Source organism: Burkholderia sp. IMCC1007, from assembly GCF_027257875.1.
Classification (GTDB): domain Bacteria; phylum Pseudomonadota; class Gammaproteobacteria; order Burkholderiales; family Burkholderiaceae; genus Burkholderia.
The window spans coordinates 84,849-248,661 of the sequence record NZ_JAPVQY010000005.1 but is presented as its reverse complement, the minus strand read 5'-3'; the positions used below and the strand labels follow the sequence as shown (position 1 = coordinate 248,661).

At 67.7% G+C, this 163,813-nt stretch carries 136 protein-coding genes and 3 pseudogenes; 64 read left to right on the top strand and 75 right to left on the bottom strand.

Going from position 1 to position 163,813, the window contains the following annotated elements:
• Positions 1-848, bottom strand: an 848-nt coding sequence (locus O1Q03_RS07905) for a rhodanese-like domain-containing protein (protein ID WP_269502613.1), incomplete at its 3' end; no start/stop codon positions are given.
• A gap of 123 nt (positions 849-971) precedes the next feature.
• Positions 972-1,538, bottom strand: a complete 567-nt coding sequence (locus O1Q03_RS07900) for a cysteine dioxygenase (RefSeq protein ID WP_269502612.1) — start codon at positions 1,536-1,538, stop codon at positions 972-974.
• A gap of 74 nt (positions 1,539-1,612) precedes the next feature.
• Here O1Q03_RS07900 and O1Q03_RS07895 point away from each other — a divergent pair, with 74 nt between their 5' ends.
• A complete protein-coding gene (locus tag O1Q03_RS07895; RefSeq protein ID WP_269502610.1) occupies positions 1,613-2,536 on the top strand; it encodes a LysR family transcriptional regulator in 924 nt (307 codons plus the stop codon).
• Between the two features lie 61 nt (positions 2,537-2,597).
• On the opposite strand, the gene O1Q03_RS07890 is transcribed toward O1Q03_RS07895, so the two are convergent.
• Positions 2,598-3,956, bottom strand: coding sequence for an acyl-CoA dehydrogenase family protein (locus tag O1Q03_RS07890; protein WP_269502609.1), 1,359 nt, complete (start codon positions 3,954-3,956; stop codon positions 2,598-2,600).
• Positions 3,957-4,510: 554 nt separating this feature from the next.
• Between O1Q03_RS07890 and O1Q03_RS07885 the strand changes: the two genes are divergently transcribed.
• The 8 genes from O1Q03_RS07885 to O1Q03_RS07850 all read left to right on the top strand — a co-directional run bounded on the left by O1Q03_RS07885 (position 4,511) and on the right by O1Q03_RS07850 (position 12,677).
• Positions 4,511-5,596, top strand: a complete 1,086-nt coding sequence (locus O1Q03_RS07885) for an LLM class flavin-dependent oxidoreductase (protein ID WP_269502607.1) — start codon at positions 4,511-4,513, stop codon at positions 5,594-5,596.
• Between the two features lie 20 nt (positions 5,597-5,616).
• Positions 5,617-6,462 carry a class II aldolase/adducin family protein gene (locus O1Q03_RS07880; protein ID WP_269502605.1) on the top strand — a complete coding sequence of 282 codons (846 nt, stop codon included), beginning with the start codon at positions 5,617-5,619 and terminating at the stop codon, positions 6,460-6,462.
• A gap of 42 nt (positions 6,463-6,504) precedes the next feature.
• Entirely contained in the window at positions 6,505-7,539 is a 1,035-nt protein-coding gene (locus O1Q03_RS07875) for an ABC transporter substrate-binding protein (protein WP_269502604.1), read from the top strand.
• A 4-nt stretch (positions 7,540-7,543) separates the two neighbouring features.
• The gene (locus tag O1Q03_RS07870) at positions 7,544-8,635 is read left to right on the top strand and encodes an ABC transporter permease (RefSeq protein ID WP_269502603.1); all 1,092 of its coding nucleotides are present in this window, start codon (positions 7,544-7,546) and stop codon (positions 8,633-8,635) included.
• Positions 8,629-9,444, top strand: coding sequence for an ABC transporter ATP-binding protein (locus O1Q03_RS07865; RefSeq protein WP_269502602.1), 816 nt, complete (start codon positions 8,629-8,631; stop codon positions 9,442-9,444). Before O1Q03_RS07870 ends, O1Q03_RS07865 begins: the two co-directional genes overlap by 7 nt.
• A gap of 53 nt (positions 9,445-9,497) precedes the next feature.
• A complete protein-coding gene (locus O1Q03_RS07860) occupies positions 9,498-10,691 on the top strand; it encodes a c-type cytochrome (protein WP_269502601.1) in 1,194 nt (397 codons plus the stop codon).
• A 66-nt stretch (positions 10,692-10,757) separates the two neighbouring features.
• Positions 10,758-11,711, top strand: coding sequence for an ABC transporter substrate-binding protein (locus tag O1Q03_RS07855; protein WP_269502600.1), 954 nt, complete (start codon positions 10,758-10,760; stop codon positions 11,709-11,711).
• Between the two features lie 99 nt (positions 11,712-11,810).
• On the top strand, positions 11,811-12,677 hold the full coding sequence (locus tag O1Q03_RS07850) for an MOSC domain-containing protein (protein ID WP_269502598.1): 867 nt from the start codon (positions 11,811-11,813) through the stop codon (positions 12,675-12,677).
• Positions 12,678-12,991: 314 nt separating this feature from the next.
• Here O1Q03_RS07850 and O1Q03_RS07845 read toward each other — a convergent pair whose 3' ends face one another.
• Positions 12,992-14,383, bottom strand: a complete 1,392-nt coding sequence (locus O1Q03_RS07845; RefSeq protein ID WP_269502628.1) for a sensor histidine kinase — start codon at positions 14,381-14,383, stop codon at positions 12,992-12,994.
• Positions 14,384-14,438: 55 nt separating this feature from the next.
• The gene (locus O1Q03_RS07840) at positions 14,439-15,113 is read right to left on the bottom strand and encodes a response regulator (RefSeq protein WP_269502597.1); all 675 of its coding nucleotides are present in this window, start codon (positions 15,111-15,113) and stop codon (positions 14,439-14,441) included.
• 123 nt (positions 15,114-15,236) lie between these two features.
• Between O1Q03_RS07840 and O1Q03_RS07835 the strand changes: the two genes are divergently transcribed.
• The 4 genes from O1Q03_RS07835 to O1Q03_RS07820 all read left to right on the top strand — a co-directional run bounded on the left by O1Q03_RS07835 (position 15,237) and on the right by O1Q03_RS07820 (position 20,554).
• Positions 15,237-16,337: an ABC transporter substrate-binding protein gene (locus O1Q03_RS07835; RefSeq protein ID WP_269502596.1), complete on the top strand. Its 1,101-nt coding sequence runs from the start codon at positions 15,237-15,239 to the stop codon at positions 16,335-16,337.
• A 131-nt stretch (positions 16,338-16,468) separates the two neighbouring features.
• Complete coding sequence (locus O1Q03_RS07830; protein ID WP_269502594.1) at positions 16,469-18,241, top strand: ABC transporter permease; 1,773 nt, start codon at positions 16,469-16,471, stop codon at positions 18,239-18,241.
• Positions 18,234-19,301, top strand: coding sequence for an ABC transporter ATP-binding protein (locus O1Q03_RS07825; protein WP_269502593.1), 1,068 nt, complete (start codon positions 18,234-18,236; stop codon positions 19,299-19,301). The genes O1Q03_RS07830 and O1Q03_RS07825 overlap by 8 nt, the downstream gene beginning before the upstream one ends.
• Positions 19,302-19,462: 161 nt before the next feature.
• Complete coding sequence (locus O1Q03_RS07820; protein WP_269502592.1) at positions 19,463-20,554, top strand: porin; 1,092 nt, start codon at positions 19,463-19,465, stop codon at positions 20,552-20,554.
• A gap of 216 nt (positions 20,555-20,770) precedes the next feature.
• Here O1Q03_RS07820 and O1Q03_RS07815 read toward each other — a convergent pair whose 3' ends face one another.
• The 8 genes and pseudogenes from O1Q03_RS07815 to O1Q03_RS07785 form a co-directional block, all read right to left on the bottom strand.
• A complete protein-coding gene (locus O1Q03_RS07815) occupies positions 20,771-22,060 on the bottom strand; it encodes a T6SS immunity protein Tli4 family protein (protein ID WP_269502591.1) in 1,290 nt (429 codons plus the stop codon).
• Positions 22,057-24,045 (bottom strand): esterase/lipase family protein, encoded by a 1,989-nt coding sequence (locus O1Q03_RS07810; RefSeq protein WP_269502590.1) that lies wholly within the window; start codon positions 24,043-24,045, stop codon positions 22,057-22,059. Before O1Q03_RS07810 ends, O1Q03_RS07815 begins: the two co-directional genes overlap by 4 nt.
• On the bottom strand, positions 24,038-24,715 hold the full coding sequence (locus O1Q03_RS07805) for a DUF2345 domain-containing protein (RefSeq protein ID WP_269502589.1): 678 nt from the start codon (positions 24,713-24,715) through the stop codon (positions 24,038-24,040). Before O1Q03_RS07805 ends, O1Q03_RS07810 begins: the two co-directional genes overlap by 8 nt.
• A gap of 108 nt (positions 24,716-24,823) precedes the next feature.
• Positions 24,824-25,015: pseudogene (locus O1Q03_RS40130) on the bottom strand (type VI secretion system Vgr family protein); the annotation flags it as partial.
• Between the two features lie 65 nt (positions 25,016-25,080).
• Positions 25,081-26,583: pseudogene (locus tag O1Q03_RS07800) on the bottom strand (type VI secretion system Vgr family protein); the annotation flags it as partial.
• Positions 26,584-26,950: 367 nt separating this feature from the next.
• Complete coding sequence (locus O1Q03_RS07795; RefSeq protein WP_269502587.1) at positions 26,951-27,085, bottom strand: hypothetical protein; 135 nt, start codon at positions 27,083-27,085, stop codon at positions 26,951-26,953.
• 401 nt (positions 27,086-27,486) lie between these two features.
• Complete coding sequence (locus O1Q03_RS07790; RefSeq protein WP_269502586.1) at positions 27,487-27,795, bottom strand: hypothetical protein; 309 nt, start codon at positions 27,793-27,795, stop codon at positions 27,487-27,489.
• The gene (locus O1Q03_RS07785) at positions 27,792-28,205 is read right to left on the bottom strand and encodes an excisionase family DNA-binding protein (protein ID WP_269502584.1); all 414 of its coding nucleotides are present in this window, start codon (positions 28,203-28,205) and stop codon (positions 27,792-27,794) included. Before O1Q03_RS07785 ends, O1Q03_RS07790 begins: the two co-directional genes overlap by 4 nt.
• A gap of 78 nt (positions 28,206-28,283) precedes the next feature.
• Here O1Q03_RS07785 and hpaR point away from each other — a divergent pair, with 78 nt between their 5' ends.
• Complete coding sequence (gene hpaR / locus O1Q03_RS07780; RefSeq protein WP_269502626.1) at positions 28,284-28,724, top strand: homoprotocatechuate degradation operon regulator HpaR; 441 nt, start codon at positions 28,284-28,286, stop codon at positions 28,722-28,724.
• Positions 28,725-28,839: 115 nt separating this feature from the next.
• On the opposite strand, the gene O1Q03_RS07775 is transcribed toward hpaR, so the two are convergent.
• On the bottom strand, positions 28,840-30,039 hold the full coding sequence (locus tag O1Q03_RS07775; RefSeq protein WP_269502583.1) for an SDR family oxidoreductase: 1,200 nt from the start codon (positions 30,037-30,039) through the stop codon (positions 28,840-28,842).
• 651 nt (positions 30,040-30,690) lie between these two features.
• Between O1Q03_RS07775 and O1Q03_RS07770 the strand changes: the two genes are divergently transcribed.
• The 3 genes from O1Q03_RS07770 (at position 30,691) to O1Q03_RS07760 (ending at position 33,660) form a co-directional block, all read left to right on the top strand.
• Positions 30,691-31,038 carry a DUF3564 family protein gene (locus tag O1Q03_RS07770; RefSeq protein ID WP_269502582.1) on the top strand — a complete coding sequence of 116 codons (348 nt, stop codon included), beginning with the start codon at positions 30,691-30,693 and terminating at the stop codon, positions 31,036-31,038.
• A 369-nt stretch (positions 31,039-31,407) separates the two neighbouring features.
• Positions 31,408-33,300: a peptidoglycan D,D-transpeptidase FtsI family protein gene (locus O1Q03_RS07765; protein ID WP_269502580.1), complete on the top strand. Its 1,893-nt coding sequence runs from the start codon at positions 31,408-31,410 to the stop codon at positions 33,298-33,300.
• A 69-nt stretch (positions 33,301-33,369) separates the two neighbouring features.
• The gene (locus O1Q03_RS07760; RefSeq protein ID WP_269502577.1) at positions 33,370-33,660 is read left to right on the top strand and encodes a hypothetical protein; all 291 of its coding nucleotides are present in this window, start codon (positions 33,370-33,372) and stop codon (positions 33,658-33,660) included.
• A 24-nt stretch (positions 33,661-33,684) separates the two neighbouring features.
• Here the strand turns inward: O1Q03_RS07760 and O1Q03_RS07755 are convergent, their stop codons facing one another.
• From O1Q03_RS07755 to O1Q03_RS07735, 5 genes are all read right to left on the bottom strand, one after another.
• Positions 33,685-35,400, bottom strand: a complete 1,716-nt coding sequence (locus O1Q03_RS07755) for a cation:proton antiporter domain-containing protein (protein ID WP_269502576.1) — start codon at positions 35,398-35,400, stop codon at positions 33,685-33,687.
• Positions 35,401-35,620: 220 nt separating this feature from the next.
• Entirely contained in the window at positions 35,621-37,039 is a 1,419-nt protein-coding gene (locus tag O1Q03_RS07750; RefSeq protein WP_269502575.1) for a c-type cytochrome, read from the bottom strand.
• Positions 37,036-38,814, bottom strand: a complete 1,779-nt coding sequence (locus O1Q03_RS07745; RefSeq protein WP_269502574.1) for a GMC family oxidoreductase — start codon at positions 38,812-38,814, stop codon at positions 37,036-37,038. Before O1Q03_RS07745 ends, O1Q03_RS07750 begins: the two co-directional genes overlap by 4 nt.
• Positions 38,814-39,554, bottom strand: coding sequence for a gluconate 2-dehydrogenase subunit 3 family protein (locus O1Q03_RS07740; RefSeq protein ID WP_269502573.1), 741 nt, complete (start codon positions 39,552-39,554; stop codon positions 38,814-38,816). The genes O1Q03_RS07745 and O1Q03_RS07740 overlap by 1 nt, the downstream gene beginning before the upstream one ends.
• A 765-nt stretch (positions 39,555-40,319) precedes the next feature.
• On the bottom strand, positions 40,320-40,736 hold the full coding sequence (locus tag O1Q03_RS07735; RefSeq protein WP_269502624.1) for a DUF3995 domain-containing protein: 417 nt from the start codon (positions 40,734-40,736) through the stop codon (positions 40,320-40,322).
• 357 nt (positions 40,737-41,093) lie between these two features.
• On the opposite strand from O1Q03_RS07735, the gene ald reads away from it, so the two are divergent.
• Positions 41,094-42,209 (top strand): alanine dehydrogenase, encoded by a 1,116-nt coding sequence (gene ald, locus O1Q03_RS07730; RefSeq protein WP_269502572.1) that lies wholly within the window; start codon positions 41,094-41,096, stop codon positions 42,207-42,209.
• Positions 42,210-42,230: 21 nt separating this feature from the next.
• On the opposite strand, the gene polX is transcribed toward ald, so the two are convergent.
• From polX to O1Q03_RS07705, 5 genes are all read right to left on the bottom strand, one after another.
• A complete protein-coding gene (gene polX, locus O1Q03_RS07725; protein WP_269502571.1) occupies positions 42,231-43,997 on the bottom strand; it encodes a DNA polymerase/3'-5' exonuclease PolX in 1,767 nt (588 codons plus the stop codon).
• Positions 43,998-44,161: 164 nt separating this feature from the next.
• Positions 44,162-44,554, bottom strand: a complete 393-nt coding sequence (locus O1Q03_RS07720; protein WP_269502570.1) for a TraR/DksA family transcriptional regulator — start codon at positions 44,552-44,554, stop codon at positions 44,162-44,164.
• Positions 44,555-44,855: 301 nt separating this feature from the next.
• Positions 44,856-46,028 (bottom strand): glycosyltransferase family 4 protein, encoded by a 1,173-nt coding sequence (locus O1Q03_RS07715; protein WP_442865762.1) that lies wholly within the window; start codon positions 46,026-46,028, stop codon positions 44,856-44,858.
• Positions 46,029-46,173: 145 nt separating this feature from the next.
• Positions 46,174-47,565, bottom strand: a complete 1,392-nt coding sequence (locus tag O1Q03_RS07710; RefSeq protein ID WP_269502569.1) for an undecaprenyl-phosphate glucose phosphotransferase — start codon at positions 47,563-47,565, stop codon at positions 46,174-46,176.
• 32 nt (positions 47,566-47,597) lie between these two features.
• Complete coding sequence (locus O1Q03_RS07705) at positions 47,598-48,380, bottom strand: Crp/Fnr family transcriptional regulator (protein ID WP_269502568.1); 783 nt, start codon at positions 48,378-48,380, stop codon at positions 47,598-47,600.
• 911 nt (positions 48,381-49,291) lie between these two features.
• Between O1Q03_RS07705 and O1Q03_RS07700 the strand changes: the two genes are divergently transcribed.
• The 6 genes from O1Q03_RS07700 to O1Q03_RS07675 all read left to right on the top strand — a co-directional run bounded on the left by O1Q03_RS07700 (position 49,292) and on the right by O1Q03_RS07675 (position 56,200).
• On the top strand, positions 49,292-50,074 hold the full coding sequence (locus tag O1Q03_RS07700; protein WP_269502567.1) for a Crp/Fnr family transcriptional regulator: 783 nt from the start codon (positions 49,292-49,294) through the stop codon (positions 50,072-50,074).
• Between the two features lie 166 nt (positions 50,075-50,240).
• The gene (locus O1Q03_RS07695; RefSeq protein WP_269502566.1) at positions 50,241-50,492 is read left to right on the top strand and encodes an acyl carrier protein; all 252 of its coding nucleotides are present in this window, start codon (positions 50,241-50,243) and stop codon (positions 50,490-50,492) included.
• Positions 50,489-51,685, top strand: coding sequence for an acyl-CoA dehydrogenase family protein (locus O1Q03_RS07690; protein ID WP_269502565.1), 1,197 nt, complete (start codon positions 50,489-50,491; stop codon positions 51,683-51,685). The genes O1Q03_RS07695 and O1Q03_RS07690 overlap by 4 nt, the downstream gene beginning before the upstream one ends.
• A complete protein-coding gene (locus O1Q03_RS07685; protein ID WP_269502563.1) occupies positions 51,682-52,674 on the top strand; it encodes an amino acid--[acyl-carrier-protein] ligase in 993 nt (330 codons plus the stop codon). The genes O1Q03_RS07690 and O1Q03_RS07685 overlap by 4 nt, the downstream gene beginning before the upstream one ends.
• Positions 52,671-53,726 (top strand): DUF1839 family protein, encoded by a 1,056-nt coding sequence (locus tag O1Q03_RS07680; RefSeq protein ID WP_269502561.1) that lies wholly within the window; start codon positions 52,671-52,673, stop codon positions 53,724-53,726. Before O1Q03_RS07685 ends, O1Q03_RS07680 begins: the two co-directional genes overlap by 4 nt.
• Positions 53,723-56,200: a glycoside hydrolase family 2 protein gene (locus O1Q03_RS07675; protein ID WP_269502559.1), complete on the top strand. Its 2,478-nt coding sequence runs from the start codon at positions 53,723-53,725 to the stop codon at positions 56,198-56,200. The genes O1Q03_RS07680 and O1Q03_RS07675 overlap by 4 nt, the downstream gene beginning before the upstream one ends.
• Before the next feature lie 83 nt (positions 56,201-56,283).
• Here O1Q03_RS07675 and O1Q03_RS07670 read toward each other — a convergent pair whose 3' ends face one another.
• A complete protein-coding gene (locus O1Q03_RS07670) occupies positions 56,284-57,675 on the bottom strand; it encodes a sigma-54 dependent transcriptional regulator (RefSeq protein ID WP_269502557.1) in 1,392 nt (463 codons plus the stop codon).
• Between the two features lie 686 nt (positions 57,676-58,361).
• On the bottom strand, positions 58,362-59,630 hold the full coding sequence (locus O1Q03_RS07665) for a glycosyltransferase family 4 protein (protein ID WP_332112518.1): 1,269 nt from the start codon (positions 59,628-59,630) through the stop codon (positions 58,362-58,364).
• A 221-nt stretch (positions 59,631-59,851) separates the two neighbouring features.
• On the opposite strand from O1Q03_RS07665, the gene O1Q03_RS07660 reads away from it, so the two are divergent.
• Both O1Q03_RS07660 and O1Q03_RS07655 read left to right on the top strand, forming a co-directional pair.
• On the top strand, positions 59,852-60,517 hold the full coding sequence (locus tag O1Q03_RS07660; RefSeq protein WP_442865761.1) for a drug:proton antiporter: 666 nt from the start codon (positions 59,852-59,854) through the stop codon (positions 60,515-60,517).
• Positions 60,514-62,103, top strand: a complete 1,590-nt coding sequence (locus O1Q03_RS07655; RefSeq protein WP_269502553.1) for a mannose-1-phosphate guanylyltransferase/mannose-6-phosphate isomerase — start codon at positions 60,514-60,516, stop codon at positions 62,101-62,103. Before O1Q03_RS07660 ends, O1Q03_RS07655 begins: the two co-directional genes overlap by 4 nt.
• Positions 62,104-62,161: 58 nt before the next feature.
• Here the strand turns inward: O1Q03_RS07655 and O1Q03_RS07650 are convergent, their stop codons facing one another.
• Positions 62,162-63,412 carry a right-handed parallel beta-helix repeat-containing protein gene (locus O1Q03_RS07650; protein WP_269502551.1) on the bottom strand — a complete coding sequence of 417 codons (1,251 nt, stop codon included), beginning with the start codon at positions 63,410-63,412 and terminating at the stop codon, positions 62,162-62,164.
• A 392-nt stretch (positions 63,413-63,804) separates the two neighbouring features.
• On the opposite strand from O1Q03_RS07650, the gene O1Q03_RS07645 reads away from it, so the two are divergent.
• Positions 63,805-64,863, top strand: coding sequence for a glycosyltransferase family 2 protein (locus O1Q03_RS07645; protein WP_269502549.1), 1,059 nt, complete (start codon positions 63,805-63,807; stop codon positions 64,861-64,863).
• A gap of 52 nt (positions 64,864-64,915) precedes the next feature.
• Here the strand turns inward: O1Q03_RS07645 and O1Q03_RS07640 are convergent, their stop codons facing one another.
• From O1Q03_RS07640 to O1Q03_RS07625, 4 genes are all read right to left on the bottom strand, one after another.
• On the bottom strand, positions 64,916-65,968 hold the full coding sequence (locus tag O1Q03_RS07640; RefSeq protein ID WP_269502548.1) for an acyltransferase family protein: 1,053 nt from the start codon (positions 65,966-65,968) through the stop codon (positions 64,916-64,918).
• 104 nt (positions 65,969-66,072) lie between these two features.
• On the bottom strand, positions 66,073-67,437 hold the full coding sequence (locus O1Q03_RS07635) for an oligosaccharide repeat unit polymerase (protein WP_269502547.1): 1,365 nt from the start codon (positions 67,435-67,437) through the stop codon (positions 66,073-66,075).
• Between the two features lie 64 nt (positions 67,438-67,501).
• Positions 67,502-69,775 (bottom strand): polysaccharide biosynthesis tyrosine autokinase, encoded by a 2,274-nt coding sequence (locus O1Q03_RS07630; RefSeq protein ID WP_269502546.1) that lies wholly within the window; start codon positions 69,773-69,775, stop codon positions 67,502-67,504.
• A gap of 58 nt (positions 69,776-69,833) precedes the next feature.
• Positions 69,834-71,072, bottom strand: a complete 1,239-nt coding sequence (locus O1Q03_RS07625) for a polysaccharide biosynthesis/export family protein (protein ID WP_269502545.1) — start codon at positions 71,070-71,072, stop codon at positions 69,834-69,836.
• Positions 71,073-71,497: 425 nt separating this feature from the next.
• Between O1Q03_RS07625 and O1Q03_RS07620 the strand changes: the two genes are divergently transcribed.
• Complete coding sequence (locus O1Q03_RS07620) at positions 71,498-71,623, top strand: hypothetical protein (RefSeq protein ID WP_269502544.1); 126 nt, start codon at positions 71,498-71,500, stop codon at positions 71,621-71,623.
• Positions 71,624-71,753: 130 nt separating this feature from the next.
• On the opposite strand, the gene O1Q03_RS07615 is transcribed toward O1Q03_RS07620, so the two are convergent.
• On the bottom strand, positions 71,754-73,610 hold the full coding sequence (locus O1Q03_RS07615; protein WP_269502543.1) for a serine aminopeptidase domain-containing protein: 1,857 nt from the start codon (positions 73,608-73,610) through the stop codon (positions 71,754-71,756).
• A 610-nt stretch (positions 73,611-74,220) separates the two neighbouring features.
• On the opposite strand from O1Q03_RS07615, the gene O1Q03_RS07610 reads away from it, so the two are divergent.
• Together O1Q03_RS07610 and O1Q03_RS07605 are read left to right on the top strand one after the other, a co-directional pair.
• Positions 74,221-75,480: an oligosaccharide flippase family protein gene (locus tag O1Q03_RS07610; protein ID WP_269502541.1), complete on the top strand. Its 1,260-nt coding sequence runs from the start codon at positions 74,221-74,223 to the stop codon at positions 75,478-75,480.
• A 270-nt stretch (positions 75,481-75,750) separates the two neighbouring features.
• Positions 75,751-76,338: an IMPACT family protein gene (locus O1Q03_RS07605; RefSeq protein ID WP_269502540.1), complete on the top strand. Its 588-nt coding sequence runs from the start codon at positions 75,751-75,753 to the stop codon at positions 76,336-76,338.
• Between the two features lie 123 nt (positions 76,339-76,461).
• Here the strand turns inward: O1Q03_RS07605 and ppk2 are convergent, their stop codons facing one another.
• Complete coding sequence (gene ppk2, locus O1Q03_RS07600) at positions 76,462-77,412, bottom strand: polyphosphate kinase 2 (protein WP_269502539.1); 951 nt, start codon at positions 77,410-77,412, stop codon at positions 76,462-76,464.
• A 279-nt stretch (positions 77,413-77,691) separates the two neighbouring features.
• Here ppk2 and O1Q03_RS39960 point away from each other — a divergent pair, with 279 nt between their 5' ends.
• A complete protein-coding gene (locus tag O1Q03_RS39960; RefSeq protein WP_332112519.1) occupies positions 77,692-78,045 on the top strand; it encodes an ANTAR domain-containing protein in 354 nt (117 codons plus the stop codon).
• A 21-nt stretch (positions 78,046-78,066) separates the two neighbouring features.
• Here O1Q03_RS39960 and O1Q03_RS07590 read toward each other — a convergent pair whose 3' ends face one another.
• Positions 78,067-78,516 carry a winged helix-turn-helix transcriptional regulator gene (locus O1Q03_RS07590; RefSeq protein ID WP_269502538.1) on the bottom strand — a complete coding sequence of 150 codons (450 nt, stop codon included), beginning with the start codon at positions 78,514-78,516 and terminating at the stop codon, positions 78,067-78,069.
• Between the two features lie 320 nt (positions 78,517-78,836).
• Between O1Q03_RS07590 and O1Q03_RS07585 the strand changes: the two genes are divergently transcribed.
• Entirely contained in the window at positions 78,837-79,760 is a 924-nt protein-coding gene (locus O1Q03_RS07585; protein ID WP_269502537.1) for an alpha/beta fold hydrolase, read from the top strand.
• A 188-nt stretch (positions 79,761-79,948) separates the two neighbouring features.
• Here O1Q03_RS07585 and ggt read toward each other — a convergent pair whose 3' ends face one another.
• Positions 79,949-81,670, bottom strand: coding sequence for a gamma-glutamyltransferase (gene ggt, locus O1Q03_RS07580; RefSeq protein WP_269502535.1), 1,722 nt, complete (start codon positions 81,668-81,670; stop codon positions 79,949-79,951).
• 397 nt (positions 81,671-82,067) lie between these two features.
• Between ggt and O1Q03_RS07575 the strand changes: the two genes are divergently transcribed.
• On the top strand, positions 82,068-82,592 hold the full coding sequence (locus tag O1Q03_RS07575) for a metal-dependent hydrolase (protein WP_269502534.1): 525 nt from the start codon (positions 82,068-82,070) through the stop codon (positions 82,590-82,592).
• 111 nt (positions 82,593-82,703) lie between these two features.
• Here O1Q03_RS07575 and O1Q03_RS07570 read toward each other — a convergent pair whose 3' ends face one another.
• Positions 82,704-82,883, bottom strand: a complete 180-nt coding sequence (locus O1Q03_RS07570; RefSeq protein WP_269502533.1) for a hypothetical protein — start codon at positions 82,881-82,883, stop codon at positions 82,704-82,706.
• Between the two features lie 95 nt (positions 82,884-82,978).
• On the opposite strand from O1Q03_RS07570, the gene O1Q03_RS07565 reads away from it, so the two are divergent.
• Both O1Q03_RS07565 and O1Q03_RS07560 read left to right on the top strand, forming a co-directional pair.
• A complete protein-coding gene (locus tag O1Q03_RS07565) occupies positions 82,979-87,505 on the top strand; it encodes a DEAD/DEAH box helicase (protein ID WP_269502532.1) in 4,527 nt (1,508 codons plus the stop codon).
• Positions 87,506-87,636: 131 nt separating this feature from the next.
• A complete protein-coding gene (locus O1Q03_RS07560; protein WP_269502531.1) occupies positions 87,637-88,911 on the top strand; it encodes an APC family permease in 1,275 nt (424 codons plus the stop codon).
• Between the two features lie 122 nt (positions 88,912-89,033).
• On the opposite strand, the gene O1Q03_RS07555 is transcribed toward O1Q03_RS07560, so the two are convergent.
• The 3 genes from O1Q03_RS07555 to pcaQ form a co-directional block, all read right to left on the bottom strand.
• The gene (locus O1Q03_RS07555; protein ID WP_098552973.1) at positions 89,034-89,330 is read right to left on the bottom strand and encodes an XRE family transcriptional regulator; all 297 of its coding nucleotides are present in this window, start codon (positions 89,328-89,330) and stop codon (positions 89,034-89,036) included.
• Positions 89,331-89,398: 68 nt separating this feature from the next.
• Positions 89,399-89,758, bottom strand: a complete 360-nt coding sequence (locus tag O1Q03_RS07550; RefSeq protein WP_269502530.1) for a type II toxin-antitoxin system RelE/ParE family toxin — start codon at positions 89,756-89,758, stop codon at positions 89,399-89,401.
• Between the two features lie 147 nt (positions 89,759-89,905).
• Positions 89,906-90,892, bottom strand: coding sequence for a pca operon transcription factor PcaQ (gene pcaQ, locus O1Q03_RS07545; protein WP_269502529.1), 987 nt, complete (start codon positions 90,890-90,892; stop codon positions 89,906-89,908).
• Positions 90,893-91,336: 444 nt separating this feature from the next.
• On the opposite strand from pcaQ, the gene pcaH reads away from it, so the two are divergent.
• A complete protein-coding gene (pcaH, locus tag O1Q03_RS07540; RefSeq protein ID WP_269502528.1) occupies positions 91,337-92,044 on the top strand; it encodes a protocatechuate 3,4-dioxygenase subunit beta in 708 nt (235 codons plus the stop codon).
• A 3-nt stretch (positions 92,045-92,047) separates the two neighbouring features.
• Complete coding sequence (pcaG, locus tag O1Q03_RS07535) at positions 92,048-92,641, top strand: protocatechuate 3,4-dioxygenase subunit alpha (protein WP_269502527.1); 594 nt, start codon at positions 92,048-92,050, stop codon at positions 92,639-92,641.
• Between the two features lie 282 nt (positions 92,642-92,923).
• Here the strand turns inward: pcaG and O1Q03_RS07530 are convergent, their stop codons facing one another.
• The 9 genes and pseudogenes from O1Q03_RS07530 to O1Q03_RS07490 form a co-directional block, all read right to left on the bottom strand.
• Positions 92,924-93,703 (bottom strand): AraC family transcriptional regulator, encoded by a 780-nt coding sequence (locus tag O1Q03_RS07530; protein ID WP_269502526.1) that lies wholly within the window; start codon positions 93,701-93,703, stop codon positions 92,924-92,926.
• Positions 93,704-93,851: 148 nt separating this feature from the next.
• Positions 93,852-94,679 carry a M55 family metallopeptidase gene (locus tag O1Q03_RS07525; RefSeq protein ID WP_269502525.1) on the bottom strand — a complete coding sequence of 276 codons (828 nt, stop codon included), beginning with the start codon at positions 94,677-94,679 and terminating at the stop codon, positions 93,852-93,854.
• 89 nt (positions 94,680-94,768) lie between these two features.
• Positions 94,769-95,830: pseudogene (locus tag O1Q03_RS07520) on the bottom strand (DmpA family aminopeptidase); the annotation flags it as partial.
• Entirely contained in the window at positions 95,830-96,723 is an 894-nt protein-coding gene (gene gsiD / locus O1Q03_RS07515; RefSeq protein WP_269502524.1) for a glutathione ABC transporter permease GsiD, read from the bottom strand. The pseudogene O1Q03_RS07520 and the gene gsiD, both read right to left, overlap by 1 nt.
• A gap of 7 nt (positions 96,724-96,730) precedes the next feature.
• Positions 96,731-97,651, bottom strand: coding sequence for a glutathione ABC transporter permease GsiC (gene gsiC, locus O1Q03_RS07510; RefSeq protein WP_269502523.1), 921 nt, complete (start codon positions 97,649-97,651; stop codon positions 96,731-96,733).
• Positions 97,652-97,718: 67 nt separating this feature from the next.
• Positions 97,719-99,281, bottom strand: a complete 1,563-nt coding sequence (gsiB, locus tag O1Q03_RS07505; RefSeq protein WP_269502521.1) for a glutathione ABC transporter substrate-binding protein GsiB — start codon at positions 99,279-99,281, stop codon at positions 97,719-97,721.
• A 137-nt stretch (positions 99,282-99,418) separates the two neighbouring features.
• Positions 99,419-101,326 carry a dipeptide ABC transporter ATP-binding protein gene (locus tag O1Q03_RS07500; protein ID WP_269502519.1) on the bottom strand — a complete coding sequence of 636 codons (1,908 nt, stop codon included), beginning with the start codon at positions 101,324-101,326 and terminating at the stop codon, positions 99,419-99,421.
• 27 nt (positions 101,327-101,353) lie between these two features.
• Positions 101,354-102,343: an isoaspartyl peptidase/L-asparaginase family protein gene (locus tag O1Q03_RS07495; RefSeq protein WP_269502518.1), complete on the bottom strand. Its 990-nt coding sequence runs from the start codon at positions 102,341-102,343 to the stop codon at positions 101,354-101,356.
• Positions 102,340-103,284 (bottom strand): MurR/RpiR family transcriptional regulator, encoded by a 945-nt coding sequence (locus O1Q03_RS07490; protein ID WP_269502517.1) that lies wholly within the window; start codon positions 103,282-103,284, stop codon positions 102,340-102,342. The genes O1Q03_RS07495 and O1Q03_RS07490 overlap by 4 nt, the downstream gene beginning before the upstream one ends.
• Before the next feature lie 749 nt (positions 103,285-104,033).
• On the opposite strand from O1Q03_RS07490, the gene O1Q03_RS07485 reads away from it, so the two are divergent.
• Complete coding sequence (locus tag O1Q03_RS07485) at positions 104,034-104,336, top strand: hypothetical protein (RefSeq protein WP_269502516.1); 303 nt, start codon at positions 104,034-104,036, stop codon at positions 104,334-104,336.
• Positions 104,333-104,644, top strand: a complete 312-nt coding sequence (locus tag O1Q03_RS07480) for a hypothetical protein (RefSeq protein ID WP_269502515.1) — start codon at positions 104,333-104,335, stop codon at positions 104,642-104,644. The genes O1Q03_RS07485 and O1Q03_RS07480 overlap by 4 nt, the downstream gene beginning before the upstream one ends.
• Before the next feature lie 86 nt (positions 104,645-104,730).
• Here the strand turns inward: O1Q03_RS07480 and O1Q03_RS07475 are convergent, their stop codons facing one another.
• Complete coding sequence (locus O1Q03_RS07475; protein ID WP_269502514.1) at positions 104,731-105,579, bottom strand: class I SAM-dependent methyltransferase; 849 nt, start codon at positions 105,577-105,579, stop codon at positions 104,731-104,733.
• A gap of 161 nt (positions 105,580-105,740) precedes the next feature.
• Here O1Q03_RS07475 and O1Q03_RS07470 point away from each other — a divergent pair, with 161 nt between their 5' ends.
• From O1Q03_RS07470 to O1Q03_RS07460, 3 genes are all read left to right on the top strand, one after another.
• Positions 105,741-107,204 carry a metallophosphoesterase family protein gene (locus tag O1Q03_RS07470; protein WP_269502513.1) on the top strand — a complete coding sequence of 488 codons (1,464 nt, stop codon included), beginning with the start codon at positions 105,741-105,743 and terminating at the stop codon, positions 107,202-107,204.
• A gap of 56 nt (positions 107,205-107,260) precedes the next feature.
• The gene (locus O1Q03_RS07465) at positions 107,261-108,715 is read left to right on the top strand and encodes a cytochrome-c peroxidase (protein ID WP_269502619.1); all 1,455 of its coding nucleotides are present in this window, start codon (positions 107,261-107,263) and stop codon (positions 108,713-108,715) included.
• A gap of 97 nt (positions 108,716-108,812) precedes the next feature.
• Positions 108,813-109,088, top strand: coding sequence for a hypothetical protein (locus tag O1Q03_RS07460; RefSeq protein WP_269502512.1), 276 nt, complete (start codon positions 108,813-108,815; stop codon positions 109,086-109,088).
• 144 nt (positions 109,089-109,232) lie between these two features.
• On the opposite strand, the gene O1Q03_RS07455 is transcribed toward O1Q03_RS07460, so the two are convergent.
• On the bottom strand, positions 109,233-110,717 hold the full coding sequence (locus O1Q03_RS07455; RefSeq protein WP_269502511.1) for an aminotransferase-like domain-containing protein: 1,485 nt from the start codon (positions 110,715-110,717) through the stop codon (positions 109,233-109,235).
• Positions 110,718-110,920: 203 nt separating this feature from the next.
• Between O1Q03_RS07455 and O1Q03_RS07450 the strand changes: the two genes are divergently transcribed.
• Both O1Q03_RS07450 and O1Q03_RS07445 read left to right on the top strand, forming a co-directional pair.
• Complete coding sequence (locus O1Q03_RS07450) at positions 110,921-111,271, top strand: hypothetical protein (RefSeq protein ID WP_269502509.1); 351 nt, start codon at positions 110,921-110,923, stop codon at positions 111,269-111,271.
• A complete protein-coding gene (locus tag O1Q03_RS07445) occupies positions 111,252-111,662 on the top strand; it encodes a hypothetical protein (RefSeq protein ID WP_269502508.1) in 411 nt (136 codons plus the stop codon). Before O1Q03_RS07450 ends, O1Q03_RS07445 begins: the two co-directional genes overlap by 20 nt.
• Here O1Q03_RS07445 and O1Q03_RS07440 read toward each other — a convergent pair.
• From O1Q03_RS07440 to gtdA, 8 genes are all read right to left on the bottom strand, one after another.
• Positions 111,624-112,046 (bottom strand): DUF6691 family protein, encoded by a 423-nt coding sequence (locus tag O1Q03_RS07440; RefSeq protein ID WP_269502507.1) that lies wholly within the window; start codon positions 112,044-112,046, stop codon positions 111,624-111,626. The two genes, O1Q03_RS07445 and O1Q03_RS07440, sit on opposite strands and share 39 nt — an antisense overlap.
• Position 112,047: 1 nt before the next feature.
• Positions 112,048-112,482, bottom strand: coding sequence for a YeeE/YedE family protein (locus O1Q03_RS07435; RefSeq protein WP_269502506.1), 435 nt, complete (start codon positions 112,480-112,482; stop codon positions 112,048-112,050).
• Positions 112,472-112,825, bottom strand: a complete 354-nt coding sequence (locus tag O1Q03_RS07430) for an ArsR/SmtB family transcription factor (RefSeq protein WP_269502505.1) — start codon at positions 112,823-112,825, stop codon at positions 112,472-112,474. Before O1Q03_RS07430 ends, O1Q03_RS07435 begins: the two co-directional genes overlap by 11 nt.
• Positions 112,826-112,953: 128 nt before the next feature.
• Entirely contained in the window at positions 112,954-114,324 is a 1,371-nt protein-coding gene (locus O1Q03_RS07425) for an MFS transporter (protein ID WP_269502504.1), read from the bottom strand.
• A gap of 76 nt (positions 114,325-114,400) precedes the next feature.
• On the bottom strand, positions 114,401-115,609 hold the full coding sequence (locus tag O1Q03_RS07420; protein ID WP_269502503.1) for a 3-hydroxybenzoate 6-monooxygenase: 1,209 nt from the start codon (positions 115,607-115,609) through the stop codon (positions 114,401-114,403).
• Between the two features lie 19 nt (positions 115,610-115,628).
• Positions 115,629-116,270 (bottom strand): maleylacetoacetate isomerase, encoded by a 642-nt coding sequence (gene maiA / locus O1Q03_RS07415; protein WP_269502502.1) that lies wholly within the window; start codon positions 116,268-116,270, stop codon positions 115,629-115,631.
• A 35-nt stretch (positions 116,271-116,305) separates the two neighbouring features.
• Positions 116,306-117,004 carry a fumarylacetoacetate hydrolase family protein gene (locus tag O1Q03_RS07410; RefSeq protein WP_096499095.1) on the bottom strand — a complete coding sequence of 233 codons (699 nt, stop codon included), beginning with the start codon at positions 117,002-117,004 and terminating at the stop codon, positions 116,306-116,308.
• A gap of 87 nt (positions 117,005-117,091) precedes the next feature.
• Positions 117,092-118,138 (bottom strand): gentisate 1,2-dioxygenase, encoded by a 1,047-nt coding sequence (gene gtdA / locus O1Q03_RS07405; RefSeq protein ID WP_269502501.1) that lies wholly within the window; start codon positions 118,136-118,138, stop codon positions 117,092-117,094.
• Between the two features lie 164 nt (positions 118,139-118,302).
• On the opposite strand from gtdA, the gene O1Q03_RS07400 reads away from it, so the two are divergent.
• A complete protein-coding gene (locus tag O1Q03_RS07400) occupies positions 118,303-119,247 on the top strand; it encodes a LysR family transcriptional regulator (RefSeq protein ID WP_269502500.1) in 945 nt (314 codons plus the stop codon).
• A 45-nt stretch (positions 119,248-119,292) separates the two neighbouring features.
• On the opposite strand, the gene O1Q03_RS07395 is transcribed toward O1Q03_RS07400, so the two are convergent.
• The 4 genes from O1Q03_RS07395 to O1Q03_RS07380 form a co-directional block, all read right to left on the bottom strand.
• Entirely contained in the window at positions 119,293-120,561 is a 1,269-nt protein-coding gene (locus O1Q03_RS07395) for an NAD(P)/FAD-dependent oxidoreductase (RefSeq protein ID WP_269502499.1), read from the bottom strand.
• Entirely contained in the window at positions 120,558-120,791 is a 234-nt protein-coding gene (locus tag O1Q03_RS07390) for a 2Fe-2S iron-sulfur cluster-binding protein (RefSeq protein ID WP_096499103.1), read from the bottom strand. Before O1Q03_RS07390 ends, O1Q03_RS07395 begins: the two co-directional genes overlap by 4 nt.
• Before the next feature lie 341 nt (positions 120,792-121,132).
• Positions 121,133-122,260 carry an NAD(P)/FAD-dependent oxidoreductase gene (locus O1Q03_RS07385; RefSeq protein ID WP_269502498.1) on the bottom strand — a complete coding sequence of 376 codons (1,128 nt, stop codon included), beginning with the start codon at positions 122,258-122,260 and terminating at the stop codon, positions 121,133-121,135.
• The gene (locus tag O1Q03_RS07380; RefSeq protein ID WP_269502618.1) at positions 122,257-123,189 is read right to left on the bottom strand and encodes a 4-hydroxyproline epimerase; all 933 of its coding nucleotides are present in this window, start codon (positions 123,187-123,189) and stop codon (positions 122,257-122,259) included. Before O1Q03_RS07380 ends, O1Q03_RS07385 begins: the two co-directional genes overlap by 4 nt.
• Positions 123,190-123,809: 620 nt before the next feature.
• Here O1Q03_RS07380 and O1Q03_RS07375 point away from each other — a divergent pair.
• The 4 genes from O1Q03_RS07375 to ilvD all read left to right on the top strand — a co-directional run bounded on the left by O1Q03_RS07375 (position 123,810) and on the right by ilvD (position 130,266).
• The gene (locus O1Q03_RS07375) at positions 123,810-125,435 is read left to right on the top strand and encodes an APC family permease (RefSeq protein ID WP_269502497.1); all 1,626 of its coding nucleotides are present in this window, start codon (positions 123,810-123,812) and stop codon (positions 125,433-125,435) included.
• 70 nt (positions 125,436-125,505) lie between these two features.
• The gene (locus O1Q03_RS07370) at positions 125,506-127,098 is read left to right on the top strand and encodes an aldehyde dehydrogenase (NADP(+)) (protein WP_269502496.1); all 1,593 of its coding nucleotides are present in this window, start codon (positions 125,506-125,508) and stop codon (positions 127,096-127,098) included.
• A complete protein-coding gene (locus O1Q03_RS07365; RefSeq protein WP_269502495.1) occupies positions 127,091-128,113 on the top strand; it encodes an Ldh family oxidoreductase in 1,023 nt (340 codons plus the stop codon). Before O1Q03_RS07370 ends, O1Q03_RS07365 begins: the two co-directional genes overlap by 8 nt.
• A gap of 293 nt (positions 128,114-128,406) precedes the next feature.
• Entirely contained in the window at positions 128,407-130,266 is a 1,860-nt protein-coding gene (gene ilvD, locus O1Q03_RS07360; RefSeq protein ID WP_269502494.1) for a dihydroxy-acid dehydratase, read from the top strand.
• A 110-nt stretch (positions 130,267-130,376) separates the two neighbouring features.
• On the opposite strand, the gene O1Q03_RS07355 is transcribed toward ilvD, so the two are convergent.
• Positions 130,377-131,213 (bottom strand): SH3 domain-containing protein, encoded by an 837-nt coding sequence (locus tag O1Q03_RS07355; protein WP_269502493.1) that lies wholly within the window; start codon positions 131,211-131,213, stop codon positions 130,377-130,379.
• Positions 131,214-131,246: 33 nt separating this feature from the next.
• The gene (locus O1Q03_RS07350; RefSeq protein ID WP_269502492.1) at positions 131,247-131,684 is read right to left on the bottom strand and encodes a hypothetical protein; all 438 of its coding nucleotides are present in this window, start codon (positions 131,682-131,684) and stop codon (positions 131,247-131,249) included.
• A gap of 307 nt (positions 131,685-131,991) precedes the next feature.
• On the opposite strand from O1Q03_RS07350, the gene O1Q03_RS07345 reads away from it, so the two are divergent.
• Together O1Q03_RS07345 and O1Q03_RS07340 are read left to right on the top strand one after the other, a co-directional pair.
• A complete protein-coding gene (locus tag O1Q03_RS07345; RefSeq protein WP_269502491.1) occupies positions 131,992-133,563 on the top strand; it encodes a sigma-70 family RNA polymerase sigma factor in 1,572 nt (523 codons plus the stop codon).
• Between the two features lie 216 nt (positions 133,564-133,779).
• Complete coding sequence (locus O1Q03_RS07340) at positions 133,780-134,658, top strand: helix-hairpin-helix domain-containing protein (protein WP_269502490.1); 879 nt, start codon at positions 133,780-133,782, stop codon at positions 134,656-134,658.
• Between the two features lie 44 nt (positions 134,659-134,702).
• On the opposite strand, the gene O1Q03_RS07335 is transcribed toward O1Q03_RS07340, so the two are convergent.
• On the bottom strand, positions 134,703-135,128 hold the full coding sequence (locus tag O1Q03_RS07335) for a helix-turn-helix domain-containing protein (RefSeq protein ID WP_269502489.1): 426 nt from the start codon (positions 135,126-135,128) through the stop codon (positions 134,703-134,705).
• Positions 135,129-135,268: 140 nt separating this feature from the next.
• On the opposite strand from O1Q03_RS07335, the gene O1Q03_RS07330 reads away from it, so the two are divergent.
• A complete protein-coding gene (locus O1Q03_RS07330; RefSeq protein ID WP_269502488.1) occupies positions 135,269-135,766 on the top strand; it encodes a DUF2938 domain-containing protein in 498 nt (165 codons plus the stop codon).
• A 128-nt stretch (positions 135,767-135,894) separates the two neighbouring features.
• On the opposite strand, the gene O1Q03_RS07325 is transcribed toward O1Q03_RS07330, so the two are convergent.
• Positions 135,895-136,335 carry a MarR family winged helix-turn-helix transcriptional regulator gene (locus tag O1Q03_RS07325; protein WP_269502487.1) on the bottom strand — a complete coding sequence of 147 codons (441 nt, stop codon included), beginning with the start codon at positions 136,333-136,335 and terminating at the stop codon, positions 135,895-135,897.
• 189 nt (positions 136,336-136,524) lie between these two features.
• Between O1Q03_RS07325 and O1Q03_RS07320 the strand changes: the two genes are divergently transcribed.
• Positions 136,525-138,006 carry a DHA2 family efflux MFS transporter permease subunit gene (locus O1Q03_RS07320; RefSeq protein ID WP_269502617.1) on the top strand — a complete coding sequence of 494 codons (1,482 nt, stop codon included), beginning with the start codon at positions 136,525-136,527 and terminating at the stop codon, positions 138,004-138,006.
• Positions 138,007-138,067: 61 nt separating this feature from the next.
• Here O1Q03_RS07320 and O1Q03_RS07315 read toward each other — a convergent pair whose 3' ends face one another.
• A complete protein-coding gene (locus O1Q03_RS07315) occupies positions 138,068-139,582 on the bottom strand; it encodes an acetyl-CoA hydrolase/transferase family protein (protein WP_269502486.1) in 1,515 nt (504 codons plus the stop codon).
• 686 nt (positions 139,583-140,268) lie between these two features.
• Between O1Q03_RS07315 and O1Q03_RS07310 the strand changes: the two genes are divergently transcribed.
• The 7 genes from O1Q03_RS07310 to O1Q03_RS07280 are packed head-to-tail and all read left to right on the top strand — an operon-like array spanning position 140,269 to position 147,486.
• Positions 140,269-140,964, top strand: coding sequence for a CDP-alcohol phosphatidyltransferase family protein (locus O1Q03_RS07310; protein ID WP_269502485.1), 696 nt, complete (start codon positions 140,269-140,271; stop codon positions 140,962-140,964).
• A complete protein-coding gene (locus O1Q03_RS07305) occupies positions 140,961-141,770 on the top strand; it encodes a HalD/BesD family halogenase (RefSeq protein WP_269502483.1) in 810 nt (269 codons plus the stop codon). The genes O1Q03_RS07310 and O1Q03_RS07305 overlap by 4 nt, the downstream gene beginning before the upstream one ends.
• Entirely contained in the window at positions 141,767-142,768 is a 1,002-nt protein-coding gene (locus tag O1Q03_RS07300; protein WP_269502481.1) for an HpnL family protein, read from the top strand. Before O1Q03_RS07305 ends, O1Q03_RS07300 begins: the two co-directional genes overlap by 4 nt.
• A gap of 35 nt (positions 142,769-142,803) precedes the next feature.
• Complete coding sequence (locus O1Q03_RS07295) at positions 142,804-143,571, top strand: phosphocholine cytidylyltransferase family protein (RefSeq protein ID WP_269502480.1); 768 nt, start codon at positions 142,804-142,806, stop codon at positions 143,569-143,571.
• Entirely contained in the window at positions 143,568-145,238 is a 1,671-nt protein-coding gene (gene aepX / locus O1Q03_RS07290) for a phosphoenolpyruvate mutase (RefSeq protein ID WP_269502479.1), read from the top strand. Before O1Q03_RS07295 ends, aepX begins: the two co-directional genes overlap by 4 nt.
• A complete protein-coding gene (gene aepY / locus O1Q03_RS07285) occupies positions 145,235-146,422 on the top strand; it encodes a phosphonopyruvate decarboxylase (protein WP_269502478.1) in 1,188 nt (395 codons plus the stop codon). Before aepX ends, aepY begins: the two co-directional genes overlap by 4 nt.
• Complete coding sequence (locus tag O1Q03_RS07280) at positions 146,422-147,486, top strand: 2-aminoethylphosphonate aminotransferase (RefSeq protein ID WP_269502477.1); 1,065 nt, start codon at positions 146,422-146,424, stop codon at positions 147,484-147,486. The genes aepY and O1Q03_RS07280 overlap by 1 nt, the downstream gene beginning before the upstream one ends.
• A gap of 136 nt (positions 147,487-147,622) precedes the next feature.
• Here O1Q03_RS07280 and O1Q03_RS07275 read toward each other — a convergent pair whose 3' ends face one another.
• Positions 147,623-148,279 carry an HD domain-containing protein gene (locus O1Q03_RS07275; RefSeq protein ID WP_269502476.1) on the bottom strand — a complete coding sequence of 219 codons (657 nt, stop codon included), beginning with the start codon at positions 148,277-148,279 and terminating at the stop codon, positions 147,623-147,625.
• 171 nt (positions 148,280-148,450) lie between these two features.
• Between O1Q03_RS07275 and pdxR the strand changes: the two genes are divergently transcribed.
• The 4 genes from pdxR to pip all read left to right on the top strand — a co-directional run bounded on the left by pdxR (position 148,451) and on the right by pip (position 152,276).
• Positions 148,451-149,863, top strand: coding sequence for a MocR-like pyridoxine biosynthesis transcription factor PdxR (pdxR, locus tag O1Q03_RS07270; RefSeq protein WP_269502475.1), 1,413 nt, complete (start codon positions 148,451-148,453; stop codon positions 149,861-149,863).
• Between the two features lie 117 nt (positions 149,864-149,980).
• Complete coding sequence (locus tag O1Q03_RS07265; protein ID WP_269502474.1) at positions 149,981-150,397, top strand: cupin domain-containing protein; 417 nt, start codon at positions 149,981-149,983, stop codon at positions 150,395-150,397.
• Positions 150,398-150,422: 25 nt separating this feature from the next.
• Complete coding sequence (locus tag O1Q03_RS07260; RefSeq protein ID WP_269502473.1) at positions 150,423-150,878, top strand: carboxymuconolactone decarboxylase family protein; 456 nt, start codon at positions 150,423-150,425, stop codon at positions 150,876-150,878.
• 465 nt (positions 150,879-151,343) lie between these two features.
• A complete protein-coding gene (pip, locus tag O1Q03_RS07255) occupies positions 151,344-152,276 on the top strand; it encodes a prolyl aminopeptidase (RefSeq protein ID WP_269502472.1) in 933 nt (310 codons plus the stop codon).
• 81 nt (positions 152,277-152,357) lie between these two features.
• Here the strand turns inward: pip and O1Q03_RS07250 are convergent, their stop codons facing one another.
• The 7 genes from O1Q03_RS07250 to O1Q03_RS07220 all read right to left on the bottom strand — a co-directional run bounded on the left by O1Q03_RS07250 (position 152,358) and on the right by O1Q03_RS07220 (position 163,723).
• Positions 152,358-152,630, bottom strand: a complete 273-nt coding sequence (locus O1Q03_RS07250) for a hypothetical protein (protein WP_269502471.1) — start codon at positions 152,628-152,630, stop codon at positions 152,358-152,360.
• A 184-nt stretch (positions 152,631-152,814) separates the two neighbouring features.
• Positions 152,815-153,912, bottom strand: coding sequence for a transglutaminase family protein (locus tag O1Q03_RS07245; RefSeq protein WP_269502470.1), 1,098 nt, complete (start codon positions 153,910-153,912; stop codon positions 152,815-152,817).
• The gene (locus tag O1Q03_RS07240; RefSeq protein ID WP_269502616.1) at positions 153,906-156,512 is read right to left on the bottom strand and encodes a circularly permuted type 2 ATP-grasp protein; all 2,607 of its coding nucleotides are present in this window, start codon (positions 156,510-156,512) and stop codon (positions 153,906-153,908) included. Before O1Q03_RS07240 ends, O1Q03_RS07245 begins: the two co-directional genes overlap by 7 nt.
• 230 nt (positions 156,513-156,742) lie before the next feature.
• Positions 156,743-160,186, bottom strand: coding sequence for a transglutaminase family protein (locus O1Q03_RS07235; protein ID WP_269502468.1), 3,444 nt, complete (start codon positions 160,184-160,186; stop codon positions 156,743-156,745).
• Positions 160,187-160,279: 93 nt separating this feature from the next.
• The gene (locus O1Q03_RS07230; RefSeq protein WP_269502467.1) at positions 160,280-161,293 is read right to left on the bottom strand and encodes a transglutaminase-like domain-containing protein; all 1,014 of its coding nucleotides are present in this window, start codon (positions 161,291-161,293) and stop codon (positions 160,280-160,282) included.
• A gap of 8 nt (positions 161,294-161,301) precedes the next feature.
• A complete protein-coding gene (locus O1Q03_RS07225) occupies positions 161,302-162,243 on the bottom strand; it encodes an alpha-E domain-containing protein (protein ID WP_269502466.1) in 942 nt (313 codons plus the stop codon).
• A 64-nt stretch (positions 162,244-162,307) separates the two neighbouring features.
• Entirely contained in the window at positions 162,308-163,723 is a 1,416-nt protein-coding gene (locus O1Q03_RS07220; protein ID WP_269502465.1) for a circularly permuted type 2 ATP-grasp protein, read from the bottom strand.
• Positions 163,724-163,813: the final 90 nt, after the last annotated feature.

The following is a 163,813-nucleotide window of genomic DNA, read 5'->3' as shown; positions in this document are numbered from 1 at the left end:
AGCGCGGCGACGTCCGCGAGCGCGATCCGCGGCACGCCGGCGCGCTCGGCCACCGCGCGCGCGGCGCGGCGGGCTGCGTCGCGCTGCGCGGGCTCGATGTCGTCCGGAAAGCGTCGCGCGGCCCCGCGCTCGAGCGTCTGGCCGGCCAGCGTCCAGCCGATCGTGCCGTTGCGCAGCGCCGCGACGGGGTTCGGCAATCCCGCGTTGATCAGCGACTGCGTGCCGATGATGCTGCGCGTGCGGCCCGCGCAGTTCACCACGACCTGCGTGTGCGGATTCGGCGCGAGCGCACGCACGCGCAGCACCAGTTCCGCGCCCGGCACGCTCGTCGACGTCGGGATGTTCATCGTCTGGTATTCGTCGAAACGGCGCGCATCGACGATCACGACGTCGGCCTTCGCGTCGATCAGCGCCTGCACTTCCTGCGCGGACAGCGACGGCGTGCGGCGCTCGGCCTCGACCCATTCGCCGAACGACTTGCTCGGCACGTTCACGTCGATGAACAGTTCGCCGCCCGCGGCGAGCCAGCCCGCGAGGCCGCCTTCGAGCACCCGCACGTCGGTATAGCCGAGCTGCGCGAGCTTCGCGGCCGCGTGCGGCGCGAGGTCCTCGCCGTCGGCTTCGCCGTAGACGACGATCGGCGTGTCGCGGCGCGGAATGCGCGTCCACGCGTCGAGTTCGAGCTTCGACAGCGGAAAGTTCGCGGCCCACAGCGGATGGCCCTGTGCGTACGGGTCCTCCTCACGCACGTCGATCAGCGCGATCTCGTCGCGGGCCAGCAGGCGCGCGCGTACGTCGTGGTACGACGCGACGGGAAAACGGGAAGTGGAATCAGCGGATTGCGTCACGATGTCTCTGTTGAATTCTGTTGAAGTCGATGAAGAAGGCAAACGGAAAACGGATGAATCTTGCGGCTGCCGGCACGCGCGTGCAACGGACCGCGCACACGCATCCGGCAGCACGCATGCGCGTCACGCATTCGAATAGCCGGACACGAACGGCTTCACGGTGCCGTCGTCGAGGAATACCGCGCGCTCGACCTTGCCGATGTTCGCGCCGTACACGTGGATGCTGATCGACACCTGATCGGCGAACGCGTTGGTCACGCGATGCACGTCGCCGATGCGCGGCGACACGGCCTCGACCTCGCCGGGCTCGAGCCGCACCGCATCGCCCGCCGGCACCGGCTTGCCGGTCGCGTCGAACCGGTACGGCTGCGACAATTCGCCGCCGCGCAGCATCCCGATCAGCCCCCACACCGTGTGGTTGTGGATCGGCGTCGCCTGGCCGGGCCCCCACACGAAGCTGACGACGGAAAACCGCTCGTCCGGGTCGAGATACAGCAGGTACTGGCGGTAGCGCTCGGGATCGGGTTGCGCGAACGCGTCGGGCAGCCAGTCGTCGTGCGCGACGAGCGCGCCGAGCAGCGCCCCGCCCTCGTCAAGGATGCGCGCCTCGTTCGCGCCGGACGCGAGCAACGCGCGCAGCCCGTCGACGAACGGACGCAGCGGCGTCTGATGCAACGAAAGCGTACTCATCGGCTGGCTCCTCGAATATGATGCCGAATATGATGGATCGTCATGATGCACCTGAAAGACCATGCAGAACAAACATGAAAATTAGCGATATCGATGCTTTTGCAGCGGTCGTGCGCTGTCAGACACTGAGCCAGGCCGCGGCCGAGCTCGGGATGACGCAACCCGCGATCACGCGGCGCGTGCAGAATCTCGAGGAAGCGCTCGGCGTGACGCTGCTCGACCGCAACACGAAGCCGCCGCGCCCGACCGACATCGGGCTGCAGGTGTTCGAACAGTGTCGCGCGATCCTGCGCGAAGTCGATGCGCTGCGCGAACTGACGGCCGGCCAGCGGCCGCCCGCCGGCGAATTCCGCGTCGGCCTCACACAGGGGCTCGGCGAGCTGATGCTGCCCGGCCTGATCGCGCAGCTCGCCGAACAATGGCCCGCGCTCGCGACGCAGGTCACGACCGCGTGGGGCGGCATGCTCGTCGAGCGCGTCGCGCGCCGCGAACTCGACGCGGCACTGGTCTTCCTCGCACGCGAGATGGTGCTGCCGCCGCACGTCGAAGGCGTTCGGCTGCTGGCCACGCGGCTCGTCGCGGTCGGGCGCAAGGGCGACTGGCCGCGCCGCAGCTACCGGCTCGCGGATTGCCACGCGCGCGGCTGGGTGCTCAATCCCGACGGCTGCGGCTTTCGTGCGGGCCTGCGCCGCGCGCTCGACGCGCAGGGGCTGCCGATGCCGGTCACGCTCGACACCTATGGCCGCGACCTGCAGCTGCAGAGCGTCGCGAACGGGTTCGGCATCGGGCTGATGCCGCTGCCGCTCGTCGAAGGCAGCCCGCTGCGCGACGCGCTCGACATCGTGCCGCTCGCCGATTTCAAACCGCAGATCGATCTGTGGCTGCTGCACCGGCAGGATGCCGCGCGCTTCGCGGCGCCGCTCGCGGCCGTGGCCGCGCATGCGCGCACGGCGTTCGCGCTGCCCGCCGATACGGCCGAGCGCGACGAAGCCGCCTGAGCCCGACCGGCGACGACTGCACGGCGTCGTCCGGGCCCTGCCCGCTGCGACACCGGCCCGGTCACGCATCGGTTCGACCGGACGCCGGCGCGTGGCGTGACGACCAGCCGGTTTCGCCGGTTTCGCCAGTCTCGCCGCTCTCGCCGCTTTCGCCGTTCGTCGCTGCACGTCGCGCCGCCGCTTCGAGCGCGGCACGGCCGGCCGCGACCGCGATCGCATCATCCTGCGGCGTATGCACGCGGCTGCACAGCACGTCCCGATAATGGCGTTCGAGCGGATTGCGCCGGCTCAGCCCGTGATTGCCCGACAGCTTCAGCGCGTGCTCGACGACACGGATCGCGTGCTCCGTCACGGTACGCTTGACGAGCCCGCTCGTCGTCACCGACGGCGCGTCGCCCGCATCGGTGCGCGCGATGTGATCGTCGAGCAGCACGCGGTTCGCATGCAGCCAGCCTTCGATCTCGCCGACGGCCTCCTGCACGCGCGGCAGCGTCGCGAGCGGCGCACCGAGCCCGCTCGGCGCGCGGGTCGCCGCGAAGTCGAGCAGCCAGTCGCGCGACGCGCGCGCCACCGCGTCGTAAAGACTCCCGAGCAGCGCGACCATCCACGCGTGCTGGTCGGCCTGCGCGTCGGCGTCCGCGTGACTCGCGGCCGACACGGCCCATGCATCCGGCGCACGCACGTCCACCGCATGATCGGCGGGCAGCGGCACGTCGTCGAACACCACCTCGTGGCTGCCCGATGCGCGCAGCCCGAGATGATCCCAGCTCTCGATCACGCGGATCCGCGCATCGTCCGCGCCATGCTCGCGCGGCACCAGGAACACGCCGACGCGCGGCTCGGCTTCGTCGGTGCGCGCCCACACGGCCAGCCAGCGCAGCGCCGGAATGCCGGTGCTGTACAGCTTGTGGCCGGATAACCGCCAGCCGTCGCCGTCGCGGCGCACGATCGTGTCCGGCAGGCCGCCGCGCGATGGCGAGCCGAGCGCCGGCTCGACCCGCAACGCGTTGATCAGCGCGCCTTCGTCGACCGCGCTGGCGAACACCGCCGCCCGCAGACGCGCGGGCCAGCGGTTGTCCGCCCGGCCGAGCGCGCGATGCTGCAGGTACGTCATCGTCAATACCAGTGCGGTGGCGGGATCGGCGCGCGCGACGGCAGCCACGATCCGGCTCGCCTGCGCGAGCGTCGCGCCCGCGCCGCCATGCTCGCGCGGCACGACCTGGGCGATCAGCCCGGCACGGTGCAGCCGCGCGAAGTTCTCGTGCGGGAAGCGCCGTTCGGTGTCGTTGCGGGCAGCGTCCGCGGCGAGTTCGGGTGCGAGACGCTCGAGCAGCGCGGCCACGCGCGCATCGTCGGCAGGCAGGTGGCGCAGCGACGACTGCTGGGCAGGCGGCGAGGAGGCAGCAAGGCTGGCGGACATCGGTACGGATTCCCTCGGTAACGGCGTAATTGACTAGGCTACGCAACGGCGGAGATCGACGGGCTGGTGGCGCGGCGGTGCTTCGCGTTGCTTGGCGTGCTCGGCGTTGCTTGGCGTTGCTTCGCAGTACTCGGCGGTGCTCGGCGGTGCTCGGCGGTGCTCGGCGGTGCTCGGCGGTGCTCGGCAGTGCTCGGCAGTGCTCGGCAGTGCTCGGCAGTGCTCGGCAGTGCTCGGCCGACGATACTTCGGCCCGGCGTCGCTGAAGCCCGAACGGTTCGGAGCGAATCGCGACGGACCGCTCACGTCGAGCGGCATACCGATCCGGCGCATACCCGCGCGGAAGCCTTCCGCGACACGCAGCGGCCACCGTCCCGATTCGATCGCGAGCCCACAGCGTATGCGCAACGCGTAGCCGCCCAAACCATGCAAATCTGATATTCAATTCGGGATTGATTATTTCCGTTTTGCATGATCGTGGCGGTAATCTGCGCTCCATTCCCGCCCCGGACGGCCGCCGCCGCCCGCGCCGGGCCGTCCCAGCACCGGAGACCCAGATGAGCGTCGAATTCATCGGCATGATCCAGAGCCAGAAGCAGTCGGAAATCCATCCGCCGTCCGGCCCCGTCGTCGACCCCGACTATGTCCGCGCGTTCGCCCGCGCCCACGAAGCAGCCGGCTTCGACCGGATCCTCGTCCCGCATCACTCGACCGGCCCGTCGGCAACGCTGACGATCGCATTCGCGGCCGCCGCGGCCGAGCGCATCCATTTCATGCTCGCGCATCGTCCGGGCTTCACCGCGCCGACACTCGCCGCGCGGCAGATCGCGACGCTCGACCAGTTCAGCCGCGGCCGGCTGGCCGTGCACTTCATCTCCGGCGGCTCGGACAGCGAACAGCAGCGCGACGGCGACTTCCTCGACCACGACGCGCGCTATGCGCGCACCGACGAATATCTCGGCATCCTGCGGCGCATCTGGACCGAAACCAAGCCGTTCGATCACGACGGCGCGCATTACCGCTTCACGCAGGGCTTTTCCGAAGTGAAGCCGTTCCAGCAGCCGCACGTGCCGATCTACTTCGGCGGCGCGTCGGAAGCGGCGCTCGAAGTGGCCGGCAAGCACGCGGACGTCTATGCGCTGTGGGGCGAGTCGCTCGACCAGGTGCGCGACCTGACGACGCGCGTGCGTGCCGAAGCCGCGAAGCACGGCCGGCAAGTGCGCTTCTCGGTGTCGTTCCGCCCGATTCTCGCGGCGACCGAAGACGAAGCATGGGCGCGCGCGCACCGGATCCTCGATGAAACGCGCCGGCTGCGCGAAGCGGCCGGGCTCGGCGCGGGCGGCCCGCAGCAAAGCGAAGGCGCACGCCGCCTGCTCGCCGCGGCCGAACGCGGCTCGCGCGTCGACAAGCGCCTGTGGACCGAGATCGCGAAGCTCACCGGCGCGCGCTCGAATTCGACCGCGCTGGTCGGCACGCCCGAACAGGTCGCCGATGCACTGCTCGACTACTACGACCTCGGCGTGACGACCTTCCTGATCCGCGGCTTCGACCCGCTCGACGATGCGATCGACTTCGGCCGCGAGCTGATTCCCCGTGTGCGCAGTGCGGTCGCGGCACGCGACGCCGCGCGTCGCGCAGCCTGACGCAAACGGAGACGCCCGCCATGTCCGCCGTCCTGCACGCTTCCTCGCCCGTACGCACCGCGTCGGGCCTCGCACTCGCCGACACGCCGCGCCAGCATTTCTGGTTCGAGCCGTCCGCGCCGCGCTTCGACGTCGCCGCCGAGCGCCGCCACCGGCAGGAGCGGCTCGCGGCCGCATTCCGGCTGTTCGCGCGCTTCGGCTTCGCCTCGGGGCTCGCCGGCCACATCACCGCGCGCGATCCGGAACTGCCCGACCACTTCTGGGTGAATCCGCTCGGCGTGCATTTCTCGCAGATCAAGGTGTCGGACCTCCTGCTCGTCAATGCCCGCGGCGAAACCGCGATCGGCAACCGGCCGCTGAACAAGGCCGCGTTCGCGATCCATGCGGCGATCCACGACGCGCATCCGCATATCGTCGCGGCCGCGCATACGCATTCGACCTACGGCAAGGCGTGGTCGACGCTCGGCCGCACCCTCGATCCGCTCACGCAGGACGCATGCGTGTTCTACGAGGACCACGCGCTGTTCGACGACTTCACGGGGATGGTCGTCGATACGAGCGAAGGCGCGCGGATCGCCGCTGCGCTCGCGAAACCCGACGGCACGACGCACAAGGGCGTGATCCTGAAAAACCACGGAATCCTGACGGCCGGCCCGACGGTGGAAGCCGCCGCGTGGTGGTACATCGCGCTCGACAACGCCGCGCATACGCAGTTGCTCGCCGAAGCGGCCGGCACGCCGCAACCGATCGACCACGCGACCGCGCGGCACACCCACGGCCAGATCGGCGGCCCCGACGGCGCGCTGCATGCGTTCGACAGCCTGTTCGCGCGCGTCGTGGCCGACGAACCCGACCTGCTCGACTGAACACCCTCGCACGAGACCGGAACCGCAACCGGAGACCACACCATGACCGATACCACCGCATCCGCGCCGCCCGGCGCGCACGACGACACACGCCGCCGGCTGCTGCGCGCGGCCGGCGCCGCCGCACTCGCCGTGCCGGCCATCACGCTCGGCCGCAAGGCCTGGTCGGCGCCGCCGCTGAAAAAGCTCACGTTCGCGTGGAACCAGAACGCGTTCTGCCTGACGCCGATCGTCGTCGCGCAGGAGCAAGGCTTCTTCGAGAAGAACGGGCTGAAGGTCGAGCTGATCAACTACAGCGGCTCGACCGACCAGTTGCTCGAATCGATCGCGACCGGCAAGGCCGACGCGGCGGTCGGGATGATCCACCGCTGGCTCAAGCCGCTCGAAGCCGGCTTCGACGTGAAGATCATCGGCAGCTCGCACGGCGGCTGCGTGCGGCTGCTCGGCTCGAAGACGGCCGGCGTCACGACGCTGCAGGCGCTGAAGGGCAAGACCGTCGGCGTGAGCGATCTCGCCGCGCCCGGCAAGCACTTCTTCTCGATCCTGCTCGCGAAGAACGGCATCGATCCCGAACGCGACATCACGTGGCGGCAGTATCCGGCCGACCTGCTCGGCGTCGCGGTCGACAAGGGCGAGATCCAGGCGATCGCCGACGGCGACCCGAACCTTTACCTGCTCGAAAAGCGCAGCAACGGCGCGTATACCGAACTCGCGACGAACCTGTCCGGCGAATACGCGCGCAAGGTGTGCTGCGTGATCGGCGCGCGCGGCGACCTCGTGCGCAACGACCGGCCGGCTGCGGCCGCGCTCGCGCGCTCGATCGTGCAGGCCACCGAATACACGCACGACAACCCGAACGAAGCCGCGAAGGCATTCGCGAAATATTCGCCGAAGATCAACCCGGACGACCTGCGCAAGCTGTACGCGACGCTGACCTATACGCACCACCCGACCAACGTCGACCTGCAGCAGGAAATCGCGTTCTATGCGGACGACTTCCGCCGCATCAACGTGCTGAAGAAGAGCACCGACCCGCAGCGCTTCGCGCAGCAGGTCTATGCGAACGTGCTGGGGTGACGCGATGTCGACGATCGAACACGCGTCCACTGCACGCCCCGCATCGGCACCGGCCGGTGCCGCCACCGCCGCGCCGTCCCGTGCCGCGTGCACCGCCTGCGACGCGACGCTGGCGGCCGAAGCCCGCCGGTCGCGCATCTGGCCGATCGGCATCGTCGCGGCGCTCGCGTGGGCGGTGCTCGGCGCGCTCACGCGGCTGTGGCCGAACCGCGTCGTCGGCTTCACCGACTGGGCGTACACCGACACGTTCGGCACCGCCGCGTGGGTGATCGCCGCGCTGCTGCTCGTCGCCGCGACACTCGGCCATCGCGTGCCGGCCACCCGCGCACGGCTCGCCCGCGTGCGGCCGGCCGGCCCCTGGCTCGTCGCGCTGCCGCTCGTGCTCGCCGCGTGGGAAATCGTCACCGCGAAAACCGGCTGGCTGCCGACGCCGTTCTTCGCGCCGCCGCAGGCGCTGATCGAGGTGTACGTCGACGACTGGCCGCGCCTCGCCGGCAGCGCCGGCAATACGCTGAAGCTGCTCGCGCTCGGTTTCGCATACGGCGTCGCGGTCGGGTTCGCGGTCGGCGTGTCGATCGGCTGGTCGCGCCGCATCGGCTACTGGGTGCATCCGGTGCTGCGCGTGCTCGGCCCCGTGCCGGCCACCGCGCTGCTGCCGCTCACGTTCTACTTTTTCCCGACCAGCTATTCGGCCGCCGCGTTCCTGATCGCGCTGGCGACCGGCTTCCCGGTCGCGGTGCTGACGTGGTCGGGCGTCGCGAGCGTGAACCGCCAGTACTACGACGTCGCGCGCACGCTCGGCGCGAACGCGCGCTTCCTGGTGCTGCGCGTCGCGATTCCGGCCGCGCTGCCGCACGTGTTCGTCGGCATCTTCATGGGACTGAGCGCGTCGTTCACGGTGCTGGTCGTCGCCGAGATGATGGGCGTCAAGTCAGGGCTCGGCTGGTACCTGAGCTGGGCGCAGGGCTGGGCATCGTACGTGAACATGTATGCGGCGCTGATCGTGATGGCGCTGCTGTTTTCCGGGCTGATCGCGCTGCTGTTCGCGGTGCGCGACCGTGTGCTCGCGTGGCAGAAAGGAACCGTCAAATGGTAAGCGCCGCCGTTCTCGAATCGTCCGTTTCAGCGGCGCCCGATGCCGCAGCGCCGCGCGGTGCGCGTATCGACATCCGGCGCGTCAGCCACGCATTCGACGGCCCCGGCGGCCCGCTGCCGGTGCTCGACGACGTCACGCTGTCGGTCGCGGCCGGCGAATTCGTCGCGCTGCTCGGCCCGAGCGGCTGCGGGAAATCGACGCTGCTGCGCCTCGTCGCGGGCCTCGACGCCGCGCGGCAAGGCACGATCGCGCAGGACGGCACGCCGATCGAGCAGCCCGATCCGTCGCGCATCGTCGTGTTCCAGGATCCGACGCTGTACCCGTGGCGCCGCGTGCGCGCGAACGTCGCGCTCGGTCTCGAAGCGCGCGGCGTGGCGCGCACCGCGCAGCATCGCGTCGACGATGCGCTCGCGCGCGTCGGGCTACAGGAATTCTCGAACGTGTTTCCGCATCAGCTATCGGGCGGGATGGCGCAGCGCGTCGCGCTCGCGCGTGCGCTCGTCAACGATCCGCGGCTGCTGATCCTCGACGAGCCGCTCGGCAAGCTCGACTCGCTGACGCGGCTCACGATGCAGGCCGAACTCACCGCGCTGTGGCAACGCGACGGATTTTCCGCGCTGCTCGTCACGCACGACGTCGAGGAAGCGCTGTTTCTCGCGCAGCGCGTGATCGTGTTCGGGCCGCGTCCCGCACGGATCGTCGCCGAACTGCGGGTCGACCTGCCCTATCCGCGCCATCGCGGCGACCCGCGTCTCGCCGAACTGCGCCACGAAGCGCTGCGGCATCTCGGACTCGATGCGAGCTGGTAGATGCGCGGTGTCGTTCGCCGGCTCGCCGGTCCGCAGCGGCAAAGGCCGCGCCGATGAGCGCGCCGCCGTTTGCCGATTGGGCGCTCGTATTCCTGCAACTGCTGTATCGCGTGCAGACCGCGCTGTCGCAGGCGCTGCATGCGGCCGGCCTGAGCGGCGACGCCGACGGGCAAGCCGCATGGCCATGGGCGCACCGGGTCGCACTGGAAACGTTGCGCATCGACGCAGCGCTCACGCGGCAGCTCGCGTTCGCCATTGCCGCGACCGCACTCGCCGTCGCGCTCGGCGGCATCGCGATCGCGTCGCGCAAGTGGCGTGCGGCATCGGCCATCGCCGCGCTGGCCGTCGCGTGGTTCGCGCCGTGGCCGCCGTCGTCGCTGTGGCTCGCGCCCGCCGTGCCCACGAGCTTCCAGCGCAATCCCGCGCCCTTTTCCGTGGAAAACGTGATGCTCGGCGCGCATCTGTATGCGCAACATTGCGCTGCCTGCCACGGCACGGACGGCCGCGGCGAGGGGCCGCTCGCGGCGACGCTCGCGCACTGGCCGCCGACCTTCGCCGGCACGCTGCTCACGCACCGGCTCGACGGCGAACTGTACTGGCGCGTGCGGCACGGCACGCGCGACGAACACGGCGCGCCGTCGATGCCCGGCTTTGCCGCGACGCTCGATCCCGCCGATACCTGGGCCGTGCTCGACTACCTGAAAGCGCTGTCGGCCGGCAGCGGCGCGCGGGCCGAAGGCGCGTGGCCGGTGCCCGTCCCGCTGCCGGTGCTCGACGTGCGCTGCGGCAACGCCGCGCCGCAACCGCTCGACCGCTGGCGCGAAGGCCAGCGCGTGCGCATCGTCGCGCTCGCGCCGGACGGCACGCCACCGGCGGAAGACCCGCGCTGGCAGACGTTGCTCGTCACCGACGGCGCGACGCGCGCGCCCGCGCCCGCGTCGTCGACCAGCGGTTCGCGTGCGAACTGCGTCGCGTCGACGCCCGGCGCATGGCAAGCGTTCGCGACGATCGCGGGGGTGGCGCCCGATGCGCTCGGCGGCACGCAACTGCTCGCCGACCGACGCGGCTGGCTGCGTGCGCGTGCATTGCCGGGCAGCGCGGGCTGGTCGGCCGACGACCTGCTGTGCCGCTCGGATGCGGCCGCACAACCGTCGAGCGTCGCCACGAACGCCGATCCGCTCACGACATTGCTGCTGCGCGTGGACGCCGAACCGGTGCGCGACGTGCAGGCCGGACTCCCGCATTGAATCCCTGAACCGTTTGCGAACCGCTTCCGATCCGTTTCCGACTCATTTCCCCGACCGAACCTCACGATGAATCCGACCCGACGCCAATTCCTCGCGCAAGCAAGCGCGCTCGCCACCGTCGCGCTGGCTCCGGCCGCACTGCACGCGCAATCGGGCGCCCGGCCGCTGCTGCGCGCCGGCGACCAGAAAGGCGGGCTGCGCGCGTTGCTCGAAGCGGCCGGGGAACTGAACGGGCTCCCATACGACATCGCGTGGACCGAATTCCCGGCCGCCGCGCCGCTGGCCGAAGCGCTGAACGCGGCGGCCGTCGACTGCGGGCCGATCGGCGACGCGCCGGTGATCTTCGCGCTCGCGTCCGGTGCGCGCATCAAGGTGATCGGCGCGAACCGTTCCGACCCGTACGGCACCGCGGTGCTCGTGCGGCCGGACGCGACGCTCAAGGGCGCGGCCGACCTCAAGGGCAAGCGCATCGGCACCACGCGCGGCTCGATCGGCCATTTCGTCACGCTGAAGGCGCTCGACGCGGCCGGTCTGCCGCCCGACGCGGTGTCGTTCCGCTTCCTGTCGCCAGCCGACACGATGCTTGCGCTCGCAACCGGATCGATCGACGCGTGGGCGACGTGGGAGCCGTACACCGCGCTGGCCGAAACGAGCGGCCGCGCGCGCGTGCTGGTCAACGGCCGCGGGCTGTGGTCGGGCCTCAGCTACGTCGCGGCAACCGACGCGGCGATCGCGTCGAAGCGCGACGTGCTGCACGACTTCGTGCAACGCGTCGTGCGCGCGCAGGTCTGGTCGTACCGGCACGTCGACGCCTATTCCGCGGCACTTGCCCGCATCATCGGCATTCCGCCGGCCGCCGCGAAGCTGCAGTTCGAGCGCCGCAACACGCGCTGGCAGGCGATCGACGCGACGGTGATCGCCGAGCAGCAGCGCACGGCCGACTTCTACCTGAAGGCCGGGCTGCTGCGCCAGCCGCTCGACGTGCGCACGACGTTCGACCTCGGTTTTCCACTGGCGTGAACGGCGGCGCGGCCGCGCGGCGGTGCGCAACCGCCCGAACGGCTTTCGTACGATCTGGCACAATCGCGATTCGACCCACCTCGCCCGTCCGCCAGCGTCATGCCAGCCATTTCCGAACTCTTCGTCTACCCGATCAAATCCTGCGCCGGCATCGCGCTGTCGCGCGCGCAGGTGCTCGAAACGGGCCTCGCATACGATCGCCACTGGCTGATCACCACCCCGGACGGGATGATGATCACGCAACGCACGCACCCGCGCCTCGCGCTGATCCGCACCGCGCTCGAAAGCGATGCGCTGGTGCTGAACGCGCCGGGGATGCCGGAGATCCGCACGCCGCTCGACGGCGATGCGACACCCGCGACGCCGAAGATGGCCGCGACCGTCTGGCGCGACACCGTCGACGCGATCGATACCGGTGCCGAAACGGCCGCATGGCTCACCGGATTCCTCGGCACGCCGCTGAAGCTCGCGCGCTTCGGCGCCGACGCACGTCGCGGCTGCAACCGCAAATGGACGGGCGACATCGATACGCACACGCAGTTCGCGGACGGTTATCCGCTACTCGTGATCGGCCAGTCGTCGCTCGACGACCTGAACGCGAAGCTCGCCGCGAAAGGCGCGCCGGCGATTCCGATGAACCGCTTCCGTCCGAACATCGTCGTGTCGGATCTCGATGCGTACGAAGAGGATTTCGTCGAACACCTCGACGCCGAAGGCGCGACGCCGGTGCGGCTGCGCCTCGTCAAGCTGTGCACGCGCTGCCCGATGCCGACGATCGATCAGGCGACCGGCGCGCCGAACCCGGCATGGCCGCACGAGCCGACCGACACGATGCAGACCTATCGCGCGAACCCGAACTACGACGACGCGCTGACGTTCGGCATCAACGCGATCGTCGTCGAAGGCGCTGGCGCATGGCTCGAGGTCGGGCAGACAGTCGCGTCGGAAATCGGCTTCGGCGATTGAGCGGCAGTCGAAGCGGCGCTCAAGGAACCGCGTCGCTCAAGGAACCGCGTCGCTCTAGGAACCGTATAGGCGGCGCAATCGGGAAGCGGCCGGTCGGGCGTATAGCTGCCGGCTGACGGATCGAACCGCAACGTGCGCCGATACTTGCGCGTGCGATCCCCGGCCGACAGTCATGAGGCGCCGAAGCGCGTTTTTCGGCACGACGCGCAGCCCGGGCACGCGGGGCGTAGCCGAACGTGCGCGGTTCAGCCCATCCGCGCCGTCGCGCACGGCACCGCACCCTTGCCCGACCCTCATGCGCGTTACCGCGCACGCTATCCGCCCTGCGCGATCGGCAGCAGGATCGTCACGACCAACCCGCCGCCCACCGCATCCGCGAGCGTCACGCTGCCCTGATGCACGCGCGCGATTTCCCGCACGATCGACAGCCCGAGCCCCGTGCCTTCGACCGTCTGCGTCTTGCTGCCGCGATGGAACCGCTCGAACACCGCGTCGCGCTCGCCGGCCGGAATACCGGGCCCGTTGTCGATCACGTCGAGCCGCGCATGCTCGCCGTCACGCGATACGCGCACCGTGATCACCGCGCGGTCGCCCGAGTAGCGGATCGCGTTGTCGATCAGGTTGCCGACCATTTCGCCGAGCAGGTCGGGCTGCCCGAGCACGTCGACATCGGCCTCGTGCTCGAACCCCAGGTCGATGTCGCGCGAGCGCGCAACCGGCGACCAGTCGAGCGTCACGCTGCGCGCGAGCCGGTGCAGCGCGAGCCGCTGGTGCGCGACGGCCTGCCCGCTGTCCGAATCGAGCCGCGACAGCGACAGCAGTTGCTGGACGATCTTCGCGGCCTGCCGCACCGCGCCGTTCACGCGCCGCAGATGGACGTTCACGCGCGGCTGCTCGTCGGGCCGCAACGCCAGCTCGACGCCGGCCTGCACGGCCGCGAGCGGCGTCTTCAGCTGATGGGCCGCATCGGCGAAGAAGCGCCGGCGCGCGACCTGCATCCGCTGCGTGCGGCCGATGTACTGGTTGATCGACTCGACGAGCGGCGCGAGCTCGCTCGGCATGCCGCCGGTGTCGAGCGGCGTCGGATCGCCGTCGCTGCGCGCGGCGACCGTCGCCGACAGCCGGTTCAGCGGCCGTAACCCGCGCCCGACGCCGAGCCACACGATCCCGAGCGCGAGCACGACGAGCAACCCTTCCTGCAGCAGCGAACCCATCAGGATCTCGCGCGCGAGCGCCTGGCGCGCCTCGATCGTCTCGCCGACCATCACCCAGACGATGCGCGTCTGCGCGGTCGGCACGTCGTGCACCGGCACGCGCAGCGCGGCCATGCGCAACCGCTCGCCGCGATAGACGACGTCGTAGTAGCGCGTCGCGAACAGCACGCCGTCGCCGTGCGGCAGCGGCAGGTCCGGATACCCGGTGATCGTGCGGCCGTTGTCTTCGCGGATCAGATAGTAGATCTTGCCGCCGTCGCCCGACTCGAACATCTCGAGCGCGAGATACGGCAGGTCGACCTCGATCTCGCCGTCGTTGAGCCGCACGCCTTCGCGGATCGACTTCAGCGACGACGACAGCGTGCGGTCGAACGCCACGTGCGCGGCGCTCATCGCGCGCTGGTACGTGAGCCACGAGTCGAGCGCGAGCAGCCCAAGCAGCGGCAGCAGCAGCCACAGCGCGACCTGCGTGCGCAGGTTCGGACGGCGCATCATGCGTGCCGCCGCGCAGCATCGACCATGAAACGAACGCGGGCGCAAAAGCGCTTCATTCCGCCGCCTTCGCTTCGAGCAGATATCCGAGCCCGCGCAGCGTGACGATCGCGATGCCGGTGTTCTCGAGCTTCTTGCGCAGCCGGTACACGTAGATCTCGATCGCATCCGCGTTGACCGACTCGTCGATCCCGAAGATCTTCTCCGACAGCGTTTCCTTGTTGATCGCGCGGCCGTTGCGCAGGATCAGCACTTCCAGCACCGAGCGCTCGCGCGGCGTGAGCGACAAGGGTTCGCCGGCGAGGCGGAAACTGCGATCGACGCTGTCGTACGACAGCGTCCCGCATTCGACCTGCGCATGCTCGTGGCCGAGGCTGCGCCGGATCAGCGCGCGGGCGCGCGCCTCCAGCTCGGTCAATTCGAACGGCTTCGCGAGATAATCGTCGGCCCCGAGGTCGAGCCCCTTCACGCGGTCCTCGACCGAGCCGTGCGCGGTGAGGATCAGCACCGGCACCGGATTGCGGCGCGCGCGCAGCCGCCGCAGCACCTCGAGCCCGTCGAGCTTCGGCAGCCCGAGATCGAGGATCACCAGCGCGTAATCCTGCGTGCGCAGCACGTGATCCGCCGCCTCCCCATCCGCCATGTGATCGACCGCGAAACGCGCGGCGCTCAGCGCGTCGTTCAGCGATTGCGCCAGATTCGGGTTGTCTTCGACGAGCAGCACACGCATGGGGACCTCGGGAAATCCATGACTCAAAGGTCGCTATTGTGAACCGAAATGAAAGCAGGCTGAAAGTGCGTCGCAATTAACATCCGCCTCACACGAACAACACACAGGTAACTGGAGGAAGACATGCCGTTTGCACCGAAGCACCTCGCCGCCGCGCTGGCGATCGTCCTGGGCACCGCCGCCGGCGCCGCCGCCGCACAGGTTCCGGCCGGGTATCCGGGTAACTACCAGGGTGTGGTCGACGCCGCGAAGAAGGAAGGCAAGCTGATCGTCTACTCGACGACCGACACCGGGCTCGTGCGCCCGCTGATCAAGGATTTCGAAAGCCTGTACGGCCTGAAGGTCGAGTACAACGACATGAACAGCACCGAGCTGTACAACCGCTACATCAGCGAGAACGCGGCCAGCAGCACCAGCGCCGACGTGCTGTGGAGCTCGGCGATGGACCTGCAGGTCAAGCTCGTCAACGACGGGCTGATGGCGTCGTACGATTCGCCCGAAAGCGCGAACGTGCCGCAATGGGCGCAATACCAGAAGCAGGCGTACGGCACGACGTTCGAGCCGCTGGCGATCGTCTACAACAAGCGCCTGATCCCCGAGAACGAAGTGCCGAAGACCCGCGCCGACCTGATCAAGCTGCTCGCGTCGCAACCCGACAAATTCAAGGGCAAGCTGACGACGTACGACGTCGAGAAGTCCGGCGTCGGCTTCAACGCGCTGACGCAGGACGCACACCTGAACGAGAAGGTCACGTGGGAGCTCGTGAAGGCGATCGGCGCGACCGGCCCGAAGCTGCAGTCGAGCACCGGCGCGATGATGGAGCGCATCTCGTCGGGCGAGAACCTGATCGGCTACAACATCATCGGCTCGTATGCGTACGCGAAGGCGAAGAAGGACAAGTCGATCGGCTACGTATTCCCGAAGGACTACACGCAGGTCGTGAGCCGCCTGGCCACGATTTCGAAGAAGGCGAAGAACCCGAACGCCGCGAAGCTGTGGGTCGACTACCTGCTGTCGAAGCGCGGCCAGACGCTGATCGCGAACCAGGCGAACTTGTTCGCGATCCGCGCGGACGTGACCGGCGAAACGTCGGCCGCGAGCCTCACGAAGGAACTCGGCGATTCGCTGAAGCCGATCCCGATCGGCACCGGCCTGCTCGTCTACCTGGACCAGTCGAAGCGCCTCGCGTTCCTGAAGCAATGGCAGCAGGCGATCAAGAGTTGATCCGCTGATCCGCTGATTCGCTGATCGGCTTCAGCCGACCAACGGCCGCCCGCCGCACGCCGCGCGGGCGGCCCCCTTCCCCTTACCGACTTCCTAGAGGCGGCCATCCGGATGGCCGCAGGGGTGAACTCATGCTTTCAACCAGCACACGCGGAACGGCGCCGGCCGCTCCGCCCTCCGCCAGCCACGGCGGCCCGATCCCCGCGCTGCCGGCCAACGGTCTGCAGCCGCTCGCCGGCATGCTGCGCTGGATCGTCGTCGCGGTGCTCACCATCGCGGTCGCGCTGCCGCTCGGCTTCATCCTGTTCCAGAGCTTCCTGTCCGCGCCGTTCTTCGATGCGAACAAGACGCTCGGCGTCGACGGCTTCCGCTTCATCTTCACCGACCCCGACTTCTGGTCGGCCGTGAAGAACTCGTTCATCATCGCCGGCGGGATGCTGTTCATTTCGATCCCGCTCGGCGGCATTCTCGCGTTCCTGATGGTGCGCACCGACCTGCCTGGCCGCCGCTGGCTCGAACCGCTGCTGCTCACGCCGGTGTTCGTGTCGCCGATGGTGCTTGCGTTCGGCTACGTGGTCGCGGTCGGCCCGGTCGGCTTCTACTCGGTGTGGTTCAAGGAACTGTTCGGGATGCAGAGCGTACCCTGGAACGTGTATTCGATCTTCGCGATCACGGTGATCGTCGGCCTCACGCATGTGCCGCACGTGTATCTGTACTCGTCGGCCGCGCTGCGCAACCTCGGCTCGGACGTCGAGGAAGCCGCCCGCGTGACCGGCGCCCGTCCGTTCCGCGTCGCGCTCGACGTGAGCCTGCCGATGACGATGCCCGCGCTGCTGTTCGCCGGCGTGCTGGTGTTCTTCCTCGGCTTCGAGGTGTTCGGGCTGCCGCTCGTGCTCGGCGATCCGGAAGGCCACCTCGTGCTCGCGACCTACCTGTACAAGCTGACCAACAAGCTCGGCGTGCCGTCGTATCACCTGATGGCCGCGGTCGCCGTGTGCATCGTCGCGATCACGTTCCCGCTCGTGCTGCTGCAGCGCCGGCTGCTGAAGACCGCGAACCGCTTCGTCACCGTGAAGGGCAAGGCCGGCCGCGCGACGGTGCTGCCGCTCGGCGTGTGGCGCTGGGTCGCGCTCGCGATCGTCGCGCTGTGGCTGATGCTGACCGTGATCGTGCCGATCTCGGGCATCGTGCTGCGCGCGTTCGTGACCAACTGGGGCGAAGGCGTCGCGCTCGCCGAAGCGCTGACGCTGGCGAACTTCACCGAGCTGTTCGAGCAGGACAACCTGGTGCGCGCGATCGTCAACACGCTCGGCATCGGCGTGATCGGCGGTGCGCTCGCGGTCGGCTTCTACTCGCTCGTCGCGTTCGCCGGCCACCGCCGCAACGACTGGGCGACCAAGCTGCTCGACTACCTCGTGCTGCTGCCGCGCGCGGTGCCCGGCCTCCTCGCCGGTCTCGCGTTCCTGTGGATCTTCCTGTTCGTGCCCGGCCTGCGCGAGCTGAAGAACTCGATGTGGAGCATCTGGATCGCGTACACGGTCGTGTGGCTCGCGTACGGGATGCGGCTGATCCAGAGCGCACTGCTGCAGGTCGGCCCCGAGCTCGAGGAAGCCGGCCGCAGCGTCGGCGCGACGCGCAGCCGCGTGTCGCTCGACGTGACGCTGCCGCTCGTGCGCTTCGGCCTGCTCGCTGCGTGGCTGCTGATCTTCATGATCTTCGAGCGCGAATACTCGACCGCCGTCTACCTGCTGTCGCCCGGCACCGAAGTGATCGGCGCGCTGCTCGTGTCGCTGTGGGCGACCGGCGCCGTCGACCAGGTCGCCGCGCTCTCTGTCATCAACATCGCGATGGTCGGCGCCGGTCTCGGCGTGGCCCTGCGCTTCGGAGTGAAACTTCATGGATAAGCTCATCGTCGACGATCTGCACCTCAGCTACGGCGCCAACCCGATCCTCAAGGGCGTGTCGTTCGAACTGAAGGCCGGCGAAGTCGTGTGCCTGCTCGGCGCGTCGGGCAGCGGCAAGACCACGCTGCTGCGCGCGGTGGCCGGTTTGGAACAGCCGTCCGACGGCCGCATCCAGCTGGACGACCGCGTGTTCTTCGACGGCGCGCAGCGCGTCGACCTGCCCGTCGAACAGCGCTCGCTCGGCCTCGTGTTCCAGTCGTACGCGCTGTGGCCGCACCGCACCGTCGCCGACAACGTCGGCTACGGCCTCAAGCTGCGCCGCGTAGCGGCTGCCGAACAGAAGCGCCGCGTGCAGACCGCGCTCGACCAGCTCGGCCTCGGCCATCTCGCGGAACGCTTTCCGCATCAGCTGTCGGGCGGCCAGCAGCAGCGTGTCGCGATTGCGCGCGCGCTCGTCTACAACCCGCCGGTAATCCTGCTCGACGAGCCGCTGTCGAACCTCGACGCGAAGCTGCGCGAGGAAGCGCGTGCGTGGCTGCGCGAGCTGATCGTGTCGCTCGGGCTGTCGGCGCTGTGCGTGACGCACGACCAGACCGAGGCGATGGCGATGTCCGACCGCATCCTGCTGCTGCGCAACGGCCGCATCGAGCAGGAAGGCACGCCGGCCGAGCTGTACGGCGCGCCGCGCTCGCTGTACACCGCCGAATTCATGGGCAGCAACAACCGGATCGACGCGCGCGTCGCGGCCATCGACGGCGAACGCGTGACGCTTGCCGGCGACGGCTGGGAACTGCAGGCACTCGCCCGCGACACCTTCGCGCCGGGCCAGGATGCGCAGGCCGTGATCCGCCTCGAACGCGTGCAGGTCGCCGACGGCCCGGGCGCGAACCGGCTGCAAGCCGACCTCGTCACGTCGATGTATCTCGGCGACCGCTGGGAATACCTGTTCCATTGCGGCGAGATGCGGCTGCGCGCGTTCGGCCACCTGCCGCGCGCGGCCGGCAAGCACTGGATCGAATTCCCGGCCAACGACTGCTGGGCGTTCGCGAAAGCGGGCTGACCCCGGCGCGGCGGCCTGCGCGCGCCGCCGCGCATGCATTCCTGCGCGCATTCCGTGCCGACACATACGATCGGCGGACGCTTCCGGGCGTCCGCCGCGGACGGCTGCGCGCCGCGTATCCGCGTTACCCCAACTCACAACAAACCAAGGAGACACCGTCAATGAAGTCACGCGCAGAACGTTCCCTTCGCACCGCCGTCCTGGCCGGCTCGGCCGTCGCCGCCGGGCTCGCGGCAAGCGCCGCGCATGCGCAGTCGTCGGTCACGATCTACGGGATCATGGATGCCGGCATCGAATACACCAATCATGCGGCGCCCGACGGCGGCAATGCGTTCAAGCTGAAATCCGGCAACAAGAACACATCGCGCTGGGGCTTGCGGGGCGTCGAGGATCTCGGCGGCGGCCTGAAGGCCGTGTTCCGCCTCGAAAGCGGGATCGATCTCGCGAACGGCGCGTCCGACGACGGCCCCGACTCGATCTTCGCGCGCCGTGCGACGGTGGGCCTGAAAAGCAAATGGGGCGAGCTGACGCTTGGCCGCAACTTCACCGTCACGTACGACTACATGATGCCGTTCGACCCGATGGGCTACTCGCAGAACTACTCGTGGGCGAGCTCGTCGATGGCGACCGGCGGACGCAAGGACGGGATTTTCTCGCGCTCGTCGAACGCGGTGCGCTACGACGGCGAATTCAACAGCTTCAAGTTCGGCGCGCTGTACGGCTTCGGCAACGTGCCAGGCAGCGTGAAGACCAGCTCGAAGTACGACTTCGCGCTCGGCTACGAGGCCGGCCCGTTCGCGGCGGTCGTCACGTTCGACCGGCAGAACGGCGCGGCCGACAGCGTCACGCCGGCCGATACGGTCAACTATATCCAGGGCATCCATGCGGGCCTGAGCTACGACTTCGGCAACCTGAAGACGATGGCCGGCTATCGCAACTATCGGCGCACGTATCACACGAGCGCCGCGAACCAGTTGAGCGACATGTATTGGCTCGGCGGGTCGTACCAGTTCACGCCGACGTTCTCGGTGATCGCGGCCGTCTATCACCAGAACATCAAGGGCGGTAGCGATGCGGACCCGACGCTGGTGTCGGTGCGCGCGCACTATGCATTGTCGAAGCGCACGGTGCTGTATGCGTCCGGCGCGTTCGCGATCGCGCAGCATGGGGAGAAGGTCGGGGTGTCGCGCGATGTTAACGGGTATGGCACCACGCAGGTCGGGGTGACGGCGGGGATTCAGCAGCGGTTCTGATCTGACTTCACGGCACGGGCGGCGGCATGCTTCGTCGCCCGCCCGCCTCCATGCGATGCAGTCACAGGCCCTCGCGCATCATTGATGCGCCTAGCAACGTTGCCGCGCCTTGCGCACAAGCTGCAACAAAAGTTTGATGTTCCGCCCGCAAGTTGCCCGCCGCGGTCCGTCTCGCCACCCACTCGGATTACGTTGCGCATCGGTCGTTAGCTTCCATCAGACTTTGGGGGAATCGTTGTCCGTGCCTGCGGTGTCGGGCGGCGCAACGTCATCGGCAGCAACGAGCGTCCATGTAGTAGGGACGCTATGCTTCGATACCCGGCCTAACACCCGGTCCAGAATGCTCGGCTGACTCAATACCTCAACCGGCGGCATGACCGTGCCGAGTTCAAAGTATTGACGACTGCCGCCGACCACCGATAATCCGTTCGCCTCCGGGCATGTCCACCATCCGCTACGCGGGCAGGCCGCGCCGGTTCGCACGATCGAATGCAGCGGAACTGGCGGCGTGCCCGCATCGCTTGCCTGTGCCCCACCGGAAACGGGACGCAACCGAACTGAGTTCACGATCGATTCGAACAGCTTGGTTGCTTGCTCATCGGATAAGCCGGACCGCTGATCGGCGCGCGTCGTCAGTTCTACCGAAAGCGTCGGTTTCAGGGGTTGCAAGTGTTCTCCCTGCGCCTCCCACTGGAACTGGTAGGAGCGGAAACCGGCATCGGTCGGCAACGACCACAAGCCTTCCTCCCCCTTACGTCCGTTCACGTCGTGTTCGCCACGCTTCAATGTACGAATACCCGATACAAGCGCTTGCAGTGCACTCGGAATGACGCCGCCGTCGACCCGCTGCAATAACGACTTCGCATCCGGCTTTGCCGTCATCGTCGTTACGTGTACGAGCAGACCCGGTGCACTCGGCAGCTCGAACGTGATCGATGCTATTTCGTGCTGCGGCGTTTTCCCGTCATCCGCAAAGTAACCGTCTTTTATGCAAAATCCTGCCTCCGCAGGGATCTGATCCGGAATACGCGCCCGGAGACTCGGTAAAAATCTGGTTTTCAGGTTTTCAGTCACCTTTTCGTACTTATCGGCAGCAAATCCATCCTCGTCGATAAAAAATGTTCGACCATTAATCCATTTATACGCCTCAACACCAAGAATATTTCTTCTGTACAGGACCACAGATTTCAGAAAAATCATTCCATCATCGCGCAAATCGATAGCACGATCAAAAGCCAAATCATTCTTGCTTTCCGGCTTTTTAAGACTCTCTTCTCTTTCCCGCATTCTCTTTAGAAAAGCTGCGGAATTTGGATATCGCGCATTTGTTTGAACGAGGCCAAACATGTATTCGCCCATCTGTGCGTATAGTTCCATATTTGCTGGGACATCGACAAGATATCGTCCAACACAGTATGTTTTCGAGTCGTTCATATTGGGCTCGTCAGCGGCACAAGTTACAGACAAAAACGTGAGGATCAATGCTATAAGTTGCTGCACTTTCATGCACTTCCCCCAATAGATGTGCCCGATGGCTGGATCGTCGGCGCTAGTTGAATGATTTTTGCGATGCACCATAACACACACTGCCGCACCGGTTCATTGTTGTAAGACATTTGATGGTCAAAACCGGTCATACGGAACGTGACGGGTCGCGACCCACCTTGTGCGATCAAGTTCCCTGAATCGAACGGGACGGTTCCGTCACCGGAATAAACCATATCGCCCCACTGCTCGTCCTTTGGCGGTGGCGGAGCATTTTCCAATTTAAACGTCGCCTTTTGAAGGCCAACGCTCAAAACCGATTTCCCATTTAAATCAAAATCATTTGTCTTCAATGTAGGCAATTGCCACTCGAACTCGGACCCAACTTCGTGCTTCGTTGACCAATTGACGCTCCCAAAGGAGACTTGCTTTTTATCTGCACCATAGTATGCGTAAGTAACAGGGTGGCAATATAAATCAAGCGCATTATGGAACTTCTCAGCCACCCCAATCGCCTTAGTATAGCGATTGATATCTTCCTCGCCCCTATCGTCAGTCAATCCAGCGGGATTAATCAAATCCTCATTCACCATCCCCCACCACACGTCCTTTACGGTTGTGGAATATATCTCAGCATAAGGATTTGACAACGGCAGCGATGGCATAGCGTCGACCTTCTTTCCATATGTATATCGAAAGAATCTAAGCCATCCCGGCGCATAGTTCTTTGTCGGCAAGAGTTCCAATGGGCCAGGGGAATTTCCCATCACACATACAATATCAGCCGCGCTCCAACCCATAATCTCCGCTATCATTGCACCTTCAACATTAAACGACCCGTTCACTTCAGTACCGGCGCGGAAACGGCGATAGACGACCGGAGCGCCACCGAACGGTTGCACGCCGTGAACGATACCTAACACCGTATCCGGCCCGGCAACGCTCGCCGTGATGCTATCCGAATCGCTTGTTACGTCGCTCGAGTCCGGCGGTTTGATTCGGGTGCCCTTTACGCTATCGGACGGTTCCTGTCCGACGGCTTGACCACCGCCGGTTGCACTACCGGTACTACTTCCACTCCCGGAAATTGCGCTAGCGTTACCGCTCAATTTCTGCGCCGCGCGGCGGGCGACAAGTCCGCCCATCGAGTGAGTGACGATGATGACTTTTCCGGTAGAAATCCAATAGGAACCCTTCTTGTAGTATTCGACGGCTTCATTGATACGCGCGATGAGTTGATCTGCCGACGCGTCATTCGATGCGAGCCAGTTGTATCCGCACGCCCATACCGGGTAATAGTATTGAGACACTCGCGAGAATTCGTCAGGCGTTAATGGCTCGATAGTCACCCCCTGCGGATTCCACTCTTTGCGAACGTCGATAGACTGGTCCTTTACGATCCGCTCGAGCGTTTGCGCTACTTTCCAAACCTCTTTCGGCTGCTGCTCATCGGACGGCAATTCGGATTCAACGAACGGTTCGTTCAGCGCAAATTCGAGTTCGGCAAGAATTCCGCCGTAGCTATCGAAGTGAATTTCCCCCCATCCGCGCCGCTTCGCCTCATCGCTCGTCAAGGAAAACAAATAACGTGGAACGCTGACCTTTCCGCTTTTATCTACTTTGACCCGCTCAGGACCGATCTGAATTTGTCTTGCCGCCGGGCTTTGACGCAGTCGTCGAAACCATTCGCCAAGACCGGCCATCTTTCCATTAGGCGGTCGCCACGCAGGTTCACCTGGCTTCGATGCGTTCTCGTTGCCGCACAAATTCGTTCCCATGATGCCGGGAACAAAGATAACCGGGACAACGTGACGCGGAGGAAGTCGGCCGAGTGCGCACACCTTGAACGAGTCCGGGCTTGTTACGCTCCCGAAATGTGGGTTGCTGTCTACGTCGAACTGAAGCGGTACACGACGATACGCTTGCTTCGCTCCGCATCCCGAATTTTCGTTTGAAGTCTCAGAAATAGCCATTTCTATTGATTTTTTTTGCGTCTCTTCAATCAACTGGACGGAACGTAACCGGGCGAATTTCGCTATCGTTGACGGTCAGCGAGTGCGTACCGTCAGCTGCCAGCGTTCCTCGATCGCGGATATCACCGGCATCGTCAATCACGTTATGCGATAGACCGACATGCGGCTTTCCATCAGGACCAACAATCTTGAATCGCTCGTTGGTCTTCATAGACGATGTTGGCATGGACGGCAGGTCGGTTGACCCACCACCGCCCGTCACAGCCTGAAACCCACTCGATTCGATCCTATGTTCGCCTGTGGATGACTCTACAATCTTGCCGTTCGCAAGCTTGATGATCGCGCCGTTGGTTCGCAGTTCGAGTTCCGGAGCCTCAAGAATCAGCTTTTTCAGCGAATAGATATGCAAGTCTTCAGACGTGCCGATTTCGCCCTTGCCTTGATGGACCTGAACCGACAAATCACCGGACCCGACAATCCACTTCATTCCGCCCTTCGCGAACGCGGATAAACCTTGCGCCGCACGCATCAGAACGCGACGGCCGGCGCTTATGTTCGCATCCTGCGCGGCGACAGATTCGACATGACCGCCGGCAACGGTCAGGACGTTTGCCGGACTGGACACCGCTACACCATCGGGCGCGGTAATGCCAATCGCCGCCGCGCCGCCATCGTCCTTCCAATCGCGAATCGCCTTCGTCAACTTCTCTTGCGGCCCGGTATCCGTTTCGTAGGCGTCGTGCGTTGATGACAGTTCGCCAAGTCGTTTCGCGATGGAAAGCGCGAGTTCCAATTGACCAGTGAATTCAGCGCGGTCGAGCACGCGTCCACTCGCGTTGTTGCGGCCGTCCGTCGAAAGCAGCATGCCGTGTGCGGCGCGGATCGCACCCGCCAGATCGGTGCGAAGTTCGAAGCCTTCGCCGCGCTTCTCTGACCAACCTTTGTCGCGCGGATGGCCGATCCAGCCTTGATTAAGTTGCGTCTTGCCGTGCTCTGACGACAATTTTGTCTTTGTCTGCGCCGTCGTGTCGTCGAATTGCAGTTCCCGTACCCGCGCCCACCGATTTCCTTCGAACGGATGCCGTAGAGCGGCGAGTTGTCAGGCAGATCGCCGGCGCTGGAAAACTGCACGGGCGCGTGGCGCGCGTCGAACATATTCGCGACGACAATGGGCTTGTCCAGATCGTTTTGCATGAATAAAACGAGCACTTCGGACCCGACGCGCGGCCAAAACGCAGTACCCGATCGTGCATCCGCCCACGGCTGCGCAACGCGCACACGGGCCGAGTCACGCAATGTGCCGCTGGCACCGCTATGGTGATGCTCGTCCTGTCGCGCGAACAGGAATTGCACGCCGATGCGCCCGTATTGATCGACATCGACTTCACCGTTACCGACGACACGGGCGCTAATCGGCCCAACAGACGGAACACACGACGCGTCCCACGTCGGCACGATCGGCGTCGACGCACGGACGCATTCGAAGCGGTTGAGGATAGGACTCTCTTCTGCGATCTCGAACTTGCCTTTGCCAGGGGAGTTCGGAAGGAGACTGTTCCGCACGCGGGTTTCGATCCGCGTCAGCACAAAGCGCCGGTCTTCGGCCGCGTGTTCGTCAATCTCCGGATGGCCGGACAGGGAAAAGACAGTGCCTGCACCGCCGATGAAAGCTCGAACGACACTTCGCCCCTCGAAGTGCTTCGCGCCCTGCGCAAGCGCGAGCTGGCGACGCTGTAGAACCTGCTCATAGTGGTGGCGCGTATCTGCAATGTGCGGCGAGTCGTACCGGTATTCCGTCAGCGTTGCGGCAAGTGCCTTACCGTGCTCGCCCTGGTCCTGTGCCGTCGCGACTTCGACCTGTTGCACGCCTGCGATTTGATAGTCGTGCGATGCCGCCATGACGGCACCCGGCGCAATCTCGCGATAGGCTTCCCATTCGAAGATCGTGTCGTCGGGTTCAGTGGCGTCCGCGCGATGGAAACGAACCCGGCCCGCCGGATTCGCCCTCCATGCGCCGGCACGATCGACAAGGTGCAACGTGTGGATCGGGGCGCCATTTTCGATTGCGTGCGAGAAGTACCAACTGATCCCCTCACGACGCCACAAGCGCGTCATGAACGCAAGATCGCTTTCTTTTGCCTGCATCATGAATTCGCGTCGCGGGTAGGTGCCGAGCGCGCTTGCATCGAGGCGGAACGCCGCGCCGATCACCCGATTGCGGCTTGTGTGTTCGTGGATGATCGCGGAAGTAACATCCACGATCGACAAATCGCGGAAGACACGCCACGTCACGCGGCGATCGAGCAACGAAAGCGCGTCCGTACACACAAATTCGTACAACACGAATCCGCCATCGGACGCAAGCTGCCGGGCTTCGCAAACGATTGCGCAAACGGTTCGTTCAGCGCCCGCGATGTCGCCCACATGAAGCGCGATCGGCGCACCGATGAACGATTTCAGCGGCATCGAAATACTGCGCGATAGCGCGTGCAGGGTGAACCTAAGCGGCCCGCATATCCTTTCGCTTACCGTGAGTTGATGTGGCAAGACTGCATTGCCCGGCAGATTCATCGACCGCGCGAACTGCACTTGCAGCAACCGGCGCGATTGCGTGAAGCCTGACAGCAGCCGTTCAAAATTCGGGAACTGCGCCGCTACGGCGCGGACAAGTTCGGTTGGATTCATTGTTATTCGTGCTCTCAGGTTACGACGGTCGCCAGTGCCTTACGGCGCTGCAGACAAACCCACGCCTGTCGAAATGCCGCGCTGGCCCACGGCACGCAAACGGGCATCCATGAAATTACACAAGCCTTTCAGCCACCTCGGGAAATCGACCTTACGGCCGACCTTTTATGGCTGTCAATGGAACGGCGATTACCAGCTTGCCCGTGAGAAGACACCGTTCTCGTCCCGCTGGCACGGTCGGACAATCGAATTGTCAGAGACGACGACATGTTGCATTCAGCCGGCGCGGGTTGCCGGGTGTCGCCAACAGTGAATCGGGCGGCGTCGCACCGAAGCGGGCCGGCCGGTCGAGCCGGGCGATTTGCGACAGCAGGAAATCGGCTTCCATTACGTCATCCTGGCCGGTCTCGGGGAGCGTGACGATCGGTACGTCACGTCGGCCAGACGTTCGCAGTCCGCTGAGTCGCCGCGCCTTGTGGTGTGAACGCAGCATGAGCCGCGATTGCGTAACCGGGCTCACGTTGCCATCCCGACCGATTCGAACGCGCGATGCGGAATGAACAATGCTTCAATTCGGCACCGCCGGGATAATGCACACAAACATTGTTGACAACTGTAAACAGCGAACTCGTCATCAGCAGACGCAGCGCAGAACTAGGGAGCTCGAGATTTTGACGTTCGCGGGTGATGAAGCGGAGGGGAGCACGGCTTGGGGCGCGTTGTCCTCCGCATCGCGGCGGGCCAATTTTCGTGCACTCGCATGGATGTGCGAGGTACCGGTCGATCTGCTCAGAGAATCGCCCGATAGGCTTCGAGCGCCTTGCAAGTCTGGACCATGCCTGATCGCTGCAGGATTTCGAGGTAGCGATCCACTCCGAGCGGGGGATGCTTGAGGGTCTCGCGTTGTCGGCGCGCAGCAGCAACAACGGCAGCTGGCTGGAGATCGAAGAGATTGTCGACGAATACGTCAGGATGCTGCGCTTCGATGCCGTAGGACCTATCCGTGATTTCGTGGGCGAGCCACATCAGGAAATCGCGTAGCGGCGCCGGGTAAAGCACACAGGCATCGTAGACCGCCGTGAATGGCGAACGCGTCATTCGTAGCCCATCCCGAACGCCTGCGCCTGCGGGCTCAATTCTTCCACCGCATCGGCGCGCGCCTGATCGCGTTCCGCCTTGTACCGCATCAGATCGAAAAAGCGCACACCGCGATGCTTGCCGGTCTTGTGATGCGGCAGCGCATTCGATTCCAGCAGCTTGATCAGATGCGGGCGGGACACATTGAGCAGATCGGCTGCCTCCTGTGCCGTCAATTCCGCATGAACGGGCACGACCTTGACGGCATTGCCGTCCGCGAGCTCAGCGATCACGACCTTATAAAACTGCCGGACGCCGATGCCGCTTTGCGCGGGACGGCGCTGCCGACGGCTACGCGCTCGCGAGCGGCCCTCCGCGCGCCGCACATCGCAGATAATTAACATATGAAATACGCAATCGCCTGCCGGCAACCTCGATTACCCGTATCCATTAAATTCATCACCGCCCGGCTGTTAAGATTGATGCGTCCCCCGCCTCCTCCCGACCCGATGAACCGTACGCTCGACCATCGCAATCTGGCTATGCTCCTGCTCGAGGCCCGCGAAACGCTGATGGGCCTGTTCCGCCCCATCCTCAAGGAATTCGCGCTGACCGAACAGCAATGGCGGATCATCCGCGTGCTCGACGGCGAACCGGCGCACGCGCTGGAAGCAGGCCAGATCGCGCGCCGCTGCTGCATCCTGAGCCCAAGCCTCACGGGCGTGCTCGAACGAATGGAGCGCGACGGGCTGATTACGCGCACGCGCGCTCAGGAGGATCAGCGCCGGCTGCTGGTGAGCCTGACGCCGCAAAGCAGGAATCTGGTGACGGAGATCGGTCCGCGCATCGACGAGCAGTATCGGCAACTCGAAGCGCGCTTCGGCGCGGACGGCCTCGACGACGTCTATCGCGCGCTCGACCGACTGATCGAACTCGGCAACGCGCCCTAGCGCCTATCGCTGCCGCGCGGTGGCTGACGGTGGCTGGCGGTGGCTGGTGACTAGTAACCGGCGGCGCCGCTGCATCGCGCATGCCAGCCGTCTGCCTGACTCGACTCGCGCCGGTTCACTGCAGCGCGCCGCGTATCAACTCGGTCACGGCGACGCCGCGTGACGTCCGCATGCACTCCTCGACGTAGTCGATGAACGGCAACGGTTCGAAATCGATTTCGTCACGCACGCGACGGTTGTCGAACACGCGATCGACCGTCGCGAATTCCGCGCACCGCTGCAGCGCCCGGCCGATCACGCGCTCGAGCCCCGGATCGGGCCGCCCCAGCACGTCACGCACGACGAGCGGCAGCTCGGCCGGTGCACAGGCCGCGTAGCGCGGCGCGCCCGTCATGCCCGCCGCCTCGTCCATCGCGCGAACGATCTGCGCGACCTGCGGCGCCTCGTCGCCCGCCGACACGTGATACACGTCGTGCATCAGCGTCGGCTTCACGGCGAGCAGCATCGTCGCGCGCGCGACGTCGTCGACCGACACGATGTCGATGCGCGTCATCGGCCGTGCCGGGAAACGGCGCGCCGCATGGGCGACCCGAAACATCCAGAACGAATTCGGCGCAGGCCGCGTGCCGAGCACCGTGTGCCCGACGACATGCGACGGACGCACGACGACGAGCGGCAGCCCGAGTTCGCGCAGGCGTTGTTCGGTTTGCGCCTTCGCATGCAGGTAGCTGGCCGCCAGCACCGCCCCGGGCAGCCGTTCGTCGTCGCGCGCCGCGTCGGTCGCGACATCCTCATGCACGATCCCGCCACGGCCCGCATGCGCATAGGCCGTGCCGACGTACACGAAACGCTGCAGCCGCGGCGCATGCGCGAACCGCGCGGCGAAGGACAGCGAGTCGGCGATGTCCGCCCGCAGGTGTGCGCCGTCGGCCGGCGATGCATGGCCCGCGCAGTGAATCACGTGCGTCGCGCCGGCAAGACGCGACGCATCGGCGCCCTGCCACACGTCGCCGAGCGCGCCGACGATCACGTTCGCATCGCCCAGGCGCGACGCCCAGTACGGCGCGAGCCCCGCGCGCAACGCCGCTTCACGCAACCGCGCGACCGCGTGGCCGCGGTTCTCCGCGCGCACGACGCACACGATACGGTCGAGCAAGCCCGCATTGACGAGCGCGGTCAGCACGGTACTGCCGATGAAGCCGGTGGCGCCGGTCAGCACCAGCCGGCTGACGTTGGCGGCCGCGACCGGTGCGCTGGCCGGCGACACGAGGCTGGTCCGCCAGTTGAGCGACAACGCGGTTTTCCAGATCAGCACGATAGTCTCCTTCGAAGGGTCGGCCGGACCGCAGGGCTGCCCGTTCCGGGCTGTACTGCCGTGGGCCGGGCCGGAGCCGATGCTCGCCCCGGCCGCCCCGAATGGGGGCTTGCGGTCCGCGATCGGGTCGATCGCGCGTCCGGCACGCGACGGCGACAGCGCGCCACGGACGGGCTGCATGGCACACATCGGGAAAGTCCCAGTGTGGGGCCTGAACGCATGCAAGTCTGTCCCGAAAGTTTTGTGAAAGTGTGTCGATTTGTGCGCGAATGTCCGAGTGTGTCGCACGCCGTCAAATCGACGGAACGTCCGGCCCGACAGCCTCCGGGCCGTCTTTGCGGTGCCCGCGGACCCCGCCGGCACATCACCACGTCGGCTCCGGTCGTGGCGCGACACATCGACGCGCCCTTCGGCTAGTCATCGCATGTCTCGGTCGCGTCAGCGGCCGCTCGCGGGACGCCGGGCACGATGCCGTCTGCGTTTGCGCACAGCGAGCCGAATCGCGCGTATCGTCAGACGTCGTTCCAGACGAAACGCCAATAGACCCTCATTCGGATTTATTGCGGATTATCGCTTGCGTTTCGCGTCAGTCTATCTAGACTGGTCAAACCAAAACGGTCGAATGTGTCATTTTCTTCAGGAGACGATCCAATGCGCCTCACTATTCGGATTAATGGCAGTGAATCGGCAACCCGGCACGCATTCGCAGTGCTGTGGGTCGATACCGACGAGGGGCTGTGGTCGCGCGAAGCACATCAGGGCATCGACCTTCCGAGCTGGGGGAAGGTCCGGGACGTCGAGGGCGCCATGGCCCTCTGCCCGGCCGACGGCGGTAGCGCCGTCTGCCAGTTGAAGGGTCTTTCGTTCAATGCAACGCAGCGCGAACAGGGTCCCGCCGTACTCGCCGGCGAGCATCCGGCCGGCGCGTGGCGACTACAGGCGGTCGATCATTGCAAGGTAGAACCGGAATACGAAGGATTTACATCCGTCGCGCGATAGGCATTTTTGACGGTAATCCTCTGCGGTTTTCGGGTTTATTCCAGTTTCAGGGATATTGATTTCGATATTCAGCAATAAGAGCGCCTCGATTCGGGGCGCTTTTTTATTGCCGGCATTGTAGTTAATAAGGGCCGGGTTAAATTATCCGCGCCGTCGGTATCCGCGATCAGCCATTCGTCCTGGTTCCCAACCGGCGCCTTGAACGGCGCTGCGTCCGCCCGTTCCCCGCGTTTGCATCCGTCACCCGGCGACACGCCCGTCTTTCTCCCCTCCGACCGACACTTTCCCCACACGATGTTTACTCATTTATTACAATCGCATTATTCCGATTGACCCAGCCGCCGTCAGGCGGCCCGACCCGGCCCTTGCATGAGCGTGAAAAAGAAGACCCACCCCGCCGATCCGTACGCAGCCGCGACCAAACATCCGATGCTCGCGTCGCGCCTGCCGATGTGGCGCTCGAAGCTGGTCGTCATCATGGTGTCGCTCGGGTTCGCCGCGCTCATCGGACGCGCGTTCTGGGTGCAGGTCGCGAACCAGGATTTCTATGTCGGCCAGGGCCAGAAGCGCTACCAGCGCACGATCGAGCTCGACGCGATGCGCGGGCGCATCGTCGACCGCAACGGCGCGATGCTCGCGGTCAGCCTGTCGACCTATGAAATCTGGGCGAACCCGAAACAAGTGGCCGAAACCGACTATCCGCAAATCGCGAAGCTGCTCGACATGCCGCTCGTGGAAGTGAAGCGCCGCCTGCGCAACGACCGTACGTTCGTGCTGCTCAAGCGGCAGATCGACGCCGAGACCGCGAGCCGGCTCGACAAGCTCGGCATCGACGGCATCACGCAGATCGCCGATTCGAAGCGTTTCTATCCGGAAGGCGAATCGGCCGCGCACGTGGTCGGCTTCACGAACATCGAGGACAAGGGCCAGGAAGGCGTCGAGCTCGCGGCGAATGCGCGGCTGCTCGGCACCGCCGGGCAGCGCGAGGTGATCCGCGACCGGCTCGGCCGCATCGTGTCCGACACGCGCCCGCTCGTGCCCGCGCAGCATGGCGCGACGATCGAACTCACGATCGACCGGCGCATCCAGCAGCTCGCGTTCAGCCAGCTGAAGGCCGCGGTGCTCGAGAACAACGCGGTGGCCGGGAGCGTCGTGGTGCTCGACGCGCAGAACGGCGAAATCCTCGCGCTCGCGAACTACCCGACCTTCGACCCGAACGACCGTGCCCGGCTCACCGGCCAGCAGTTGCGCAACCGCGCGGTGATCGACACGTTCGAGCCCGGCTCGACGATCAAGCCGCTCGTCGTCGCGCTGTCGATCGACGAACGCAAAGTCACGCCGAACACGATCATCAACACGTCGCCGGGCACCTACAAGATCGGACCGGCCGTGATTCACGACACGTCGAACCACGGCGCGCTGACCGTCTCGCAGGCGTTGCAGAAATCGAGCAACGTCGCGCTCGCGAAGCTCGCGCTGAACCTGCCCGCGGAAACGATCTGGAACAAGTATCAGGAATACGGAATCGGCCGCGCGCCGGAACTGACGTTCCCGGGCGTCGCGTCGGGCCGTCTGCGCGGCTACAAGCGCTGGCGGCCGATCGAGCAGGCGACGATGGCGTACGGCTACGGCCTGTCGATGTCGCTGCTGCAGATCGCGCAGACCTACACCGCGTACGCCGGCGACGGCACGCTGCACCCGGTGTCGCTGTTGAAGAACGGCACCGATCAGCAGTCGATCGACGCGCATCGCGGCCACCGCGTGACCTCGCCGCAAACGGCGGCGGCGATCCGCGCGATGCTGGAACTCGCGGTCGGCGAAGGCGGCACGGGGCGCCGCGCGCGCGTCGACGGCTACCGGATCGGCGGCAAGACCGGGACGGCACGCAAGCAGGTCGGCGCATCGTATGCGAAGGGCAAGTACCGCGCGCTGTTCGCGGGGATGGCGCCGATGAGCCACCCGCGCCTGATCGTCGCGGTGATGATCGACGAGCCGCGCGGCAAGGGCTACTACGGCGGCACGGTGGCCGGCCCGGTGTTCTCGGCGGTGACGAGCGGCTCGCTGCAGTTGCTCGGCGTGCCGCCCGATGCGCCGCTCGACCCGGCACCGAATGCGCCGGCCAGGGCCGCCCCGCAGCAGAAGGCGGTCGCGACGCCGAAGGCCGCAGTGCAACCGAAAACGGTGGCCGAGCCGAACGCGTCGGCTTCGATGAAGACGGCCGCGCAATCCGGCGCGGCCGTGCAGACAAAGGCGGCAAGCTGACGCCACCGGACGGCGCTGCGCGATGTACGCGATGCGGGCCATGTGCACCACGTGCACCACGTGCGCCTCGTGCGCCTTGTGCTCGATGTACTCGATGTGCTCGATGTGCTCGATGTGCTCGATGTGCTCGATGTGCTCGATGTGCTCGATGTGCTCGATGTACTCGATGTACTCGATGTGCTCGATGTACTCGATGTGCACCTCGTGCACCAAGTGCCGCCGCGCCACCTGCACGACGTACCCGGCAAAGCATCCTGCGTTTGCTTCGCCGCCTCCTCCGTAATCACGCTTGCCGGTCCCGGGCCTGCTGTCGCAAGCCCGTCGTCGGCGGAAATGGCGGAAATGGCGGAAACGACGTAAACGGCCGGAAGGCCGCCCCGCCCGTCAATGCGCCGCCGCCACCGGCTTCGCCATCCTGCCGAGCACGTGCTCGGTCATCCCGCGCGCGAGTTCGCTCTCGCCCATGAACACGGTGCCGACGCCCTCGCTCGACAGCAACGCGGCCTCGTCGCCGCTGTTCGTGCACAGCACGACCTCGAGCGTCGGATTCAGCGTGCGCGAGATCTCGACGATCTGCCGCACGTCGAATACGTCCGGCAGCGTGACGACCAGCATCCCGGCGCGCGCGATATGTGCCTGGACGAGCACGATCGGCTCGATCGCGTCGCCCGACACGGCCGCGACGCCATCCTCGCGCAGCTTCTCGACGAGTTCGCGATTCTGCTCGACGACGACATACGCGATGCCCCGCTCGTCCAGCGCATGCGCGATCCGCGTGCCGACCCTGCCGTAACCGACGATCACGACCTGCCCGGTCAGGTGGGTTTGCGGCGTGGACATCGGCAGCGCGGCGAGCGGATCGTCGCGCGCCTCGAGCTTGCGCGCGAAGGCCGAATGCTTGCGAATCCATGCAAGCGCCGGGTCGATCATCGCGAACAGCAGCGTGTTCATCGCGATCGAGATCAGCGCAACCGCGAGAATCAGGCTCTGCCCTTCGGCCGACAGCAGCCCGAGCGCACGACCGAGCCCCGCGAGGATGAACGAGAATTCACCGATCTGCGCGAGGCCCGCGCCGACCGTCAGCGCGGTGTTCAGCGGGTAACGGAACGCGATCACGAGCGCGACCGCCGCGAGCGTCTTGCCGATCAGCACGATCGCCGCGACCTCGATCACGTGCAGCGGCTCATCGAGCAGCACCTTCGGGTCGAACAGCATCCCGACCGAAATGAAGAACAGCACCGAGAACGCGTCGCGCAGCGGCAGCGTCTCGTCGGCCGCGCGCCGGCTGAACTCCGACTCGCGCATCATCATCCCGGCGAAGAACGCGCCGAGCGCGAACGACACGTCGAACAATTTCGCCGCGCCGAACGCGATGCCGACCGCGGCCGCGATCATGCACAGCGTGAACAGCTCGCGCGAGCCGGTGCGCGCGACGAGCCATAGAATCCGCGGAAACACGCGCTTGCCGACCACGAGCATCAGCGCGATGAACGCGGCGACCTTCAGCATCGTGACGCCGAGCGTGCCCCACACGCTGCCGCCAGCCGCGTGCGCGTCGCCGGGCGGCGTGCCGCCGAGCAGCCCCGCGACGGGCGGCAGCAGCACGAGCACCAGCACCATCACGAGATCCTCGACGACGAGCCAGCCGACCGCGATGCGGCCGTTGACCGTCTCGACGAGCCCGCGCCCTTCGAGCGCGCGCAACAGCACGACGGTACTCGCGACCGACAGCGCGAGGCCGAACACGAGCGCCGCACCGACGCTCCAGCCCCACGTCAGCGCCAGCGCGCCGCCGAGCAGCGTCGCGACGGTGATCTGGACGATGGCGCCGGGCAGCGCGATCTTGCGCACGGCGAGCAGGTCGCCGAGCGAGAAATGCAGGCCCACGCCGAACATCAGCAGCATCACGCCAACTTCCGCAAGCTGCTGCGCGAGCGACAGGTCGCCGACGAAACCGGGCGTGCCGGGACCGATCACGATCCCGGCGAGCAGATAGCCGACCAGCGGCGGCATCTTCAGCAGCGAAGCGAAGTAACCGAAAATCATCGCGAGACCGAAACCGGCCGCGAGCAGTGCAATCAGGCTGACGTCATGAGGCATCCCCCCTCCCGAGTTCTTGTAACTATTTAGTAAGGTTCAAGAGCCAAAGGATAAGGGATGACACGAAAAAATGGCGCGCCGCCGCGAAAATTTCACGGAATGGCGCGCCATCGCGGGGTACAACCCCGGCGAAATGAACAGCGTCGCGCGGCCCGGGCGCACGTCGGCGCACCTCCGCGCGAACGGGGCCGCAGACGGGGCTGGCGCCCCGCCGCTCCCGTCAGCGCGACGCTTGCGGGAACCGAGCGCCCGGCGGCGCTTCGGGCCGCGTCGACGGCACGCTTTTGCGCACCTTCGCGACCTGCGCGGCCGTGATTGGCGCGCCGCTATTGCCCCAGCTCGTACGCACGAAGTTCGACACGTCCGCGACTTCCTGGTCCGACAAGCGCCAGCCGAACGGCGGCATCGTAAAGGTCGACGGCGCCGTACGCGTGCCCTCGAGCGCGCTGCCTTCCAGCACGACGTGGATCAGCGACGTCGGATCGTCACCCTGCACGACCGGGTTGCCGGCGAGTGCCGGGAACACGCGCGTGTAGCCGTGGCCGTCGCTGCGGTGGCACGCCATGCAGTTGTCGCGATAGACGGCCGCGCCCGGCTTGCTTGCATCGCCGGTCTGCAGCGCCTTGGCGGCAGCCGCGTCGTACACGTGCGGCTGCTCGCCCTGCACGCGCGGCGGCAACGTCTTCAGGTAGCGCGCGATCGCGTTCAGGTCGTCGTCGCTCATGTGCTGCATGCTGTGCCCGACCACGTCCGTCATCCCGCCGAACGCGGCCGTGCGCAGCGTGCGGCCCGTCTTCAGGAACTGCACGATCTCGGTTTCCGTCCACGTGCCGAGCCCGGTGCGCGGTTCGCCGCGCAGGCTCGTCGGCACCCAGCCGTCGATCGCCGCGCCGCCCGCCAGGAAGTCGAGCCCGCCGGCGTCCGTCAGCGCGCGCTCCTGCATCGTCACCGCGCGCGGCGTGTGGCATGCGCCGCAATGGCCGAGACCCTGCACGAGATACGCGCCGCGCGCGATCACCGGGTCGGTGTACTGCGCCGCATCGAACGGCTTCGGCGTCGGCGCGAACATCTTGCGCCAGAACGCCAGCGGCCAGCGCATCGACAGCGGCCACACGATGTCGACCTTGCGGTTCTCGTGTTCGACCGGCGCAACGCCGTGCATGAAGTACGCGTACAGCGCCTTCACGTCGTCGTCGGACAGGCGCGCATAGGACGGGAACGGCATCGCCGGATACATCGTGTCGCCGTTCTTGCGCACGCCCTCGCGCACCGCGCGGGTGAAGTCGGCGAGCGTCCAGCCGCCGAGGCCCGTCTTCGGGTCCGGCGTGATGTTGGTCGAGTAGATCGCGCCGATCGGCGTATCGAACTTCAGTCCGCCCGCGAACGGCTTGCCGCCGATCGCGGTGTGGCACGCGACGCAGTCGCCCGCGCGCGCCAGATATGCGCCGCGCTTGACGAGGTCCGCGTCGGCCGACCGGGCCGCCGGTGCGGCCGGGGCAGCCGCCGGGCCGGGCGCCGCCGTCGAAGCCGGTTGCGCGAACGCCGACCCGCCGGCGAAACCGAACGCGGCCCATGCCGCACCGATCGCCAGCGCGCGCGACACGCGGCGCGCGGCGTAGTGATTCACTGTCCTCTTCATGCGGTCACCAGCGGGGCGGGATTTTTCAGGTATTGCTCACGAATCGCGCGTGCCGACCAGTAGGCCAGCGCGGCGATGATGCCGGTCGGGTTGTAGCCGATGCCCTGCGGCAGCGCCGACGCCCCCATCACGAACACGTTGTGCACGTCCCAGCACTGCAGGTAGCGGTTCAGCACGCTCGTCTTCGGATCGGTGCCCATGATCGCGCCGCCGACCAGGTGAGTCGTCTGGTACGCGCGCGAATCGAAGTGCTTGCCGAACTCGCGCGTCGACACGCCGATCGACTTCGGCCCCATCGCCTCCGCGATCTTCTTCATCTGCCCCGTCACGTACTGCGCCATCTTGATGTCGTTGTCCTTCCAGTCGAACGTCATCCGCAACAGCGGCTGGCCGTACGCGTCGCGATAGGTCGGATCGAGATCGAGATACACGTCGCGATACGACATGTTCGTGCCGTGCGCGTCCATCGAGATGGTATGCGCGTAGTTGTCCTTCACGGCCTTCTTCCACGCCGAGCCCCATTGCGGCGTGCCGGCCGGCGTCGCAATGCCGCTGATCGGCTTCACGCCGGCCTGGTTCACCCACAGCGGCGAGCCGCCGACGAACCCGAGCGGGCCGTGGTCGAAGTTGTCCGCGTTGAAGTCGTCCACCGCGACGCCGTTGCCGCCCGCGCCGATGAACGGATTCGTGTAGGTGTCCTTGTCGAAGAACGCCTTGATCGTCGACAGGTTCTGGTACGCGAAATTGCGGCCCACGACGCCTTCGCCCGAGATCGGGTCGTACGGCTTGCCGATGCCCGACAGCAGCAGCAGGTGCACGTTGTGATACTGGAACGCGGCGACGATCACGAGGTCGGCCGGCTGATGCACTTCACGGCCGGCCGGGTCGACGTAGGTCACGCCCGTCGCGCGCTTCTTCGTATCGTCGAGATCGACGCGCAGCACGTGGCACTTCGAGCGCAATTCGAAGTTCGGCACCTGCTTCAGCGCGGGCAGGATGTTCAGGTTCGGCGACGCCTTCGAGTACATGTAGCACGCGTAGCCGCTGCAGTAGCCGCAGAAGTTGCACGGCCCCATCTGCACGCCGTACGGGTTCGTGTACGGCCCCGACGTGTTCGCCGACGGCAGCCGGTACGGATGCAGCCCGAGCGATTTCGCGGCGTCGAAGAAACGCTGCGCCGAATACGTATTGAGCTGCGCGGGCAGCGGGAAGTTGTCGCTGCGGTTCGCCTCGAACACGTTGCCGTCGCCGACTACCTTGCCGCCGACCTTGTACGCCTGCCCCGACGTGCCGAACACCTTCTCCGCGAAGTCGAAATACGGCTCGAGCTCGTCGTAGCTGACGCCCGTGTCCTGGATCGTCATCCCTTCCGGAATGAACTTCTTGCCGTAGCGCTCTTCGTAGTGGCTGCGCAGGCGCAGTTCTTCCGGCGTGATCCGGAAGTGCACGCCCGACCAGTGCAGCCCCGCGCCGCCGACGCCCTCGCCCGGCAGGAACGCCGCGAGCTGCCGGTACGGCAGCGCGGTGTCCTGCACGCCGTGGCGGATCGACACGGTCGTCTTCGACAGGTCGAGGAACAGCTTCTTGCGGACGTTGTAGGTCAGCTCGTCGATCGTGTTCGGATACGCGCCGTCCGGATAGGTGTCGCGATACTCGCCGCGCTCGAGCGCGACCACGTTCAGGCCCGCTTCGGTCAGTTCCTTCGCGAGAATCGCGCCGGTCCAGCCGAAGCCGACGATCACCGCATCGACATGCGGCTTCTTTTCTGCGGCCATCAGGTACGCTCTCCGTTGATCGAGACCGGGCCGTACGGGTACGGCTTGCCACTCTGGTTGACGAAATCCATGAAGTCGGCGCGCGCGCCCGGGAACCCGATCATCTTCCACGCGGCCATGTCGCGATTGCCGCCGTGCACCGGATCGCAGAAGTAGCCTTCGCGCGTGTTCTGCAGCAACTGGCCGAAGAACACGGCGGACGGCACGTCGTCGATCTGCGCACTGCCTTTCTCCAGCTCGCCGAGCACGGTGTCGCGGGTCGCGCCGTCGAGATCGGCGAACGCCTTGCCGTGATTCTTTTCGCTATAGCGGTTGACCGCCGCGATGCCGAGCCGGTAGATGTCGCGCGGCACGAGCTTCAGCTGATAACCGAGCTCGGGCACGCCCTGCTGGAACGGGCCCTGCATGTACCACGTCGCGCCGTGCGCGTACGGGGTTTCCATCTGGCGGTCGATGAATTCGGGCACGCCGGATTCGAGTGCGCCGGGGCCCTCGGCGTCGGACGGGATCAGCCGGTCGACGGCGGCCTGTACGAACGCCCATTCCTTCGCATCGAAGAAAGTCGGCTTGTACGGGGCGCGCTCGGCGCCGGCCGACGCCGTCGATGCATTGCCCGCCGTGGTGGCGGACGATGACGACGAGCGCAGGTCGCAGCCGGCGACCGACGCGATCGGCACGAGCGCGACCGACGTGCGCAGGAAGCGGCGACGCGAATTGGGTTTGTCTGGTGGCGTGGACATGGTCGGATGTTGATCGTTGGGGAGCGTTCGAGCCCGCGCATTCCGCATGCGGCGTGCCCGCCACGATAGCCATGCCGCACGCGGCCGGCCGTCCTTGTTCTTGCTATGCTGCGAACGACGTCGATATGGGCGCCGGCTGCGCGCGGCGCGGCGGAGCCGTCATGCAGCCGCGTCGCGCCGGTTTCGGAGCGCCGCGCGGATCGACCTCCTCGCGGGTCCGATCGGACGAACCCGGCCTGTCGGCCGCCGTCCGTCCGCCATCGCCGTGACCCTGATTCAACTTAGACGCCGCGCGAGCCGTCGGCAAGCGCAACGTGCACGACCCTCATTTCGGGGTCCCGGCGACGAGTGCGGCGAATTATAAATGGAACCGGTTCCATTTCCAAAGGGTTGGAGGCAATTCACTGCGTCGAAAATCGCAATAATCGAAAAACGAGTGACGCAATGCACAAAAACGGGGGCTTTGACAGTGGTTCGGGAGGGCGTTGAGCGTTCGGCGGTTCGGCGGTTCGGCGGTTCGGCGGTTCGGCGGTTCGGCGGTTCGGCGGTTCGGCGACCTGGCGACCTGGCGACCTGGCGATTGGGCGATTGGGCGATTGGGCATCGGGCACCGCCCGATTGGGCAGCGGTTTCACGCCCGCGCTTTTTCCCGCACGCGCACGGCTTCATCCGACGTCGTCCATCACGGGCCATCACGGCCCCGCCCCGCCCGTTCCCTGGCCGGCCCCTCGCGTTACACGCCGGTTGCGATCCGCGGGCCGCCGCTCACCACGGCCACAGCATCGATGCGATCGACAACGCGAGCGCCGCGCACAGCGGCGAGTAACAGAGGCTGTCCATCCGCGCGAAACGCGATCCACGAATCCGCTTGAAGAAGCCGACGTAGCGAAAATCGCCGACCGCGCGCACCGCGAAGATCAGTGCGAGCACAACGATCGCGAACGCGATCGCGCCGGGATACAGGTTCGGCCACAGCCAGCCGGCTCGCGACGCCACCGCGCATGCGCCTGCCAGCAACGCCGCGGCGACGGCAAGCGTGCCGGACACACTCGGCCGCAGCAGCGGTACGCCGTCGTGCTCAGGAATGGCCGCACGCTTGCCGAGCCGCCCGCCCAACGCCCAGTAGACGTGAACGAGTGCGATCGCGCAAAGCGTCGGCACGCTGAAATACGGGCCCATCATGTTGGTCAAGTCCGTTGTTTCATTGTGTCGCCGGATCGAGGCGAGGCCGACAGACGCCGATGTGCGGCCCCGTTCCGCACGACCCAAGACGATACCGAAAGCGCTCGCGACATGCATTGCGACGTCCGGTCGCAATGCGCGATGCCGCGTGTGTTGCGATGCAGTGCGCGCGACCGTCGCATCGGGCCGTCGCTTGACTTCGCTCCGCGCACCACTACCCTTTTATTCGAGCACCGCAATCGAACCGTGCATGCGCGAACCCCGCCCGCGTGCCGCCATGCCGACACGCGCCGTCGACCGATGGCCATGGCAACGCGCATGCGCGGCAACGATGACGAATACCCATGGAGGCGACTCATGCTGATCGGCGTGCCGAAAGAGATCAAGAATCACGAATATCGCGTCGGCCTCACCCCGGCCGGTGCGCGCGAGCTGACGCGGCATGGCCACCATGTGCTGGTGCAGCGCAGTGCAGGCACTGCGATCGGCCTGCTCGACGACAACTACACGGCCGCCGGCGCGGCACTGTGCGACGACGCGAGCGAAATATTCGCGCGCGCCGACATGATCATCAAGGTCAAGGAGCCGCAGCCCGCCGAATGCGCGATGCTACGGCGCGGGCAGATCCTCTATACGTACCTGCACCTCGCACCCGATCCGGAACAGGCGGCCGCGCTCGTGAAGTCCGGCGCTGTCTGCATCGCTTACGAAACCGTGACGGGGCCCGGCGGCGGCCTGCCGCTGCTCGCACCGATGAGCGAGGTGGCCGGACGCATGTCGATCCAGGTTGCGGCAACGCACCTGGAAAGCCCGCGCGGCGGACGCGGCGTGCTGATGGCCGGCGTGCCTGGCGTACCGGCCGCGCACGTCGTGGTGCTCGGCGCCGGCGTGGTGGGCACCGGCGCGCTGCAGATGGCGGTCGGCCTCGGCGCGCGCGTCACCGTGCTCGACACGAACGTCGGACGGCTGCGCCAGCTCGACCTGATCTTCGCGAACCGCATCACGACCATCTGCTCGAACGCGCACACGATCGACGAAGCCGTGCGCGACGCCGACGTCGTGATCGGCGCCGTGCTCGTGCCGGGCGCATCGGCGCCGCGCCTCGTCACGCGCGACATGATCGCGACGATGCGTACGGGCGCCGTGGTCGTCGACGTCGCGATCGACCAGGGCGGCTGCTTCGAGACATCGCATGCGACGACCCACGCGCAACCGACCTTCGTCGTCGACGGCGTCGTGCACTACTGCGTCGCGAACATGCCCGGCGCGGTCGCGCGCACGTCGACGTTCGCGTTGAACAACGCGACGCTCGGCCATGCACTCGCGCTCGCCGACAAGGGCTGGAAACGCGCGATGACCGAGGATCCGCATCTGCGCGCGGGGCTGAACGTGTGCGATGGACACATCACATACGAAGCCGTCGCACTGGCGCTCGGCCTGCCGTACGTACCGGCCGAAGACGTGCTGCACTGACGCCGGCGTGCGGGCACGCCATCACGTGCCCTTCGGGCGTCCGTGCTTCGACGCGCCGCTCGCGCCCATCGTGCGCGCGAGCAGCGGCCGCAGTTGCGCGAGCGTGCGCGTGTTCAGCACGTCCTGCCGCGTGAGCCAGCCGCGCCGCGCCTGACCGACGCCATAGGCGAGACGGTCGAGATCGTCCGCGCACTGCGCATCCGAGCCGATCGCCACTGCGACGCCGGCTTTTGCGGCCTCGCGGCACCAGATGTCCGGCAGATCGAGCCGGCGCGGATCGCTGTCGAGTTCGACGAAGCAGCGGCGCGCGGCGGCCCCGGCGATCACGCGCGCCACGTCGAGTTCGCATGCGTCGCGCTCGCCGAGCAGCCGGCCGAGCGGATGCGCGAGGATCGTGAAATGCGGATGGTCCATCGCATGCAACAGGCGCTCGGTCTGCGCATCGCGCGGCAGGTCGAAGTGGTCATGTGCCGCGCCGACGACGAGGTCGAGCCGGCCGAGCACGTCGTCGGGCACGTCGAGGCTACCGTCCTCGAGAATGCCGGCCTCGACGCCCTTCAGCAACACGAAGTCGTCGAACGATGCGTTGATGCGGTCGATCTCGTCGATCTGCCGCGCCAGCCAGTCGAAACCGTTGCGGCCGCCGGCGGTGTGTGGCACGCGATCGGTCACGGCGAGATATGCGAGCCCAAGCGAGCGCGCCGCGTCCGCCATCGTGCGCAGCGCGTCGCGGCCGGCCGACACGTCGGTATGCGCGTGCAGGTCGCCATGCACGTGCTTGCGCTCGACGAGCGCGGGCAGCGTGCCGCCGCGCGATGCTTCGATCTCTCCACGATCCTCGCGCAGTTCGGGCGGCACCCAGTGCAGACCGATTGCCTCGTACACGGAGGCCTCCGTCGCGCCCGCAATCCGTTCGTCGCCGCGAAATACGCCGTATTCGTTGATCTTCAGCCCGCCGGCCTGCGCGAGCCGGCGCAGCGCGATGTTGTGCGGCTTCGATCCCGTGAAATAGACGAGCGCTGCACCCAACGCGTCGGCTTCGACGACCCGCAGGTCGACCTGCAACCCGTTGCGCAGCACGATGCTCGAGCGCGTCTTGCCGTGCGCGAGCACGCGCGCGACGTCGCCGCAGCCGACGAACGCGTCCGCCACCGCGGCCGGATCGCGCGCGGTCACGAGGATGTCGAGATCGCCGACCATCTCGCGGCCGCGTCGAAAGCTGCCGGCCGCCACCGCTTCGCCGACGCCGGGTACCGCACGCAATCGCGCGAGCAGCGGCATCAGCGAGTGCGCGGCATCGGGCAACAGGAATCGCTGCGGCTCGCGTTGCAGACGATCGTCGATCGCTTCGAGCAGGTGCGCTTCGGTTTTCGCGCCGAAACCCGGCAGTGCGCGCACGTGCCCGCTTTTCGCTTCGGCGCGCAACTGTTCGAGCGATTCGACATGCAACGCGTCATGCAGCGCCTTCACGCGTTTCGCGCCGAGCCCCGGCACGTCGAGCAGTTCGACGATCGCGCCCGGCAAAGCCTGGCGCAGCGTTTGCTGCAGCTCGCAGGTGCCCGTCGCCGCGATCTCGCGCAGCTTCGATGCGAGATCGGGGCCGATCGACGGAATCTGGCCGAGATCGCCGCCGTTCGCGATCATCGTCGGGATGTCGCGCCCGTAGTCGGCGATCGTACGGGCCGCGTTGCGGTACGCGCGCACCCGGAACGGGTTGGCGCCCTGGATCTCGAGCATGTCGGCGATTTCGGCGAAGACAGCGGCACACTCGGCATTGTGGATCGGCATGATGAGCGTGGCTCCCTTCCACGTGGATGGCGCCGTGCGCTGACGCGACGACGTCTGCCGGCCCGCGGCCGCATGTCGACGGCGGCGGGCGCCCGTCGGTCATCCTGCACCGACTTCCCGCATCGTGTAGCACGCGGCACGCCCATATCGCGGCGGCGCGTGCGTCACAGCGATGCGCGCGGCGTCGTCGCGTACTGACGCTCGTACAGCGACTGGCAATGCGTGCAGCGCTCGGCGCTCGGTCGCGCGAGCAGACGCTCGTAGCCGACCGGCGCATCGCAATCGATGCATTCGCCATAACTGCCGTCGCGCATGCGCTGCTGCGCGCGGCCGATCGCGCGCAGTTCGGCCAGTTTCATTCCGATCAACGCGTGATCCATGTCGACGAACAGATCGGCATTCGCCTCGTCGCCCTCGTCCGGCGCCGCGCCGGCGAGATCCGCATAGGACTCCGACGCGCGCTGGTCCTCGCTCATGCGGATCTCCGCGCGCAGCGCCTGCTCGTTTTCGGTCAGCCGCCGCTGCAGCGTCTGCCGTTGTTGTGGGTCGAGCGCCATCGCCGTCTCTCCTTTTCCGGGTTCCGCGCAACGAGGCATGCGGCGCGAGGTTGTCGCGCCGATGTGCGGCGAGCATGCACGATCCGCCCGCCGTGAACCGGGGCGCCCGGCCGTACAGTGCAGCGGGCGCATGCGACGCAGGATAAACCCAATGGACCGGCGCGTGTTGACCGTCGTCAGTCTCACGCGTGGAGACGGTACAGGTGCGGGAACCGGGGACGGACGCGATTACGCGGCCTGCAGGCGCCGCGACGACGTGGTCTTACAAATACCCGACGCGGTTCGTGCGATCGATGTGTCGTTACACGTCCGCGCGCACGATATCGAGCAGCGCGCGCGCCGAGCGTTGCCAGCTGAAATGCTGCGCGCGCTCGCGCCCGGCCGTGCGCAGTCGCGCGCGCAGGTCGGCATCGTCCATCACGCGTGCGATCGCCGCGGCGATGTCGGGCGGCGAATACGCATCGCAAAAGAATGCGGCACCGCCACACACTTCCGGCAACGCCCCTTCGTGCGACACGATCACCGGGCAGCCGCACCGCATCGCTTCCAGCGGCGGCAGCCCGAAGCCTTCATAGAGCGACGGAAACACGAAGCAGCCGGCATGTTCGTACAGCGCCTTCAGTTCGCGATCGGTCACGTAGCCCGCCCACGTCACGTACGGATCGTCGGCGCGCAGGCCCGGCACGCTGCCGCCGAAGATCTTCGCATTGGCGCCTCCCGCGATCACGAAACGCAGCGTCGGGTGCGACGCGCGCATCAGTTGCATGGCTTCGAGTGCACGCACGAGGTTCTTGCCGGGCGCAAGCGAGCCGACGAACAGCACGTAGCCGTCCGTCTCGAGATTCAGGCGGGCAAGCACGCCGGGATCGGGATCGATCCGATCGATATGGTCGACGGCCGCCGGGACGACCGTCAGGCGCGCAGGCGGTACGCCGAGCGTCGCGGCAAGGCGCGCGCGCGAGAAGTGCGAAATCGTGACGATGTGGCGTGCGCGGCGCTTCAGCACCGAGAACGCGAAGCGATACCACATCCGGAATGCGACCGAGTAACCGGCGGGCAGGTCGAAAACCGCCGCATCGTAGATCAGGACGAGTTGATCGCGCTTCGCGAGCGGCCCGACGTTGCACAGACTGAGCAACATTCGACCGTGCGTCGCACGCGGCAGCGTCAACTGCTCCCAGAGCGCACCGCGCAAACCTGCGGCGACCTGCCCGCGCGCACCGGCCGGCAATGCCGCCGGATCGTGATTCGCCGGTACGACGAGCGCCGGCACGTCGTCGGGATTCGCGAGACGCGCCAGCTCGGCCGTCAATTCATATGCGACCCGCTGCACGCCGGTCATTCGCTGCGCGGTGAATTTTCCGTTGACCGCGATGCCGCTCAGCCGCGCAGCGCGCGCGGCCGTCCCGGCGCCCCGTTTCGCACGGCCGTCCTGCAGCGCGGCTTCACGACCTTCCCGAATCGACGTCGACATGATCACTCCGATGGCTGCGACGCGATCGCGCCGCCAGACACCCCGCGTCGCGGGATGCTCGTATTCCGTCAGTGTGTCGACCTGCGTCGCCGCGATCGGTACGTTCGACCGCACAATCCTTCGATTCGGCGAAACTTCGTGATCCTCAGAATGCGTTGCGACCGATGAAGCCGCGCACGATCGTCAGCAGGATGATCTTCACGTCGAACCAGAAGCTCCAGTTCTGCATGTAGAACAGATCCAACTTCACGCGCGCGGCCATCGCCTCGACCTTGCGCGTCTCGCCGCGATAGCCGTTCACCTGCGCCCATCCCGTGATGCCGGGCCGCACGCGGTAGCGATACATGTAGCAGTCGATCAGTTGCCGATAGAAGTCGTCGTGTTCGATCGCATGCGGACGCGGGCCGACCACCGACATCTGGCCGAACAGCACGTTGAAGAACTGCGGCAGCTCATCGAGCGACGTGCGGCGCAGGAACGCGCCGACCGGCGTGATGCGCGAATCGTTGCGCGACGCCTGCCGCACGACGCCAGGCTGCGCGCGATGCACGCGCATCGTCCTGAACTTGAGGATATGGAATTCGCGCCCGTCCACACCCTTGCGCCGCTGCCTGAACAACACGGGCCCCGGCGACGACAGCTTCACCGCGATCGCGAGCACCGCGAGCAACGGCAGCAGCGGAATCAGCACGGCCACCGCAAACAGCCGGTCGAACGCGAACTTCGCCCACAGCTCGGGCGCCGAGCGCGGCGTGGTCGCGAGGTTGATCGCCGGCATGCCGAGCACGTCGGTCGCCGAGCGTTCGACGACGGCCATCCGCCGCACGTCGGGCAACAACCGCAGTTCGACGAACTCGTCGCGCAACTCGCGCACGATGCGCTGGATACGCCACTCCTGCGCCATCGGCAACGTGAGCCACACTTCATCGATCTCGCCGCCGCGGATCATGCGGCGCAGCTCGGCCCAGTCGCCGATCACCGGCACGCCGCCGATCGCGTCCGACGCAGTCGCGGCCTGCGCATCGTCGTCGAATACGCAGGCCGCCGCGAACGCGCCGTCCGGTTCGAGCTGCATCCGCTCGATCGCGACGCGTCCGTATGCCGTCGCGCCGACGATGGCGACCCGGCGCTGCCGTGTGCGCGCATCGCTGCGCCTGAGCGTGAGCGCGCACAGCGCCAGCCGGCCGATCAGCAGCGCCGCGTCGCCGGACAACACCGTGCGTGCGATCCAGCGTGTGGTCATCGTGCCGCCGCGGTTCATGATCCAGGTCGCGCCGGCCGCCGTCAGCGTGCTCGCGCATACGATCGCAACCACCATGCGCGTCAGCACGGGCTCGACGCGAACCGTCGACGCGCCGCCGCGGGCCGCGCGCAAGCCCCGCGGCAGCAACCCGACCGTCAGCACGCACAGCAATGCGATCGCACCGCGCTGCGCATCAGACAAGTCGTGCCATCCCAGCCCCATCGCGGCCTGCGCGGCGAGCGCACCGGCCAGCAGCAGCGCAACGTCGGCCGCGGCTAGCGCGACGCGACGCATTGCATTCGTTCCTCCGGACTTCGAATGCATCGTCATGCACCGCGCGCGGACAATGCGCCATGCATTTCGGGCATCCGGGGCAGCACCGGCATCAGTCTCGCGCTCTCGCGCGGACCGAGCAACCGGCGATAGTCGGCGCGAATCAGCTCGTAGCATTCGCACGAATTGCGCTCCAATCCTTCGCGATCGAGCACCGTGATGCGGCCGCGACGCTGCCGGATCAGCCCGGCTTCCTGCAGATTGCCGGCCGCTTCCGTCACGCCTTCGCGACGTACGCCGAGCATGTTCGCGATCGTCTGCTGCGTGACGGCCAGCTCGTCGCCGTCGATCCGGTCGTGCGCGAGCAGCAGCCAGCGGCTCAGTTGCTCGCTGACCGAGTGATGCCGGTTGCACAGCGCGCTGCGCGAGATCTGCGCCATCATCGCCTGGCAGTAGTTCAGCAGCAGCCGGTACGTCGCGGGTGAACGTTCGAATTCGGAACGCATCACGCAGGTCGGCACGCGATAGGCCATGCCGCCGATGCGGACCTCGACGCGATTCGATACCGTGGCGCCGCCAACGAGCGTCGCGAGACCGACCGCACCTTCCCGGCCGACCACCGCCACCTCGACCATCGCACCGTCCTCCATCAGGTGCTGCACCGACATCATCGCGGAGGTCGGGAAATGCAGGTGGCGCATGGGCTCGCCGACGCGATCCAGCATGCCGGCCTTGATCCTGACCAGTTCGAGGTGCGGTGCGATCGCGCGGATGCTGTCCTCCGGCAGGGCAGCAAGAATGGCGTTCGCCGAATAGCTCGAGTGAAGCTGTAGCATCTCTGTATCCCTCTTTATTGTCCGCGGCGCAGGCGCCACGTCTGGCAATCGTTATCGCGATGCGCGTCCTCGACGGGGGTTGCGGCCACAACCCTGAATGCGATCGATGTTCGGCGTCTCGCCGCCGGATCGAATCGATCGCGTCGTTTCGACTCGCCGGCTTCAATAAGCGATTTACGTGCCAATAGCTGCCCGTCCTTAATATATGAACGGCCTCCCTTTTAAAGCGCGGGATAGCCGGCCGAAAACCGGCAAAAAGCGTCTCATTTCCGGACACTCGCCGATGCGACGGACACCGCGAATGAATCAACTGAACAATGTCGACACGCCCGCCGGCGCGCGCCCGCAGCGGGCCGCGGGTCTTATCGGTCAACGACTTACAGTACGTTTTCAATTGTTTCCATGACGTTGAAAGCGAAGTCCGACTGGCCAATCCGGATCTCGAATGAGCGTTTGAAACTGTCTCAAATTTGAATCTCTAAATTAACTCCGCGCTGTGTCAGCGAACGCACACATTGGATACAGAGCCATGATTTCATTGAGAAATCCATTGCAGATATCTCAAATGTTAAATAATGTTCAATGCGAATGAGGTTTTTTCCTTGTACGATGCGTATCTCCGGTCATTGATTCCAGACGAAGTTCAATTGCCGATCGTCTTCGCGATTCGTTTCATATCGTTTAAATCATGAAAAAAGGAAACTTTAAATCCGTATAACGTTTGCTTGCGCACCAACCGTCAAACTTTGTGAGGTTGACGTAATACGCGATTGCCGCGATTCGACTGCGTGCTAGCCTTTTTCCGGCCATCTGCATTCGAATTCCGTTGAACCCCGGATTCGCACGTGCGTGCCAAATCCCGTCGGGATGCCTTCGCGCGCTGTGCGACCGCCACACTACAAGGACGTGCCGTGACTCAACAGGCCCATGACGCCGTCGCCCACGCGACCAGCATGATCGAGCTTTCCCACAGCTTCGACGCGAACCGGTTTCTCGCGGCGCTCGACCGCGACGAACGCGCCACGCTGATCGCCCACCTCCAGCTGGTGCACCTGAAATCCGGGCAAGTGCTCTGCGAACCGGGCGAAACGCTGGCCGCGGTCTACCTGCCCGTGACGACGGCGATCTCGCTGCAGTACGTATCGTCCGGCGGCATGACGCTGGAAGTTGCCGAAATCGGCAGCGAGAGCATCGTGTGCGACGACGTGATCGGCGGCAGCGGCCGGATGCCGTGCCGCACCGTCGCGTGCCGCGACGGCTTCGTCTATCGGCTCGACCGGCGCGTGTTCGCCACGGCGTTCGACGCGTCGCCGGTGATTCGGCATCTCGTGTTCGTATGCGTGCGGCTGCTGATGGCGCAGGTATCGCAGATCACGTTCTGCAGCCGCCATCACGTGCTCAAACATCAGTTATGCAGATGGTTTTTGCTCGCCTACGATCGTTCGCGCAGCATCGAGATCCAGGTCACGCACAGCATGCTCGCGCAGATGCTCGGCGTGCGGCGCGAAACGGTCACGGACGCAGCGGGCGAAATCCAGAAGCTCGGATTGATCCGGCAGTACCGCAGTTCGATCGAGCTCGCCGATCTCGCGGGCCTCGAGAAGCTGTCGTGCGGTTGCCGCGCGATCGTGCGCGACGACATGAAGCGCATCCTGTCGTCGGACTCGGGCGTGACGGCTGCCGCGCGCGCGTGATGCGCGCGGCATTTGGGCTGCCGGTGCGAACGGGCCGGCAGATTGTAGGGTGACGAACAGAACACAGTGCGTGCGAATGGTCTACTGACGCAGGACTGCCGGGGGGACGTCAGCGCATTGTGCGCGTCCGCCCGCGCGGACGACACCACGCACGCCGGAGCCGCACGTGAAAACCGACATCAGAACCATCCTCAAGCACGTCGCCCATCTCGAAGCCGCGATCGATTCGATCGGTGACGGGGACGACCTTTACGAAGCGGGCCTTTCGTCGCTCGATACGATCCAGCTGATGCTCGCGATCGAAAAGCAGTTCAACATCGAGATTCCCGACGAGATGCTGAACCGCAATCTGTTCCGTAGCGTCGATGCGCTCGCGGACACGATCGCCACCCTCCAACGCACCGAGCATTCCGCATGAGCGCGCTACTTCCCGAACTCTCGGCCGACGACGAAGCGCATCGGCTCGACGAGGCTGCGCACGCCGTCGCGCAAATCGCCGCCCAGCACGCGGATGCCGTCGATCGCGACGCGCGCTGCCCGGTCGAGGCGATCGAAGCGATGCGCGCGCGCCGCCTGTTGAGCGCCATGGTGCCGGCCCACCTCGGCGGTGCGGGCGCGTCGCTCGCCGACGTCGCATCGGCATGCTCGATCCTCGGCCAGGCCTGTGCGTCGTCGGCGATGGTGTTCGCGATGCACCAGATCCAGGTCGCGTGCATCGTCGACCACGCGACCGACCAGGACTGGCACCGGCTGTTCCTGCAACAGCTCGTGCGGCACCAGTGGCTGCTCGCATCGGCGACGTCGGAAGACGGCGTCGGCGGCAACCTGCGCGCGAGCCAGTGCGCGATCGAAAGCAACGGCGGTGAATTCCGGTTGCACAAATCCGCCCCGACGATCTCGTACGGCGACTACGCCGACGGCATCCTCGCGACCGCGCGACGCGACGCCGACGCGCCGGCGTCCGAGCAGGTACTCGTCACGCTGCTGCGCGACGGCTATACGCTCGCGCGCCGCGGCGAATGGGACACGCTCGGCATGCGCGGCACCTGCAGCAACGGCTTCGTGCTCGATGCGCAAGGCGCGACCGTGCAATGCCTGCCGGTGCCGTTCGCGCAGATCGCCGAACAGACCATGGTGCCGGTTTCGCACATCCTGTGGGCCGCCGTCTGGATCGGTGTCGCGGGCGACGCGTTCCATCGCGCGCACCAGTTCTTCCGCGCGCAGGCACGCCAGACCGACGGCGCGCCGTCGCCCGCGTCGCGCCGCATTGCCGAATCGCTCGCGCTGATGCAGGCGATGCAGGCCCGCGTCGACAACGTGCTGCGCCTCCATGCCAGCGCATCGGCCCGCTCGTGGTCGGCCAGCATGGCCCGCGCCGCCGAAATCAACACGCTGAAAACCTATGTGTCGTCGACGGCGCTCGAGGTCGTGCAGCAGGCGATGATGATCTGCGGGATGGCGGGCTACAAGCAAGGCACGCCGTTCAGCCTCGGTCGTCACCTGCGCGACCTGCACGCGGCGCCGCTGATGATCAGCAACGACCGCATTGCCGCCAACACTTCGAGCCTGCTGCTCGCATTGCGTCCCGCGACGCTGGAGAAACACTCGTGAACGATCGCCTCTCCGTGCCTTCCGCCGTTTCCGCCGTTTCCGCCGCTTCCGCAGCGTCCGACGCACCGCTCGACCGCGCGGGCGTCAACCCGCTGCGCGACGAACTGATCGACGCGGGCCTCCTCGTGTCGACCGGCATCCAGGGCCTGTTCGGCCGCAGCGAGCGCTTCGAGCGCGTCGTCGAAGCGCTCGACGCGTTCGTCACGCGCGTCGGCGCCGACCAGCAGGCCGAAGTCCTGCGCTTCCCGCCGGCGATGAGCCGCACCGAGTTCGAGCGCAGCGAGTACATGAAGAGCTTCCCGCAACTCGCAGGCAGCGTGCATGCGTTCTGCGGCGACGAACAGCGGCACCAGCGGGTGCTGCAGTGCCTCGATCGCGGCGAGGACTGGACCGAAAGCCAGAAGCCGACCTACGTCGTGATGACGCCGGCCGCGTGCTATCCGATCTACCCGGTCGTCGCGCGCGCGGGCGCGCTGCCCGACGACGGCCGGATCTTCGACGTGTTCTCGTACTGCTTTCGCCACGAACCGTCGCTCGATCCGACCCGCATGCAGTTGTTCCGGATGCGCGAATACGTGCGCATCGGCACGCCCGAGCAGATCGTCGCGTTCCGCGAAACGTGGATGGAGCGCGGCACGCGGATGATCGACGCGCTGCGCCTGCCGAACGCGATCGATCTCGCGAACGATCCGTTCTTCGGACGCGGCGGCAAGATCGTCGCGGACAGCCAGCGCGAGCAGAACCTGAAGTTCGAGCTGCTGATCCCGATCGAGCACGACGGCCGCCAGACCGCGTGCCTGAGCTTCAACTACCACATGGATCACTTCGGACTGCTGTGGGACATCCGCACCGCCACGAACGACGTCGCGCATACCGGCTGCGTCGGCTTCGGCCTCGAACGGCTGACCCTTGCGCTGTTCCGCCACCACGGCTTCGACATCGAAGCGTGGCCGGTCGACGTGCGCGACGTGCTGTGGGGAACGCGATGAAATTCGTGTCCCGCGATGGCGATGAAGCATCGTTCGAGGACGTGCGCCACCGCGCACGCCACTACCGGCCGCACCCGCTGCACAGTGAGGAGATGGTCTGGAAGCAGACCAACTGCTACGTCGACATGTGGCTCGAGGTGCTCCGCTGGTGGGGCCTCAATCCGTATGCGGCGCTGCCGTTTACGGTGGCGCTCGATTTCGAGGGCGATCAGTTCACGTTCTTCAAGTTTCCGCACGACGAACTGGAGCGGTTCTACGGCATCGTCGTGCAGGAACACTCGATCTACGAACCGCTCGACCAGCACATCGAGACGCAGGTCGCGCGCGGTCATCTGATGATCGTCGAGGTCGACGCGTGGTTCCTGCCCGACACGCGCGGTAGCGCGTACCGCACGCAGCATACGAAGACCACCATCGGCATCGACGCGATCGACCGCAGCCGACGGCAGATCGGCTACTTTCACAACAGCGGCTATTACATCGCCGAGGACTTCGACTACAACGGGCTCGTCGGCGACAGTTCGCCGATGCCGCTGGCGCCGTACGTCGAATGCGCGAAACGGCGCTTCGCGCCGCTCGACGAACGCTCGCTGTGCGAAGCGTCGCTCGCGTCGCTGCAGCGGCACCTGCGCCGCCTGCCGATCGTCAATCCGATCGCCGCATTCCGGCGGCAGCTGCAGTTCGATGCGAAATCGCTCGCCGATTCGCCGCTCGAACGCTTCCACGCGTACTCGTTCAATTCGGTGCGTCAGCTCGGCGCGAACTTCGAACTGTTCGGCCACTACGCGCGCTGGCTGCAGGCGAGCGGCTGCGTCGGCCCGTTCGCCGACATCCGGGCCGCGTGCGACCGCATCGCGTCCGAGGCGATGGTGCTGGAATTCCGGCTCGCGCGCGCCTGTGCGCGCGGCAAGGAGGAGCGCGGCGACGGCACGCTCGACGCGATCGAAGCGGCTTACGCCGATCTCGTCGACGGCGCGCGCCGGATCGCGCCGCCGCTGCAGCCGGCGGCACCCGTTCGCGTCAACGCGGCACCCGTGCCGATGATGCGGTGACGCGCACGCGCGCCACGCCCGCGTGGTCGATGGTCGCAACGGCCGCGGGCATCGCCCAGGGGCCGCGCGACCTCCCTGCCGCCGCCGAGTGGATCGCGGCGCCCGTGCCAGGCACCGTCGCACAGGCCCTCACGCTGGCCGGCCGGCCGCACGACGTGGCCTCGCACGACGAACGCGACCACTGGTATCGCGTCGAACTGCGCGGACACGGGCCGCGCGTGCTCCGCTTTCACGGCCTCGCGACGCTCGCGCAAGCATGGCTCGACGACACGCCGATCCTGCGATCGGACAGCATGTTCGTCACGCACGACGTGCCCGTGTCGCTCGACGGCACGCATCGGCTGGTGGTCTGCTTCCGCGCCCTCGCACCGCACCTGCGCGACGCGCGTGCGCCGCGCCGCGCGCGCTGGCGCACGCGGCTTGCCGAGCCGGCGACGCTGCGCGCCGTGCGCACGTCGCTGCTCGGGCACATGCCCGGCTGGTTTCCGCGTTGCGTGCCGACCGGCCCTTGGCGTCCAGTCGAGGTACTGGATCCGGCGCACGGCCCCGTGCTCGTCCACTGCGACCTGCATGCGCGCATCGACGGCGACACCGGCTGGCTCGACGCGGAACTCGCGTTCGCCGCGCCGCTGCCCGACGCGTTCGCGGCCCGGCTGTCGTGCGGCGAACATCACGCGACGCTCGAGCGCCGCGGCGCCGACCGGCTGCAGGCAACCGTCGCGGTGCCCAACGTGCGCCGCTGGTGGCCGCACACGCACGGCGAACCGGTGCTTTACGACATCGCACTGCACATCGGCGCCGAACAGCGGCCGCTCGGCGCGACGGGTTTTCGCACGATCGAGCAGGACGCCGGCGACGACGGCAACGGATTCGGGTTGCGCGTGAACGGCGTGCCGGTCTTTGCGCGCGGCGCGTGCTGGAGCAGCGCCGCGCCGCTCGCGGTGCACGCGGACGACGCGACCTACGCCCGTCTGCTCGGGCTGGCGCGCGACGCGGGCTTCAACATGATTCGCGTGGGCGGCACGATGACCTACGAGGCCGATGCGTTCCATGCGTGGTGCGACCGTCTCGGGTTGCTGGTCTGGCAGGACTTCATGTTCGCGAACTTCGACTATGCGCTGGCGGATCGCGCATTCGCCGACGCCGTCGACCGTGAAGCCGAACAGTTCCTCACGCGTCACCGCGCGTCGCCATCGCTCGCGGTGCTGTGCGGCGGCAGCGAAATCGCGCAGCAGGCGGCGATGTCGGGCCTCGCCCCTAAGCAGCGCTTCGTCGAGCTGACCGCCGAACGCCTCGCCGGACACGCGGCGGCGCGGCGGCCAGGCGCAATTTACGTGCCTGACACGCCCGACGGCGGCGTGCTGCCGTTCGTGCCGCGCGAGCGCGTGTCGCACTACTACGGCGTCGGCGCGTATCTGCGTCCGCTCGACGACGCACGCCGCGCCGACGTGCGCTTCGCGAGCGAATGCCTCGCGTTCGCGAACCTGCCGGACAACGCGATGCTCGACAGCCTCGGCTGGCCGGGCCTTCACGAGCCGCGCTGGAAGGCGGCCGTGCCGCGCGACCCCGGCACGTCGTGGGACTTCGAGGACATTCGCGATCACTACCTGCAGACGCTGTACGACGTGCCGCCCGACCGCCTGCGGCGCGAAGATCCGATGCGCTACTTCGAGCTGTCGCGCGCGGCAATCGCGGACGTGATGCGCGACACGTTCTCCGAATGGCGGCGTGTCGGCTCGCGCTGCGCCGGTGCGCTCGTCTGGCAGTTCCAGGACGTGATGCCGGGTGCGGGATGGGGCTTGATCGATGCGACGCATCGGCCGAAATCGGCGTGGTATGCGCTGCGCCAGGTGCTGCAGCCGGTGCAGGTGCTGCTCGTCGACGAAGGGCTGAACGGACTCGACGTGCACGTGCTCAACGAACGGCCGGCGCCGCTGTCGGCGACCGTCGAGCTGGTTGCGCTGCGCGACGGCCGCACGCCGGTCGCGCGTGCCGGCTGCCCGGTCCGGATCGCCGCGCACGACGCGGTGCGGCTCGGTTCGGCCGAACTGCTCGGCCGCTTCTTCGACTGGACCTACGCGTATCGTTTCGGGCCGTGCGAGCACGACACCGTCGTCGCGACGCTGCGCGCCGAGGACGACACGCTGCTGTCGCAGGCGTTCTACTTCCCGTCCCGCACGCATCCTGCCGTGTTCGCACGGCGCGAGCTCGGGATCGAGGCGTGCGTATCGCGCAGCGGTGCTACGTGGCACGTGGATATCGACACGCGTCACGTCGCTCGCCATGTTCAGATCGATGCGCCGGGGTTCGTCCCGCGCGACGACTGGTTCCATCTCGCGCCCGGCACGCCGGCGCGCGTCGCGCTGGTGCCGCTGGAAAACGCCGATGCCCAGGTGGCGCCCGGCACGCCGCCGATCGTCGAGATCCGCGCGCTCAACGCGGCGCGAACCGTGCGCGCCGCACCAGCCGACTGACGCGGCCGCGCCGGCCGGCGCGGGTGGCGCCGGTGCCGAGACGCCACGGCATCCGCGCTGCCCGCCACCGCGCGGCGCGCCCGTCAGTCGGCCGAGCCCGTGCCGCGCGGCCGCTCGATCCCGTAGGCTTCCATCCAGCGATACAGCGTCGCACGCGACACGCCGAGCTCGCGAGCGGAAGCCGCGACGCGCCCGCGGGTGCGCAGCAATGCCGTCTCGATCGCTTCGCGCTCGATCGACTTGCGCATGTCCGCGACGGACGGCGACGCGGCGTCGAGACAGTATTCGAGCTCGAGATCCTGCGCGGTGATCAGGCGCCCTTCCGTCATCACGACAGCGCGGCGCACGCGGTTGATCAGCTCCCGCACGTTGCCTGGCCAGTCGTGCTTGTAGAGCGCGGTGATCGCATCCGTCGAGAAGCCGCGCACGCGATGTCGCGCATCGCCACGGAAGCGCTCGAGCATGTGATGCGCGAGCAGTTCGATGTCCTTGCCGCGCGCGCGCAACGGCGGTTGATCGATGCGCATCACGCAGAGCCGGTGAAACAGGTCGGCGCGGAACCGCCCTTCTTCCATCGCTTCGCGCAAATCGACGTGCGTCGCCGAGACGATCCGCACGTCGACCGGCACCGGATCGCTGCCGCCCAGCCGGTGGATCGAGCGCTCCTGCAGGAAGCGCAGCAGGCTCGCCTGGCTCTCATGCGGGAGATCCCCTATTTCATCGAGCAGCAGCGTGCCGCCGTTCGCGGCCTCGACGTAGCCGATCTTGCGTGCGTTCGCGCCCGTAAAGGCGCCGCGCTCGTAGCCGAACAGTTCCGATTGCAGGAGGTGCGACGGGATCGCACCGCAGTTGACCGCGACGAACGGTCCGTTGCGTCGCTCCGAATGCCGGTGGATCGCGACGGCGGTCAGCTCCTTGCCGGTTCCGGTTTCGCCGAACACGAACACCGGCGCATCGGTGCGCGCGAAGCGGCGCACCGTATCGAACAGCCGCAGCATCGCGCTGCAGGTGCCGACGATGCCGTGTTCCTCGGATTCGAGCCGCTCGCGGTCGCGAGCGAACAGACACTCCATGCCGTACGCATGACCGACCGTATCGGCGATCCGCTGGTGCGACGCAGGCAACGTGATGTAGTCGAAGCAGTAGTCGCGCAGCAGCGCGCGCACGTTCGGCGCAGCGGTCTGACCGGCGTCGACGAGCGCGACCCACACGACGTCGCGCATCGACGCGCAGGTGGACGCGATGCTGCCGATCGCATCGGCGTGGCCGCCGCTCAGATCGAGGATGCCGCAGGTGATTTCACCGGACGTGTCGCGCAACTCGCTGGCATGCGCGACGATCGACACTTTCCAGTCGCGTCGCGCCAATTCCTTGCGAAGCATGACGGACGGTGTCCGCGTCCAGTAAATCAGGGGACGCTGCCCGCTAGTTCTCCCCTCGCCGGCGCTCTTATCGCGCGTTATTGGCATATTCATAACGAACCGTCACTTTCTCCACTACGCGAGCCGTTCGCGCGCGGTGCCGGCGGCGCATCGCCGCCTTTCCGCGCTGCGTTTCTACAGCCTGGGCGAAGATCGAAATTACACACGGCGTAAGCCCCCGGAAATCGAGCCGGACGTCATCCGGTCTCGCATTCATCGAACTCGAAGGGAACGCGCGGCTGCAAGCGCCACGGCATTCCGGCTTTGATACGGCGCGCCGTCGAACCGGCACGTCGGCAAACCCGAATTCCGTCCGCATTTGCGTCGCGTCGTACACGACAGCTGCGCCCGATGCTGAACCGGATGGCCGCCAACCCGCTCGGAATGGCCGCCTCACTTCTTCCGCTCCTGAACTTACACGTCGTTTTCGGTGACACTGTTACCAAACAGTAAGCCACGAATCATTCGATTACGCCGCCGCCCGCACTCGCGAAACCCCGTTTGAAGACTGTCGTTTGATTATCTCCGACGATTCCCGCCCGTCGGTGGTAAATCTAACCCTTCCTCACAATTCGCGTGTCTCATTACCAACCTATGTCGCTTAAATATACACAAAACCCTGTTCGTCATACGCATTGACTGGCAATGGCGCGGGGCAAGGCGGCTCGCTGTCGCAATGACCGTACCCGCTATCGCGCTGCCTGTTACATCGTCGTAACGTTCCGGCAGCCAGCGGCGGCTCAGGTACGCAGCGCGGCAGCGCCACGCCGGCCGGTCGGCTGGTCCACCTCCTCCCCTTCATCGGCTTCGTTCGCTGCGTCCGCATCGATGCCGGGTTCGTCGTCCGTGTCGCCGTCCGCGGGCACGCACGTCACCGGTATCGCCATCTCGTTCTGCAACGCGACGTAGCCTTCAGTCACGAAACGCGTGAGCTCGTCGCGAAAGCGCGCGGCGCCGAAGCGCATGGCGTTGCCGCGACATGCATGCGGATCGAAGGTGCCGCGCGGCAGCGCCTCGAAGCGTGCGAGCGCATCGATCAATGCGTCGGCCGTCTGCGTGCGGTAGAACAGCCCCGTCGCGCGCTTGCCCGGCCATGCGCGCACCGTCTCGCACACGCCGCCCTTCCCGTATGCGATCACCGGCGTCCCGCACGCCTGCGCTTCGAGCGGCGAAATGCCGAAGTCCTCTTCGGCCGCGAACACGAACGCGCGCGCACGCTGCAGGTGATCGTGCAGCACGTCGAATGGCTGATAGCCGAGCAGGCTGACGTTCGGTCCGGCGAGCGCGCGAATCTTCTCCATGTCGGGCCCGTCGCCGATCACGACGAGACGGCGCTCGGGCGTGCGCGAAAACGCATCGACGATCATGTCGATCCGCTTGTACGGCACGAGCCGCGACGCGGTCAGGTAGAACGGCTCCTTGTCGGTACGCAGCGACAGGTGCTCGACGTCGACCGGCGGATAGATCACCGTCGCGTCGCGCCGGTAGACCTTGCGGATGCGTCGCGCGACGAAGCGCGAGTTCGCGATCACGCGATCGACGCCATTGGCCGAGCGCGCATCCCAGTTGCGGATGTAGTGGAGCAACGCACGCGCGAGCACCGATTTCGGTCCATGCGCGAGGCCGGCCTCGTCCAGATACTGATGCTGCAGATCCCACGCATAGCGCACCGGCGAATGCACGTAGCTCGCATGGAACTGGTCGGGGCCGCTCAGCACGCCCTTCGCGACCGCATACGAACTCGACAGCACGACGTCGTAGCCCGACAGGTCGAACTGCTCGATCGCCAGCGGAAAGAGCGGCAGGTAGCTGCGGTAGTGCTTGCGCGCGAACGGCAGCTTCTGGATGAACGAGGTGTGGACGTCGTGACCGCGCAGACACGCGCGATCCTCGAGAAAATCGACAAGACTGTAGACGTCAGCCTGCGGAAAGCAGTCGATCATCTGCGCGAGCACGTGCTCGGCGCCGCCCTGCACGACCAGCCAGTCGTGAACGATCGCAATCTTCAAGTACCGCCTCCCCGGATTTTCATTCATGTTCGCGTCGGGCAGGCCGTGCATCGCGCCGCCTGCTCCAACCCACCCATTATGAAAAGGCGGTCGCGGCGCCGATGTGTGCTACCACACACTGTCCGGCTCTCGCGCGACGTGCGTCGCACGCGCTGCTGCGGCGCACGCATCACCGAAAGTCTGAGTGCGCTTTCGAACAGACCGGCGTACGCGTTGTAAGCATGATGTCTTCAGCCGTGACGTCCGGAACGAACGCGTCCATGCGACACGGCCTGCTCAGGGCATCACGCGAGGACTGCATCATGGAATGGCATTGTTGTGAATTCGAACATCTGAGCTCGGTCGATCTGTATGCGATCCTGCGCGCGCGCAACGCGGTGCTGGTCGTCGAGGATGCCCACACGTATCTCGACATCGACGGAAAGGACGCGGGCGCATTGCACATCTTTGCGCGCGTACGCGTCGGCAATACGGTGGAAATCGCGGCCTACGCGCGCCTGTTGCCGGGCGACGACATCGATCCGGAAGTCGTGATCGACAAGGTGCTCACGAGCGAGGCGTGTCGCGACGACGATACGCTCGAACGGTTGATCGAGCGCGCGCTCACCGCCGCGCACGCCGCATGGCCCGACGTCGCCGTGCGCACGCATGTTCCGGCGCCGCGTCATGCGTTCTACAAACGCTTCGGATTCCGCAAGGCTTACGGCCCGTATCTGGAACAGGGCACGCCGTTCATCGGCCTGATCCGGCCCGCGGACCGTACTGCCGGCGCGCTGCGCACCCTGCTGTCGCGGGTCGCGACGGCGCCGCATGTGTCCGACGCCGATACCCGCACGGACAGCCGTGTGCACAACCGACTTCCCACCGATACCGGAGTCAATCGATGAACCCCACCCTTGTCCCGGTTCCGGGGCCCGACCTGCCGCGCATCCTGCCCGTGATCCTCGCGGGCGGTTCGGGCACGCGGCTCTGGCCGCTGTCGCGCGAGTGCCATCCGAAGCAGCTGATCGAACTGATTTCGGACGAATCGCCGCTGTCGGCAACGGCGCGCCGCCTGAACGGCATCAGCAACGCGTCGCTCGGCGATACGCTGCTGCTGGTGTGCGGCGAACAGCATCGCATCATGAGCGCCGCGCAGGTCGTCGGCCGCGCGGCGCCGCCGCGCATCCTGCTCGAGCCGGCCGCGCGCAACACCGCGCCGGCGCTCACGCTCGCCGCGCTCGACACGAGCGCGCTCGACGAAGATCCGGTGCTCGCGGTGATGCCGGCCGACCACATCATCAGCGATGTCGAGGCGTTCCAGGACGCGATCGGGCGCGCGGCGCGCTACGCGCAGGAAGGCGCGATAGTCACGCTCGGCGTGTTGCCGCGTCGCGCGGAAACCGGCTACGGCTACATCCAGGTCGGCGCGCCGCGGCTCGGCCGGCTCGGCGGACAAGGCGGCTACGCCATCAGCCGCTTCGTCGAGAAGCCTGACGTCGCGCTCGCCGAGCGCTACCTGCATTCGGGCGACTACTGGTGGAACAGCGGGATCTTCGTCACGCGCGCGTCGGTGTGGCTGAAGGCGATCCGTGCACTCGCGCCGGCGATCCACGCCGCGTGCGAGGCTGCGTGGCGCGCGGGCGTCGCCGAGGAATCGTTCTTCCGGGTCGATGCGGCGGCGTTCGACGCATGCCCGTCCGACTCGATCGACTATGCGGTGATGGAACGCCTGACCGAACACCCCGAGCTCGACATCGAGGGCATCGTGGTGCCGCTCGCGGCCGGCTGGTCGGACATCGGCACCTGGGACGCGATCTGGGAAATCATGCCGAAGGACGATCAGGGCAACGTCGCGCGCGGTCCGATCGTGTTCGAGGACACGCAGGACAGTTTCGTCCGCTCCGAAGGCCGGCTCATTGCCTGCGTCGGCATGAAGGACGTCGTCGTGATCGAGACGGCCGATGCCGTGCTGGTCGCGAACAAGCATGACGTGCAGCGTGTGAAGAACATCGTCGAGCGCCTGAAGATCGACCGGCTCCCGCAGGCCAGCGAACATCGCAAGGTCCAGCGGCCGTGGGGGCATTACGATTCGATCGATCTCGGCGAGCGCTTCCAGGTGAAGCGGATCGTCGTCGAACCGGGCAAGCGGTTGTCGCTGCAGATGCACTATCACCGCGCCGAGCACTGGATCGTCGTGCGCGGCACGGCGAAGGTGACGCGCGGCGACGAGACGTTCCTGCTCAGCGAGAACGAATCGACGTACATCGCGGTCGGCGAAGTGCATCGACTCGAGAACCCGGGCAGGATTCCGCTCGAAATCATCGAGGTGCAATCGGGCAACTATCTCGGCGAGGACGACATCGTCCGCTTCGACGATCAGTATGGCCGCACCGTCGTCGAGACGCTGCCGCCGAAGCCGGCGAATGCACGCACGGCACGCACCGCGCGCGAACGACGCGACGAAGCCGCGGAGCGCGAGACCATCCGGTGAACGCACGCCGGGCACGCCCGCGTGCCCGGCAAGCCGCCGCGCTGACCGTACGCGGTGGTCAGTCGGCCCCGCGTTGCGGCCATCGCGGCCGCCTGAACGACTCGCGTACACGCGGCAGCAGCGACGCATCCGCGCCGTTCGCATCGGCCGCCACCGACAGCGGCTGGCGCGCCGGCGCACACCGCGTACCGGCCGCGCAACCCGGCGCGGGACCGATGCGCACCGGCAATCCGCCGATCTCGGCCAGCTGATTGCGTTCGAGCCGGACATCCGACACGTTTCCCCACAGACGAATGCCGTCGAATCGCGCATGCGACACGCGGTTGCCGATCACCGCCACGCGCGTGACCGAACCGGACCACGTGCTGACGTCGATCGCGGCCTGTTGCGTGAGCGGACGCATGTCGACCCGGCCCGACGCGGTCTGGATGTCCGTAATCACGTTGTTCTCGACCCGCACGTCCGATGCGCCGAACGTCCCGCTGCTGTCCTCCTGCGCAACGAGAATCCCCGCGCTCACCTGCACGTTGCGCACGATGTTCTTCGCAATGGTGACGTTCTCGCCGCCGACCACCGTGATGCCGCGTCCCCACGGGTTGCCCTCCAGCGAGTTGCCGGTAATCAGCACGTTGCCGCTCAGCACGCCGTCCTCGCGATAGCTCACCACGGCGATCATGTCGTCGCCGGTGCCGCGCACGACGTTGCCGCGCACGAGCACGTTGCGCGAGCCGTGCGTGATGTGGATGCCGTCGGCGAGCGTCGACATCACCTCGTTGCCGACGATCGCGACGTCCGTTGCGCCGAACACGAAGATGCCGCCGCCGCCGCCGTCTATCACGTTGTCGAGCACCTGCACGTCGCGCCCCGTCACTTCGATCTTCGTCGACTCCGGATTCATGAGGCGCGTCGTGCCGGTTCCCGCCAGCCGGAAGCCGACGATCGTCGTACCGTCGCCGCGCATTTCGATCGTCTGGTCGTCCGGGACGGTGGCGCTCAGCACCGCGCCATAGCCGGACACGATGACGTGCGGCTGCCGCACGATCAGCGAACGGCTGACGGTGTACCGCCCCGGCGCAAACACGAGCCGCTGGCCCGGCTGCAACGCATCGAGTGCGCGTTGCAGTGCGTCGGTCTGATCGGCGGCGTCGGATGCGGGGTGAACGTATGCGTCGGGGAGGCTCGCGGAACGCGCGTCCGGTGCGGGCGTTGCGGACACCGCCGCGGCCGGTGGCGGCCATGACACACCGCCGGCCGCCAACATGCCGACCAGCACCGCGCACGTCGCGGGCAGACATCGCAATCTGTGCATATCGAGTCGATCCCCCGGTCTGAAGATGGCCACCGCGTCACGCCACGATTCCCATGTTGCGTAACGGCTGGTTCATCACGTCCGCGAGCCACGGGCCAACTCACGGCCCCGTTGGAACAAGCGAAACGATGCGTCTGATTAGAGCATCCGGTCCGGCAGGCTTCGGTGCGCCAGCAGACTTGCATCGAACACGGCGGGCTGTTGCGCGGGGTAAGACGAGCGAAGCCGCGAATGGTAGGTTCGCGAACAGAGCCTGCGCCGCGTCGCTCGTATCATGAGCCGCTATCCGACGTAATGCGGATGGCGATGGCGTCACGCGCCTGCATGCCGGGCGCATCGTCGCCGGCCGCCGATTCCGCCGTATCGCAATCGCCGCCTGCCCGAAGCTGCTCATGACACATCTGACCATCGCCATCTGCAACTACAACCACGGTGCATACCTGCGCACCGCGATCGATTCCGCGCTCGGACAAACGGTCGCGGGCATTCACGTTCTGGTAATCGACGACGGCTCCACCGACGATTCGCGCGACATCATCCGCTCGTACGGCGAGCGCATCACGGCAATCTTCCAGCCGAACGGCGGCCAGGTCGCCGCGTATAACCGCGCGATCGAGCAGGTCGTGACGCCGTACGTGCTGCTGCTCGACGCGGATGATCTGCTTTACGCGGATGCGGCCGCGCGCGTGCTCGCGGCATTCGCATCGGGCGACTTCGTGAAGGTACATTTCCGGCTCGACGTGGTCGCGCCGGATGGCGTGCCGACCGGCGCGACCGTACCGCAATCGGCCGTCGATACGGATTGCGGGCGCCTGCTGCGCGAGGGCTGGCTGTATCCGTCACCGCCGGCGTCGGGCAACGCGTACCGGACCGACGCGCTCAAGCGCATCTTTCCTGTGCCCGTCACGGCGGACAACCTGCACGGCGCCGATTTCTACGCGATCTACGGCATCGCGCTGCTCGGCAACGTGCACATGATCGATGCGACGCTCGGCGGCTACCGCGTGCATCGGCCCGCCGCCGCGACGGCCGACGACGCGAACCCGCGCGCATCCGGCCTGGCACTGGCCAATTCGGAGGACGCGGCCACGGGTGCGCTGAAGGCGCGACGTCGCTGGTCCACGCTGCGCACGCTCGCCGGCACGCGGCTGCATGAATCGCTGCCGATCGCGCCGTTCGACTTCGCGATCGAGAAGGCGCGCTTCGCGAGCACGCTCTATCGCGCGCCATTCGCGCGCCGCTGGCGCTGGTTCCTGTGCGAATCGGGCGGCTACTGGCACACCGTGCTGCGCAATCCGTTCTGGCGTCCGTTCAAGAAAATCTCCGTCGCCGGGCTGTCGCTCGCGTGCCTGCTGCCGTCGACGACGCTCAGCGACCGCGCGATCCGCTATCTCGCCAATCCGCTTGCCCGCGTGCGCACGCAACCCGGGCGACGGGCCGCTGCGCGTTGAACATCATCGTGCGCGTCGGATGTCGTTCCGGCGCGAATCAAGCGGGGCACCCTCACGTCGTCTGCGCGCGAATCGCCTGGTTGCTTGCGGGCCACGCAGGGAACCCGGCCATGCGGGCAATGCCCATCCGCAACGCGACCAGATAGGCGAACATCGGGACCGCGACGCCGGCGAGCGTGCCGAGGGCGAGGTGCGTCGCGAGATTCGTCATGCCGGCACGCACCAGCACGATGCGCACGCAGGCCATCACCAGAATGTGCATCAGGTAGATCGGCATCGATGCATAGCCGACCATCGCCAGCCATCCGGTATGCGCGGGAAACGACGCGTACCGGTGTGCGAGCTGCAGCACCAACGCGATGCCCGCGAATGCGGCGGGAACGGCCCAGACGCTCGTCGCGCTGCCCCGGCCATGCGCAAACGCGACGGCCACGACGAACATCGCCGCCGTCACCGCGCTCACCCATCGATGGCCGTAGCGCTCCAGCCAGCCCGGCAATGCGCGGGAGGCCACGATACCGGCCACGAAGAACGGCCAGTTCATCAGCGTCGTCGACAGGATGCCCCACTGCGTGCTCGCGCCGATCGCGAGCGCCAGCACCGCGCTTGCCACCAGCCCGTCACGTGTGTGCGCAGACATCGGCACGCGCGTGAGCGTCGGCACGTAGCGTCCGAGCAGCCACACCGCGAGCATGCAGAGCATCAATGCATAGAGGAACCAGAACTGCGCAAACGGCCGCCAGCCGATCGCGAGCAGATCGTCCCGCGTGAACGGATGATTGCTGCCGTGCGACGACATCGCGATCTGCACGCCGCCCTGCAGAACGGACCAGAGCAGATACGGATACGCGATCGTCATGCTCTTCGCGCCGATGAACCGTTGCGGCGCCCGGCGCAGCGAGCTGCACACGTGCAACCCGGACAGGAAGAAGAACAGCGGCATGTGGAACGTGTAGATCACGTAGTCGCTCCACGCGAGCAAGGTGGCGGGCAGCCCCGCCGGTACGAGATCCGATCCGACGACGCCACGCAACACGTGGCCATGGACGACAAGAATGATCCCTGCGCCGCGTGCCGCGTCGAGGGTGGTTTCGCGTGCTGTCATGTGTGTTCGATGCGCGGCTTCGACGAAGCCCGCGCGGCCGCAACGAGTGAGGATCGCTACACTTTAGGCACGCTTGCGTGGAAGAACAGTGGGCTGGGCTACAGTCAGATGCTATCGGAACCGGCCCGCACCGCCGCGACACGCGAGCGCGCCCGCGCAACGGGCCGGACTCGCTTCGAGAACCACTGGAACACGACGATCAGCAGCACGACCGGCACGAAATTGCGCCCGCTGAACAGGTTCGGAATCCGCAGTATTTCCAGAAGCGACACGTACAGCACGGCGTGCGCGCAGCACCAGAAGCCGTTGCCGCTTCGCCAGCCTGCGTAGCCGCGGCCGAACACCCAGCCGGCAAGCGCCGCGTTGAGCAAGCCGAACCAGCCCCACTCGTAGACGTGGACGAAGATCCCCGACGGGTTGTTGAACTCCGGGTCGGCATAGCTGTTCAGGAACAGGTCGAGCCGGTCGCCCGAGTCGAGCCACTGCTGCGCCACCGGGGCGATCACCGGGAAATGCAGCACCCAGTCGAACGTGAACATCGGGTGCCCGCTGTTCCAGCCGAGCACGCTGAGGATCCCCGCGCCGTTATTCAGCGACGTCGAGTAGTACAGGCCCAGGCGTTCGAGCGCGAAATCGAAGATGTTGTCGTAGATATTGACGTAGTACGTTTCCCACGACCGGTTGTATTCGTTCGCGATGAACAGCGCGATCAGCAGCGGGATCGCGGCATACGGCCCGAGCGTCAGCAGCCGCGAGCGCGTGCCCGCACGGCCGAAGCGAAACCGCACGACCATCAGCGCGAACGGCAACACCACTTCGATGATCGCGAGCCGTTCCGCGAAGATGAAGCTGCGCAGCAGCGTCAGCACGATCAGCACCGCCAGATAGAGCTTGTAGCGGTTCAGCCCCTTCACCGGCGTCCTGAATACGTAGAAATAGAGCGCGACGAACGGCGCGGTCGCCTGCGTGAACGTGCTCAGGCCCGTCACGCGCCCTTTCAGCTCGATCAGCTCGAACGTGTTCGCCGTGCCGCTCAGATACGACACCAGGATCGCCGGATGCATGAGAATGCCGCTCATCATGACGAGATAGCCGAACAGCGCGAGCGCGAACACGAAATCGAGCACGCGCGGCGACAGCTCGACCGGCTCGACGGCCGGCACGCGCGGCGCCTGCGCGTCGTTCGACGCAAACCACGCGGCCGCCATCAGCACCAGCAGGAACAGCGCACCGGCGATCGCATAATAGGCGTCGAAATAGATGCGCGCGATCGACTTCTGGTCGCCCAGCAGCCCGATCGACAGCATCCCGTACAACGGCAGGATGAAGATCAGCACGAGCCGCGCAGGATCCTCCCACCAGTAAGCCTGGTACCCCGCCGCACGCGCGGCGCGCGCCGCCGCGGCCCGCCGGGCCGGCCCGGGCTGTCGTCGTTGCCTGCGCACGCCGGCTGCCGGTCGATCGTTCATGATGCCCGTTCCATCCTTTCGATGCGCGGATCGCGCGAAGCCACCGGAGCGACGCATGCGCCGCTCAGCGCGCCGGCGGTTGCGCCGCCGTCGCTGCGTAGCCCGACATCGCCTGATGCGTGCTCGTGTCGTCGTACCCGTAGCCGTACCGCCCCGGCACGCCCTTGAAGTCGTTCAGGATCACGCCGCGCACGGCGATATGCGCATGCTCGAGCCGTCGTGCGCTTTCGTCGAGCTCCGTCAGCGTCGTCACGTCGCCGCGCGCGACGAGGAACACGGTGCCCGCCAGACGCCCGAGCAACAGCGCATCGGCGACCGGCAGCAGCGGCGGCCCGTCGATCACGACCATGTCGTATTGCGATGCGGCCTGCTCCACCAGCGCCGCGAACGACGGCTGCAGCAGCAGTTCGCCGGGATCGGAAACGATGCTGCCCATCGGCAGGAAATCCAGGCCCGGCATCACGCCGTGCCGGATCGCGTCGTCGATGCCGTGCGTGCCGGCCACCACATCCGACAGGCCCGGCGCGCGACTGTAGCGGAACCGTTCGTGCAGCGATCCCTTGCGCAGATCCGCGTCGATCAGCAACGTCCGTCGCCGCGCCGCGCCCATCAGCGACGCAAGATTGGCCGCAACGAACGACTTGCCGACGCCCGTCGTCGGCCCCGAGATCAGCACGACGGCGTTCCGCGCGTCGCGCATCGACAATTGCAGCTCGGTGCGGAAATGGCGCAGGCTTTCCAGCGCGACGTCCTGCGCCGCGACAGGCGGCACCGGCTTGCGTGTACTGCTCGCGCCGCCGCTCGCCGCACTCGTTGCGCGCGCACCGATTTGCGCATACGCCGGGCTATGCGGCACCGTCGCGAACACGGGCAAGCCGGTCGACCATTCGATTTCGTCCACGTCGCCCACCGTGCCCGCGATGCGCCGGCGCGCGACCACGATCGCGGCGCCTGCCAGCAGGCCGACGATCAGCGACGCGACGACGATCATCCCGCGATGCGGCCCGATCGGCACCTCCGCTACCTTCGCGACGTCGACGATCCGCACGGTACCGGTCTTGCTCGCCCGGGCCAGGATCATCTGCTGGCGCGTATTGAGCAGGTTCGTGTACAGCGCGGTATCGACGGCCACGTCGCGCTGCAACTGCAGCACGCCCTGCTCGACGGTCGGCAACTGCTCGATCTGCTTGCGCGTCGTGTCGAGCGAACGCTGTGCGTCGGCGAGCTGCGCATCCACCGCCTCGACCGCCGGATGCTTCGGCATGAAGCGCGTCAGCAATTCCTCGCGGCGCTGCTGCAGCGTCTGCACGCGCGTCTCGATGTCGACCGACTGCTGGCGCAACGCCAGCGCCTCGTCGCTCGTATTGACCGTGGCATGCGACGCACGGTATGCATTGAAGCGGCTCTCGGCCGTTTCGAGTTGCGCCTTCAACTGCGGCAGCTGCGCGTCCATGAAACGGATCAGCTTGTCGGCCGCTGCCGACTTGCGCTGCGTATTCTGCGCGAGGTATGCATCGCCGATCGCATTCAGCACGCGGCTGTCGTGCACGGGATCGGTGCCGTCGAGCGTCACGCCGATCATGTTCGACTGCTTGCCGCGCTCCGAGATCAACGCGTTCTTCTGCAGCCAGGTCGTCGCTTCTTCGTCGCCGTAGCGCGTCAGGTCGAAACGTGCGCCGGGCTTGCCCGCCACGTCGCGCACGAACAGGTCGATCGTCCCCTGCGGCGTTTCGACGTGCAGCGGCTGGCCGACCCGGCCCTGCCATACCGGCCCCGTCCTGCCGAAGAACCCGGTGCGCTGCAGCGTATAGGCGCCGTCGTCGCCGAGCGTCAGCGCGAAGCGTTTGTCGAGCAATCGCTTCGATACGTCGAAGGTCGACACGTCGATGCGCTCGGTGCCATAGACGTAGCCGCCCGGCAGCGGCGACGACAATCCGTCGGCGCTACTGACGAGCCGCCAGCCGATGATGGGCAGGTAGTGCGGCCGCACGTTCACGGGCAGGTTGGTACTGTCGACCGCGCGCGCCATCACCGCGCGGGATTTCAGCACCTCGATTTCCGTCGATGCATCGGTCTTCAGATCGAACACCGACGACGGATCGCCGGTCGGCGCCGTCGGTTTCGAATCGGTCGGACTCTGCTCGACCTGGAACAGGATGTCGGATCGGTAAACCGGCGCCGCGCACAGCGCGTACACGGCGCCGACGACCGCACCGGCGAGTGCCGTGCAGAGGATCAGCCGCCGGCCGCCGTACAGCATGCGCCAGTAGCGGCGAACCGGAGAGGACGGGCGCAAGGCGGCCCCGTCGAACGGGTCGGTCAAGGTCGAAGAAGTCATACAGCATCAGTCCCGTAGGGCGCGACGCGCGGTCGCGATCACGAATTCGCCGCGAAGGTCACGGCGAGATCGCCTTGGCCGTCAGCGCGCCTTGCGCGGACGACGGAATCAGCAGGTTGACGACACGGCTCCAGCGCACCAGCGACGACGAATCGACGAACACGACGTCGCGCCGCTCGAGCGGGAACTGGTCGGCCAGCGCGAACGACGCAGGTTCGCGGCCGTCGAGGTGGTACACCTGCGGGCGGTTGCCCGGGCCGCGACGCACGACGAACACCTGTCGTGCGTCCGACGTGTACTGGCTCACCCCGCCGGCGTCGCCGAGCGCTTCGCCGAGGGTCATCCGGCCGTCGGTCAGCGTCAGCGTCGCCGGGCGCGACACCTCGCCAAGCACGAACACCTTCGCTTCGCTCGTGGGGCGCACGCGCACCAGGTCGCCGTCGCGCAGCAGGATGTTCGACGGGTTCACGCCCGCGGCGATCAATGCCGGCAGACTCACGTTCACGGTCTTGTCGCCACGCGTCACCGACACCTGCGAGCGGTCGGCCGTCGCGGTGAAACCGCCCGCGCGGTCGATCGCCTCGGGCAGCGTCATCGGCAGGTCGTTGACGATCTGCAGCCCCGGCGAACGCACTTCGCCGTCGAGATACACGCGCTTGCTGCGGTAGGCCTGCACGCGCAGCGACAGCTGCGGCTTGCGCACGTATTCGCCGAGCCGTCTCGTCAGCAGCGCGCTCGCCTGTGCGTCGGTGAGCCCGGCCACGTGCACGAGGCCGGCATACGCGAACTGCACGTTGCCGTTTGCGTCGACCGTGTAGCCCGCCGCGACCGAATTGGCGCCGACGCCGTCGCCGCCCGTCCCGCCGCCCGTCATCTGCGTGGTGGGCAGGTTCAGTTCCGGGTGATCCCACACGGTGATGCCGAGCACGTCGCCGGGGCCGATCGTGTACGGATGCGGCGTGCCGAACAGCTGGCGGATTTCCGCATCGACCTTGACGCCTTGCGGTGCGCCATGTTGTCGCGCGACGAGTGCCGGCGTGATCTCGATCAACTCCTGGCTCGACACGTTCTGCACGCCGTCGAGGCCGCCGGCGCTCGATGCGTCGGCGCTTACGCGCGCATTCGCATCGCGTTCGGTGGACCCGCGATACGTCATGCCCGGCGACAGCGCGCACGCACTCAATGCGCATGCAGCCGCGATGATCGCCATGCGCGACAGCCACGGCGCGCGACGGACGACGGCCGCCTGCGGCCATCGTGTCCCGAGCGTCGATCTCTTTTGCGTGGTGGTTGACATTCGTGCCCTTCCGAAACTGTGCGGTAACCCGCCGAACCCGACCGATTCCCGCATTACGCTTGGCAGCGCGGCTCGCATTGCGGTGCCGCGCCTCCCTCTTCACCGCACGTCATTCCGTACGATCCGTCATGAACAGTCCTTCGCTTTCATCACTCGTCTGCATCGTGTCGGCCTGCGTTGCCTGTACCGCCACGGCTCAGACGCCGCCTGCCGCTCCGGCCGACGCGCCGGTTTCCGCATCGTCGGCACTTCCCGCGCCGCTCGTGCTGCAACGTTCGGCGCAAACCACCGCGCGACGCGTTGCTGCGGAGTCCGATACACCTGCATCGGGTGTCGCGGTGCCCGGCTTCGCGTTTCCGCTTCCCGCCACCCGCGCCGCGGCACAACCCGAATCGCGCCCTCGCAGTGCGCTGCGTCGACCGCTCATGGCGGACCGACCGCACCGCCCGCAAGCGGCGAGCGCACCGGCCGGCGATGCGTGGAGCACCGACACGCTGTACGCGTCGCCCTACACGAAATCCCCGTACGAGCCACCCGGCGATCCGGACTGACGGACCTGCGGTCATGCCCTCGCATGACCGCACGTGCGTCCATACCGAATTGGACATCACGCCGGCCCGCACGTTTGTGAGCGACCCCACCGAACGCCCATCTCCATCCGAACCGGGATCGCGCCCGACGTCACGACCCGCCGACCGACACCCCTGCGTACGGCTGCGCGGCCGCCTCCGGCGCGGCCAGATCGGCGGCACGCGCGACCGGCCAGTCCGACTCGCGTGCCAGCGCCCGCATGCACAGATCGATCACGACGTCCGTGCCCGCCGCGCCGTACACCGCGTGGTCGACCTGCGCATCCAGGTGCAGGCGCACGTGGCGTGAGCGCCGGAATGCCTGCTCGATCGCGCCGAAGTGCCGCCGCACGTCGTCGATGCCGGGATCCAGCGCGCCGTACACGAGCATCGTCCATACGTTGCGCTGCGCGAGTTCACGCATCACGCCGCGCGGCGTGTCGACGCGCGGCTTCCAGCCGACGCGCGACGCGATTTCCATCACCGGCACGCTGACGCGCGCGGCCGCATTCGCGGCGATCGCGCGCACGATCGGCCGCACGTCGCGCCGCTCCTGCACGAATCGCTTCCACTTCCGCCAGTCGCGTACCGAGAGCCAGTAACCGCGCACCGAGTTGTTCCGCTGCTTCTGCACCGCCTCGAGCGAGAGCCCGGCCGGCCATACGAAGCGGGCGAGATTGACCGCGATCACGCCGCCGAGCGACGGCGTCTTCACCGCCGCATGCAGCGCTGCGTATGCACCGGAACAGATGCCGGCCGCGACCACCTCCGGATAGCCGAGCGCGCGAAGCCAGTCCGCGGCGGCGGCCACGTCGTCGACCGATTGCGTCGAGTACACGATGCCCGACTGGTCGTCCAACGCAGCGGGCCCGCTGTCGCCGATGCCGTGCGCGTCGATCCGCAGCGTCGTCACGCCGATGCGCGCGAGCGTACGGGCGAGGCGCACGCTGAAACGCCCTTCGCCCGTGCGCGGATTCGTCGACGTGTTCGCGATCACGACCGCCGGGCCGACCGGCTCGGCCGGCCGCGTATCGGCGGGACGGCACAGCACGCCGACCAGCCGGTCCGGCCCGACCGCGACGACCTGCTCGGTCATGTTGGTCATGTCGAGCGCGACGGCCGGCTCGCCGTTCCACGCGGGATCCGCGTTCGCGCGCGCTTCGTCGGCAGCCGGCGTGCTCAGCGAGCGTTCGACGATCCAGTTCACGACCGTATCGGTCGCCGCCAGCGGCAGGCGCGAGCGGGTCCCGTCGAGCATCGTCGTCGGCCATTCGCGAAACGGTTCGCTCGTCACGTTCACGCCGCGCGCGCGCAACGCGTCATGCAATGCCGGGCCGTCGCCCTGATCGGGCTCGATGAGCAGCATCGCGCCGGGCAGCGTCGGCGCATCGCGCACCACGTCGCACAGATCGATCGCCTTCAGCGCGGCGACCAGATCGTCCGGGAAGCGATGACCGAGCACGTTCATGCACGGCTCGTCGCGGTGCGCGGCGCGGATCGCGGGCGACGTGGTGTCGAGCCACTGGCGATGCACGAACGACAACTCGCGGAGATAGGCGCGGCCGCGCACGACCGGCGACAGTGCGACCAGCCCATCGACGCGCGGCGGCGGACGCCGGCCCGCACCCGCGGCGGCCTGCATCGCGAACAGCGCGCCCGCACGCACGCCGACGAGCGTGAGCCCGGTCACGCCGAGTTCGTCGCGCAACAGGTCGATCGCATCGTGAATGCTGTCGAGGGTAGCGGCATGCCGGCCGGCATCGCGGTCGTCGCCGGCCGAGTCGCCGCTGCACGGATAGTGGAATCGCATCGCCGTGACGCCCTCGCGAGCCAGACGCTCGGCCATCGCGCGCATCAGCTTGTGCGTCCACGAAGCCTCGTGACCCAGCGACTCGCACAGGATCACGCCCTGTCTCGAATGTCCCTCGTGCAGCCACCCGACGCAGCTGCCGAACGTTATCGGCTTCAATGGGTACTCCTCGGATCGGTATTTGTTATCGGAACGCGTACGCGTTCCGGCTCCAGCGGAATGGGCGACATCGCCGTTCATGCGACTGCCGGACGAACGCACGGCGGCACGGCAACGGATAGCCGCCGCGCCCCTGCGCGGCCCGCCTGCCCTGCTTCATGCGTTCGCCGTCCTGCTCATGCAGTGCGGAAGCGTGTTGTCCCGCGTGCTCGTGCGTACTCGTGCGTGCCGGTCGTGGCACGTCGCCGTGCACGCTTGCCGTCATGAACGAAGACGGTGCGTCGATTAGATCATTCGGTCCGAGCGCGCTTCGGTGCGCCAGCTTACAAAGACATTCCACACGCTCGCGATATAACGACGTCGTTGCGCGCACGATTGCGTCCGCGCGCCGGCATGGCATCGCCGAACGGTAGGCTCGCGAACAAACGCGCATCCGTCGGCCCGTATCATGGCCGCCAGACGATGTGGCCGTGCCCGGCATCGCCGGACGACGACCGGCGCCCCCCGGCGCCGGCCGCGAACCCACGCAGCCGCGTCAGGCCGGCCGGCCGCGCGAGCGCACGGCGGCCCGATCCGCCGCCATGCGACCCCCACGGCGCCGACCGAGCGAATGTCAAACCTGAAGAAGAACTTCCTGCTGCTGCTGACGTTGCAGATTTCGATGTATGCGGTGCCGCTGCTGATCGCACCGCTGCTCACGCATGCGCTCGGCCCGGAAGGCTACGGACAGCTGGCGTTCTCGCTTGCCGTCATCGCGTATCTCACCAACTGCACGAGCTATAGCTTCGACCTGACCGCCACGCCGCGCATCGCGCTCGCCCGCGACGATCGCGCGGAACGCTCGCGGATCTTCTGGGCGACGCTGTACGCGCAGATCGGCATCGCGGTGCTCTGTTTCATCGTGCTGGTCATGCTGACGCTCGTGGTCCGGCGCTTCGGCGACGATCGCGATCTGCTGCTGATCGGCTTCGGCATGGTGGCCGGCGTCGCGTTCACGCCGGGCTGGTATTTCCAGGGGATGGAGAAGCTGCGCGCGCTCAGCGTGATCCTGTTCGTCGGCCGCATCCTGAGCCTGCCCGCGATGTTCGCGCTCGTGCACAGCCCGGCCGACATCGACCGCGCGATGATCGTCAACGCCGCCGTGCCGTTGCTGTCCGCGGTCGCGCTGGCCGTCTACCTGTTTTTCCATCGGGAAATCGACTTCGTCCGCGTCGGCTTCAGCGACATCGCCGAATCGTTGAAGGGCGGCTGGCAGGTGTTTCTCGCGTCCACGTCGATCGCGTTCTACGCGTCGACCAACACCGTGCTGCTCGGATTCGTGTCGGGCAACGTCGCGGCCGGTTATTTCGCCGCCGGCGACAAGCTGATCCGCGCGGCGCTCAGCATGCTTCAGCCGCTGAAGGCGGCCACCTATCCGCGCATCAACTATCTGATGCGGCATGCGCGCCACGACGCGTTCTCGTTCCTGCGCAAGCTGTTCGTCGTGCAGGTCGTGATGGTGCTCGGCATCTCGCTCGCGATCTTCTTCGGTGCGCCGCTCGCCGTGCGCATCCTGTACGGCCCGTCGTACGAACCGACGGTCCAGGTGCTGCGCTGGATGGCGTTCATCCCGTTCATGGCCGGCATGACCGATCTTTTTGGTGTGCAGACCATGCTGCCGCTCGGAATGAAGTCCGCGTTCACGCGCATCCTGATGTCGTCCGGCGTCGTGAACATCGTGCTGGTGCCGGTGCTCGCGAAGTACTTCGCCGAACTCGGCGCGGCCGCTGCCGTGTTGCTGGCCGAAGCCGCGGTCGCCGCCGCGCTCGCGACCGTCGTCTATCGCGCGGGCATTCCGCTGCCCGGCAGCCCCGCCGCGCGACGCGCGTAGCGCCTGGCGGCTGCGCGAGTCCTGCGGGTGCGCCCATATCGTCGCCGTCTTGTACGCCAAGGAAGCTCGGGAAGCGCAATGGCGCAGGCCAACGACGCAACGGCGTTGGGCATCCGGTTCACGTCCCTGTAAAATTCGACGACGATCCGCTGCTCGCGTCGTTCAGGCGCCGCGTCGGACGCGATCCAGGCACGCCCGGCACCCATCGACAGCCTGTGGCACAGGAGCCTCTATCTCGTTGATTTTTATACATCCACCGTTTCCCGGAACATGACTTACTCGCTCGCCACCACGTACATCCGGGAACTCGAAATCCGCAAGAGCCGCTTCATCGCGTACGCGATTCCCGTCGAGGACCGCGACGCCGCGATGCACGCGCTGCAACGTCTGCGCGACGAGCATCCGACAGCCACCCACGTGTGCTGGGCGCTGCTCGCGGGTGGCCAGTCGGGCATGTCGGACGACGGCGAACCGTCGGGCACCGCCGGCCGGCCGATCCTCGAAGTGCTGCGCCATCACGATCTGGACGGCGTACTCGGCGCAGTCGTCCGCTACTACGGCGGCGTGAAGCTCGGCGCCGGTGGCCTGGTGCGCGCCTATACCGACGCGATCGCATCGGCGCTGCTCGACGCCGAGCGCGTCGAGCGCATCCGCTACACGCGGTTCGCGATCGAAATCGGCTACCCCGACGAAGCGCGGGTGCGCCGCTGGATGGAACAGGCAGGTTACGAACTGGTGGACAGTGCTTACGGGATGACGGTGAAGCTCGTGATCAAGCTGCCCGAAACGGCGGAGACAGCCGCAAAAGCCGAGCTGTTCGACCTGACGCAGGGGCGCTCGGGCTTCCCCGATCTGTAGTCCGGCGCGGCCGCGCCCCGGATCGCATTGCCGGGCGCGACCGCGCCGCATTCCTGATCTGCGAATGACGCGCGCCGCGTTGCGCGGCGCGCGCGTTCGGCGCAACGGCTCGGCCTGACCCGCTCAGTAAATGTCCGGCACGATCATGTCGTCCGGCACCGGGCGACGAATGTAGTCCTCGTGATGCTCGCGCTGCGGCAGATCGATGGTCGGACGCGGCACTTCGTGATACGGCACCTGCGTCAGCAGATGATGGATGCAGTTCAGGCGCGCACGCTTCTTGTCCACCGCCTGCACGACCCACCACGGCGCCTCGGGGATATGCGTGCGCTGCAGCATCTCTTCCTTCGCGGCCGTATAGGCTTCCCAGCGGCGGCGGCTTTCGAGGTCCATCGGGCTCAGCTTCCACTGCTTCAGCGGATCCTCGATCCGGCTCTGGAAGCGCGTCTCCTGTTCATGGTCGGTGATCGAAAACCAGTACTTGATGATCTGGATCCCGCTGCGCACGAGCATCTTCTCGAACTCCGGCGCCGAGCGAAAAAACTCCTCGTATTCGTCGTCGGTACAGAAATTCATCACGCGCTCGACGCCCGCGCGGTTGTACCAGCTGCGGTCGAACAGCACGATCTCGCCGCCGGCCGGCAGATGCGCGACGTAGCGCTGGAAATACCATTGGGTGCGCTCGCGGTTGCTCGGTGCGGGCAGCGCCGCCACGCGGCATACGCGCGGATTCAGCCGCTGCGTGATGCGCTTGATCGCGCCGCCCTTGCCGGCCGCGTCGCGCCCCTCGAAAATCACGACCAGCCGGTGCCCCGTGGCCACGACCCAGTCCTGCAGCTTCACGAGCTCGCCCTGCAGCCGGAACAGCTCGCGGAAATACTGCTTGCGCGCTTCGCGGCGCTCCTGCGAGAACAGCAGGTCGCCCGCGTCGTCGAAGCGGCGGTCGTCGAGCTCCATCTCGAGCTCTTCGTCGTACGCGTCGACGAGGTCCTCCTCGAAACGGCGCTGCCGCGCTTCGAGCGATGCCATTTCGGTGAGGTTGTCGGTCTCGGTGCGGGTAGTCTTGTCGCCCATGGGGCCTCCTTCCTTCAGTTGACGCAGTCACACTCGGCCATTATCCCAGTGTCGCGCGTCAAATTGATGAAATGGCCTGCCGGACGCCTTCGGAAGCGCAACCGGCGCCGGCGTGACGCCGGTTGCGCGGTCGGAACGGCCGCTCTGTCGGCTCGACCGCTCGGGCGCGATGTCAGCATCGTCACAACATCGTCGCGGCACGCTGACGGCGGTCGATGATCATTCGGCGGACAGCGACACACGACCGGCGGCCAGCCAAACCCGAGCGTTCACGCGGGTCTGCGGGTTCCAAAGCGGGTTCGACCACAAGCCTCTGACCGAGACAGAGAATTTTCGTCGAAAACAACCCGCCGGCGGCCGCAATCAAGCGTCAAGTGCCGCTCACGAACACGCCGGGTTCTAGTTGCGTACACAACCTCCCGCCGAAATACCTTTTCGCGCACCGCATATCTCGCCGCTTCGAAGCAATCTATATGGCCACCGCAACGAGCGAAGACGCTGCTGATACAGCACAACGGCATCAGCGAGGAAGAGGCGTATCAGCAGATCCGCTCGCAGGCGATGGAGCGGCGCATCTCGATCAACCAGCTTGCCGAACAGATCGTGCATGCGCACGCGCTGCTGAAGCGCTAATGCGTGCGCGCACGCCGTGCGTCAGTCGGGTGGCGGCAGCACGACCGTATCCTCGGGGCCGAGCACGCGGCCGTCCTGCGCGCGCAGCTCCAGTTTCCTGACGGGCAAGCCGGATTTACGATCGACGAGCAGCACGTGCGCCTCGTCCGGTTCGAAGAAGAATGCCTCGCCCCACTGCCGCAGCGCGACGAGCAGCGGAAACAGGCCGCGCCCCTTTTCGGTCAGCACGTACTCGTGATGCGCGCCGCCGTCCGCGGCCGCCACCATGTCCATGATTCCGTGCGCGACGAGGTTGCGCAAACGCGCGGCGAGGATGTTCTTCGCCAGGCCGAGATTTTTCTGGAATTCGCCGAAACGGCGCAGGCCGTCGAACGCATCGCGCACGATCAGCAGCGACCACCAGTCGCCGATCGCGTCCAGCGGGCGCGCAACGCCGCAGAGGGAGTCTTCGTGGGTCGTTCGTCGCGTCATCGATGTGGGCCGGGCGGCGGTTGGTCACTGCTACGGAAGGTTTCAATATAAAACCAACACTATCGGAAATCAATCGTCACGCCGTTACTGTTCGCGCAGCACGAACAAAGCGGGATCCGCCGCCGGTATTGGACTGCCACCGAATAGGTTTTCACTCTGAAGCGCGCAGCTTTTCTGTCCTCATTGCGCGGCGGGCATCTCACCGCGCGGATATTCGGCCGTGCAGTTGCGAATCGCTCGGTTGCAAGTTGAAACCGCATGCCCTACGCTCTTTATGGTTTCAACTTGAAACCAAACCCTCACCCACGAAGGAGCGTTCGATGATCCCGCCCGATGCCACGTTCGACGGTACTTTTCCATTTGCCCCGCACTTCAACGACGCGTCCGGGTTCCGCATGCACTACGTGGATGAAGGGCCGCGCGACGGCGAGACCATCCTGTGCCTGCATGGCGAACCTACGTGGGGTTATCTGTTTCGTCATCTGATCGGCGCGTTGCGCTCGACCCACCGCGTCGTCGTGCCCGATCACATGGGATTCGGCAAAAGCGCAACACCTCAGGAACGCAACTACTGGTTGCAAGACCATATCGACAACCTCGAACGTTTCGTCGTCGCGCTCGATCTCGATCGCGTGACGCTCGTGATGCACGACTTCGGCGGCCCGGTCGGCATGGGGCTCGCCGCGCGTCATCCGGACCGTATCCGGCGCATCGTGTCGGCGAACGGGCCGACGCCGTTCGGCCAGCCCGATCTCGGCGAGCGCTCGAGCGCGAACGGTCGCGATGCGCCGTGGTTCCAGTGGATCATGCGCGCGGCGGCCGACGGCTCGCTCGATACGGTGCTCGGGCAGCTCGGCTTCAACATCCTGAGCACGCTGAAGCTGAACGGTTTCGAGAATCACGCGATCGTCACCGATACGTGGCTCGCCGCATATGGCGCGCCGTTCGCACGACCGGCGGATTGCCTCGGCGCGATCGGCTGGGCGCGGGGATTTGCCGCCGGCTTGCACCGGTTCGAGGAACCCGACGCGGCGGCGCTACGCGCGATCCGCGCAAAGCCCGCGCTCGCGATCTGGGGAGACGCCGATCGAACGCTCGGCGCCGAACATTTCCTGCCGCTGTTCACCGCGCTGTTTCCGTCGGCGCCCGTCGAGCGGCTGGCGGGTGTCGGGCACTATTGCTTCGAGGATGCGCCCGACGCAGTGACGAAGCGAATCGCCCGCTTCATCGGCGCGACCGCGTAAACACGTGAACACGTGAACGCATCGCATCGCCGGCGCGAGCGAGCGATGTGATGCGATGTGATGCGATGTGATGCGATGTGATGCGATGTGATGCGATGTGATGCGATGCATTCCACGGCCGGGTGAACACCCGGTCGTGCAACCGCATGCGCGACCGCTTTCGCGAACGCGCATGCTACACGCCAACGTCAGCGGATGATTCGCGTGACGCCGCGCCCGCGCGGATCGGCCATCGCTTCAGGCGTCTTGCCGTCGATCTTGATCACCTGGATGTCGCCGCTGAAGTCCTGCCCCTTCAGCGTGTAGCCGCGCGCTTCGAGCTGCTTCGCGAGCTCGCCCTCGATCGGGTGGTACGGCTCCCAGAAGATCGTGTTCGGCGGCAGCAGCTGATGATGGAAACGCATCGCACCCACGGCCTCCTTCAACGGCATCTTGAAGTCGTAGATGTTGTTGATCACCTGGAAGATCGACGTGAAGATCCGCGAGCCGCCCGGCGTGCCGATCACGAGCGATACCTTGCCGTCCTTCGTCATGATCGTCGGCGACATCGACGACAGCGGGCGCTTCTTCGGCTCGATCGCGTTCGCATCGCTGCCGACCACGCCGAACATGTTCGCGACGCCCGGCTTCGCGGAGAAGTCGTCCATCTCGTCGTTCAGCACGATGCCGGTGCCGTCTGCGATCACGCCCGAGCCGAAATAGCCGTTGATCGTGTACGTGTTCGACACCGCGTTGCCCCACTTGTCGACGACCGAGAAATGCGTCGTTTCGGCCTTCTCCGGCATCGTCGTGCCGAGGCCCGGCTGCACGCTCTTGGTGTCCGACGGCTCCTTCGGGTTGACCTCGGCCGCGCGCTTCGCGATGTATGCGTCGTCGGTCAGCTGCGCGATCGGCACCTTGTAGAAGTCGGGATCGCCGAGATACTGCGCACGATCGGCGAACACGCGCTTCTCGATTTCGGCGACGAGGTGGATGTACTGCGGCGAGTTGAGCTTCACGCCCTCGAAGTCCTGCTTGCGGTCGGCCTTCATCTTCAGCAGCTGCACGAGGCCGATGCCGCCGGAGCTCGGAGGCGGCGCGGTGATCACGTCATAGCCGTTCCATTTCGCCTGCACCGGCTCGCGCCACACCGCGCGATACTGCGCGAGATCCTCGGTCGTGATCAGCCCGTTGCCGTCGCCCGTCTTCATCGACGCGGCGATCAGCTCGGCCGTCTTGCCCTTGTAGAAACCTTCGGCGCCGTCGTTGGAGACCCGCGTGAGCACGTCGGCGAGATCGGGCTGCTTGAAGTTCGTGCCCGCCTTCAGCCCGGAGAAGTACTTGTCGAAGTTGGTCTTGCCGCCGAACTCCTTCGACGCATCGACGCCGCGCTGCGCGAGCTGTTCGTCGACGACGAAGCCGTCGCGCGCATAGTGGATCGCCGGCGCGAGCACCTGCTTCCACTTCAGCTTGCCGAAGCGCTTCTGCGCTTCCCACATGCCGGCGACCGTGCCGGGCACGCCGACCGCGCGCGGGCCGTACAGGCTCATGCCCTTGACGACGTTGCCGTCCTTGTCGAGATACATGTCCTTCGTCGCGGCGAGCGGCGCGCGCTCGCGATAGTCGATGAAGTACGGCTTGCCGTCCTTGTAGATCGTCATGAAGCCGCCGCCGCCGATGTTGCCGGCTTCCGGATACGTGACGGCAAGCGTGAACGCGATGGCGACGGCCGCGTCGATCGCGTTGCCGCCTTCCTTGAAGATCCGCTCCGCGGCATCCGCGCTGTACTTGTCGGCCACCGCGACCGCCGAGCTCGTCAGGACCGCGTGCTGCGGGCCCTTCGCATAGACGGGCGCGTTCGGCAGGAAACCGACGCCGGCCACCGTCGCGAGCACGACGGCGGAGGTTTTGAAGCGATTCAGCGTAGTCATTGCATGTCCCCCATATGGATCTCCTTCAGGCAGGAAAGGCGCCTGATCCGCTTATGGCCGCTGGCACGCCGACGGCCACGTGCGGTTTCGTAGTATAGGGGCACAAAGAGGGTCGAACACGTGGCGCGCGGCGAAACGCGCAAATTGTGTGCGGCGCCGCGTGCTCGCGAGTAAAAAACGGCCACACGGATCGGTCGAAATTTCATGCGTCGTACGCGATCGCGCACTGCACAAAAACCGAAAGTTGCGTCGTGCGCGCCGCGCGCGCGACGCACGAAAAAAAACCTGCAGTCGGGCGCGCGCGGCACACGTGTATCTGCGAAGATAGCGCCCCGATTTCGCACCGCATCATTTGCTGCGTTTGCGCGCCGCTTCACGCTTTCTCGTCTCGCTTCGTATGGCCTCACACAATGCACATCATGCGACCGGCATCGCGGCCGGCGTCGCAGCCGCCGTCCTCGTCGCACAAACCGGCGCAACGGGCCTCTGGCACACCGGCATGCTCGCCGCATTCGCGGCAGGCGTCGCGGGTGGCACCGCGCCCGACTGGCTCGAACTCGCATGGTGGTCGCGCAAGCGCCGCTTGTGGATCACGCACCGCACCGTCACGCACTGGGGCATCGGCTGGATCGCGCTGCTCGCGCTCGGATGGCACGGGCTCACCCATCATCCGCATCCGCTGTGGGCGGCACCGCTGTTCGGCTTCGCATGCGGCGGCGTGATGCACCTGCTCGCCGACTGGCCGAATCCGCTCGGCGTGCCGTGGATCTGGCGGCGTCACTCGCTCAACCTGTGGAACAGCGGCCATTGCGACCTGATCGTCGTGGCTGCCGCATGGGGCGGTACGCTGTGGCTCGCGCAATCGCTGTGCACACGCGCACCGCTGCTCGAATCGTGGCTCGGCTGGCTGCATCGGGTGTAGACGTGGGTAGGCCCGTGTAGTCGCGTGCGGTCGCGTGCCACCGCGTGCCACCGCGTGCCATCGCGTGCCGTCGCACGGAACCGCGTCGGGGGCGCGTAATGCCGCGTGATGTCACGCGATGTCGCGCAGCGAACCGAGCGCGCGCACCGCGACGCGCGTCGCCGACCGCTTCTTCGCTTCTCCCTCCATCTGAACGGCCCCCGCGATTCGCGAACGCCCCTCCCGCGCACGCCTATTGAATCGCGCGCGCCGCGCCCCATCTTCATCCGTATCGACGACGCGCGCGCTCACGCCGCTCGCGACGCCCGGCACGCGCACGCGTCGTCTGGCACACTGACGATTCACGCACGGCCGCCCGCGCGCTCGCACCCCATTTCAACGCTCCGATGGACGTCACCGCCACCCGCCCCGCCGCCCATGCGCTCGACGTGTTCCACCCGGCCGTGGCCGCGTGGTTCCGCCGCGCGTTCGCCGCACCGACCGGTGCGCAGGCGCTCGCGTGGCCGCACATCAAGGCCGGCCGCTCGACGCTCGTCGCCGCGCCGACCGGCTCCGGCAAGACGCTCACCGCGTTCCTGTGCGCGCTCGACGATCTCGTGCGCGATGCGCTCGCGCACGACGGCGCGCTGCCCGACGCGACGCTCGTCGTGTACGTGTCGCCGCTGAAGGCGCTGTCGAACGACATCCACGTGAACCTCGACGCGCCGCTCGCCGGCATCGCCCAATCGCTCGCGCAACTCGGGCTGCCGGTGCCGGAGATCCGCACCGCCGTGCGCACCGGCGACACCACGCAGGCCGAACGTGCGGCGCTGCGCAAGCGCGCACCGCACATTCTCGTGACGACGCCCGAGTCGCTGTACGTGCTGCTGTCGTCGACATCGGGGCGGCAGATGCTGTCGGGCGTGCGCTCGGTCATCGTCGACGAGATCCACGCGCTCGCATCGTCCAAGCGCGGCAGCCATCTCGCGCTGTCGCTCGAACGCCTCGACGCGCTGACGGGCAGCACGCTGCCGCGCATCGGGCTGTCGGCAACACAGAAGCCGATCGACGCGGTCGCACGCTTTCTCGTCGGCGGCCCGGCCGATGCGCCGCGCGAGTGCACGATCGTCGACACAGGCCACACGCGCGAACGCGACCTCGCGCTCGAACTGCCGAACGTACCGCTCGAACCGGTGATGGCGACCGACGTGTGGGAACAGGTGTACGACCGGATCGCCGCGCTCGCGGCCGCGCATCGCACGACGCTCGTGTTCGTGAACACGCGGCGCACCGCGGAGCGCATGGCGCGCCATCTCGCCGAGCGCCTCGGCAAGGACGCGATCGCCGCGCACCACGGCAGTCTCGCGAAAGAACACCGTTTCGAAGCGGAACAGCGGTTGAAGCGCGGCGAACTGAAGCTCCTCGTCGCGACCGCGTCGCTCGAACTCGGCATCGACATCGGCGACGTCGATCTGGTCTGCCAGGTCGGTTCGCCGCGCGGCATCGCGCCGTTCCTGCAGCGCGTCGGCCGCTCGGGGCACCACGTCGGCGGCGTGCCGAAGGGGCGCCTCTTCCCGCTGTCGCGCGACGAGCTCGTCGAATGCGCGGCGCTGCTCGACTGCGTGCAACGCGGCGAACTCGATGCGTTGCGGATTCCGGACGCGCCGCTCGACGTGCTCGCGCAGCAGATCGTCGCCGAAGTCGCGTGCGCGGAATGGCAGGAAGACGCGCTGTATGCGAGCTTCACGCGCGCGGCGCCGTACGCGCAGCTGCCGCGCGAACGCTTCGACGACGTGATCAAGATGCTCGCCGAAGGCTTCACGAGCCGCCGCGGCGTGCGCGGCGCGTATCTGCACCGCGACGTGGTCGGCGGCACGGTGCGCGGGCGCCGCAACGCGATGATGACCGCGACGACGTCCGGCGGCACGATCCCCGACATGGCCGACTATGCGGTGCTGCTCGAACCGCAGGGCATCCAGGTCGGCACCGTCAACGAGGATTTCGCGGTCGAGAGCCTGGCCGGCGACGTGTTCCAGCTCGGCAACCAGTCGTACCGGATCATTCGCGTCGAGACGGGCCGCGTGCGGGTCGAGGACGCGCAAGGCCAGTCGCCGAGCATCCCGTTCTGGCTCGGCGAGGCGCCCGGGCGCAGCGACGAGCTGTCGGCGGCCGTCGGCCGGTTGCGCGCCCGGCTCGACGCGCTGTTCGCCGAAGGCGACCGGCTCGCGAAGGCCGGTGCGCGCAAGCGTGCGGGCGGCGACGAAAACGGCAACAGCGACGCAGCCGGGAAACCGGGCGCGCGCCGCAACGCCAAAAAACGCGCGGATGCCGGCACGATCGCCGTTACCGCGCAAAGCGGTGCCGACGTCCCCGCCACCGTCGCCGGCACCGCCGAAAGTCGCCTCGCGCCGGCACTGCGCTGGCTCGCCGACGATCTGCACCTGGCCCCGGACGCGGCACGCCAGATCGCCGAGTACCTCGCGCGCACGCGCGCCGCGCTCGGCGCGCTGCCGACGCAGGACACGCTCGTGATGGAGCGCTTCTTCGACGAATCGGGCGGCATGCAGCTGGTGATCCATTCACCGTTCGGCAGCCGCATCAACCGCGCATGGGGGCTCGCGCTGCGCAAGCGCTTCTGCCGCAGTTTCAACTTCGAGCTGCAGGCGGCCGCGACCGACGACGCGATCATCCTGTCGCTGGCGCTCGCGCACAGCTTCGCGCTCGACGAAGTGTGGCGCTACCTGCGCTCGGCCAGCGCCGAGCACGTGCTGGTCCAGGCGCTGCTCGACGCACCGCTGTTCGGCGTGCGCTGGCGCTGGAACGCGACGACCTCGCTCGCGCTGCCGCGCTTCACCGGCGGCCGGCGCACCGCGCCGCAACTGCAGCGGATGAAGAGCGAGGATCTGCTCGCGAGCGTGTTCCCGGATCAGGCCGCATGCCTCGAGAACGTCGTCGGCGAACGCGAGATCCCGCACCACCCGCTCGTCGACCAGACGCTCGACGATTGCCTGCACGACGCGATGGATACCGACGGCTGGCTCGCGCTGCTGCGCCGGATCGAAAGCGGCGCGATCGAGCTGGTCGCGCGCGACCTGCCCGCGCCGTCGCCGCTCGCGGCCGAAATCCTGAACGCGAAGCCGTATGCGTTCCTCGACGACGCGCCGATCGAAGAACGCCGCACGCAGGCCGTGCAGGCGCGCCGCTGGAGCGACCCCGAATCGGCGGACGATCTCGGCGCGCTCGACGCCGATGCGATCGATGCCGTGCGCGACGAAGCATGGCCGCTCGTGCGCGACGCCGACGAAATGCACGACGCGCTGCTCACGCTCGCCTGCGTCGCCGATCACGAAGCGCACGCGCACGAGGGCTGGCCCGAGCGCCTCGCGGAGCTGGCCGAACGCCGGCGCGCGACGAAGTTGATTACGCCGGATGGCGCGGCGCTGTGGGTGCCGGTCGAACGGCTGGTCTGCCTGCGCGCGCTGCACCCCGACGCGCGCACGGCGCCCGTGCTGAAAGTGCCGGCCGCCTGCGCGCAGCCGTGGGAAGCCGATGCCGCACTCGTCGACGTGATCCGCGCGCGGCTAACGGGCTTCGGGCCGCTTGCGCTCGATGCGATCGCGCAGCCGCTCGGCCTGCCGCCTACCGCGATCGCAACCGCGCTCGCGACGCTCGAACGCGAAGGCTACGTGATGCGCGGCCGCTTCACGCCGGGCGCGACAGTCGATGAATGGTGCGAACGCCACTTGCTCGCGCGCATTCATCGCTATACGGTCAAGCGGCTGCGCCGCGAGATCGAACCGGTCGAGCGTGCCGATTTCATGCGCTTCCTGTTTCACTGGCAACACCTGACACCCGACACGCGCGGCTCGGGCCGCGACGCGCTCGCGGCCGTCGTCGAACAGCTCGAAGGCTACGAAGCCGCGGCCGGCGCATGGGAAGACGCGCTGCTGCCAGCACGGCTGACCGACTACACGGCCGGCGGCCTCGACGAGCTGTGCCGCTCGGGCAAGCTCGTGTGGACCCGCATCGGTGCACCGGCACGCGCGGCCGGCACGCCCGTGAAGACGACGCCGGTCGTGCTGCTGCCGCGCCGCCACCTCGGCGCATGGCAGGCGCTGCGCGACCCCGATGCGCAACCGGCGCTGTCCGCACGCGCGACGCAGGTGCGCGATGCGCTTGCCGCGCACGGCGCGATGTTCTTCGATGCGCTGCTCGACGAGTTGCACATGCTGCCCGTCGAGCTCGAACAGGCGCTCGGCGAACTGGTGTCGGCCGGCCTCGTGAACGCGGACAGCTTCGCGGGCTTGCGTGCGCTGCTGAGGCCGGCCGTCAAGCGCAGCGCGACCTATGCGCCGCGCACGCGGCGCGGCGGCGCGCTGATCGGCGGCATGGACGATGCGGGCCGCTGGGCGCTCGTGCAACGCGTGGCGCCGCCGGACGACGCGCCGGCGCCGAAACGCGGGATGGCCGCGACCGACCCCGAAGCGCTCGAACACATCGTGTGGACGCTGCTGCGCCGCTATGGCGTCGTGTTCTGGCGGCTGCTCGAACGCGAAGCCGACTGGCTGCCGAGCTGGCGCGAACTCGTGCGGGTCCTGCAGCGTCTCGAAGCGCGCGGCGAGATTCGCGGCGGGCGCTTCGTTGCCGGGCTCGCGGGCGAGCAGTTCGCGCTGCCCGAAGCGATCCCGGTCCTGCGCCAACTGCGCCGGCAGCCGGGCGACGGCCAGTACGTGTGCGTGACCGGCGCCGATCCGCTGAACCTCGCCGGCACGCTGCTGCCCGGCGACAAGGTGCCCGCGCTCGCGGGCAATCGCGTGCTGTTCCGCGACGGCGTTCCCGTCGCGTCGCTCGTATCGGGCACGTTCCACTACGTGCCCGACCTGACGCCCGCCGCGCGCGAAGATGCGCGCCTGCGGCTCGCGCGCCGTTACTGACAGCGACTGACAGGCGACACGTCGCGGACTACTGAACGCCGGGCTGCAGCGTCGCGCGCGTTCGGATAGCATCGAACGATTCGACGTACGGGCATCCATGCCCGACACACGTGTTCCGGAGACATCCCTTCATGCCATCGCATGCCGATTCGCCCGCCGTTCATCACGCCGGCTCGTTGACCATTTTCCAGGGCGCTGCGCTGTATATCGGCGCGGTGCTCGGCACCGGCGTCATTGCACTGCCCGCGCTCGCCGCCGAAGTCGCGGGCCCGGCTTCGCTGCTCGCGTGGGCCGCGCTCGTCGTGCTGTCGGGGCCGCTTGCGGCGACCTTCGCCGCACTCGGCGCGCGCTATCCCGATGCCGGCGGCGTATCGACCTATGCACGACGCGCATTCGGGCCGAAGGCCGCGGCGATCGTCGGCTGGTGCTTCTATTTCGCGGTGCCGGCCGGCGCGCCGGCCGCCGCGATGTTCGGCGGCGCGTACGTCGCGGCCGTCACGGGCGGCGGCCCCACGACCGTCGTCGTCACGGCCGTCGCGCTGATCGCCGCGGTCTCGGCCGCGAATGCTTTCGGCGTTACCGTGTCGGGCCGCATGCAGCTCGTGTTGTCGGCGCTGCTCGTCACGCTGCTGCTCGCCGCCGTGCTCGCGTCCGCGCCGCATGCGCGCGCGGCGAACCTGCATCCGTTCGCGCCGCACGGCTGGCTCGCGGTCCGCCAGGCCGCCGCGCTGCTCGTGTGGAGCTTCGCGGGCTGGGAAGCGATCACGCACCTCGCCGCGGAATTTCGCCGGCCCGCGCACGACATGCCGCGCTCGGCCGGCATCGCGGTCGTGGTCGTCGGCCTGCTGTATCTGTCGGTCGCCGCCGCGAGCGTCGCGGTGCTCGGGCCATCGGCCGGCGCATCGGGTGCGCCGCTTGCGGAACTGATCGCGGGCGGCATCGGCGGTCACGCGCAGGTGCTGGCAGCGGCAGCCGCGCTGCTGCTCACGCTCGGCACGATGAATGCGTATTTCGCGGGCGCGGCCAAGCTCGGTGCGGCGCTCGGCCGCGACGGCGCGCTGCCGGCGTGGCTTGCGCAAGGCAGCCAAGTGGGCGGCGTGCCGCGTCGCAGCCTCGGCGTGATTGCATTGCTCGCGGCCATTGCGCTGGCCGCGACGACCCTCTCGGACGTCGGGCCGACACCGCTCGTGCTGGTCACGTCCGGTTGCTTCGTGATGGTGTACGGGCTCGGTGCGGCCGCCGCGCTGAAGTTGCTGCCGCGCGGCAGCCTCGCGTATCGCTGCGCGGCGGTATCGCTGGTCGCCGTGGCCGGGCTGTTCCTGACGACGGGATGGTATTTGCTGTGCCCGCTGCTGCTCGCGGGCGGTGCGCTGCTTTATCTGCGGATCGGCGCCCGGCGCAATTGACGGCGCCGGTGCCCCGTGCGGTGACGATCATCGCGCGTGCGATCGCTGCGACGCGCCGGTCGACCGCTCGCGCGTTCATCGCCCGCCAGTTGCGCGGCGGCTCGCCGGCCGCGTGACGTGCGTCACGCCGGCACCAGCTCGAAGCTGAGCCGCTTGCCGAGTGCGGTGGCCGCGCTCGCGAGCGTTGCGAGCGTGAGACTCGTATCGGTTTCGTCGAGCAGCCGGTTGAGCGCGGCGCGGCTGGTTTTCATTCGCGCGGCCATCGCCGTTTTCGTGATGTGCTGCGCCTTCATTTCCTGCGCGATCTGCCACGCGATCACGCGCTTGATCGCGGTGGCGGTGGCGGCTTCGAGATGGCCGTCCTCGTCGAGGAAGGTATCGAAATCGCTGCCGATGTGCGGATGGTTCGTGGTCGTCATGAGGTACTCCAATGCATCGCGTTGCCGGCTGACCGCGGCGACGGTACGCGCCGGCACAAGCCGTGAATTCAGATGGCGCGCGTCAGCGCTTTCAGCCGGGCGACGGTCACGTCGAGATCGTCGGACGGCGTCGCCTGCGACTGCTTGAAGAACGCGTGCAGCAGGACCATCGTGTCGCCGACGACCGTGAACAGCACGCGCGCGCTTCGTTGCGGCAACGTCACGCGGATCTCCCAGAGATTCCTCGCCATTTTCCGCACCAGCGGCATGCCGAGCGGCCAGCCCAGTTGAACGGTCTTGATCTCTTCGCCGATCACCCTTCGCTCGATGTGCCCGAGCCGCTTGAGCCAGTCACGCACCGGCTCGTTGCCACAGGCCGTGCGAAAGAAGCGCACGCCGAGCGTGACCTGAATCTGCTGTCTCGTCATCGTCTTGCCAGGAATCGTACCAAAAACGATACGATATGCCAAGCACGACGCAGCCCGCTACTGACCGAATGGCCAGCGAAACACCGTGGGCGGAATGCTGCCGGCTGACGCGTAACGCGCCGCCCTTGCGCCGGGCATCGCCGCGTCTCACCGCGCGCGGCGAGCCGGCTTGCGCGCACCGCGCGGCGCGCGAGGCGCGCGCCCATCGCCGAACCGCGCCCGCGCGATTTCACGCACGGCGTCGATCAGCGTCCGCGCGACCGGCGACGGCTGCGCATCGGTGCGCAGCACGAGGCCGACCGGTTCGTCGGTACCCGCGGCCGGCAGCGCGAGACGCGCGAGCGCGCCGGCCGACAGGTCGTACTCCGCCGCATAGAGCGGCACGAACCAGACCGCATCGTTCTCGAGCGCGAGCGCACGGGCGACCGACACCGACAGCACCTCGATGAACGAATCCAGCGGCGGCGCGCCGCATGCGCCGAGCAGTTGTTCGGCCGACTGCCGGATCAACGTACCGAACGGCGGCAGCACGACCGGATAGCGCGCGAGTTCGGCGGCCGGTGCGGCGCTGGCCAGCAGCGGATGCCCGGCGCGCACGACCGCGACGAGCGGCTCGTTGTACAACTGCTCGAACGCGAGCCCGATCATCCGCTCCGGTTCCGACAGGCGCCCGATCGCGCATTCGAGCGCGCCCGCCTTCAGGCGCTCCAGCAGCTCGGCATTCGCGGCCGTCGCGATCCGCACGACGACGCGCGGCCAGCGCGCGGCCAGTGCCTTCATCAGCGCGGGCGCGAGCGACGCGGCAACGGTCGGCAGCATGCCGATTTCCAGCGTTGCCGCGGCAGCCCCGCCCTCGCGCGACAGCAAGCCGACGCCCTGCCGCAGCGCCAGCACGCACGCGTTCGCATGCGGCATGAACAGTTGCGCTTCGCGGGTCGGCTGCGCGCCGTGCCGCCCGCGCTCGAACAGCTTCACGCCGAGAATCGATTCGAGCTCGGCAATCGTCTTCGACACGGCCGGCTGCGTGATCGACAGGCTTTCGGCCGCCTTCTGCACGCCGCCCAGCTGCGCGACCGCGAGAAAGCACTGCAGGTGCCGGAATTTGACGCGGCCGTCGGCGATACGGTTATTCATAACGAGCGGTTATGCGGAGGTCGATGGAATGCCATTTTGCATAACTTTCCGGAGAGTCCCAAGCATTCGGCGCTACGTCACGCGGGGCGCCGCAATGCGTGGAAGCCGGTCGGCTCCCACACCCGCTTCGCGATCAGCAACGCCGTCCCCGCTGCTGCCGGTAACGATGCAACGCGGGCACGCCCGGGGAGACTGAATAACAACAACGACATATCAAAAAAACAGCGACGGGCTGGCTGGAGGGCCGTGCACGGAGTCGTCACCGACGACGCGAAGCCCGATCGCTTTTTCCGCCGGACAGGCAACGTGTCCGGCGGATTTTCATTGGCGCGGCCGAGCATAACGAACGGTTATGCGATTCGCTAAAAAAGGTCATTTTGCATAACTTTCCGGATTGGTTAAAGTGGCGTCATCCACTTCGAGATACCTATCAGGAGACGCCCGATGGATTCCCCTAAGATCCTCACGCCGCGCGACTGGCCGTCGCATCCCGCGTATGTCCACCCCGAATACCGTTCGTCGGTGAAGCGCGGCCCGACGCGCCCGATGATCCCGCTGAAGGAAAAGCTGCGCGACCAGTACGCACCCGTCTACGGTGCCGAAGATCTGGGCGCGCTCGACCACGACCTGACGAAGAACGCCGTGAAGAACGGCGAGCCGCTCGGCGAGCGCATCGTCGTCACGGGCCGCGTGCTCGACGAAGGCGGCAAGCCGGTGCGCAACACGCTCGTCGAGGTATGGCAGGCGAATGCGGCCGGCCGCTACGTGCACAAGGTCGACCAGCACGACGCGCCGCTCGACCCGAACTTCCTCGGCGCAGGCCGCTGCCTGACCGACGACGAAGGCCGCTACCGCTTCCTGACGATCAAGCCCGGCGCGTATCCGTGGGGCAACCATCCGAACGCGTGGCGCCCGAATCACATTCACTTCTCGCTGTTCGGCGACTACTTCGGCTCGCGCCTCGTCACGCAGATGTACTTCCCCGGCGATCCGCTGCTCGCGTACGACCCGATCTTCCAGGGCACGCCCGAGGCCGCGCGCGATCGCCTGATCTCGCGCTTCTCGATGGACATCACCGAAGAAGGCTATGCGCTCGGCTACGAATTCGACATCGTGCTGCGCGGCCGCGACGCCACCCCGATGGAGCGCTGAACCATGACGACGCTGAAGCAAACCCCTTCGCAGACGGTCGGCCCGTACTTCGCATACGGCCTGTGTCCGGAACAATACGGTTACGACCTGAAGAGCCTGTTCACGCCGGCGATCGCCGCACCGCACGCCGAAGGTGAACACGTGCTGCTGATCGGCCAGGTGTTCGACGGCGACGGCAACATCGTCGGCGACGCCGTGCTGGAATTCACGCAGGTGGACAGCGCGGGCCGCTACCCGGCATCGCGCGACGACATCGCGAAGTCCGGCTTCACGGGCTTCGCGCGCGTCGGCACGGGCACCGATCCGCAGCAGCGCTTCGTCGTGCAGACGGTGAAGCCGGGCCGCATCGCCGCGGACGAAGCACCGCACATCAACGTGACCGTGATGATGCGCGGGATCCTGACGCATGCGTTCACCCGCGTGTATTTCGACGACGAAGCCGCGGCGAACGCGGCCGATCCGGTGCTGAACGAGGTGCCGGCCGAGCGCCGCGCGACGCTCGTCGCGAAGCGCGATGCGCAGCCGGGCCGCCCCGTCGTGTATCGCTTCGATATCCGCATGCAGGGTCCTGAAGAAACCGTGTTCTTCGACGTTTGACCCACTGAACGGCACGAACGGGCACGAAGCGGCATGAGCCGGCGCAGGCCGGCTGTGCCCGGAACCGCCACGTGGCGCGATACCGACCGGCATCGCATCACGCGGCGGTTTTTCGTTGTACGACGGCATCGTTCGATGCTGCTTTGCAGCATGCCGGGTCGCAGGCGCCGTTCGCGCATTTTTCTGACCGAGTGCCTTCAGGCGCGTCTGACCGAATCCGGCAGGCGCGTTTTGTTCGCGCGCGGAAAAACGCCGCCGCTGCCGCCACCGCCACCGCTCCGCCTACCGGCGAATCTCCAGATACCGGCTCGGCGTGTCGCCCAGGATGCGCCGGAACGCGGACGTAAACGCGCTCGCGCTCGCGTATCCGAGATCCAGCGCCACCCGCGTCACCGGCTGCCCGTCGCTCAGTCGCGCAATCGCCGCCAGCATGCAGACCTGCTGACGCCACGCGGCGAAACTCACGCCCGTCTGTGCACGAAACAGCCGCGTGAAGGTACGCCGACTCACGCCCGCATCGGTCGCTACCTTGTCGAGATCGGCCGCGATCGACGGCGACGCGAACAGGTGCCGGCAGATCTTCGCGAGGCGCGCGTCGGTCGGCAGCGGCGCGTGCAGCGACAGCCGCGGCATCGTCGCGATCTCCGCGAGCAGCAGCGCCATCAGCTTGCCCGCGCGACCGTCGACGTCGTACATCGCGGGCAGCTCAACCGCATCGTCGATCAGTTGCCGCAACAGCGGCGACACGCCGTACACGCCGCACTCGTCCGGCAGGCCCGCCGCGCGGGCCGCGTCGTCGGTCACGAAGGTGCTGAACAGCGTAACCGTGGCCGTCATCGCGGCTTCGTGTCGCACGCCGGCCGGCACCCAGCACGCGCGCTGCGGCGGCACCAGCCAGCGGCCGTGCGGCGTCGACACGCTGAGCGTGCCGCGCGATACGAACGCGAACTGTCCGCGCCCGTGCGCGTGCTCCGGAAACGTCGTACCGGCCGCGTAGTCGTTGGCGGTCACGACCACGCTACGCGGAATGTGTTCGAAGGGATCTAACAGCGTATTTCTCAAGGCCCGAATTCCATCATGAATATCCGATATCGAAGGCGGGTCACCTTCGACCGGTCTACGATCCGCTCCGCGCTTGCGCAGCCGGATGGCCGCGCGACCCGACGGCCGAATCGGCCGGATAGCGACTTCATCGGAGCGAAAACACGCGTTACCGCAACATGAACGACATCGCCGACAGGCTGTTCAGCGTGCGCACCACATGTTCGACCGAAGGCCCGTCGAAGCGCAACGTTACCGCATCGATCCGTTCGATCGTCGGCAGCACGCAGAACAGATCGGCGAGCGCGGCCGTCTGCACGCGCAGCGTGCATGCGGCCGGAGCGGGTCGATGCGGGCCGGCACGACGGCCGGCCGACAGCGCGTGCGCGACCGTTTCGCGTGCGGCGGTGGCGATCCGTACGCACGACGCGGCCGGCGTGAGCGTATCGCCGCTCGATGCGCCGCCGGCCGTCTTGACCGTCTCGAAACGTGCGTCGGGAAACAGCGGCTGCGTTTCCTCGGCGAACACGTCGTCACCCGACGCCAGCGCGACGTGCGCACCGTATTCGCGGGCCAGCGCGCCGTAAAGCCCGGCTTCGCCGAGCTCGACGCCGTTCAGCCACACCTGCGTGAACGCGAAATTGTTGATCGTATGCGCGAGCACGCCGCGCGTCTGCGATTTCGCGTGAAAGCCGATCATGAATACGAGGTCCGGCTGCTGTTCGAGGCCGGCCATCATCCCGAGCGGGCGCGGCTTGCCGAGCACGACGCGCGCGCGGGCATCGAGCCCGTCGGGCAGCAGGTTGCGGAAGCCGCCGTGCGAGTCGTTGACCCACACCGCCTGCGCGCCGCCCGCGAATGCGCCTTCGATCGCCGCGTTCGCCTCGGCGGTCATCCAGCGCCGTGCGCGTTCGTATTCCGGGTTGCCGGCACGCGTCTGCTCGGCGGCGAACACGCCGGCGACGCCTTCGATATCGGTCGAGATCAGGATCTTCATGACTGGGTCGAACGTCCTTCGTTGCTTTCGTTGCTTTCGTTGCTTTCGTTGCTTTCGTTGTTTTCGTTGTTTTCGTTGTTTTCGTTGTTTTCGTTGTTTTCGTCGAACAGGCGATCGAGATCGGGCACCGCGTCGCGCAACGCTTGCCGCACGTGGCCGTCGCGCCCGGCGACGGTCACGGCCTGCAGCAGCGCGTCGGCGATCGCGTGCTCGACGCTTTCGGCCGCGGCCATGAACAGCGGATCGAGCGCAGCATCGGCGACGAGGGCCGGCAGCGCGATCGTCGATGCATCGTGCGCGATCGTGTAGGCGGTCGAGAAGGCGAGCGCGATGTCGCCGCTGCCATGCCCATACACGGAACCCGTGCGGGCCAGCCCCGCCCCCGCGCGGCGTGCGAGCCGCGACAACTGCCGCGCATCGAGCGGCGCATCGGTCGCGAGCAACAGGATGATCGAGCCTTGCTCGGGCGGCGCAGCATGCGTGACCGCCGCTGCCCGTCGTTGCGCGACGATGCGCCCGACCGGCACGCCGCCGAGCGTGAGCATCGGCACCCGGCCGAAATTCGCGAGCACGAGCGCGCCGACCGTATACGGCCGGCCGGCCGCGACGGCCACGCGCGACGCCGAGCCGATCCCGCCCTTCAGGTCGAAACACGACATCCCGCGCCCGGCGCCCACCGCACCGCGTGCGAAGTCGCGCGCGGCGGTGCGGCACGCATCGTCGTAATGCGCGGCCGTCACCGCGAATGCCTGGATGTCGTTCAGATACCCGTCGTTGCACTCGAACACGAGCGGATTGACGGTCGACCAGTCGCGGCCGATCTGCGGATTCGCGGCGATGGCCGCGCGGACCTGTGCTTGCGCGATCGTGCCGACGCCGAACGTGTTGGTCAGCGCGATCGGCGTATCGAGCGTGCCGAGTTCGTCGACCTGCACGAGCCCGACGCTCTTGCCGAAGCCGTTGATCACGGCGGCGCCCGCCGGCACCTTGCTGCGATACACGTCGCCCGGATGCGGCTTCACGACGGTGACGCCGGTCTGTACGCCGCCGGCATCGAGCGTCGCATGGCCGACCGTCACGCCCGGCACGTCGGCGATCGTGCCGCGCGGCCCGGCTGGCAGCGTCGCCGTCCACATCGGTGCTGCCCGCATCAACGGCGCTCCAGCTTCGGGTCGAGCGCGTCGCGCAGCCCGTCGCCGAGCAGGTTGAACGCGAGCACGGTCAGGAAGATCGCGAGGCTCGGGAACACCGCGATGTGCGGCGCCGTCACCATGTCCGCGCGCGCCTCGTTGAGCATCGCGCCCCACTCCGGCGTCGGCGGCTGCGCGCCGAGCCCGAGGAACGACAGGCTCGCGGCGGTGATGATCGACGTGCCGATCCGCATCGTGAAGTAGACGACGACCGACGACACGGTGCCCGGCAGGATGTGCCGCACGATGATCGTCCAGTCGGACGCACCGATGCTGCGCGCGGCCTCGACGTAGGTCATGTGCTTGAGCATCAGCGTGTTGCCGCGCACGAGCCGCGCGAACGCCGGGATGCTGAAGATCGCGACCGCGCAGATCACGTTGACCATCCCGTTGCCGAGGATCGCGACCACGCCGATCGCGAGCAGGATGCCCGGGAACGCGAACAGCACGTCGGCCACGCGCATCGTGATGCGGTCCCACCAGCCTTCGTAATAGCCGGCGAGCAGCCCGAAGAACGTGCCGATCACCGCGCCGAGCGCGACCGAGAAGAAGCCGGCCGCGAGCGAGATCCGCGTGCCGGTGATGATCCGGCTGAAGATGTCGCGGCCGAGCGAATCGACGCCGAACCAGTGCACGGCCGACGGCCCCGCGTTCAGCGCGTCGTAGTCGAAATAATTCTCCGGATCGAACGGCACGATGTGCGGGCCGACGAACGCGAGCACGACGAGCGCGAGCACGAAGCCGCCCGCGACGAGCGCGACGGTCTGCTTGCGGAACTTGCGCCAGAATTCGCGCCACGGCGTGCGGATCGCGTTCGATGCGGCCGGCGCCGCGGGCTGGACAGTCGCGTTCATGCTGGCCTCACTTGAACCGGATGGTCGGGTTGATGACCGCGTACAGCACGTCGACGGTCAGGTTGATCAGGATGAATTCCAGCGAGAACAGCAGCACGATCGCCTGGATCACCGGGTAGTCGCGCATCGTCACCGCGTCGACCAGCAGGCGCCCGAGCCCCGGCCAGTTGAACACGGCCTCGACGACGATCGAGCCGCCGAGCAGGAAGCCGAACTGCAGGCCCATCATCGTGACGACCGGAATCATCGCGTTGCGCAGGCAGTGCTTGAGCACGACCATCGGCTCGTGCACGCCCTTCGCGCGCGCGGTGCGCACGAAGTCCTCGTTCAGCACCTCGACGAACGACGCGCGCGTGAAGCGCGCCATCACGGCCGCAACCGCGGCGCCGAGCGTCAGCGACGGCAGCACGTAGCTCTTCCACGTGCCGTCCGGCACGACCGGCAGCCAGCCGAGCTTCACCGAGAAGATCTCCATCAGCAGCATGCCGAGCGCAAATGCCGGAAACGAGATGCCCGACACCGCGAGCGTCATCCCGAGTCGGTCGGGCCAGCGATTGCGCCACACCGCCGACGCGATCCCGATCGCCATCCCGAACGCCGTCGCCCACACCATGCTGACGAGCGTGAGCAGCAGCGTCGGCATGAACCGCTCGCCGATCTCGGTCGACACCGGCCGCTTGCTGCGCGTCGACATGCCGAAATCGCCGTGCGCGATCTTCACGAAGAAGTCCGCGAACTGGTTCGGCATCGGCTTGTCGAGCCCGAGATCGGCACGCACGAGCGCGACCGTCGCGTCGTCGGCTTCGGGGCCGGCCGCGAGCCGCGCCGGATCGCCGGGCAGCAGATGCACGAACAGGAACACCAGCACCGCGACGATCGCGAGCGTGGGCAGCAGGCCGAACAGGCGTTTGACGAGAAAATTCAGCATGGGGCACCGATCGGGTCAACGCGCCGGCGGCTTGCGCCGCCGGCACCGCGTGGCGGGTGAACCGCCGTCATTTCACCGAGATCTCGTCGAAGTTGAACGAGCCGTCCGGCATCACGTACATGCCCTGCAGACGCTTGCTCCGTGCGTAGACGATCTTCTCCTGCACGAGAAAGATCCACGGCGCGTCGGCCCAGATCTGCTTCTGCGCATCGGCGTAGAGGCTGGCCTTCTTCGCGCGATCGGTCGTGGAGAGCGCCTGCGCGAGATCGTCGTCGACCAGACCGTTCTTGTAGTACGCCGTGTTGTACAGCTTCGGCGGCGCCGACTCCGAAGCAAGCAGCGGCGACAGCGCCCAGTTCGCCTCGCCGGTCGACGCGGACCAGCCGCTGTAGTACATCCGCACCGGCGCCTTCGCCGCATCCTGGGCGCTCTCAACGCGAGCGACCCGCTCGCCGGCCTCGAGCGCCTGTACCTGCACCTTCACGCCGACCTGCGCAAGCTGCTGCTGGACGAACTGGATCACCTTCTGCGCCGTCGTGTGATTGTAGGCAGACCACAGCGTTGATTCGAAACCGTTCGGATAGCCGGCCTCCTTCAGCAGCGCACGCGCCTTCGCCGGGTCGTACGGCCAGGGCCCGAGTTTCGTCGCGTATTCGACGCCCGTCGGCGCCACGCCCGTCTGCGGTGTCGCGTAACCGGCGAACACGACCTTCGCGAGCGCATCCTTGTTGACCGCGTAGTTCAGCGCTTCGCGCACCTTCGGGTTATCGAACGGCTTTTGCCGCGTGTTCAGCGAAATGTAGCGCTGGATGATCGACGGCGCCTCGATCAGGTCCACCTTCGGATTGCTCTTCAGGTCGGTCGCCTGCTCGAACGGAATCGTGAACGCGAAATCGGCCTCGCCGGTCTTGATCAGCGCGGCGCGCGTGTTGTTGTCGACCACCGGTTTCCAGTCGATCGCGTCGATCTTCGGATACCCCTTCTTCCAGTAGCCGGCGAATTTCTTCACCTTCATGTCGTCGGTCTGCTTCCATTCGACGAACTCGAACGGGCCGGTGCCGACCGGATGCAGCGACACGTCGCGCCCCCACTTCTTCAGCGCGGCCGGCGAAATCATCACCGCGGACGGGTGCGCGAGCGTGTTGATGAACGCCGAGAACGGCTCGCGCAACGTGAACCGCACGGTGTTCGGATCGACCACTTCGGTCTTTTCGATCACCCGGAACAGGCCGTACCGCTTCAGCTTGTTCGCCGGATCGGTCACGCGGTCGAAATTCGCCTTCACCGCGGCGGCATTGAAGTCGGTGCCGTCGTGGAATTTCACACCCTGGCGCAGTTTGACCGTGTACACCTTCGCGTCGGGCGACGCCGTATAGCTGGTCGCGAGCACGTTGACGAGCTTCATGTTCCGGTCGAAACCGAACAGGCCTTCGTAGAACGACTTGACGACAGCCTGCGACACCGTATCGTTCGCGTCGTACGGGTCCATCGTCGTAAACGTCGAGTACACGGCGACCACGACGTTCTGCTGCGCGAACGCGGGCACCGCGACCGACAACGCGAGCGCGCCGGCCCCCGCGGCGAACAGCGCGCGCGGACGGAACATCGGGAACGAATACGGCTTGTTCATCTTGTTGGGCTCCTGTGGATGATTCGGTAACGCGTGGTGGAAATCGCGGCGTGACTGCCCCCTTTCGGGAAAAAGACGCCGTTGCCTTGCTCGTGCGCAGCTTCGGTCCATATGCACGCTCCCGCGCGTTCGCGTGTTCAATACGCGCCGCCGACGCGATGCGTCGCGACGTAATGATCGGGACCGACCGCGACGAGCGGTGCGACGGTCGGCTCGTCGCCGACCGCGCGGATCGGGCTCGGAATCTCGTCGGCCGCGAGCTGGCGCGGCGCATGCCGGCGCGCGGGGTCGGCCACCGGCACCGCGCTCATCAGCTTCTTCGTGTACGGATGCTGCGGCGCCTCGAACACCGCGCGGCGCGGGCCGATCTCGACGATCTGGCCGAGATACATCACCGCGACGCGATGGCTGATGCGCTCGACCACCGCCATGTCGTGCGAGATGAACAGGTACGCGACGCCGAGTTCGCGCTGCAGGTCGAGCATCAGGTTGACGATCTGCGCCTGCACCGACACGTCGAGCGCCGACACCGACTCGTCGGCGATCACGACCTTCGGGTTCAGCGCGAGCGCACGCGCGATCGCGATCCGCTGGCGCTGGCCACCCGAGAATTCGTGCGGATAGCGGCGCGCGGCTTCCGGCGGCAGGCCGACCTTGTCGAGCAGCCAGTCGACGCGCGCCTGCGCTTCGCGGCCGCTCGCGACGCCGTGCACGAGCAGCGGCTCCATGATCGAGAAGCCGACGGTCAGGCGCGGGTTCAGCGACGCGAACGGATCCTGGAAGATGAACTGGATGTTGCGACGCAGCGCCTGCAGGTCCGAACCCTTCAGCGCGCTGATGTCGCGGCCGTCGAATTCGATCGAGCCGCTTTGCGATTCGACGAGGCGCAACAGCGAACGACCGGTGGTCGACTTGCCGCAGCCCGATTCGCCGACGAGCGCGAGCGTCTCGCCCGCGCGCAGCTCGAAGCTCACGCGCTCGACCGCATGCACGTATTGCGACACGCGGCCGAACACGCCGCTCTTCACCGGAAAGCGCGTGACGAGATCGCGCACGCGCAGGATCGGCGGGGCGGCATGATCGACGGGCGGTTGCGCAGCGCCGTTCGCGGCGGATGCCGTGGTCGGGGCCGCGGCCGCCGCGTTCGCGCCGTCCACCTTCAGCAGCGGGAATTTCTCGGGTGCGTCGGTGCCCAGCATCGAGCCGAGCCGCGGCACGGCCGCGAGCAGCGCCCGCGTGTAGCGATGCGCGGGCGTCGCGAAGATGCGGTCCGACTCGCCCTCCTCGACCTTCTCGCCGCGGTACATCACGAGCACGCGGTCGGCCACTTCGGCGACCACGCCCATGTCGTGCGTGATGAAGATCACGCCCATGTTCATTTCGTCCTGCAGCCCGCGGATCAGCTGCAGGATCTGCGCCTGGATCGTCACGTCGAGCGCGGTCGTCGGCTCGTCGGCGATCAGCAGCGCGGGCCGGCACGACAGCGCCATCGCGATCATCACGCGCTGGCGCATCCCGCCGGACAGCTGGTGCGGATAGCGTGCAAACACGCGGCGCGCTTCCGGGATGCGCACGAGATCGAGCAGCCGCAGCGCTTCCGCGCGAGCTTCGGCCGCGCGCTTCGACTGGTGCAGCGCGATCGCCTCGCTGATCTGGTCGCCGACCGTAAACACCGGGTTCAGCGACGTCATCGGCTCCTGGAAGATCATCGCGATGTCCGCGCCGCGGATGCCGCGCATCGCCGCCGCGCTCGCCTGCGCGAGGTCGACGAGCGTGCCGCCGCGGCGGCGCAACGCGATCCGGCCGCTGGTGATCTCGCCGCCGCCGTGCTCGACGAGCCGCATCAGCGCGAGCGACGTGACCGACTTGCCCGAGCCCGATTCGCCGACGATCGCGAGCGTCTCGCCGCGATCGACGTGAAACGACACGTTGCGCACCGCGTCGAACGTCGCGTTTTCGCGGCGGAACATCACCGACAGGTCGTCGACGGCAACCACGCGCTGCTCGGGCAGCACCAGCGCGGACGGGTTTCGGCTCGAACTCATGCGAAGCTCTCCTCGTGCGATCCGCGATCAGGCCGCATCGTCGCGGTAGATGCCGACCACCGGCGTCTCGCCGACGCGCGCGTAGCCGCGATACATCCCTTCCGTGTTGAACGGCATCGCGACGTTGCCGTGCGCATCGACCGCGATGATTCCGCCGCGGCCGGCGAGCCGCGGCAGCTTGTTCATCACGACGTCGTGCGTGGCGTCGGCGAGCGACGCGCCGCGATACGCGATCTGCGCGGCCACGTCGTGCGCGGTCGCGAGCCGGATGAACATCTCGCCGGTGCCGGTCGCGGATACCGCGCAGGTCGCGTCGTCCGCGTAGCAGCCCGCGCCGATGATCGGCGAATCGCCGACGCGCCCCGGCTGCTTGTTCGTGATGCCGCCCGTCGACGTGGCCGCCGCGATATGGCCGTGCACGTCGCACGCGACCGCGCCGACCGTGCCGTGCTTGCGGTCCGGATCGAGCGGCTCGGCGGGTTGTGCGGCAGCGCGGAATGCGAAGCTGGCCGCATCGTGGTCGAGCATCATGCCGGCCGCCGTGCGCGCCTTCAACCACTGCGCGTGCCGCGCTTCGGTGTCGAAGTAGCCGGGCTCGACGAGTTCGAGCCCTTGCGCGGCCGCGAACGCGTCGGCGCCCGCACCGGCGAACAGCACGTGCTCGCTCGCTTCCATCACGCGTCGTGCGGCGAGCACCGGGTTGCGCACGCGCGTCGCGCAGCAGATCGCGCCTGCGGCGAGCGTCGCGCCGTCCATCACCGCGGCGTCGAGTTCGTGCTTGCCTTCGGCCGTATAGACGGCGCCGCGCCCGGCGTTGAACAGCGGGCAGTCCTCGAGCATCCGCACCGCGACGGTGACGGCGTCGAGCGCGCTGCCGCCGTCGGCGAGCACCTGCTGCGCGGCCTGCAGGATCGCGGTCAGCTCGGCACGGTACTGGCGTTCGGTGTCGCTATCCATTGCATCGCGCAGGATCGTGCCTGCGCCGCCGTGAATCGCGACGATCGCGGGTGAAGTCATGATTGTTTCGGGCCGGAGGAAGAAGGGTTGGCGGCCGGCTGCACCGCTTGAGGCTGAATCAGCCAGGGCAACAGGAATTCGGTCATTTCGGCGGCCGACTTCGCGGAACGGTGCGTGCGCAGCGCGACCGCGTCGATCAGCGCCTCGATCATCGTCAGCACGGCCGCTTCCGACGTGGCCGCGAAACGCCGCTCGGCGTTCACGTACAGGTTCAGCGACGCGATCGGCGCGAGCGGCGATTGCGGGCCGTCGGTGATGCCGAGCACGCGCGCGCCGCGCGCCGCCGCTCGACGGGCCAGTTCGATCGTGTCCTTCACGTAGCGCGGAAATGCAAGCGCGATCACGAGATCGCGCGAGTCGGCCGTATACAGGCGCCGCGCCGCATGCGACGGGCCGCCCAGCAGCGCGAGCGATTGCACGTTGTCGTGGCACACCGACAGCCCGTGCTCCATCAGCCCGGCGAGAAACGCGCTCGAACCGGCGCCGAGAATCAGCACGCGCCGCGCGCCGACGATCGCCTCGACGGCCGCTTCGACATCGCTCGCATCCAGCTGCGCGCGCGTGTGCTCGATGTTCGCGACGGCCTGGTCGAACACCGCGTCGATCCACGCGGCGCCGCGCACGCTCGCCTCCTGCTCCTGCGCGGAACGCAGCCGCTCGACCGGGCCGAGCGTCGCCTCGAAGCCGCGCACGAGCGCCGCGCGCATCGCCGGATAGCCGTCGAAGCCGAGCGCTTTCGCGAAGCGGTTCGCGGTCGCGATCGATGCATTCACCGCTTGCGCGAGTTCGTCGATGCGCATCGTCGCCGCGCGAAACGGGTTCGCGAGCACGAACTCGCCCATGCGACGGTGGATCGGCGTCATCAACGGCATCGCCGATGCGATGCGCTCGGCGATCGCGGGTTCATCCTGACTGGCATCGGGCGGAACGAGAGGCGTCATGCGAATGGTTGTTGCAAGGTTGGTGAAAATCAATTTACACAATCCACTGGCCGAAAAAAAATAAACTTTCATCAGGGTTGTCACGCCCCCTGATGCGCCCGCTTCCCGTCGATCGGTCGCTCCAACCTCGCCCGCGCCCGCCACACGGGCGTTCCGCACGCATCGCCCAGCCACGGTTCCGCACGCCGCTTCACGTATTGATCGGGAATACCCCGCTCCGGTTGGTTCGAACTCGGAGCGCATCGCGTACCTGCCGTGGGGCACATGCGGGCTGTGTCGCGCAAGCGCGCAGCGGTTCGCGACGGTGGCGTGAGCGGGACGCTTGCCTGCGCCGCTCGAACGCCCGCGATACTGTTGCGCGAAGGCCGCGCGTGCGGTCGACGAATGAATGTCGCCGGACGACCGTTCGGCGCACGTGTCGACACGCGTGGCTTCATCGTCGCGCCGTGCGTCGGAGGGGGCATCGTACCGGTCTGCGTTGTCACGCTGCTCGCGTTGGCGCCGCACTTGTGCTGATCGCCATCGCGGCCGCCGGGCTTGCCGCGATATCCAGATCGACGACCGTCGCCAGCGTCGCCCGCGGCAATTCGTCCGCGATCACTTACAATCCGTCAGGTTGATCGCTGCACGACCCTTCGTGCAGCCCTGACACCGCGGTACGTTCGACGCACGCCGTATCAGGGTCCGGCGCGCGACACGCGTGGCCGGACGGCGTCGCGCGTCGTTGCACCCACATCTGGATGCCCGTCATGCCGGAATCCCGCCTCCTGTTCCGATCCACGTTCGAACCGCCGGTCGTCCGGTCGGCGCGCGCCGTCATCGGCGCGTTGTTCTTCGTCGGCAGGCTATGGGACGTCACACGCTTCGGCTCGCTCGGTGGGCTTGCCGTCACCCTGTTCGTCGTCTTTCTGGCGCCGACTGCGGCGAACGGCTTCGGCAACGGCCGAGCGGGCGAGCCGCGTACCGGCGCACGAGACAAGGACCGAATGAACAGCCACATCACCCTCACCCCGTCGCGCGAATACGCGACCATCGACGGAGCCGTGCAATGAGCGGGTTGCTCCACAATCGCGCCGGCGACCTCGTCGCGCTCGTCACGCTCGCCGTGCTTTACCTCGGCGGCGCCGGCGTCTCGCTCTGGCGGATCCGCGCTGCCGCGTCGCGCGGCAAGCTCTACTGGATCGTCTGCATCGCGCTGCTGGCCGGCGGCGCGATCGCGATGACCGTCAATCTGTCGCCGGTGCCGAACAGCGGCGAAATGTCGTCGGGCTTCGCGCTCGGCGTCGAGGCGGTGCTGCTCGGGCTCGTGCTGGTTGCGGCGGGCTGTGCGTGGCTGATGCTGCGTGCAAGGCGTGGCTGAAAGCGCGCCCTTGCGCGACCGGCTTCATCGCCGGTCGACCGCGCCGCGCATGGCGAACGCCGGATCGCCACCCTTGTTCCGCTGGGTCACGCGGACGGCGCACGCGCCGTGACGAGCCAGCACGCCGCATCGAAACGCACGTCCGCGCCGTGCACGTAACGCTCGAACGCGGCGCGCACCGTATCGACCACGCGCCGCCGCGTCGCGTCATCCACCTGTTGCAGCGCGAGCCCGACCGGCCCCAGCCGCGCGATGTAGTCGTCCAGCGCGGGCCCCGGCAATGCGCATGCGATATCGAGCGGCTCGATCTCGACGCCGGCCCACCCGCTGTCCGACAACACCGATGCGATCCGCTGCCGGTCGCCGAACGCGAATTGCCCGGGCGCGCCCGGCTGCCGCGCCGGCAGGTTCGGCAGCAACGGCGCCGCGACACGCTCGGCCGTCGTCATGAACGGATTGTCCGCCGCGCTGCGCCATGCGATGAACCGCAGTTGCGCGTTGGCGCGCGCCGCACCGCGCAGGTTCGCGAATGCGCGCACCGGATCGTCGAAGAACATCACGCCGAAGCGCGACACGACCAGGTCGAAACGATCGCGCGCAAACGCATGCGTCTGCGCATCGGCACACACGAAGCCCGCGCGGACGCCGTCGCGTGCCGCGCGATCCTGCGCAGCGGCGATCATCCGCGCCGAGATGTCGACGCCCGTACAGTGCGCGTGCGCGCCGAGCCTGCGGGCGATCGCGCGCGTCACCGCCCCCGTGCCGCAGCCGACGTCGAGCACGCGGCGCGCGGACGAAGCCGCCGCGGCATCCGCGAGCAGCGCTTCGAACGGTTCGAACATCGCATCGAGCGACGCCTGTGCGTCGATCCATGCATGCCCCGACGGGCCGTTCCATAGCGCGGACTGCGCTTCGTTGGGCTGGTGCGCTTCCATCGTCGATTCCCCTTCGCGTGCGTCGTTGATCGTGATCCCGAGTATGCTGCTTCAAGCCGGCTTGAGGTCAAGCACTGCCGCGACACAACCGTCACGCCGGACGTTTCATATTTCTTACATTCATGTTGCGTATCGTTGACGGCTTTCCCATGGTGCCAATCATGCGACGACTCCTCTCTCGCGCGCTGTTCGAGCGCTGCGCTCCGCTTGCCGCACTCGCGGCGCTGTCCGCGTGCTCGAATCACATCGATACGCCCGCCGATCCGGCCAGTGCCGCGATCAACGTCCAGGCCGCGTGGGTCGAGATCGGCGATGCGAACCAGGCGATCGCGCGCGTGATCACGAACTACAACCCGGCGTCCGCGAGCGACCCGTTGTGTCCGCAACTGTCCGTCGACGGCAAGGTGTCGCGCATGTCGCTGCGCGCCGGCGCCGCGACCATCGCGCAACGACCGACCGCGAGCGCCCCGGCCGACTCCAAACCGTCGAGCTTCCCGGTATCGGTCTGCGAAGCGACGTTGCCGGCCGACGCGCAAACGGCGAGCGTCGCCGGCCGTGCGTTGCCGCTGCCGAATGCGCAGCCGCAGCGCATCGCGATCATCGCCGACACCGGCTGCCGGATGAAGAAGGCCGACAACGCATGGCAGGCATGCAACGACGCGACGGTCTGGCCATTCGACACGATCGCGGCGAGCGTCGCGAAGCTCTCGCCGGACCTGGTGCTGCACGTCGGCGACTATCACTACCGCGAGAACGCGTGCCCGCCCGACATCGCCGGCTGCAAGGACAGCCCGTGGGGCTACGGCTGGGATACGTGGCAGGCCGACCTGTTCCGCCCCGCCGCGCCGCTGTTCGCGAAGGCGCCGTGGGTGGTCGTGCGCGGCAACCACGAGGAATGTGCGCGGGCGGGCCAGGGCTGGTATCGCTTCCTCGATCCGCGCCCGTATTCGACGGCCCGTTCGTGCGACGATCCGGCCCGCGACGACGACGCGAACTACGCCGAACCGTATGCGGTGTCGCTCGGCGGCGGTACGCAGGTGATCGTGTTCGATACCGCGAAGGTCGGCCGCAATCCGCTGAAGACGACCGATGCGCAGTTCCGCATCTACCAGAAGCAGTTCCAGACGGTGGCATCGCTCGCGTCGAAGGCCGGCATGACGACGACGATCTTCACGAACCATCATCCGATCCTCGCGTTCGCGCCGATCGCCGGCAGCACGCCGGCGCCGGGCAATCTCGCGCTGCAGTCGGTGATGTCGAGCCTGTACGCGCAGGCATACTACCCGCCCGGTATCCACGTCGCGCTGCACGGGCACGTGCACGACTTTCAGGCGATCAACTTCTCGTCCGGGCATCCGGCGACGATCGTGTCCGGCAACGGTGGCGACAACCTCGACGTCGCGCTGCCCGACCCGTTCCCGGCCGACCTGACGCCCGCGCCGGGCGCCGTGATCGAACGGCTGTCGCACAACAACAGCTTCGGTTTCCTGATCATGGAACGGCGCGCGGCACCGGCGACGGGCTGGGTGTTCCATGCGTATTCGGCAGCCGGCAAGCTGCTCGCATCGTGCGACCAGTCGGGCACCACGCTCGCCTGCGACAAGACGGGATTCATCGCGCCGTGAGTGATGGAGTTCGAGTGAAGCGCGGTTTGGTGGATTCGGGCCATCGTCTCCGGGAAATGGCCGCATCGCGGTTGCTGCGGGTTTCGGCAGTGGCGCGTGCCGTGCTTCCGGTGTCGCGTTCGACTTCCGTTCCAGCCGATGCGGGCCGGACGGCACGCGTATTCGCCGCGACCACGCTCGCTGGTGTCGCGCTCGCGGCTCACGCCGCGCCTGCCGAAACGACGCTGCTGCCCGGTGCGCCGCCGTCGCGCATCGTCGCCACGATCGGTAACGGCACGCCGCAGGTGGCGGGCAAGATCGACGCGGCGACCGCGCACTTCGCGCCCGATCCGACGCTCGTCGCGCTTGGCAGGCGGATCTTCTTCGATCCGCGGCTGTCCGAGCCGCGCGGCATGTCGTGCGCGGGCTGCCACGATCCGGGGCGTGCGTTCGCGCCGACGCTGTCGGCGGCGTCGCTCGCCGGGCCCGGTGTGCCGGAAGGCAGCCGTCATGGCCGCTTCAGCCAGCGCAACGCGCCGTCGCTGCTGTACGTGCGTTACGTGCCGCGCCGCCACTTCTACCAGGACGACGACGCACCGGCGCCGTCGCCGTTTGGCGGACTGTTCGGCGATGGCCGCGCGGATACGCTCGCCGAGCAGATCCGCGGGCCGCTGTTCGATCCGAACGAGATGAACAACCGGTCGCCGGCCGCGCTGCTGCGCAAGGTCGACGCCACCGAGCTCGCGCCCGATCTCGCCGCGCGCTTCGGCGCGTCGGTGCGGCGCGATCCCGAGCAACTGGTGCGCGCATTGGGCTCGGCCGTCGAAGCCTATCTGCAGAGCGACGAGATGGCGCCGTTCACGTCGCGCTTCGACGCGTTCCTGCGCACGCGCAAGCCGCTCGCGCCGGCCGAAATGCGCGGCCTGGCGCTGTTCCGGAATCCGGACAAGGGCAATTGCATGAGCTGCCATACGCTGTCGGAGACGTCGACCCGGCCGGAGCGCTCGCTGTTCACCGATTTCGGCTACGACGCGATCGCGGTGCCGCGCAACCGCGCGCTGCCCGCGAACCGCGATCCGCGCCACTTCGACAACGGGCTGTGCGACACCGCCACGCGGCTGCGCTGGCCGGAACCGACGCAATGGTGCGGCTACGTGCGCACGCCGGGGCTGCGCAACGTCGCGGTCAAGCAGACGTTCATGCACAACGGCGTGTTTACGACGCTGCGGGACGCGGTCGCGTTCTACAACACGCGCTCGACCGACCCGGGCTACTGGTATCACGGTGCCGCAACCTTCGACGACGTGCCGGCCGCCTATCGCGGCAACGTCAACGTCAATTCGACGCCGATGAACCGGCGGCCGGGCACCCCGCCCGCATTGACCGACGCCGAAATCGACGACATCGTCGCGTTCCTCGGCGCGCTCACCGACGCGCGCTACGCGAACCTTGCGGCGCGCGCTGGCCCGGCCGTGGCCGCCGCCCGGATCATCGGATCGCCACGCGCCCGAAACGCCGCGCCGACACGCTGACCCTGGCCGAACGGCCAGGCGCGTGCGCACCCGCTTGCGACCGCTGCATATACTGGTTATATTTACAGTACTGTATTTATGAACAGTGAGGTGCGAGATGGAACATCTGGTCCGTATCGTCAACGACACCGATCGCCAAGTGCTGGCCTGGCTGCGTGCGCAGGTCGGCGACGCCCGCGTCGAACGCGCGGCCCGGCAGCTCGGGCATACACGCAAGCCGTTTCCGTCCGCGGTGTGCCGGTATCTGGGCATGAGCGCGCCGGCCACGCTGCGTCCGGCGGAGCGGCCGCGCGCCGCACGCGACTTCTCGGTCGGCGATCGTTACCTGTCGTTGATCCGCCAGCACCTCGCCGCGCATACGGGCGGGCGATGAAATCGCCGAAATCGTATCGCCGGTGCGGCGTCACGCAGCGGCAGGCCGGCGTCGAAACGGCATGCCGGGTCGGCCGGCCCGCGCATGCGCCACGCCGGCGGCGCTGGGGCTCACCGTTGCCAGCCCGGCTGCCGGCCAGCCCGGTTACGCGGCCGCTGCTGCCTCGCGTATCAACTGGCCGAGCGTTTCGATCGCCGCTTCATGCGCGGTGTCGAACACGCGTGTACAGGCAAGCCGGATATACGCGTCGAAGCGATCGGAATTCGAAAAAATCGAGCCTGGCGCGATTCTCACTCCACGTGCCAGCGCAGCATCGAACAGCGCTTCGGACCGTACGCCGTCCGGCAGCGCGATCCACAGCAGCATGCCGCCCGGCGGCCGGTTCATCCGCGTGCCGGCCGGAAAATGGCGTGCGATCGCGTCGATCGTCACGTCGCGCTGCACGCGAAGCTGCTCGCGAAACCGGTGCAGGTGACGATCGAACGCGCCCGAGCCGACGAACTCGGCGGCAACCGCCTGCAGCAGTGCGGCGTTGTGCCGGCTGTGCGCGAACTTGAGCATCTTCACGCGTGCGTGCCAGCGCCCCGCGCTCATCCAGCCGAGCCGCATCCCGGGCGCCAGCACCTTGTTGAACGACGGGCAGTAGATCACGGTGCCGTCGCGGTCCCATGCCTTCACGGGCTTCACCGCGTGCGGCGCCTCGACGAGTTCGCGATACGGCTCGTCCTCGATCACGGCCACGCCGCGGCGCGAGCACAGTGCAACCAGCGCGGCCTTGCGGTCGTCCGGCATCACGCTGCCGAGCGGGTTTTGCAGGTTCGGCACGACGACCACGGCCCGGATGTCCGGATACGCGGCCAGCGCCACGTCGAGCGCCTCGATCGACAAGCCGGTGGTCGGGCTGGCCGGAATCTCGAGCGCGCGCAGGCCGAGGCTCTCGAGCAACTGGATCAGGCCGAAAAAGGCCGGCGATTCGATCGCGATCGTGTCGCCGGGGCGCGCCACCGCGCGCAGCGCGAGATTCACGGCATCGACCCCGCCGCTCGTCGACATCACATCGTCCGGTGACACGGTCACGCCATACGACACCGCGCGTTTGGCCATCGTCTGCCTGAATTCGGGCGAACCGCCGACGGGCCCCGCGTCGGTCAGCAACGTCGGCTTGCGCCGCAGCAGCCGGATCGCGAGCGTCTGCAGGCGCTCGGCCGGATACAACGTCGCCTGCGCGGATGCGCCGCCGAGGTTCAGCGCATCGGGCGCCCCGTTCGCGCGATCGATCACGCGTGACACACGTTCGTGCAGGCCCGCGAACGGCGGCTCGATGCTCAGCGGCGGCCCGTCGCTTTCCGGCAGCGTGTCGAGCACGGCCGCCGCGCGCCGCCGCACGAAATAGCCCGAGCGCGGCCGCGCTTCGCACCAGCCCGCATCCTCGAGCCGCCGGAACGCCTGGATCGCGGTCGACAAACTCACGCCGTGCTGCGCCATGAACGCGCGCACCGACGGCATCCGGTCGCCGGGCGACAGCGTGCCGGCCGCGATGATGCGCCGGTAATGCTCGGCGAGCCGTTCGTAAAGGGGTTCGCCGGACAGCGGCAAAGGCGTGCGTGACAGGTCGGTGATGGGCGTCATGCGGGCCATCGTGCCGGCGCGCGCGAATGCTCGCCAGATACAGATTCGGGGCAAACCCACCGATACAGCGATGCAAAATCGCCGGCTGCACCGCAACAGATTCCCGTCCCCTGAATCTGTCCCGCTCGCGCGCGCTTCCCTAACCTGATTGCACGCTGTCGCCTCGCCGTCGCGAGGCTGCGCAACCGGGAAAAGGACTCGCCATGCGGACGCAGGACATCCGGCTCGACGCCGGGCAAAGCCACTTTGCGTGGTTCGACAAGGGCAGCCAGGTCATCGTGCTGGACGGCGCACTCGCGGTCACGTTGCGTCATGGCGGGCTCGACTGGCTGCCCGATGCACCGCAATACGTTCGCCGTGTGCTCGAAGAAGGCGAATGCCTGACGATCGAGACGGGCGGTCACGTGGCGCTGACGTCCGGCGGCGCGGGGCCGGCCAGCGCGACCGTCGTGGAACCTGCGGGCGGGCGCGGCGTGTTCGCCGGGTGGCGCGTGGCCTTACGTCGGTTCGCCGTGCAGGTATTCGGCGAGCGGCATGCGCACGAGCCGTCCTGACGTGGCGGATCGTGCCGGGGCCGCGGAGATCGTCGAGATCGTCGAGATCGTCGAGATCACCGAGATCACCGAGATCGCGGAGGTCGTCGAGGTCGTCGAGGTCGCCGAGGTCACGGAGGTCACGGAGGTCACGGAGATCGCCGAGATCGCCAAGGTCGCCAAGGTCGTCGAGGTCGCCGAGGTCGTCGAGATCATGGAGACCACCGACACCACTGAGATCACCAACGTCGCCCGCCAAAGACCGCATCACCCCGCCCGATGCAGACCGCGATGCGACCGAACGCCAGCGCACGTTCGCTCCACTGACCCACCACAGCCGATGGCCTCCCGAAGCGCGCCGCCCACCACCCGCTCACCTCACCTGCCGCCGACGCTCGATCCATTCGAATAGCACCATCCCCGCCAGCATCGCGGCAACGAACGCGATGCCCTTCGCCGACCCGAACCCGATCGACACGATCGCGGGCCCCGGGCAAAACCCCGCGAGCCCCCAGCCGATGCCGAACACGGCGCTGCCGGCAACGAGCCGCACGGTAATCGTCCGCGCGGCCGGCCACTGGATCGGCAGGCCGAGCCACGCGCGCGTCCGGCGTTTCGCCCACGCGAACGCGAACCCGGCAACGCCGATCGCACCAGCCATCACGAACGCGAGCGACGGATCCCAGCGGCCGGCCACATCGAGAAAACCGAGCACCTTCTGCGGATTGGCCATCCCCGACACGATGAGCCCGGCGCCGAACAGCAGCCCCGCCAGAAACGCGAATCCTGCCTGCATGTCAGCCTCCGAGCACGTGCCGCCGCACGAATACGGTCGCGAAGCCCGCGACCATGAACACCGCCGTCGCGACGATCGACCGGGACGCACGGCGCGACAACCCGCAGACGCCGTGGCCGCTCGTACACCCGCCCGCATACCGCGTGCCGATTCCCACGAGCAGGCCGGCCGCCAGCAGTTCGCCCCAACCGGCATCGATCTGCAGCGTCACGCCCGCACCGGCGATGCGCATCGCGAGCGGCGCGGCAATCAAACCGGCGACGAACGCGGCACGCCAGTCGCGCTCCGCGGCACCGCCGGTCAACAGCCCGCCGACGATGCCGCTGATTCCGGCAATGCGCCCGTTGAACGCGACGAGCCACGCCGCCGCGAGCCCGATCAGCACGCCGCCGGCAAGCGACAGCCACGGCGTGAAATGAAGCGCATCAAGCTGCATCGCGCGTTGCCTTCGCGGCCGGGCCGCAGAACTGCTCGTACAGCACGCCTATCACCGCGATCGCGGCCGCGCTGTCGAGCGAATAGTGGATGTTCTTGCCGTCGCGGCGCGTCCGGACCAGCGCGTTGTCCCTCAACACGCCGAGTTGCTGCGACAGCGTCGGCTGACGGATATCCAGGCGCGTCTCGAGATCGCTCACGCAGCGCTCGCCCTGCGACAGTTCGCACAGCAGCAGCAGCCGGTCGGGATTCGACAGCACCTTGAGCAGCGCGCATGCCGATTCTGCTGCCGCGCGCATCTGTTCGGGCGCAGGCAGCGGCCCGGCCGAAGGATCGATGTTCATGGAGGATGAAGGTCTACGATATACGAATCGATATTCTATCAATTCATATATCGTTTCGCGGCGCTACCGCCGGTGCCGCCCGAACGCACCCGCAGCGCAACGCCGCCCCACTCGCGCCGCGCGTGTCGCTACGCCTGCTCGCCGGCAATTGCCTTGGCGGCGGCCGCCTCCGGCGTGGCCCCGCCCCCGGCCCGGTGCACCCCCAGCACGAATACCGCGACGCCGGCAATCACGCACGGCACGGCGACACAGGCAAACGCGGCAGGCAACGGCAGCCCCATCGCGAGCATCGCGCCGCCCGCCATCGAGCCGACGACGGATCCGCTGCGGCCGATCCCGTTTGCCCAGCTCACGCCCGTCGTGCGGCATTCGGTCGGATAGAACGCGGCCGACAGCGCGTTGGCGCCGACCTGCGAGCCCGACACGCAGAAGCCGGCCGCGAACACGGCCAGCGCGGCCCCTGCCGGCGACGCGGCCAGCACACCGATCGCCGCGACGAACACACCGGCGCCCGCATAGCTGCATGCGAGCACGCGATGCGGATCGAAGCGGTCCATCAGCCAGCCGAGCACGATCGCGCCGAGCGTGCCGCCGACCTGGAACATCGCGGTCACGCGCGCGGCCATCTGCAGCGTCGCGCCGGTCGTGCGCAGCAGCGTCGGCAGCCAGCTCGACAGCAGGTAGATGACGAGCAGGCTCATGAAGAACGTGAGCCACAGCAGCAGCGTGCCGCGCAGCAGGTCGGCGCTGAACAGCCGGCGGAGCGGCGAGCCGGCCGGCTTGCCGCTCGGCGCGATGAACGACGCGTGCGCGAGATGCGGGTCCGGCGCGATGCGGGCGAGCATCGCCGCGATCCGCTCGCGCGCCGCGCCGGCGTTGACGAGATAGCGCACCGATTCCGGCAGCCGCCATGCGAGCACCGGCAGAAGCAGCAGCGGCGCGGCACCGCCGACGACGAGCACCGCGCGCCAGCCGTCGCGCTCGATCAGCGACGCAGCCACCAGCCCGCCGAGCGCGGAGCCGATCGTGAAGCCGCAGAACATCGTCGTCACGAGCAGCGAGCGCCGCCGCGCGGGACAGTATTCGGATGTCAGCGTGATCGCGTTCGGCATCGCGCCGCCAAGCCCGAGGCCCGTCACGAAGCGCCACGCGATCAGTTCGGTGAGACCGCCCGCGCTCGCCGACGCGGCACTCGCGATGCCGAAGCACGCGACGCAGGCGAGCAGCAGGCGCTTGCGGCCGAACCGGTCGCCGAACGGCCCGAACGCGAGCGCGCCGGCCATCAGCCCGGCGAGGCCCGCGCCGAATACCGGCGCGAGCTGCGCGGGCGACAGCCCCCATTCCGCTCGAATGACGGGGGCGATGAACCCGATCGATGCCGTGTCGAAACCGTCGATCGCGACGATCAGGAAGCACAGCGCGACGATCGCGGCCTGAAACGGCGCAACGCGATGCCGGTCGATCCACTCGCTGACGTCGATGGACAGCGTATCGGCCATGATGGTGTCTCCTCCATGAAGGCGGTCGCGCGCGATGTCGTTGGAATGCGCGCCGCCGGATTCGGGCTGAAGTGCGTCAGGCGACGGACTTCAGGCAATCCTCCGCGCGCCAGCCGTGCAGCCAGTCGAGCGAGTCGTAGAACTGCGCCTGCGTGCGTCCGACCCACAGCGCGTTGCGCACCTGCCGCTCGACGCCCTTCGCGTGATAGATCCGCCCCATCTCTCGCGCCGAATACAGCACGCGCGCGGTGCGCGGAATCCGTACGCGCTCGTACAGCGCGAACGCCGCCTCGAAGTCGCCGTCGGTTTGCGCGACGGCCGCGCCGAGCGTCACCGCATCCTCGAGCGCCTGGCACGCACCCTGCGCGATGTATTGCGTCATCGGATGCGCGGCGTCGCCGAGCACCGTCGCACGCCCCGTGCTCCAGCGTTCGACCGGATCGCGGTCGGCGGTCGCCCAGCGCTTCCACGACGTCGGCCGGTCGAGCATCTGCTTGGGCAGCGGATGAATGCCGTCGAAGTACGACAGCACCTCTTCCTTGCTGCCCTCGCGCACGCCCCAGGTTTCCTGCTCGCGGCTGTGGAACGTGACGACGAGGTTGTATTGCCGTCCGCCGCGCAGCGGATAGTGGACGAGATGGCAATGCGGGCCGGCCCACACCACCGGCGCGTTGATCTGCAGATCCTTCGGCATGTTGTCGACGTCGACGACCGCGCGGTACACGACGTGTCCCGTCACGCGATGCTCATCGCCGATCAGCGCCTGACGGATCGCGGATTTCACGCCGTCGCAGCCGATCACCGCATCGGCGCGATAACGCTCGCCGCGCTGATCGGTCACGGTGACGCCATTGGCATCCTGCTCGAACGCGCACACCTGCGTGCTGGTCCGGAACTCGATCAGCGGATGATCCTTGACCGCTTCGTAGATCGACAGGTGAATGTCCGCGCGATGGATCACCGCATACGGGTTGCCGAAGCGTTCGCGATACGCGGCGCCCGTGTCGATGCGCGCGACTTCCCGCGCATCGACGGCGTCCATCAGTTGCAGCCAGTCGGTAAACACCGCCCGGCCGCGCGCGGCCTCGCCGACGCCCAGCGCATCGAGCGCGTTGAACGCGTTCGCGGCGAGCTGGATGCCCGCGCCGATTTCGCCGATTTGCTCGGCCTGCTCGAGCAGCTTCACGCGAATGCCCTGGCGCGCGAGCGCCAGCGCCGTCGCGAGCCCACCGATGCCGCCGCCGATCACGAGCACGCGTCGGCCCTGGTCGTTTTTCTCGCCCATGTCTGTCTCCTTCTTCGTGTTACGCGACGTAGTCCGGCTGCCGCTGCGGCTGCGCCGCGTCGAACGCCGGCTCGTGCCGCGCATGTTCATATATCGCGAGGCTGCGCGGATACGCGCTCAGGTCGCAGTCCATCCGCAGCGCGTTCGCAATCTGCGGCACGACGCACACGTCGGCGAGCGTCGGCGCGGCGCCGAAACACCACGGGCCGGTGTCCGCGCGCGCGAGCAGCCGCTCGACGCCGGCCATCCCTTCCGCGACCCAGTGCCGATACCACGCGCTCTTCTGCTGCGGCGTGACCTTCAGTTCGGTATCGAGGTAGCGCAGCACGCGCAGGTTGTTGACCGGATGGATGTCGCACGCGATCAGCGCCGCGAGTTCCAGCACGCGCGCGCGAAGCTGCGGCTCGAGCGGAATGAGCCGCGGCTCCGGATGAAGCTGGTCGAGGTAATCGATGATCGCGAGCGACTGGCCGAGACGGAAATCGCCGTCGACCAGCGCGGGCACCGACGCCGACGGATTCACCTGCGCGACGTAGCCGGCCTCGCGATGCTCGCCCGTGCGGATGTTCACGGGCAGCGTGTCGTACGACAGCCCTTTCAGCGCGAGTGCGATACGCACCCGATAGGACGTCGAACTGTTGAAGAAACTATGCAGTTGCACGATGGGACCTTTCGAGGAAAATCGACGAACTCGCGTCAGACCACACGGACGGTCAGCTCGCCGAGACGCTCGACGCCGACCTTCATCTCGTCGCCCTTGACCACCGCGCCGACGCCTTCGGGCGTGCCGGTGAAGATCACGTCGCCCGGTTCGAGGCGGAAGAACTTCGACAGGTCGGCGACCGTTTCCGCGACCGACCAGATCAGGTGCGACACGTCGCTCTTCTGCTTCGTCGTACCGTTGACGGTCAGCCACAGGCCGGCCTGCTCGAAATGGCCGGCTTCGCTCGCCGGATGCACGGGCCCGATCGGCGCGGAGCGATCGAACGCCTTGCCGATTTCCCACGGCCGGCCCATCTCGCGCATCTTCATCTGCAGATCGCGGCGCGTCATGTCGAGGCCAACCGCGTAGCCCCACACGTGTTCGAGCGCCTGCTCGAGCGGAATGTCCGAACCGCCCTTGCCGATCACCGCGACGAGCTCGGCTTCGTAGTGATAGTTCTGCGTCTGCGACGGATACGCGAGTTCGAGCGTTTCGCCGTATGCGACCGGCACGATCGAATCGGCCGGCTTGCAGAAGAAGAACGGCGGCTCGCGATCGGGATCGAAACCCATCTCGCGTGCATGGGCCGCGTAGTTGCGGCCGACGCAGTACACGCGGCGGACGGCGAAACGGGCGTCGCTACCGGCAACGGGAAGCGCGACGGGCGCTTCGGGCGGGAAAACGTAAGTCATGAACGGCTCCAGCGTAGGCATGAATGAAGGAATGCGCGCCGCCGAACGGCGCGCCAGACGAGTCGGGAAAGCGGGAAAGCCGCGCCGTCAGTCGCGCGCTTCGCGCAGCAGGTTCAGCGCGGACAGCACGGGCCGGTCGGAATAGCTGAACAGCACGCTGTCGGACGACGCCGACAGCCGTACCGGCGCCCACGACGGCGCGACGAAGATGTCGTGCGGCTCGAACGCGAACGCGGCGTCGCCGATGTGCGCGGTGCCGCTCCCTTCGACGACGCAGTAGATCGTCGCGTCGGTGCTGCGATACGTGCGGCCGTCGAAGCCGGCCGGCAGGAACTGCATGAAGGTTGCGATCGTCGGCATCGGCCAGCCGCCCGTCGCGGGGTTCACGTAGCGCAGCTTCACGCCGTCCCACGCGTCGAGTTCGCCGTTGCGGTACAGCGCGTCGAGCGCGTCGCGGGTGCGCGCATACGGGTAGCTGAAGATCGGCGACGTCGGATCGCTCGCGCGATGCCGCACCGGCACCATGTTGTGACCGAAGCGCGCGAAGCTGTCGCCTTCCGCGCGGCTGACGGGCTGCTCGGCTTGCGGGTAGTTCTCCGCGAAACCGGCATCGAGGCTCGCGACCAGCGGGATGTCGAGGCCGTCGAGCCATACGACCGGCTCGCCGCCGTCTTCCACCGACGGGTTACCGTGGTCGTGCCATGCCCACGACGGCGTGATGATGAAGTCGCCCGGATGCATCGTCGTGCGCTCGCCGTTCACCGCGGTCCACGCGCCCTTGCCTTCGACGATGAAGCGCAGCGCCGACTGCGTATGCCGGTGGCTCGGCGCGATCTCGCCCGGCAGGATCAGCTGCAGGCCCGCGTACAGGCTCGGCGTCATGCTCGACTTGCCGGGCAGCCCCGGATTCTCCAGCACCAGCACGCGGCGCACGGCTTCTTCCGCGCTGATCACGTTGCCGGCCTGCATCACCAGGTCGCGCACCTGCGCGTACTTCCAGATCGCGGCCTGCGCGGCCGGCTGCGGCGTCTTCGGCACCAGGTTGTGCAGCGACTCCCACAGCGGCGCGAGGCGCTGCTCGGCGATCCGTGCGTAGTAATCGGCGCGCGTGGTATCGGGGTGTCGGCTGGTCATGATGTCTCCTTGAGGCGGCCGATCGTGGTCGGCGCGGTGTCCGGTCGAGGACCGCATGCGGCGGTCCGTTGACGAATTTATATTCGACGCAGCCATACCCGGTAAAATGGTGAAATCATCTAATCCATATGATTTCGGATATACCTTCCGATACGGAGCATGCGATGGACTGGACCTACCGGCTGCGCTTGCGGCACCTGCAGGTGCTGCTGAGCGTGGCGAGCACGGGCAACCTGAGCCAGTCGGCGGCGGCGCTCGCGACCACGCAGCCCGCGCTGTCGAAATGGCTGAAGGAGCTGGAGGAGGACGTCGGGCTGCCGCTGTTCGAGCGGCACGCGCGCGGCTTGCGGCCGACGCCGTACGGCGAAGCGCTGATCGAGCACGCGCGCCGGGTGGAAGCGCAGCTCGACGTCGCGCGCGACGACATGGCCGCGCTGCGCGAAGGCGGCAGCGGCCTCGTGACGATCGGCACGTCGGGCGTCGCGGCGGCCGATACGGTGCCGCTCGCGGTGTCGCAGTTGCTGAAGCGGATGCCGCGCGCGCAGGTGCGGCTCACCGAGAGCACGATGAACCAGCTGATGCCGCAGCTCGCGCGCGGCGAACTGGACATCGTGCTGGGCCGCTCGGGGTCCGCGTCCGTCGATCCGCACCTGCATGCCGAGGCGCTGTATGTCGATCCGGTCGTGTTCGTCGCGCGGCCCGATCACCCGCTCGTCGGCACGGCGCCCATCGGCTGGGACGCGGTGCTCGCGTACTCGTGGATCGTCTGGCCGGCCGGCACGCCGGTGCACAACGCGCTGCAGGTCGCGCTGACGGCCGCCGGCCGCGTGCAGCCACCGCACTGCGTCGAATCGAATTCGTCGATCCTGAACCTCACGCTGCTGAACAACACCGATCTGCTGGGCGTCGCGTCGCATCGTGCCGCGCGGCGCTTCGAACAATTGAACGCGATCCGCATCCTGCCGATGCAGGTCGAGGGCCAGGGCGCGGTGTCGATGTACTGGCATCCGGACAGCGCGAACCGCGCGGCCGTCGCGGCCGCGATCGAATGCCTGCGCGCCTGTGCGGCGCCGCAGGTGGGCGGATGGGAGAAGGTGAAGGAAGAGTAAGCGGCGAAGCGGTCCCGTTCACGCAGGCCGCTTCGCCGTAGCCCATCACGCGCCGTCGCAGGATGCCGGGTCGTCCAGCATCAGCGTGCCGACCCGCGCGGGCACAAGCGGCGTGCGCGGCACCGGCGGCGCCCAGCCGAACAGCGCCTGCGCGGCCGCGCCGCATACGCGGCCCTGGCATGCGCCCATCCCGCAGCGCGTCTGCAGCTTCGCGGCCGTCCAGCCGGGCGCCGGCGCCACCGCGTCGAAACGCACGTCCTCGCAACGGCACAGCAGCGTATCGGGCCGCGCGAGCCGGCGAATCGGCTCGCGAATCGCGAAGCGCGCGCGCACCGCGTCGGCGAACGACTGCCAGTGCGCGCGCTGCGCGACCAGCGCGGCAAGCGGCGCCGTCTGCCCGGTGGCCGCATAGCCGGCGATTTCGCCTTCGACCATCGCCAGTTCGCTACCGCCCACGCCCGTGCACTCGCCTGCCGCGAAATACCCGTCGCGGCTCGTGCGCTGATGCACGTCCACCGCCACCGCGCCGTTTTCGATCCGGCAGCCGAGATGGCTCGGTAGCACGGTATTCGGCACGAGCCCGAAGCCGCACGCGAGCCGGTCGCAGTCGACGTCGAATTCGCGCTGGCCGTGCCGGATCCGCACGCGTTCGAGCCGCTTGTCGCCGAACGCCTCGACGACGTACGCATTGGGCCGATAGGCCGCCGTGACGAGCTTCGCGGCCTGCGCGACCTTCGACGGCCAGCGCCACAGCCCGGCGCCGAAACCGGCCACGTCGCCCCACGCCGCCTGTTCGAGCACGTGCGACACCTGCGCGCCGGCCTGGCGGGCCGTCGCCGCGCTCGCGAGCAGCAGCGGGCCGCTGCCGGCGATCACCGTGCGCTGCCCGCGCACGTCGAGGCCGTACTTGATCAGCGCCTGCAGGCCGCCCGCGCCGGTGACGCCCGGCAACGTCCAGCCCGGGAACGGCAGCAGCAGCTCACGCGCGCCGCAGCACAGAATCAGCGTGCGGAATTCGAGCAGAAGCCCGCGCTCGTCGTCCTCGAGCAGCAGCGTGCCCGGTTGCGTTTCGGCGACGATGCGCGTGGCCGCGAGATGGGTCACGTTCGGCTGCCGCAGCACCGCAAGGCGTTCCGCGGCGGCCGGCACTGGCGTGGCGGCGGCGGCCTGGCGCCAGATCTGCCCGCCCGCTCGCGGGTTGTCGTCGATGATCGCGATCGTGGCGCCGCTTCGCGCGGCGGCCCGTGCGGCCGACAGCCCGGCCGGGCCCGCGCCGACGATCGCGACGTCGACGCTCAGTCGTTCCTGTTTCATCGCGTGCGCTCCACCCGCATTCCGTCGCGGCACAGCGTCTGGCAAGCCAGACGACGGCGGCCGTCGATCGTCATCCTGCACTCCTGGCAGATGCCCATACCGCAAAACGGCGCACGCGCCGCACCCGTGCACGACACGCGCGTGGTGTCGTCGCCGCTCGCGGCGATGGCAGCCGCGACGGTCGCGCCGTCGGCCACCGTCAGCGCGCGGCCGTCCAGATGAATGATCATGTCAGCCTCCGCCGGGCCGCCCCAAGGAGGCTGACCTCCCCCCCGGGGGGCAGCGAACAAAGTGAGCGTGGGGGTCGTTTCATCTCAGCCTCCGCCGGGCCGCCCCAAGGAGGCTGGCCGCCCCCGCGGGGGGAGCTTTGCATGGGACCGGAGTAAGTGCTGAAGCACAAACTCCGGTCGACAGCGAACAAAGTGAGCGTGGGGGTCGTTTCATCTCAGCCTCCGCCGGGCCGCCCCAAGGAGGCTGGCCGCCCCCGCGGGGGGAGCTTTGCATGGGACCGGAGTAAGTGCTGAAGCACCCACTCCGGTCGACAGCGAACAAAGTGAGCGTGGGGGTCGTTTCATGTCAGCGCTCCTGCTACGGGGGACGTCGTCAGGAAACGTCCCGGCAAATACGGTTCGATGTCGATGGGCGGACGCTCGCCGGCCATCAACGCGGCGACGAGCCGCGCGCTGCCCGGCGCGGTCGTGACGCCGAGCCCTTCGTGCCCGACCGCGAGCCACACGCCCGGGCGCGCCGGATGCTCGCCGAGCAACGGCAGGCCGTCGGGGCTCGCGGAGCGGAAGCCCGTCCACGAACGAATGCCGTTCAGGTCGGCGAGATCCGGCAGGTAACCGACCGCGCGGCGCAGCATGCGCGCGAGCACGGGCGGCTCGACGCGCGCGTCCTCGGTATCGAACTGGCGCGACGAGCCGATCAGCAACTGGCCGGTCGGCCGCGGCTGCACGTTGAACGCGACCGACGTGCCGTCGCTCGCATGCGCGCTCGCCGCATAGCCGAGCTCGACGAGCTGGTGCGACACCTGGCCCGGATAACGGTCGGTGATCAGCAGATGGCCCTTCTTCGGGCGCAGCGGCAGTTCGGGCAACAGCGTACGCGCACCGACGCCGTTCGCGACGACGACGCGTTCCGCGCGCAGCGTGTCGCCGCTCGCGAGCGTCACGCTCGGGCCGTCGACCGCCACGGCCCGATCGCGCCGCAACGCGATGCCCGGTGCGCGCTGCAGCAGCCAGCTCGCGGCAACCGGCGCATACAGGATCGCGTCGCCGGGAATCTTCAGCGCGCCGCCGAGGCCCGGACGCAGCATCGGCTCGAGTCGCGCGAGCGTCGCCGCGTCGATCAGCTCGCCCGCCACGCCGTGCGCGGCGAGCGTCGCCTGCTTGGCGCGCGCGAGGTCCATCTCGTCGGAATCGGCCGCGAGCCACAGCGTGCCGCAGTTGCGGTACGCGCAGCCGTCCGGCATCTCGCCGGCGAGCGCGCGCCACAGCTCGATCGAGTAATGACTCAGCGCGAGCTCGGCCGCGTTGTCGTCCATCGCGACGAGGTGGCCCATGCCGGCGCCGGTGGCCCCGCCGCTCGCGTCGTCGACGACGAGCACGCGCAGCCCGCGCTGCGCGAGCTCATGCGCGCACGCCGCGCCGACGATGCCGGCGCCAATCACGACGACGTCGGTCTTCGTTTCGCTCACGACCCGATGCCCCAGCCGAACGGATCGTCTTCCTCGATCAGCAGCGTGGCTTCCGCGCTCAGGTGCGCGCTGCCGCGGATCGTCGGCACGATGCCGCCGTCGGCCTGCGTATAGCTCGCCTGGAACACGCTGCCGATCACGCTCGCCTGCCGCCACACGACGCCCGGTTCGAGCTTGCCGTCGGCCGCGAGGCACGCGAGCTTCGCGCTCGTGCCGGTGCCGCACGGCGAACGGTCGTATGCGTGGCCCGGGCACAGCACGAAGCTGCGGCTGTCGTGTTCGGGATCGTCGGCGAACAGTTCGATATGGTCGATCTCGCCGCCGTTCGCGCCGGTGATGCCGCCCTGTTCGAGACCGGCACGCACCGCCGACGAATAGGCGGTCAGCGCGGCGACGTTGTCGCCCGCCACGCGCTGGCCGTGGTCGCTGATCAGGAAGAACCAGTTGCCGCCCCACGCGATGTCGCCCTTCACGGGGCCGTAGCCCGGCACGTCGACCGTGACGCCCTTCGCATGGCGATACGCGAGCACGTTGCGCACGCTGACCGACAGGTCGTCGTGCAGCGTCGCCTCGACGGTGCCGACCGGCGTTTCGATCCGGTGGACGCCCGGCTCGATGCGGCCCATGTGATGCAGCGTGCGCACGACGCCGATCGTGCCGTGCCCGCACATCCCGAGATAACCGCTGTTGTTGAAGAAGATCACGCCGGCCGCCGCTTCCGGCGACACCGGCTCACACAGCAGCGCGCCGACCAGCACGTCGCTGCCGCGCGGCTCGAGAATGCACGCGGTGCGATAGCGATCGTGTTCGCGCGCGAGCACGTCGCGGCGCTCGGCCATCGTGCCGTTGCCGAGCGAGGGAAAACCGGACACGACGAGCCGCGTGGGTTCGCCGCCCGTGTGCGAATCGATGATCTGGATGCGCTTCATCATGAGCCGTCCGAAGTGGGGAAAGGAGCATAGCTTCCTCCGTCGCGCGTCCGTCCGCTTGTGGCTTTTCGATGAGGGGGGCGACGAAATCGGCATAGTGCGCAGCACCTTTCACGAGCCTTCCGCGCACTATGCCGATTTCGTCATTTTGCTCCGCGATACGGCTCAAGCGTGATGGGTGTTTGCACGGCGATACTGGTTGCACGTCGACGCGCCTGTCGTCGCTCGATACGAAGCAGGAGATTGCAGTGAGTCGAACCGCCAGCCAGCGAACCGGAGTGTTCCCCGTCATCAGCAACGGGGTTGCACCGGGCTCTTCCATCGCTTTCGACGCCGCACACCGCGCCGAAAAGCGTCGGGCGAACCGCTGGCCGCGCTGACCGCGCCGATCGATTCCCCCGGCAGCGCAGCGGTTTCCCCCCGTCGCGTCGTCACTTCCGGTCCGGCATGGCCTGTGCGGGCCCGCTCGCTGCGTCACCGCCCCCGGCGGCGCATGAACGGCTCCGCGGCCCCGCCCCGGTCGCTCGCACAGGTCGCACGCCAGCCGGCAGGTGTGCGCCGCCGCTCCGGGCGAGCGCGGCGCAACCGCACCTGCCCCGACATTACCCAGGAGACAACCCATGCCAGGTCAAGGCAACACACACCCGTCGGTCCCGCTTTCCGGTTCCGTGCCCGCTGACGGCGGTCACGGCAAGTTCAAGAAGCAGTTGTCGCTGACCGACCTGACGTTCATCGGTCTCGGCGCGATTTTCGGTTCGGGCTGGCTGTTCGCCGCGAGTCACGTGTCGACGATCGCCGGCCCGGCCGGCATCTTCTCGTGGCTGCTCGGCGGCTTCGCGGTGCTTCTGCTCGGCATCGTCTACTGCGAACTCGGCGCCGCGCTGCCGCGCGCGGGCGGCGTGGTCCGCTACCCGGTGTTCTCGCACGGCCCGCTGCTCGGCTACCTGATGGGCTTCATCACGCTGATCGCGTTCTCGAGCCTGATCGCGATCGAAGTGGTCGCCGCGCGGCAGTACGCGGCCGCATGGTTTCCGAGTCTGACCAAGGCCGGCTCGAGCGATCCGACCACGCTCGGCTGGCTCGTGCAGGCCGCGCTGCTCTGCTTCTTCTTTTACCTGAACTATTCGAGCGTGAAGACGTTCGCGAAGGCGAACAACATCATCAGCGTCTTCAAGTTCATCGTGCCGCTCGCGGTGATCGGCGTGCTGTTCACGTTCTTCAAGCCCGCGAACCTGACCGTGCACGGCTTCGCGCCGTTCGGCATGCCGGGCATCGAGATGGCCGTGTCGGCCGGTGGCATCATCTTCGCGTATCTCGGCCTCACGCCGATCGTGTCCGTCGCCAGTGAAGTGCGCAATCCGCAGCGCACGATCCCGATCGCGCTGATCCTGTCGATCCTGCTGTCGACGCTGATCTACGTGCTGCTGCAGCTGGCGTTCATCGGCAGCATTCCGACCGACATGCTGGCCGCCGGCTGGCACGACGTCAGCAAGGCGTTCTCGCTGCCGTATCGCGACATCGCGCTCGCGCTCGGCGTCGGCTGGCTCGCGGTGATGGTCGTCGCCGACGCGATGATCTCGCCGAGCGGCTGCGGCAACATCTACATGAACGCGACGCCGCGCGTCGTCTACGGCTGGGCGAAGACGGGCACGTTCTTCAAGGTGTTCACGCGCGTCGACGAAGCGTCGGGCATTCCGCGCGCGGGCCTGTGGCTCACGTTCGGCCTCGCGATCTTCTGGACGATGCCGTTCCCGTCGTGGGAAGCGCTGATCAACATCGTGTCGGCCGCGCTCGTGCTGAGCTATGCGGTCGCGCCCGTGTCGGTCGCCGCGCTGCGCCGCACCGCGCCCGACCTGCCGCGGCCGTTCCGCGCGGTCGCGTTCGGCATCACCGGCCCTGCGTCGTTCGTGATCGCCGCGCTGATCGTCTACTGGTCCGGCTGGAGCACGGTGTCCTGGCTGCTCGGCCTGCAGATCGTGATGTTCGTGATCTACCTCGCGTGCCGCCGCTGGGTGCCGACCGCGCACCTGAGCATCGCCGAGCAGGTGCGTTCGTCGGCATGGCTGATCGCGTTCTACGCGGCGATGATCGTGCTGTCGTACTTCGGCGGCTTCGGCGGCACCGGCCAGCTCGCGCATCCGTACGACACGGTCGTCGTCGCGGCCGTCGCGCTCGTCATCTACTACTGGGGCGCCAACACCGGCATCCGTTCCGACAAGCTTCAGCTCGAGGACGACGAAGGCTGACGCACGCGCTTCCCCCTTTTCACTCCGGCCGGACGCAGCACGCCCGGCCCCGCATTCTCCGAGGAAAACCATGCAACTCACAGGTCAGCTCCTGATCGGCCAGTCGGCCATTGCCGGACAGAACGGCACCCTCCACGCGATCGCCGCCGCGACCGGCGAAACGCTCCAACCCGCGTTCGGCGGCGCGAGCCTGCACGACCTGGAGACGGCCTGCGCGCTCGCCGACGACGCGTTCGACACGTACCGCGAAACGAGCCCCGAGCAACGCGCGGCGTTTCTCGACGCGATCGGCCGCAACATCATCGCGCTCGGCGACGACCTGATCGAGCGTTGCGTCACCGAAACGGGCCTGCCGCGCGCACGCATCGAAGGCGAACGCGGCCGCACGGTCGGCCAGCTCGCGCTGTTCGCATCGCTGGTGCGCGACGGCGCTTACGTCGATGCGCGCATCGACCCGGCGCGCCCGGACCGCAAGCCGCTGCCGCGCGTCGACCTGCGCCTGCGCAACGTTGCGATCGGGCCGGTCGCCGTGTTCGGCGCGTCGAACTTCCCGCTCGCGTTCTCGGTCGCCGGCGGCGACACCGCATCGGCCCTCGCGGCCGGCTGCCCGGTGATCGTCAAGGCACACTCCGCGCATCCGGGCACGTCCGAACTCGTCGGCCGCGCGATCCAGCAAGCGGTGCGCGAATGCGGGCTGCCGGCCGGCGTGTTCTCGCTGCTGTTCGACGCGTCGCGCGAAATCGGCCAGGCGCTCGTCGCCGATCCGCGCATCAAGGCAGTCGGCTTCACCGGCTCGCGCCGCGGCGGCGTCGCGCTGATGAACATCGCGGCCGCGCGCCACGAGCCGATTCCGGTCTATGCGGAAATGAGCTCGATCAATCCGGTGCTGCTGTTCCCGGCCGCGCTCGACGCGCGCCACGACGCGATCGCGCCGCAGTTCGTCGCGTCGCTCGCACTCGGCGCCGGCCAGTTCTGCACGAACCCGGGCCTCGTGCTCGCGATCGACGGCCCCGCGCTGCGCGCGTTCGAAGCCGCGGCGGCCACCGCCGTGCTGGCAACCGCCGCGCAGACGATGCTGACGCCGCACATCCATGCAAGCTATGCGCAAGGCGTTGCCGCACTGCGCGATCACGCAGCCGTCGAGCTGCTGGCCGAAGGCGTCGAAGGCGGCCGCTATCAGGCGCGCGCGGCGCTGTTCGCCACCTCCGCGGACGCGTTCATCGCGCACCCCGAACTGCGCGACGAAGTGTTCGGCCCCGCGTCGCTGATCGTCCGGTGCCCGGATGCCGACACGCTGCATCGCGTGCTGAAGTCGCTCGAAGGCCAGCTGACGATCGCCGCACATCTCGCCGACGGCGATGCCGCGCTGTTCGCGACGCTGCGCCCGACGCTGGAGCGCAAGGCCGGCCGCATTCTCGTCAACGGCTTCGGCACGGGTGTCGAGGTCGGTCACGCGATGGTGCACGGCGGCCCGTTCCCGGCCACGTCCGACACGCGCACGACGTCGGTCGGCGCACGCGCGATCGAGCGTTTCCTGCGCCCGGTGTCGTACCAGGACGTGCCGGACGCACTGCTGCCCGACGCGATCCGCAACGGCAATCCGCTGAACGTGCCGCAACGCATCGACGGCGTGCCCGCGCCGCGGGAAGCGCGCGATGTCTGAGCCGCTCGCCGAAGTCGTCCTGTCGCTCGATGAAGTGCACGCGCTCGCGCTGCGGGTGCTGAAGCATCACGGGATGTCGGATGCGCATGCGCAGGCGATCGCCAACGTGATCACGCAGGGCCAACGCGACGAGTGCCATTCGCACGGCGTGTACCGGCTGCTCGTGTGCGTGCGCTCGCTGAAAAAGGGCAAGGTCGATCCGCAGGCCGTGCCGACACTGCGCCGGCTGTCGTCGTCGATCGTCGCGGTCGACGCGCATCGCGGTTTCTCGCTGCTGAGCTTCGAAACCGGCCTGCCGGTGCTCGTCGAGATGGCGAAGCAGCACGGGATCGCTGCGATGGCGATCAACAACTGCTACCACTTCTCGGCGCTGTGGCCCGAGGTCGAGGCGATCGCCGCCGAAGGGCTGGTCGGCATCGCGATGAACCCGAGCCATAGCTGGGTCGCGCCGGAAGGCGGCCGCGAGCCGGTGTTCGGCACGAATCCGATCGCGTTCGCATGGCCGCGCCCGGGCGGCGTGCCGTACGTGTTCGACTTCGCGACGAGTGCGATCGCGCGCGGCGACATCGAGCTGCACGCGAAGCAAGGCAAGGCGATCCCGCCGCACTGGGCGATCGATGCCGACGGCCAGCCGACCACCGATCCGAAGGCCGCGCTGCAGGGCGCGATGCGCACGTTCGGCGGCCACAAGGGTTCGGCGCTCGCGGCGATGGTCGAGCTGCTCGGCGGCGCGCTGATCGGCGACATGACGAGCCAGGAGTCGATGGAGTTCGACGAAGGCGTCGGCGCGACGCCGTGTCACGGCGAACTGGTGATCGCGTTCGACCCGAAGGTGTTCCTCGGCGACGATCTCGACGCGGGCCTCGCGCGCGGCGAGCGGATGTTCGGCGCGATCACCGGGCAAGGCGCGCGGCTGCCGTCGCAACGGCGCTTCGACGCCCGCGCGCGCAGCGTCGCGAACGGCGTGCGGATTCCGCGGGCGCTGTACGACGAGATCCTGATGCTGCTCGACTGACGCGCGACGGGCGGCCTCCATCGCCGGCGGAACGGCGGTGCGGCCGCCGCCCGCCGCTTCGTCCAGCGATGCCGGCCCTCTGCCGGCGCACCCCGCTTGCGCCGCGCCTCACCCCGCCCGCGCCCCGCGTCCCCGCCCCATTGCCCGCCCCGCCGGCGCCACAGCCCCATCGGCTGTGGGATAATCCACGAGTTTGCCCTGGGCGCAGCTCAAGAGGTTGTTCGCACGGGCGCGCGAGAGGCCTTTATTCCCGTGCCTCCATCCTTTTCCGCGATATTTCTTCAGCCATCACAATGCCCACATACCGTTCCAAAACCTCCACCGCCGGCCGCAACATGGCAGGTGCGCGCTCGCTGTGGCGCGCCACCGGCATGAAAGACGACGATTTCTCGAAGCCGATCATCGCGGTCGTCAACTCGTTCACGCAGTTCGTGCCGGGGCACGTGCACCTGAAGGATCTCGGCCAGCTCGTCGCGCGCGAGATCGAAGCCGCGGGCGGCGTCGCGAAGGAATTCAACACGATCGCCGTCGACGACGGCATCGCGATGGGCCATGACGGCATGCTCTATTCGCTGCCGAGCCGCGACATCATCGCCGACTCGGTCGAATACATGGTGAACGCGCACTGCGCGGACGCGATGGTCTGCATCTCGAATTGCGACAAGATCACGCCGGGGATGCTGATGGCCGCGATGCGCCTGAACATCCCGGTGATCTTCGTGTCGGGCGGCCCGATGGAAGCCGGCAAGACGCGCCTCGCGAACCCGGTGACCAAGACCGTCGAACTGAAGAAGCTCGACCTCGTCGACGCGATGGTGATCGCGGCCGACCCGTCGTATTCGGATGCGGACGTCGCGGAAGTCGAACGCTCGGCCTGCCCGACCTGCGGTTCGTGCTCGGGCATGTTCACGGCGAATTCGATGAACTGCCTGACCGAAGCGCTCGGCCTGTCGCTGCCCGGCAACGGCACGGTGGTCGCCACGCACGCCGATCGCGAGCAGCTGTTCAAGCGCGCCGGCCGCCGCATCGTCGAACTCACGCGCCAGCACTACGAGCAGGACGACGAACGCGCGCTGCCGCGCTCGGTCGGCTTCAAGGCGTTCGAGAACGCGATGACGCTCGACATCGCGATGGGCGGCTCGACCAACACGATCCTGCACCTGCTGGCGATCGCGCAGGAAGCCGGCATCGACTTCACGATGAAGGACATCGACCGCCTGTCGCGCACCGTGCCGCAGCTGTGCAAGGTCGCGCCGAACACGAACAAGTACCACATCGAAGACGTGCATCGCGCCGGCGGCATCATGGCGATCCTCGGCGAACTCGATCGTGCCGGCAAGCTGCACACCGACGTGCCGACCGTGCACGCGCCGACGCTGAAGGATGCGCTCGACCAGTGGGACATCGTCCGCACGGAAGACGCAGCGGTCCGCACGTTCTACCAGGCCGGCCCGGCCGGCATTCCGACTCAGGTCGCGTTCAGCCAGAACACGCGCTGGCCGAGCCTCGACCTCGATCGCGCCGAAGGCTGCATCCGCTCGTACGAGCATGCATTCTCGAAGGAAGGCGGCCTCGCCGTGCTGACCGGCAACATCGCGCTCGACGGCTGCGTGGTGAAGACGGCCGGCGTCGACGAAAGCATCCTCGTGTTCGAAGGCTCGGCCCACGTGACCGAATCGCAGGATGAAGCAGTCGAGAACATCCTGAACGACAAGGTCAAGGCCGGCGACATCGTGATCGTGCGCTACGAAGGCCCGAAGGGCGGCCCCGGCATGCAGGAAATGCTGTACCCGACGAGCTACATCAAGTCGAAGGGCCTCGGCAAGGCGTGCGCGCTGCTGACGGACGGCCGCTTCTCGGGCGGTACGTCGGGTCTGTCGATCGGCCACTGCTCGCCGGAAGCGGCAGCGGGCGGCGCGATCGGCCTCGTGCGCGACGGCGACAAGATCCGCATCGACATCCCGAATCGCACGATCAACGTGCTGGTGTCGGACGACGAACTGGCGCGCCGCCGCGAAGAGCAGAACGCGAAGGGCTGGAAGCCGGCGCAACCGCGCCCGCGCAAGGTGTCCGCCGCGCTGAAGGCCTATGCGAAGCTCGTGATGTCGGCCGACAAGGGCGCCGTGCGCGACCTGTCGCTGCTCGACGACTGACGCGGGACGGCGGGTCGTGCGAACGGCCCGCCCGCCTGATCAGAAAGCCGCTCCCCGGAGCGGTTTTTTTTCGCCCGGCGACTGCCAGTCGGCGACGCCGGCCGCGTCGCTCAACGGCGGAATTCGTCGCTACCCCTGCCACCACCGCCACCGCCACCGCCTTCACCGCCGCCGCGGTTTCCGCCGCCGTTCCAGCCGCCTTGCGGGCGTGCATAACCGCCGCCGCCCTCATGCCCCTGGGGCACCATCATCCGCGGGCCGCCAGTCGGCGCAGCCGGCGGCGGACTCGGCGCACGCGCATTGCCGGCGGCACCCTGCATCGGCATCGGCGTCGGCGTCGGGGTCGGCGCCGGCGCCGGCGCGCGGTTCGGGCCGTTCCAGCCGCCGCGCGTGGCCGACGGCCGCGAATCATGCCCTTCATGCGCGTCACGCGGCGCAGGCTGCACGGACTGCGCACCGCCCGGTGCGTGGAGGATCGGACCGCCCGGCTGCGGGTGTTCCCGCCCCGGCGGCATCCCGCCCGGGCCGACCCGCGGCTCGGCGCGATGTTCCCAGCGATCGCGATCGTGGAACCACGGCCGGTTCCGATAGTGACGGTCCCAGTACGCGCCGATCGCGAAGCCGGTGATCGGCACGCCGATGACCGCGCCGTACTCGAGCAACGGCACGTAGTTGCCCTGGTACGGATAGTCGAGTTGCTCCGCGTAGATCCAGCCGCGCACGCCCGGCAGCGCGACGTCGCACCACGAGTAGTCGCTCAGGCAGCCGAGCACGTCCAGCGCGGTGCCGGGCGGGACCTGTGCGACGACCGGGTAATCGGGCGCGGGCCCGGCAAACAGTTCGGCCCCCGAATTCGTGTAGGCGCTGCTCTGTGCGTTCGCGATGCCCGGGATGGCCGCGATGCCGAAGAGAACGGCGCATACACTTCGAATGATCGTATTGCTCATGATGCTCTCCCGCGCGGTGCCGCCGCGCGTCGGTCAGTGTCGATGGCCACCGCCCCAATGTCCGCCGCCCCAGTGGCCGCCGCCCCACGGACGACGCCAGTATCCGCCCCGGTATCCGCCGCCCCAGTGCCCCCAGAACCCGAGGCCGATCGTGACGGGCGGGCCGTACCAGCCCGGGTAATACGCGGGATAGTAGGCCGGGTACGGCACGTAGGCCGGCGCGACATAGACCGGCGCCTCCGCGTAGTCGTCCGCTGGCGGCGGCGCCGCCGGCGCAGTCTGAGGATCAGGCGCCGACGAGACGTACGGCGCCTGCTGCGCCGGCGCGACCGGCAACTCGCGCTGCGTGACCGTCGCGGGCACCGGTGCGTAATACGGTCCATAACCATACGGACCTGTGTAATAGCAGCCACTCAGCGTCAGCATGGCCAGCGCCATGGCGATCGGCCTCGCGGCAGTGATAGCGTTCATGTGTTGCTCCGCGGAAAATGCTTGCGCCGCCGCGCGGCGCACGCCTGCCTCTAGCTTACGTCCCCTGCATATTTCCGCAGGTATGATCGGTTACTTTTTGTTTCGCACCGCGAACGACGGCTCCGCGAGCCGCAGGCACGCGGCGTGCTCGCGCGTCTGCCGCGCCGACGTTGAAGTTCGCGCAAATGCCCTCAAGTTGAACCTAGTCAGACTTGCCGGCGCGAACGGGCGTTCGCGGGCACCGGGAGCCTGAAATCCGCGGACTTCGGCCCGCCCGAACAGGAACGCGGCTCGCGCCGCCATCGACATGACTACGCCACGCCCCACACTCCGGGCGGACACGCCCCTCGATCCGATCATCCAGTTGCTGGCCCTTGCCGGCGAGCAGGGATATCTCACGCACGCCGACCTCGTCGACGCGCTGCCGCCCGAAAGCGACAGCCCGGACGCGCTGGACGTCGTGCGCGCCGCGCTGGCGGACATCGGCATTGCCGTGCTCGACGAGCCCCCCGCGCCGGCGCCGTTCGCGGCCACAGCGCCAGTCGAGGTCGATCGCGACACGCTCGACGAGGGCCGCGCGCTGCTCGGCGATCTCGCCCGCGGCGCGGGTGCGTCGACCGACCCGCTCGCGCTCTACATGCGGCGCATCCACGCGGTGCCGCTGCTCAAGCGCGAAGACGAAATCGTGCTCGCGCGAGAAATCGAAACGGGCCGCCATCAGGTTCTGCATGCGCTCGCCGGTTGTCCGGCGGCGGTGGAGGTGCTGCTCGCGCGTCACGGCGCAACGGGCGCAACGGGCGCGGCCGGTGCGGGCGGCGACGAAGGCGATGACGTCAAGGACGGCGACGCTGACACGCCGGCCCCCGCGCGCTACGACACGCTGCGCGACGCGGTCGCGGCCGTGCGCGCCGCATTGCATGCGCAAGGCTGCCGTTCGGCCGACTATCGCGACGCGCGCAACCGGCTCGCCGCGCTGCTCGATACGCTCGCGTGGGTTCCACCGGCCATCGACGACGCGAGCCGCGTGTTGCGTACGCTCGCGTCCGCGCGGGCCGCCGCCGCGCCGGACACGCCCGCCGACAGCGACGCCGCGTGCTTCGACACGGTCGCGCGGCGCGCGCTCGGCGCCGCGCTGAGCGACGGTCAGCAGAAAGTGCGCGACGGTACCCGCGCGATGCTGGAAGCGAACCTGCGGCTCGTGCTGTCGATCGCGCGCAAGTACATGAACCGCGGCGTCGAACTGCCGGACCTCGTACAGGACGGCTGCCTGGGCCTGATGCGTGCGATCGAGAAGTTCGAATACCGGCGCGGCTTCAAGTTCTCGACCTACGCGACCTGGTGGATCCGGCAGGCGGTCGCGCGCGCGGTCGCGGACCGCTCGCGCACGATCCGCGTGCCGGTGCACGTCGGCGACCAGTACCAGCGCGTGCAGCGGCAGGTACTGCGCTTCCGTCAGCGCACCGGCCGCCGCGCGACGCCGGCCGAGCTCGCCGCCGAAACCGGGATGGCCGAGGACAAGCTGCGCGCCGTGCTCGCGTTGCCTGCGGAGCCGCTGTCGCTCGACACGCCGATGCCCGACACGGACACCGGCCTCGTCGACATGATCGAGGATCAGGCGTCGGCGAGCCCGTTCGAGCGTCTGGCGGACGCGCGCATGCGCGAATGCGTGACGACGCTGCTGCGCTCGGTCACGCCGGCCGAGGCCGACGTGCTGCGCCGGCGGTTCGGTCTCGGCTGCGCCGAGCCCGACACCTACGACGCCATCGCGCAGGACGCGGGGATGTCGCGCGAACGCGTGCGGCAGATCGAAAAGCGCGCGCTCGCGACGCTGCGCACGGCCGCCGAGGCGGAAGGCGCACACGCGTTCCTCGACGCGTAAGCGGCCGCGGCGCGCGGCGGCGCGGCCGTGCTTCATCCCGGCACGAATGCGCCCGCGCCGCGTGCGGCCCGGTTCCCGCCGGTGCAACGTTTGCCATTGATTCGCATCAAGTTTTGTTCGTCGCTTGCCGCGACAATATGCTGAAATGCAAGACGGACGCGTGACGTGACCTGACACGCCGCGTCCATTCCGTTTGCGCTTTTCCGGGCCTTCTCCATGCAAACGACCGTCAGCGAAACGAACGAGGAAAACCGGCAGATCGCGGCATGCCTGCGCGAAGCCGCGCAGCTGCTTGCCGACCAGGGCGCCAACCCCTATCGGGTTGCCGCATACCGCGCGTCGGCCGACACGATCGAGTCGATCGACGACGCCGTGCGCGCCCGCTTCGAAGCGGGCGGCGTCGATGCGCTCGCCGCGCTGCCGGAAACCGGCACGGGCGTCGCGCAGGCGATCGCTGAACTCCTGGTGACGGGGCGCTGGCGCCTGCTCGACCGGCTGCGCGGCGAAGCGGAACGCGCGTCGGCCTTCGAAACCGTGCCGGGCATCGGCCACGCACTCGCGCTGCGCATTCACGACCAGTTGCACATCGATACGCTCGAGGATCTCGAACGCGCGGCCCGCAGCGGCCGGCTCGATGCGATCGCGGGCGTCGGCCCGCGCCGCGCGGCCGGCATCCGCGCCGCGCTCGACGACGTACTCACCCGCCGTCGCCGCTGGCAAGGCCACGCGCGCAACGCCGACCTCGGCGCCGAACCTCCCGTCGAGCTGCTGCTTTACATCGACCGCCTGTATCGCAACAAGGCCGCCGCCGGCATCCTGCCGACGCTCGTGACCCGGCGCGTGAACGCGGACGTCAGCGTGTCGCCGCCGGTGATGCACATGACGAAAGGCGGCTGGCATTTCACCGCCCTGTGCCCGTATCCCGCGCGCCAGCAGGACGCCGTTCGCACCGGGGACTGGGTCGCGCTCTACTTCTACGATGCCTTGCAATGCGAGCATCAGCGGACGATCGTCACCGAAACGCTCGGCACGCTCGTCGGCAAGCGCATCGTGCGCGGACGCGAGATGGAATGCCGCGTGTACTACGCGGGATGACGCAGGCAGGCCGCTAGCGCGCACGGGTTGCGCCGCCCCGCCGGTTACCCGCGTTCCGCCTTCACGCGGCGCGGCGGATGACGATGCGCGGCGATCCGCAGCAGCTTCTGAAACGACGGGCACTCGAGATGACTCGGCGCCGGGCAGACGGCCGCATGTCGCAACGCGTCGCGCACCGCACCGAGACGGCGGATCGTGCGATCGAGCTCGTCGGCCTTGCCGTCGAGCTTCGCGCGATCGATCGCGGGCCGGCCGTCCGCGCCGAACATCGCGAGAACGTCGTCCAGCGAAAAGCCGGCCTCCCGGCCGAGCGCGATCAGCGCGAGGCGTTCCAGTACCGATTCGTCGTATTGGCGTCGCAACCCGTGACGGCCGGTCGGCACGATCAAACCCTTTTCCTCGTAGTAACGCAGCGTCGACGCGGGCAGTCCCGAGCGGCGCGCGACATCGGCGATGTCCAGACGACTCATGCTTGACCTCAAGTGAACTTGAAGTTGCAAGATAGTCGCTCGCATCCTTCGACACAAGCCCGGACCGCCATGACACTGCCGAACCCACCCCGCCGCCCGTTGCGCCGCACAGCGCCCGCCATTCGCCGTGGAGGCGCACGATGACGCCGCCCGACCTCCTGCTGCGCATCCTGCTGATCGGCGCAGGCGCGACGCTCGTGATGGATGTGTGGGCGCTGTTCCGGCGCAGGGTGTTCGGGATTCCGTCGCTCGATTACGCGCTGGTCGGCCGCTGGCTCGGCCACATGATGCGCGGCCGTTTCCGACACGCGTCGATCGTCGCCGCGCCGCCCGTGCCGGGCGAACGGGCGCTCGGCTGGATCGCGCATTACGCGATCGGGATCGCGTTCGCGGTGCTGCCCGTCGCGATCGGCGGCACGGAATGGGTCGGCACGCCGACGCCCGTACCCGCGCTCGTCGCGGGCGTGGCCAGCGTCGCCGCGCCGTTCTTCGTGATGCAGCCGGCATTCGGCTTCGGCATCGCCGCATCGCGAACGCCGCAGCCGGGTATCGCGCGCCGGCGCAGCCTCGTCACGCATCTGGTGTTCGGGGCCGGGCTTTATCTGGCGGCGTTCGCGCTGTCCGCCCTCGCGCGCTGACACGCTCGGCGCGGATCACGATCGCGATACGGGGACACCGGCCGACGCGTCGCACGCGCCGCGTTTCCCGATGTCCCGTGGTGTTGCGCGTCGCGGGCGGAGTGTCCTGACGCCTTGCGGGCGCCCCGTCATTCGCCGCCGCTGTCGATCAGGTTGTGGCGCACGCGCCCGAGCAGGCGCACCAGCGTGTCGCGCTCGTCGGGGGTGAACCCGCGCAGCCCGTCGTCGGACACGGTATCGCCGACCTCCAGCATCTGCGGGAAGATCGCGCGCGACTTGTCGGTGAGCCGGATCACGAACGCGCGGCGATCGTCGTCGTTCGCGATCCGCTCGATCCAGCCGTAGCTCTCCATCCGGTCGAGCAGCCGCGTCAGCGAGATCGGCGTGATCTCGAGCCATTCCGCGAGCCGTGCCTGGTTCATCTCGCCCTTCCACGTGAGGTACGCGAGCACGCGGCTTTGCGCCCGCGTCAGCCCGATGCGCTTCGCGCGCCGGTCGAACAGGCGCCCTTGGAGGCGGGCCACGTCGGAAATCAGGTAGCCGATCCGGTTCTCGTAGGTCTTGTCCATCGGACGATTATAGGGTCAAGCCGCCCGGGATCCGTGCAACACCAGTACGTCGATAAGCACAAACATAATAAGCGTGCTTATAATTCCGGCCATACCGGATCGCCGCCCACGGCGACCGCCTCACGGAGACACCGCTTGAATCCCCCCGCCGCCGACGCTGCCGCCTCGCCGCCCGCCCTCAACCGGCCGATGCTGACCCTGTCGATCATGCTTGCGACGCTGATCCAGACGCTCGACAGCACGATCGCGAACGTCGCGCTGCCGCACATGCAGGGCACGCTGTCCGCGTCGCAGGACGAAATCACCTGGGTGCTGACCTCCTACATCGTCGCCGCGGCGATCGCGACGCCGCTGACCGGCTGGCTGTCCGACCGTCTCAGCATGAAGCGGCTGCTGACGATCTCGATCGCGGGCTTCACGATCGCGTCCGCGCTGTGCGGGCTGTCCGAATCGCTCGTGCAGATCGTCGGCGCGCGGTTGCTGCAGGGTGTGTTCGGCGCCGCGCTGGTGCCGCTGTCGCAATCGATCCTGCTCGACATCAACCCGCGCGAGAAGCAAGGCCAGGCGATGGCGATCTGGGGAATGGGCGTGATGGTCGGCCCGATCCTCGGCCCGACGCTCGGCGGCTGGCTCACCGACAGCTACAACTGGCGCTGGGTGTTCTTCATCAACGTGCCGATCGGCGCGTTCGCGCTGGCCGGCGTGCTGACCTTCCTGCCGGCGCGCGCGCCGCGTCCGCACGTGAAATTCGACGCGTTCGGCTTCGCGACGCTCGCGCTCGCGATCGGTGCGTTCCAGGCGATGCTCGACCGCGGCGAACAGCTCGACTGGTTCGGCTCGTACGAGATCCGCATCGAGGCGCTCGTCGCCGCGCTCAGCTTCGCGTTCTTCCTCGTGCATACGGCGACCGTCGGCAAAGCGTCGTTCTTCAAGTCGGAATTGCTGCGCGACCCGAATTTCGCGACCGGCACGCTGTTCATCTTCGTCGTCGGCGCGGTGCTGTATGCGACGCGCGCGCTGTTGCCGCCGATGCTGCAGACCCTGATGGGCTATCCGGTCGCGACGACGGGCCTCGTCACCGCGCCGAGCGGCGCGGGCACGATGATCGCGATGCTGTTCGTCGGGCGATTGTTGAAATACGTGGACGCGCGCGCGTTGCTGTTCGCCGGGCTGGCGATCTCCGCGCTCGCGCTATGGCAGATGATGCAGTACACGATCGTGCTGTCCGAGGCGGACATCGTGTGGCCCGGCGTGGTCCAGGGCTTCGGGCTGGGGCTCGTGTTCGTGCCGCTGAGCGCGCTGTCGTTCTCGACGCTGACGCCCGAGCTGCGCGCCGACGGCACGGCGACCTACAGCCTGATGCGCAACATCGGCAGCAGTATCGGCATCTCGATCGTGCAGACGCTGATGACGCGCAACACGCAGGTCGCGCATGCCGACCTCGCGACCCACGTCACGCCGTTCAACCCGGCCGTGCAGGCGATGGCCGGTAGCCGTCTCGACATCGCGCTGCTCGACCGCACGATCAATCAGCAGGCCGCGATGATCGCGTACCTGAACGATTTCAAGCTGATGTTCGTCGCGACGCTGCTGATGATCCCGCTGTTGCTGCTGATCCGCCCGCCGCAGAAAACGGCGAGCGTCGACGTCGCGCATGCGGCGATGGATTGACGGCGCGGCGGGCGCACGCGGCGCGCGCCCGTTGCGTGTGGTGTCAGGCCTTCGTCGTCGGTCAGGCCTTCATCGTGCCGGTGCGCACGTAGCGCTCGTGCCACGACAGCGCCTCGGCGAGCAGATGCGGCGTGTGCTTGCCGAAGCTCTCGCGCGACGCGCGCTCGAAGTAGTCCTCGAGCATCGGGCGGTAATCCGGGTGCGCGCAGGTCGCGATGATCTTGCGCGCGCGCTGCTTCGGCGACAGGCCGCGCAGGTCGGCCAGCCCCTGCTCGGTGACGACCACCGCGACGTCATGCTCGGTATGGTCGACGTGGCTCGCCATCGGCACGATCCGCGAGATCGCGCCGCCCTTCGCGGTACTGGCCGACATGAAGCACGACAGGTAGCCGTTGCGCGCGAAGTCGCCCGAACCGCCGATGCCGTTCTGGATCTTCGTGCCCATCACGTGCGTCGAATTCACGTTGCCGTAGATGTCGGCTTCGATCATCCCGTTCATCGCGATGCAGCCGAGGCGGCGCACGAGTTCCGGATGGTTGCTGATCTCCTGCGGGCGCAGCAGGATCTTTTCGCGGAACGTCGCGATCTCGTCGGCGAAACGCTGTACGGCGGCCGGGCTCAGCGACAGCGCCGTGGCCGACGCGAAGCTCAGCGTGCCGTCGTCGAGCAGGTCGAGCATGCCGTCCTGGATCACTTCGGTATACGCGGTCAGGTTCGAGAAGCCGGCCGAGCTCAGTTCCGCGAGCACCGCGTTCGTGATGTTGCCGACCCCCGACTGCAGCGGCAGCAGGTTTTCCGGCAGACGGCCGCGCTTCACTTCGTGGCGCAGGAAGTCGATCAGTTGCAGCGCGATCTGCTTCGACGTGGCGTCCGGCGCGGAGAATGCGTTGCTGCGGTCCGGCGCGTCGGTCTCGACGATCGCGACGATCTTGTCGGCCGGGCAGCGCAGATACGGCTCGCCGATGCGGTCGTCGCTTTTCGTCAGCGGAATCGGCTTGCGGTGCGGCGGCAGCGCGGTGCCGTAATAGACGTCGTGCATCCCGTCGAGCCCGAGCGGCTGGCGCGAGTTGACTTCGAGGATCACGTGCTTCGCCCGCTCCAGCCACGTCTTGTTGTTGCCGATCGACGCGGACGGAATCAGCAGGCCGTCCTCCCGGATGCCCGCGACTTCGACGATCGCGACGTCGAGTTCGCCGTACAGCCCGAACCATGCATATTGCGCGACGTGGCTCAGGTGCACGTCCTGGTAATCGACTTCGCCGCTGTTGATCTTGTCGCGCAGCGTCGGGTCGGATTGGTACGGCAGGCGCATCGAGATGCCGTTGGTGCGGGCGAGCGCGCCGTCGAGTTCGGGCGCGGTCGATGCGCCGGTCAGCACGTTGATGCGGAAATCCTCGCCGCGCGCGTGGGCCGCATCGATATGCGCGGCGAGCGCAGCCGGCACGGCCTTCGGATAGCCGGAGCCGGTGAAGCCGCTCATGGCGACGGTCATGCCGGGACGGATCAGCGCGGCGGCTTCGTCGGCGGTGCGGACGAGCGAGCGCAGGGCGGGAGCAAGGATGCGTGAAGAAGACATGGCTGAATATCTGACGCTTTGGTCTGTCGTTGACGTCGCGGGGGGTGTCTCCGGAGCGACGCGAAGCCCTTGGGGCCGCGAGGGGCGGCCCGGCACCACAGGCACGGTCGGAGTATCGCAGAGGCCATCGCCGCGAAATGTCCGCCGGATGCAAAAGATACTTACTGAATGTATTGGGTATCGAACGGCCGTTCTGTGACAGCGGCAAGCCGCCGATGCACCGCGCGGCACACGCATCGAATGCATTAGAAAGGTTAGAGAAAGCAAACCGAAAATCCGCCGAACATTTTTATTACGAATGCCTGAACGTCAATCGACCGATACCCGTGCCGATTGCTCGCGCGGACGACCCTAATCGACATGCACGCGCCGGTAATCGATCGCCGCGGCCAATTGTCGCCCGCCGCCGTTTTTTCCGGCCTGACGGATATCAAACCATGCACGCGCTTAGCTACCTGCCGCACACGGATGAAAACGCCGTCGAGCCCGTGCGACAGGCCCCGAGCGCGCTTGACAGTTGCGCCACGCGAGCCACACTGGATGACGTATGGCCCGCGTGCCCGAACGCCACTTCGCGCATCCGGTTTGCAACCGGTTGGTGTCTCGAATCCGCGGTAACACTGCCGCATGTCAGGACATTGATCGAATAAAAAGCAACAAATTACAATTCCGTATATATTTCGCCGATGGACCAAAGAAAAACCGCAACACGCCCCGAGCCCCCCCTGCCGCGCACCTGGGATGCGCGTCTGGCGCGCTCGCTTGTCCGACCGCTCGTCGACACGCCAGTCACCCCGAATCACCTCACCACCGTACGTCTGCTGATCGGCCTCGCCGGCGCCTGGTGCCTTGCGCACGGCGGTTTCGGCTGGAGCAACGCCGGCGCGTTCCTGATCGTGCTGTCGAACTTCGTCGACCACACCGACGGCGAACTCGCACGCATCAGCGGCAAGACCAGCAAGATCGGTCACTTTTACGATCTTGCGGCCGATGCACTGGTGACGGTCGCGCTGTTCGTCAGCATGGGCGCCGGCATCGTCGCCCAGGGCGGCCAGATGGCCGCGTCGCCGGTGCTGCTCGGCGCGATCGCCGGCGCGGCCGTCGCGCTGATCTTCTTCCTGCGCATGCGGATCGAATCGATCGCGGGCAAGGCCGGCACCAAGCAGGCATTCGCCGGCGGCTTCGAGACGGAAGACGTGCTCTATCTGTTGCCGCTCGTGACCCTCGCCGACGGCGTCCAGCCGTTTCTGCTCGCGGCGTCGATCGGCGCCCCGCTGTTCGCCGCCTGGGTCGTAATCGACTGGTGGCGCATCGTGCGGCGCGGCAACCTTCCGCAGAACCCAACCGCGCAGAACCCAACCGAAATCCAGGCTTCCAAATGACTCCTAGCACGCGCGACGACTCCGTGCTGAGCCCGGCACGCCCCGCGCCTGCGCGCGCGGCCGCGGCGGATCCCGATCGCACCGTGGCCGACTGCGTCGGCCGCCTCGACCTCGACCATCTGCGCGGCGACTACACGCGCCAGGGGTCGTTCCTGTATCTGGACACGTTCCTGCCGCCCAACGCCTACGCGAAACTCGCGGACGCCGCGCGCGCGCTGCAGCCCGGCCTGAACCGCAATTACCTGCCGGGCCACAAGCAAGGCGGCAGCGTGAGCCGCCATACGATCGACGAGCACGCGCCGTACATCGCCGAGCTGTATCGCTCGAAGGCGCTGCTCGGCTTTCTCGAGAAGGTCACCGGCGACAAGCTGATGCTGTCGCCCGACAACGATCCGCATGCGTACGCGCTGTACTACTACACGAAGCCGGGCGACCACATCGGCTGGCATTACGACACGTCGTACTACGACGGCCGCCGCTACACGCTGCTGATCGGCGTGATCGACGAATCGTCGTGCCGGCTCGACTACGAGCTGCACACGCGCAATCCGGACGTGCCCGACGAACCGGGCTCCGTGCAGATCGCCGACGGCGGCATCGTGCTGTTCGACGGTGACAAGCTGCGCCACCGCATCACGCCGCTCGGCCAGAACGAGATGCGCGTATCGCTCACGTTCGAATACGTGACGAACCCCGGCATGCGGCCGTGGAAGCGCTTCATCTCGAACATGAAGGACGCGATCGCGTATTTCGGTTTCCGCCAGGTGTTCAAGCAACTGGCGTCGCGACGGACGAGCGGGTCATGACACGCGCCGGCCTGATCCTGCTGTCGCTCGGAACGGCACTCTTCGTCGCCCTGCTCGCGTGGCAGGGCGTCGGCGCGGTTGCGTCGACATTCCTCGCGGCCGGCTGGGGCCTCGCGCTCGTCGCGGCGTTCCACGTCGTGCCGCTCGCGATCGATGCGGTCGCGATCTCCGTGATGTTCCGCCGCGGCCAGCCGGGCGCCGAACTCGGCAACGCGCTGCGCGCGCGCTGGGTCGGCGAATCGGTGAACAGCCTGCTGCCCGCCGGCCAGATCGGCGGCCCCGTGCTGATGGTGCGCCACCTCGCACAGCGCGGCACGCGCATGGCCGATGCGGCCGCCGTCGTGACCGTCAGCACGACGATGCAGGCGCTCGCGCAGATGGCGTTCGCGCTGATCGGCATCGCCGCGTTCAGCCTGTATGCGACACACGAGTCGGTCGCGTATCTGCGCACGCCCGCGCTGATCGCCACCGGCGTGCTCGGCGCGCTCGCCGTCGCGTTCTACGCGGCGCAGCGGCGCGGCATGTTCGGCCGCGGGCTGCGCATTGCATCGAAGCTGCTCGGCCCGCGCGACTGGTCGTCGCTCGCCACGCGTGCCGACGCGATCGACGACGCGGTCGGCGCGCTGTACCGCGATCGCGCGAAGGTCGCGAAGACCTTCGCATTGAGCCTCGTCGGCTGGATCGTCGGCACCGCGGAAGTGTGGCTCGCGCTGCACTTCCTCGGGCACCCGGTCAGCTGGCTCGACGCGCTGCTGCTCGAGAGCGTCGGCCAGGCGATCCGCGGTGCGGCGTTCGCGATCCCGGGCTCGCTCGGCGCACAGGAAGGCGGCTACCTGCTGCTCGCGCCGCTGGTCGGCCTGCCGCCCGACGCGGCGCTCGCGCTGTCGCTCGCGAAGCGCGCGCGCGAACTCGCGCTCGGCCTGCCCGGCCTGCTCTATCTGCATTTCAGTGAAAGAAACTGGCAACGGCGCCATGCGCCGCAGCCGCTCGCCGACTGATCGTTCAGATCGCCGGCTTTTTGGTTGGAGAACCCATGCGAGCCATCATTCTTGCGGCAGGCCTCGGCTTGCGCCTGCAACAACCGCCCGAAGCGCAGTTTCCGAAGTGCCTGCTGCGCTTCGACGACGTGTCGCTGCTCGAGCGCCATCTGCGCGTGCTCGACGCCGCGGGCGTCGATGAAATCGTGCTCGGGCTCGGCTTCCAGCACGAGAAGGTCGAGCAGGAGCTGAAGCGCCTCGGCCGCACCGCCGAGATCGTGATCAACGACCGCTACGACCTCGGCAGCGTGCTGACCGTGCATACCGTCGCCGATGCGATGACGCGCGGCGGCGACGTGCTGCTGATGGACGCGGACGTGCTGTACGACGAGAACATCCTGCACGCGCTGGTGGCCGATGCCGACAAGGCCGTCGACCGCCTGCTGATCGATCGCGACTTCGAAGCCGGCGACGAGCCCGTGAAGCTGTGCCTGAAGAACGGCGTGCCGGTCGAGCTGCGCAAGCAGCTCGCGGTCGACCTCGACTACGACACCATCGGCGAATCGGTCGGCTTCTTCCGCTTCACCGAAGGCACCGCGCGCCGCCTCGCGACGATCGTCGCGGGCTACGTCGACAGCGGCCGCGCGAACATGCCGCACGAGGAAGCCGTGCGCGACCTGCTGCTCGAAGGCGGCCACTCGTTCGAGGTCGCCGACGTCACCGGTTCGCCGTGGATCGAGATCGACTTCCCGAACGACGTCGCGCGCGCGACGCAAGAGATCCTCCCCCTGATTCAACGCACGACCGCAGGAGCCGCACGATGAACGCACGCGAACCCAACTTCACCGAATCGCGCAGCGCGCGCCTGCGCCGCATGCTCGTCAGCAGCGACCTCGAATTCCTGATGGAAGCGCACAACGGCCTGTCCGCGCGGATCGTCCGCGAAGCGGGCTTCAAGGGGATCTGGGCGTCGGGCCTCGCGATCTCCGCGCAGTTCGGCGTGCGCGACAACAACGAAGCGAGCTGGACGCAAGTCGTCGACGTGCTCGAGTTCATGGCCGACGCGAGCGACCTGCCGATCCTGCTCGACGGCGACACCGGCTACGGCAACTTCAACAACGTGCGCCGCCTCGTGAAGAAGCTCGAGCAGCGCGGCATCGCGGGCGTCTGCATCGAGGACAAGCAGTTCCCGAAGACCAACAGCTTCATCGACGGCGAACGCCAGCCGCTCGCCGAGATCGACGAGTTCTGCGGCAAGATCAAGGCCGGCAAGGATTCGCAGACCGATCCCGACTTCTCGATCGTCGCGCGCGTCGAGGCGCTGATCGCCGGCTGGGGGATGGACGAAGCGCTGCGCCGCGCGAACGCGTATGCGGAAGCCGGCGCCGATGCGATCCTGATCCACAGCAAGCTGTCGCGCCCCGACGAAATCCTGCAGTTCGCGCGCGAATGGAGCGGCAAGGCGCCGCTCGTGATCGTGCCGACCAAGTACTACAGCACGCCGACCGACGTGTTCCGCCAGGCCGGCATCAGCACCGTGATCTGGGCGAACCACCTGATCCGCGCATCGGCATCGGCGATGCAGGCCGTCGCACGCGAGATCCACGAGAACGAAACGCTGATCAACGTCGAAGACCGCGTCGCGTCGGTCAACGAGATCTTCCGCCTGCAGGACGCCGACGAATACTCGGCCGCCGAGCGCATTTACCTGTCGTCGTCGTCGCGCGCGTCGAACGCCGCGATCGTGCTCGCCGCGAGCCGCGGCAAGGGCCTCGAAGCCGTCACCGAAGACAAGCCCAAGGTCATGCTGCCGGTCGCCGGCAAGCCGCTGTTGCGCTGGCTCGTCGACGGCTTCAAGAAGCACGGCGTGAACGACATCACCGTGGTCGGCGGCTATCGCGCCGACGCGATCGACACGTCGGGGATCAAGCTCGTCGTCAACGACCGCCATGCACAGACGGGCGAGCTCGCATCGCTCGCGTGCGCGGCAGAACGCCTGAACGGCGACACCGTGATCTCGTACGGCGACCTGCTGTTCCGCAGCTACATCCTGCGCGACCTCGCGGAGAGCGAGGCCGAGTTCAGCGTGGTGGTCGATTCGTCGCTCACCGAGACCAACCAGAGCGTGCGTGACTTCGCGCTGTGCTCGGCTGCGGACGACCGCGGCCTGTTCGGTCAGAAGACGTATCTGCAACGCGTGTCGAGCGACGTCGCCGCCGGCACGCCGCACGGCCGCTGGATCGGCCTGCTGAACGTGCGTGGCGCCGGCGTCGACCGACTGAAGGCGATGCTCGCGACACTGCAGGCGCGCGCCGATTTCGACACGCTCGACATTCCGTCGCTGCTCAACGAACTGATCGCCGCCGGCGAGAAGATCGAAGTGCAGTACGTGCACGGCCACTGGCGCGGTGTCAACGATCTGGAAGACTTCCGCCGCGCGGGCGACTTCGCGCACGGCCAGACGCCGCTCGGCAACGGGAGCGCGCAATGATCGAAGCGGCCCAGTTCGTCGAGGCCGCACGCGAGCGCGGTTTCGACTGGTACGCGGGCGTGCCGTGCTCGTACCTGACGCCGTTCATCAATTACGTGCTGCAGGACCCGACGCTGCACTATCTGTCGGCCGCGAACGAAGGCGACGCGGTCGCGCTGATCGCGGGCGCCACGCTCGGCGGCAAGCGCGGGATCGCGATGATGCAGAACTCGGGGCTCGGCAACGCGGTGAGCCCGCTCACGTCGCTGACCTGGACGTTCCGGCTGCCGCAGTTGCTGATCGTCACGTGGCGCGGCCAGCCCGGTGTGTCCGACGAGCCGCAGCACGCGCTGATGGGGCCGATCACGCCGGCGATGCTCGACACGATGGAGATCCCGTGGGAGACGTTCCCGACCGACCCCGAACAAGTCGGCCCGGCGCTCGACCGCGCGATCGCGCACATGGATTCGACCGGCCGCCCGTACGCGCTCGTGATGCAGAAAGGCAGCGTCGCGCCGTATGAGCTGAAGGCAAACCCGGCGGCGACGCCGCGCGCGCATATCGCTGCGCAGTCGGTGGCACGCGCCGCATCGCCTGCTGCGTGGCCGACCCGTCACGATGCGCTGCAGCGCGTGATCGCGCATACGCCGGTCGATTCGACCGTCGTGCTCGCATCGACTGGTTTCTGCGGCCGCGAACTCTATGCGATCGACGATCGCGCGAATCAGCTGTACATGGTCGGCTCGATGGGCTGCGTGACGCCGCTCGCGCTCGGTCTCGCGCTCGCGCGCCCCGACCTGCGCGTGGTGGCCGTCGACGGCGACGGCGCCGCGCTGATGCGCATGGGCGTGTTCGCGACGCTCGGCACGTATGGTCCGTCCAACCTCACGCACGTGCTGCTCGACAACGGCGCGCACGAATCGACGGGCGGCCAGGCGACGGTGTCGCGGCATGTGTCGTTCGCGGGTGTCGCCGCTGCGTGCGGCTATGCGTCGGCGGTCGAAGGCGATACGCTCGACGTGCTCGATGCCGCGCTCGACGCGTCGGCCCTGAACGACGGCACGCGTTTCGTGCGACTCGCGATCCGCACCGGCGTGCCCGACGGCCTGCCCCGCCCGACCGTCACGCCGGTCGAAGTGAAGATCCGTCTGATGCGGCATATCGGCGCCGCGCAGGCTGAAGTTCATGCCGAAGGAGCTCACTGATGCTGCTGCTAAACCCCGGCCCGGTAACGCTGACCGAACGCGTGCGCCGCAGCCTGCTGCAACCCGACCTGTGTCATCGCGAAAGCGAATTCTTCGATCTGCAGGATGAAGCGCGTGCGCGCCTCGTCGCCGCGTACGAGCTCGATCCGGCCGAATGGGCCGCCGTGCTGATGACGGGCTCGGGCACGGCCGCCGTCGAGAGCATGATCGCGGCGCTCGTGCCGCAGGACGGCAAGCTGCTCGTGATCGAGAACGGCGTGTACGGCGAGCGCATCACGCAGATCGCGACGCAGTACGGGATCGCGCATGATGTGCTCACGCATGAGTGGATGCAGGCGCCCGATCTCGCGCAGATCGCGGCGCGGCTCGACGCGGGCGCGTACTCGCACGTCGCGGTGATCCATCATGAAACGACGACGGGCCGGCTGAATGATCTCGGCGCGATCGCTGAAGTCTGCCGTGCGCGCGGTGTGAAGATGCTCGTCGATGGCGTCAGCAGCTTCGGCGCGGAAGCGATCGACTTCGCCGGCGGCGTGATCGATGCCGTTGCCGCGACCGCGAACAAGTGCCTGCACGGCGTGCCGGGCGCGGCGTTCGTGATCGTGCGCCGCAGCGCGCTCGCGAAGGCCGCGAGCCGTACTTACTACCTCGATCTCGGGCGGCTCGCGAAACTGCAGGACCAGCGGAATACGCCGTTCACGCCGTCCGTGCATGCGTATTACGCGCTCGTCGAGGCACTGCGCGAGTTTGATGAAGCGGGCGGCTGGCGTGCGCGGCATGCGCACTACAAGGCGCTGGCCGATCAGGCTCAAGCCGGGCTCGCCGCGCGCGGGATGCCGCTCGTGTTGCCCGAAGGTGCTTCATCGGTCGTGCTGCGTGCGTATCGGTTGCCGCAGGGCGTCACGTACGAGACGCTGCACGACGGGCTGAAGGCGCGTGGCTTCGTGATCTACGCGGGGCAAGGCGGGCTGTCGAAGGAACTGTTCCGAATCTCGACGATGGGCGCGATTGCGGCGGCCGATGTCGATCGGTTGCTGGAAGGGTTTACGGCGTTGACGCGGTAAGCGTTGTCCGCACCTTCGTCTACGAAAGGCCCGAAAGGGCCTTTCTTATGCCCGGTGGTCGGAAAATTGCCCCGAAGTCCCATATACAGGGCGAGCCGGCCATTTCGTCTGGACGAACCCGCCCACCGTCAGGACTTCAACCCCAGCTCGAATTCAATATGATGCTGCACAGGTTGACTCGGGCAAACCCCGGATCCTTGTGCGCAAGGAAGTCGTCGTTGAAGGTGCCGAACGTCGTGCCCGGGCGATGCTTCATGCCGTCGTAGAACGCATCGATCATCTTGCTGGCAAAGTCGGCGCCGCGCGGATAGGCGTCGACCACCGCGGCGCGTTGTTCGTCGGTGAACTGATCGAAGCCGCGCGCTGCCACGTCCATTCCCGCTCCCGCTTGAACCAGCGCGATTTCTCCATGCATGTGCTCCGGAATGCCCGGCGTCGTATGAAGCGCAACGGCGGTCCAGACCTTCTCGATGTCCGCCTCGGAGATGCGATGGCTTCGCAGGAAATCGCGCGCCGCATTTGCGCCGTCCACTTCGAAGCGAAGCTGGCTTTCGTGATAGATCGACGTCAACCCGATGTCGTGAAACATCGCCGCGACATAGAGCAGCTCGCGATCGAACGCCATGCTCCTTTGTTCTCCGAGCAGCGCGCCCCACAGGTACACACGCGTCGAGTGGTTGAACAGCAAATCGCCCTCGGTATCGCGAATAAGTTGCGTGACCTCACGCGCCAGCTGGCTGTCCGGGATCACGGCGTTGATCGATCCATTCGTCTGCACGGTCTCTTCCTTCATCTGTTCGTTCGATGTCGTGTGGCTCGCTCGATCCGACGCGCATTCCGATCGCCGCACCCGGGCATCGGACTCGGGCCCGGACCGATTGGCCACGTCCACGGAGAAAAGCTACGCTTCTCTTGAGACATCAAACAGTCCCAAGATCGACGAATCCGAATGCACCATCGACACATGACGACGCTCTCCATTGGCCTGGATCGCTCTACCCGCACGTCGCTGTCCGTCCAGATCTACGCTTCGATCCGCGACGCGATAGAGTCCGGCAAGCTGGCCTCGGGCGCGCGGCTGCCTTCGTGGGCGGATCTGGCCGCGCAGCTCGGCGTGTCGCGCGGCACCGTTCGCGCCGCCTACGAGCGTCTGATCGACGAGCAATTCGCAATCGGCCTCGGCGCGGCCGGCACGCGCGTAGCCGAGCGCCCCACGGTGCCGATGGCAGCCCGCTGGTCGCCGGAGGCGCCGCCCCTTCCGGATCTGTTCGACGCATTCGGCTCGGCACCGCTGCCGTTTCAAATGGGCGTACCGTCGCAAGAAGCGTTTCCGTTCAAGCTTTGGTCGCGCATTCAGGCGCGGGCGGCGCGCCGCGCATCCGCGGCGCCGGTCGGATATCCCGATCCGCGCGGGGATCCGGACTTGCGCAGGGAAATTGCCGCCTACCTTGGCGTCGCCCGCGGTCTGCGATGCAGCCCGTCCCAGGTGTTCGTCACCGCCGGTTTCTCCGGCGCGCTGGGCCTCGCGATTCGCGGACTGGGCATGGAGGGCAGACACGCGTGGATCGAAGAACCCGGCTTTCCGCTCACGCGTACCGCGCTTGGGTTGGCCGGCATGACGGTGACGGCCGTGCCGGTGGACGCCGACGGGCTCGACGTGGATGCCGGCATCCGGCAGGCGAACGAAGCTGCGCTCGCCGTCGTCACGCCCGGCCAGCAGGCACCGCTCGGGGTGACGATGTCGCTCGCCCGGCGGATTTCACTGCTCGCGTGGGCCCGACGAAACGACGCATGGATCGTCGAAGACGATTACCTGAGCGAACTCCAGCTGACCGGGCGGGCCGCGCCCGCGCTCGCGTCGATCGACCAGCACGGACGCGTCCTGCACATCGGCAGTTTCAGCAAGACGATCAGCCCCGCGCTGCGTCTGGGTTTTCTCGTGGTCCCGCCGGACATGGCGCGCCGCTTCGGCGATATCGCCGCGTGCCTCGCACCCGCACCAGCGGCGGGCGTGCAGCACGCCGTTACCGAGTTCATGCATGACGGGCACTATCTGCGCCATTTGCGCCGGATGAAGCGCCTCTACGCAGCGCACCGCGAGAGCCTGCTTGTTTGTCTGAAAGAGCAGGACCCGAACGTGATCAAGATCCAGGCCACTGCCGGCATGGCGGTGGTGACGACGCTGCCCGCAGATGTATCGGATGTCGATATCGCGTTGCGGGCACGCGCGTCCGGGCTGGCGCCGGTCCCACTGTCGCCTTGGTACACGGGCACGCCGCGGCAACAGGGCCTGCTGCTCGGCGTGACGAACCTGAACGAACGCACGCTCGGCACCGACTGTCGCCGCCTGCTGGAGCTCGTTCGCGCGCACGGCTGACGGCGGCAGGCGCAGCGCCGTCATCTCATCTTGGTACAACAGAAATGTTCATTCCTGGTGCTTTCGACTGTTCGAGTCCGACGCGACAATGCGGAGACATCAACGAGCCAGACGACCATGAACATTCAGTCCATTGCAGTTGCCGCCTGCACGAGCTTCGCCTGCTGCATCGCGGCGCCGGCCGCGGCGCACGGCACGGGTGAAACCGTCACGCCGAACTTCCAGCATGCGATTCCCAACATCCCGGGCAAGTCGTTGACCGCCGTCGTGGTCGACTACGCGCCCGGCGCCGCATCGTCCGCGCATCGGCATGCGGGCTCCGCTTTCATCTATGCATACGTCGTGTCGGGCGACGTCGAATCCCAGGTGAATGACGGCCCGAAGCGCGTCTATCACGCCGGAGAAAGCTTCTTCGAGGCGCCCGGCGCCGTTCACCGCGTCAGCCGCAATGCGAGCGGATCGCGGCCCGCCCGATTGCTCGCGGTATTCGTCGCGGACAGCAACGACAAGGTCCTGACGACCCCGGTCAAGTAAAGTCCCTTCATCAAGGAGTTAGGTCATGAGCAAGCGTCTCGATTACAACCAGATCGCGCCCGCGGGCGTGAAGGCCCTGGGCGGTGTTTACGGTTATGTGATGCAGAGCGGGCTGTCGCCGGTTCTCGTCGACCTCGTCTACCTTCGCGTATCGCAGATCAATAACTGCGCGTACTGCCTGGACATGCATACACGCGACCTGCTGAAGCAAGGCGTGAAGATCGACAAGCTGGCGCTCGTGCAGGCGTGGCGGGAAGCCGGCCATCTGTTCGACGAACGCGAGCGTGCCGCGCTGGCATGGGCGGAGTCGGTCACCCTCGTCGCGGCGACCGGCGTACCGGACGACGCCTACGATGCAGTGCGCGCCGTGTTCGGCGAACGCGAGATCGTGGACCTCACGATTGCAGTCAGCCTGATGAACACGTACAACCGTATGGCCATCAGCTTCCGCAATACGCCGCAGGCCGTGCTGGAGCAATGAAGCGGTTCGCGAACTTGCGTTTCGCCGCGCTGCCGAGCGCGTCGTCGTGCATGCGCCGCGCCTCACGCGCGGGGTAGCGCCCCCTTCAACGCAGGAACGGTTTCTCGACCGGAAAGCCACTCGCGTTGGCACGGTGGACGAACGATGCGAAGGCCGACGCCCGCGACGGGCGCGCCGATATGCCGCCGGCATCTTGTCTGAAAAATATCGAAATCAAATTGCTCAAAAAATTCCGATGCGGCGGCAGCGCGGAATACCGACGCGCAGCGGCCGGGATCAATGGGCATAATGACAAGCCTTGTCCGGCGGCGGCCGGCCCGATGCCCACGCAACGAATCTCGCGGCACCGCAATATATGCTTTCCGTATTGCGCGTATTGCGCGTATTACGGGCGTTACACGTATCGCCCGCACACCGGCCCATGCCGCATCCGCCCTACTGCCCATCTTCAACCGGAGCCTGCCTGTGTACCCACCGATCGAACCCTACGCCCACGGCCACCTCGACACCGGCGACGGCCATCGCATCTACTGGGAGCGCTGCGGCAACCCGTCCGGCAAGCCCGCGGTGTTCCTGCACGGCGGCCCGGGCGCCGGCTGCAGCCCCGATCACCGCCGCCTGTTCGATCCGGAGCGTTACGACATCCTGCTGTTCGACCAGCGCGGCTGCGGGCGCTCGACGCCGCACGCGAGCCTCGAGCACAACACGACATGGGATCTGGTCGCCGACATCGAGCGGCTGCGCGAGATGGTAGGCGCGGAACAGTGGCTCGTGTTCGGCGGCTCGTGGGGCAGCGCGCTCGCCCTCGCCTACGCGGAAACGCATCCGCAACGCGTGAGCGCGCTGATCGTGCGCGGCATCTTCACGATGCGGCGCGCGGAATTGCTGTGGTACTACCAGGAAGGCGCGTCGTGGCTGTTCCCGGACCTGTGGGAAGCCTTCCTCGCGCCGATTCCGGAAGCCGAGCGCGGCGACCTGATGGCCGCCTATCATCGCCGGCTGACGGGCGACGACGAAGTCGCGAAGCTCGAAGCCGCACGCGCATGGAGCCTCTGGGAAGGCCGCACGATCACGCTGCTGCCCGATCCGGCGCTGGCCGCCCACTTCGCGGACGGCCACTACGCGCTCGCGTTCGCGCGGATCGAAAACCACTACTTCGTGAATCGCGGCTTCGTCGACGAAGGCCAGTTGCTGCGCGATGCGCATCGCCTCGCCGGCATTCCCGGCGTGATCGTGCAAGGCCGCTACGACGTCGCGACGCCCGCGCGCACCGCGTGGGATCTCGCCAAAGCGTGGCCCGACGCGACGTTCGAGATCGTCGCGGATGCCGGGCACGCGTACAACGAACCGGGCATCCTGAGGGCGCTGCTCACGGCGACGGACCGGTTCGCTGCATAAGCCGCATAAGCCGCATAAGCCGCAGCACGACACCACGCGGCGCGCTGCGGCCGGCCCTGCCGGCCTGCACGCGCCGCGCGATCAAAGCGCGGCTTCGACGATCGTCCTGCCGGTGATCGCGCGCTCGACGAGCTGTTCATCCCCGACCTTGCGGATCGCATCGTCGAGCAATCCTTCCGGCTCTTCGGTCGCCACCTTCAGCAGGCCCGACAGGCCACGCGCGTCGAGCACGACGAGCGTCTCCATCGAATCCGCGCGGCTCACGAGCACACGGCGGAACGCCGGGCCCGCGCCAAAGCTCGCGCAAAGCTCAATCGTCTCGTTGCCGAGCGTGTAATCGAAGTGCTTGATCATGTCCGCCGCCGTTGCAAGGGTATGGCGACGCGCGACGGCGCGGCGCCGTAACGTCGACGCACCCGCGCGTGCCGCCGGCGCCCGATCGGACTTCGATCCATTCGCCGGCATGACCATGCTAGACGGGCAGTATTAACGACGACTTAAACGCCGAGACAGGCCGCCGCGAGCCGCTCACGCCGTGTTACGGCGCCGCCTCGTCAAGCGGCTCGACCGTCACGCCGACCTTCAGCTCCTGATCCGCGCCGCCGCCGCGAATCACGCCGCGCAGCGGCGTGACGTCCGCGTAGTCGCGGCCGATCGACAGCATCACGTAGTCGTCGCCCGGCGCGCGGTCGTTGGTCGGATCGAGCTGCAGCCAGCCGCCATCCTCCGGCCAGGCCGGGTCGTACACGTCGACCCATGCATGCGACGCGTCCGCGCCGATCAAGCGCGGCTGCCCGGGCGGCGGCTGCGTCAGCAGATAGCCGCTCACGTAACGCGCGGCCAGCCCGAGCGAGCGCAGCGCGCCGATCATCACGTGCGCGAAATCCTGGCAGACGCCCTTGCGCAACCGCAGCGCATCGAGCGCGCTCGTCGTGATGTCGGTGCTGTTCGGCGTGTATGCAAAATCGGCGTGAATCCGCCGCATCAGATCCCATGCGGCCTGCACGAGCGGCCGCTGCGGCGTGAAGCTCTCGGCCGCATACGCGGCGAGCTCGGGATCGCACGCCACATGCGACGACGCGAACACGAATTCGCTCGCGGCATCGTACGGTTGCCCCGCGCGAAACTGCAGGCGCTCGCGCACGGCTTCCCAGGCCGTCGCCTGGTCGGCACCGGGGTCCGCGATCGCGGGCGGCGGCGCACCGCGCGCACCTTGCGACCACACGGGGGTCGTCACGCGTACCGTGCTGCGGCTGCGCACGAACAGCGTGTCGTGCGGCTGGTTCAGCGCGAACGACGCGCGTGCGTTGCCAAATGCGTCGAGCTCGGTGCCGACCGCTTCCGGCGTCGGTTCGATCTCCAGCTCGAACGACAGCACCTGCTGGCGCAGCGTCGCGAGCGGTTGCAGCCGCGCCTGATGCTGCGCGGATTCGACGCGCGCGGCGTAACGGTATTCGGTGTCGTGCGTGACGCGCAGCAAACGGCCGGGCGCGACGGCAGCCGGCGTAGTCGGCGTAGCAGACGTAGTCGGCGCTTCCGGTGTTTTCGCCCCGCTGCGTGTAGCCGACGTCGCGGGCGTGGCGTTGCCGGAACCGGCTGCAAGCGGCTTCTTCACGGCGTGTTTCGACGTCACCATAGCGTCCTGCCCGCCTCGCGCACGTGGCTGAAATAGCGTTCGCCGATCCGGTTCGACAGTTCCCACACGGCTTTCACCGTCGTATCGAGCGCGTCGAGCAACTTGTCATGCCGGCCGTCGTCGCCGGTTTCGCACAGTTCGTTCAGCGACCACGCAGGCACGTCGGGAACCGTCTCGGCCAGCTCGGACAGCGCATAGCCTTCGCTGCGCTCGACCTTCGTCAGCCGGCCGCGCAGCGCCTGCACCACCCAGCCGAGCGAGCGCGGGTTGTCGGTGTCGAGCACCACGAGCGACAGCAGCGGCGCGACGTCGAAACCGCGCTGAAAACGCGAGCGGAACGTGATCGTGCTGTCGAACAGCTCCAGCACGAGCTCGAAGCCATCCTGCCGGTGCACGGCGCCCTCTTCGAACGCGAACTTCAGCACGCTGCACAGGAAGTCCAGCCGGTCGATCTGCCGGCCGATCGACAGCAGCCGCCAGCCGTCGTCGCGCGTCATGTTGTCGGTCTGCGCGCCGGTGATCGCGCCGAGCAGCAGCCCGAGGCGTTCCAGCAGCTGCAGCGCCTCGTTGCCGATCTGCTCCTCGGCCTCCGGATGATCGGCGCTGTCGGCAAAGAGCTGCGTCGCATCGTCGATCAGCCGCCACTGATCGCTCGACAGCCGCTCGCGGATCGCGGCGGCCGCGCCGCGCATGCCGAACAGGCAGGACGCGATGCCGGACGTGCGGTCCGCGCCGCGCGTCAGCGATGTGGCGAGCGCATACTGGAACGCGCGCGGCGCATCGACGGCGTTCGGCGCGTCGGATGCGATCAGGCCGGTGTCGCGACACAACGTGTCGATCAGCTCCAGATGCGCGGGGCTGTCGACATCGTCCTCGCCACGCAGCCGTTCGAGCGCGGCGCGTGCAAGACGCATCAGGTTGGTCGCGCGTTCGGTGTAGCGGCCGAGCCAGAACAGGTTCTCGGCCGCGCGGCTCGCGATCGCGCGCGGACGCTCGACGAGATCGTCGGGGCCGAGATGCGTCTGCAGCAGCGTCGTCGAATCGACGATGCCTTCCGTCATCACCCACGTATCGACGGTGCTGCCGCCGCGCGGCATCGGCGCGTTGAACAGCGTGTCGCGCGTGCCGACCCGCGACAGCCCGCCCGGCAGCAGACGCCAGCGCTGCGCGCCGTCGGCGAGCGCGAACACGCGCAGCAGCAGCGGCTTCGGCACGATGCGCGCGCCGCCGTTGCCGTCGGACGCATCGTGCCCCGGCCAGGTGGGCGCCTGCGACAGCGGCAGGTCGGCCTGTACCGTGTACTGCTCGGGCCGCGCGAGAATCCGCGCACGCCACTCGGCCAGCTGCGCCTGCGTGAGCCGCGCGCCGATCACCGGATCGAACCCGCCGCCCGCCTGCGCATCGGGCGGATACGACGGCTTCACGATGCTGCGCGCGAGTTGCGGCAGCGCGTCGTCGCACGCGGCTGTCTCGCCGCACCACCACGAATGCACGGCCGGCAGCGTCAGCGTTTCGCCGAGCAGCCCTTCCGCGAGGCGCGGCATGAAACCGAGCATGCCCGGCGATTCGAGAAAGCCCGAGCCCGGCGCGTTCGCGAGCAGCACGTTGCCGGCGCGCACGGCCTGCAGCAGCCCCGGTACGCCGAGCATCGAGTCGGGCCGCAGTTCGAGCGGATCGAGCCACGCGTCGTCGACGCGGCGCAGGATGCCGTGCACGGGTTCGAGCCCGCGCAGCGTCTTCAGGAATACGCGGTTGTCGCGCGCGGTCAGGTCGCCGCCCTCGACCAGCGTGAGGCCGAGGTAGCGCGCGAGATACGCATGCTCGAAATAGGTCGCGCTGTGCGGCCCCGGCGTCAGCAGCACGATCCGCGAGTTCCGGGCGGCCGGGCTCAGCGCCTGCATGCTCTGCAGCAGCGAACGGTACGCGGACGCGAGCCGCTGCACGCGCAGCCCGCGGAACCCGCGCGGAAAGAGCCGCGACACGATCAGCCGGTTTTCGAGCAGATAGCCGAGGCCGGCCGCGCCCTGCGTGTGCTGCGCGACGATCCGCCATTGACCGTCGGGCCCGCGCGCGAGATCGAACGCGACGACGTGCAGCCATGTATCGCCCGGCACGCACGCGCCGCGCATCGCGCGCAGGTAGCCGGGATGGCCGGTGACGAGCGCGGGCGGCAGCAGCCCGCGCTGCAGGATCGTCTGCGGCCCGTACAGGTCGGCCATCGTCGCGTTCAGCAGCCGCACGCGCTGCAGCACGCCGCGCTCGATCGCGACCCAGTCGTCGGGCGTGACGATCAGCGGCAGCAGGTCGAGCGACCACGGGCCGGCCGCGCCGTCGCCCGCGCGTTGCTCGTGCAGCTGATAGAACAGGCCGTTCTCGCGCATGCGCCGCTGCAATGCGTCGGCGCGGCGATCGAGGTCGGCCACGCCGTCGCTGCCGATCGACGTGAAAAAGCTGCGCCACGCCGGTGCGAGCAGCGGCGCGTTGAGGCCGGCGGCGCTGCCGCGCAGTTCGTCGTAGCGGCCTGCGGCGGCAGGCGCCGCAAGCGCGGCGGCCAGTTCCGCGGCGTCCGGCTGCGCGCCGGTATCGAAGAGCGTGGGCATCGCGTCGGCAGCGGCGAGATCGTCGGGGTGAATGGGCGGCACGGGTATCGTTCCGTCGTCAGGGTGCGGCAGCGGCAGCGCCCGCGCGCCGCCGCACCGGCAATCGAGCGCGGCAGGCGCGGCGAAGCGCCGCAACCTGCCCGCATCCTAGCACTCCGTCGGGGCCGCCAGCGGCCGGCGACCCGGGAAGTCGCGAATCGCGCATCGACATCCGTCCTTTCATCCGCCGGTCACGGCCGCCGCAAGTCGAGCGTGAACGGGAATTCGCGGCTCGGCGCGGCCGCCGCGACGTCCATCCGTCCCGGCGTGTGCCCCATCTCGACGAAGCGCGCGAGCCGGCGGCTCTCGGCTTCGTATGCATTGACCGGGAACGTCGCGTAGTTGCGCCCGCCCGGATGCGCGACGTGATACCGGCAGCCGCCGAGCGAGCGTTGCAGCCACGTATCGACGATGTCGAACGTGAGCGGCGCATGCACGCCGATGGTCGGATGCAGCGCCGACGGCGGCGACCATGCCTTGTAGCGCACGCCCGCGACGTACTCGCCGACGGTGCCGGTCGGCTGCAGCGGCAACGCACGGCCGTTGACGGTCACGACGTGCCGGTTGTCGTTCAGCCCCGTCACGCGCACTTCGAGCCGCTCGACCGACGAATCGACGTAGCGGACCGTGCCGCCGGCCGCGCCCTCCTCGCCCATCACGTGCCACGGCTCCAGCGCGCCGCGCAGCGACAGCTCCATCCCGTTCACCGCGATCTGCCCGAACAGCGGGAACCGGAATTCGAAGTGCGGCGCGAACCACGCGGGATCGAACGCGAAACCGGCGTCGCGCAGCTCGGCCAGCACGTCGTCGAAATCCATCTGGAGAAACGCCGGCAGCATGAAGCGGTCATGCAGCGCGGTGCCCCAGCGCGTGAGCGGCGTCGTGTACGGCGCGGTCCAGAAACGCGCGACCAGCGCGCGCAGCAGCAGTTGCTGCACGATGCTCATCCGCGCATGCGGCGGCATCTCGAACGCGCGCAGTTCGAGCAGGCCGAGCCGGCCGGTGGACGAATCGGGCGAATACAGCTTGTCGATGCAGAATTCGCTGCGGTGCGTGTTGCCCGTCACGTCGATCAGCAGGTTGCGCAGCACGCGATCGACGAGCCACGGCGGCATGTCCTGCCCGAACAGCAGCTTGTTGCGCTGGATCTCCGCGAACGCGATGTCGAGCTCGTAGAGCTGGTCGTTGCGCGCTTCGTCGACGCGCGGCGCCTGGCTCGTCGGCCCGATGAACAGCCCCGAGAACAGGTAGGACAGCGACGGGTGGTTGTGCCAGTACGCGATCAGGCTCGCGAGCAGATCGGGGCGGCGCAGGAACGGGCTGTCGGCCGGCGTCGCGCCGCCGAGCACGAAGTGGTTGCCGCCGCCCGTGCCGACGTGCCGCCCGTCGACCATGAACTTCTCGCTGCACAACCGCGACTGCCATGCGGCGTCGTACAGGAATTCGGTATGGTCGACGAGTTCGTCGAAGTTCGCGGCCGGATGGATGTTCACCTCGATCACGCCGGGATCGGGCGTCACCTGCAACAGCTTCAGCCGTGCGTCGCGCGGCGGCGGATAGCCTTCGAGCACGAGCTTCACGCCGAGCGTGTGCGCGGTCAGCTCGATCGCGCCGAGCAGCTCGAGATAATCCTCGAGCGCGGCGAGCGGCGGCATGAACAGGTACAGGATGCCGTTGCGCACTTCGACGCACAGCGCGGTGCGCGTGATCCACGCGGCCGATTCGAAGCGCTCGGGGCGGCGATGCGGGTCCGCTTCGCCCGGTCGGCTGCTTGCGGCCGTGCCATCGTCGCGCCACTGCATCACGGTCTGCGCGGACGCTTCGCGATGCACGCCGGCCAGGTAGCGCGGCGCATCGGCCGGGCCGGCGTAGCGGGCGCGCATGGCGGCGGCGTCCGGCAACGCATCGCGCGGCGCGAACGGATCGCGTTCGACCAGGTACGGATGGTCTTCGCGGGCCGCCCACGGCAGCGAATCGAGCGGCAGCCGATAGCCCATCGGCGAATCGCCCGGCACGAGGTACATCCGCTCGTCGCGGAAGAACCACGGGCCCGTCTGCCAGCGCGGCCCGTCGAGCCCCGGCCGATCGCGGCCCGACCGATCGCGGCCCGACTCCTCCTCCGTGCGCTTGACCGGCAGCACATAGCCGACCACGCTGTCGAGCTGCTGCTCGAACACCTTGCGCAGCCTCGCGCGTTCGAGCTCGTCGTCGAGGCGCGCGTCGAACGGGTCGACGTTGACCGGCAGCCGGCGCTCGCGCCACAGGTAGTACCAGACATCCTCGTAGCCGGGCCGGATGAATTCGTCGGTCAGGTTCAGCCGTGCGGCAAGCGCATCGATGAAGCGCTTCGCGTCGTCGGTCGTGTACGCGGACGGCTCGCGCTCGTCGGCGAACAGCGACGGATCGTGCCACACGGGCTGGCCGTCCGCGCGCCAGAAGATCGACAGCGCCCAGCGCGGCAGTTGCTCGCCCGGGTACCACTTGCCCTGCCCGAAATGCAGGAAGCCGCCGTCGCCGTATTCGGCGCGCAGCCGCTGCACGAGTTCGGTCGCATAGCCGCGCTTGGTCGGGCCGAGCGCATCGGTGTTCCACTCGGCGCCGTCGCGATCGTCGATCGACACGAAGGTCGGCTCGCCGCCCTGCGTGAGCCGCACGTCGCCGGCGGCCAGCGCGCCGTCGACCTGCGTGCCGAGCGCGCGCACGGCCTCCCACTGCGATTCCGTATACGGCTTCGTCACGCGCGGCGATTCGTACACGCGCGTCACGGTCATCTCGTGTTCGAACGACACCTCGCATTCGTCGATCAGCCCTTCGACGGGCGCGGCGCTCGTCGGCTGCGGCGTGCACGCGAGCGGAATGTGCCCTTCGCCTGCGAGCAGGCCCGACGTCGGGTCGAAGCCGATCCAGCCGGCGCCCGGCAGATAGACCTCGCACCACGCGTGCAGGTCGGTGAAATCGACCGACGTCCCGCTCGGGCCATCGAGCGATTTCACGTCGGGCGTGAGCTGGATCAGGTAGCCCGACACGAAACGCGCGGCGATGCCGAGATGCCGGCACAGCTGCACGAGCAGCCACGCACTGTCGCGGCACGAGCCGGACGCGAGTTCGAGCGTCTGCACGGGCGTCTGCACGCCGGGCTCCATCCGCACGAGATAGCCAATGTCACGCTGAAGCTGCTGGTTCAGCGCGACGAGGAAGTTCGTGGTGCCGGCCGGCGTGCGGTCGACGCCGTCGAGATACGCGCGAAACAGCGGCGCGGCGCTCGTCTGCGGATCGCACGCGAGATACGGCGCGAGTTCGGTCTTCAGCGCGTCGTCATAGCTGAACGGATATTGCTCCGCGCTCGCTTCGAGGAAGAAGTCGAACGGGTTGTACACCGACATCTCGGCGACGAGATCGATCGTGATCTCGAAGTGGTCGGTGCGCTCCGGAAACACGAGCCGCGCGAGGTAGTTCGAGAACGGGTCCTGCTGCCAGTTGATGAAGTGCTGTGCGGGCTCGACCGTCATCGAATACGCAAGGATCGGCGTCCGGCAATGCGGCGCGGGCCGTAGCCGCACGACCTGCGGGCCGAGGTTGACGAGCCGGTCGTAGCGATAACGGGTGGTGTGATGCAGCGCGACGTGGATGGACATGGGAGCTCGAGTCGGGTTGGGCCGGCCGCGCACGCCGCGTCGTTCTCGACGCGGCGGCCCGGCATGGCGGATTCGGCGAAAGCGCGCCGCGGGTCAGACGAGTTCCGGCGTCTGCACGACGCTGATCTCGACGCCGACGGCCGTCGCGCCGAGCCCCGTCACGGGCTGCGCGTCGCGATGGTCGAGGCCGACCGCGATGCGCACGTAGCGTTCGTCCGGGCAACGGTTCATGAACGGGTCGAAGCCGACCCAGCCGAGCCCTTCGACATAGGCCTCGGCCCATGCATGGCCGGCCGGCTGCTGCGTCAGCGTCGTGGCTTGCGGCTGCGCGCCGAGCGCCGCGTGCGGCTGCCCCTGCGATTGCGACTGCGATTGCCCTTGCGATTGCGATTGCGATTGCGCGGCATGCGATGCGCCGAGCACCTGCTGCATGCCGTCGCCGCTCTGCAGCGCGAGCGCTTCCTCCTCCTCGACGTCGCCCGCGTTCTGCTTCGCGTCGGCGATGCGCTGCATCGCGCTGTCGGCCAGCACGTAGCCCGAGATGTAGCGCGCGGGCACCTTCAGCGCACGCGCGGCCGCGATGAACGCATGTGCATGGTCGCGGCTCGTCCCCTCGCCGTTTTGCAATGCGGTTTCGGCATCGACGGGCGCATCCGCCGCGAGGTTCGGCGCATACGCGATGCGGTCATGCACTTCCGTCATCAGCCAGTGCAGCGCATCGAGGCTGTGCGGCGCGATCGGCAGCGCCTGCGTGAGCTCGCGCACGAGCTCGCCCGCTGTCGTGAGCGCGGTCTCGCGCTCGAAGATCCACGGCGGCGCATAGCCCTCCGGATTGCCGAGAATGCCGGCGCGGTCCTGCGTCTCGACGACGCCGGCCGCCACGACGACGACCTCGTTCTTCGCGCCGCGCTCGTGGCGCACGAGGTCGATCCGGTTGCCGAGCCCGTCCGCATACGACAGGGTCGGCTCGACGCCGTCGATCGTGACCTGCCACGCGCGCACCGTCTGCCCGGGCCCCGATTGCGGGCGCAGCCGCAGCCGTTGCAGCGCATGGGTGGCTTGATCGTCGAACTGATAACGCGAGATGTGTCGAATGGCGAGTCGCATGGCAAGTCTCAGTCGAAGTTGTAGGCCTGGGCGATGTCGATCCCGAGGCTGTTGTTGCGGCCGATGAAGTCGGTCAGGAACTCGTGCAGGCCGCTCTTGAAGATCCGCTCGACCGTGGTATCGGACAGCATCTGCAGGATCTTCGTGGCCGTGTCGTGACACGGGTGTGTCACGCCGTAATCCTTCGCGAGCAGGTTCAGGCTCGACACGACGCGCCCGTAGCAATAACGCAGCGAACGCGGCATGCGGCCGTTCAGGATCAGGTAGTCGGCGATGTTCATCGGCTTGTACTGCACGTCGTACACCCAGCGATACGACCGGTGTGCGGCCACGCAGCGCAGGATGGTCTCCCACTGGTAGTTGTCGAGGATCGTGCCGACGTGCGACACCGACGGCAGCAGCAGGTGGTATTTCACGTCGATGATGCGCGCGGTGTTGTCGGCGCGCTCGACGAACGCGCCGATCTGCGCGAAATCGAAGATCTCGTTGCGCAGCATCGTGCTGTAGAAACTGCCGAGGATCAGCGCGGTTTCGCGCTTCACCTGGTCGAGCACGGCCGGCAGCTCGCTTTCCGGCACCGGCTGCGCGAACGCGCGGCGCAGCGCGAGCCACGCGCCGTTCACGCTTTCCCACGCCTCGCGCGTGAGCGCCGTGCGCACCATCCGCGCGTTCGAGCGCGCGGCCTCGATGCACGACAGCACGCTCGACGGGTTGTCGCGGTCGCGCAGCAGGTAGTCGGTCACGGTATCGGCGGCATAGGCGTCGTACTTCTGACGATAGCCGTCGTCCGCGCCCGAGCTGACCAGCACCGACGACCATTCGGCCGGCGCGTCGGACGTGCGCGTGAGCGCCATCCGCAGCCCGGCATCGACGATGCGCGCGATGTTCTCCGCGCGCTCGATATAGCGGTACATCCAGTAGAGGCCGCTCGCAGTTCGTCCCAGAAGCATCTCGTGTCCACTCCGTCTTCGTTCGGTTCGCGCGCCGGCTGCGGCGCGCGCGGTCGTGCCCGGCTCAGTCGGCCAGCACCCAGGTGTCCTTGGTGCCGCCGCCCTGGCTCGAGTTGACGACGAGCGATCCCTCCTTCAGCGCGACGCGCGTGAGCCCGCCCGGCGTGATGCGGATCCGGTCCGACACCAGCACGAACGGCCGCAGGTCGACGTGGCGCGGCGCAAGGCCCGCTTCGGTCAGGATCGGCGTCGTGGACAACGCCAGCGTGGGTTGCGCGATGTAGTTCGCGGGCCGCGCGCGCAGCTTCGCGGCGAACGCCTCGAGCTCGGCCTTCGATGCGCACGGGCCGACCAGCATCCCGTAACCGCCCGAGCCGTGCACTTCCTTCACGACCAGCTCGTCGAGATGCTCGAGCACGTACTTGAGGCTGTCGGCCTCGCCGCAGCGCCAGGTCGGCACGTTCTCCAGCAGCGCCTTGCGGCCCGTGTAGAACTCGACGATCTCCGGCATGTACGAATAGATCGCCTTGTCGTCGGCGATGCCGGTTCCGGGTGCATTCGCGATCGTGATGTTGCCGGCGCGATAGACGTCCATGATCCCGGCCACGCCGAGCACCGAATCGGGGCGGAACGTGAGCGGATCGAGGAACGCATCGTCGACGCGGCGATACAGCACGTCGATCGACCGGAAGCCCTCGGTCGTGCGCATCGCGACGCGGCCGTCGATCACCTGCAGGTCGCTGCCCTCGACGAGATGCACGCCCATCTGGTCGGCGAGGAACGAATGTTCGTAGTACGCGGAGTTGTGGATGCCGGGCGTGAGCACCGCGATGGTCGGGTTGTCGGCGTTGCCGTTCGGCGGACACACGGCCGCGAGCGACTGGCGCAGCATCTGCGGATAGGTCTCGACCGGGCGCACCTTGACCTGCTGGAACAGCTCCGGGAAGAGCTGCATCATCGTCTCGCGGTTTTCCAGCATGTACGACACGCCCGACGGCGTGCGCGCGTTGTCCTCGAGCACGTAGAACGCGTTCTCGCCGGTGCGCACGATGTCGACGCCGATGATGTGCGTGTAAACGTTGCCGGGCGGCCGGAAGTCGATCATCTCCGGGATGAACGCTTCGTTGTGCGCGATCAGGTGCTTCGGCACGATGCCCGCGCGCACGATTTCCTGGCGGTGGTAGATGTCGTCGAGGAACGCGTTGAGCGCCATCACGCGCTGCTCGATGCCGAGCGACAGCCGGCTCCATTCGGCACCCGAAATGATGCGCGGGACGATGTCGAACGGAATCAGCCGCTCGGCGGCTTCCGCGTCGCCGTAGACGGCGAACGTGATGCCCGTCTTGCGGAACACGCCTTCCGCGTCGTAGGCCTTCTGGGCGAGGCTCGCGGGATTCTGCGTGTCGAGCCATTGCTTCAGGCGCGCGTAAGGCGCCCTTACCATGTCGCCGGATTGCAGCATTTCATCGAATGGCTTCATCGATCTTTTCTCCGTCGATCGTTTTCCCCGGCATTGCGCATGCCGGACCGGCGTAATGAATGCTTTGCAAGGAACGTGCCTTGCTCGATC

What these genes read in the sequence shown, in the direction of transcription:
- O1Q03_RS07825 (WP_269502593.1), top strand. Translation starts at nt 18,234, where the DNA reads ATGGATAAGCTCATCGTCGACGATCTGCACCTCAGCTACGGCGCCAAC.
- O1Q03_RS07845 (WP_269502628.1), bottom strand. Translation starts at nt 14,383, where the DNA reads ATGCGCCGTCCGAACCTGCGCACGCAGGTCGCGCTGTGGCTGCTGCTG.
- O1Q03_RS07425 (WP_269502504.1), bottom strand. Translation starts at nt 114,324, where the DNA reads ATGGCCGATACGCTGTCCATCGACGTCAGCGAGTGGATCGACCGGCAT.
- O1Q03_RS07340 (WP_269502490.1), top strand. Translation starts at nt 133,780, where the DNA reads ATGCAAACGACCGTCAGCGAAACGAACGAGGAAAACCGGCAGATCGCG.
- O1Q03_RS07310 (WP_269502485.1), top strand. Translation starts at nt 140,269, where the DNA reads ATGGACCAAAGAAAAACCGCAACACGCCCCGAGCCCCCCCTGCCGCGC.
- O1Q03_RS07280 (WP_269502477.1), top strand. Translation starts at nt 146,422, where the DNA reads ATGCTGCTGCTAAACCCCGGCCCGGTAACGCTGACCGAACGCGTGCGC.
- O1Q03_RS07630 (WP_269502546.1), bottom strand. Translation starts at nt 69,775, where the DNA reads ATGACTTCTTCGACCTTGACCGACCCGTTCGACGGGGCCGCCTTGCGC.
- O1Q03_RS07245 (WP_269502470.1), bottom strand. Translation starts at nt 153,912, where the DNA reads ATGGTGACGTCGAAACACGCCGTGAAGAAGCCGCTTGCAGCCGGTTCC.
- O1Q03_RS07265 (WP_269502474.1), top strand. Translation starts at nt 149,981, where the DNA reads ATGAACATTCAGTCCATTGCAGTTGCCGCCTGCACGAGCTTCGCCTGC.
- O1Q03_RS07295 (WP_269502480.1), top strand. Translation starts at nt 142,804, where the DNA reads ATGCGAGCCATCATTCTTGCGGCAGGCCTCGGCTTGCGCCTGCAACAA.
- O1Q03_RS07335 (WP_269502489.1), bottom strand. Translation starts at nt 135,128, where the DNA reads ATGAGTCGTCTGGACATCGCCGATGTCGCGCGCCGCTCGGGACTGCCC.
- O1Q03_RS07755 (WP_269502576.1), bottom strand. Translation starts at nt 35,400, where the DNA reads ATGCCTCATGACGTCAGCCTGATTGCACTGCTCGCGGCCGGTTTCGGT.
- O1Q03_RS07230 (WP_269502467.1), bottom strand. Translation starts at nt 161,293, where the DNA reads ATGCGACTCGCCATTCGACACATCTCGCGTTATCAGTTCGACGATCAA.
- O1Q03_RS07275 (WP_269502476.1), bottom strand. Translation starts at nt 148,279, where the DNA reads ATGAAGGAAGAGACCGTGCAGACGAATGGATCGATCAACGCCGTGATC.
- O1Q03_RS07395 (WP_269502499.1), bottom strand. Translation starts at nt 120,561, where the DNA reads ATGAAACAGGAACGACTGAGCGTCGACGTCGCGATCGTCGGCGCGGGC.
- O1Q03_RS07320 (WP_269502617.1), top strand. Translation starts at nt 136,525, where the DNA reads ATGCTGACCCTGTCGATCATGCTTGCGACGCTGATCCAGACGCTCGAC.
- O1Q03_RS07900 (WP_269502612.1), bottom strand. Translation starts at nt 1,538, where the DNA reads ATGAGTACGCTTTCGTTGCATCAGACGCCGCTGCGTCCGTTCGTCGAC.
- O1Q03_RS07315 (WP_269502486.1), bottom strand. Translation starts at nt 139,582, where the DNA reads ATGTCTTCTTCACGCATCCTTGCTCCCGCCCTGCGCTCGCTCGTCCGC.
- O1Q03_RS07815 (WP_269502591.1), bottom strand. Translation starts at nt 22,060, where the DNA reads ATGAAAGTGCAGCAACTTATAGCATTGATCCTCACGTTTTTGTCTGTA.
- ppk2 (WP_269502539.1), bottom strand. Translation starts at nt 77,412, where the DNA reads ATGGGCGACAAGACTACCCGCACCGAGACCGACAACCTCACCGAAATG.
- O1Q03_RS07885 (WP_269502607.1), top strand. Translation starts at nt 4,511, where the DNA reads ATGAGCGTCGAATTCATCGGCATGATCCAGAGCCAGAAGCAGTCGGAA.
- ald (WP_269502572.1), top strand. Translation starts at nt 41,094, where the DNA reads ATGCTGATCGGCGTGCCGAAAGAGATCAAGAATCACGAATATCGCGTC.
- gtdA (WP_269502501.1), bottom strand. Translation starts at nt 118,138, where the DNA reads ATGACCAGCCGACACCCCGATACCACGCGCGCCGATTACTACGCACGG.
- O1Q03_RS07220 (WP_269502465.1), bottom strand. Translation starts at nt 163,723, where the DNA reads ATGAAGCCATTCGATGAAATGCTGCAATCCGGCGACATGGTAAGGGCG.
- O1Q03_RS07850 (WP_269502598.1), top strand. Translation starts at nt 11,811, where the DNA reads ATGCCAGCCATTTCCGAACTCTTCGTCTACCCGATCAAATCCTGCGCC.
- O1Q03_RS07590 (WP_269502538.1), bottom strand. Translation starts at nt 78,516, where the DNA reads ATGACGCGACGAACGACCCACGAAGACTCCCTCTGCGGCGTTGCGCGC.
- O1Q03_RS07605 (WP_269502540.1), top strand. Translation starts at nt 75,751, where the DNA reads ATGACTTACTCGCTCGCCACCACGTACATCCGGGAACTCGAAATCCGC.
- O1Q03_RS07650 (WP_269502551.1), bottom strand. Translation starts at nt 63,412, where the DNA reads ATGCACAGATTGCGATGTCTGCCCGCGACGTGCGCGGTGCTGGTCGGC.
- O1Q03_RS07550 (WP_269502530.1), bottom strand. Translation starts at nt 89,758, where the DNA reads ATGACGAGACAGCAGATTCAGGTCACGCTCGGCGTGCGCTTCTTTCGC.
- pcaQ (WP_269502529.1), bottom strand. Translation starts at nt 90,892, where the DNA reads ATGAATAACCGTATCGCCGACGGCCGCGTCAAATTCCGGCACCTGCAG.
- O1Q03_RS07575 (WP_269502534.1), top strand. Translation starts at nt 82,068, where the DNA reads ATGGCCTCACACAATGCACATCATGCGACCGGCATCGCGGCCGGCGTC.
- O1Q03_RS07870 (WP_269502603.1), top strand. Translation starts at nt 7,544, where the DNA reads ATGTCGACGATCGAACACGCGTCCACTGCACGCCCCGCATCGGCACCG.
- O1Q03_RS07240 (WP_269502616.1), bottom strand. Translation starts at nt 156,512, where the DNA reads ATGCCCACGCTCTTCGATACCGGCGCGCAGCCGGACGCCGCGGAACTG.
- aepX (WP_269502479.1), top strand. Translation starts at nt 143,568, where the DNA reads ATGAACGCACGCGAACCCAACTTCACCGAATCGCGCAGCGCGCGCCTG.
- O1Q03_RS07640 (WP_269502548.1), bottom strand. Translation starts at nt 65,968, where the DNA reads ATGACAGCACGCGAAACCACCCTCGACGCGGCACGCGGCGCAGGGATC.
- O1Q03_RS07765 (WP_269502580.1), top strand. Translation starts at nt 31,408, where the DNA reads ATGAGCGTGAAAAAGAAGACCCACCCCGCCGATCCGTACGCAGCCGCG.
- O1Q03_RS07560 (WP_269502531.1), top strand. Translation starts at nt 87,637, where the DNA reads ATGCCATCGCATGCCGATTCGCCCGCCGTTCATCACGCCGGCTCGTTG.
- O1Q03_RS07655 (WP_269502553.1), top strand. Translation starts at nt 60,514, where the DNA reads ATGAACCCCACCCTTGTCCCGGTTCCGGGGCCCGACCTGCCGCGCATC.
- O1Q03_RS07895 (WP_269502610.1), top strand. Translation starts at nt 1,613, where the DNA reads ATGAAAATTAGCGATATCGATGCTTTTGCAGCGGTCGTGCGCTGTCAG.
- O1Q03_RS07565 (WP_269502532.1), top strand. Translation starts at nt 82,979, where the DNA reads ATGGACGTCACCGCCACCCGCCCCGCCGCCCATGCGCTCGACGTGTTC.
- O1Q03_RS07670 (WP_269502557.1), bottom strand. Translation starts at nt 57,675, where the DNA reads ATGAATATGCCAATAACGCGCGATAAGAGCGCCGGCGAGGGGAGAACT.
- gsiB (WP_269502521.1), bottom strand. Translation starts at nt 99,281, where the DNA reads ATGAACAAGCCGTATTCGTTCCCGATGTTCCGTCCGCGCGCGCTGTTC.
- O1Q03_RS07795 (WP_269502587.1), bottom strand. Translation starts at nt 27,085, where the DNA reads ATGGAAGCCGATTTCCTGCTGTCGCAAATCGCCCGGCTCGACCGGCCG.
- O1Q03_RS07305 (WP_269502483.1), top strand. Translation starts at nt 140,961, where the DNA reads ATGACTCCTAGCACGCGCGACGACTCCGTGCTGAGCCCGGCACGCCCC.
- O1Q03_RS07465 (WP_269502619.1), top strand. Translation starts at nt 107,261, where the DNA reads ATGGCCGCATCGCGGTTGCTGCGGGTTTCGGCAGTGGCGCGTGCCGTG.
- O1Q03_RS07440 (WP_269502507.1), bottom strand. Translation starts at nt 112,046, where the DNA reads ATGCAGGCAGGATTCGCGTTTCTGGCGGGGCTGCTGTTCGGCGCCGGG.
- pcaH (WP_269502528.1), top strand. Translation starts at nt 91,337, where the DNA reads ATGGATTCCCCTAAGATCCTCACGCCGCGCGACTGGCCGTCGCATCCC.
- ilvD (WP_269502494.1), top strand. Translation starts at nt 128,407, where the DNA reads ATGCCCACATACCGTTCCAAAACCTCCACCGCCGGCCGCAACATGGCA.
- O1Q03_RS07680 (WP_269502561.1), top strand. Translation starts at nt 52,671, where the DNA reads ATGAAATTCGTGTCCCGCGATGGCGATGAAGCATCGTTCGAGGACGTG.
- O1Q03_RS07480 (WP_269502515.1), top strand. Translation starts at nt 104,333, where the DNA reads ATGAGCGGGTTGCTCCACAATCGCGCCGGCGACCTCGTCGCGCTCGTC.
- O1Q03_RS07715 (WP_442865762.1), bottom strand. Translation starts at nt 46,028, where the DNA reads ATGTCGACGTCGATTCGGGAAGGTCGTGAAGCCGCGCTGCAGGACGGC.
- O1Q03_RS07410 (WP_096499095.1), bottom strand. Translation starts at nt 117,004, where the DNA reads ATGACTTACGTTTTCCCGCCCGAAGCGCCCGTCGCGCTTCCCGTTGCC.
- polX (WP_269502571.1), bottom strand. Translation starts at nt 43,997, where the DNA reads ATGCCGATCCACAATGCCGAGTGTGCCGCTGTCTTCGCCGAAATCGCC.
- O1Q03_RS07835 (WP_269502596.1), top strand. Translation starts at nt 15,237, where the DNA reads ATGCCGTTTGCACCGAAGCACCTCGCCGCCGCGCTGGCGATCGTCCTG.
- O1Q03_RS07830 (WP_269502594.1), top strand. Translation starts at nt 16,469, where the DNA reads ATGCTTTCAACCAGCACACGCGGAACGGCGCCGGCCGCTCCGCCCTCC.
- O1Q03_RS07745 (WP_269502574.1), bottom strand. Translation starts at nt 38,814, where the DNA reads ATGGCCGCAGAAAAGAAGCCGCATGTCGATGCGGTGATCGTCGGCTTC.
- O1Q03_RS07620 (WP_269502544.1), top strand. Translation starts at nt 71,498, where the DNA reads ATGGCGGACCGACCGCACCGCCCGCAAGCGGCGAGCGCACCGGCCGGC.
- O1Q03_RS07325 (WP_269502487.1), bottom strand. Translation starts at nt 136,335, where the DNA reads ATGGACAAGACCTACGAGAACCGGATCGGCTACCTGATTTCCGACGTG.
- O1Q03_RS07740 (WP_269502573.1), bottom strand. Translation starts at nt 39,554, where the DNA reads ATGTCCACGCCACCAGACAAACCCAATTCGCGTCGCCGCTTCCTGCGC.
- O1Q03_RS07450 (WP_269502509.1), top strand. Translation starts at nt 110,921, where the DNA reads ATGCGGACGCAGGACATCCGGCTCGACGCCGGGCAAAGCCACTTTGCG.
- O1Q03_RS07735 (WP_269502624.1), bottom strand. Translation starts at nt 40,736, where the DNA reads ATGATGGGCCCGTATTTCAGCGTGCCGACGCTTTGCGCGATCGCACTC.
- O1Q03_RS07750 (WP_269502575.1), bottom strand. Translation starts at nt 37,039, where the DNA reads ATGAAGAGGACAGTGAATCACTACGCCGCGCGCCGCGTGTCGCGCGCG.
- O1Q03_RS07635 (WP_269502547.1), bottom strand. Translation starts at nt 67,437, where the DNA reads ATGAACGATCGACCGGCAGCCGGCGTGCGCAGGCAACGACGACAGCCC.
- O1Q03_RS07235 (WP_269502468.1), bottom strand. Translation starts at nt 160,186, where the DNA reads ATGTCCATCCACGTCGCGCTGCATCACACCACCCGTTATCGCTACGAC.
- O1Q03_RS07525 (WP_269502525.1), bottom strand. Translation starts at nt 94,679, where the DNA reads ATGAAGATCCTGATCTCGACCGATATCGAAGGCGTCGCCGGCGTGTTC.
- pcaG (WP_269502527.1), top strand. Translation starts at nt 92,048, where the DNA reads ATGACGACGCTGAAGCAAACCCCTTCGCAGACGGTCGGCCCGTACTTC.
- O1Q03_RS07375 (WP_269502497.1), top strand. Translation starts at nt 123,810, where the DNA reads ATGCCAGGTCAAGGCAACACACACCCGTCGGTCCCGCTTTCCGGTTCC.
- O1Q03_RS07445 (WP_269502508.1), top strand. Translation starts at nt 111,252, where the DNA reads ATGCGCACGAGCCGTCCTGACGTGGCGGATCGTGCCGGGGCCGCGGAG.
- hpaR (WP_269502626.1), top strand. Translation starts at nt 28,284, where the DNA reads ATGAACCGTACGCTCGACCATCGCAATCTGGCTATGCTCCTGCTCGAG.
- O1Q03_RS07380 (WP_269502618.1), bottom strand. Translation starts at nt 123,189, where the DNA reads ATGAAGCGCATCCAGATCATCGATTCGCACACGGGCGGCGAACCCACG.
- O1Q03_RS07820 (WP_269502592.1), top strand. Translation starts at nt 19,463, where the DNA reads ATGAAGTCACGCGCAGAACGTTCCCTTCGCACCGCCGTCCTGGCCGGC.
- pdxR (WP_269502475.1), top strand. Translation starts at nt 148,451, where the DNA reads ATGACGACGCTCTCCATTGGCCTGGATCGCTCTACCCGCACGTCGCTG.
- O1Q03_RS07455 (WP_269502511.1), bottom strand. Translation starts at nt 110,717, where the DNA reads ATGACGCCCATCACCGACCTGTCACGCACGCCTTTGCCGCTGTCCGGC.
- O1Q03_RS07500 (WP_269502519.1), bottom strand. Translation starts at nt 101,326, where the DNA reads ATGAGTTCGAGCCGAAACCCGTCCGCGCTGGTGCTGCCCGAGCAGCGC.
- O1Q03_RS07705 (WP_269502568.1), bottom strand. Translation starts at nt 48,380, where the DNA reads ATGCTACAGCTTCACTCGAGCTATTCGGCGAACGCCATTCTTGCTGCC.
- O1Q03_RS07880 (WP_269502605.1), top strand. Translation starts at nt 5,617, where the DNA reads ATGTCCGCCGTCCTGCACGCTTCCTCGCCCGTACGCACCGCGTCGGGC.
- O1Q03_RS07690 (WP_269502565.1), top strand. Translation starts at nt 50,489, where the DNA reads ATGAGCGCGCTACTTCCCGAACTCTCGGCCGACGACGAAGCGCATCGG.
- O1Q03_RS07645 (WP_269502549.1), top strand. Translation starts at nt 63,805, where the DNA reads ATGACACATCTGACCATCGCCATCTGCAACTACAACCACGGTGCATAC.
- O1Q03_RS07250 (WP_269502471.1), bottom strand. Translation starts at nt 152,630, where the DNA reads ATGATCAAGCACTTCGATTACACGCTCGGCAACGAGACGATTGAGCTT.
- O1Q03_RS07460 (WP_269502512.1), top strand. Translation starts at nt 108,813, where the DNA reads ATGGAACATCTGGTCCGTATCGTCAACGACACCGATCGCCAAGTGCTG.
- O1Q03_RS07300 (WP_269502481.1), top strand. Translation starts at nt 141,767, where the DNA reads ATGACACGCGCCGGCCTGATCCTGCTGTCGCTCGGAACGGCACTCTTC.
- O1Q03_RS07840 (WP_269502597.1), bottom strand. Translation starts at nt 15,113, where the DNA reads ATGCGTGTGCTGCTCGTCGAAGACAACCCGAATCTGGCGCAATCGCTG.
- O1Q03_RS07710 (WP_269502569.1), bottom strand. Translation starts at nt 47,565, where the DNA reads ATGCGTCGCGTCGCGCTAGCCGCGGCCGACGTTGCGCTGCTGCTGGCC.
- O1Q03_RS07875 (WP_269502604.1), top strand. Translation starts at nt 6,505, where the DNA reads ATGACCGATACCACCGCATCCGCGCCGCCCGGCGCGCACGACGACACA.
- O1Q03_RS07770 (WP_269502582.1), top strand. Translation starts at nt 30,691, where the DNA reads ATGCGCCTCACTATTCGGATTAATGGCAGTGAATCGGCAACCCGGCAC.
- O1Q03_RS07585 (WP_269502537.1), top strand. Translation starts at nt 78,837, where the DNA reads ATGATCCCGCCCGATGCCACGTTCGACGGTACTTTTCCATTTGCCCCG.
- O1Q03_RS07470 (WP_269502513.1), top strand. Translation starts at nt 105,741, where the DNA reads ATGCGACGACTCCTCTCTCGCGCGCTGTTCGAGCGCTGCGCTCCGCTT.
- O1Q03_RS07350 (WP_269502492.1), bottom strand. Translation starts at nt 131,684, where the DNA reads ATGAACGCTATCACTGCCGCGAGGCCGATCGCCATGGCGCTGGCCATG.
- ggt (WP_269502535.1), bottom strand. Translation starts at nt 81,670, where the DNA reads ATGACTACGCTGAATCGCTTCAAAACCTCCGCCGTCGTGCTCGCGACG.
- O1Q03_RS07430 (WP_269502505.1), bottom strand. Translation starts at nt 112,825, where the DNA reads ATGAACATCGATCCTTCGGCCGGGCCGCTGCCTGCGCCCGAACAGATG.
- gsiD (WP_269502524.1), bottom strand. Translation starts at nt 96,723, where the DNA reads ATGAACGCGACTGTCCAGCCCGCGGCGCCGGCCGCATCGAACGCGATC.
- O1Q03_RS07345 (WP_269502491.1), top strand. Translation starts at nt 131,992, where the DNA reads ATGACTACGCCACGCCCCACACTCCGGGCGGACACGCCCCTCGATCCG.
- aepY (WP_269502478.1), top strand. Translation starts at nt 145,235, where the DNA reads ATGATCGAAGCGGCCCAGTTCGTCGAGGCCGCACGCGAGCGCGGTTTC.
- O1Q03_RS07495 (WP_269502518.1), bottom strand. Translation starts at nt 102,343, where the DNA reads ATGACTTCACCCGCGATCGTCGCGATTCACGGCGGCGCAGGCACGATC.
- O1Q03_RS07790 (WP_269502586.1), bottom strand. Translation starts at nt 27,795, where the DNA reads ATGACGCGTTCGCCATTCACGGCGGTCTACGATGCCTGTGTGCTTTAC.
- O1Q03_RS07855 (WP_269502600.1), top strand. Translation starts at nt 10,758, where the DNA reads ATGAATCCGACCCGACGCCAATTCCTCGCGCAAGCAAGCGCGCTCGCC.
- O1Q03_RS07420 (WP_269502503.1), bottom strand. Translation starts at nt 115,609, where the DNA reads ATGGGCGAGAAAAACGACCAGGGCCGACGCGTGCTCGTGATCGGCGGC.
- gsiC (WP_269502523.1), bottom strand. Translation starts at nt 97,651, where the DNA reads ATGCTGAATTTTCTCGTCAAACGCCTGTTCGGCCTGCTGCCCACGCTC.
- O1Q03_RS07485 (WP_269502516.1), top strand. Translation starts at nt 104,034, where the DNA reads ATGCCGGAATCCCGCCTCCTGTTCCGATCCACGTTCGAACCGCCGGTC.
- O1Q03_RS07610 (WP_269502541.1), top strand. Translation starts at nt 74,221, where the DNA reads ATGTCAAACCTGAAGAAGAACTTCCTGCTGCTGCTGACGTTGCAGATT.
- O1Q03_RS07400 (WP_269502500.1), top strand. Translation starts at nt 118,303, where the DNA reads ATGGACTGGACCTACCGGCTGCGCTTGCGGCACCTGCAGGTGCTGCTG.
- O1Q03_RS07355 (WP_269502493.1), bottom strand. Translation starts at nt 131,213, where the DNA reads ATGAGCAATACGATCATTCGAAGTGTATGCGCCGTTCTCTTCGGCATC.
- O1Q03_RS07860 (WP_269502601.1), top strand. Translation starts at nt 9,498, where the DNA reads ATGAGCGCGCCGCCGTTTGCCGATTGGGCGCTCGTATTCCTGCAACTG.
- O1Q03_RS07625 (WP_269502545.1), bottom strand. Translation starts at nt 71,072, where the DNA reads ATGTCAACCACCACGCAAAAGAGATCGACGCTCGGGACACGATGGCCG.
- O1Q03_RS07720 (WP_269502570.1), bottom strand. Translation starts at nt 44,554, where the DNA reads ATGGCGCTCGACCCACAACAACGGCAGACGCTGCAGCGGCGGCTGACC.
- O1Q03_RS07555 (WP_098552973.1), bottom strand. Translation starts at nt 89,330, where the DNA reads ATGACGACCACGAACCATCCGCACATCGGCAGCGATTTCGATACCTTC.
- O1Q03_RS07225 (WP_269502466.1), bottom strand. Translation starts at nt 162,243, where the DNA reads ATGCTTCTGGGACGAACTGCGAGCGGCCTCTACTGGATGTACCGCTAT.
- O1Q03_RS07365 (WP_269502495.1), top strand. Translation starts at nt 127,091, where the DNA reads ATGTCTGAGCCGCTCGCCGAAGTCGTCCTGTCGCTCGATGAAGTGCAC.
- O1Q03_RS07490 (WP_269502517.1), bottom strand. Translation starts at nt 103,284, where the DNA reads ATGACGCCTCTCGTTCCGCCCGATGCCAGTCAGGATGAACCCGCGATC.
- O1Q03_RS07660 (WP_442865761.1), top strand. Translation starts at nt 59,852, where the DNA reads ATGATGTCTTCAGCCGTGACGTCCGGAACGAACGCGTCCATGCGACAC.
- O1Q03_RS07475 (WP_269502514.1), bottom strand. Translation starts at nt 105,579, where the DNA reads ATGGAAGCGCACCAGCCCAACGAAGCGCAGTCCGCGCTATGGAACGGC.
- O1Q03_RS07390 (WP_096499103.1), bottom strand. Translation starts at nt 120,791, where the DNA reads ATGATCATTCATCTGGACGGCCGCGCGCTGACGGTGGCCGACGGCGCG.
- O1Q03_RS07865 (WP_269502602.1), top strand. Translation starts at nt 8,629, where the DNA reads ATGGTAAGCGCCGCCGTTCTCGAATCGTCCGTTTCAGCGGCGCCCGAT.
- O1Q03_RS07260 (WP_269502473.1), top strand. Translation starts at nt 150,423, where the DNA reads ATGAGCAAGCGTCTCGATTACAACCAGATCGCGCCCGCGGGCGTGAAG.
- O1Q03_RS07435 (WP_269502506.1), bottom strand. Translation starts at nt 112,482, where the DNA reads ATGCAGCTTGATGCGCTTCATTTCACGCCGTGGCTGTCGCTTGCCGGC.
- O1Q03_RS07370 (WP_269502496.1), top strand. Translation starts at nt 125,506, where the DNA reads ATGCAACTCACAGGTCAGCTCCTGATCGGCCAGTCGGCCATTGCCGGA.
- O1Q03_RS07330 (WP_269502488.1), top strand. Translation starts at nt 135,269, where the DNA reads ATGACGCCGCCCGACCTCCTGCTGCGCATCCTGCTGATCGGCGCAGGC.
- O1Q03_RS07890 (WP_269502609.1), bottom strand. Translation starts at nt 3,956, where the DNA reads ATGTCCGCCAGCCTTGCTGCCTCCTCGCCGCCTGCCCAGCAGTCGTCG.